The organism is Hymenobacter sp. BRD67, from assembly GCF_013256425.1.
Lineage (GTDB): Bacteria > Bacteroidota > Bacteroidia > Cytophagales > Hymenobacteraceae > Hymenobacter.
Genome location: NZ_CP053904.1, coordinates 402,418 through 632,059, shown reverse-complemented (window position 1 = coordinate 632,059; position 229,642 = coordinate 402,418). Strand labels below are relative to the sequence as shown.

Genomic DNA, 229,642 nt, shown 5'->3' with positions numbered 1-229,642 from the left:
CTGGAGCGCTGGCAGCTCGACCCCGAGCTGAAAACCACCGGGCTCGACCGTTATTTTGGCTTTTGGGGGCAGCTGCACAAAGTATATCTGCGGTTTAAGGCGCGGCTCAAGCCCCAGCACCTGGCCTACCCCGGCCTGGCCTACCGGCGGGCCGTGCAGCGCCTGCGCGCCGAGCTGGCCGATGTAAAAAAGCCGCTGCCGCCTCAGCACGTTTTTGTGGGCTTGGGCGGGCTGAGCAAGGCTGAGGAGACGTTTATCAGCCTGCTGCGCAAGGTAAAGCGGGCCGCTATCTACTTCGACGGCGACCCATTTTACCTCGAAGACGACTCGCCCAACCGCGCCGGGCAGTCGCTGCGCCGCTACTGGCGGCAGTGGGACCTGCCCCGTGATACCTTCACTTATCAGGAGCATCTGCGCGGCCGTCCCCACCACGTGCGGCTACTGGGCGTGGCCAATGCCAGCATGCAGGGCAAGCTGGCCGGCCAGCTGCTGGCCGAAGCCCGCCAACTGAACCCCGCTGCCAGCGTGGCCGTGGTGCTGCCCGACGAAACCCTGCTGCTGCCCGTGCTCCACGGCCTGCCACCGCAGGCGCTGGTGCCCGACTTCAACGTAACGATGGGCCTGAGCTTCCAGAGCACGGCCTTGTTCAACCTCGTCGATTTGCTCTTTGAGGTGCACCTGACGGGCATCCGGGAAGGCGAGCCGGGACCCGACTACGGCGTGCCCAAGTACCACCACCTGGCCGTGACCAAGCTGCTGGCACACCCCTTTTTGCGGCGCTTTCAGGCGTGGCAGGATGCCCAGACCGACCAGCCACAGTACCACAAGCTGCTCGACCACATTTGCAGCGAGATTGTGCGCCGGCACCTGGTGCTGCTGCCCGCCACCGAGCTGCTGAAGCTGGGCCAGGGCCACCCGCTCATCGGGGCGCTGTTCAAAACCTGGGACAACTGCGATGGCATCATCAGGGCCTGCTACACGCTCATCGAGCTGCTCAGGCAGGTGTATGAGCAGGCGCACGGGGCCATTGAGGCCGAATACCTGTACCTGTTCTACACCTTGGTGCGGCAGCTCGACTCGGCCTTCGATTGCCGCGAGCAGCGGCTGAGCGTGCGCTCGTTCCGGCGCTTTTTGTACGACCAGATGCGGCGCACGCGGCTGCCGTTTGCCGGCGAGCCGCTGGCCCAGGTGCAGATTATGGGCTTGCTCGAAACCCGGGCTCTTGATTTTGACCACGTTATCATTCTGAGCTGCAACGAAAACTCGTTGCCCGCGCCCAAGCGCCAGCAGTCGCTTTTCCCCTACGACGTGCTGGCCGAGTACAAGCTGCCCACCTACGCCGACGCCGAGGCCACGGCGGCCTACAATTTCTGGCGGCTGCTGCAACGCGCCGGCCGCGTCGATTTGGTGCACGTACTGCCGGGCGCGGAGGGTGTCAAAACCGGCGAGCGCAGTCGGTTTTTGCGGCAGCTGGAGTTCGACCTGGCGGCCCAAAACCCGGCGCTGGTAGTGGAAGACCGCACGGTGGAGGTACCAACCGGTGAGGTTGCGGAGGGCGCGCTGCTGAATGACCTGGTCTTGGGGAAAGACGCGCCCATGCTGGCCGGCCTGCGCGGGGTGCTTGAGCGCGGCCTCTCCCCTTCGGCCCTCAACGAGTACCTGGCCTGCTCGCTCAAGTTCTACTTCTCGCGCCTGGCGCGCTTTCAGGAAAACGAGGAAGTGGAAGAAGCCCTGGGGGCCGATGGCTTTGGCACGGTGGTGCACGATGCGCTGGAGCAGCTGCTCAAGCCCTTTGAGGTAGAAAAACGCGACCTCACCGCCGCTGACCTGCCCGCTATTCTGGCAAAAGTGCCTGCTGAGGTGCGGCGGCAGCTGCGCCAAGAGGGTGCCGACCGCCAGGCCCGCCCCGAAGACGGCCTCAACCACGTGCTGGGCCAGGTGGCGGTGCGGCTTATCCGCAAGTACCTGGAAAGCCTGCCGGAGCAGCCGGGCGTGCTGCCGCTGCGCATTGCCGCCCAGGAAACGCCGATGGCGGCCACTGTTTTTGCCGATATTCCGGGCGAGGCCGCGCCGCTGGCCGTGCGCATCTTTGGCCGGGCCGACCGCATCGACGCGCTGCCCGACGGCCGCCGCCGGGTGGTCGATTACAAAACCGGCCTCGTGGAACGCCGCGAGCTGAACCTGCGCGGCACCCAAAAGCCCCTGAGCGCTGCCGATACCGTGGAGCGCCTGCTCACCGACAGCTCGTCGGGAGCCGATAAGGTGCGGCAGCTCTGGCTCTACCGCTTTATGCTCGAAAGCGATGCGCTGAACCCCGCCCCGCCCGGCTCGGAGGCCGCAATTATGTCGCTGCGCAAAATCGACGAGGGCTTGCTCAGCGCGCCCCTCGACTTTATTACCGAAGCCACCGGCGAGCCCGACTTTTTAAAGGCCAGCGCCGGACTGATTGCCCGCCTGGCCCGGCGCATGCTGGACCCCGCCGAGCCCATTCGCAAGACCGACGACCTAGCGAAATGTGAATATTGCCCGTACCGGGGTATCTGCGCCCGGTAAGGTTTTTGCGGAGCAAGGCCCCACCCAGGTAAAGCGCCTTTGCAAAAAAGTGCTTTAGCTTTACTTACAACACGTAGCCAAGTCCCTGCGTCTTACTCTAATGGTTACCCCCACGCTGGCACTCACAAAAGCCGTATTTACCGGCTGCTCAACCCGCTGCTGCTGTGGCGGCTGCGGCACGTGAGCGAGCGGGTGTACGTGGTGTACCTGGCCGTGCTGGTGGGGGTGCTGGCGGGGCTGGCCGCGGTAGGGCTCAAACTGGCTATTCACTGGCAGCAGGCCCGGCTTGCAACGGCCGTAACAGAGCCCAACCGGGTATTTGCCCTCTCGCTTTACCCGATTGTCGGCATCTCGCTCACCGTGCTGGTAACCAGGTATTTATTGCACGGTAACCTGGGGCGAGGCATTGGCCCCATCATTTATAATACGGCCCGCGAAAACGCCATTGTGCCGCGCTCCAAGCTCTACTCGCAGCTCATCACGGCGTTTCTTACGGTATCGTTTGGCGGCTCGGCGGGTACGGAGGCCCCCATTTCGGTAACGGGCGCGGCCATTGGCTCCAACGCGGCGCGGGTGCTGCGGGCCGGCCGGCGGCGGCGGCGGCTGCTCACGGGCTGCGGGGCGGCGGCGGGCATTGCGGCCATCTTTAATGCGCCCATCGCGGGCGTGCTGTTTGCGGTCGAAACCATCTTGCTGGAGCTGCCGGCGCAGTATTTTATTCCGCTGCTTATTTCATCGGCTACCGCCACGGTGGTATCGAAGGGCCTGTACGCGGGCCAGCCATTTGCGCTTATTACCCATTCGTGGGTGCTAAATACAGTGCCGTTTTACGTGGTGCTGGGGCCGCTTACGGCGCTGCTGGCCGTGTACATGATTCGCATGTACCACTGGTTCGACCACTTCTGGGAGCGCTGGCCCGGCCTGCGCTGGCAGAAGGTATTGGCCGGCGGGGCCACGCTCGGGCTGCTCATTTTCCTGTTTCCGCCACTCTATGGCGAAGGGTACAATATAGTAGAATTACTATTATCTGGCCATGCCCAGGCTATTACCGACGGAAGCTTGTTTTCGGTGTATGGCGACAACAACGTTTGGCTGCTCATCCTGCTCGTATTTTTCTCGATGATGATGAAAGTGGTGGCGACGAGCGTAACGGTAGGCGCGGGCGGCAACGGCGGCATGTTTGGCTCGTCGCTGGTGGCCGGGGCGCTGTGCGGCTTTTTGTTTGCCCGACTCGTTAACCTGACTGGCCTGGTGGCGATTCCGGAGGTGCATTTTGTGGTGCTGGGCATGGCCGGCGTGCTGGCCGGCGTAGTGCACGCGCCCCTCACGGCCATCTTTTTGATTGCCGAAATCACGGGCGGCTACGCGCTGTTTGTGCCCCTGATGCTGGTTACGAGCTTTTCTTACCTCATTACCAAGCACTTCGAGCCCTACTCGGTGTACACCCGCAAGCTTACGCTTAAGGGCGTGGATGTGTACGCCAACCGCGACCGCGACCTGCTTTCGCGCCTCGACCTGCACCGGCTGCTCGACACCGATTTTCTGGCTCTGCGCCCCAGCGCCACGCTGGGCGAGCTGGTTGATGTGTTTCGGCACGCGCACCGCAACGTGTTTCCGGTAGTGGGCCAAAACGGTAAGCTGCGCGGTGTTATCAGCCTCGATATGGTGCGCGATACGCTTTTCGATGGGGCACACTACCACACTACCAAGCTCAGCGAGCTGATGCGCAGCCCGGCGGCTATCATCCATCCTACCGACACCGTAGAACACTGCCTCGACGTGCTGGAACGCACCGAAAGCGCCGCCCTGCCCGTCTGCGATGAGGAAGGCAACTACCTGGGATTCATCGTAAAAACAACCATTTTGGCTCGTTACCGCCGCGAGCTCATTGAGGAGGGCCAAGCGTAAGGATAAGCTGGTAGTACGGGCCTCGCAACCATCGAAACAAGGAAAGCCAGGGCAGTTTCCAGATTGATGTGCGGGGCGGGCTGTCGGCGTTTGGCCGGCAGCCCGCTCCATACGAATCCGGTATACCAACCTAAAAAACACTCCAGGTGCCTGGTTGCGTTTATAACGCCCGGTAAAGCAGAAGCAGCCGCGCCGTGCGTCCTTTGCGGGCCGGCTGCTCAGGCGGGCGCCTTACCAATGGCTGAAGTTGTGATTATCGGCGGAGGCCCGGCGGGCTTGCTGGCCGCCCAGCGCCTGGCCGAGCGCGGCCACCGGGTGCGCGTATTTGAGCAAAAAGCTACCGTGGGGCGCAAGTTTCTGGTGGCCGGGCACGGCGGCTTCAACCTCACCAACAGCGAAGACGCGCCGGCCTTTGCCGACCGCTACGGCGAGGCGGCAGCATTTTTTCGAAAGCTGCTGGCGCACTTCTCGCCGGCCGACCTGCGGCGCTGGGCCGCCGACCTGGACATTACCACCTTCGTGGGCACGAGCGGACGGGTTTTTCCCGAAAGTCAGCACAAGCCTGCCGAACTGCTCCGCGCCTGGCTGCGCCGCCTGGCCGAGCTGGGCGTAGCGCTGCACGTGCGCCACCGCTGGCTGGGCTGGGCGGGCGAAACCGGGCTGCGATTCCTGAACGAGGCCTCGGGCGAAGAATTTACGCTGGTCCCCGACGCTACCGTACTGGCGCTGGGCGGCGCGAGCTGGCCCCAGACCGGCTCCGACGGCCACTGGGTGCCGCTGCTCGAAGGCATCGGGGTGCGCTGCCGCCCCTGGCAGCCCGCCAACTGCGGGGCCGAGGTAGCCTGGTCGGCTTTTTTTAAGGAGAAGGTGGGCCGCGCCCCCCTCAAAAACATCGCCCTTAGCTGCGGCCCCCACACCGTGCGCGGCGAACTCATGCTCACCGACTATGGCCTGGAAGGCACGCCGGTATATGCGCTCACGCCGGCCCTGCGCGCGGCCCTGGCTATGGGAAGCGCCACGCTGCATCTCCAGCTAAAGCCTGATTTAACGCAGGAAGAGTTGGCTCGGCGGCTGGCCCGCCGGCGGGCCGGCACTTCGCTGGCCGCCTTTCTGGGCAGCGCATTTCACCTCAGGCCGCCGGTGCCCACGCTGCTGCGCGAGCTGGCCGCCGCTCCCGACAACCTGCTGGCTGCCCTTACGGCCCTGCCGATTCCGGTGGCGGGCCTGCGCCCGCTGGCCGAAGCTATTTCCTCGGCGGGCGGCGTGCCGTTTTCCGAAGTAGATGAGCACCTGATGCTGCGCCGCCGCCCCGGCACCTACGTAGCGGGCGAAATGCTCGACTGGGAAGCTCCCACCGGCGGCTACCTGCTGCAAGGCTGCTTCAGTACCGGCGCGTGGGCAGCTTCCTTCATTTAACAGGTACTGTTTGATAAGTAACAATTGCTCATATTTCTAACGCGCTAACGGGCAGAAAATTGAACAACAGCAATTGCTCATAGTCAACTGTTGATTTCCTTCTTCTCGGCTTCTTTCAGAATCTGGCGGGCTTCGCGCAGCAGCTGGCGGCCGGGGTCCAGCTCGTCGCGGGCGATGAGCGCGAAAAGCAGCAGAAAAGAAATAATGGGCAGCACCCAGCCCAGCGCAAACCACAGCCAGAACGAATAGCCGCGCGAGGCAGCGCAGTAGCCGGTCATGATGGGAATGAAGGACAGCGCCACCACCATCACCAGGAGCATGTCGACGAAGAGCATAAGCTGGGGTGAATGGTGGAAAATGGGCCGGCGGCAATCCGAAGATACGATGGAAGTATTGTAAAAATACGCCACCTTTACGGCTTAGACATTACTGTTGGCCGTTTGTTTACGTATGCCGGAAAAGCCAGTGCTGCGTGCGCACGTACAGGTCGCCCTGGCGGCCATCGCCCCATTGCCCCGACTGCCACCTATGTGGGAACACCAAAGTCTGTTTCGCGTTTCGGCTCAGCTTTTTGCCGAAGGTATTTTTAATTTGCTCGACCGCAACCTGCGGCCTGAGGTCTTTTTGCTGGGCCTGGCTTCGGGCCGCGAAGTAGATGCCCCCAAAGTGTAGTGGTAGAGCCCGTGAGCCTGCGGTATGCCCCTGCCGACTTTGCCGGCATTAAATCGCTGGCTGCTTCCTTTGAAACCGCTGACCTGCTTCCGCGCGATAACGTGTACCACCTGCACCCGCAGGACCACGACCGCCTGGAAAAGCAGCACTGGTACGAGCTGGTGTGCAAAGCCACCGACCTCACCTTGCAGCAGCTGGTGAAGAAGCGGGGCGAAAACCGCCGCTGCTTCTGCTCTACGCCGCTCAACCTGAACGGCTACCTCGTGACCGTTGTGGTGCAGCTGGCGGCCGATACCTATAACTCGTACTATACGCTGCCGGGCAAGCCCGGCCCCAACCGGCCCAGCTCGCTGCCCCACGCGGCAGTGCTGGAGTTTTTGCACGAGTGCACCCGCGCCCTGCGCGAAGCCGACACCGCCGACAACGAGCAGCCGGTGCTCGACCGCGACTACAACGAAGTGCTGCGCGGCGCCGGGCGGCGCCTGATGCTGCGCATCTCGCCCGGTAATGCGCACGGCCTCTACGATGCCTGCCTGGGGGTGGCGGCCCTGCGCCACGAGGGCGACGAGGGCCGCGGCACCATGCTGCTGGGCCGCCGCCAGCACCCGGCCCTGGTGCCGGTGCTCACCCTGGAAACGCCCGTGCCCCTGCGCGACCACCGCTCTATCCGCAAGCTGCTGGAGCTGACGGAAGGCCCCACGGGCCTGGTATCGGACGCGGCGCACGTATTCGGCCTGGGCCATATGGTGGACGAAAGCTCGCCGCAATATGAGCCGCTGGCTACCGTGCATTTTACCAACCACTACGGCTGGGAGCTGCGCCACGCGGGCCATACCCTGATGCGGGTAGTCAGCAATACGCCCCGCCTGCCCCAGGGCAAGGTGCAGGCCGATAACTTTGCCCGCGTCATCAAGCAGGTGTTTCCCGATACTACGCCCGAAGGGTAGCTTACCTCTGGGAGCTGGCCCTCGAAGCCTCCAACCAAAGCCACGGCACCATGCTCTGCATCACGGCCGGGCCAAGCCCGAGGCCGAGCGCCTGCGCCGCCAGTGCTTCCGGGTAGTGCCCCGGCCCATGACGGCCCCGGTGCTGCGCCAGGCCACGAGCATTGATGGGGCCGTACTCATTGAGCCCACCGGCGTGTGCCACGCCATTGGGGTTATTCTCGACGGCCAGGCCACCGAAAAAGGCGATTCGAGCCGGGGTGCGCGCTATAACTCGGCCGTCCGCTACGTTAGCTCCTCCCCTTATCCGTGCCTGGCCATTGTGGTAAGCGAAGATGGGTGGATTGACCTGCTGCCCTCGGCTACGCAGGCGTAGGTTGCCGCCCATTTTGCCCTATCCTACTCAGCTGATAAGCCTTCTGCCTATCGCTGCTGTACTTTCGCAGGCTTAAAACATCCTCATCCCTTATACCATGATTCTTATTGCCGACGGCGGCTCGACCAAAACCAGCTGGTGCCAGCTTTCTGATGCGGGCCAGCGCGTGTACTTCAACACGGAAGGCTATAATCCCGATTTTATCGACACGCCCGGCATTGTGGCCTCGCTCGACAAGAACCTGCCCGAGACGCTGCCCCGCGCTGAAGTGCGCGAGATTTACTTTTACGGGGCCGGCGTATCGAGCCAGGCCAAAGGCGACGTAATCGCCAATGCTCTGCGCCGGATTTTTCCGAACCTGAGCAAGGTAGAAGTAACCGAAGACCTGCTGGCCGCCGCCCGCGCCCTGCTGGGCCACGCGCCGGGCTTCGCGGCTATTCTGGGCACGGGTACCAACTCGTGCATCTACGACGGCCAGAAAATCACCTACAACGTCGATTCGCTGGGGTATTTTCTGGGCGACGAGGGCAGTGGCTCGTTCTTGGGCAAGCGCCTGCTGCGCGACTACCTGCGCGGCCTGCTGCCCGATGGCTTGCAGGAGGCGCTACGCGTCGAATACCACCTGGGCTCGCGCAACGATATTATCGACCGGCTCTACAACCAGCCGCTGCCCAACCGCTTTCTGGCCAGCTTCGCCAAGTTTGCCTACGACCACAACAACGTGAGCTACTGCCGCCAGATTGTGGTAGAGGCCTTCGAGGCGTTTTTTCAGAATATCGTGCTGCACTACCCTGGCTATCAGGAGCTGACGTTCAACTGCGTGGGCTCGGTGGGCTATAACTTTCGCGATGCGCTCACGCAGGTGGCCAACAGCCACGGCATGCAGGTGGGCAAGATTATCCGCTCACCGATTGATGACCTGGTGAGCTTCCACGAGCACGCGGGCTAGCCAACATTTTCCCAAAAAGAACGTCATGCTGAGCTTGCCGAAACATCTTGCACGAATCGTTGAGGATAGCACCCCAGCGGCACGCCAGAGATGCTTCGGCAAGCTCAGCATGACGTTCTGTGTTCATTAGCTATTTCTTATGCTTCGTTGCTTTTTGCTATCCCTCGGCGTGTTGCTGGCCTTCTCCACCCGCGCCCAAACGCCCGGTACGCCGCCCACGGGCGACGTGTTTGTGGATGCCCACGGGGTATTACGCTGGCAAAAGACCAAGCGCGAGGTGGCGCTGTTTGGCGTGAATTATACGGCGCCGTTTGCCTACTCCTACCGGGCGCTGGGCCAGGTGGGGGCCGACCGCGAAAAGGCTATTGACCAGGATGTGTACCACCTGAGCCGGCTGGGCCTGGATGCGTTTCGGCTGCACGTGTGGGATATTGAGATTACCGACACGCTCGGCAACTTGCAGCAGAACGACCACCTGCGCCTGCTCGATTACCTGATTTCCAAGCTTAAAGCGCGGGGCATCAAGGTTATTCTTACTCCCATTGCCTACTGGGGCAATGCCTACCCCGAGCCCAGGAACACCGGGCCGGGCTTTTCGAGCATCTACGACAAGGGCGTAGCGTATACCAATCCGCGGGCCATCAAGGCTCAAGAAAACTACCTGGGGCAGCTGCTGAACCACCGCAACCAGTACACCGGCGAGCGCTACCGCCAGGACCCCGACATCATTGCCTACGAGGTGTGCAACGAACCGCACTACCACCTGCCGCTGGCCCCGGTGAAGGACTTTGCCAACCGCATGGTGGCCGCCATGCGCGCCACGGGCTACACGAAACCTATCTTTTACAATATATCGGAAAGCCCCGAAGTACACGACGCGCTGCTCGATGCCAACGTGCAGGGCTTCAGCTTTCAATGGTACCCCGAGAACCTGGTGGCCGGCCACGAGCTGCGTGGCAATTTCCTGCCTTACGTAGACCAGTACCCGCTGCCCTACAAGGGTGATGCCCGCTTCGAGCGCCGGGCCAAAATGGTGTACGAGTTTGAGTCGGCCGATGTGCTGCAGCCCATTATGTACCCCAGCATGGCGCGCAGCTTCCGGGCGGCGGGCTTCCAGTGGGCCACGCAGTTTGCCTACGACCCGCTGGGCATTGCCTACGCCAACACCGAGTATCAGACCCACTACCTCAACCTGGCCTACACGCCGGCCAAGGCGCTGAGTATACTGATAGCCAGCAAGGTATTTCACGAGATGCCCCGCGCGCAGGCCGGGCCGCGCTACACGGCCGACTCGGTATTCGGGGCGGCGCTCGTCAGCTACCGGCGGCAGTTGAGCGAGTGGAACGCGCCGGGCGAATTTTATTATACCAGCAACACAATCGATAATCCAGTCAAGCCTGCCGCGCTGCGCCACGTGGCGGGCGTGGGCTCGTCGCCGGTGGTGCAGTACGGCGGCAGCGGCGCGTACTTCCTCGACCAGCTGGCGCCCGGCGTGTGGCGCCTGGAGGTGATGCCCGATGCCGTGCCTGTGAGCGACCCGTTTGCTACGCCCTCGCTGCGCAAAGCCGTAACCCGCATTGAGTGGAACGAGCAGCCGCTGACCCTTGCGCTGGCTGAGCTGGGCGCTGATTTTCAGCTCAAAGGCCTGAACGAAGGCAACATGGCCCAGGCCCAGGCCAGCGGCGGCAAGCTGCTGGTGCGGCCCGGCGCCTACCTGCTTACCAAAGCCGGCAAAGATGCCCGCGCCTGGACGGCCCAAACGCCGGCCGGCCCCCGGCAGCTGGGCGAGTTTGTGGCCCCGCCGGCTACGGCTGGCCCGGCGCAGGTGCGGCACTTGCCGGTAGCCCAGGCCACGGCCGGGCAGCCGCTCAACATTATGGCCACGGTGAGCGGCGCCAGTTCGCAAGACACGGTATTGCTGGTAGCCCAGCATTATTTTGGCCCCACGCGCAGCCTGCCCATGCGCTCGCTGGGGGCCAATACCTGGTCGGCCACCGTGCCCGGCACGCTCACCTACCCCGGCCTGCTGCGCTACTGGGTGGTGCTGAAACGCGCTGGTCAGCCTGCGCTGACCTTCCCCGGCGGCCAGCCGGGTACGCCCCGTGACTGGGACTTTTACCCGGCGACCACGCCCTGGCAGGTGCCGCTGGTGGCTGCTACCGCGCCGCTGCCGCTCTTTACGGCCGCCCTCGACCGCGATGCCGTGGAAGCCAAGGGCATTAGCTGGATGAACTGGACCGACTACCCCACCACTGCCAGCGGCGCGCTGGCCCTGCGCCTGCTCGTGAACCCCGCCAAGGCCGGCCAGCCCGCGCCGGAAGCCGGCCCGGCCTCGGCCCTGCGCGCCTACCTGGGCTCCAAAACGGCCGGCCGGGTGGCCGACCTGGGTAATTTCAAGGAGTTACTCGTTAAAGTCTCCAGCAACCAGCCGGCCAACACCCACCTGCGGCTGGCGCTCGTAACCCGCGACGCGGTAGCCTACGAAGCCACCGTGCCGCTGGCGGCCGGCGGCGAGGTGCGGGTGCCGCTCAGTGCCCTACGGGCCGCGCCGCTGCTGCTCACGCCCCGGCCATATCCTGGTTTTCTGCCGCTTACGTATACGCCGGTGGCAAGTCCAGCCTTCCGGCTGGCCGAGGTAGAAGTGCTGCAAGTGATTGTGGACCAGCCGGCCAGCCTCACCGAGCAGCTGCGCGTGGATGTCGAGTCAGTGACGTTGCAATAGCTTGATAATATTAGATTTTTACTATATTTTACCCGCTCTGAAAGCCCGATGACCCTTCAACTTCGCAGGCGTTTTTATTCTCGCTAGCTGCCTCTCCAACTCTCACTTTTTGCTATTTTTATGCGTACCCTTACTCGATTGGTAGCCAGCGTGCTACTCTTGTTTGCCTGCTGGCACCCCACAGCAGCTCAAACTTCTTCGGCCTTTGCCAAGGGAGCCGACATCAGCTGGGTGACCGAGATGGAAGCCTCGGGCTATAAGTTTTATAACAAGGCCGGTACCCAGCAAGACCTGTTTCAGCTGCTGCGCGACGACTACGGGCTGAACACCATCCGGCTGCGGGTGTGGGTAAACCCTACCGGCGGCTACTCGGGCCCCGACGATGTACTGGCCAAGGCCAAGCGGGCCCAGGCCCTGGGGCTGCGCCTGCTCATCGACTTTCATTATAGCGACAGCTTTGCCGACCCCGGCAAGCAAACCAAGCCCGCCGCCTGGCAGAACTACACCGTAGCCCAGCTTAAGCAGGCCGTGTACGACCACACCACGGCCGTACTTACCAGCCTCAAAAACAATGGCATAACGCCCGAGTGGGTGCAGGTGGGCAACGAAACCAACGATGGTATGCTCTGGCCCGAGGGTCGCATCACGGTAAACGGCTTCGGCAATTTTGCGCAGTTTGTGGACCAGGGCTACGCGGCGGTGAAGGCAGTGAGCCCCACTACTAAAGTCATCGTGCACTTTGCCAATGGCCAGGATAACGGGGCCTTCCGCTACTTTTTTGATGGCCTGCAGGCCAACGGGGCCCACTGGGACGTGATGGGCCTCTCGCTATACCCCGATGCTGCCACCTGGTATACCTATACAGCGCAGGCGCAGGCCAATATGAACGACCTGGTGACGCGCTATCCGGGCAAGGAGGTAATGGTGGTAGAAGTCGGCCTCGATAACTACGTGCCCATCGCCACCCGTCAGATGCTGCTGGACCTCATTGCCAAAACCCAGGCCGTGGCGGGCGGCAAAGGGCTGGGCGTAGTGTACTGGGAGCCGGAGGTGTATAACTGGCAAGGCTACAACAAGGGAGCCTGGGGCAGTGATAACCGCGCCACAGTTGCGCTAGACGGTTTCCTGCCGGCGCCGCCCGCTACGCTGGTGTACAATCCCGGCTTCGAGTACACGGCGGCTACGCACAACTCAGCCATCCAGACGCCGCTCGGCTGGAATACCACCAACGATGTTTATAACTACACCGAATCGGGCGGCCACAACAGTCAGTTTCGCCTTACCCACTACAACGCTTCGGCCTACCAGGTGCGCACCTCGCAGGTTCTTAAAGTGCCCAATGGCACCTACACCCTACGTGCCTGGGTGCAGAATGGCGGCGGCCAGACTACCTGCCAACTTTATGCCCAGGCGGGTGGCGGCATTGAGCAAAACGTAGCGCTGCCCGTGGTAGGAACCTGGACCCAGATACAGGTGCCCGGTATTGTGGTCACCAATGGCCAGTGCGAGATTGGCCTGCGCTCGGTGGCCAATGCCGGCAACTATTGCAGCATCGACGATGTGGAGATGGTAGCGACAGTGCTGGCTACTACCGCCCCGGCTGCCAGCGCCGCCCTATTGCCGCAGCTTTATCCAAACCCTAACAATAGCCGGGGCCTGCTCACCCTGCACTACGAGTTGCCCAGCGCCGGGCCGGTGCGTGTGGCACTGTACGCGGCCACGGGCCAGTTGGTGCAAACCCTGGCCGACCAGCCCACCCAGCCAGCCGGCCTTCACACCCTGACGCTGACGCCCCCTGCCAGCCTGGCGGCCGGCGTTTACGTGCTGGCACTCAGTAGCGGCTCCCAGCAGTGGCACCTGAAGCTGGTGCAGCAATAGTATCAGCCAGTTGAACCTTTGTAAGCAAAAAAGCCCCGCCGTATTCTACGGCGGGGCTTTTTACTTGGTAGGTTACGGCAGCTTACTGTAGCCAGAACTTATTTTGAGCTACATTATTGTCGCTTTGCACGCGCACTAGGTAAATGCGGGCAGCCCCTGGGAAGATAGAAATCGGCTGGATATCGCCCGATTAATTCAATACCACGCGCTGAGTGGACACCGCATCGGTTCCCGACATCGCACGCAGCAGGTACACTCCCGTAGACAGGCCATTGGCCTCGATGGCTACGTTCGTAGCACCTGCCGACGGGCTTACCTGGCGCACCACTTGGCCGAGGTTGTTGTAGAGGGTCAGGTGCAAATCGGCCACGGTAGCTGGCAGCTGCACAAAGAGGCGGCCTTGCGCCGGATTGGGTGCCACGCTGATTTGCGCACGCTGCTGGGCAGTGGTGGTAGCCAACGGCCCCCGTTGGTTACGGTCACGTACTGGTTGCCGGCGTAGGCGGTGAAGTCAACATTCGATACCGGCGTAGCACCACCAGTGTAAGCACCGTTGCCGCTACCTAAGCTAGCCGTTCCACTCGGTAAGCCGGCCAGTACCTGATTCGACAGGTAGTCGCGTTTACCTCCGTTGATGTAAGCGCATATCTTGATATCGCCGCCGTTGGCGCTTGTGCCAAGGGCAGCCAGCGGAATCATCAGCTCCAGGCCCGTATTCACAGCGCCGGGGTTGCCAACCGTCGTTGAGCTAACGCCGGCCGTGTTCGAATTGTTAACGGCTACTGCCCCGGTGCTGGAGCCGAAAGTGACAGGCGCCGAAGTAGCGGCCATCGTACCCTTACCCACGTATGCGCCGCCGGCGGAGTTGCCTACCGTCGCATAGTACACGTTTATAGAAGCTAACGAGGCAGTGGGGGTAGCGCCGCCCGTGCTGGTGCCCTTTAGGCTCACGCCAATGAGATAGTCAGCATTAAAACCAGCGTCGAACTTAATGCCGGACAAGGTATCCAGCACGCTGGTGCCGGTGCCGGTTGCCAGCTTGTTTTGCCCACCCACCTTCGAGTCAAAGAAAATTTCGAGGTGGTTGTTGTTGCTTTGCAGGTTGCCCCGATAAACAGGTACAGATTAGCCCCCACAATCTGGGCGCTGATATTGTCCAGCTCGTCGCCGTTGGCTCCGCCATTGCCAGCCGCGCCAACGCTACTGTCGCCGAAGCTGGTGGGGTTGGTTTGCACCGCCAGCGGGGCGGGATATGAGGCATCACGAGTGCCATCGATGGTCTGGGCCTGTGCAGCGGAGCCAGCCAGACAAGTGGCCAGAGCCAGGGTAGCGGTAACCGCTAGTTTCCGGGTTGGAAGTAAACGTGTAAACATAAAAAGGGTGTGTTTGGGTGGTGAAAAAGCCGGGGTAGCCAGTAAGACTACCTCGAAAAGTGGGAAAGCAAACCTTAAGCCCGACAGCGCGGGCTACTTACTGCTTAATAAGCTATTAGCGCCTTAAATGTACCTATTCAAGTTGAATATTAGCTGATTTTTTTTGTCAAACCATACTAAAACTCAAAAGCCAGTGTTTAGGCTGGCTTTTGAGGAAAGTAGCGGCGCCGCCTACTGCACCAGCAAGCGGGCCGTTTGTGTCAAATCGCCGGCTTGCAGCTTCACGAGGTACATACCGGGAGCAAGACCTTGCAACGACAGCGCTTGAGCCTGCGCACCAGCCGTCTGGCGGGCTGGGGCCAGCTGGCGCACGGTCTGGCCCAGCAGGTTCTGCACCGTAACGGTGGTCGTAGCGGCGGCTGGCAGCTCGTAGGCCAGGGTAGTGGTGCCGGCTGCCGGGTTCGGGGCCAGGCTTAGCTTAAACACGGCGGCTTCCTGGGGCCGGGTAGCCAGGGTAGTACCGGCCGGCACGCCGATTTTCCTGCTCGTATATACGGCATACTGGCCGGGCTGCAGGTTGAGCGTAGTGCTGGCGCTGGTTACGTTCAGCTGCTCACCGGTGAGGTAGTTATACCAGATGCCGGTTTGCGGAAAATTAATAGTGGTTGAATTAGCTACCACATCAAAATTGCCGAAGGCCACCACGCCCAGGTTCGCGTTGGAAGTGATGATAGATTTTACAGCACCCGTGAGGTTCTGCGTATAGGCCGAGTATAGGCTGGCAAAAACGGGCTGCTGCCGCAGGGCAATCAGGGCGCGGTAAGTATCGTAGAGGTGGCGGCGGTTGGGGTCCTGGTAGTAGTTCCAGAGAATGGGCTTGTTACCGGTGCGCCCGTTCTGGTTGATGCTGATATCGTAGCCCAGCTCTTCAAACTCCGAAATCATGCGGGGGCCAGGCTGCGTAAAGAAGATGGCGGCGGCCAGCTCTTCGCGCTTGAGGGCCGTAACGGGGTCGGTGGTCGAGTAGCTGCCGCTGGAGTTGCCGTCGGTCGTGGTCGTGTACACCGTGCGCTCTTCGTCGTGGCTTTCCATGTAGCTCACCAGGTTGGGCTTGCCCCAGCCGCGGCCGCCCTGCCCGCCGTAGTAGCCGTAGCTCAGGTCCCAGCCCGATTTGCCTTTGTCGGCCTGCTGGTAGTTGCCGCTCATGTTGCCCCACAGCATAAGGCCCATGTTGGAGAGGACCACCTCTTCATTGTTGTCGGCAAAATGCTCCAGAATAGGATACATAGTGGGGTCGGTGGCCACCAGCGTGTTGTAGTAATCCTGCCAGATGTTAATGCGCGACTGGTCGTAATGGCCCCACAGGGCCACATCGCCACCCGAGTTAAATTGTGTAAAGCCCTTGCTCAAATCGAAGCGGTAGCCGTCGATGTGGTATTCTTGAAGCCAGAACTTCATCACGTTTTTCGAGAAGTAGCGCGTGTAGGGGCTCTCATGGTTCAGGTCGTTGTACACGCTGAAGGGGTGCGGGGCCGTCACGTTAAACCAGGGGTTATCGGCCGTCGGGCCGCTCGACACGTTGCCGTAGAGCTGCACCATCGGGCTGTTGCCGGTCGAGTGGTTGAGCACCATGTCGAGGATAATGGCGATGCCGCGCTTGTGGCACTCGTCAATCAGGGCCTTCAGGTCGTTTTTGGTGCCGTAGTATTTATCGGGCGCAAAGTAAAAGTCGGGGCTGTAGCCCCAGTTCAGGTTGCCGTCAAACTCATTGACCGGCATCAGCTCAATAGCATTCGCGCCCAGGCGCTGAATGTAGTTGAGCGTATCGCGCAGGGTTTTGTAGTCGTGGCGCGCCACAAAGTCGCGCATCAGCAGCTCGTAGATAACTAGGTTGGTACGCGCCGGCCGCTGGAAGTTGGTGGCGGTCCAGGTGTAAGCCGCCTCCCCTGGCGACAGCACTGATACGATACCCGTCGCTTTGCCGGTAGGATACGGTTTCAGGCCCGCGTACACGGTATAGCCGCCGCTGTTGATGTAGGGGTCGTTGTCAGGGTCCAGAATCTTTTCGCAGTAGGGGTCGGCAATGCGCAGCTGGCCATCTACCAAAAACTGGTAGGCGTACTCCTGGCCCGGCGTCAGGCCATCGACCTGAATCCACCAGCGGCCGGTGGTAGCGTCGGTGTTTACGGTCGAGGTCTTGTTCATCAGACTGGTGCTCGTAGCCTGCCAGTTATTGAATTCACCTACCACGTACACAAAGTTTTTGTTCGGGCCGTGAGGCTGAGGATGGCCGAAGTACCGCCATTTATATACGTGATGCCATCGGCCTTGGCCCCGGCGGGCAGCGGCGCCGTCGTTACGGGCGGGGCCACTATAACAGTCGTGGTAGCCGATGCGGTAGTCGTGCCGTCAAAAGCCGTGAGTACCAGCGTATTGATACCCTGCTGGCTGATAGTAACGTTGGTTGAGAAGGTAGTTGTGTTGGTTTGCTGCGCTACCTGGGTGCCGTTGAGCGTGAGCGTGAGCGTAGAGGGCGCCGTTGCAGTGCCCGCTACCAGCAGGGAAGTACCGGCGGCCACCTGCGTATTTGGGGCGGCCGGACTGGTGAAGGCTACCTGCACGCCGGCCCCAATCAGGATATCGGCTCCGCCGGGGCCTTTGCCCTCAGGCGAGCCGCCAGCGGCGCGAAACACCATCGCCAGCTTTTTCAGGACCTCGCCCGAGGAGGCAAAGCCAGGATAATAGGTGCGGGGCGTAAAGCTAATGGTGTACTTATGAGGACTGCCCTGCACCGGGGTCATCTTTTCGGCTGCAATTGGGGTGCTGTAGCTATTGCCCACCACGAAGCGCCAGTTGGTATCGTTGGTGCTTTTGTCGGTGATTACGCCGGTCCAGATATATACGTCGCCCGTGTAGTTGGCCAGCCCGGCACTGCCCTGGGTTGCGTCAAAGGTGAGGGTAATAGGTGTGCTGTCGGTAAAATAGGAAGGGGAAACCGTAACCTGCGCCCAGGCCGCCGACGACCAGCCCAGCAACAGCAGCAAAGCCGAAAGCAGACGCCCGTAGAGTTGAGTTTTTTTCATAAAATGGGTGGGGAAAGTATCAACTGCCAGGCGGCGGGGGCGGCCAGCCTGGCAGTGCTTGGCTAAGATACTACCATTTTTTTGCGTTCCCACATACTTTCATGCACATTTCATAGGCCGGCTCTGCAAACGTTTGCGCTCCCAGGAGCCCGCGCCGGCCAGCTATTTTGCCGCCTGCCTGGCCGCCGCGGCTACCTTTACGGCCCACGACGCGTACTGGGTAGTATTCGCGAAAAATTGCAGCTAGTATGAACGTAGGAGATAGAGTGCGCCTGCTCACGGGCACCGAAGAAGGTATTATTACCCGCCTGCTCGACAGCGAGCTGGTAGAGGTGGCGATTGACAATGACTTTACCATTCCGGTGCTGCGCCGCGAGCTGGTGCCCGTGGCGGCCGAAGAAGGCCAGGCCTTCCGCCGCCCGGTGCCCGAGGTAGCTCGTCCCGCCACCGGCAGCAAGAAAAATAAGCCGCAGGGCGGCCAGCCCAAGGCCCAGCGCCCCGGCGTGCCCCCGGCGGCTGGGGCCACCCGGCCGCAGTCCGGCGGCCCCAGCGCGGCCATGCCGCCCCGCCCGGCCCCGGCCTCCCCGCCCCCACCGGCCGCTAAAGGCCTCTACCTAGCGCTCGTGCATCAGGCCCCCGAGCTGCTGGCGCTACACCTGCTCAACAACACGGAGGCGGAGGTGGTCTTCACCTACGGCGAGGAGCGCCAGGGCAAGTACCGCGCCCTGGCCGCCGACAAGCTCAAGCCCAAAGCCGCCAGCGCCGCTCTGGCTCACCTGCACCTCAAGGATTTTGAGCAGTGGCCGGCCGTGGTGTTTCAGCTTCTGAATTTCAAGCTGAACGCCGACACGGCCTACGACCTGCTCACCAAGCGCCAGTCGTTTAAAGCCAGCACGTTCTATACCAGCCGCCGACCCGCGCCGGTTATCGGCAAGGAAGCCTACCTGTTTCAGCTCGACGAAAAGCCCGCGCCCGCCCTCAGCCCCGAAAAGCTGGCCCAGGCCGAAGCCGCGCTGGAAGCTGCGCACGAAGCCGCCGCCAACCCCACCCCGGCGCTCGGTGCGAAACAGGCCAAGGTGCTTCAGCAAGCCCTGGGCGGCGACAAGCCTGCTCCTGTCCCGGCCGCTATTGCCCCGGCTCCGCCCCAGCCGGCGGCCGCCCTCATCGCCCCACCTCACGAAGTAGACCTGCACATCGAAGCCCTGCGCCCCGAAGGAGCCGAAGGCCTCAGCAACACCGCCATGCTGCGCCAGCAGCTCGATGCCTTTGAGGATACGCTGAGCCGCGCGCTAGCCACAAATATGCACGAAATCATATTTATCCACGGGGCCGGCAATGGCACGCTGCGCAAGGAAATCCACCGCCAGCTGAGCCGCAACAAGGACATCAAGTTCTTTGAAGAGGCTCAGAAGGAGAAGTTTGGCTATGGGGCTACGCTGGTACGATTGAAGTAGCGAGGTAAACCGCAGGCATAATCGCTGCTAAGTCGCGGTTCCGGGCGGGCTGCCGGCTTTTCGCCGGCTGTCCGCTCATTGGCAGCACACTCGACGCGAGCGGACAGCCGGCAGCCCGCCCGGTACCCTCACGTGGAAATTGCTCCCGGTAACTACTGCTACGCTCCCAATGAATATTTACTACGACCTCATCGGCGACATTCACGGCCACGCCGATGAGCTGTGTGCCTTGCTGCACCACCTCGGCTACCGGCCCGATGCGGCCGGCGTGCCGCACCACCCCAGCGGCCGGCAGGTGATTTTTCTGGGCGATTACGTAGACCGGGGCCCCAAAATCCGCGAAACGCTGTCGCTGGTGCGCGGTATGGTGGAAGGCGGCGCGGCACTGGCCATTTTGGGCAACCACGAGTACAACGCGCTGGCTTTCTGGCAGAAAGACCCAGCCGGTGGCCACCTTCGGCCGCACCGGCCCTGGCACATAATGCAGCACCTCGAAACCATCAAGGAGTTTCGCACGCCCGAGCTGTACCGCGAGTGGCAGGGCTACCTGGCCTGGTTGCGGACGCTGCCCCTGGCCCTGGAGCTGCCCGGCCTGCGGGCCGTGCACGCCTGCTGGGAGCCCCGGCACATTGACTATTTACGCGGCGAGCTGCCCGACCTGTGCCTCACCCCCGACTTTATGCTGCGCGCCAGCCGGCGTGGCACGGCCGAGTTCGAGGCCATCGAGGTGACGCTCAAAGGCCGCGAGGTACGCCTGCCCGGCGGCCTCACCTTCGCCGATAAAGATGGTCATCACCGCGACCTTACCCGCGTGCGCTGGTGGCAAAACCCGGCCACGGCGGCTGCCTACCACGAGTATTTTCTCGAAGACCTGCCCGAGCTGCGCAACCGCGCCTTTGATTTTGCCAGCCTCGACCCCTGGTATTACCAAGACGAGAAACCGGTGTTTTTCGGCCACTACTGGCTGCGCGGCGAGCCGCAGATTTTGCAGCCGCACGCCGTGTGCCTCGACTACAGCGTGGCGCGGGGCGGCCAGCTAATCGGCTACCGCTGGGACGGCGAGCAGACGCTGAGCGCGGATAAGCTGGTGTGGGTGCCCTAGCAAGTAAAAGTTGTAATATATGAATATTTACCCAAAATTTATCTTTTAACCTCGCCTTTAACCTTGCTGGGGCATGGACTTGTTTTCCCTTTGCGCGAAGATTTTCTGCCTGCCACCAAATAGCCCCTACCTTTGCCCTCGCAGTGAGCCACCCCACCGCCGCGCCCAACGCAAATGCGGGCGGGGAGGAAAGTCCGGGCAACACAGGGCACCCTGCTTCCTAACGGGAAGGACTGGCCAAACGGGCCAGGACAGCCAGTGCCACAGAAAATAACCGCCCGCAAGGGTAAGGGTGAAAAGGTGCGGTAAGAGCGCACCAGCGGCTGGGTGACCATGCCGGCTGGGTAAACCTCAGGGGTTGCAAGACCAAATAAGCGAACGCGTCGGCGGCTTCGGCCGGCGACACCGGGCGGCCCGTCCGGGTTCGCGGGTAGGTCGCTGGAGCCCGTCGGCGACGACGGGCCTAGATAAATGGTGGGGCCGCTCCGAAAGAAACTTTGGGGCGGACAGAACCCGGCTTATCGGCTCACTGCGTAATTTCGGCGGCTGCTTTCTTCCGAAAGTAGCCGCTTTTTTGTATAAAATCGTTTGTCCTTGCGAGCGCAGCGCGGCAATCTCACCAGCACGATGCCCGAATGATTTTGTTCAGGTGAGATTGCCGCGCTGCGCTCGTAAGGACAAACGCACTTTAATTTCTTCTCCATGCCCCGCATTCTTATCATCGACGACGAAAAGTCTATCCGCCACACGCTTAAGGAAATTCTGGAGTTTGAGAATTACCAGGTCGACCAGGCCGAGGACGGGCCGGCGGGGCTCGATTTACTGATTCAGCAGAAATACGACGTCGTGCTCTGCGATATCAAAATGCCTAAGATGGACGGCCTCGAAGTGCTGGAGCGGGCCCGCACGCTGGCCCCCGATGCGGCCTTTATCATGGTATCGGCGCACGGCAATATCGAAACCGCCGTAGAGGCCACCAAAAAGGGCGCGTTCGACTTCCTGCCAAAGCCGCCCGACCTCAACCGCCTGCTCGTAACGGTGCGCAATGCCCTCGACCGCAGCAAGCTGGTGACCGAAACCAAGACCCTGAAAAAGAAGCTGGCAACCACCAAGGGCTCCGAGATGGTGGGTGCCTCGGCCGCGCTCGGGCCGTGCGCAAAGCCATCGAAAAGGTAGCCCCTACCGATGCCCGCGTGCTCATTACGGGTCCCAACGGCGCGGGCAAGGAGATGGTGGCCCGGCAGCTGCACCAGCTCAGCCCCCGCGCCAACGGCCCGCTGGTGGAGGTCAACTGCGCCGCCATTCCGTCTGAGCTAATTGAGAGCGAGTTATTTGGCCACGAAAAAGGCTCGTTTACCTCGGCCGTGAAGCAGCGTATCGGGAAGTTTGAGCAGGCCGACGGCGGTACGCTGTTCCTGGACGAAATCGGCGATATGAGTCTCTCGGCCCAGGCCAAGGTGCTGCGGGCCTTGCAGGAAAGCAAAATCACCCGCGTGGGCGGTGAGAAAGAGATATCAGTGAACGTGCGCGTGGTGGCGGCCACCAACAAAAACCTGTTGCAGGAGATTGCCGACAAGAACTTCCGCGAAGACCTTTACCACCGCCTCTCGGTGATTCTCATCCAGGTGCCCGCCCTCAACGACCGCCGCGAGGATATTCCAGAGCTGGTGCAGAAATTTCTGCAGGACATTGCCGCCGACTACGGCAACAAGCCCAAAACTATCTCGGCCAGCGCCCTGAAATACCTGCAGGGCCTCGACTGGCGCGGCAATATCCGCGAGCTGCGCAACGTGGTCGAACGCCTGGTCATCATGAGCGACGCCACTATTGAGGAAGCCGATGCTAAGGCGTTTGCGGGTAAGTAGAAAGTCCTTTGCAGGCATTAAGCACTAGAAAAGCGGCGCCAGAATCAGTTGATTCTGGCGCCGCTTTTCTAGTGCTTAGCATTTTTTATCAAAAGGGTTGTCCCACGCTTTTCTTGAACAGTAAACAGAAGGCTTCATCCGCTTGACCATACAGTTTTTCGTATCCTTTTAAATCATTCAAGTACCTAACGAGCTGTTTATTTTTCAACGTCGTTGTTAACTGCAAATCATCTACTTTAAAGGGAATTGGCTATTATTAGGGTTTGGTGTGTGCAAGAATAATGCGTCGCTTGAACTATCGAAGTCAAGCAGAACGACATAAATCTGAAAATCAGTTTTTAATTGCTTTGTCTTGTCAGTAAGTATATTAAAATACTTAAATAGCTTGTCTAAGTGTGGACTTCTTCTTTTAAAACTGTTGTTACCGTATCCTTTTCTGTCAAAGTGCACATGCCATTTGTCGAACCAGGTTTCGGAATTGTTAGGGTCAAGCCACGTTATCCTTTCAAAATCGTTTTTGAGCGCAAGATTTTTATAGTAGCGTCTGAGTCCTCTCTGTTTTTTAATTCTATTCATGTCGCTATGTTGTCATCATGATGGAATACGCTGATTTTGGCCAACTTGATTATCATCGTCACCATCGGTTGGATTTATTCTGCGAAATACTATCGGCGCAGTTTACACCAGTTGGCTGCACCCCCTAATATCGGAATTATCCAGCCGCCCTAATACCTCAAACGAGCCGTCGGGGTGGCTACGTGCCAGGTCCTTGGTTTCGATGAACGCGCAACTGTCCACATTGGCTAAATCAATGATATTGATAGCCCCGTCGGGTCGGTTTTCGCTCACCGAAAATGGGTCGGCGGGGTCGCGCAGCAGTACCCGCAACTGGGGTGGGCAGTAAAAGCGGCCGTGGCCCGGCGAGTACGCCTGGCTCAACAGCTCGGTCATGCCGTACTCGGAGTGGATAGGCGCGGGGCCAAACGCCCGCTGCAACTCCTGGTGCAGCTCTTCGCGAATCATCTCGCGGCGGCGGCCTTTCATGCCGCCGGTTTCGAGCACTACCAGGTCTTGCAGCTCGGGCGCGGAGCCGTATTCGGCTGCTAAATCCAGCAGCGCATACGTAACGCCAAACAGCATGACGCGGCGCCCTGGCTGCCGCTTGGCCTTGCCCAAGGCCCGAAGCAGGCCGGCGTGGTCACGCAGGAAAAATGCCGGCTGCGCCTGCCCCGAGCGCTGGGAAAAATCTTCTACCATGGCTACCAGCGACGACTCGCCCTGCTCCAGATACGAGGGCAGCAGCGCCAGAAACGTCCAGCCCGTGAGCGGCCCGTACGCTCGCTCGAAAATAGCGGCCGCGTTGGCCCGGTACAGCGCCGGGTCGCGCACGAGGTGGCGGCTACGCTGCTGCAACGTAGTACCGCTGCTGCGGAACATCTCCTGCGGCTGCCACGCAGTGGGGTCGGTGCGCACTTCCTGGGTTTTGAAAAACTCGATGGGCAAAAACGGAATATCGGTAAGCCGCTGCACCGAAGCGGGGTCATAGTCGCCGCCCTTGCGCGCCAACCCGGCCAGGTAGGCCTGATAGGGCGGGCAGTGCCGCGCCTGGTAGCGAAACAGCGCCAGGGCCGCCGCCTCGAAGGCAGCGGGCGTAAGCTGGGTCAGCAACTGATAATCAGCGCCCAGAAAAGAAGTACGGAAACTCATAGCAAGCAGCAGGGGTTAAGCCAAAAGGCCGCCGGTATAACCAAGCGGCGGCCGGCTTACATTTACGCCTTTACAACAATCAAGCGGCCGACGCGTTGGGGTAAAGGCGGCGCAGACGGGGACTCATCTTTTTAGCATTTATGACTTTACTTCGACTAGCAGTTGCGGCAGGCATGTTCGGCGTGCTGGCAACGGGGCTGAGCAGCTGCCTGGCTGAGCCCAAATTTTCCACTACGCCGGAGATTTCCTTTAATAATATAAACCTGACGCACGTTAGCAGGCCCGCCATAACAGGCGACTCGGTAACCGTTACTATTAATTATCAGGATGGTGATGGCGACCTGGGCCTGACTGGCCCGGAAAGCGCCGCCCCCCCTTACGTAGGCACGCGCTATGCGTATAATTACTTTATAGAGGCGTTTATTAAAGATAAGTCTACGGGACAGTTTGTGTCGCTGGCCAGCATCAACCGGCACATAACTGACAGCACCTACTATGTTGCCAGCCAATATTATAGTCGCTTTGAGCCGGTTACTTCGGAGGACAGCCATGCCCCATCAAAGGCGTTCTGAACTGGCAATTTGTATTCGCCAAACAGACCGCCTTCTTTTCCGGGGAGGAAGTACGATTTCAGGTCAGCATCGCCGACCGGGCGATGCACGAGAGTAATACAATCACTACTACCAGCGTTATTTTTCCTTAGCGCTAAGGTGTTGTCAGACTGATTATAAGCACTACCAAAGGGTGAGCTAAGTTTTTTAGCTCACCCTTTTAGTTACTCGAAAATCAATAAATGGCCGGAAATTTTGCCGGCTCTACCTCGCGCATTACTTCATAGGCCAGGTCGAATACGTCTTCGGCGTTGGGCTTGGAGAAGTAGTCGCCATCGGAGCCGTAGGGCGGGCGGTGGGCCTGCGCGGCCAGGCAGTGCGGCGGCGAGTCGAGCAGCTGATAGGCATTCTGTCCATCGAGTACCTGCTGCATCATGTAGGCCGTAGCCCCGCCCGGCACATCCTCATCGGCGAAGATGATGCGACCGGTTTTGCGCAGGCTGTCGGCAATCAGCTGGTCGGTATCGAAAGGCAATAGCGTCTGCACATCAATCACTTCTGCTGAGATACCGACTTCGGCTAGCTGCCGGGCGGCCTCCAGCACAATGCGGCACATCGAGCCGTAGGTGACGATGGTCAGGTCTTCGCCTTCGCGCAGCACCTCAGGCCGGCCCAGCGGCAGCGTAAACTCGCCCACGTTGGTTGGCAGCTTTTCCTTGAGGCGGTAGCCGTTCAGGCACTCGATGACGATAGCCGGCTCGTCGGAGCGCAGCAGCGTGTTATAGAAGCCCGCCGCCTGGGTCATGTCGCGCGGCACGCACAGGTGCATACCCCGAATGGCCCCGAGTATCATCTGGATGGGCGAGCCCGAGTGCCAGATACCTTCCAGGCGGTGGCCCCGCGTGCGCACGATGAGCGGCGACTTCTGCCCGCCCTTGGTGCGGTATTGCAGGCAGGCCACGTCGTCGCTGAGAATCTGGATGGCATATAATAGATAATCGAGATATTGTATCTCGGCAACAGGCCGCAGGCCGCGCAGCGCGGCCCCGATGCCCTGCCCGATTATCGTGCATTCGCGGATGCCGGTATCCGTTACGCGCAGCTCGCCAAAGCGCTCCTGCAAGCCCGCAAACGCCTGGTTGACATCGCCAATGCGGCCCACATCTTCCCCGATGGCAAAGATGCGGGGGTCGCGCTCGAAGTTGGCCGTGAAGCAGGCTTGCAGCACCTCGCGGCCATCCACGAGCGAGGCATCGGCGGCCAGCTGCATGGGCACTTCCTCGATATTGCCCACCGCCTCTTCGCTCTGGCTGAAAAGATAGGAATTGTAGCGGTCCGCATTTTCGGCTTCGCACTGCTCGAGCAGGCGCTGGGCGGCGCGGCGGCCGGCACTGGGCTTGCTGCCGCGCACCTGGCGCAGCGCTTTGCGCAGCGTACGCACAATGTCGGCCCGAATGGGAGTTAAATTGGTTTTGAGGCCATTGACCAGCTCAGCCAGCTGGTTTTCGGTGCCGCTCTCCGCCACGAGCTGGTTGAGCACCGCCAGGGCCTCGTCGCGCTCCTGCTGAATGGGGTCGAAAAACGCGCTCCATGCCGTGGTACGCGCCTGCTTGATAGTGGCGGCGGCAGCTTTCTCAATCTGGGCCAGCTCGTCTTCGCTGGCAACGCCCTCGGTGAGCAGGTATTCGCGAAACTTAACCAGGCAGTCGTACTGCTCTTCCCAGCTCAGGCGCTCCTTGGGCTTGTAGCGCTCGTGCGAGCCGCTAGTGCTGTGGCCCTGCGGCTGCGTCACTTCCGTCACGTGGATGAGCACCGGCACGTGCTGCTCGCGGCACACGGCCGCCGCCCGCTGATAGGTATCGACCAGGCTTTGATAATCCCATCCGCGCACCACAAAAATCTCGAAGCCATCCTGGCCTTCGCCCTCGCGCTGGAAGCCGGCTAATATAGCCGAAATACTTTGTTTGGTCGTCTGATACTCAGCCGGCACCGAAATACCATAGTGGTCGTCCCACACCGACATCAGCAGTGGAATCTGCAAGACGCCGGCCGCATTGATAGCTTCAAAAAACACGCCCTCCGAGGTGCTGGCGTTGCCGATGGTGCCAAACGCCACCTCGTTGCCATTCACCGAGAAGTCGGTAAACTGGTGCAGGGCAGGGTTTTGGCGGTAGAGCTTGCTAGCGTAGGCCAGCCCCACGAGCCGGGGCATCTGCCCACCGGTGGGCGAGATATCGGCCGACGAGTTTTTACTGGCTGTCTGGGGCTTGAAATGGCCGTCCTCATCGAGGAGGCGGGTACCGAAGTGCCCGTTCATGGCGCGGCCGGCGGTGCTGGGGTCAGCTTCGGGGTCGGCGTGGGCGTAGAGCTGGGCAAAATACTGCTGCCAGGTAAGCTCCCCGATTGCTACCATAAAGGTTTGGTCGCGGTAATAGCCCGAGCGAAAGTCACCGGCCCGGAAAGCGCGGGCCATGGCCAGCTGTGGCAATTCCTTGCCATCGCCAAAAATACCGAATTTGGCCTTGCCCATAAATACCTCCCGGCGGCCCGCCAGCGAAGCATGGCGGCTCTCCCACCCGAGGCGGTAGTCGTCCAGCAGCTCAGCTTTGGAAAGAGACAGGTGCGCGGGGGCCGGGGCTAGCAGCGTGTCAGACATAAAAACGAAGTAAGAAGTGGTGGGTGGGAAGGACGTGCGATGCCGCAAATTTACGGAATCGGCCGGGGGCGGGCTGTATATTTGCCTATGCCCCGGCCGGCTGGGGTTAACTAACTGTTACTCTATCTTATTACCCAGGTTAAACCCTGGCTTTTAGCTTATGCGTTTCGTTTCTACCCTGGCCCTTTGCCTGCTGGCGCTGGCCGCCCACGCCCAGGGCGTGCTCACCTTTGAGAACACCGACCACGACTTCGGCAAGGTAGCCGAAGGCACGATGGCAACCTACGAGTTTCGCTTTAAAAACACGGGCAATCAACCCATCGTTATTGCCAATGCCCAGGCCAGCTGCGGCTGCACCACCCCGGAGTGGACCAAATCGCCGGTGCTGCCGGGCAAGTCGGGCATCATCAAAGCGGTGTACAACAGCGCCGGCCGCCCCGGCGTATTTGCCAAAACCGTAACGGTGATGAGTAATGCTACCGAAGCCAGCAAGGTTCTCAGCCTTAAGGGCACGGTACTCACAAAAGACGAGCTTCGGGCTACGCTGACGCCGGCCCAGCTGGCGGCCTCCCCAAGCTGCTGCTGGAGCGGGCCAGCTACGACTTCGGGCGCCTGGAGGCCGGCACGCAGCCGGTAGCCCGCATCGGCGTGCGCAATACCGGGCCTAAAGACCTGGTGTTAACCACGGTATCATCCAACTGCTACTGTGTAGGCTACCGCTCCGCGCCCGCGCCCATCAGTCCCGGCCAGAGTGTCGTGGTTGAGCTGGTGTACGCGCCCCGCACCCTGGGCCCCGCCGCCGAGGTCGTTACGCTGGCTTCCAATGATATGCACGGCGATACCAAGCTGACGCTCAAGGCCACGGTGGTAAAAGACTTGGTGCCCACGAGCCTGGTAAAGGAGAGCAGCTCCTCAGTGCCCTTCAAGTAGCCAACTTACCAACCAGTAGCGTATAGCCCTGCCGGATTGGCAGGGCTTTTTTCGGGCCTGATTGTTGATTGATGTAGGTACATTATTTAAATCTCTCCAGTAGCTTTTTATTACGATGAACCCCAACCCCAGCGCTTCCAGTCCTACTGCTTATACTGTGCCCGCGGGCACCAGTATCGGCCACATCCATTTGCAGGTAACCGATATGGCGCGGGCCCTGCGGTTTTACCACGACCTGCTCGGCTTCGAAGTAATGCTGGAAGCCGGCGAGCAGGCAGCGTTTTTGTCGGCCGATGGCTACCACCATCATATCGGACTGAACACCTGGCACAGCCAGGGGGCAAGCCGGCCGTGCGCGAGGGCGTGGCGGGCCTGTATCACGCCGCTATTCTGTACCGCGACCGGGCCGGCCTGGCAGCCGTGGTGAAGCGGCTGCTGGCAGCGGGCTACCCGCTGCGCGGGGCCTCCGACCACGGCGTGAGCGAAGCCATATACCTCGACGACCCCGATGGCAACGGCCTGGAACTGTACTGGGACCGCCCCCGCGCCGAGTGGCCTACTACGCCCGACGGCAAGCTGACCATGTATACCCGCCCGCTCGATGTGCAGGGGCTACTTAAATCAGTGCGCAGTGAACAGGGAACAATTGCAGCTTCAAAATAATTGTTCTATGTTCCCTGTTCACTGCGCACTGATTTAAGCAGCCGTATCTTTACGGCACGTTTCTCCCCCACTTCTCCCCTCCCCCGCCCCATGATTATCGGTGTTCCGAAAGAAATTAAGAATAATGAGAATCGCGTTGGCCTCACGCCGGCCGGCGTAGCCGAATTGCGCAAACATGGCCATTCGCTGCTGGTGCAGGCCAGCGCGGGCGAAGGCTCAGGCTTTGCCGACGCCGAGTACGTGCAGGCGGGGGCTAAAATGCTGCCGACCATTGCTGACGTGTATGGCCAGGCCGACATGATTATCAAGGTGAAGGAGCCGATTGCGGAAGAGTATCCGCTCATCAAAGAAAACCAGCTGCTGTTCACCTACTTCCACTTTGCCAGCGGCGAAGAGCTGACTCACGCCATGATAGCGCGCAAGGCTATCTGCCTCGCGTACGAAACCGTGGAGCTGCCTTCGCGGGCGCTGCCGCTGCTCATTCCGATGAGCGAGGTGGCCGGCCGTATGGCGCCTCAGGAGGGCGCTAAATATCTCGAAAAACCCTTGAAAGGCCGGGGCATTCTGCTCGGCGGCGTGCCTGGCGTAAAGCCCGCACACGTACTTGTGCTGGGCGCAGGCATCGTAGGCACGCAGGCTGCCAAGGTAGCCGCCGGCCTGGGCGCGCAGGTGACAGTGATGGACATCAACCTGAACCGCCTGCGCGAGCTTGATGACTTCATGCCCAAGAACGTGGTAACGCAGTACTCCAACGAGTACAACATCCGCGAAGCCATCAAAACCGCCGACCTCGTGGTGGGTGCCGTGCTCATTCCGGGCGCGAAGGCGCCGCACCTCATCACCCGCGACATGCTCAAGACCATGCGCCCCGGCACCGTGCTCGTGGACGTGGCCGTGGACCAGGGCGGCTGCATTGAAACCTGCCGGCCCACGACCCACGAAAACCCGACCTTCATTATCGACGACGTGGTGCACTACTGCGTGGCCAACATGCCCGGCGCGGTGCCCTACACCTCGACCCTGGCCCTCACCAACGCTACGCTGCCCTACGCCGTGAAGCTGGCCAACCTGGGCTGGCAGGAAGCCTGCCGCCGCGACCCCGCTCTGCGCCTCGGCCTGAACGTGGTGCACGGCGAAGTGGTGTACCAAGGCGTGGCCGAAGCCTGGAACCTGCCCCTCGTAGATGTAGAATCGGTGCTGGAAGGCGCGGCCGTATAAGTCCGTAGTGTAGACCGAGTCCGCGCGTCTTATCACCGGAACGGTGACACGCGCGCACTCGCAGCGTCCACACTACCGCAAAAAAGCCTGCCGGATACGCGTCCGGCAGGCTTTTTTGCGGGCGTTGCCCAGCTCGCCCTGAGCTATTTTGGCTAGTTGGGTGTTGTAGGTATTCTTCCTAAAATAATGTCGATTCTTACGTTGTGGCCGGCTTTGCTGCTGGCCTTACTGGCCCGCACTACCTCGCCCACGGTTCCACCCCCGCTCACGTTTCCGGTGCCCGCCGGTGTGCCCAACCAGCTGTTTTACCTCCAGCGCGACCCCAATACCAATACCGTCATTTATCAGCTGAACGTGAACAGCGCGGGCAAAGTAGAGGACGAAGAACCCATAAACGTATTCTGGATACGCTACGACGAGCAGGGCCAGCGCAAAGACCTGAATTTTATTCAGCGCAAATTTGCCTATGGCCTGACGGCTACGAAGCTGGCGCCTGATAAGTATGAGCTCAAATTTGCTGCCTACAGCAAAGTTCCCTTTTTGCTCATGAAATCAAGCGTCGATAAGGCCTTTCACGTGTTTACGGTGGTTGGCGGCAAGCAAATCGTGCTCACGCGTGTGTACCTGCGCATTGAGGGCGGCACGTTTTGGGTTCCCAACGTGCGGTACATCGAGTTTAAGGGGTGGAACGCCGCTACCCGCGAGCCCATCGTAGCGCGCGTCAACGTTTAGCCGTCGGCCAACTCACTGGCTACGACATAGGGCGGAATCTCCGCCAGCCGCTCATTTACCCCTAGCGCAAAGTCGACGCGCCAGCAGTAGTGTACCAGGCCGTTGGTGAGCAGCAGCAGCGGAGCACGCAGCGTTTGATTGTAGGTAGCAGCCTGCTGGGCTACGGCCGGCGTGATAGCCACCGAGGGCCGCTTGCACTCTACCAGCAGCAGCGGGCGGCCGTTGGGGCCGAGCGCCACAAGGTCGGTGCGCTTCTGGCGCTGGTTGTAGCGGTGGCCGCGCTCCAGGCTCAACAGGCCCCGCGGGTAGCCCAGGCTGGCCATCAGGTAGTGTACTACGTGCTGACGCACCCACTCCTCGGGGGTGAGTGCTACGTACTTATGGCGCAGCTCATCCCATATTTCCGGGATATTTGCTAAATTTTGCCTAGTTTTGTGGTCGAAAGGCGGCAGGTCCAGCACTTGCATCACCTCCAAAGGTACGGGTTTTGGCTGTCGCATTTCACCTGGGTTTCCTGCCCGCTGCGCCGCCGTACCCTACCGGGTAGGCGGCTTTTTTAGTTTCTGGCGATTGTTTTTGCTGTCATGACGAGCACAGCAAAGCAAAGCAATCGCACCGAAACGACACCCGAACAAGTCGTTCGGCTACGATTGCTTCGCCGGCTCGCAATGACAAGCTTATTTTTCACATAACCAGCACCTTATGAAGACCAAAGAGGACATCGTCAATAACTGGCTGCCGCGCTATACCGGCGTGGCACTCAGCGAGTTTGGGCAGTACATCCTGCTTACCAACTTCAGCAACTACGTGTACATGTTTGCCGAGCAGTTTGGCGTGGAGGTGCGCGGCACCGACAAGCCCATGCAGTCGGCCACGGCCAACGGCATCACCATCATCAATTTCGGCATGGGCTCGCCAATGGCAGCTACGGTTATGGACTTGCTGTCGGCCATTAAGCCCAAAGCGGCTTTGTTTCTGGGCAAATGCGGGGGCTTGAAAAAAACCAAGCTGGGCGATTTGGTGCTGCCGATTGCCGCCATTCGCGGCGATGGCACTTCCGACGACTACCTGCCGAAAGAGATTCCGGCACTGCCTTCTTTCCGGTTGCAGCGGGCCGTTTCGTCGATGATTAAGAAGCATGAGCTCGACTACTACACCGGCACCGTGTATACTACTAACCGCCGCGTGTGGGAGCACGACCAGGAATTTAAAGATTACCTCAAGCGGGTGCGCGCCCTGGCCGTGGACATGGAAACGGCGACCATCTTCGTGGTGGGCTTTATGAACGATATTCCGCACGGGGCGCTGCTGCTCGTGAGCGATAACCCTATGACGCCCGAAGGTGTGAAAACGGCCGAGTCAGATTCGAAAGTGACTACCAACTTCGTGAAGCAGCATCTCCTTATTGGTATTGAGTCGCTGCTGGAGCTGAAAAACTCGGGCGAGTCGGTCAAGCACCTGAAATTTGAATAAATCCGGTACTCAGCCCCGGCCCCGCGTTAAGCTATGCTAGCTCCGCGGCGTTGCTGATTATGGGCTTTGCGGCTTGTAAAATCTATAGTTTGCGCCTGGGTAGAAACTGCGTAGCCCGTTCCCGGCTGAGAACGGGCTTAGCTTTGTCCAATTCATTCAAAGCGGAACTTTGCATACCCTTTTGTACCATGCAGCTTGCTTATAAACTTGGGAGTGCCCTTACAGTAGGAATAGCGCTGGCCCTGGCCAGCTGCCAGCCGCAGCGCGAAAAAGTCGATTTGCTGGTAACCAACGCCACGGTGTACACCGTCGACTCCACGTTTAGCAAGGCGGAGGCATTTGCCGTGCGCGACGGGCACTTTGTGGCCGTGGGTAAGTCGGCCGACTTGCAAAGTCGCTACCAGGCCACGCAAACGGTGGATGCGCAAGGGCAGTTTATCTACCCCGGCTTTTACGACGCGCACTGCCACTTTTACCGCTACGCGCTGGGCCTGCGCTCGACCAACCTGGTGGGCGCGGCCTCCTGGCCCGAAACGGTGAGCCGCTTGCAGGCGCACCAGCGCGAGCAGCCCGGCGCAGCCTGGCTCACGGGGCGCGGCTGGGACCAGAACCGCTGGCCGGGCCGGCAGTTTCCAACCAAGGATACGCTCGACCGGCTGTTTCCGAACGTGCCGGTTTTTATCATTCGCATCGACGGCCACGCGGCGCTGGTCAACCAAAAGGCGCTTGACCTGGCCGGGGTCACGGCCGCTACGCCCATCAGCGGCGGCGTGATTGGGCACGATGCGGCCGGCCGCCTCACCGGCCTGCTGGTCGATAATGCCGTGAAGCTGGTGGCCACCAAAATACCCGAGCCCAGCCCCACCGAGGCCAACGCCGCGCTGCTGCAAGGCCAGCAAAACTGCCTGGCCGTGGGCCTCACCAGTCTCGCCGATGCCGGCCTTGACCGGGCCGACATCGAGCGCCTGGCGGCTTTGCAGCGGGCAGGCAAGCTACACCTGCGCCTCTACACCATGCTCAACCCGACGCCGGAAAACAAGGCCTATTATATACCAAAAGGACCATATTTCAGTGATAATCTTACCATCAGCGCTTTCAAGGTGTATGCCGATGGGGCGCTGGGCTCGCGGGGCGCGGCGCTGCTGGCCCCTTACACCGACCGGCCGCACGAAACCGGCTTTTTGCTGCAACACCCGGAGTATTACCGGAGCTTAGCCAAAGAGCTGGCGGCCACCAGGTTTCAGATGAATACCCACGCCATCGGCGATTCCAGCAACCGCTTGCTTTTGGATATATATGGGGCGGCGCTTAAAGGCCAGCCCGACCGGCGTTGGCGCATCGAGCACGCCCAGATTGTGAGCCGGGCCGATATCCCAAAGTTTGGCCAGTACCACATTGTGCCGTCGGTGCAGCCAACCCACGCTACGTCCGATATGTACTGGGCCGGCGAACGGCTCGGGCCGCAACGCCTAAAGTACGCCTATGCCTACCAGGATTTATTGAAGCAATACGGCCAGGTAGCGCTGGGCTCCGACTTTCCCGTCGAGGATATTAACCCGCTCTACGGCTTCCACGCCGCCGTGGCCCGGCAGGATGCGAAGAACTTTCCGGCCGGCGGCTTTCAGATGGAGAATGCGCTTACCCGCGAGCAGGCTCTGCGCGGCATGACCACCTGGGCCGCCCACGCCGCCTTCGAGGAGAAACGCAAAGGCCAGATAAAACCGGGAATGCTGGCCGATTTTGTAGTGCTGAAAACCGACCTGCTCACCGCGCCCAACGAGCAGCTGCGCAACGCGCCCGTGCAACAGACGTGGATTGGCGGCCGGCAGGTTTTTTCAAGTAAGAAACAGTGAAAAAGAACGTCATGCTGAGCTTACCGAAGCATCTCTAACAGGCCAATTGGGTTATAAACCTGACGGCGCGAGCGAGCTGCTTCGGCAAGCTCAGCATGACGTTCTTTTTTCTACCTCACTGACCTAAAACCCGCCGGGCTCGTCGGCCGAGCCGCCATAAATGCCGGGCACCGGGATGTCGAGCAGACGCAGGTACACCGTGAGCTGGCCCCGGTGGTGGATACTGTGGTTGAGGCCCATGATGCGCAGGGCGGCGCCCTTGGGGCGGCTCATGAGCACCTGCTCGCCGCGCCGCAGCTCAAAATTATCCGTCAGCTTTTCGTCGTCGCTTTCGCCGAGCGCCTGGCGCAGGCTGGCGCTGAATTTATCGAAGCGCTCCAGCAGCTCGGCGGTAGTGGTGGGGCTGGGCGGCGGCTTGGGCGCGTTCTGGTCGAGGAAGTCGCGCTCATTGGCTTGCACAAATAGCTGCTTGAACATCAGCAGATTGACGATGTGCGAGGCGAGCGTACCCATTTTCATCGACTTGGGGTGCGGCTGGTAGTCGAACTTGTCGTCGGGCACGCGCTCGAGAACTTTGCGCGTCACGGCCAGCTCGCGGTCGAGCTCTTCGAGAATGTTTTGCTGGATGGAGGAAGTGTGCATACGGTGGTGGGTGAACGTGTACCTGCCTCAACCGCAGTTAGGCTAAACAGTTTGGGGGCGGCCCATCTCGGCCGGGGCCGAAGCGGGCGGGGCGGCAGGAAGGAAGCATCGGCCGGGTCTTCGCGCAGCTTCTTGCCGCGCAGCTGAAGCAGGAAAATCAGCCCCAGGATGAAGAACACAATCAGAGCCAGGATGCTGTTGCGCATCGAGCCCGTCACCTGGTTGATGATACCAAACGTGGCCGTGCCGATAACAATGCTGAGCTTTTCGGTTACATCGAAAAAGCTGAAAAACGCGGCCGAGTTGGGCGTATTTTCGGGGATAATCTTAGAGTAAGTTGAGCGGCTCAGGCTCTGGATGGCGCCCATCGTGAGGCCGATAACGGAAGCCAGCGCGTAGAAGCTCCAGCCGGCCTGCACGAAGTAGCCCGCAATGCAAATCAACATCCAGATAAACACCGACCAGCTCAAGGCCCGCGTGTTGCCGATGCGCTCGGAAAGTTTGGCAAACAGCCAAGCCCCGGCAATAGCTACCACTTGCAGCAGCAGGATGGTGAGAATGAGCGAACCGGATTCGAGGTGCAGCTCGTCGGTACCGAACAGCGTGGCCACGTACATCACCGTTTGCACGCCCATGTTGTAGGTGAAGTAGGCGAGCAAAAACTTCTTCACGTTGGGCAGCTGCCGGAGCTGGTCCCATACTCTGCCCAACTCGCGGAAGCCGTTGAGCAGCCAGCCGCCCTCCGCCGCCGGCGCATCGGCCGGGCGGCCCAGGTCGGGCGGCAGCGTGGCAAACGGAATCTGGGCGAAGCCCGCCCACCACAGGCCCGTGAGCAGAAAAGACAGCTGCGCCGCCCGCGCCCCACCAATCCCGATTTTATCGTGAAACTGATTTATGACCAGGCAGATAACCAGTAAGATTACCGAGCCCACGTAGCCCATCGAAAAGCCTTTGGCCGACAGCGAGTCGAACTTCTCCTCGGAGCTGATTTCGGGCAGGTAAGAATTGTAAAACACAATACTGCCCGAAAAACCCACCGTAGCCGCCACGAAGATGAAGGTAGAGAGGGTAAGGGTGTCGGGACCAAAGAAATACAGTCCGGCGCACGCCGCGGCCCCGATGTAGCAAAACACCTGTAAAAACAGCTTCTTCCGCCCCGAAAAATCGGCCAGCGATGTCAGAAACGGACTAACCAAGGCAATGAGCAGAAACGAGGCCGAGATGGCGTAGTTGAGCAGCGAAGTTCCCGGCACCTGCATCCCCAGAAAGCTCACCGGACTCTGCCCGTTATCGGTATGGGTTATCTGCTTAATAACACTCGACCAATATATAGGAAAAATACTACTGGTAATAACGAGCGGATATACCGAGTTGGCCCAGTCGTAGAACGTCCAGCCGTTGGTGATGCGCTTGTTGTCTTTTTCGACGGTGCCGGGCGTGGAAGCCGGTAGCGTAGCGGGTGCAGCCATGAAACAGCGGCGCGGGAAGTAGCGCGCACCCGGCTAAGGTAACGGATTTCGGACATCCACAACGCGGCATAACACGGCGGTAATCTACGGCGCCAGCGCCGCGTACTGCGCCTCGGTATCCACGTCGGTGGCGCCGCCGGGGAAGGCTACGCTGGGCAGGTGGGCGTACTGCTGCAACAGCTCGCGCGCCCCGCTGGCCCCGCGCAGCGCCAGCAGCTGCGGAAAAATAGCGCGGCCAAACAGTGCCGGTACGCCCTGGATGCCCGCGTAGGCCGACGCCACGACCGGCTGCCGGGTGGCCTGAAACTGTACAATCAGCTCGCCGATAACCTCGGGGGTGAGTAGCGGCTGGTCGCAAAGAATGACCACCACGGCATCTGCTTTGGGGCCTTCAGCGGCCGTTTCGAGCTCGGCGAGACCGGCGGCGATGCTGCCGCCCATGCCATCGGCCCAATTATCGTTGCGCACTACGTGGAAGGGCAGGCCGGCGATTTCGGGCAGCAGCCCATCGTGAAGCGCCCCGGTTACGAGCACCAGCGGGCGGCAGGGCGAGGCCACGGCCACCTCGGCGGCGTGGCGCAGCAGGGTTTTGCCCTGGTAGGGCAGCAGCTGCTTGGGGCGCGCCAGGCGCGACGACGAGCCGGCCGCCAGCAGCAGCAGGCCCACGGTGGCAAGGGGGTCGTTGTGCATGAGGTGTGTGGTATTGCGTGGTTGTTTATTGATTAACCCAAAGGAACGTCATGCGGAGCGTGTCGAAGCATCTCTGCCGAACGACCCTAGCGGCGCGGCAGAGATGCTTCGACACGCTCCGCATGACGTTCTTATTGGAATGCCTTTAGTAGGAATTAGCTGTTTATTCCGCCCATCAGCACCTTGTCCGGCGTCAGGGGCAGGTCGCGCAGGCGCTTGCCGGTGGCGTGGTACACGGCATTGGCCACGGCCGCAGCTACGCCCACCATCGCAATCTCGCCGATACCCTTCACCCCCATCGCATTGATAAACGGGTCGTGCTCCTCCACAAACTCAACGGTCATATCCGGAATATCGGCGTTGACCGGCACGTGGTACGTAGCCAGGTCGGCATTGGTATAGCGCGAAAAATGCTGGTCGCGGATGGTTTCTTCCATCAAAGCCGAGCCGATGCCGAAGATGGCACCGCCGATAATCTGGCTGCGGGCAGTTTGAGCGTTCAGAATGCGGCCCGCGCCCATCACGCTCACCCACTTCGACACGCGCACGGTGCCCAGGTCCATATCGACCCGCACCTCACAGAAGTGCGCCCCGAACGAATGCATGGCGTGTATGCCAGCCGAGTCGGTGTTGTTGCCGGGTCCGGCCGGGCTGCCCGACTGCCCGGTTTCGTAGCCCGAACCGTACTTACCCTGGCCCATGCCTTCGATATCGGTCATTTCGGCCCGCTTCATGAGGTCGGCAAAGCTTTCGCCTTTGCTGGCATCTTTTTTCAGGAAGAGGCGCCCCTTTTCGACCGTCACCTCTTCGGGCTTGGCTTTAAAAAGCGGCGATTTTTTATCGACCACCGCCACTTTAATTAGCTTCTGCCACACGTCCTGCGCGGCCATATAAACCGACGACGAGACCGTGCCGGCGGCCACCGAGCCGCCCGAGTTGGGTGCGGTAGGCAGGTTGGTATCGCCCAGCTCGAAGCGGATTTTCTCCATCGGCAAACCCAGCGCGTCGGCGGCCACCTGGGTCATTACCGTGTAGGTGCCGGTGCCGAGGTCGGTTGCGCCCGACTGCACCACGGCGTGGCCGTCGGCATACAGACGGGCGCGGGCGGTGCCCTGCGAGTTGTGCACCGGATAGCTGGCCGAAGCCATGCCCATGCCCACAAGGTAGCGGCCGTCGCGGGTGGCGCCCGGCTGGGGGTTGCGCTTGCTCCAGCCAAACAGCTCGGCCCCGCGGGCGTAGCACTGCTTCAGGCTTTTACTGCTCCAGGGTGGCCGGTGCTGTAGTCGTGGTCGGCGTGGTTACGCAGTCGGATTTCGATGGGGTCGACACCGATTTTATAGGCCAGGTCATCCATCGAGCACTCAATGGCAAACGAGCCCGGCGCCTCGCCGGGAGCCCGCATAAACGTGGAAGTCATGACGTTGGCCCGCGCCAGCTGGTACGTCGCCTCAAAGTTGGGCGTCGCATAGAGCATATCCAATATCTTCGAGTTCGACTCGGCATAGTTGTCCCAGGGCGAAGTGGTCGACGTTTTGGTATGAACTATCGACGTAATCCTGCCGTCGGCCGTTGCGCCGAGCTGCACGGTCTGGGTCTGGTCTTCGCGGTGGCCCATGCTCGTAAACATCTGCTTGCGGGTGAGCATCAGCTTCACGGGGCGGCCCACCGCTTTGGCGGCCTGCACCGTAAGCACGGTGTGCGGCCAGCACGAGCCCTTGCAGCCAAAGCCACCGCCCAGGTACTTGGTAATCACCCGAATCTGCTCGCGCGGAATGCCCAGCATGGCCGTCAGCGCCGACTGCGTGCGCGTGACGCCCTGCGTCGATTCGTACACCACGAGGCGGTCGGGCGCCTCCCAGTGCGCGGTAGTCGAGCCCGGCTCCATCGGGTTGTGGTTATAGACCGGGTGGTTATAAGTCGCCGTTAGCTGAATGGGCGCGCTCTTGAAGGCACCCTGCGCATCGCCGCGGCGGGTGTGGCCATCCTGCTTGCCGTCCTGCACCTTTTGGGGTCAAACAGCTCGGCTTTGGGGTCGAGGAAGCTGGCGATGGGAGCGCCGGTTTGCTGATACGTCACTTGCACGAGCGTGGCGGCGTGCAGCGCATGGTCGAGGGTGTCGGCCACCACAAGCGCCACTGGCTGCGCGGCGTAGAAAATCTCATCGCCGGTAAGGGGCAGAAAACCCATCGGGCTCCAATGTCCTTTTTGCCGGCCGCATCGTTGGGCGTTTTAGCCAGCTTGGGCAGGTTCTGGTGGGTGAGCACGGCAATAACGCCCGGCTCACGAGCGGCGGCCGATGTGTCGATACGTTGAATTTTGCCCTTCGCTACGGTACTGGTGGCCAGTACGCCGTAGGTAAGGCCCGGCAGCGGAAACTCGGCCGAATACTTGGCCCGGCCGGTTACTTTCTCGCGGCCCTCCACGCGAACCAGCGGCTGGCCTACGAAGCCGCCCGGCTGGTCAAAAAATTGGGGTTCAGCAGACATATAAGTAGGATGCGGGGTTGCCCCGCCCGTCGAATGAACGACAATTAGGATGATAAGAATGGCCCGGCCGCCGGGCAGGAGCAAGCCGGCACCCTACGCTGTTACCTCCAGCAGGGCCCGCACCAGCGTGCGCTGGGCCAGCTCGACTTTGAATTTGTTGTGCTCACGCGGCGACGCGTCGCGCACGGCCAGCGCGGCGGCGGCGCGAAAGTTGTCTTCCGTTGGAGCCTTGCCCACCAGCGCTTTCTCCACGGCCGGCACGCGCCAGGGCACGGTGCCCACCCCGCCCAGCGCCACCCGCGCCGAGTGGATGGCGCCGCCCTGCACGTCGAGCCCCACGGCGGCCGATACCAGCGCGTAGGCATACGAGGCGCGGTCGCGCACCTTGAGGTAGTGCGACTTGCGGGCGTGCGCGGCGGCCGGTACGGTAATGGCGGTAATCAGTTCGCCGGGCGCCAGATGGTTTTCAATATGCGGAGTCGAGCCGGGCAGCTTGTAGAAGTCGGCCAGCGGCACCGTGCGGGTCGTGCCCTTAGCACTTTCCAGCGTGAGCCTGGCTTCGAGCGCCACCAGCGCCACGGCTAGGTCGGAGGGGTGGGTAGCGATGCAACTCGGCGAGCCACCCAGAATGGCCAGCGTGCGGTTGTCGCCGGTTTGGGCGGGGCAGCCCGAGCCGGGCACCCGCTTATTGCACGGGAAAGCCACGTCGCGGTAATAGCCGCAACGCGTTTTCTGCAAGAGGTTGCCGCCCATGCTGGCCATATTGCGCAGCTGCGGCGAGGCCGAAGCCAGCAGCGCCTGCGAAATAACGGGGTAGTTCTGCACCACCAGCGGGTGCTCGCCCACGTCGCTCATGCGCTCCAGCGCCCCGATGCGCAGGCCGGACGCGCCGTTCTCGATACCCAATAACGGCAGCTTGTTAATATCAATCAGCAGGGAGTGCTGCTCGATATTCGACTTCATAATGTCGAGCAGCGTAGTGCCACCCCCAATAAAAGCAGCCTGCTTATCGGCTTCCCTGGCCGTGGCGGCCTCCTTTGTGGTGCTGGCCTGCGTGTAGGCAAAATTGTTCATAATGGTAGCGCGGACGTTGTAGTCCGCGTTTGAAGCGATAGAGATGAACCCGAACTACAAAGTCCGCGCTACTAGCTGTGGCCAGCCACTTCGCGCACAGCGGCCAGAATGTTGGGGTAAGCGCCGCAGCGGCAGAGGTTGCCACTCATCCACTCACGGGCCTGGTCATCAGTACCGGCGTGGCCTTCTTTCACGCAGGCTACGCCCGACATAATCTGGCCCGGCGTGCAGTAGCCGCACTGGAAGCCGTCGTGCTTAAGGAAAGCCTCCTGCATGGGATGCAGCTCCTCCCCTTTCGCCAGGCCCTCGATGGTAGTAACCTGCTTGCCCTGGGCCATCACGGCCAGCGTGAGGCACGAGTTGACGCGGCGGCCATCGACGTGCACGGTGCAGGCGCCGCACTGCCCGTGGTCGCAGCCCTTCTTGGTGCCCGTGAGGTCGAGATGCTCGCGCAGGGCGTCGAGCAGCGTGGTGCGCGGCTCGAGGCGCAGGTTCTTGGCCTGGCCGTTGATGGACAGGCTAACGTTGGTAGCGCCCGAGATAACGGGGCTGGCGGGGCCAGCTTTTCAGCCAGAACTTCGGCCTGACTGGCGATAGGCGGAGCCAGCGCCACACCCAGCAAACCACCGGTTTGCTTGAGGAAGGAGCGGCGCGAAGGGCCAGGCGGCGTGGGGTTGGCCGCGTCGGGAGAGTGGTCGTCGGAATGCATACGGACAGCGCGTGGTTAGGCTCTTATGTAGTACGCAGGAAACGCCCGGCCTGTTCAGGAGTGCCGGGCTGGCGCAACGCCCTTCGGCGTGCAATCAGCCGGCCGCTTTTATAAGCTCAAACGTAGCTGATACTTAAGTTGCTAGCAATGTTGCTAGTGCCCGAACAAAGATAAAACCACAAAAAAGGACCGCTACTTCAGCAGCGGTCCTTTTTTTGTGATTTCAGGCAGTTTACTAGTGCTGATGCCGGGCGGCCCTTTTGGGGTCGTAGCGCGTGCCGCCAAACAGGTACAGCATCAGCGCCCGCGAGTAGCGGAACACCAGCGGCGTCGATATCAGCGTGATGGCGGCCACGGCCGCGATGTACACCCATAGTGGCGGGTCGCCGGCCAGGAAATTGAGCAGCAGGCCCACGACGGCAAACGTGCCGACCGCAAAGCCAAAGCTGATGTACATGGCCCCGAAATAAAATCCTGGCTCAGGCTCAAACGTCTGCCCGCACACGGGGCACTCGGCCGGCATTGCGGTAAACTTAGTAAGATTCAAGGCCGAATACGAGAATAGCTTGCCCTGGTGGCAGCGCGGGCAGCGCAGCGCCAGCAAGGCCAGCGCGGAAGATTCGATGGGAGCAATAGCAGCAGACATAGCCAGCAGGAAGCAAAAAGATGACCCGGCAAAGGTACCGGCCCCCGTTACCCGCCAACAGGGCCGCGCGCGGGCAAACACCGCACAAATCAACGCTGCCGCCGAAAGGCCTCGGGAGTTACGCCTACGTGTTTTTTGAAGGCCCGGCTGAAGTACGAGGCGTCGTCGTAGCCCAGCGCGGCGGCCAGCTGCGCCACCGAATCGGCAGAGTGATGAAGCAGGCGCCGGGCCTCGGCCATCACGCGGGCCAGGATGAGCTCGCGCGCCGGATGCCCTACCACGCGCCGGCAGATGGCCGTGAGGTGATTGGGCGTCACGCTCAGCTGCCCGGCGTAGAAGGCCACGGTTTTTTCGCGGCGAAAGTGCTGGTTGAGCAGCCGGCTGAACTCGCGCACCTGCTGCCGGCCCAGCGCGGCAGCCGGCGCGGGCGCGGCCGGGTAGGCGCGGGCCGCCAGCTCCAGCGCCAGAAACAGGTAGGCAGCCACCACCTCATCGGTAGGCGTTGTACTGACTTCCTGCCACAGCTGCTCAAATATAGATAATAGCCTATTATTACCGACCAGCAGGTAGCACACCGGCAAGTGGCCGGGGTCGAAAAACGGGTAGCTGTGCAGGCGACCAGCCGGGTAGTAGCGGTGGTAGAATGCAGCCTCGAAAAACACGATGTAGCCCGCTGCGTCGGCACTCAGCGCCCAGCCGTGCACCTGCCCTGGCGCGAGGAAGAACAGCGCGCCCGGCCGCAGCTCGTAAGTCTGCAAGTCGATGGTGTGCGTGCCGCTGCCCTGCGTGATATACAGCAGCAGGTAGAAGTCGTGCGCGTGCGGCGCGCTCACGCCCGGAAACCGCGCCGCGTGGCTTTCGAGGCGCTGCACGTAGTAAGGCCGGCGGCCGGCCGGCGCGGCCTCGGGCGGCGGAAAGGCCGCCAGCGGCAGCACAGGCAGGGTGGCAGGCTTCATATCGGCCGCAAGTAAGGCAACCGCCGGGCAATATCGCGGCAAGGGCCAGCCAGTAAAACAGGGAGCTATGACTGAAAACCAAAAGCGCCTGCCGGTACCGGCAGGCGCTTTTTTGTAGACTGAAACAACCGCTTCCCTACTGCGGGTTCGGCTTGTTCTCGCGCTTCTCAATCTGCGGCTCTTTGGCCACCTGCATGGGGTTTTTAAACTGGGTGTTGTTGCCAAACTGCCCGGCCTGGAACATCTCAAAGCGCGAGGGCGCAGCCTGGCGCGGGTAGGCGTTGTTGCTCAGGTCGGTATCGGCAGTTTGCTGCAAGGGGTCGATAACAAACGACACGATATTCTTTTGCGACACGATGAGCTTGGTGACCTGCTCGTTGTTCTTGCGCCAGATTTCGGCCGGGATGGTCTGGGTTTCCTGGGTGCCGTCGTCGTAGGTCATTTGCAGCACCACGGGCATTACCAGGCCGCCCACGTTGCGCAGGCTCAGTTCGTATAGGTTCAGGTTGCCGTTGAGGCGCTGCTGCTGCTCGGGGGTAAGGCTGCTCAGGTACTGGTTGTAGCGCTGCTTATCGCTCTCGCTCACCGCGAGCGGGTCGTAGCTGTTGTAAAAGTCCTTCAGCTCGGGCTTGTCATCAACGGCCGTGGTTTTGAGGTCGGTCGCGTTGCGCTGGGCCGAGAGGCTGGCCGCCTGGGCGGTGCGCTCGTTTTGCAGCCGGGTGTTTTCCACCAGCGGGTTTTTGGTGTTGGGTCGGTAGTACTTCACGCCGTCGAGCGAGATATCGCAGCGGTCGGTGCCGTAAAACCAGCCGCGCCAGAACCAGTCAAGGTCTACCGCCGAGGCATCTTCCATGGTGCGGAAGAAATCGGCCGGCTGCGGGTGCTTGTAGGCCCAGCGAGTGGCGTAGGTCTTGAACGCGTAGTCGAACAACTCGCGGCCCATCACCGTCTCGCGCAGGATGTTGAGGGCCGTGGCGGGCTTGCCGTAGGCGTTGTTGCCAAATTGCAGCACCGACTCCGAGTTGGTCATAATCGGGGTTTGCAGGCTCTTATCGGTGCGCATGTAGTCCACGATGTTCTTGGGCTCGCCGCGGCGGCTGGGGTAGTTGCGCTCCCACTCCTGCTCGGTGAGGTACTGGCAGAAGGTATTGAGGCCCTCGTCCATCCAGGTCCACTGGCGCTCGTCCGAGTTCACAATCATCGGGAAGAAGTTGTGGCCCACCTCGTGAATAATTACCGAAATCATCCCATACTTCCGGTCGGCCGAGTAGGTGCCGTCGCGCTCGGGCCGGCCGCCGTTAAAGCAAATCATCGGGTACTCCATGCCGCCCACTGGCCCGTGCACCGAGATGGCCACCGGGTACTGGTAAGGGGTAGTGAATTTTGAATAAGTCTTGATGGTGTGCGCCACCACCTCGGTCGAGTACTGCCCCCAGAGCGGGTTGCCCTCCTTAGGATAGTAGCTCATGCAGAGCACCGGCTTGCCATTCTGGCTGATGCCCATGGCATCCCAGATAAACTTGCGCGAGCTGGCCCAGGCAAAGTCGCGCACGTTTTTGGCGGCGAAGGTCCAGGTTTTGGTGCCGCTGGCCCGCTTGCCTTCGGCCTGGGTGGCCTCGGCCTGCGTCACGATGAGCACCGGCTTTTTGGCGGTGCGGGCCTGGGTCAGGCGCTGGCGCTGCGCGGCCGTCAGTACCTGGTCGGGGTTCTGGAGCGTGCCGGTAGCACCCACGATGTGGTCGGCGGGCGCCGTGATGCTGACGTGGTAGTCGCCGAAGGGCAGTGTAAACTCTCCGTTGCCCAGAAACTGCTTGTTCTGCCAGCCTGTGGCGTCGGAATACACGGCCATGCGGGGGTAAAACTGCGCAATCTCGTAGAGGTAGTTCTTGTCCTCCGGGAAGTATTCGTAGCCGCTGCGCTCGTTGATTTTCAGCTGGTCGCTGACGTTGTAGCTCCACTTCACTCCAAACGAAACCGCCTGGCCCGGCCGCAGCGCGGTGGGCAGGTCGATGCGCATCATGGTGTGGTTGATGGTGTATTTCAGCGGCTGGCCGCCGGCCGTGGTCACGGCCGCGATTTTGTAGCCGCCATCAAACTCGGCCACTGCCAGCTGGTTGTCAAGCTCCTGAAACGAGAGCCGGCCGCCCGTCACCTGCCCCACGTTGGTGGCCGCCGTGATGGAGTTTTTGGCCAGAATATTCTGGTCGAGCTGCACCCAGAGGTAGCTCAGCACATCGGGCGAGAGGTTGGTGTAGGTAATGGTCTCCGAGCCGGTGATAGCCTGCTTCTGGTCGTCGAGGCTCACTTTGATGTTATAGTCGGCGCGCTGCTGCCAGTACTTGGGGCCGGGCGCGCCGCTGGCGGTGCGGTACTCGTTGGGGGTGGGCAGCTCGGTACCGAGCTGGGCAAATTTATCAGTGCCGGAGTTAGTCGTCTGGGCCCGGCCGAGCGCCGGTGCCAGCAACAGCCCCAGCCCGGCGGCCAGTAGCGAAATACGCATAGAAGAAGTAGTAAAAAGAAGTCGGTGGCTAAAGTCGGCGAATATACAGCGAGGGTTGCGGTGATTGATGAAGGATAATTAGTAATGAGGTAATTAATAGTATTTAAATATATTATTTATTATCTAGTTCCTAATTGCAACAGCAGCAGCGTAGCCACTCCGAGCGCGGCACCGCTTGTTACCAGCACCCAGTCGCGGCGGGCTATCCGAAACACGCGCAGCGCCACAAAGCCCAGCAGCAAAATACCACTCACTACCAGCAGCTGACCCAGCTCGACGCCCAGGTTAAAGGATAGCAGCTCGGTAATGGGACGGCTTTGCGCTCCCAGCAGCGCCCGCAGGTAGTTGGAAAAGCCCAGACCGTGAATAAGCCCAAAAGCAATTGCCAGCGCATTGGGCGCGGTGAGCAGCACCGGCTCGGGCCGGGCTGGCCGCCGCGGCAGCACCGGGCCGGCGCGGTACATATCGACCAGCGCCGTGAGCATAATGGTAACCGGAATCAGGGCTTCGACCAGCGGACCATTTACGCCTACCACGCCCAGCGTGGCCAGCGCCAGCGTGATGGAGTGGCCTATTGTGAAACTCGTTACCAGCGCCAGCACGCGCCGCCAGTCGGCCAGCACATAGGGCGCGCACAGCGCCAGCAAAAACGTGAGATGGTCGGTGGCCTGCCAGCTGCAAATATGCAAAAAACCTAATTTAAGGTAGGTAAGAAAGAGGGACATCGACTGCAAATCTCTTGAAAATCTTCCGGAAACACGCGAAACGCAAAAAGCGCCTGCCGCAGAACGGCAGGCGCTTTTTTGGCGCTTTAAGTCAGGAGCCTGGGCTAGGGCCTTAGCTCGCGCAGCTGGTGTGGGCTATTCGCGCACGATGCGGCGTAGCTCTACCCCACCGCTGGCGGTACGAGCTTGCAGCATATATATACCACTGGGCAGGGCCGAAAGGTCAATAGCCTGCTGATGAGCCGCCGATGCTGCCACGCTGGCTTCGTACACGCGCTGCCCCAGGGCATTGCTGATAGTCAGCTGCACCGCTTCGCGGTAGCCGCTCAGCTCGAGCGTGAGCTGGCCATTAGGCGTCGGGTTCGGATACACGGCGAGGGAAGTGGCCGCGCTCTGGGCCGCAGCCGAGGCCGTGACCGTAACGCTGACAGCGGCCGAGCTGGCCGAGGCGCAGCCGCCCGCCCCCGTCACGACCACCGTGTAGGAGCCGTTGCGCGTGCCCGAGTTTACCACATACGTCTGGCCCGTGGCCCCGGCAATGGCCGTCCCGTTGAGGTAGAACTGGTTGCCCGTGGCCGAAGACGATGTCAGCACCAGGCCTGTGCTTGGCGTGCCCGTTACCGTCAGCGTCGGCGTAGTCGGTACGGCGTTGATAGTAAACGTGCTCGTGCTCGTTACCGCGGCGCACCCGCCCGAGGCAGCTACCGTGTTGGTGATGGTGTAAGTGCCGGCCGTCGAGCCGGCCAGGCTGATGACGCCGGTAGTCGCGTTAAGAGCCAGGCCTGTCGTTGAGGAGAAAGTACCGGCCGTGGCACCTGCTGCCAGCGTAGGTGCAAAGGTGCCTGTGCTGCCAGCGCAAGCCGCGCCAGTGCCCGGTGTGGCATAGCTGAAGGCAGCCGTGGCAGGAGCGGTGATGGTGACGGTCTGGGTGCTGCTGCTGCCGCAGGCGCCGCTCACGGTGTACGTCACCGTGTACGTGCCGGCCGAGCTGGCAGCCAGGTTAATCGTGCCCGTCGTCGCGTCAAGGCTCAGGCCCGTAGTCGAGGTGAACACCCCGCCCATCGTCCCCGTGATGGTGGGCACCGGATTGGTCGCGCTCTGGCAGAAGGGTGAGCCTGCGTAGCTGAAGGTGGCCGTGGTCGGGGCCGAAATCGTGATAGTAGCCGTGCTCGACACCGCCGCGCAGCCGCCTGAAGCCGCCACCGTGTTGGTCACCGTATAAGTACCAGCAGTCGAGGTGGAAGGGGTAACTACGCCGGTAGTGGCGTTCAGCGTCAGACCGGCTGTCGAAGTAAACGTGCCCGCTGTGGCCCCCGTAGCCAGTACAGGAGCAATGGTAGTGGTACTACCAGCGCAGACAGCGGCGCTCGGATAGCTAAAGCCGGCCGTGGCAGGAGCCGTAATGGTCACCGTTTGGGTAGAGCTGCTACCGCAGGCACCCGCTACCGTATACGTCACCGTGTATGTACCAGCGGTGCTGGCAGCCAGGTTAATGGCCCCGGTCATCGCATCAATCGACAACCCGGCGGTTGAGCTGAATGCCCCACCGGTAGTACCGGTAATGGTCGGGGCGGGATTAGCTCCGCTCTGGCAGAAGGGCGAGCCGCTGTAGCTGAACGTCGCAGTAGTCGGAGCCGAAATTATGATGGTAGCTGTGGCCGTTACCGCCGCGCAGCCGCCCGAGGCAGCCACCGTATTGGTTACGGTATAAGTACCGGCTACGCTGCCGGATACATCTACTGCACCCGTAGTAGCATTCAGGCTCAGCCCGGTGCCGGAAGTAAAGGTGCCAGCCGTGGCACCCATTGCCAGGGTAGGCAGCACCATACCCGTAGTTCCGGCGCATACAGCAGTAGTTGGGTAGCTGAAGGCAGCCGTGGCAGGAGCGGTGATGGTGACGGTCTGGGTGCTGCTGCTGCCGCAGGCGCCGCTCACGGTGTACGTCACCGTGTACGTGCCGGCCGAGCTGGCAGCCAGGTTAATCGTGCCCGTCGTCGCGTCAAGGCTCAGGCCCGTAGTCGAGGTGAACACCCCGCCCATCGTCCCCGTGATGGTGGGCACCGGATTGGTCGCGCTCTGGCAGAAGGGTGAGCCTGCGTAGCTGAAGGTGGCCGTGGTCGGGGCCGAAATCGTGATAGTAGCCGTGCTCGACACCGCCGCGCAGCCGCCTGAAGCCGCCACCGTGTTGGTCACCGTATAAGTACCAGCAGTCGAGGTGGAAGGGGTAACTACGCCGGTAGTGGCGTTCAGCGTCAGACCGGCTGTCGAAGTAAACGTGCCCGCTGTGGCCCCGTAGCCAGAGTGGGACTAACCGTGCCGCTCGTGCTGGTGCAGTTTGGGGCGGCCGGATACGAGAAGGCTGCCGTAGCCGGAGCCGCGATAGTTACCGTGGTGCCACCAGTTACTGCCGCGCAGCCCCCGCTGGCGGCCACCGTATTCGTGATGAAGTAGGTGCCAGGCATCGAAGTGGAGGGCGTAATCGTACCCGACGCGTCAATCGTGAGGCCCGTAGCCGGGTTTACTGTAATAGTGCCGCGCGTGCTGCCCGTGCCAATACCCAGGGGTACGGTGCCGGCAGTGGTAGTGCAGTAGCTGGTAGCTCCGTAGCCAATATTAGCTTTCGGCGGAGCCGTAATGGTAACAGTGGTGGTAGCGGTAGCCGCCGAGCAGCTGCCGCTGGCGGCCACGGTATTGGTTACGGTATACGTGCCGGCGGCCGAGTTGCTCGGCGTAATAGTACCGGTAGCGGGGTCCAGGGTGAGGCCGGTGGGCGTAGCCGAAAAAGTACCTGCACTGGCGCCGGTTGCCAGCATTGCCGGGCAGTAGCGGTGCTGCTGGTGCAGTAGCTGCTGGCTCCGTAGCTAAAGCTGGCCGATGAGCCCGACGTGATGGTAATAGTCTGGGTACTGCTGCAGGTACTGCTGGCCGTGTAGGTAACGGTGTAGGTGCCGGCCGTGCTGCCAGTCAGGTTAATTGTGCCCGTTGCGGGGTCAATTGTCAGGCCGCTGGTCGAAGAGAAGGTGCCGCCCGTCGTGCCCGTGATGGTGGGCGTAGGGTTGGCTCCGCTCTGGCAGAAGGAGCTGCTAGCGTATGCGAAGGCGGCATTGCAGGCTACTGTGCTGGCTCCCTTAGCCGATACCGACTTAAGCTGCGCCTGGCGCGGAGTACCCGAAGAGCCTACCCCGTAATATAAACGGATGCTCAGGGTTTTGCCGCTGGCTACGGTAACGCCCGTGGCGCCATTGAGCGCCAGGCGGAAGGTATTCGCATTCACTGTCGGGCCGGCAGTCTGATTGGGCAAAGTCACCGGATTCGGAAAGCCGCCGGTTGTACCCGTCGGCTGCGTTACTCCGGAAGCAGTAAAATTGCCTCCGCTTACCTCGTTGATAGTGGTAAAGCCGTCAGTTGAGTAAGAAACTCCCAGGTGCCCCGCTGCGGAGTTGTTGATAGCCGAAGTAAGAATCAACGAATCGACGCGTAGCGAGTAGCCAGAGGCTGCAAGCACCGTAAACTCTTCATAAAATGAGCGCGAGGGGTTGGTGCCAGGGCCCGGAGGCGTGCCCGTGCTGCTCCAGCCGCCACCCGTACTCAATGGTGCGAACGCCTGCCCACGAGCTGCCGAATAGCCCGGAATAGTGCCAGAGGCTGCCGAATTATCCGATAGAACGAGGCTCGTAAACGTAGGGGTAGTCGGCGTTATACCGGTAACTGCCACCGTGGCGACATTATCGGCCAATAGCGGCCACTGCTCCAGCACGGTACTCTGAGCCTGGCTTTTGGCAGAAAATCCCAGACTCAATAAACCAAGCACCAGGCCTGGCAGCATTCGAAAACCTCGGCGTGACCTAGGAGGGGTCAGCGCTTGACTTGTGGAGGCATGGCAACTGAGTTTAGCTACCATACCGGGTATAGCTTGCTGCATATGGGTGGAAAAGTGGAAAAGATGAAAAAAACGACTCAATACCTCATCAAATAGCTATCGGCAGCCTTTTTGCCATAAAAGTACTTGATTCCCATTATCCTTAAGATGAAAAAATCATGTTTTTACTATTTTATTTTATTAAGAAACAAAAATAATTAAATTCTTCATTTTTTCACCCTGCCTGTAATGGGCATCAGACTAGCCAAAGAGTCAGAAGTTTACTCGCCTTTGGCTGGCGCCAGCTTATTTACGCTCAGTAGTGCTAAAGAAAGCGTAAAAGCCCTTGGCACTTATACCAAGGGGCTTTTTGACAGCGAGAGTGCTGGTGTATGCTAGTATTTAGCGAAGCGCAGGGTCTGCAGAGCCTGGTCGGGGGCGCTCACGCGCAGCAGATACACCCCGTTGGCCAGCTCGCTCAGGTCAACCAGCGTCGTGCCATTGCCAGCTGGCGTCGGCAGCTGGCGCACTACCTGCCCAGCGTATTGACCACGCTCAGCGTGGCCGTCTTGCTGTAGCCGCTCAGCTCTACTGAGAGGTGGCCGTCGGGCGTAGGATTAGGATAGAGGCGGACAGCTGCCGCACTCTGCGCATTAGTCGAAGCCGTAACGGTAACTGAAACGGCGGTCGAGCTGACCGAGGCACAGCCGCCCGTGCCGTCACCACTACCGTGTAGGAGCCGTTGCGCGTGCCCGAGTTTATCAGGTAGGTCTGGCCCGTAGCCCCGGCGATGGCCACCCCATTCAGGTAGAACTGGTTGCCCGTAGCCGAAGAGGAAGTCAGCAGAATGCCCGTGCTCGGTGTGCCCGTTACCGTCAGCGTCGGCGTAGTCGGGGTAGCGTTGATAGTAACGGTAGTTCCACCCGTCACGGCCGCGCAGCCGCCCGAGGCAGCCACCGTGTTGGTAACGAAGTACGTGCCCGGTGTGGAGGTCGAGGGCGTAATCGTGCCGTTGGCCGCGATGCTCAGGCCCGTGGCCGGGTTTACCGTAATAGTGCCCAGCGTCGAGCCCGTGCCGATGCCCAGCGCAACTGTACCCGTTGTGCCTGTGCAGTAGCTGGCTGCCCCGTAGCCAATGTTAGCCAGCGGCGACGCCGTGATGGTGACACTCTGGGAGCTTGAGCAACCGGTGCTGGCGGTGTAGGTTACTACGTACGTGCCGGCCGTGCTGCTGCTGAGAGTGATTGCGCCCGTAGTGGCATTAATTGTCAGGCCTGCAGTCGAAGAGAAGGTGCCACCCGTGGTACCCGTGATGGTTGGGGCGGGGTTGGTCGTGTTGCTCTGGCAGAAGGACGAGCCCGTATAGCTGAAAGCCGCGTTGCAGGTGACGACAGCGGCCCCTTTCACAACTACGTTTTTCAGCATGGCGTAGCGGGGGGTGCTACTACTGCCACAGGCAAAATACACTCGGAACGTCAGCGTCTGGCCGGCCGTCAGGTTTATGCCCGTGCTACCGTTGAGTACCAAATGATACACATTGGTGGGGCCGGCAGCTTGGTTGGGGAGAACGATAGGTGCGCCAAATGCGCCGTAGGCCGTACCAGTCACGCCGTTGCCGGTACCACCGCTTACGTCGGTCGAGTCTGATAAGAAGCCCGACTTCGAGTACACTACCGCCAGCTTGGTATTGGAAGAGGTATTGTAGAAAGCCGCTGTTAGCAGCACCGAGTCCAGGCGCGCCGCGCCAGTAGCCGAGGCAGTCACTGTAAACTGCTCGTAGTAATTACGCTTCAGCGTACCCCCAATTATCGTCCAGGTGCCGTCGCCATTTGTCGACGGACTGACTGCCTGGCCATACTTAGTAGAGTATGCGGGAATGGGAACGGAGGTATTAGTCGACAAATAAAGCGCCTTCAGTGTCGGCGTGGTAGCCACTAGCTGCGACGAGCGAATGGCCGTGCTGTCCTGAGCATTGCGCGTGAGCGGCCAGTAAATAAGCGGGTCCGATTTTGGGGCCACCGTGGTAAGGCGCGTGCCGGTTACGGCTACGTTCATCGCCTGGGCACCCGAGCTGGTGTGGGTGATGTTGCCGCTGTACGAGCCGGGCGTGGCCGCGTTCAGGCGCACGCTCACCGTGGTGCTGGCAATGGTATTGGCCGTAGGCGTGAGCACTACCGGCGTGGTGGAGCCCGACCAGGTGCTGCCGCCATTGGTCGAAATCTCGAAGCCGGCGGGCGGCGTAATGGTCAGGTTATCGGTCATGTTCACTGCCGACACGGTATAATTCTGCGCAGCCGAGGTGCCCGTGTTATACTGCGTAAAGGCGGCCAGTGCCGTCGAAGAAGTGGTAATCGTCGGAATGCTCGATACCTGGATAGAGGGGGTAGTGTGGGTAGCCAGGCCGGCTTTCGAAGCCACTACTTTGTAGTAGTACGCCGAGCCGGCTACCGGCAGCGCGTCGGTAGCGCTGAAGTTGTAGAGCGAGTCGGTAGTAGCCGTCTGGGTGCTCAGCAAGGTAAAGTTGGTGTTGTCGGTCGAGCGCAGCAGGTCGTACTTGATGCCGGCCATCGCCCAGCTGATGTTCCACTGAATGGCAGTTTGGGTAGCGCCTTTCGTGGCTTGCAGGTTCGATACTGCAATGTCGGGGGTAGAGTAGCTGGCAAAGCCGGGGGCCACGGTGGTGGGGTCCCAGGCAGCTGCTACGGCCGAGGTGCCGCCGGTGCCCGTACCGGTGCCAAACATAGTATTTATTGAATATTGCACCGTATCGGCCGGAGCCAGCTGCTTCGACCAGCTCACGCGCTGGCTGGTGTTTACCAGATTACCACCGAAGTACCGGGTCTGAAACTCGCCGTCCGTAATCTTGGTCACGTCCGTGCCGGTATCCCACGTTACCCAGCCCGCCGGCTGAATCTGGTTTGCGCCAACCTTGGTTTTCGAGTAAATAACCTTGTTATGCGCCAGCGTACCGGCCGCCTCCGAGAAGCCGGTCGAGTTCTGCCAGGGCCGGCCCAGGTAATAGAGCGTAGTACCGTTGTTGGAAGGGATGCGGGCGTTGCGAAACAGGTAGCCGTAGTTTTGGGTGGCCGGCGTATTGGCCGCCGTGATATACGACGTGGACGTAGAGCCGCTCACGACACGCGTCTTGGCATAAATGGTGCAGTTGTCGAAAATGGCGATGGCGTTGCCAAAGATAAAATCGACGTTGCCATCAATGTAGCAGTCCTTAAAGTAGTGGCGCGAAACGGCGCCCCCGCTTTCATAAGTCAGTAGGGTGTCCTGATTGCCCATAAAGCGGCAGCCCTTGAAGGCGGCGCGGTCGGCATACAAACTCACGGCCACGGCCTGCGAGCCATCGCCGAACGAGTTGACGAACGTCATGGTCAGAGCCGAGAAGTCGGTGCCCTGCACCACGAGGCTACCCGAGCCGCCGGTACCCAGCGTGCCACCTTTGCCGTCGGGGGTCAGGTTGTTGTCGTTCCAGGTCAGGATGGTATTGGCCACGCTCTGGCCCACAAACTGAATAAAGGGCTTATTGGACGGAACAGTTACTTTTTCAGTATATATACCATCTTTAATATAAATAACATAAGCTGCCGTACGGCCCGTTGGCGCGGCCGTTACGGCCGCCTGAATCGTGGTAAAGTTGCCGGTGCCATCTTTGGCTACCGTCACATCGTAGGCATATAGCCTGGAGCAGGCTAGCAGCAAAAAGCCCAGCAGCGCCCAAAAGCGGGCGGCCGGGCTCTTCCTGCCAACGCGGGTAGAGGTTGCAGTCATTAGTAGAAAGGGGAAAATAGGTGGGAATTCCTTTCAATATTACCTCCTTAGCCTATCTAACAAGACTTAATTACCAGCCTTTTTTTATGCAATCGTTGCCGGCAACGTTGTCTGAGACGGGGCAGCCCTAGCCTTTACCACAGCGCTGGCCGTGCTGTTTTAAGCAGCTGCCTGGCCGCGTGGCCGGTAGCGCGCTTGAAACGTAGCGCCTAGCTTGCCAGCGCCAACCTAGCCCCGGCTCGCCGCTGGGCGGCTTTAAGGCTATAGCATTGCTGCTACTCATACTGCAAAACCTGAATATCAAGCAGCTTGAAATAGCGACTTTTGGCATCTAAGTTTGCCGGGCCGAAACCGCGTTTTGCGGAATTTTATAATCGCCGGCTGCTTTGCTTAAGGCAGGTGGCATTTTTGAGCAGCGTCTTACCAGCCACCATGAGCTTTTTTATACGCCTATTTTACACTGCCTTATTGCTGGGAGCTGGTCTGTGTACCAGTGGCGGAGTGCGCGCGCAGACCCTGCCGGGCGCGGGTGTGGCCACACCCGCAGCCAGGGCAGCAACGTCGCTTGCGCCCAACAACTTAACCCGCGCCGATACCGCCCGGGCCATTCGCAAGCTGTTTAAAAGCCGACGGGGCGGCGGTATTGGCTGGCTGTCGTTTGGTACTGCCGGCATATTGGCTTCTACCCTACCGGCCTTGCAAACCACCAGCGCCGGCGTCTGGACGCCGGGGGTGCTGGCCGGTTCCGCCTTTCTGATTATCGGGCTAAATAAGCGTATTCAGTTTCGGCCCGGCCGCGAGCGGCAAGTGCTGCGCGAGCTGGCGGCTACCGGCCACCTGCCCACGAGCGTAGCCCGGCGCCTGCGGGGCAGCTTTGTGCCGGTACACGGCGCAGCGACGGATTACGACCCACTTTCGGCCCCCGGCATCCGACCTGCCAATGTGGCCCTTAACCTCACACCGGCCCAGATAGCGGAGGCCGCACACGCCGATACGCTACGGGCCATCAATCGCCTGTTTGCGCGCCGCCGCAAGGGCGGCCGAGCATGGAACTACCTCGGGCTGAGCGGGGTGTTAGCCCTGACGCGCATCCTTACCAGCGCTAGCAGTGAAGGAACCAGCGTAGATGGCGGCGGCATAGCCATCCTGACCGGGGCCTTTGTGGTTGCACCGGTAGTCATCGGTGTAGTAAACCTTACGGCTTACAGTGAAACCCACGAAGCTGAAGTCGAGAGTTCCTACCGCTCCGGTAATCCGCTGCCGAAGAAAATTCGGCAGCGGATTAAAAAGAAGGACTTACAGCCATATGACTAAAAAAGACCCGCCAGCACAACCCCAGCGGGACTTTTCCATTTAAGACGCCGGTTGTTGGTAGCTTCGCCAATAATCTCAATGCTTTTGTAGGTAAGCCGCTTCTTTCCGCATAGGTAACAAACGTTCAAGCGGCGGCAAGGGTATACTCCCTAGCCTGCAAAATATGCGGGCCAATATAGGGCGACAATCCAGCCTGCGTCAAAATCTCCACGGCCGCCCTAGCGCCTCTTCCAATAAGTAGCCCACGGCGCAAATAGCCCGGTACGTCTTGCGCCCCGGCTCAAAATCTGCCAGCAAATCCACGTCGCTCGCCGGTCCCGCCTCGTCGCGCACAAACGAGCCGAATAGCCCCAGTTGCGCCTGCTGCTGTTGCAGCCGGGCAATGACTTTAGTTTTGGTTTTGACCGGGGTTATCATCATGCGAAGATATCGCCCGCTATCGGCGCGAAGTTGCCCAGGCCCGCGCCGCCGCGCCAGCGGCTGCTTAGTGGAGTTAAGGTAGCAGGTAAGAGGCCGCTCTTAATTTGGCAACCGCAACTGCAACATACCAAATTCCTGCTGCTCTCCTAGAAACGCCTCCTACTGCGGCAGCCGGGCCAGCAGAAACGTCGCTAACTGCTTCACCGGCACTTGCGCGTTCTGCACCGCCACCACGCGGGGTGGGAACCCCTCGGCCACTACCAACCGCACAAAGTCCTCGTCTTTCGTCAGCACATCGTAGCCATGCTGCCGGGCGTAGCGCCAGATGCCGGTGTCGGGGCTTTCGGCCAAGCCAATATCGCGCACGTGCAGCACTTCCGCGCAATGCGGGCGCAGATACGCTGCTAAGCGCCAGGAAATATTTTCGTCTAGCAACAAGCGCATCACGCCGCCGCTTGCAGCACCACGCTTTCCCGATACGCCGCATATAGCAGACAGGCCCGCACCTGCGCCGCGCCAATGGCCGGAAAGTCCTCCGCAATGTCAGCCGCGCTCATGCCGTTGGCTAGCATTTCCAGCACCTCGGCCACCGTCGTGCGCGTCCCCTTCACCACAGGTTTTCCAAAGCGCACCTGCGGGTTCAACTCAATGTAGGCGGTGATAGCAGTAGTGTCCATAGAAGCGAAGATACAAAAGCAACGGAAAGGCGCAGGCTAAGCCACACCGCAGCCCCTAGAAAGCTGGCCCGGCAACATAGTTTCAGCTAGAATCCGAAGCTGTCACCATCACCGTTAGCTAGGCCACGCATGATGTTATCTTCATCGTCATCACTGTCATGATACTCATCGTCGTCATTACCATTTTCACTGTAATATTCCTGAGTGCTTTCTTCCTGCTTGTTTAGATAAGCAGAATACTTTTCGTAATTTTTCTTTATCGTATATTCATCGGCTTTTTCAAAATCAGACCCTAAAAGAAACCTTAATTTGAAACTGTAGTCCTCCTTCATCTTACCGAGCTTCACTGTTAATGAACCAAGTGAAAACACAGGCAAATCGTTAAGCTCACGAAGGGATTCCTTACTATCTGTCAAATAGAAACCGTCGGTTTTACGAAGATGGCGGTAAATACATTTGGGATTACCTTCCGCCAACTGAATTTTTTCTTCTAAGCTCTTTTCTTGCGGAAGAGATATTGATGCTGGTCGTAAGTCCCCTATATACTCGTCCTCTACTCTGGCAAAACATCTAGCAAGAAATTCGCGAGCAATCTCGCAGGCACATTCCGAAGCATATTTGTTAAGCTCACCTTTTTTATCTTTTATCAAAATCCTAATTTTCGTAGGTGATATATTGTATTCACAACTTCCTCCATCACGCAGTGCCCAAACTACCCAACCTACGGTGTGATGGCTTACTTTCTTCTCGTCACCTGCCCAACCGCCCGCAATAGCATAGAAGTTTATTTCATCTGGCTCATCTGGTACAGAGTAGAAATCTTTAGAAAAAATCAACGCAAATGACTTATCAATTAGCTCTAGGAACAGCCTAACTAGTTCTCTTGGCTCACCACTATAGACACTTGCTACAGAGCGCCCTTTATATTTACCCGAAGAAACAATAGATGACAACGAACCAGGGTTTTTCATTATTGTAAATTATTTGTCAAACTTGTATGCAAAAGCCCCGCCGGCACTAGGCAGACGGGGCTTGCTCACAAACATACAACGACTTACACTGTCGGCAACTCCACGTTCTCGAAGTGGACTTCGCCATTCTCCAGCACGGCTTCTACCACGGCGTCCTTGCTGACTTTGCCGGAGAGTATCTCCTTGCTCAGCTCGTTCAAAATCACGCGCTGCAACACGCGCTTGAGGGGCCGAGCACCGAACTGCGGGTCGAAGCCTTGCTCGCCGAGGTAGTCGAGCACCTCGTCGGTGGCTTCGAGGCTGATGCCGGCCTCGTGCAGGCGCTGCTGGATTTGCTTGAACTGGATATCGACAATCTTGCGGATTTCCTTGCGCTTGAGGGGCTGGAACATCACGATTTCGTCGATGCGGTTCAGGAACTCAGGGCGCATGTGCTGGCGCAGGCGCTCCACTACTTCGTCGCGGGTGCGGTCCACCACTTCCTCGTGGTTGTATTCATTCAGCTCCTTGAAATTGCGCTGAATGATGTCGGCCCCCGTGTTCGAGGTCATGATGATGATGGTGTTCTTGAAGTTCGCCACCCGGCCTTTGTTGTCGGTGAGGCGGCCATCGTCGAGCACTTGCAGCAGGATGTTGAACACGTCGGGGTGCGCTTTCTCAATCTCGTCGAGCAGCACCACCGAGTAGGGCTTGCGGCGCACGGCCTCCGTGAGCTGGCCGCCCTCGTCGTAGCCTACGTAGCCGGGAGGCGCCCCGATGAGGCGCGATACGGCGTGGCGCTCCTGAAACTCGCTCATGTCGATGCGCACCATCGCATTCTCGTCGTTGAACAGGTACTCGGCCAGGGCCTTGGCCAGCTCGGTTTTGCCTACCCCGGTAGTACCCAGGAAAATAAACGAGCCGATGGGCCGCTTGGGGTCCTGCAAGCCGGCGCGCGAACGGCGCACGGCATCCGAGATGGCGGCAATGGCTTCGCTCTGGCCGGCCACGCGGCGGCCCAGCTCGGCTTCAAGGCCCAGCAGCTTGTCGCGCTCGGCTTGCAGCATCTTGCTCACCGGGATGCCGGTCCACTTGGCCACTACCTCGGCAATGTCCTCGCTGGTCACCACTTCTTGCAGCATGCCGCCGCCGTCTTTGTTGGCGTTGGCTTCGTCCTGCAAAGCCTTGAGCTTCTGCTCGGCCTCCTGGATTTTGCCGTAGCGCAGCTCGGCCACGCGGCCGTAGTCTCCCTGGCGCTCGGCCTGCTCGGCTTCGGTCTTGAAGCGCTCGATGTTCTCTTTCTCGGTTTGGATGCCGGTGAGCACGGATTTTTCACCTTCCCACTTCGCCTTCAGCTCGTCGCGCTGGGTGCCCAGCTCGGCCAGCTCCTTGCTCAGCACGGCCTCGCGGTCGTGGTTTTCCTCGCGCCGGATGGCCTCGCGCTCAATCTCCAGCTGCATGATGCGGCGCTGGATTTCGTCCAGCTCCACGGGCATGGAGTTCAGCTCGATGCGCAGCTTGGCGGCGGCCTCGTCCATGAGGTCGATGGCTTTGTCGGGCAGGAAGCGGTCGGTGATGTAGCGGCTGCTCAGCTCCACGGCCGCAATTACGGCGTCGTCGGTGATGCGCACGCCGTGGTGCAGCTCGTACTTTTCCTTGATGCCGCGCAGGATGCTGATGGCGTCGGGCACGCTCGGCTCATCCACCATCACGGCCTGGAAGCGACGCTCCAGGGCCTTGTCTTTCTCGATGTATTTCTGGTATTCCTTGAGCGTGGTCGCGCCGATGGCGTGCAGCTCGCCGCGGGCCAGGGCGGGCTTGAGCAGGTTGGCTGCGTCCATCGCGCCTTCGCCCCGCCACCAGCCCCAATCAGGGTGTGAATCTCGTCGATGAACAGAATAATCTCGCCTTCGGCGTCGGTCACTTCCTTGATAACGGCCTTGAGGCGCTCCTCAAACTCGCCCTTGTACTTGGCGCCCGCTACCAGCAGGCCCAGGTCGAGGCTCATCAGGGTTTTGTCTTTCAGGTTTTCGGGCACGTCGCCGGCCACGATGCGCTGGGCCAGGCCCTCGGCAATGGCGGTTTTACCCACGCCGGGCTCGCCGAGCAGCACGGGGTTGTTCTTGGTGCGGCGCGACAAAATCTGGAGCACGCGGCGGATTTCCTCGTCGCGCCCGATTACCGGGTCCATCTTGCCGGTGCGCACGCGCTCGTTCAGGTTGATGGCGTAGCGGTTCAGGCTCTGGTACTGCTCCTCGGCCGTCTGGCTGGTCACCTTGCGTCCGCCGCGCAGCTCCTGGATGGCAGCTTTCAGGTCTTTCTCCGTGAAGCCGCTGTCTTTCAGCAGCGTAGCCACGCTGTCCTTGCCGCCCAGGATACCCAGCAGCAGGTGCTCAACCGACACAAACTCGTCGCCCATGCTGCGCATCTGGTCGTTGGCGCGCTGCACGGCGGCGGCGGCATCATTAGCCAGGTAGGGCGAGCCGCCGCTCACCTTGGGGTAGGCCGTCACGATGGCATCGAGCCGCTGGCCGAGGTTGGCCATGTTGGCGCCCAGTTTCTTACCTAAGAAGGCAAGGGTGTTCTCGTCGTTCTGTAGTAAAGCCTTCAGCAGGTGGCCCGTTTCGATGGCCTGCTGCTGGTTGGCTCCGGCAATCTCGGTGGCCTTCTGCACGGCCTCCTGTGCCTTGATGGTGAAGTTTTTAAAGTCCATTGTTTTGCTTAGTTCTCGGTAGGTGCTTCGGGTTAGGAAGATTGTACGAGGGTACTAGCAAACGAGGTGCAGAAGTGTAAAATCGGACTTTTTGGCGGAAACCGCCTTGATTCAAGAGTCAAAATCGGAAATAATGTCCTCAAGTAGTCATAAGAACAGACTCAACAAATTCACATTCAGTTTTTAGCTCTTTCAAAACCGTACCTAATGCAACATTATACTGTGTCAACACAGAAATAATAGATTCAGCCTCATGAATAATCCGACCTGCTAAAATCGAAGCTCTACGCCCCTCTACTAATACGTTTTGTATTCGGCTATCACGTAAGAAGTTCGTCGCAAGATACTCTTGTACAGGACGAAGAAAATTGGGATGATGCCATTCAATACCTGCGCTCTTAGGCATATTCTGTGAATAATCGACGAGCGTCTTGTTTAAGAATACAAACAAGTCATCAGCCTGAAAGAGAGCAGGATTTTTTTGCCTAATACCTTCCGCAGCATCAGAAATAGATTCTCTAACGTTTTCTATGTGCTGCCTGTAATCAGTAGTTATGCTGTGAATCGTCAAGTTATAGCCTTCAAACTTACTTTTAACATCATCAATTATGGCCTTCACATAATCCAGCTTGCTAAACAATTTGCTTACACGGTCTCTATTATCCTGCGTATCCCTCGCTTTTGCGATAAGTGCTAAGAAAACTTCTTCCTGATTTACTTGCAGAATCCTAGCAATATCAGATGAAGCTCTTGAAATGAATACATTTTGACCTAACTTATTTTTATTTATCCCTTCAATAACCTTTAAATAATCTTCATTTTGTTTCGTCGCATACTTTACGATATTGTTCAGCAGCCAAACAAAATTATTAAGCTTATTTATATTTTTAATATTTTCCCTATCTCGCTCCGCCTGTGAATCAGATTCTAATTGAGCAAGAAATAGTGAACGGTCTCCATCAATTTGATTCTTAGCAACTCGGAATGAAACATAAGCTGCACCTATGGCCGAAACTATAGGCACAATCATATTTACTAACAATCCATACTTTTCAGCCTCTGTCATTTCGTTTACATTAGAAATTGGTTCACTCGCTGCCCGTCTTCTCCTGCACCCAATCTTCCAACACGATACCAACCATTATCGGCAAAGTGGCGGGTATTGCGCGTCACCAGCGTCAGGTCGTAGATGACCGCGGTGGCGCCGATGAGTAAATCAAAATCGTCTACTACGCGGCCGATTTTGCGGCGGGCTTTTTCAGTAGCGAAGGTTTCCAAGGCCGGGCCAATCAGCAATTCCTGCCCCTCAAATGCTTCCCGCAGTAGGTCCACATTGCGCCGGTTGGCCGCCTGCCGCGCCGGGTCGCTTTTCGCGATGCCAAACAGGAGCTCGGCAATGGTTATCTCCGACAGGAAGCAATTATCAAACCCGATGGCATCCACCTTTTCGCACAAGCCAAATTCGCCCTTGATGTAATGAATGCAGATGTTGGTATCGAGTAGGTACTGCTTCATAGCTCAATATCGGGGCGGCTGGTCTGGCGGGCTTCGCGTAGCTGGCGGTTCAGTTCCTCCCCGCTCTCATCGGATTGCCAAGCCCAAAAAGGGAACGAAACAGCGCAGCCCGGCGGGCTACATCTGCCTGCCGATTAGTAGAAGCCGTCGTTTCCGACACCTTACCCCCTAGGCGGTGCGCCAGGCTCATCAGCTCCTGAATAGCCTGTTCGTTACTGGTTTCGAAGGATAAGACGTGCGGCTGCATGGCGAATAAATTAAATCGGGATACTACGAAACACTACGGCGGGCTCGGCAATTTCCAAAATCAACGCAGTGGGTACGAGTAAGTGAAGCCAAAACCGTGACAGGTAACTCAAGTTATGGCGAGCCGCTAGGGTCTCAACAAGTTACTGCGGAATATTTTAGGCCGTCATTCGCCAAAACTACGCTTTGCTACCTTCCTCGGCCAATGGGCCTTTGCCATAGCTGTGGTACAGCCGCTGGCGAAACTCGGCGATGCGCTGCCGCTCGGCGGCTTCGGCGGCGGTAGCGGGTGGCCGAATGCGGACACCGCGCATTCGTTCCAGCAGCTCCAGCATAAACACGGCATCCTCGTCAGGGAATTCTACTTCAATCAGCGTCATTGACGGGTGTATTTATATACTATGGCAAGCTACGGCAAAACAGCTGACTCTCAGCCACGGTATAGACTGCGTTAAGCCTAAGAGCGTAGTTGGATTTTGCTAAAAACGCATCTAGCGCAGTTTCAGACTGGCAGAATAGTAGCGCGGACTTTTAGTCCGCGAGTACCACACGTTAGCACTCGCGGACTAAAAGTCCGCGCTACTTGCTAGCCGTACACTGACTGCGAAACCGCTGTAGAACGTCATGCTCATCTGGCATCCGCGTGCTTCGTACAACTATTCAAATGAAACCAAATACCCTGGCAGCTTTTATACCACGCGCTAGCCCCAGGTCCTGAGTCCGCAGCTGGCCTGTTGCCGCCGCATACGGGGTAAGGCGTGGGAAGTGGCCGACTGCGGGGCAGCGCTGGCTGCTATTTTTTCCCGCCCTGCTTTTTCGCATCGGATGTATAATGCATCTTACCCATTTTCCGCAGCTGCTTGCGGTCCTGGCGGTCCAGGCCAGGCACTTTCTCGTCGTGGCGCGGGGCGCGGGGGCTGCCGCCATCGCGCGTGGCGGGCGTGCTCAGGGGCTGGCTGCCCGGCACTGTAGCCGGCGATACGAGCACCCCGGATGGAGTCACCACGGAACCGGCGGGCGCCACGGCCCCCGATGGCAATACGGTTTGGGCCAGCGCGGCGCTGGTACTACAAGCAAAGAGGCCGGCCAAGAACAGGAAGGATTTCATAAAAAAATACTGAAATGAGAAGTAGCTGTGCGCTGCGCAGCCGCGTTGGTGTGGGTAGCAAGCAGCCGGGGCTTGCGGTGGGTTTGGGGCGAGCGTACCGGCTGCAAACTACTTCCGCGCCGCCAGCACCTCGCGCACCGAAGTCCACCGGATATCGGGATAGCGGGCATTATCGAGCGGCGTGAGCCTGGGCAGGCCGGTAAACATGTTGTGCAGGTACTGCATGCCCTGCCAGGGCGGAAATACCTCGTTGGGAGCCGGGACCAGGCGGCGCGTTACCCGAATCATCAGCTTCAGCAGCCACAGGCCGCCGGCGCGCAGTCGGCGAAAGCGCTGGCCGGTGGCCTCGGTGGCCGCCCGCTGCAAGTCGCGGATGCTGGCCACTTCGCCGGCCACGCGCAGGTAGCGGGGCGTGGTGGGGTCGAGGGCAGCGGCAGCCGTGAAAGCGGCCGTATTGTCGATGGTGGTGAAGTCAAGCGGCTGGTCGGCCGAGCCCCAGTAAAGCACCCGCTTGATTTTGAACAGCACCACCGGAGCCTGCCCGGTGAGCAACTCCATAAACATACCGTTGAGGACCGACGTGGCCCGGATGGGCGCTTGGTCGAGCCGGCGGCCGAACTCGCGGCGCAGGTCGAGGTTGCGGTTGGAGCCTTCGGGGAGCCTGGTGAAGTCGATGGCGAAATCGGACGGAATAAAGCGGGGCACGCCGGCCGCTACGGCCGCTTCGAGCAGCCGCGTCTGGGTGTCCACAATCACGTCGCGCAGGCCGGAGAGGGCCGATACTACGCAGGCGGCCCCCGCGCAGGCTTGCGTGAGGGCGGGAACGCTGGTGAAATCGACCTCCACGATGGTCACTCCCTGCGCGCGCAGAGCGGCAACTTCCGGCCTGGTATTGCCGGGGCGAACGAGGGCCCGCACGCGGGCTCCGTGGGCGAGCAGCGCCTGCGCGATGCGCTGACCCAGGTCGCCGGTAGCGCCAGCCAGCACAATGGTAGCGGGCCCGACTGGCGAGTCGGGGCGGGTAGCGGGGGTAGGCTTTATCAAGGGGAGAAGGTTGGCCGCCTGAGGTTTTGCGCGGCTTTCCGGCTGCTATACGCGCAATTGGCAGCGCCGGGCTACTTGTGCGCGTCGGAAGCGTTGAGCCTACGCCCGCAGCATATACTGGTGCGGAATACCATCTTCCAGGTAAGGCTCGCCCTGCTGCACAAAGCCCAGACTCTCGTAAAAAGCCTGCAAGTAGCACTGCGCACCTATTTTGATGGGCTGCTCGCCAAACAGCGCGGCGCACTCGGCAATGGCCTGGCTCATCAGCTGCCGGCCCAGGCCAGCGCGGCGGTAGCGCGGCGCAGTCACGACCCGGCCGATGCTCACCTGCGCGTAGCTGCGGCCAGCGGCAAACAGCCGGGCATAGGCCGCCAGCTCGCCGGAGGCGGTGCGCCCGAGCAGGTGGTAAGCAGCCTGGTCGTGGCCATCAATATCGAGAAAAGGGCAGGTTTGCTCCACCACAAACACCTCGCTGCGAAGCTGGAGCAGCGCATAAAGCTCCGTCAGGGTGAGCGTATCGAAGGGCTTGGTAGTCCAGTGTACTGTCATGGGTTGCGAAGCTAGCGCCGGGCCGGGGTTACTGCCGCGGTTTGGCCGGCTGCGTACAAGCCAGGAAGCAGCCAGGACCTTATCCTTGTCAATTGGGGCCAGCCAAAAGGCGCTGCGAGCAAAAGGGCTGAAACAAGCCTTGCAGCGCCACGTTTGCAACCAGGCAGGCAACCCCAGGGCCGCCAATACATATTATATTTACTATATAAAACCCCGACCTTATGCCTACTGCTCAGCTTGACGAAATCACGTTTGAAAACCCTTTTGTAGAGGAGCTGCGCGGCGAAGCCTCGGGCACCAGCGGCTCGCGGCAGGTGCCGGGGTATTGCTACTCGCGGGTGGCCCCTACGCCCGTGCGTGAGCCGCGCCTGCTGGCGTGGTCTGAGGAGCTGGCAGAGTACCTGGGGCTCGAAAAACCGGTTGAGCGCGGCGCGGCCGTGGCTATTCTGGCGGGTAATATTCTCACCACGAGCATGAAGCCGTTTGCGGCGCGCTACGGTGGGCACCAGTTTGGCAACTGGGCGGGGCAGCTCGGCGATGGCCGGGCCATCTCGCTGGGCCAGGTGCCCGCCGCAGATGGCTCGCGCTGGGAAATTCAGCTGAAGGGCGCCGGGCCTACCCCCTACTCGCGCCGGGCCGACGGCCGGGCCGTACTGCGCTCGTCGCTACGCGAGTTTTTGTGCAGCGAGGCCATGCACTACCTGGGCGTGCCCACTACGCGGGCGCTAAGCCTGGTGAGCACTGGCGATGAGGTGGTGCGCGACATGTTTTACAACGGCAATGCGGCCCCTGAGCCGGGGGCCATTGTGGCGCGGGTAGCGCCTACTTTTATTCGCTTTGGCAATTTTCAGCTGCTGGCGGCCCACGACGAGGTCGATAACCTGCGGGCACTGGCCGACTATACTATCCGCCACCACTACCCCGAGCTGGGTGCGCCTGCGGAGCAGGTGTACGTACGCTGGTTTGAGGAAATAGCGCGGCGCACCGCCGTGATGGTGGCGCACTGGATGACGGTAGGCTTTGTGCACGGCGTGATGAACACCGATAATATGTCGGTGCTGGGGCTCACCATCGACTACGGCCCCTACGGCTGGCTGGAGCCCTACGACCCCGAGTGGACGCCTAACACCACCGACTTTGGCTCGCGCCGCTACGCCTTCGGGCAGCAGCCGCGCGTAGCGCTGTGGAACCTGATGGCGCTGGCCCAGGCGCTGGTGCCGCTCGTAGCCGACGCCCAGGCCTTGCGCCCCGCCCTTACGGTGTATGCCGATACGCTGGCCGCCTCGCAGCATGAGCTGCTGCTGGCGAAGCTCGGCCTCACGCCCCACAACCCGGCCCCGACCGCGCCCTCACCGAAGCGCTGCCGGCCGCGCTGGCCGGGCCGGCGGTAGACATGACGATTTTCTTCCGCCAGCTTTCCCGGCTGGTGCCGGCGCTGCTGGCACCTGACACCAACGAAGCCGAACTGTTTTCCGAGCTGCTGGCAAAGGCAGCTTATTTGCCCGCGCCCGGCCCAGACCAGGGCTGCTTGACTGGCTGGCCCGCTACACGCAGCGCCTGCGGCAGGAAACTGGTAGCCCCGAAGCCATTCAGCTCGGGATGCTACGCGCCAACCCCAAGTATGTGCTGCGCAACTACCTCGCCCAGCAGGCTATTGAGGCGGCCGAAGCCGGTGACCTCACCCCGCTCGAAACGCTGTTTCGTGTGCTGAAAACGCCTTTCGACGAGCACCCCGAGCACGAAGCGCTGGCAGCCCGGCGGCCCGACTGGGCCAGTAACAAGCCTGGCAGCGCCACGCTTTCGTGTAGCTCGTAAGTTGCTTTTCCTCAAAATTTTGCACATGCCTGTTCCTGTCAATTACATCGGCTGCTCCGGGTTTTCGTTTCGCGACTGGAAGGGCGTGTTCTACCCACCCGAGCTGCCGCCGCGCAAGTGGTTTGCCTACTACTGCTCGCAGTTTAATACCCTGGAGCTGAACGTTACTTTTTACCGGATGCCGACGCTCAAAGCGTTTGAAGCCTGGTATGACCAAAGTCCGGCCGATTACCGCTTCTCGGTAAAAGCGCCGCGCATGGTTACGCACTACAAGAAGTTCAACGCCGAAGCCCAACCTATACTGGCCGATTTTTACGGCACCGTGCGCGAAGGGCTGCGCGATAAGCTGGGACCAGTGCTGTTTCAGCTGCCGCCCAAAGCCGGGTACAGCGACGAGCTGGCCCAGCGCCTTGTCGAAAGCCTCGACCCGAGCTTTACCAACGTAGCGGAGTTTCGGCACCCAAGCTGGTGGGAAGCCGAGCCGCAGCGCCTGCTTACCCGGCACGGCGTTGCCTTCGTAGGCCAAAGCTACCCCGCGCCGCTGGAGCTGCCTAATGAGGTGGTGGCCAACACGCCGGTGCTGTACTACCGCTTTCACGGCGTGCCCGAGCTATATAAATCCTCCTACAGCCCTGATTTTCTGGCCCGAATTGCGGCCGAGGTAAAAGCTGCCAAAAATGCGCAGCAGGTGTACTTATTCTTTAATAATGGTATTGGCGGCGTGGGCGTGCACAACGCCCGGCAAATGCAGGCGCTACTCGCTCCTTAGTAGCAGTCTGAGTCGGCCAAAATAGGTCGGACGCATCTTTGCGTCTCGGTGTCTGCGCCGTTAGAAAAGTATGCTCCAGGTAGCGTTCAACGCCCAGACGCAAAGATGCGTCTCTACACCCAGCAAACGACCGCGAAGTTTAACTCAAAACAGGAGTTTCTTAGCATGACGGCGGCGCTCGTAGTTGATAAGCCTGCTGAATCAGCTTTTTATATTCAGCGAATCATATACTTCCTCTATATGGCGCTCAACCACTTCGAGAGGAAGACGCGACAAGGCCAGGTACGCGGCATGAAACCGCTGAATAGCGAAGCCGGGGCGGCGCGCCAGCCGGCCTTTCATGTCCTCAATGCGCTGGGCCCCTACCTTATAGCTCAGGCACTGGCCGGGCCAGGTGGTGACGCGGTTGATTTCGCGCTCGGCGATATCGGCCTGACCCGGCACGTTGGCCTGCCAGTAAGCCAGCGCCTGCGCATGGGTCCAGCCCCGGTCATGAATGCCCACGTCGAGCACTACGCGGGCCGAGCGCACGAGGTCCCACTCCCACTTACCCAGCTCAGTCTCGGGCTGCTGATAAAGCCCCAGCTGCTTACCCAGGTACTCGACATAGCAGCCCCAGCCTTCGGCATTACCCGAATAAAAGGTGCTGGCACTGAGCGGCGAATACGGCCGGCTACGCCGCTGCATCGACGCCTGGTAGTGGTGGCCCGGAATACCTTCGTGCTCAAAAATCCACTCCATCGCCCGGATATTGTGGCGGCCGGTAGCAAAATTAAACTCGTAGCTCCCCGGCTGATAGATGCCCGGCGGCATGGCTGCCGTAGCCCCCGGCCACGGGCGAATGCGCAGGTACGGCACGGCCGTATCGGCAAACAGCACCGGCAGGCGTCGCTTAATCTGGCGCTCGATAACGCGGTAGCGGGCCAGAATCTGCGTTGAATCGGTAAGCAAGAACTTTTCGGAGCTGAGGTAGCGGTAAAAGCCGGCGCTGTCCTGCGCGTAGCCCATCTGGCGGCGCAGGCGGCGAATTTCGCCCTGTACCCGCTTCACCTGCTGCTGGCCAAAGGTGAACAGCGCATCGGCCGGCAGCGGCGTGCTGGTGTACTGGCGGGCGTAGAGCGCATACCAGGCCGAATGGTTGGGCAGCGCGGCCAGGCCCGTTGCCGGCACCTGGCCGCCCGCTTCCTGAAAAGCTATTTCGAGCGCCACTCGCCGCAGGTTTTGCGCCGTTTCGTAGCGGAGGTGGTCGACGGTAATTCGCTCGGCGAGGCGCAGTCCGGCGGGCTTTACCCCGCCCAGGCGGTGCTGCACTGCCAGAAAGAAAGCCTGCTGGCGCTGCAGGTTGGCCCTGGCCGGAATCTGCCGCAGATTTAGCTGGTAGTCGAAGTCCAGCGGCGGTATCCGGAGCTGCTGGTAGCCGGCCAGGTAGTCGGCGGCAAGCTTCTCCACTGCCTGCGCCCGGGCGACGCTGGCAAAAGCCAGCAGCAAAAACAGGTTTAGTATTCTTCTGCTCATGGCCGTCAGGCAAAACGTTTTCATGCTGGTTTAATGTGGGCTGGCAGTGGCAGCTGGCTGCGCTGACTACTTACGATTCAGCAGGTAAGCCCCCAGCACCAGTAAAGCTACGCCCACTAGCTTGCTGCTTGATAACGGGCTGCGTGACAGATTAAGCACGCCAAGCTGGTCGTAGAGCAGCGCCGTCAGCAGCTGCCCGGCTACCACGAGGGCAAACAGACTGGCCGCGCCCACGCGCTGGAGCGAGAACGTAATAGTCAGCACGTAGCCCACTCCGAGCAGGCCGCCCGTCCAGTAATACCATTTCAGGCTACCCAGCTCGGCCAGGGCGGGCAGCGGCGTGCGCGTGAGCAGCAGGAGCGCCCCGGCCACCAGGCTACCGCCCAGGTAAGAAATAAAAACTGCCCAGCCTACGCTGTGCAAAGCGCCGCGCAGCTGGCTATTCACGGCCGATTGAGTGGTAATGGCTGCTCCGGCCAGCACGAGCAACAGCAATAGAAAGGGCTTCATGGCTTAAAGTGTAAATTTTCGGCGAGCTGAATTCCGGTTAGTAACGTGGCAGGCGCGTAAACAGCAACGGGCACCCTCTCATTTCTCATTTCCTGATGTCAACTTTCACTGTCGAACGACTTTCCTTTCAGCACCTTTCCGAACTGCCCCACGCCTGGCAGGCGGCCGACTACCTGGCCCTGCTCACGCAGCTCGATTTTGACAGCCCCGAGGCCATTGCGCCCGCCGAGCTAAAGGAGATGTGCCAGCTGGCGCTCACCGACCTGGAGCCCGCCGCTGCGGCCGAAACTGTGCTTACCTATCTCTTTGCCGACCAGCTCACCAAGGGCCAGCTCGACCAGCTGGCCCACCAGCTGCAAACCGAGAAGCTGTGGGAAGAAAACCCCAACTTTGCGCTGCACCAAGGCTTTTTCAACGCCACGCAGCTGCTTTATGAGGCCTACAACGGCAAGTTTCCGCACCCGCAGGCGGTGGAGTTTAACGTAAAGGTGACGGCGGCCGACCCGGCCGATTTGGCTCTGCTCGACCATGAGCCCGCAGCTACCCTGCTGCGCCTGCTCGCGCCCGGCTTATCAGACCGCGCCCTGCTGCATCGCTTGTTCGGCGAGCAGCTGGCGGGCGGCGAGTTTGCCGAAGCACCTGCCGTTCTGTGGCAGCTCAGCGCCAGCGAAAAGACGGCCAGCAGCGTGGTATTTGACGTCATCAGCTCCGATTACTGGCTCGAAGAATTTAAGTTTGCCGATACGTACGAGGCCAGTCTGCCGGCCGCCGATTAGCTAGTTGCCAGTCATTTTTCGAATAAAGTCGGTTTCATCCCGGCGGTAGGGCGTGCCGTCGGGGCGGAACACCTCGTGAAACCACTCGGCGGGCTCGCTGCCATCGGCCAGGGGCGTATCCCAGGCATATTTGGTGTTGGTTTTGCCCGCCACCAACCCCCAGCTGATGGCCGCCACGCGGTGGCTCTTGAGCAGGGGTAAAATAGTGGTAAAGCGCGAGTTGCGGGGCCGGGCCATGTACTCGGTGCACAGCAGCGGCCGGCCATGCGTGGCCAGCAGGTCGATAACGCGCTGGTGCGCGGGGGCTTCGTCGTAGTCATGGTAGGTAATAACGTCGGAATGCAGCGCCTGAAAAGCGTTAAGCGCCTCGAATTCCCAGTTCCACAGCCCCGCGCTCAGCGGCTGGTCGGGGCGCACGGCTGCGGCCCAGGCAAAGACATTGCGCAGCAGCGGCAGCGACGCCAGCCCTTTGTTGCCATTGCCGGGCTCGTTATATAAATCCCAGAGCAGCACGCGCTTATCGTGGGCAAAGCTCGTGAGCACGTCCGTGACGTAGGGCCGCAGCTGCATAAAGGTGGCCGAGTCGCGCGAGGCGGGGTCGCCGGGGTCCTGCATCCAGCCCGAATTGTGAATGCCCGGCTTGGGCGTGGGCTGAAGGCCGGGCTGCGGGTCTTTGTTCCAGCAGTCGTCGAAAAACACGAAGATGGTCTGGATGTGGTGCTTATCGGCAATCGCCAGGTAGTCGCTCACCCGCTTTTTGAAGCCGGCCGGGTCCTGCTTCCAGGCCAGGCTGTGCAAAAATACCCGCATGGTATTGAAGCCAATACCTTCGGCCCAACCCAGCTCTTTATCAATAGTTTGCGGGTCGAAGGTAGCCGCCTGCCACATCTCCAGCTGATTGATAGCCGTGCTGGGAATGAAGTTGGCGCCGGTCAGCCATGCCTGGGTGCTATACCAGGTAGTGGCTTTGGCAGCCGGCCAGCGCGCAGGTGGCGGCTGACCATGAGTTTTTGCTTTCTGCGCCTGGGCAGCGGCTGCGCCAAGCAACGTAAGCGCCAGCAGTAGGGAAAGCAGTTTTTTCATTGGCACTATCCTAATTTAAGCCGGTATAGCTAGTTCAGACCGACTTTGCCCTTCATCGACTCAAACAGCTTGGGCGAGTCGAAGCCAACGCCCTGCTTGAACACAATTTCCATCTGGCGCAGCTGGCGAATATCCTTTTCGGGGTCACCGTTGACCAGGACCAGGTCGGCCTGCTTGCCGGCTTCGATGGTACCAATTTCGCGGTCGCGGCCCAGGTAGATGGCCCCGTTGAGCGTACAGATTTTAATGGCTTCGAGGGGCGTGAAGCCGCCTTCCACGAGCAATTCTATTTCGCGGCGGTTGGCATAGCCGGCAATGGTGCGGCCCGCGCCGGTTGGGTCGGTGCCGGCCACCAGCAGGCCGCCGGCGTTGTAGAACTGCCGCTCCCAGCCCTGCTCTTTTTTGAAGAGCGCCACGCTGGCCGTGTCTTTGCCCTGGTTATTTTGCCAGGCGGCGGTTTCGCGCTCTTGCAGCTGCGGTACGAGCGCTTCGAGCCCGCCACCCAGCACTACTTCACGGCCAGTGTAGGGCTCAAAGACTGGCAGTGTTGAGGTGAGCGCGATATTCTTACTAATGAGGAACTTGATGAGGTCGGCCATGGCCGGACTGTTGGCTGGCAGGCGCTGTAAAGCCTGGTGGGCGGCGGGGTAGTCGCAGGCATCGGCCACTTTGCCGGTCAGAAAATCGGAACTGGCCATAAAGCCGTGCTCCAGGTTGTCGATGCCCGTTTCGGCGGCCTCGCGGTAGGTAATGGCGCAGAGATGCCCGGTTACTTTGAGGTGGCGGGCGTGGGCCTCGCGGACTACGGCGGCCAGGTCAGCGCGGGTGGCATGCATGTACATCTTGAACGATGTGCAGCCCTTATCGGCCCAAAACTTTGTGCTCGCGGCGGCATCTTCGGGGCCTTTCACGGTGTTCAGGGCCGGAATATCCATGCCCGGCTCCTCCATGTAGGGCGCGGTTACGTCCATGTCGGGGCCAATAAATTTCCCTTCGCTGATGAGGCGCTTCAGGGCCAAATCGGTTTGCGGCTCGATGCTGCCGGCCGTACGAATGGTGGTAGCGCCCCCGGCCAGGTACAGGCGCGGAAACGAATAGGGCATTTGAGCGATATTAAAGAACCCGCCCGCCGGCATGGTATAGTAGAGGTGCTCGTGCAGCATCACCAGGCCGGGAATCAGCGTTTTGCCGGTGCAATTCACGACCTCGGCCCCGGCCGGCACTTTCACCTTTTTGGCGCTGCCCACCTGCTCGATGCGGCCGTTGCGCAGCAGCACGGTTTGATGCAGCAGCGCGGGCCGGCCAGTGCCATCAATAACCTTGGCATCGGTGAGGGCTACCACCGGCGCGTTTACTTTAATAAACGCCTGCACGGCCGGCGTGAAGGCAGGGGCAGTTTGCGCGTGGCTACTGGTGGCTACTGCCACACCCGCTAACGCACCGAGCAGGTGGCGGATAAGTTGTTGTTTTTTCATCACGGTGAAGAGCCCAGGGCCAAACCGAACGGGCAACTATAGCCGTCCATCGCTCAGCCGTATTTTTCGTAAAGCTACTCCTATGCGCATCCCTTACTTACAGCTTCGGCAAGAATTTGAGCGTGTGCTGCTGGCGCTCGGCTTTGAGCCCACCAAGGCCGGGCAGTGCGCCACGCTGTTTGCCGACAATAGCCGCGATGGCGTGTACACGCACGGCCTCAACCGCTTTCCTGCTTTCGTGGGCCACGTTCGGGCCGGCCTGGTACGGCCCGGGGCCGAGCCCGAACTACTGGAAGCCAACGGCTTGGTTGAGCGCTGGGACGGCCACCGCGGCCCCGGCCCCACCAATGCCGCCGCCGGCATGGCCCGCGCCATCGAGCTGGCCCAGGCGCACGGTATCGGCTGCGTAGCGCTGCGCAATACTAACCACTGGATGCGCGGCGGCAGCTACGGCTGGCAGGCCGCCGAAGCAGGCTGCATCGGCCTCTGCTTTACCAATACCATTGCCAACGTAACGCCCTGGGGCGGCACCGACGCCCGGCTTGGCAACAACCCGCTCGTGCTGGCCGTGCCGCGTCCGGACGGCCACCTCGTGCTGGATATGGCCATTTCACAATATTCTTTTGGCAAGATGAGCGCCTATGCGACGGCCGGGGAGCCGCTGCCCGTGCCCGGCGGCTACGACCTGGCCGGCCACCTCACCACCGACGCCGGGGCCATCCTGGCCTCACAGCGCGGGGCACCCATTGGCTTCTGGAAAGGCTCGGGGCTGGCCCTGATGCTTGATGTAGTGCTGGCGGCGCTCAGCGGCGGCCGCTCCACGGCCGATATTACCCAGGCCGGGCAGGAAAGCGGCGTATCGCAGTGCTTTATCGCTATCCAGCAACCCGCCATGCAGGCTGAAGTTACCGAGCATATTTTGCAGTTTACCAAAAGCAGCCCGCCCGGCCCTGGCAGCACGGGCATCTTTTATCCCGGCGAGCAGTCGCTGGCTACGCGCACGGCTAATCTGGCGCAGGGCATCCCGGTGAACGAGGCTATCTGGCAGCAAGTGTGCGCGCTGGAAAGGTAGCTTACCCAGGCGGGCTGGGGTAGCAAAAATTGTTGAACAATATAGTTTTTTTAATATTTTTATCTGTTCCTTCTGCTGATGCCTACCTACCATATCGGCTGCTCGGGCTATCACTACCGGCACTGGCGCGGTGTTTTTTACCCTGAAAAGCTCCCCATGCGCCGCTGGTTTGAGTTTTACAGTCAGCACTTCAGCACGCTGGAGCTGAACGTGACTTTCTATCGTTTTCCGCAGCTGTCGTTTCTGGAAAACTGGTACGCGCAGAGTCCGGCCGATTTTCAGTTTGCCCTGAAAGCCCCGCAGCTTATCACGCACTACAAGCAGTTTCACGGAGTGGGCCAGCTGCTCGGCGATTTTTACGATACGGCTGGCCGGGGCCTGCTCGAAAAGCTGGGGCCGGTGCTGTTTCAGCTGCCGCCGCGCATGGCCTACGAGCCCGACCGCCTCACCCGCATTCTCGACTGCCTCGACCCGTCGTTTGTCAACGTGCTGGAGTTCCGGCACGCCAGCTGGTGGCGCGAGGAGGTGTACGAAGCACTGCGCCAGCGCGGCATCGGCTTTTCGGGCCAAAGCCACCCACTGCTACCCGACACGGTACTTGCCACTACCCCTACGCTCTACTACCGCTTCCACGGCGTGCCCGACCTCTACGCCTCGCCTTACCCTACGCAGGCGCTCCGGCGCTACGCCAGTGAGGTAGCCGCTACGCCCGGCGTAGAGCAGGCGTATTTGTACTTTAATAATGATATCGGCGGCTCGGCTATTGGCAATGCACAGGAAATGCGCCAGCTGCTGGGGGCTAAAGCGCTAGTTCTTTCTGAGAAGCAACCGCTGGGCGGCCATTTTCGGTAAAATGCCCCGCTCTAACTAGCCTTCGTGTAGCTTAATCGCCCGCTACGCCTGGACAACAAGCTGCTTCATCAGAGCTGGGCCACCAGGGCATCCAGCGCCTCTTTCACGGTAGGGATTTGGGTGCAGCTGCGCGGGTCCATATCGTTGCCGCCAAAGCCATTGCTTTGGGCCGAGGCTACTTTGGCGATTTTGGCCAGCTCGTGCTTGAGCTCGGTAGGGTGATACGCGGCGAGGGTCCACACGGCCTGCACTTTTACAAAGTCGCGGTCGCTTTTGCGGGTAAGCACTTTGATAAGCTGCTGCTTGGCTTCGGGGGTAGCCGTGGCCGCCAGGGCGCGGGTGGCCGAAACCTGCGCGTGAAAATTGGTTGTATCGCGCAGAAACGGCAGAATGGCGGTGCAATAGGTCGTCAGGCCCAGGTGATACGTGGTTTCGAGGGCTACGTGCTGCAGAAAGAAGGTAGCCTGCTCGGCCGAGTTGCGCTTGGCCGGCGCCAGGGCCAGCGTACTGCTTACAAACTTATTGATATAGTCCGCATCGTACGGCTGCCCGTGGTAATGCTGAAAAATAGCCGTCATGGTAGGCTCGTACACGCTTTGCGGTACCAGGGCCTGGTGGTAGCTGTGCCGATAGGTGGCCGCTACCTTGCTGTGCTTTATCGCCGCAAAGCCCGAGGTAGGGGTGGCAATCGCATAGCCGGCCGCTGTTTTCTGTAAAAAGATATAGCAAGAGTCGATTCCTTCAAACCGAAACCCGGCCTCCTCGCCTGCCTCGTTGCAGAGGTGCAGGCTGTAAAAGCTCGAAACCTCGACCGGACCGGCCAGCGGCTCGCCGGCCAGGGTACGCAATACATTTACGATAGCACCTTTTTTGGGGTCAAAGGTGGTTACGCGGGCCAGCACAAACGAGCCGGATTCTTTTATAACTGTTTCCTGCCAGGGTTCATCCCAGGTAGCAGCGTACACAAAATGGCTACTTAGCAGCGCTAAAGCAACTAGTAAAATCGCAGGCAAACGCATTGAGTAAAGGTCCTATCAGTATGTAATAGATTTAAGCGGGGTTAAAAGTACGACACAAACTGCCCCAACTGCTAGTCGCAGATGCGCTAAGTGGCTATTACTGAATAATTATTGTGGATAGCCGCAGGGCAGGCGCTGGTGCTGGTCTGTGAGCAGGCACCAGCGCCGCCCAGTGGTCCCAGATTAGCAGTGCGGAGCCGCCGGCCGCAAGCCAGCTTCAAAAAACAAAAACAGCTCCTCCTCCGTGGCCCGCGGCTTACTTCAGCGTCATAAGCGCGGCCATTGTCTCAATGCCATCCCAGAGATTACCCAACCGGATATTTTCGTTTTCAGCGTGCTGATTGTTATCGTAATTGGCAACGGGCACGGTTAGCGTAGTTGTACCCAGCTCTTGTTTGAATACATAGAGCGGCAGGCTACCACCGGAAGTGGGCAATAGCACCACCGGCTCCGTTACGGTACTCTGCACTGCCTGCACCACGCGGCCGGCCAGGGGCGAATCCATAGGCGTGCGCTGGGCATTGTAGCCGGTAGCAGGCACCACCCGCACCAGGCGCGGGTACTGCGCCCGCTCGGCATCGGTAGGCTCGGCGCGCGTTACGAAAAAGCCCTGGTGCTCGATGTGCCGCACTACTTTCTGAATCTGCCGCTGGTAGTCGTTGCCCAGCACCAGACGTAAATCCAGCACTGCTTCGGCCGTGGTGGGAATGACGTTGGCTGCCTGCGGACCCACATTGGCACTTCGCATCCCATTGATATTCAGCGAAGGCTGATTGAGTAGCTCGACCAGCGACTGCCCCTGGCCGTCGGGCCGGGCAAAGCCCAGCTCGCGCCGAATGTCATCGTCGATAGTAGGTATACGGCGCAGGGCGTCCTGCTCGGTGGCAGTAAGCGGCACCACGTCGTCGTAGAAGCCCGCAATAGTGACGCGGCCGGTGCTGTCTTTCATAGAGCCCAGCAGGCGGGCCAGCGCCATAGCCGGGTTGGGAGCCCAGTTGCCATAGTGCCCGCTATGCAGCGGGCGCCGGGGCCCGTACACCGTGAGCGCCACATTCACATCGCCGCGGGCACCAAATACTACCTGCTTGCGGCCCGACTGGTGGACAGGCCCATCACAGATTATCCAGAGGTCGGATTGCAATAAGGCCCGGTGCCGGGCCAGCAGCTCGGCCAGGTGGGGCGAGCCAGCCTCTTCCTCACCCTCAAAAAAGAACTTTAGGTTCACCGTAGGCCTGATGCCGCTCTGGGCCAGTGCCTGGTAGCCCGAAATGATGGCCATTACGCCGGCCTTATCGTCGGAGCTGCCGCGGGCGTAGAGACGCCAGTCGGGATTAAGCGGCGTGCCCGGCGCAGGCGTGGGCAGCAGGGCTCCTCCTTTCGCCAGTGAGGCGCTGGCCAATACAGGTTGAAAAGGACTGAGGCCCGCCGCCCATTGCGTCGGGTTGACCGGCTGACCGTCGTAGTGCGCATAAAACACGATGGTGCGGGTGGCACCGGGAACCCGCACCTCGCCATACACGGCGGGTGGCACAGCAGGCGAAGCAGCTTTCAGCAGCTGCACATCGGCAATGCCGCGCTGGCGCATCATGGCCGCGATGGTGGCGGCCGTGCGGTGCAGCCCCGCCGTATCGGCCGCTACGTTGGGGATGGCCAGCAGCCGCGAGTATTCGGCCAGCAGTTCGTGCTCGTGCTGCTGGCGATACTGCCGCACTTTTTTCAGCACTGTAGCCGGCGGGGCCGCCGCCAGTAGCATCGCAACAACTATGGGAAGCATTCCACCCAGCAAATAGCGTTTTTTCATGCCACAAGTAAGGTGCTAGCCGGCAATAAAAGGTAACCTTAGGCAGCGTTTACCACGGATTGAGACTCAATATCAGTCAGAAAAGCGGCTACCTGACTTGCTGACTAAAAGTCCGCGCTACTGTACAGCGACTTCGAGCCTGCGCTAACCCGCTGATAACGGCGTTGCCTACCACATAATTTTATAAGCACCTTTGCGAAGTACACACAAAAAAGCAGCCCGCTCAAGCTGAGCGGGCTGCTTTTTGTGGGGTGGGCGCTTACTTCTTGCGCTTCACCGGGGCCTTATGCGGGGCCTTGTGGGCGGGGGCTTTGCGGGCCGGAGCCTTCTTGGTGGCCGCCTTTTTGACCTCGGCCTCCGAGGGCTCGGCCGGGGCCGGGCCGTACTTCACTTCGGCCGCGTTGGGCTCGCCGGTAAGGAAGGGGTCGAAGTCCACCCGGCGGTTCAGGGCCTGGCCGGCGGCCGTCTTGTTGTCGGCAATGGGCTTGGTTTCGCCGTAGCCGCGGCTCTCGATGCGGTCGGCCGGAATGCCTTTGCTCAGCATGTAGGCGCGGGCCGAAGCGGCGCGCTCGTAGCTCAGGCGCAGGTTGTAGGCGTCGTCGCCCTTGCTGTCGGTGTGGCCGGCAATGCTGAGCGAGTAGTCGGGGTAGTCGTTCATGATTTGCACCATCTGCTGCAGCTTCGGATACGAGGACGGCTTCAGGGTAGCCTTGTCGAAGTCGAAGTTGATGTACTTGGTAGCCTCGTTGAGGATTTTCTTGGCCTCGGCCTTAATCTCGGGGCAGCCTTTATTAGAGGCGGGGCCGGCGCGGTCGGGGCAGCGGTCCTGGTAGTCGGGCACGCCATCGCCGTCGCGGTCGAGCGGGCAGCCCGAGGCATCTACTTTCACGCCCGAGGGGGTGCCGGGGCACTTGTCGAGGTAGTCGGGTACACCGTCGCCATCGGCATCGAGCGGGCAGCCCGAGGCGTCGACGCGCACGCCGGCCGGGGTGTTGGGGCACTTGTCGTCGGCGTCAGCCACGCCGTCGCCGTCAGCATCGGGGCAGCCCTGCAGGGCCACTAGACCCTTCACGGTGGGGCACTTGTCCTGGTAGTCGGCCACGCCGTCGCCGTCGGTGTCAACCGGGCAGCCATTGACGTCCACCTTCACGCCAGCGGGCGTATTGGGGCACTTGTCCTTGCGGTCGGGCACCCCGTCGCCGTCCGTATCCTTGGCTTTGCCCAACGCGGCGGTCAGGCCCACCCCGTACACCAGAAAGCGGTCGTAATACTTGCCGCTGCTGGAGTTATCGACATCGATATTATCGCCGGTAAAGGCGTAGTGCTGGCTGGCGGTTACGTCAAGCCCCACTGCGGGTGAGAGACGGAAACGCAGACCAGCCTGGCCAAACACTTCGGGGCGCCGCACCTGGTTGAAAAAGGTGCCGCTCGTGGTCGTCAGGTTTTGGTTGAACGTAAGGTAGTTGCCCCGGCTGTTGGCGACGAAGAAACCACCGCCGCCCATCAGGTAAGGCTGAATAAAGGATTCCTCTTTCAGAATCTTACCATTGTTGAGCTTCAGCTTCAAGCCCAGGTCAAACATAGCAATGCGGGCTTTGAACTCATCCTGAGGCGCAGCATCTGCGACGTAACGGAAGTTCTGGAAATTGCCGAGCAAGCTTACGTCGAACGACGGCGACAGGTAGCGAGTGATATGCGCGCCCACACCTACCTGCTCAGGAAAGTGCATGACCCCAAAATCACCACCGAGGTTGCCCTGGTATTGTAACAGGCTCACATTAGCACCAATGGCCGTTTTGCGGTCGGGCGTCTGGGCTTGGGTTGCCGTGGCACTAAGCCCGGCGGCCAGCAGCACCGCTCCTGGCAGTAGCCGGCGGAGGGAGGAAGAGAATTCGCTCATATATGAAAAGAAAGGTGTAAAAGGTGAGGCAGCTAGCCCGCAGTAATTATTGGCCTGCTTACGAAGGAATCGATATTTCGGTAATAAAAAAGCGGCCAACCGCCTCATATTTTTTACTTTTCAAAGGAAAACAAGGATTTACGCTTGGCCTGTTTTCTCCGCTACTTTACGTTTTCCTTCTGCCTTTAACGTTGGGTTAGCACGGGCCACGCCCTGGAAATACCCAGTCCGGGCGTTGTTGACATTGTCATTGGCAGCGATAGCCGTGACCTTGCCGATATTTTAAGCCTCGCCGTAGTCGTCGGGCAGGCTGCCTTTGTCGGCATCGTTTCCGACGATGCCAGTCAGGATAATATCCTGACTGAGATTTAAGCAAGGATATAAAACTTATAAATATAATTTTATATAATTAATAGAACAGCTCTCGAACCACGGCTGGGTTGCTCTTGATGGCATCCGGCGGCAGGGAAGGAGTTTGTGGTGCTGCGTACCGCTGCCGATAAGCGCAGCGCCTGGCGGCGCTGAGCGCCCGTGGATGCAGCCTACGCCTATAACATCTACACCGGGCTAGCTCCCGACAAACTATATAGCTACCTCATGGTGAATGGGCACAAAAACTGTTACCTTAAAGGCATGGCCAAAGACCGGCCGTAGTATTTTACTATTAAAGCCATCAACGAAAACGGCGTATCGAGCCGTACTACAGTCAGCAAAGCCGACTGAGGGCCGCGGCCTGAGGGGACAAAAACGCCGGATAGCGCACTAGCCGAAAGCCGGGCGCTTTTTTTACTTTTTCTTTCTGCCTAAATTCTAGCCGGGCTACTCCACGAAGGGAAACGCGGTTAAGGCACACGCCGGCCACATTGGGGCAATGGCTATGCCCAAAGGCTGCTTTCGGCAAGCAGCTACTGCACACGCCCCAGCGCCATAGTAAGGTATTAGCCAGGCTAAAATGGCCGTAGCTACCACCAAACGCAGTTTTATCAACCCAACTACTGCTCTAACTTTCCGCTTAGTAATTCCTAACTACCCTTTCATGAAACACCGCAAGTCGCTCTTCGGGGCCACGCTACTCGTGGCCTTGAGCCTGGCCAGCGCCCACGCCCAAGCTCCACCCAAACCCACCCTTCCCCTCTCCGACGCCAAAATGCAGCAGTTCATAACGAGCCTGATGCAAAAAATGACGCTCGAGGAAAAAATTGGTCAGCTCAACCTCGTTTCGGTGGGCTTCGACGTGACCGGGCCGGTGGTGAGCAAGGACGTGGACGCCAACATCAAGAAGGGCCTGGTGGGCGCGGTACTCAATACCTATACCCCGGTGGCGGCCCACAAGCTGCAAGCCCTGGCCGTGCAGGAATCGCGGCTGCATATTCCGCTTATATTAGGCTACGACGTTATTCACGGGCACCGCACCATCTTCCCGATTCCGCTGGGGCTGGCCGCCAGCTGGGATATGAGCGCCCTGGAACGCAGCGCCCGCATCGCGGCCGAAGAATCGGCCGCCGATGGCATCAACTGGGTGTACTCTCCCATGGTAGACATTGCCCGCGACCCGCGCTGGGGCCGCGTGGCCGAAGGTGCTGGCGAAGACCCCTACCTGGGCTCGCGCATTGCCGAGGCCATGATACGCGGCTACCAGGGCCCCAACAACGACATGACCCGGCCCGAGAACGTGATGGCCTGCCTCAAGCATTTTGCGCTCTACGGCGCAGCCGAGGCCGGGCGCGACTATAACACCACCGACATGAGCCGCCAGCGCATGTACAATGAGTATCTGCCGCCCTATCGGGCTGCCGTAAAAGCAGGCGTGGGCTCGGTAATGTCTTCGTTTAATGACGTTAATGGCATCCCGGCCACGGCCAACAGATGGCTACTGACCGACTTGCTGCGCAACCAGTGGGGCTTCACCGGCTTTGTAGCCACCGATTACACGGCCATCAACGAGATGGAAGCCCACGGCATGGGCGACGAGAAAAAGGTGTCGGAGCTGGCCCTGAAAGCGGGCGTCGACATGGACATGGTAGGCGAAGTATTTTTAAAGCAGCTGGCTACCAACCTTAAGGAGGGAAGCGTGCGCCAGGCCGATATCGACCAGGCCTGCCGCCGCGTGCTGGAAGCCAAGTATAAGCTCGGCCTCTTTCAGGACCCCTACCGGGGCGTGACGGAGGAACGCGCCAAGGCCACGATGATGAAGCCCGCTTATATCGAGGAAGCCCGCTCCATTACGCGGCGCACCCTGGTGCTGCTTAAGAACGACCGGCAAACGCTGCCGTTGAAAAATACCGTCAACATCGCCGTAGTAGGGCCGCTGGCCGACCGCGCCCGCGACATGATTGGCAACTGGAGCGGGGCCGGCGATGGCAAGCAGGCTGTTTCTATCCTGCAGGGAATCAAAAATGTGGGCGGGCCCGGTATCCGGGTAACGTATACGCAAGGCGTGAACGTTACCGACGACGACCAGCTGATTCGGCGCCTTAATGCCTACGGCGGCGAGCTGAGCATCGACGCCCGCCCTGCCGAAACTACCATTGCCGAGGCTGTGCGCGCGGCCCAGGCGGCCGACGTGGTCGTGGCCGTGGTGGGCGAAAGCCAGGGCATGACCGGCGAAGCTGCCAGCCGCGCCGACATTGGCCTGCCAGGCCGCCAGCTCGACCTGCTCAAAGCCCTGAAAGCCACTGGTAAGCCCCTCGTGCTTGTGCTCGTAAACGGCCGCCCACTGGCCCTACCCTGGGAAAACCAGAACGCCGATGCCATTCTGGAAACGTGGTTTGGCGGTACGCAAGCCGGCAATGCCGTGGCTGATGCCCTCTTCGGGGCCTACAACCCATCGGGCAAGCTCACCATGACCTTTCCGCAATCGGTGGGGCAGATTCCGATATACTATAATCATAAGAGCACCGGCCGCCCTTACGCCGGCGTGCTGCTCGATAAGTACAAGTCGCGCTACCTCGATATCTCCAACGACCCGCTCTATCCTTTCGGCTTCGGCCTGAGCTACACCACGTTTAGCTACTCCAAGCCAACTATCAGCAAGAATACCCTACGCCCCGACGAAGGCCTCACAGTGAACGTAACTGTGCAGAATACCGGCCAATACGATGGCGAAGAAATAGCTCAGCTCTATATTCGAGACCTTGTAGGCTCCAGCACTCGCCCGGTGAAAGAATTGAAGGGCTTCCAGAAAATTCTGCTTAAAAAGGGTGAAAGCCGCCAGCTGACCTTTCACCTCACGGCCGACGACCTGAAGTTTTACAACGATGACCTCAAGTTTGTGGCTGAGCCCGGCGACTTCCAGGTATTCGTGGGCGGCAACTCGCGCGACGTGCAGGCGGCCAGCTTCACGCTGGCGAAGTAATAAGAATAAGTGCTCGAACTACTAGAAAAAGGCCCATAACGCTCATTATGGGCCTTTTTCAGGTCAACCTGGCGTTCGAGCAACCCGAACTCACGCTTCCGCTTTCAGCGAAGCCATATCGATAACGTAGCGGAAGCGCACTTCCTCGTCCATCATCTCCTTATAGGCATCGTTAACTTCCTGCATGTTAATCATCTGCACCTCGGGCAGAATATGGTGTTCGGCGCAAAAATCCAACACCTCCTGGGTTTCGGCAATACTGCCAATAACGGAGCCGGCTACCGAGCGGCGGTGCATGGCTACCTCCATGTTGTTGAGCGGCAGCTTATACGGCCCCAGTAGCCCCACCGTCGTGATGACGCCGTCGCGCCTGGCCAGCTTCACGTAGTCATTCACATCAAACATGTCAGGAATGGTGATGAGAATAAAGTCGTACTTCAGCTCGTGCGCCTTCATCGACTCCGCATCGGTCGAAATCAAGACCTCGTGGGCACCCAGCTGCTCGGCAGCTTCACGCTTTTTCTCGTCGCGCGTCACGGCCGTTACCGTAGCACCCAGCGCCCGCGCCAGTTGCACAGCCATGTGGCCCAGCCCGCCAATACCCACCACGGCCACGCTCTGCCCGGGGCCGACCTTCCAGTGTTTCAGGGGCGAGTAAGTAGTTACCCCAGCACACAGAATTGGGGCCGCTGCGCTGATATCCAACGCCTTCGGGATGCGTAGCACAAACGATTCCTTCACCGTGATGTTGGTAGAGTAGCCGCCGAAGGTATTGAAATCTTCGTTTTCGGGTTTCATGTACCCGTTGTAGGTGGCCGTCCAGCTTACGGGGCCTTCGCAGTAGTTTTCCTCCTTTTCCCGGCACGCCGGGCACACGCCGCACGAGTCAATCATGCAGCCGACGCCCACGATGTCGCCCACTTTAAACTTGGTAACGCCGCTGCCGATTTCATCAATGCGCCCGATAATCTCGTGCCCCGGCACGCAGGGATAAATCGTGTTATGCCAGTCGTTCCTGACCTGGTGCAGGTCGGAGTGACACACGCCGCAGTACAGAATGTCGAGGTGAACCTCGTCGGCTTTGGGCGCCTGGCGCTCAATTTCCATCGGCTTGAGGCCATTGAATACAGAGCCGCTGGCCCCATAGGCTTTAGTGGGAATAGCTTGCATTAGTGGAAAAGGAAGTTGGAAAATAGAAAAGCGACGTTTTCCAACGGCCAGACCAGCGTAGGAGTTATAGTTCAGGTTGCTTCAGCAGGAGAGAAACGCGAGATAGCGGCCATAGCCGGCCATAAAAAGAGGGGTATGCCTCCTCTCGTCGGCAATACCCCTCTCTCTTGTTCGGCAATACCCTGCCTACTTTCTAATTCACTGCCGGAGCCGGGGTCTTCACGTACTTATTCAGCCACGAATCCATTTCCCAGAGCATGTGCAGCAGGTTTTCGCGGGCGGCGTAGCTATGGGCCTCGGCCGGCAGCACCACGTAGCGCACGGTAGCGCCCTGGCCTTTCAGCGCTGCATAAAAGCGCTCACTCTGAATGGGAAAGGTACCCGAGTTGTTGTCGGCCTCGCCATGAATAAGCAGGATGGGCGTCTTGATTTTATCGGCAAAGTTGAAGGGCGACATGGCATCGTACACGCCCTTGGCCTGCCAGTAGGTACGCTCTTCCCCCTGAAAGCCAAAGGGCGTGAGCGTACGGTTGTACGCGCCGCTGCGGGCAATACCGGCTTTAAATAAGTTGGAGTGGGCCAGCAGATTAGCGGTCATAAACGCGCCGTAGCTGTGGCCCATTACCGCTACGCGGGCCGGGTCAACCACGCCCAGGCGGGCGCCTTCGTCAATGGCGGCCTTGGCGCTGCTCACCAGCTGCTCGGTGTAGGTATCGTTGGGCTCGGCGCTGCCTTCCCCCAAGATGGGCACGGTGGCATTTTCGAGCACGGCATAGCCCTGCGTTACCCAGTACACCGGCGAGGCCCAACTGATGCGCGTAAACGTGTAAGGGGAGCCGTTCACCTGGCCCGCGTTGGCTTTGTCCTTAAACTCGACGGGGTACGCCTCCATCAGGGTAGGCAGCGGGCCGTCGGTCTTTTTGTAGTTCGGGGGCAGGTAGAGGTTGGCTGTCAGGTCGACGCCATCGGCCCGCTTGTAGTGCAGCACCTGCTTGCGAAAGCTGCCGCCAAACTTAGCGTACGGGTTGGCAAAGTGCGTGAGGGCCAGCGGCTGGGCTTTTTTACCCAGCTCGCGCAGGAAATAGTTGGGGTTTTGGTCGGCGGCTTCGCGGCGGGTCAGCAGCTCCATCTGGCCTTTTTTGCCCTCAAAAACAGTCACCGGCACTTCGTAGTACGGCGCTTCGGAGCGCCACAGCCGGGCGGTTTTCTTGGTCTGAAGGTTCAGCTCATCCACAAAGGGCCGGTCGCCTTCGGGCGAAGCGCCCTGCCCCGACAGGTAAATGGCCTTCCCGCCCTGGCTCAGGCGTAGCACGTAGCGGCCCTGGGCGTTGCGGCGCGTAACCGGCGTGCCGGGGTTGTGGTATGTATCCTGCGACGAGCCATCGAACAGTACTTTCAGGGGCTGGCCAGGGGCGGCGGGGTCGAGCTGCCAGGTGGTTTCGTGGCGGTCGGCCCAGCGGTAGCCATCTACCAGCGCCAGGTGGTCGGTGCCCCAGGTAAGGCCGGCGTAGCGCAGCGGCAGGGCCGCCAGCTCCTGCGGCGAGCCGCTGAAGGGGGCAGGCAGCAAATATAGCTTTTCCCTGATAGTAGTCTTTACCTTGGGGTCGCCGCCATCCTGGGCTTCGGCATAGGAGAGCGTGGCCGGCACGTCGGCGCGCCAGGCGTGGTCGCGCGGACCGGTGGGCACGGCATCGAAGTTGGTTGGCACGTTGTCGGCCAGCGGCAGGTCGACAATGGTTTTGACCAGGCTGCCCGTAGCTACGTCGAGCACGTCTATCCGCTGCGGAAAGCTGCTGATGGGCAAGGTGTACGAATAAGGCTTGTGCGCCGTCCGCACCAGCACGTAGCGCCCATCGGGCGAGGGCGACACCGACCGCAGCACGCCCGGCTCGCCGAGCGGCTGGGCCGAGCCGTCGGCCAGCTTTACTTTCACCAGCTGTGCGGTAGCATAATAATCGAAAAGGTGCTCGTCGGCCGGGTTTTTCAGCAAATCCTGGTAGGTACGGGCTCCCGACTTTTTGCCGCTGCCGGCTTCCTGCACGGCCGGGCCGGTGGGCGTAGCATCGGCGGCCGGGGCCGGCCCACGGCCGGCGGGCACCACGCGGGCCAGCAGCGTCTGGCTATCCGACACCCATTCGAAGGCGGTCCCGAACGTTTCGTTGAGGGGCGTGGCCAGCAGGCGGCGCGCCGAGTTCGTGGCTACGTCGGCCACCCACAGCTCCACGCGGCCCGCGGTGCCTTCGCTGGCGGGCGTGGTAAGGCTGAAAGCCAGGTATTTATTATCGGGCGACCAGCTCGGGTTACTGATGCGGGCCTGCACCGGCAGGCCCTGCACCGGCGTTTCGGCCCCGGCGGGCAGGCGCTTAAACTGCAGCCCTACGGCGTAGCTTACCCGGCTCGGGCCATTGGTGCGCGGGTTGAGCCGCAGGCCGGCCAGGCGCAGCTCGGGCTGCGACAGCTCAGCAATAGTCGGAAAGTCCTGCACCGCCAGGATGGCCAGCACGCTGCCATCGCCCGAGAGGCTGACGCGGGGCGTGGGTGGCGCCAGCAGCAGGTCGCGGATGGCCGCCGGTGGCTCGTGGTACTGGGTTTCCTGGGCCATAGCCGGGGCAGCAAGGAGAAGAAGGACGGGGAAGAGTTTTTTCATGGGCAGATAGGTTGGAAAACGAAAGAACGTCAGGCTGCATGAGCAAAGCATCAGGCGCACATTGCCGGGCTAATGACCCGGTCAACAAAAGCAAGATACTTCCCTCACGCAGCCTGACGTTCAATAGTACGCCAGAACGCCCGATTTATCGCTTATAAGCGGCTAAAATTCAGGCCCAGAATCAGCACAATGCCGAGCACCATCAGAATCAGATAGGTTTCGACCGAGCCGGTCTGCACGTTGCGCAGCAGCTGGCCGCCGGCCAGCGTTACGCGGCCCACGCCATTGGCAATGGGGTCGATAATACCGTTTTCGACAAACTTATACAAGCCGGTCGAAAGGGCCATTACCGGCTTCACGATGAGGCTGTCGTACAGCTCGTCAATATAGTATTTATTATATATAAGGCTTTCGGGGGCCGAGCGCTGGGCGTCGTCCTCGGCCGGGCGCTGGGCGCGGGCTACGTACTGCACATAGGCCAGCACAATGCCTGCCACGGCTACCAGCACCGAAATGCCCATCAGCATAAGCTCGGTGCCATGCTCAGGCTCGGTGGTAAAGGCGGCGGGCAGAATCTGCCTTGAATACGTAAAAATTGGGGCCAGGTAATCGGCCAGGTAGTGCTTGCCCACGAACATCGGCGCGCCCATGAAGCCGCCCACGGCCGAGAGAATCGCCAGCACAATCAGCGGCAGCGTCATGCTGGCCGGCGACTCGTGCAGGTGGTGGCGCTGCTCCTCAGTGCCCCGGAACTCGCCGAAGAAGGTCAGGAACAGCAGCCGGAACATGTAGAAGGCGGTCAGAAACGAGGTAAAAACGCCGATGGCCCACATCACCTTGCTGTGCTCATACACGTGGCTCAGAATCTCATCTTTCGAGAAGAAGCCCGCGAAGGGCGGAATACCCGAGATGGCCAGGCAGCCGATAAGCATAGTCAGGAACGTGATGGGCAGCGCCTTACGCAGGCCACCCATGCGGCGCATGTCCTGCTCGTTGCTCATGGCATGAATGACCGAGCCGGCACCCAGAAAAAGCAGTGCCTTAAAGAAGGCATGGGTGAGCACGTGGAAAAACGACGACGTATAGCCCATTACGCCCAGCGCCAGGAACATATAGCCCAGCTGCGATACCGTAGAGTAAGCCAGCACTTTCTTTATATCGTTCTGCGCCAGACCGATAGTAGCGGCAAACAGCGCCGTAGCCAGCCCAATAATGCCAACTACCTCCAGCGTCTGCGGGGCCAGGGTGAACAGCACGTTGGCGCGCAGCACGAGGTAGATACCGGCCGTGACCATGGTAGCGGCGTGGATGAGCGCCGAAACGGGCGTGGGGCCGGCCATAGCGTCGGGCAGCCAGGTGTAGAGCGGTAGCTGCGCCGACTTACCCATCGCGCCCACGAAGAGCAGCAGTGTGATGGCCGTGCAAACGCCTACTCCATAATTACCAAACTGGCTCAGATGCGCCTTCTGGAACACCTCACCGTATTGTACTGAGTTAAAAGTCAGATAGATAAGAAAGATACCCAACAAAAAGCCCAGGTCGCCGATGCGGTTGATGATGAAGGCTTTCTTAGCGGCGTTGTTGTAGCTGGTATTCTTATTCCAGAAGCCAATGAGCAGGTACGAGCACAGCCCTACTCCCTCCCAGCCGATGAAGAGGATAACAAAGTTGGCCCCCAGCACCAGAATCAGCATACTGAACACGAACAGATTAAGAAAGCTAAAGAACTTTCCCACGTTCTCGTCGTGGTGCATATAGCCGATGCTGTAGATATGGATGAGCGTGCCCACGCCCGTTATCAGCAGCAGCATGAGCAGGCTCAGCTGGTCAATCTGGTAGCTGAACGGAATTTGCAGCGAGCCCACCGAAATCCAGTCGAACAGGCTGACGGTATACTGGTACTTGAAATTGACAAACAAGAATACTGACAGCAGGAACGACCCCAGCACGGTAAGCGTGCCCAGCGCCCCGGCCACGGTGCCTGACAACCGCTTGTTCAGCAAGCCATTAACCAGAAAGCCCAGAAAAGGCAGCCCCGGAATGAGCAGGTACAGCAGCGTAGAAAAAGGTGCCGTAGCACCAGGGAGAACAGTTTCTTGCATAGTAAACTAACTAAACTAGACGCTTGTCATTGGGAGCTTGCGAAGCAATGACAGGCAGTTTTATCCTTTAAGCCGGTTAAGCAGGTTGACGTCAGTATTCTGGAAGTTGCGGTAAATCATGACGATAATGCCCAACCCAACCGCAACTTCGGCAGCCGCTACGGCCATGATAAAGAACACAAATATCTGGCCGTTGGGGTCGGCCCGGTAGGCGGCAAAGGCCGTCAGCAGGACGTTCACGGCATTAAGCATCAGCTCGATGCACATGAAAATGATAATGGCGTTGCGCCGGATGAGCACCCCCGTAACGCCGATGCAGAAAAGCGCGGTGGCGAAAAACACGTAGTACTGCAACGGCACTTCGTGAATGACGGCGGGAACGATGGAAGCGTTGGTCATGGCAATAATGCTGCGGAATAGCCGGCCGGGGCCGGCTTAGCGGGCAAAGTTAGGGCCGTAGCGTGGACTCTGCGAGTCCGCGCGTGGATGTTTTAAGAGTTGGTACGCGCGGACTCGCAGAGTCCACGCTACTTTTCCGTAAAATATTGGCGAGTGTGCCACGTCTGCTTGGCCACAATGGAAGCACTTGCCCTCCCCCTTTCCGCCCTCATGACCACCGCCGCCGGCCAGGACCAGCAGATACAGACGGCGGTGCGCGAGCAGCGCGGTCGTTTGCTGCGGTTTATTGAGCGGCGCGTGCCCGACCCGGCCGAGGCCGAAGACATTCTGCAGGATGTCTTTGCCGAGCTGGTTGAAAGCTACCGGCTACTCAAGCCCGTGGAGCAGGCGGCAGCCTGGCTTTTCCGGGTAGCCCGCAACCGCATTATCGACCGCTACCGCCGCGTACCGGCCCAGCGCACGGTGTCGCTGGATGCGCCGCTGGGCGTGGCCGATGGCGACGAGCCGGCCCGCCTGCTGCAAGACGTGCTGCCCGCGCCCGACGACTCGCCCGAAAACCGGCTGCTGCGCGAAACCATCATGGATGCGCTTACCGATGCCCTGGCCGAGCTGCCCGCCGAGCAGCGCCAGGTGTTTGTATGGCACGAGCTGGAAGACAAGTCATTTAATGAGATGGTGGCCGAAACCGGCGTGCCGCTCAAAACCCTCATCTCGCGCAAGCACTACGCCGTGAAGCACCTGCGCAAGCGCCTGCAAAAACTCTACGACGAGCTATTTGATAATGGCTAATAGATTAATAGTCAATTCTTAATGGTTGCTTTTTTTTGAAAAAGCCCATTCCATTGACTACTGACAATTAACCATTAACCATTAAAAAACTAATCATTACTATGAACCGCTCCTTCTGGCTGAAAAAAGCCGTTAAATTCGTTTTTGCGGCGGCCCTCTTTATGACTGTGGCCGTGTACGTTACCATGAGTCTGTGGAACTGGCTCGTGCCGCTGATTTTTCACCTGCCGCTGCTCAATTTCTGGCAAACGCTGGGCTTGCTGGTGCTCAGTCGCATCCTGTTTGGGGGCTTCGGCCGCGGGGGCCGGGGCGGCTGGGCACGGGGCCGCGCCTGGAAGCGCCAGATGGTGCAGCGCATGGAAGCCTTTTCGCCCGAAGAGCGCGAGAAGTTCCGCCAGCAGATGCGCAGCCGCTGCGCGGGTTCGTGGGGCCGCCCACCGGCGCCGGCGGAGACGACGGCCGGCCCGGCTGCCTACTAGCTTTTTTCCACGTGTTCCAGCAAAAAGGCCGTCGAATCGACGGCCTTTTTCTTTACCTATAGCTAGCGCTGCTTATTGCTGACTGGCCCGGAACAGCTTCTGCTTTTCCTCTTTCGAGAGGCTTTCATAGCCGGAGCGCGATATCTTATCCAGAATAAGGTCGACTTCCTCGGGCGGAGTGGCGCCGGGGCCGCCGGCCTTGGCAGCCGCGGCCGGGCGGCCCACAGTGGCCGGGCTGCGGTGCGTTACCTTCATGGCGGGGCGGGCCTGAAACAAGCGGCTTAGCCAGCTCCCGGTGGCTACTACCGGCCGGCCGAGGTCGCGCCCGGCCTTCAGCTGCTTCACAAACAGGAAGCCCAGCAGCGCCCCGCCCAGGTGCGTGATTTCGCCGCCGGGGTTGCCGCCGTTGATGCCGGCCAACGAAATCAGAATAACGGCTACCGCTATCCACTTGATTTTGACTGCCCCCAGTATAAAAAGCATGAACGTGTAATCGGGCAGTAGCGTAGCCGCCGCCACAATAATGGCCGTAACCGAGGCCGAGGCCCCAATGACCGGCAGCCCGAGCGCCGGCTGAAAAACGGGCAGAAAATTAAAGGCCAGCAGAAAAAAGACGGCCCCGGCCAACGCCCCCAGTATGTAAAGGCTTACCAGGCGACGGTCGCCCAGATACTCCCGAATAATCTGCCCGAACCAATAGAGATTAAGCATATTAAACAGAATATGAAAGAAATCCTGGTGCATAAACGCATAAGTCAGCAGCGTCCAGGGGTGGCGCAGCAGCACGGGGATGCTGGATGAAAGCTCAAGCTGCCGTCTAAGGAGCTCGTACGTGCCGTCGGCCTGCGATATGTGCAAGACGGCCCGGATGATAATCATGACTGCGAATACCAGCCCATTGATGATAATGAGCTGGTTTAGCGCGTTATCGCGGCGCGTAAAGGCCTCGCGGATATCCTGGGTCAAATTCATAGAAGCACAGATTTAGTAAAAGCGGCTCCGGCCGCTTTCCCAGAATTTAAGAATAATAAACCCAATCAGCAGCCCGCCGATGTGGGCAAAATGCGCCACGTTGTCGCCGGGCGACTGGTGTACGCCGCTGTACAGCTCGTACAAGCCGTAGAAAAACACGAAATACTTGGCTTTGATAGGAAAGGGAAAGAACAGCAGCATCAGCTCGGTATTCGGAAACAAATAAGCAAAGGCAAACAGCACTCCAAACAAGGCCCCCGAAGCTCCCAGCATTCCGCTGCGGGGCGAGTCGTGCACTGCTTCGTAGACCTGCCTGACGTGCTGCACGATAGCCTGCTGGAGCTCCTGGTCGTTGGGATTACGCTCCAGCGCCGCGGCGGCGGTGGCATCTTCGGGCTGTTTGAAGCCGCTTTGCTCCATAAACTGGTCGTAGTCGCCGGCACTTGGGCTGCGCACAAAATCGGTATATGCCACTTCCAGCTTGTGCAGCTCGTAGGTTCGTACGCCTTCGTAGAGCACGCCGGCTCCGACCCCGCACATCAGCCAGAAAGCCAGGAAGCGCTGCCCGCCCCAGCGCTGCTCCAGCATGGGGCCAAAGGAGATAAGGCCAAACATGTTCGCAATGATATGCCCCAGCTCAGCGGGTCGTGCAGAAACATGTAGGTGAAGAACTGCCAGAAATGAAAATACGGCGACCCCAGCGGATACAGGCTTCCCAGCTCAGTAATAGACGGATTGAGCCGCAGATTTACCTGAAGCAGGTAAATCACAATGTTAGCCAGCAACAGGTTGCGGACGGTAGGCGTGAGATTGAACATAGAGTGAGTGCTGGGCGACCGGAAGCCGCAAAGTTCGCACGGCGCTGCTTACGCGCCCGCTTTGCGGAAAAAGCTGGCCAGCTGCTCGCCGTCGAGCAGCACCACGGTGGGGCGGCCGTCGGGCGTGTAGTTGGGCACCTGGCAGGCGAAAAGCTTGTCAACCAGGGCATTCAGCTCTACGTCGGGCAGGCGGGGCTGGCTGGTAGCCTGGGCCACGCGGCGGGCCAGGGCCCGAACCAACGCCTCGCGGCGGTCAAGGCGCAACGGGGCCGCTCCGCTGCGAAACTGCTCAATCAGCCCTTCGAGCAGCTCTTTTTCGCCCTGCGCAGGCAGGTCGGCGGGTACTGCCTCCACGGCGATGGTGAGCGGCCCAAACTCGGCAAAGCGAAAGCCCAGCAGGTGCAGCGAGGGCGTCAGCTCGCTGAGCACGGCGTAATCGGCGGGCGAGAACGTGAGCGGGCGCGGAAAAAGCAGCGTTTGCGAGTGCCCGGCGCCCTTTTGCTGCCCGGCCGCGTACTGCTCGTAGAGAATGCGCTCACGGGCGGCCTCCTGGTCGATGAGCATCAGGCCCGACTTCACGGCCAGCAGCACGTAGCGGGCCAGCACCTGCGTGGCGCGCGGGTTGTGGCCGCTGCCAGGGCCGGGGGGGCCACCGGCTGCGGGCGCGGGTTTTCGGCCGGGACCGGGTGTGTAAAAGGCAGCTCAGGCAGCGGGGCAACTGCCGGCTCGGCCGGCACTTCGGCTTCGGCCGGGCGCACGGGCTGGCCCAGCTCGCGATAAAAGGCCTCCAGCTCGCGGCGGGCCTGCTCGGTGGGCCGCGGGGGCAGCGGGCGCTCTTCGGGGCTGCGCTTAGGCCCCGCGCGGCGGCCGCTACGGAAGCGGCCAGCGCATCGGGGTTGAACTCGACTGCGCGCGCGGGCGCGGGCAGGGCGGCCCCTCCACTCCCAAACGAATTACCGCCGGTCGAGGTACGCAGCGGGCGAATAGGGGCAAAGTTCACGTCGCCCTCAAAGTCGAGCGAGGGTGTGAGGCTGTGCAACCCCAGGGCCTGCCGCACGGCGGCGCGTACCACGGCATACACCGTTTTTTCGTCCTCAAACTTTATCTCCGTCTTGGTCGGGTGCACATTGATGTCAATGGCCTTGGGGTCGAGCTCCAGAAACAGCACATAAAACGGGTGCGTATCGCGGGCCAGCAGGCCCTCGTAAGCCGACAGCACCGCATGGTTGAGGTAAGCCGAGCGAATAAAGCGGTTGTTGACGAAGAAGAACTGGTCGCCCCGGCTTTTTTTAGATGATTCGGGTTTGCCTATATAACCCTTTACCGTTATAAAAGGCGTAACTTCCTCGCAGCCGGCCAGCTGCTCTTTGTAGGTATTGCCCAGCAGCGCCACAATGCGCTGGCTCAGCTTGGCGGCGGGCAGGTTGAATACCTCCAGGTCGTTTTGATATAGCGAAAATGCTATGTGCGGATTGGCCAGCGCCAGGTGTTGAAACTCATCCAGGATGTGCCGCATCTCGACGGCATTGCTTTTCAGGAAATTGCGGCGGGCTGGCACGTTAAAAAAAAGATTCTTAACCGCGATGCTCGTGCCGTCGGGGCAGGCCGTGGGCGTCTGGCTCGTCACCTGTGAGCCTTCTACCAGCAGCAGTGTGCCGGTATCCTGGCCGGGTTGCTTGGTGCGAATCTCAACCTGCGCTACGGCCGCAATGCTGGCCAGCGCCTCACCCCGAAAGCCCAGCGTGCGAATCCGAAATAAATCTTCGGTCGAGCGAATTTTACTGGTAGCGTGGCGCTCCAGACTCATGCGGGCGTCGGTGGCCGACATGCCCGAGCCGTTGTCTACCACCTGCACGAGCTGCTTACCGGCCTCCTTCACAATCAGCTGCACCGACGTAGCACCCGCGTCTACGGCGTTTTCGAGCAGCTCCTTTACCACCGAGGCGGGGCGCTGCACTACCTCGCCAGCAGCAATCTGGTTGGCGAGGTACTCGGGCAGAAGTTGAATGATATCGGGCATAAGAGGGTTGGCGAACCAGATAATCCGCCAGTTTTAACTTCGGCGGCGGGCAATCAGGCAGCAGAACAGACGGATTTCATCTGGCGCTACTGGGCTTATGCCTACCTTTGCGGCCAATTTGGGCAAGCCGCCCGGCTTCACTACGGTCAGCAAGGAGTTCCTTTTCTAAGGAACCGCCAAGGCTGGCCGGGGGTTCCGGGTGAGTTCACCAGCAAAAGTAGGCCGGTAGGGCTACCCTTTCCACCTTTAAAATTTCCCATCCTGGGCTGATGCGCGTCGATTTCCGGTTTCTGTTTCTGGGATTGCTGCTGGGTATCACCGGGTTGCTGCTGGGTTTTTCGGAGCCCCGAAAAGCGCTGCCCGACCCTTTGCCAAACAGCCCGGCCGAGCAGCAATGGGTTGACAGCGTGTTTAACGCGCTCACGCCCGACCAGCGCCTGGGCCAGTTTTTCATGGTGGCCGCGTATTCTAACCGCGAAAAAGCCCACGCCGACCGCATCGAGCGGCTCGTGCGCAACCAGGGCATCGGCGGGGTGATGTTTTTGCAGGGTGGCCCCAAGCGCCAGGTCATTATGACCAATCGCCTGCAGGCAGCCGCTAAAGTGCCGCTGCTCATTGCCACCGACGCCGAGTGGGGCCTCGACATGCGCCTCGACTCTACCACGCACTTTGCCAAGCAGATGACGCTGGGCGCGATGGACGACGATAAGCTGGTGTACCAGATGGGCCGCAACCTGGCCCGCAAGCTGCGGGCGCTGGGCGTGCATATCAACTTCGCGCCGGTGGTCGACGTGAACTCCAACCCCGGCAACCCGGTCATCGGCAACCGCTCGTTTGGCGAAAACCAGGACCGCGTGGCGGCGCTGGGCGTGCAGTACGTCAAGGGCTTGCAGGACCAGCGGGTGATTGCCGTGGCCAAGCACTTTCCCGGCCACGGCGATACCGATACCGACTCGCACGTAGCCCTGCCGGTAATCAATACCGACCTGGCCCGGCTGGAGAAAGTTGATTTAGTGCCCTTTCAGAAGTCGTTTGAGGCGGGCGTGCTGGGCGTGATGGTGGCGCACCTCTACATGCCGCTCTTCGACACCACCAACGCCAAAACCACTACGCTTTCCAAGGCGCTGGTTACGGGCCTGCTGCAAGAGAAGATGGGCTTTAAAGGCCTCATTTTCACCGATGCGCTGAATATGCGCAGCGTGAGCAGGCTCTACAAAGACGGGGAGCTGGACGCCCTGGCCCTGGCCGCCGGCAACGACGTGCTGCTGTTTTCGGAAGACGTACCCGCGGCGCTTACTCGCATTAAAGAGGCCGTGGCGGCTGGCAAGCTTCAGCAGGCCGACCTCGACCTGCGGGTAAAAAAGATTCTGCGCGCCAAATACTGGGCGGGGCTTAATCACTACAAGCCGGCCAACGCCCTGACCCTGCGCGACAGCCTGAACCTGCCGGAAACGCGGGTGCTGTCGCAAACGATTTTCGAGCACGCCGTGACGGTGGTCAAAAACGACGACAAGCTCCTCCCCTTTCAGCGGCTCGATACCCTGCGGATTGCGGCTATTACCATCGGTACGCCGCCGGAAGGGCCCTACGCCACCATCTTCAACAAATATCAGCCGGGCCCTATATACGCCGTGCCCGACCGCTATGCGCCCGATTCAACCTTTAGCCGTATTGAGGCCCGGCTCGGCGATGCCAACGTGGTAGTAGTGAGCCTGCACCAGATGAATAACACGCCCAGCCATAGCTATGGCCTGGGCGACGGAGCACTGAAATTCCTGAAAAACCTGCAGGCTAATAAGCGCCGCAAAACGGTGGTGGTGGCCATGGGCAACGCCTACGGCCTCAAATACTTGGAAGGCGCCCGCACGCTCGTTTGTGGCTATGAAGACCACTACGCTGCTCAGATTGTAGTACCGCAGATTTTGTTTGGGGCGCTGCCGGCGCGGGGCAAGCTGCCCGTTACGGTGTCGGAAACGCTGAAAATCGGGACCGGCCTGGCTACGCCCGAGCTGCACCGCCTGCGCTACGGCGCGCCCGAGCGTGAGGGCCTCGACTCTAAAATTATGGCGCAGATTGACCACATTGCCCTCGAAAGCATTGTGACTGCTGCCACGCCCGGCTGCCAGGTGCTCATCGCCAAAAACGGCACGGTGGTATTTGACCAGAGCTACGGCTACGGCACCTACGACCAAAGCCAGCCCGTAACCAACAGCACCCTCTACGACCTGGCCTCGGTAACGAAAGTGGCCGGCACCCTGCAGGCCGTGATGTACCTCAAAGACCAGGGCCGCCTCAACCTTGACGAGCGGGTAGCTACCTACCTGCCCGAGATGCAGCGCACCAACAAGCGCGAGATGACCGTGCGCGAGGTGCTGCTGCACCAGGCCGGCCTCAAGCCCGGTATCCCGACCTGGGAGCGCACCGTGCACGATGGCACCCTCAAGCCAAGCTACTATGCGCCCCTGCGCACCGACGATTTTCCCAACGAGGTGGCACCCGGCGAATATTCCATTAAAACCGCCGACGACTCGGTATGGACCTGGACGCTGCGCTCGCAGCTGCTGCCCAAGGTAAAAGGCAAGTACCCGGTAGAATACTCCGACCTCAGCTTCATCATTATGAAGCGGCTGTGCGAAAAGATATTAGGTGAGCCGTTGGCCGAGTTTCTGCCCAAGGAGTTTTATAAGCCGCTGGGCCTGGGCAGCATGACGTATAATCCGCTCACGCGCTTTCCCAAGAGCTGCATTGCGCCCACGGAGAACGACACGTACTACCGCCACAAGCAGCTGCAAGGCACCGTGCATGACCAGACTGCCGCGCTGGTAGGTGGCGTGGGTGGCCACGCCGGCCTGTTTGCCACCGCCAACGACCTGGCTGTGCTCATGCAGATGGACCTGCAAAATGGCAGCTACGGGGGCAATAAATACTTCCAGAACGCGGTGGTGAGCGAGTTTTCGCGCCCTCAGGTGGCGGGCAACAAGCGAGGGCTGGGCTGGGACCGCGGCGACCCCAGTAAGCCCGAGGGCCCTACCAGCCGGCTGGCACCGGCCAGCACGTTCGGGCACACCGGCTTCACGGGCACCTGCGTGTGGCTCGACCCGGATAATCAGATTCTCTACGTCTTCCTCTCCAACCGCGTGTACCCCGACGCGGGCAACATTAAGCTGCGTACGTATAATATTCGTACTCGCATTCAGGAAGTTATCTATAAGGCAATGGCCCAAAACCAGGCCGAGCATGTGGGTAGCACTGCTGGTGGGCAGTAGCAGAAGCTATTCCTGAATAGATTGAGTCACGCCGCGCTAGCCTCGCGTCAGCATAAAATATATTATTTACTGGCCCCAGTTCCACATGTAAGTATGCTCCTCCACCTAAGCTCACTTGCATGGTAGTGATTTTTGGATAACTAACGGCGTTTATCTTTAGCAGACGATTTGAGTGGCCACCTCTAGGTCCAGCACAACCTACCCATCCTAGCCGGAAAAAACCATCATCATTTGTTATTGCAGTTTTTATTTCGCATAGATTCTCAAAACCAAAACAGCCGTAAGTGGCTTGAATTAAAGCTCCTTTTATAGGCTTATAACTGACAGCGTCCACAATCCTTCCTTGGGCATAGGTGGCAATAGTATCAAAATATGTGAAAGTACCGGACACAATCCGGCAGTTTTTCAGTCTAAACTCTTGCGTCTGAAAAGGTGGGGGTATTGCGGGCGTGTTGGGAGCTACTTGCTGCCCCAACTCCTTTCTTACCTGATTTGTGTACCAATTTACTTGTGCGCTACTCGCAGCAGGACAGCCTAGCAGCAGTAGGCAAAATAAATATACCTGCTTCATTCTATCTAAAATCAGTCCTTACTGCGTGGCCATCCACACATTATCAGCGGGGTAGCTATCGGGCACGTAGAGGCTGCCAAGCACGACTTTACTGATGGCGTGGTCGTTGGTTACGGGTATGATGACACTGCGGGCGCCATTTTGCCACACTTCTATTGTGCGGTGAATAGCTTCCGTGCTGCCATTGTCGAAGGTTATGGTAAGGTCGATGGGAACCGGCTTGGTTCCTTTGGCCGTAATTACGATTTCGGCGGCGCTGTCGGTAGGGTCCTTCACACTCGTGATAGCCAAGTCGGGGTAGCCGCCCTCAAAAAACCAGCGTTGCCAGAACCAATTGAGGTTCTGGCCCGCGCCGGTGTTCATCGAATAAAAGAAATCGTAGGGCATCGGGTGCTTGCCGTGCCAGTTGCGGATGTAGGTGTGCAGGGCTTTCGTAAACAGTTCCTCACCAAGCAGGTCCTTGACGTACAGGTAACCCAGCGCCGGCTTCGGGTAGGAATTCAGGAAGAAGGGCACCCCGGCCTGCTGGGTAGTCAGCGTAACGATGGGCAGGTCGTCCTCGGTATCGGCGGCCCGGCTGTAAGCTTGCATACCATAGTCGTCGACGAAGCCGGGCTTGATAATGGGCGAAATCAGCCATTCACCGATAGTTGCCCAGCCTTCATCCATCCAGCCATACTTCGTTTCATTGATGCCCATGTAAAACGGAAACATCGTGTGAAAAATCTCGTGGTCGGTAAGCGTAATGCCCGCCTCACGGGTCGAGGTGGGGTTATCGTTGGCCATCATCGGGTATTCCATCTGGTCGAGACCTTCGAATACCGTTTCGTGATTATAGGGGAAAGGCCACTTGGGGAAGGTGTAGCTCATGGTTTCCACCGTTTTGCGGCCAAACTTGGCCACTTCCTCAAAATCGTCGTGCTTTGGGTTGTACACCGCGTCGATGCGGGTCCGGCGTTTGGTAGCGGGGTCTACTACGAGGCTGGTCGCATCCCACACGTAGTGGTCGGAAGTAGCAAAAACGAAGTCTGTGACGTTGCGCGCATCAAAGTGCCAGGTGTTGTAGCCGTTAGAAGCCGTGGCATCGTGCAGGCGCACTTCGGCGCTGTCGATAATGCTGGTGATGCCGTCCTTTTTCTCGGCAGTGCGCAGGCGGGTCAGGTACTTTTTAGTCAGCACCTGCTCAGCATTGGTGAGGTCGCCGGTGGCCCAGACCAGAAAGTTGCGCGGCACCGTAATATCGGCCGCAAAGTGGCAAAAGTCGTTGTAGAATTCCTGCGCGCCCGTATAAGGTATCTTATTCCAGCCATCTATATCATCATATACGGCTATTCTAGGAAAAAAGTAAGCCACGAATGCTACCCCCGGCGCTACCTCGCCCGTGCGCTGGTGCGAGCCTTTATTAAGAATATAAGAATAGGTGATGGCTACCTGCGCCGTTTGCTTCGGGCCGATAGCCCGGCGCAGCGGTACGGTCAGGTTAGTATTATCGAAGACGAGGCGACTGGGGTCCACCACCTGACCATTGATGGTCATCTGCACTATTTTGACGCCGTCGCCCAAGTCTTCCGGCGCAAAGTGCCCGGTGCGGGGTGAGCCGTGCTGGTACAGATTGGGATAGAGCTTGAACCACAGCTGCCGCAACGAATCAGGGCTGTTATTTTGATAGGCGATGGCCACTGTGCCGGCCAGCAGGCGCGTGGCGGGGTCAAAATTTACTTTGATAGTATAGTTGGCGGTATTCTGCCAATACTTTGGGCCCGGCTGGCCGGTGGGCGTACGGGTACCTTTATCGTAAGTAGCGCGCAGGTTGCGGGGCATTGGCAGCGGGGCCTGAGCCATGCCGGCCGAATAAGTCAGGGCCAGCAGCAGCAACAGCGGCAGGCGATAAAATACGCAAATCGTTTTCAAAAAAGCAAGCTAAAATGTAGCGACAATGAAGTCTACAAGCAGCTTTGGTTGGAAAAACCGCCTGAAGTAGCTACTAACGCAAAAAGCAGGTTTGCTGCTGCAAACTCAACCGCAAAAATAGACAAAACGCCCTGCTCGGTCGGTGGAAGCTATGAATTGCTACCTGAAAGACACAAGAAACGTCCCCCACCACTGGCGCTCGCCAGCGGTAGGGAACGTTCCGGCGCTATGGCCTAGCGCTCCAGCTTGAAGCCGGGGTCACGGGCGGGCGGCGCGGTACGGTTCGCCACGGCCCAGCCAGTGAGATACATCCAACGGGTCATGTTGGTGAGCTTGGGGTAGTCGATGCGCTTAGGCTCGTCGCGGGGCGTGTGGTAGTCCACGTGCAGCAGCGAGGTGTACATCACCGACGGAATACCTAGGCGAGCATACGGCAGGTGGTCGGACCGGAAATACCAGCCCTCGGGGTGGTCGGCGCGGTCCCAAAGCGTATCAAGCTTGAATTTCGGGCCGGCCTGATTGGCCGCCAGGGCCGTTTTCACGAGGTCGAGCGAGTTGCGGTGCGGGCGCTGGCGGCCGAGCAGCGCCGCGCTGTCGGGCGAGTTGCGGCCCATCATCTCGGCATTGAGCACCGCCACGATAGACGACTGCGGCACCGTGGGGTGCTCGGAGTAGTAGCGCGAGCCCAGCAAGCCGCGCTCCTCGGCCCCGTGGTACACAAACAGCGCCGTGCGCCGGCCCGGCTTTTGCTTAAAAGCCCGCATAATGGCCAGCAGCGCCGCGCAGCCGGTGGCATTGTCATCGGCGCCGTTGTAGATAGAGTCGCCGGCCACGGCCTCGCGCACGCCATCGTGGTCCTGGTGGGTGCTGAAGAGCACGTTCTGGCTTCTCAGCTGCGGGTCGGTACCCGGAATTTTGGCCACGATGTTCACCGAGGGGTAGGCAAAGCTTTCGAGCTGAAGATTGGCCACAAACTGCTGGCCGGGCTGCTGCGCCCAGCTGGCGGCGCTGGCCGGCAGCCAGATGGTAGGCGGGCCGCTGTTGACGCGCACGTTGGGGCCGCCGGGCAGGTCGTAGCGCCCGCGCTCGTAGGTATGGCCCAGTGGTCGAATACCGCCTGGGCGCGGGCATCACCCACAATCACCACGGCTACTGCACCGGCCTTCATTAGCTCGGCCGAGCGGTCGCGCATGGTGGCCATCTGGTAGCGCCGGAAGCTCAGGCCGGGCGTTACTTCGCCGCCAAACTGCATGGCGACGGCTTTGCCTTTTACATCTACTTTGGCCAGCTCGGCGGGGTGGCGTTGCCCACCCATACCATGGGGGCGTTTACGCTGGCATTTACCGGCGCAAACAGCAGGGCATCGTGGTTGACTTTCAGCGCGTGGCTACCAATGGTGAGCGTGCTGCTTTTGGTGATGCGGGTGCGCTGAATCTGGAAAAACTGAAAGTACGTGCCGTCGTCGCCGGCCGGCAGCGCGCCGGTGGCCCGAATCTGGTCTTCCAGCCAGGCCGAGGCTTTCAGCTCGTCGAGCGAGCCCGCCTCGCGGCCGCGGAAATGGTCGCCGCCCAGCGCAAACAGGTCGCGCTTGATATCAGACTCGCGAATGGCGCTTTCGGCATTGGCAGAAGCTGCGGTGGGCGCCGCTTTCTTCTGGGCCTGACTGGCCAGTGGCAAGGCCAGACTCAGGGCGGCTAACAGGAAGGTTTTATGGTTCATAAGCGCGGGGTTTCGCAGGGTTAAATGGATTTTCGCAAAGTCTGCTTCAAAAGTCGGAGGTTTTTTTACGTATGGCAGCAAGATTTTTTAGAAGAGCGCAAAATTTGCGAAACCTCTTTTAAACTTGCCAGACCTTGCGCTATTTCTGGCGGGAGGCCCAGGCGTCCATGCGCCGCTCCAACACGGCCAGCGGCATGGCCCCGTCGAGCAATAATTCATCGTGGAAAGCCTTGAGCGAGAATTTCGCGCCCAGCTGCTTTTCGTAGCGGGTGCGTAGCTCCCTGATTTTGAGCTGCCCTGTTTTATACGCCAATGCCTGGCCCGGCCAGGCCATGTAGCGCTCTATTTCGGCCGTCGCTCCCTGCTCAGTAGTGGCTTCGTTATCAAGCATATATTGAATAGCCTGCTCACGAGTCAGGCCCTTGGCGTGCATGCCTACGTCGACCACGAGCCGAATGGCGCGGTGCATCTCGGCGCTGAGCGCCCCTAGGTATTGATACGGGTCGGTGTACATACCCAGCTCTTTACCCAGGCTTTCGGTATAGAGCGCCCAGCCTTCGCTGAAAGCCGAGTAGAAGGCAAACCGCTGGAACTTGGGCAGGGCCGTGTTTTCCTGCTGCAACGACACCTGGTAGTGGTGGCCCGGAATGGCCTCGTGCAGGAACAGCGACTCCATGCCCGGCGTCTTAAACTTGGTGGCATCCAGAATCGGCACGTAAAAAATGCCCGGCCGCGAGCCATCGGCCGAGCCACGGGTGTAAGCGGCGCTGGCCGAAGCCGCGCGGAACGCTTCAGTCTGCCGAATCTCAAACGCCGTTTTGGGCGTGCGCCCAAACAAGCGGGGCAACCCGGGCTCTACCCGCGCCAGGATAGACCGAAAGCCGTTGAGCACGTCTTCAGGCGTTTGGTAGGGATGAAATTTCGGGTCGGTATTTACGTAGGCAAACAGCGCCTTCAGGTCGCCCTGAAAGCCCAGCTGCTGGCGTACCTGCTCCATCTCGGCCTTAATGCGGACCACTTCGGAGAGGCCGGTCTGATAAATCTCCTCCGGCGTACGGGTGGTCGTAGTCCAATAGCTGACGGCGTAGGTGTACATATCGGCCCCGCCTGGCACGGCTGCAATACCGGTGCTGGTGCGGGCCGCCGGCAGGTATTCATCTCTCAGAAAAGCTGCCAGCTTGCGGTAAGTTGGCACCAGCTCGCCGCGAATGGCTGCTGCATAAGCCGTAGTAAAGCGCTGCTTATCGGCGGCCGAAAAGGTGGCCGGCATCTGCTTGACAGGACCGTAGAACACACTTTGCTCGGGGTCGGCTACGGCCAGGGCTTCCAGCTGCGGTATCATTTTCTGCACCAGCACTTTGGGCAATACCACACCGCTGCGCATTCCCTGCCGAAAGTCGGCTATTGCCGTATCGCCCCACACCGTAAACTGCCGCACCCGGCTCAGCCAGTTGTCGTAGTCCTTCACGGTTTTAAAAGGCTGCGACCCGGTGCCCGCGCCCAGCTGCGCCAGCTCGATGGGCAGGCCGCTAAACTGCGTGAACGGCATCGTCCAGGTGGGCTGCGCAAGTCCCTTAAGCCGCGTCGTCATCTCGTACTGAAACACGTCGTAGCTGGTCTGGTCGGCGGCCGAGAGCCGGCTACGGTCGATGCGGGCCAGCTGGTCGCGGTAGCGCTCGTACAGCCGCTGCTGGCTGAGCCGGAAGGCGCGGGTACCGGAGTTGGGCAGCTGGTCGTTGAAGCGGTTATCGCCCTGGCTGGTCGCCTGTAGCGGGTAGAGCTTCGCCTGCTCTTCCCAATAATTGGTAAACAATGCCGCCAGCGGAGCCGACGTTTGGGTCCCCGGTGCCGTCGCTTTGCTGCGCGTGGGCTGCGCCAGCGCCGGAGCAGCCAGGCCAGCTACCAAGCAACTAGCGAGTAAAAAATGTTTCATTAGCAAATCACTAGTAAGATGTTGGCCCGAAGCTACGGAGTGGCTCCTGTTGCGCCGTGCGCGCCACCCAGCGCCGGGCTTACGTAAAGTCGCTACCAGCCGCCCAGGGTTGCGGCCAACATCTGGCGGGCTATCCGGTTAGCCCCTCGCTCCCTACTCTTACCCCATGAATATCGGCATTGTCTGTTACCCCACTTTTGGTGGCTCCGGCGTAGTTGCCACCGAGCTAGGCAAAGCCCTGGCCCAGCGTGGCCACCGCGTGCATTTTATCACCTACAGCCAGCCGGTCAGGCTCGATTTCTTCAACGAGAATCTTTTCTACCACGAGGTGTACGTGCCTACCTATCCGCTGTTCCAGTTTCCGCCCTACGAGTCGGCGCTAGCCAGTAAGATGGTTGATATCGTGCAAAACGAAAAGCTTGACGTACTGCACGTTCACTACGCCATTCCGCACGCTTCGGCCGCGTATTTAGCCAAGCAGATTCTGCGCTCGCGGGGCATTACCGTGCCCGTAGTCACGACACTGCACGGCACCGATATTACCCTCGTGGGCAAAGACGCCAGCTATGAGCCGGTGGTTACGTTCAGCATCAATGAGAGCGACGGCGTAACGGCCGTATCGGCCGATTTGCGCCGCGAAACCTACGAGTATTTCCCCGTCGAGCACAAGATTGAGGTTATCCCCAACTTCATCGACCTGCACCGCTTTCGCAAGCAGGAAAAAACCCATTTTCGCACCGCTATTGCCCCGAGGGCGAGAAGCTGCTCATTCATACCAGCAACTTCCGCACCGTGAAGCGGGTCGAAGACGTGCTGCGCATCTTCTGCGGCGTGCGCCAGCATATTCCGGCCAAGCTGCTGCTCGTGGGCGATGGTCCCGACCGCTCGCGCATGGAAAAACTGGCCCGCGACCTCGACTGCCAGCGCGACATCCGCTTCCTGGGCAAGCTTGAAGCGGTGGAGGAAGTCCTCAGCGTCAGCGACTTATTTCTAATGCCTTCCGAAAACGAAAGCTTTGGTCTGGCTGCCCTCGAAGCAATGGCCTGCGAGGTGCCCGTCATCAGCACCAACGCCGGCGGCATTCCCGAGCTGAATGTGCACAACGTAACCGGCATGCTTAGCAACATCGGCGATGTGGAAGACATGGTAAAAAACGCCCTCTACGTGCTCGAAGATGACAATTTGCCCCGCTTCAAAGCCGCCGCCCGCGCCCGTGCTGAGGAGTTTGCAGTGAGCAATATCGTGCCGCTGTATGAGCAATGCTACGAGCGCGCGGCCGTGCTGGCAGAAAGCCACTAAACGCTTCGTAAGCGCGCTCAGCAAAGCGCGCTAAGCCGCAGCCTTGCTGCCTCGCTAAAACAGCCCCGCTGCCTCGCGCTTTAGTACGGCCAGCGCCTGGGCAGTGGGGTCGGCCGCGTCGGTCATCAGGCTTTCCAGAATACGCTTGGCCAGCTCGGTGCCGCGCAGCTGCGCCGGATTGCTGAGCCCATGAAAGGCGCGGTTTATCATCGTCAGCACGTCTTCTTTGGCCTGCTTTACCTGGCTCCAGGCCTCGGGGCTCATGTAAAGCTGCTGCGAGAAATTATGCTCAAACTCGCTTCGGATTTCCTGTTGCAGCAGGCGATGGTACTCCACGGCGTTCTGCCCGGCGCTGCTAAGGCGCACCAGAATATTATTGGGTGAGATGCGCTCCAGCAGCAGCGTTACGCGCTCGTAGGCTTGCAGGCGCAGCGGCAGCGTGGTTTTGCTGCTATCGAGGCGCAGCTCAATGAGGCGGCGCTGCTGCTCCTTTTCCAGGTACTGGCGAAACAGAAAGAAAATGGCCCCCGCCACTATCAGCGCGGGCAAAATGGTTTTGAGCAGGTCAAAGAGATAGGTAGTGCTGTCCATAAAATACGGGGCGTGCCCACTGCCATAACGGCTTTTCTTGTACGCAATGAGTTAGTAGCCGGCGAGCGGGTCGCGGGCTGGCATCAGCCAAAGTTACCGCCCAACTAAGCCAAACCAACGCCGTGAACCGCAGCGCCGCCCGCGCTGTTTAGCTGCCAGGGCCACCCGATGGCCGCCGTATATTTGCTTTACTATTCCTTTCATTTAACCGCAGCAACGCCATGGCTACTGCCACTCTCGCGCCGCCCATCGGCCTCACGGCCCGCGCCCTCGTCGAAGTTAAAAATATCATCCAGGAAAAGAACGTTCCCGCCGACTATGGCCTGCGCATTGGAGTGCAGGGCGGGGGCTGCTCGGGCATGAGCTACCTGCTGGGCTTCGACAAGGCCAAGGACAACGACGAAATATATGACCTTGATGGCGTGCAGCTTATCATGGATAAAAAGCACGCCATGTACGTACTGGGCATGGAAGTTGACTTCCAGGATGGCCTCAATGCCCGCGGCTTTACCTTCAATAACCCCCAGGCTAAAAGCACCTGCGGCTGCGGCTCGTCGTTTTCAGCCTAAAAATAGTATCTTATTTCTATATTTAGGCCAAATCCCTGACTTTCCATCTACCTGCTCCAGCCTGCTGCCATGGACATCAAGTATTTATCCGACGCGAAAGGCACCATAACCGGCGTCTTTATTCCGATTGAGGAATGGCAGCGCCTGCAAAAGCAATACAACATCAACGAGGAGGTAGCAGCCGACTCGGGCAAGCAGCTGCGCCAAGAGCTGACCGGGGCGCTGCAGAAGCTAAAGCGCGACGATTCAGAAGATTAGACCTCGGTACGTGCAAACTAAAAAAGCCCGGTATAGCCGGGCTTTTTTTAGTATCGACAGGGTAGCCAGCTACCGACTAGCTGAGGGGTGAAATCTCGAAGCCCGCTTGCTCAACGGCCGCCAGAATCTGGGCAGTTGTAGCCTGAGCTGAGTTCACGGTCAATATTTTATCCGGATTAGCAGTATCGACCTGCCAGTTATTGGCCCCTACCTCGTGGTTGAGGGCCGGCGTTACCGCCTTGATGCAGCCGCCGCAGTTGATAGTGGTTTTGAAACGAAGCGTTGACATAAAAGCGCGATTAGACAGGAAGTGAAAAACCGATGTTTTCCGGGCGGAAAGCCAGTTGTTGCTACACTACAAAATTCGGGCTGGTATTGTGCTTTTTCAACATAAAATTCGGCCGGGAGCCTGCGTAATTATGCCTGGGCCAGCCGGAAGACGAGGGATACAGCGTCAAATTATGCAACTATAACTCCGGATTTCGTACCACAGTTGGCCCGGCTAGTGCGGTCATTTGCCTCTTCACCGGTTGCCTGGGCAGCCAAAACAACTTACCAGCTTATACGCTGGTCGCCAATGCCTTCTGTTATTTCTCCTGCTACCCAAACCACTACCCTCGACATTGAGGGCATGAGCTGCGCGGCCTGCGCCGCCGCCGTGGAAAAATCGCTGAGCCGTACTCCCGGCGTGCAAGCCGCACGGGTCAACTACGCCACCGAAAAGGCATCTGTCATCTACGCCCCCTCACAGGCCAGCCCCGCCGACCTGCGCGCCGCTGTTGAAAACGCCGGCTATGCCGTGGCAGCGCGGGCCCCCGCTACCAGCGCCGCCGACCGCCAGGCCGAAATCGACCGCCAGAAGGCGGCCGACTACCAGGTGCTCAAGCAGCGCTTTGGCGTAGCGGCGGCGCTCGCCCTAGGCATCATGGCCCTGAGCATGCGTATGCTGTGGCCAGCTCAGATGCATACGCTGAATACATATTCAATAAACTATATATTATTAGCGCTTACCTGCCCGGTACTGCTTTATGGCGGGCGCGAGTTTTACGTCTCGGCCTGGAAGAGCTTCCGGCACCGCTCAGCCACTATGGACACGCTGGTGGCGGTGGGCACCGGGGCGGCATTTTTGTACAGCGTGGCGGCTACCATCTTCCCCGGTTATTTTGAGCAGCACGGCGTGCCGCCCGAGGTGTATTATGATACTACGGCCACCATTATCGCCCTTATTCTGCTGGGCAAGTTGCTGGAGCTACGCGCCAAAACCCGCACTTCGGCCGCTATGCGCACCCTGCTGAGCCTGCAAGCCCGCACGGCCCGCCTGGTGCGCCCCGACGGCCAGGAAACGGACGTACCCATCGAAGCAGTGCTGCCCGGCGACCTGGTAGCCGTGCGGCCTGGCGAAAAAATAGCAACTGACGGAGTAGTCGAAACAGGCCGCTCGGCCGTAGATGAGGCCATGCTTACCGGCGAAAGCCTGCCCGTGGAAAAGCAGCCGGGCGATGCCGTATTTGGCGCTACGCTCAACAAGGCCGGGGCGTTTCGCTTCCGCGTGAGCAAGGTAGGAGCCGATACCCTGCTGGCGCAGATTGTGCGGCTCGTGGAAGATGCCCAGGGGAGCCGCGCGCCCATTCAGCGGCTGGCCGATAAGGTTAGCGCCGTTTTTGTGCCCACCGTGGCAGCTATCGCCATCCTCACGTTTGTGCTGTGGTTTGACTTATCGCCGGTGGCCACGCGGCTGCCGCTGGCCCTGGTCAGCTTCGTGGCGGTGCTTATCATTGCCTGTCCCTGCGCTCTGGGGCTGGCTACGCCCACGGCCATTATGGTGGGCACTGGTAAGGGGGCCGAGCACGGCGTGCTGTTTCGCAGCGCCGAAGCATTAGAAAAAACCTATAAAGCCGATACCATCCTGCTGGATAAAACCGGCACCATTACGCGCGGCGAGCCCGCCGTAACCGATTTTCGTACCGCCGCCGGCTATTCCGCCGCCGAGCTACTGCCCCTGATAGCTGCCGTGGAGCGACAGAGTGAGCATCCATTGGCCGAGGCAGTCGTTCGCTACGCCGCTGGCCGGCAGGCCGCTCCGGCACCTGTAGTCACGGAGTTTCGGGCCGTGCCGGGCCAGGGAGCCCTGGCCCGCGTGGCAAGCCAGGCAGTGGTTATTGGCAATCGCCAGCTGCTGGCCACTGAAGCTATCGTGCTGCCCGCTGAGCTGGCACAACAAGCCGAGGAGCTGCTGGCGCAGGCCAAAACTGTGCTATACGTAGCTGTGGGGGCCGGGCGGTAGCGCTTTTTGGCCTGGCCGATACCGTGCGCGATACGTCGGCCGCTGCCATTAGGCACTTGCAGCAGCTCGGGCTGGAGGTAATTATGATGACCGGCGACAATCCCCAGACCGCCGCCAGGGTAGCCGCTCAGGTGGGCATCCGGCGCTACGTGGCCGAGGTAATGCCAGTTGGTAAAGCCGCTTTGGTAAAGCAGCTGCAGGCCGAAGGTCGCACCGTGGCGATGGTTGGCGACGGCATCAACGATGCCCCGGCGCTGGCGCAGGCTGACAGTAGCCTGGCAATGGGTACAGGTACCGACGTAGCCATCGAAGCTGCTGGCATCACGCTCATGCGCAGCGACTTGCAGAGCGTAGTTACGGCCATCTCCTTGTCGCGCCAAACGATGCGTACCATCAGGCAGAATCTGTTTTTCGCCTTTATCTACAATCTGCTGGGCATTCCCGTCGCGGCAGGGCTGCTGTACCCGGTTTTCGGCGTCCGGCTTTCGCCCATGCTGGCGGCCGGAGCAATGGCACTCAGCTCGGTTTCGGTACTTACCAACTCGCTGCGGCTGCGGCGAGCTCGCTTCTAACGGCCTCACAAAATGGATACTACTGCCATTCTGGTAACGCTCGTCGGTCTGACCCTCACTGGCTTCGTGCTCTGGTATTTTCTCTTTTCGGCCCGCCCCGGCCGATCAGCCCGGCCTGCCGACCCAGGCAGTGTGCGACAGGGTGATGGCACTGCATAAGCAGTGGCTGCCTACCTGATTGTAAGCATAACGCAACGGCTACTGCTGCTGCGGATCCATGCCAGCCGGCGCATCATCGCGTGCTAATGCCTGCGCCGCCGCCCCGTGCCAGTATAGCCGGACCTCGCCCCAGGCGGCCCGCAGCTCGCGGTATTGGCGGGCAAATAGGCTGTGCAATCCACCCACCCAGCCTACCGAACCTACCCAGCCAGCCAGTACATCGGAGGGGTAGTGCACGCCCAAGTAGAGGCGCGACCAGCCCATAATCAGCGCCCAGAAGCAACCCAGCCCTATCGCCAGCCAGCGCACCTGCGTGCGCCAGAGCATAAAACCCAGCGCGGCCGATAGCGCGGCCGCAGCCATTGAGTGCCCACTGGGAAAGCTATAGGAGGTAAGGGGAGTTAACGATACCCAGAGGTCGGGCCGGGTACGGGCCACCAGGTATTTGGCAGCGATGTTGAGCACTTCGGCCCCGATTACGGCTAGGCTGAAAAAGCTAAACGCCCGGCGCTGGTGCGCCAGCCCCAGCCCCAGCAGTATGCTACCCGCCAGCACTGAGGCGCCGATTGGCCCGCCCAGCTGCGCTAGCAGAAGGGCCAGCTTATCCTGAGTATGGCTGCTGTGCGCGTGCAGAAACTCCAGGATAAAATGGTCGCCGGGCAGCCCTTCCCCTTCCCAAACCTCGCGGGCCAGCCGGATAAATACCAGCCACGGTAGCAGTACGCCCAGCACCAACCCCAGCACCAATGAGCGGAGCCGGGGCCAGAGCTGACGACCTACGGATAGAAAGCGGTAGAAAATCATGGCGGCGCGAATAAATGTCCGCATACGCGCCGGGCAGCGCCGATGTTGGCCTACATGCCGGAAAGCTGGCTTTGCTCAGATTGCATTCAGAATCAGTCACTATGCTTGCCTGCTTATCACCTTATTCGTATGAGCCCAGGCAGTTCCTGAAAGGGTGCTTTTGCCACCGAACGGCTGTTTCCTGCTATCCATGAAAAAAATACCTGAGGTCACCCTGCTGTTCTGGATAATGAAAATCTGCGCCACTACGCTCGGCGAAACGGGCGGCGACCTGCTGGCCCAGACCCTGAACGTAGGCTACGCTATCAGTTCGCTGCTATTTATCGGGTTCTTTCTGGTCACACTGCTGGGGCAGCTGGCCGCCAAACGCTACATTCCGGCGCTGTACTGGGCCGTGATTCTGGCTACCAGCACGGCCGGCACCACCATGTCTGACTACATGGACCGTACCCTCGGGCTCGGCTATGCCACCGGTACAGCTATTCTGATTACGATTCTGATAGTCGTGCTGGGCCTGTGGCGAATAACGGAGAAGTCGCTGTCGGTAAGTGACATCACCAGCCGCCGGGGCGAGCTCTTCTACTGGACGGCCATCCTGTTTTCCAATACGCTGGGCACGGCGCTGGGCGACTTCCTGGCCGACGACTCGGGCCTGGGCTTCGGGGCGGCGCCTTGCTTATCGTCAGCCTTATTGGCTTAGTATTCTGGCTCATTACTTTACCAAAATATCGTCGGTACTGCTCTTCTGGATTGCCTTCGTGCTCACGCGGCCCTTTGGGGCTACTTTTGGCGACCTGCTCACCAAGCCAGTAGAAAAGCATGGCCTGGGCTTTGGCACCAAAGGCTCTTCGCTGATTCTGCTCGCTATCCTGGTGGGATTAATTGTGTACACGACCATTCAGCACCGACGCCCCGCCGCGACCAGCACCGAGCCCGACCGCTTTAGTTAATACGTTTTGGTCATGTCTTCGGGCACTACCACTATGTAGTCGCCTACTGCTATATTGCCCTTATCCAGCTGCTGCAACTGGCTTTGTGTCACTACGCTTAGCGTTTTAATGCGCAATTCGGGCGCATACTGGCGCAGGTACGCTACAATGCCATCGTGGTGGTCAGAATGGTACGAGCCGTTGAGATGCAGCATCGTTTGGCCCGGTGCCAGGCTGCGCTGAATGAAGTAGGCCATCGTAGCGTCTTTTAGCGCCTGCGCCTGAATAATATTGGCGGCCCCACCGCCGTGGGCCTTGCTGTCGCCACCAAACATGGCAGCCATGTTCTTATAGCCCGGCAGCTCATAGTTAACCTGCAGGGGCAGCGGCGCGAGCAACGTGCGGTCGATTACAAGCAGCTTATCGAGGGCTTTGAGACTGCTTTGCGCCACGGCGTGGGCAAACGGCCGCGGAGCATTGGTACCAATAACGGGGATATGCTCGCCCTGTGCAAACTGCAGCAGCGGGCGATAATCGGTGGCGTAGTTGGGCCAGGGTCGGCTCTGGCGCTCAAAGGCCGAGTCGGACAGCGTGCCGGCGGCGTATTGCGTCACCAGCGGCTGCACATCGCGCTCAAACATTTCGAGGCCGAGCACCAGCTTGCCAGCACCTTTGGCTTTGGCTAAGTCTTTGGCTAGCTGCAATTCCAGCCAGTGCGCAATCGGGTCATTGTGCTGCTCGCCAAATAACACCACATCGGCCTGCGCCAATTGCGCGACCATCTGGTCATAGTCGGCTACCTGCCCCTGGCTGGTGAATAAGCGGTAGGCAGGGCGGTCGCCGGCTGGCGCGAAGGCCAGCAGTAACAGCAGTGGCAGCAGTAGTAAGCCGAGCCTAATTTTCTGGGAAAGCCTCATTGGAAAGTACACTTAAAAAGCACGTCATGCTGACCAAGGCGAAGCATCTTATCCGAATCGCTGAAGCACTAACCAACGAACCAGGCAAGATGCTTCGCGTCGGTCAGCATGACGTGCTTTTTAAGTAAGAATACCTATCCCTTGTAAAACATCCACTTCGACAACTCCTTATACGTCACTTTCTTGCCATACATCAGAATACCTACGCGGTAGATGCGGGCGGCTACCCATACCGTGCCAATAAAACCCAGAATGAGTAGCCCCACCGACAACGCCAGCTGCCACGTCGGCACTCCAAACGGTAGGCGGATGACCATCGCTACAGGGGAAGTGAAGGGTATCATCGACATCCAGAAGGCTACCGGCCCATCGGGATTACGCAGGATAACCGAAAAACCAACTATGTAGCTCAAAATCAGCGGCATAGTTATCGGAAACATAAACTGCTGGGTATCGGTCTGGTCGTCGACGGCTGCGCCAACTGCGCCAAATAAGGCACCGTACAGCAGGTAACCCCCCAGGAAATAAATGATAAAACCAACGACTATCGTCCCGATTGGAATATTCAGCTTATGCAACATATCAAACAAATTACCGACGGCTCCTGAGCGCTTTGCCGGATTCATCTGGTCGGCAGAGGCGGCGGCCCCGGTTGCAATAGCCGACGCGTCGGAGTTGGTTGCTACAGCGCTTTCCGGAGTAGCCGGGCCAGCGGGCGCAGCCGCCATCTCGGTTTTAGCGGGCTGGTCGTGGTCCATTAGCAAAGGCACTAGCACGCTGGTAGCGCCCCACGAGAGCAGCCCCCAGAGCAGAAACTGCGTGAGCCCGACCGCCGCCACGCCTACGATTTTGCCCATCATCAGGTCAAAGGGCTTCACCGACGATAGCATAACTTCCATTATTCGGCTCGACTTCTCCTCCCCTACTCCGCGCATAATCTGGACGCCGTACAGAAAGATAAAAAAGTAGATAAGCACGGCGAGCGCTGAAGCGATGCCCGTGGTTACCCCGAATTACTATCCTTCTCCTTACCAGACTCATCCACGCTCACCGAGTTGAGCGGCACTTTAGCCCGCAGTTGGTCGAGCTGGGTTTGAGTGAGGCCCGATTTCTGCATTTTCAGCTCGGCGAAGGCATTGGTGAGGGCAGTTTTCACCCGGTCCTCCTTGTTGAGACTGATATTGCCTTTACCAAAAAACTGCACCCCCTGCGGGTCGTTTTCGCTCAGCCCGGCGGGCAGGTATAGCAAGCCGGCGTGCTTTTGCTGCTGAAAGCGTTGCTTGGCCTCGGCCAGCGAGCCGCTCACGTTCTGAAACTTTAGCTGCGGCGTTGATACCAGCCTACTGGCAATGCCCAGGCCGCTATCGTCGCGCACATCCACAATTTCAGTGGTTTCGTCCGACTGCACAATTTTACCGATAAAGAGCCCGAAGCCGGCAATGAGCAGGGGCACGAGCAGCGTGAGCACGATAAAAGCGCGCTTACGAACCCGCGTAATGTATTCGCGCTGGGCGACAAGTAAAAATTTAGAATCCATAATGGGTTATCATCCTGAACGCAGTGAAAGACCTTATCACGCCCGCACTGCTGGGGTTAGTAAGCCTGATGAACGCCGCCGTGAGTAGATGCTTCGTTCCTCAGATGACGGATTAATTTCAGGCAGCTACCTGCAACGTTTCGGGCATGGTTTCGCGCACCCGTCGGATGAATATCTCGTTGATGCTCGGAATCTGCTCGCGGAAGGACTGCACCTGCACCTGGCCAATGAGAAAGCGCAGCAGGTCATTGGGCCGGGTACCGGCGTGCAGCTGAATGCGCGCGTAGAAGTGGTCATTCTCCCGCGTCTTTTGCTCTATCACCTCAAAATCGGGGTGTGCTACTACCAGCTGGCCCTGCCCCTCCACCTCGTAAGTATTGGTTTTGAATTGGTTGCGGATAGTGCCAACCGGGCCGTCAAGCACCTTGCGCGAACGGTTAATAAGCGCAATACTGTCGCACATTTCCTCTACCGATTCCATGCGGTGCGTCGAGAAGATAATGGCCGCCCCTTCCTCCTTCAGCCGGATAATCTCGTCCTTAATCAGGTTGGCGTTAATCGGGTCGAAGCCCGTGAATGGCTCGTCGAGAATAATCAGGCTGGGCTCGTGCAATACGGTCGCAATGAACTGCACCTTCTGCTGCATGCCTTTGCTAAGGTCTTCCACGTTCTTTTCAGCCCATTCTTTGATTTCAAAGCGCGTAAGCCATTTTTTAATGCGCTGCACGGCATCGGCGCGGCTCAGGCCCCGCAAACGAGCCAGGTAGAGCAGCTGCTCCCCCACTTTCATTTTCTTATAAAGCCCGCGCTCTTCGGGCAGGTAGCCAATCTGGCCGATGTGGCTGGGATTCAGCCGCTCTCCCCGAAACAGAATTTCGCCCGAGTCGGCCCCCGTTATCTGGGTGATGATGCGGATAAGTGAGGTTTTACCCGCGCCGTTGGGGCCGAGCAGCCCGAAGATGCTGCGCTCGGGCACCGACAGGCTCACGCCGTCGAGGGCAGTGTGCGCGGCGTAGTGCTTGCGAACGTCGCGCACTTCCAGAATGGGCTGGGAGTTGACTTGTTGCATAATGAAAAGTGGTGAAAGAAAGTGTGTGGAAGTAAATATAGCCACTGCCAGCATTGACGCCCCCGCAAATGCGTCAAGCGGTCAGGACCAGGCCCTAAGCGGTGAAAATCGGCGCTGAATGGGAAGGCTGGTTAGCCTGCGCTGGCTGGTGCCTGCTCATCCAACTCCCGCAGCTGGTTTTCGAGGCGGTCGAGGTGCCGGCCGTAGAGGCGCTGCAAAAACCAGCGCGTAGCATACACTACTCCAATCTGCACCACCACGCCTGTCACCAGTATCACACTGGCTACTAAGCCCAAGGCAGCCCAGTGCGGGCCGGCGGGCCGGCTCAGCTCCCGGCTAACCAGGTAGCCTAGTAGCGCCAGAAGTGTAACTGGCCCGGTATAAAACGTCAGACGGTAGTAGAGGTGCAGCAGCTGCCGCAGCGCTACGCACGCAAACTGCAAGTGCGTCCGCACGCTTAGGTCAGTTCGCATCGTCTGCTTTAGCAACTTGATTTGACGATAGTACAGGATTCCGGAAAGCACCAAAATGCTTCCCATCAGTACCGAATAGCCTGCCACCAGCCCCGAATCATGCTGCGCTATCAGCACCAGCAGACCTAGTAGAGCCAGCACAGGCACTATAGTTATTTCCAGCCACACGTTGCGACGCATCTGCTTCAGGAGGCTGCTCGATTGCCGGGTCTGGCTTTTCTGCAGCATCCGGGCTAATGGCTCAGCCGGCGGCTCGTCAGCTTTTCGCCAGTGATAGCGAAGGTCGTCAAGTTCCATGTTGCTAGTTGATTAACAATTTATTGGAGACATTAGCAGGCGGCGAAGACGCTCCTGCACGCGGTGCATTTTTACCCGCACGTTATTCTGCGTAATACCCAGAATGTCGGCCATCTCGTCATAAGGCCGGTCTTCCAGATAAAGCAGCACAAAAGCCTTGTCCACATCCGAAAGGCGGTCGATAGCGCGGTAGAGCGCCGCCGTTTCCTCCGGCTCGTAAGCATGGCCTTCACTAGGCTGGGCCAGGTGCCAGGCTTCGCCTTCCACATCCACCTGCGCCGGCCGGCGCGTACGCTGGCGCAGATTACTGATAGCCACGTTCAGCGCAATGCGGTAAAGCCAGGTGCTGAGCTTGGCGTCGGGTTGCGGCACGTAGCGCGGCCAGGCCCGCCACAGCTGCAGCACGATTTCCTGAAACAAGTCCTGCCGGTCGTCAGCATCCTGGCAATAGAGCCGGCACACCCGCCGCACCAGCGGCTGGTAGTCGTGCAGGGCAGCCAGAAAATCGGCAGACGGGGCAGCGCTCATGTTCGGGGTAGCGGTTTCGGAAAGGTATATCGCCGAAGGCAGCCAGGCATTACTGTCTGAACCGCGGATTTATCGGATTTATCGGATTTTGAGGTCGATGTCAATACATAATGCGCGCTAAACTAGAAAAGGCCACCCATTTGGGTGGCCTTTCTAACTGAATTTGCTCCGTCTACAAAATCCAATAAATCCGCAGTTCGGACTTATTGGAAATACTCCTTTACTTTCTCAAAGAAGCCTTTCTCGTTCTTGCCAGGGTGCGGCGTAAAGTTGTCCGAGTCGCGCAGCTTCTCCAGCAACTCGCGCTCCTGGTTGCTCACGCTCTTGGGCGTCCACACATTGAGGTGAATGAGCTGGTCGCCCCGGCCGTAGCCATTAAGGTCTTTGATGCCCTTGCCGCGCAGCCGCAGGATTTTGCCGGGCTGGGTGCCGGGGTCCACTTTGATTTTCACCTTGCCCTCAATGGTAGGCACCTCCAGGCTCGCGCCCAGCGCCGCATCCACGAACGAGATATATTGCTCAAACATGATATTGTTGCCATCGCGCTTGAGGAATTCGTGCGGCTCCTCCTCAATCTGAATAAGCAGGTCGCCGGGTACGCCACCGCGCTCGGGGAAGTTACCTTTCCCACTCATACTCAGCTGCATATCGTTGGCAACGCCGGCCGGAATGTTAATCGGAATCACTTCCTCGTTCAGCTGGCGGCCTTCGCCCTTGCACACGTCGCAGGTAGCCGAAATAGTTTTGCCTTCGCCATTGCAGGTAGGGCAAGTGCTGGCGCTCACCATCTGGCCGAGCATGGTATTGACCACGCGCTTGGTCTGGCCGCTGCCCTGGCAGGTGGCGCAGGTTTTCAGCTCGGTGCCGTTTTTGGCGCCGGTGCCGCTGCACGGCTGGCAGGCTACGTAGCGCTTCACCTTGATTTTCTTCTCCACGCCGTTGGCAATTTCCTCCAGGTCAAGCTTGAGCTTGATGCGCAGATTGGAGCCCTTCTTGACGCGCCGGCTCTGGCCGCGCCCGCCCCGAAAAAGCCCTCGAAGCCCCCGCCCCCGCCGAAAATGTCGCCGAACTGCGAGAAAATATCCTCCATGTTCTGGGCGTGGCCGCCTCCGCCGCCCAAGCCCTGGTGGCCAAACCGGTCGTAGCGCGCCCGCTTATCGGCGTCCGACAGCACTTCGTACGCCTCAGCAGCTTCCTTAAACTTGTCCTCGGCCGAAGGGTCGTCGGGGTTTTTATCAGGATGATATTTAATAGCCATCTTGCGGTAGGCCGACTTTATGACGTCGCCCTCCGCATTCTTGGCTATTCCTAATACTTCGTAATAATCGCGCTTGGTTGCCATTGCTGCTTAATGCATGTTGACCGCCAGGTTGCGCTTGTCGCAGCCTGACGGTCTTTTTGATAGTTCTCTTCCTATTGACCTAACACCACTTTGGCGTGGCGAATAACCTTATCGCCCAGATAATAGCCTTTTTCAATCTCGTCAACAATCTTGCCGCGCAAATCGTCGCTCGGTGCCGGAATTTGCGTGATGGCCTCGTGCAGCTCAGCGTCGAAGTCGCCGCCCTTCACATCCATTGCGGCCAAACCCTTCTGCTGCAAGGTTTTGCTAAGCTTATTATAGGTAATGTCGAGCGCATTTTGCAGCGCGGCCGGGTCTTGCGTGCCCTGCGTGTGCTGGCGAGCCCGGTCAAAATCGTCAAGCACGGGCAGCAGCGCCACCATCAGCTCCTGGTTGGCAGTTTTGAAGAGGTCGGTGCGCTCCTTAGCGGTGCGGCGCTTGTAGTTCTCAAACTCGGCCGCCAGGCGCAGGTACTTGTCTTTGAGGTCGGCCAGCTCAGTTTCGGCGCGGCTGGCTCCTTCCGAAGCCCCCGCTCCGGGGGTAGCACCCACGGCAGAAAAATCCTGCTCGCCGGCAGCGTGCTCGGCAGTAGTGTCATTCAGCGGCTGTTCGTCGGGATTCATATGTTTATCGTCGGTCATTTTCTGGAAAAAATGGCGGAATCGGCTAGTGAAAGGCTTTCCCATACGGGTACCGGGTCGGGCGCAAGGAGTTTGCCAAAGGTGAGGAGGCTGCCAAGTTGGCACAGATAGTAGATACGTACCGCCTTCTACCTATTAAGCCAAAAATACACAGCTAATCTACCACTAGGTCAAAGCTGCCTTCAGTCAGATGGGTAGGATTCTGTAGGTTGTTAACGCCAGCTACATCGAGCGCAAATGTGCCATTTATATGCCGGGTAGAAGGATTCCAATCGGTGATGACGACCTGTGCTGGCGCGCTGATTACCGGATACTGTTCGGCATGGTCAACCGGACTACCAGTGCTCGAATAAGTAGTAAGCTGATAATAAGACGCGGGGTAAGAAGTGGGGCTGGTTGGCAGAAGCGAATAAGTGCCTATACCGTGAAAGCTCACCAGTTCCAGCACCAGTGAATGGGTCAAATAGCCGTCCGGTTGGTTGTCAATATCACTGCCAAAGAGCTCCAAGTTGCCACCAGTCGGCCATTTCGCCCGCACCGCCCGTAAGTCGCCTAAAAAAGAGACAATAAGCTTGGCAAAATCCGTGGAATTATTGGCTACTACGGGCTGGTTATTGGCCCGGTACACCAGCGTAGCACTATTATTTACCGGCACAGCAGGTAACGATGGCTCCACGTCGTTGCTGGTCAGCTTGCAACCCAACAGTACCGAGGGGCCAGCCAGACACAGCCAATGCCAGCGGGGTTTGTTAAACAGTTTCATAAATATCCAGCAGTTTAATTATGGAGGTTTGCTAGCGAGCACTCTTGCCCTCTCTAGGCACGCCAAACTTGCCCAGCCAGCAGGTAAACATTCCGCAGTAAAGCGTTTTTTCCGGATTAAAATCAGCTTGAAACGCCAAGCCAAATCGTACGCCACTCCGGTGCGGCCGCATCAGTACACCAATTTCCACAGGTAACCCGAGTGCCTGATAGTTTCGGTAGGAATAATAGTAGGTTTTAGTACTCAATATCCCGCTTTGCGTCACCGCATAGCGATAGTCACCTAGCTGGCGGCCATTAAGATAGCTCAGCCCCGTCGCTCCATATAGCAGCGCATGGCCCAACGGTAGGCCATAACCACCCATCACGGCCACTTCTACTTGGCGTGAGCGAGTATAGAGCCTATCGAAAAAAGAAGAGCCAGGCCCAGAAGACGGCCCCCACCACCTGTATCGGGCCCGGCTCATCACCAGCCATCCCTGGCGCTCATAGCCAACATGAGCTTCTACGCCGTTGCCTATCCCAACGCCCCAAGAAGCGGAGGCAGTCGTCTGGGCCAAGCCAGCCAGGGGAAATAGTGTGAGTAAACTTATTTTTAGCATGGCAAAGTGAGTCTGCTAAGGCTGCAATGCCAGAAGCGGCAACCCAAAGGTCTTTAGACAATGCCATAATGTCAAAATATTAAGTTTATTGAGAAGACGCTACTTAGCAGATATACTTCTAAGATAGAATCTGATTATGAGCGGGTTGCATAATAAAATTCTGACTTTAGAAATAATTACCCTTCATGGAGCGCGCCCCAAATCATGCCCTTCAGCTTTTTGATATTCTTACTGATGAGGCTATAGATGAAGACTGTAACCAGATTCCAGCTTTTTTAAAGTAAGTCTTCACGGGCCCACTACTAAATCGAAGCTGCCGGCCGTCAACGCTACCTGCTGCTTGCCGGAGTCAGCAATAGCCAGGACCTGGAAAGTGCCCTGCAAATGCCGGTTAGTCGAATCCCAGGCGGTAATGGTCACCTCTCCAGGCGCGGCTATATCAAGACTGTATGATATAAACTGGTTAGACAGGTAAGGGAGAATATACTCCTGGTAGCTCGAGAAAGCGGTGTTTAGCTGATATGTTCCTACCCCTTTAAAATTCAGAAAATGCAATGTTAATTCGTGCGCTTTTGCTCCGGTTGCCCGGTCACTCGGCTCATCCGCTCCGTAAATATCGCATGAGTTATCAGCGTTCAGCTCCCCTTCTACGGGGCGAGAGTGACTACTACCGCTAAAGATACCCCCTATTACAGTGCCCAAGTCGGTGTGATTGTTAGCTACTACCGGTAGTCCATTGGCATAGTAAACCAGCGTATCACTATTATCGATGCGGCCCACGGGTAGCGCCGGCTCTATCTCCTTACTTGTGAGGGAGCAGCCTGTGAGCAGCAGTAGCAAGCTCCCCATTATCAAGCGTTGACCTGTGCCAGGCTTCGGTAAAATCATGACTCTACGAGTAGGTAAAACTCTTTTCTCATGTCTATACTACCGGTTCGATTTGCCAGAAACGCCTAGCCAATAGCTTACCAATGCACAGTACACCGTTTGCTCAGGGTTGAAATTGGCTTGAAACGTAAGGCCCCAGCGGCCGCCTGCTCGATTTTTGGGGCTAAGAATACCAACTTCTGCCGGTAGGCCCAGCGCCTGGTAGCTGCGGTATGAATAGAAGTACGTTTCACTGCCTAGTAAGCCGCTGTAATGCGCTGTGTACCGATACTCGCCAAGTTGCCGACCGTTGAGATAACCTACCCCCGCTGCTCCATACACCAGGCTGCGGCCCAGCGGTAAGCTATACCCGGCCAGGGCAGCTAGCTCTAGCTGTCGGTTGCGGGTATTCATACTTTCGAAAAGCACCGACCCTGGCCCGGTGGCCGGGCCCCACCACTTATAGCGGCTACGCCCCACTAGCAGCCAGCCCTTCTGCTGGGCCGCGACATGCAGCTCCAAGCCATTACCTATCCCTGCTCCCACGCTCCAGGTCGAGGCAAGTGGGCCGGTAATAGTTTGGGCCAACGCGGCTGCGGGCAGCAAAAGCAAACTAAGTAAGGTAACTTTTAGCATAGCCGGCTAGCTATTCGTGTTTTACTATTCAGGCACAGGAGGCATTTACCTCGCCCATAGGTTGCACGAGAACACGGCCATTTATCTGGCGCTACCCTTCATGCAGCGCACCCCATATCATGTCCTTCAGCTTCTGAATATTCTTATTTGTCAGACTAGAAATAAATACCGTAGGCGGCAAATCAGCGGGTAGGGAGGTCAGAATATCAGCTTCCAGCTCCTCATCCAGCATGTCGGACTTGGTAATAGCCAGCAGGCGCTTTTTATCGAGCAGGTCGGGGTTAAATTGCTCCAGTTCGCCCAGCAGCACCTTATATTCGGCGGCGATATCCTTGCTGTCGCAACTTATCATAAAGAGCAGCATAGAGTTGCGCTCGATGTGGCGCAGGAAGCGCGTGCCCAGTCCCCTGCCCTCGGCCGCGCCTTCAATGATACCCGGAATATCGGCCATCACAAACGACTGGTAATCACGATAGGCCACCACGCCCAGGTTGGGCACGAGCGTCGTGAAGGCGTAGTCGGCTATCTTGGGTTTGGCGGCCGACACTACCGAAAGCAGTGTGCTTTTGCCGGCATTAGGAAAGCCGACCAGGCCTACGTCAGCCAGCAGCTTCAGCTCCAGAATCACCTGCTCCTCAATGGCCGGCTCGCCGGGCTGCGCATATTGCGGCGCCTGGTTGGTAGAGGTTTTGAAGTGGTCGTTGCCGAGGCCGCCGCGCCCACCGGGTGTGAGGATACGGCGCTCGCCGTCCTTGGTTATTTCGAGCTTGACTTCGCCGGTTTCGGCGTCGCGGGCCACGGTGCCCAGCGGCACCTGAATCACGATATCTTCGCCCTGCGCACCCGAGCGCAGGTTTTCGCCGCCATTCTGGCCATCATGGGCGAAGAGATGCTTGCGGTACTGCAGGTGCAGCAGCGTCCAGAGCTGCGAGCTGCCTTCGAGGATGATGTGGCCGCCCCGGCCGCCATCGCCGCCGTCGGGGCCGCCATTGGGCAGGCCCTTGGCCCGGAAAAAGTGGTGCGAGCCCGCCCCACCCTTGCCCGAGCGGCAGGTGATTTTGACGTAGTCGATGAAATTATTGTTAGCCACAGCTTATTGCTATTATAAGGTAAAACAGAACGTCATGCTGAGCTTGCCGAAGCAGCTCGCTCGCATCGTTGGGTATAAACCCTGGCGGCGCGAGCGAGATGCTTCGGCAGGCTCAGCATGACGTTCTTAGGTTAGTTTCGTGCGCAGTCGCTAGGCTTTCACCTCGTTGGTTGCAGCAGCAGGCGCTTCGGCCTGCGCCGCCTTATGCTGGTCGATAAGGGCGCTAATCTGCTGAAAAATCGTTTCAATCTCCCCAATACCGTTGAGGGCGTGAAACTTATGCTGGGCGGCATAGTAGCTGGCTACTTGCGCCGTTTCGGTATTGTACACCGTTACGCGGCGGCGAATCTTGGTTTCGTCCTGGTCGTCGGGGCGGCCGCTGGTTTTGCCGCGCTCCAGCAAGCGCTTCACCAGTTCCTCCTCTCCTACTTCGAGAGCAATCATGCAGGCAACGGTAGTATGATGCCGGGCCAGTAGCCGGTCGAGGCTTTCGGCCTGCGCCGTAGTGCGCGGAAAGCCGTCGAAGATGAAGCCGGAAGCCTGGGTATTAGTAGCCAGGGCGCTGCCAATCATGCCGATAACTACTTCGTCGGGCACGAGCAACCCTTCATCCATCAGCTTTTTGGCTTTCAGGCCCAACTCAGTGCCCTCAGCAATCTGGGCGCGCAGCAAATCGCCGGTACTCAGGTGAACGAGGTTGTACTTGGCAATGAGCTTCTGGCTTTGGGTGCCTTTGCCCGCGCCGGGCGGGCCGAAGAGGACGATGTTGTGCATAGAAAAACTGGAGTTAGGCGCGGACGCCGGAGCGGGAACTGATAAGGGGGCCTACGAAAAATAGCGCTAGGCGGCCACGTACACATCGGGCAGGTTGCGCCCCAGGCCATCGTAGTCGAGGCCATAGCCCACCACGAAGTCATTTGGAATTTCCAACGCGATATACTTCAGATTCAGCGGATAGCGGAGGCTATCGGGCTTGAAAAACATAGCCGCAATCTCGATAGAAGCGGGGTGGTTGGCTTGCAGGGTGGGCAGCAAATGGCTGAGCGTGGTGCCAGTATCAACGATGTCTTCGACCAGCACAATGTCGCGGCCACTCACATCTTCGCGCAGGCCCATTATCTCCTGCACCTGCCCCGTGCTGCCGGTGCCTTCGTAAGAAGCCACCCGAATAAACACTATCTCACACTCGCCGGCGTAGCGCTTGAGCAGGTCGGTGGCAAACATGAAGCCGCCCGTAAGCACTACTACAAACAGCGGCCGGCGGCCGGCGTAGTCCGCATTGAGGCGAGCCGCCACCCGGTCGATGGCCGTGGCAATCTCAGCAGCAGAGAGATAAGGCCGGAAAGCCTTGTTATGGAGCGTAATAGAGGGTTGACCCATGCAGGAATGAGCGGCCAGCGTGGCCGTTTCGGACTGCAAAGGTAAGGGCTGCAACACAACCCCTTCCCGACCGGCGCTAATTGCCGGATTTAGCAGCGTCCGACCAGGCACTTAGCCCAGCCTTTAAAGAGAAGATAATATAGTAAATTTTTAACAATATTAATAATTTACTATATTATGCAAAACGCTTATATTGCCGCTTCTTTAACTTCGCACTCAGGGAGGTTATTTGCTAAAAAAGAACGTCCTGCTGAGCGCAGGACGTTCTTTCCCAAGTGCTCCGCCAGGTAAGCCAGGGTACGCTTAGCGCAGCTGCCGCAGGGTTGTCAGCAAAACTGCCTCGACAGCGGGGGCGGCAGTTTGCACGAAGCGAACATGAGGCTGCGTCAGCTCCACCCGGTCGTGGATGGGCGTCGGCGCCATACTCCGCTCGCCCCCGTGGCGGGCAATGTGCGGGGCGATTACCAGCGACACGATACTCATGAGCTTAATAAGGATGTTCATGCTCGGGCCGCTGGTATCCTTAAAGGGGTCGCCTACCGTGTCGCCGGTTACCGAAGCCTTATGGGCATCGGAGCCCTTGAACTCCATCTTACCGTTTACCATTACACCTTTCTCAAACGACTTCTTCGCGTTGTCCCAGGCGCCGCCGGCGTTGCTCTGAAACATGGCCATGAGCACGCCGCTCACCGTAACGCCGGCCAACGTGCCGCCCAGCACCTCCGGCCCAAACAGAAAGCCGATAAGAATGGGCGTTAGCAGCGCAATGGCACCCGGTGCCACCATTTTCCGAATCGCAGCTTCGGTGCTGATAGCCACGCACTTTTCGTACTCGGGCCGGCCCGTGCCCTCCATAATACCCGGTATCTCGCGGAACTGACGCCGTACTTCCTGCACCATTGCCATGGCCGCCTGCCCCACCGCCGTGATAGCAAGGGCCGAGAAGATAAACGGTATCATAGCCCCGACAAACAAGCCGGCCAGCACATTAGCATTCGAGATATCGATGGTATCAATGTGTGCCGTGCCCATGAAGGCTGCGAACAGGGCCAGCGACGTGAGCGCCGCCGAGGCAATGGCAAAGCCCTTGCCGGTGGCAGCGGTAGTATTGCCCACGGCATCCAGAATATCGGTGCGCTCGCGTACTTCCTTGGGCAGCTCGCTCATTTCGGCAATGCCGCCGGCGTTGTCGGCAATGGGGCCGAAAGCGTCAATAGCCAGCTGCATCGCGGTGGTGGCCATCATGCCAGCCGCCGCGATAGCTACTCCATAGAGGCCGGCGGCCTTGTAGCTCAGCACGATACCCGCGGCCAGCACCAAGATAGGAAGCACCGTGCTTTCCATGCCCACGGCCAGCCCACCGATAACGGTAGTGGCGTGCCCGGTGCTGCTTTGCTGCACAATACTCATCACCGGGCGCTTGCCCATGGCCGTATAATACTCGGTAATAATGCTCATGAGCGTGCCCACCGCCAGGCCTACCAGCACCGCGTAAAAGACGTGCATTGCGTCGAAGGTGAAGCCGCGAATGGTGATATCACCGGCCGGCAACAGCCACTCAATCAGAAAGTAAGAAAAAATGGCCGATACCACCACCGAAGCATAGTTGCCAAAGTTGAGAGCCCCTTGCACGCTACCGCCTTCCTTCACGCGCACCAGCAGAATACCAACGAGCGAAGCCACGATTCCCAGCCCGGCAATCGCCATCGGCAGGAAAATCGGCGAGAGGCCACCCAAAGCATCGGCATTGCTTAGCCGCACCTCACGTCCCAGCACCATAGTTGCCAGAATAGTGGCCACGTACGAGCCAAACAAGTCGGCACCCATGCCGGCCACGTCGCCCACGTTATCGCCCACGTTATCGGCAATGGTGGCTGGGTTACGCGGGTCGTCTTCCGGAATACCGGCCTCTACCTTGCCCACCAGGTCGGCCCCCACGTCGGCGGCCTTGGTATAAATGCCGCCGCCCACGCGGGCAAACAAGGCAATGCTTTCGGCCCCCAGCGAGAAGCCGGTAAGCACTTCCAGGGCCTTTTCCATTTCGACCCCGCTGGCCGTGCCGCCCTTGTTAACCACAAACAGCTGGTAAAAAACAATAAACAGGGAGCCCAGGCCCAGCACCGCTAGTCCGGCCACGCCCATGCCCATTACCGACCCACCCGAAAACGAGACTTTCAACGCCTGGCTCAAGGAAGTGCGGGCCGCCTGGGCCGTGCGTACATTGGCCTTGGTGGCAATTTTCATCCCGATGTAGCCGGCTGTGGCCGAAAACACTGCCCCAATCAAGAACGCGATGATGATAATCGGGCTGGACCGCTCGCCAGTAAAGCCCAGATAACCAAGGAATACTGATGCAATAAGAGCAAATAGCGCCAGCACTTTGTACTCGGCCTTTAGGAAGGCGATAGCCCCATCAGCAATGTACCCGGCAATGGTAGTCATCTTTTCGTCGCCGGCATCCTGCCGCGCCACCCAACCCGAGCGCAGCCAAGTATAGAGTAAGGCTAATATACCTAAAGCAGGAACCAAGTAAAGTATGGGGGCATAAGCAGCAAATGAAGGATTGGAGAAAAGGAAAGCTAAGCTCATGAAGATGAACCCAGATGGGCAAATGTAGGCAATTGACCCAAATTTATCCGCTTTCAACACCAACAGTTTTTTAAACCTATACCTTACGAAAGAAATTAACAGAAACACGCTCTGTAACCCAGTATATAGCGTAGGAAATTAGCGTAACCACTGGAATAGCTAGCCAGTAATAACGGGCATAATTTACCAGTTCACCTGTAGTGACAACCAACACGCTACCGCACAGAATAAGCAGTGGAAAATGGTATAGATAAAGCGAAAAGCTAAAAACCCCCATTGGATGAAACAGACGCACTGCTACATTACGGCGCGATACACGTCCAGCTAATAAGCCTGAAACACTTACTACTGCCAATAGCACTGCTACAAAACCAGATAGCACCTTTAATTTGAGAACAGCTAATGGTAGTAATGCGGCAGCCAACAGCAGTACTACGACTAAAAGCAAGCTTCCAGAAACTCGCTTAAACCACATGAGCCAAGGACTGTGAACTACTACGTCATAGAGGGCCACACCAACCGCGAAATAAAAATTATATAGCAATAAAAAATCTACTGCTGCGCCCCACTGATAATGTAGCGTTGCAGTGATGACGCCTATTAGATAGAGCAGCACAGAGGCTATATAATAGGCGCGTACCCTCCAAAATGCTAAGGGAACTACTAAATAAAACAGTGCCTCCGGCAGTAGGGACCAGTATACTGAATTATACCCGATAAATACGCTACTATCGCCTGGCAGAAAGGCCAGCGTGCGTAGTAAAGTAGACAGATGAAAATGTTGCAGGTCAGCCCAAGCAGCAAGTAGCGATATATTCAATTCATGATGCCCATCCACAGTAAGCATTTGAGGAATATATTGGGCCACGAGCGTCAGGCATCCAGCAGCTAGCAGCGCGGACGCTATGTAGGGCGGGTAAATACGTACAATGCGGTTTAAATAGAACGCACCTGCTGCTCGCGGCTTACGCTTTTGAGCATAGCGAATGAAAAAGCCTGAGAGCACAAAAAAGAAAATGACCATTTCATAACCTGCTGAGCTTAGCATGTCTACAGCAAAAAGCACATACTGTGTTAGGTCCCAAGTAGCACGTGGAAAGGCTGTTAGATATTCACGTCCACCCGACCACATAATGTACTTGGCATGGTATACTACCACATAGAAGGCACAAAACCCCCGTAGGCAATGCAAAATATCAAGCTCCTGATAAGATAACTGTTTTAAAGAACTGTCCTTAACAGGAGCCGATGGCATAGCAACTATTTTCATTATAAATGCGCTAATTAGCGGGTTGTAAATTCTGTAAATTTACGCTTGCAACCTGCACATTCAATATTTACAATTCACACATCAACTTATTATATAGCGCTACCATACTCAGTATGTCGGCTTTAGTTACTATCTCATCGGGTGTATGCACCTCGTCTTCGGGGGCGCCCACGAAACACCAGTCCCAGGGCACGTCAGTACGCTGCAGGTCTTTGGCATCAGACCCACCCGTCTCCTCTACTTCCAGCTGATGAGCTATGCCGGCGGCCCGCGCAATAGCCCGGATGCGCTCGACGTAACGGCGGCGCGGGATGAGCGAGTCGCGCAGCGAGATAACGCAGCCATTACCTGCTTTTACGCCCTCCGTCACCCAGGTTATGTCTGCAATCAGCGCCTGGCGCACGCCGTAGGTTTCGTAGATAAACCTAGCCAGGTACGGCACTGAGCCACCACCATGCTCCTCCCAGCACGAAAAGGCGATAATGCCGTGCTCCAGGGTTTCGGCTACTTGTAGCGCGGCCCACACCCCCAGGCGGTTGTCGAGGTAGCAGCTTTGCACGGTAGTATCTGTTTCGCGGAAGTCGCAGGCAAAGGTGAGGCTGGTGCCGGTCTCGATAAGACGGCTGAACTCATAGCTCAGGGCCTCGGTTTCTTCCTCAACTACCAACGTACAAGCTATTTCGCCTTGCGAGTCTTTTCCTACCAGCCGATAGCCCGTCTTTACTTCTGGCCCACCAATGGGTATCAGTTCGCGCCCGTAGCGCACGGTAAAACCAATACTGTCGAGATGAGTAAATATGGCCGTTCGGGGCTGCCCGAATACTAGCAGCAGGCAGTCCTGGAAGCGGTTTTCGTCGTGCACTATCAGCGGTGGCTGTCGCCAGCCAGGGCCATGTCGCTGCACATAGTCGAGCAGAAAGTGGCTGAGCCTGGCCTCTTCGCCGGCAGGTGCCGGCAGTTGGCAAAGTGTCTTGAGAAGCTCCATATCCTAAAAGTCTAACGTGATACTACCGCCAAAGCTAGAGCCGCTGCCGTACTTTCGTTGGGCTGAAACCCGACCAAACCACGCCGGGCCAACGCTTCTATTCGCTTCATCTGCCAGTATGTCTGTTTTTTCCTGGTTTTCACGTGGTTTGCTGTTGCTGACTTACCTGTTGGGTGCGGTGCTAACTAGCCACGCGCAGAAGACACCGCCTGACACTACCAGGCTGCGCATAGGGCAGGTACCGGAGATGCGCACCATTGCGGTCGATACCGTTAACGTGCTGCCTACCGCTGCCGATACGAAGGGCTGGCTGCTGCTCGATAAAGATATCCAGCTGGAGTTGGATGGAGCGGTGCAGAACCTATATAATTTTAAGTATGACAAAGCAGAAAAGCAGTTTCGCTCGCTGCGCCGCCGCTATCCGCACCACCCTATGCCCTATTTTCTGCTGGGGCTGAGCACCTGGTGGAAGATTTTGCCCACCAACTTCAATTCCACGCAGTACGACAAGCTGTTTTTTGCCTATATGGACACAGCCAATACGTACAGCGAGCAAATGGTGAAGGCTGACCCGCACAATTACGAAGGCTACTTTTTCCTGTCGGCCGCCAACGGCTTTGATGCCCGCCTCAACGCGGAGCGCCACAACTGGCGCAAGGCTACCTTCAGCAGCAAGCGGGCCCTCAACTACCTGCAAAAAAGCAGCGAGGCCAACGGCTTGAGCCCCGAATTTCTCTTTGGCGAGGCGCTGTTTAACTACTACGCCGTCTGGATTCCGGATAATTACCCGCTGCTCAGGCCAGTACTGCTATTTTTCCCTAAAGGCAACAAACAGCTTGGCCTCAGCCAGCTGCGCACCGTAGCTAATACCGCTTTCTATACTGGTGTCGAAGCAAAGGTGTTCCTGATGAAGCTCCTTCACAACGATGAGCATCAAACGGCGGCGGCTATGCCCATCGCCCGCGGCCTGGCGTTAAAATATCCCGATAATGGTTATTTCGCCCGCTTCTACGCCTTGCTCTGCTTCGACCAGGCCGACTTTGGTGAGTGTGAGCGCGTGAGCCGCGACATGATTGATAAAATCAACGTGGGCATGCCGGGCTACGAGGCCAGCAGTGGCCGCTATGCGACTTATTTTATGGGCTACCTCATGCAGTACAAGTACCGCGACCTACCCAAAGCCAAGGACTACTATCAGCGCTGCATCGTATTCGCCGAGAGCAATGGCGAAACCGACGGTGGCTTCTACCTCTTCGCTAATTCCAACCTTGCCCGCATGGCCGACCGGGAGCACGATATAGCAACTGCGAAGCGCTATTACACTGTCGTATCCGATAAAGCAGACCACAAGTCAGACCAGTATAAAGAAGCGAAGGCTTGGCTAAAGAAAAATTGACTGTATTAATTTATAATAGGTAAATTTAATTCTGAATAAAGACGTTGGATAAAAGTAATTTTGACTTGCCTCAGTCCTTTGTAACAGAGTTATACCCCATTTTTGTTTGGGAGCACATAATTTAATCTGCATTTAACATTAATGCACTGGCTTTTATGAAGTTAAACGATTTTCTGCTTACTCCTATCTATTTGGGGATACTCTACGCACTAGCATACGCTATAAGGCCTTCAATAACCAACATATATACAAAGCGATACTTCATACCGGCACTTTCAGCTAAATTAGTTGGGGCTCTGGTATTAGGTATTTTATACCATACTATTTACGGAGGTGACACTAACAATTATTTCCACCATGGGGAGATAATATATAATGCTTTTAGTAAGTCTTTTAGTGCTGGATTAGAATTACTTACCACAGACGGTACAATCACACCCAATATCGCACCTTATGCAAGTCAGATGGCTTGGTTCGGCAAAGGCAGCAACGAATATTTCGTAGTTAGAATGGCTGGACTGGGGGCAGTGTTGGGATTCAACACCTATTCTGTAACAGCAATTTTTTTCGCTTTCCTAAGCTTTAGTGGCATGTGGGCTATGTATATGACATTTGCCAAAATTTGTCCTCAAGCTTATCAGAAGTTAGCTGTTGCTGTTTTTTTTTTACCGTCAGTATTTTTTTGGGGATCGGGACTACTTAAAGACTCCCTTTGCATAGGTGCACTTGGCTGGCTTTTTTATGCATTTTACCGCGGAGCTATAGAGAAAAAAAATATTGTAAAATGTGTTATTATCGGCGCAGTAGCTGCCAGCGTTATTTTTTCCATGAAAGTATATATACTGTTGGCATTTTTACCACCTGCTGCATTGTGGGTTTTCAATGAGAATACTCAACGTATCCGTTCCAATGTTGTGCGATGGGTAGCAAAACCCTTTTTTCTTTTGGCTGGCACAGCTGTAGCTGTTTACGCCATGGGAGCAGTAGCCGCATCCGATGCCCGTTTTAACCTCGATAAGATTGGTGAGCAGAGTAAAATTACCGCTACTTATTTACAGGGAGTAAGTCAACAAGAGAATGGCTCTGGCTATAATATTGGCGAACAAGATGGTACTATTGGGGGCATGGCCAAGCTAGCACCGCAGGCAATTATAGTAGCATTATTCCGTCCTTTCTTATGGGAGGCCCGTAACCCAACTATGGCGCTTTCCGCTCTAGAGTCAGCTTATTTTCTGATTCTTACAGTACGCATTATTTTTCGTGTTGGCTTTATTAAAGCACTAAGGGCAATCACCAGTACGCCAGTGCTCACCCTATGCTTTGTATTTAGCTTAATATTTGCTATTTCAGTAGGAATTTCCAGTGGAAACTTTGGTACACTCGTGCGTTATAAAATTCCGCTTATGCCGTTTTATCTAGCTGGCTTATATATACTAGAAAGCGTTACGCAGTCAATGATAGCACACTCACGACCTGTATCAGCCCGCAAAGCTCAACTGGCTTAATTCAGGAAAATAATTCTATAAAATTAGGGGTATTTGCTTGTACTGAATAGCGTTGCTCAATAGTCTTTCGGGCTGCGTTACCTAGTGACTGCCGGTGTGCAGCATCAGTCAGTAATTGGCGCAACCGCTGTAGCCACTCATGAGTTTCGGAGCAGATGTACCCATTGTAGCCGTCCTGCACTACTTCAGTGTTCATTCCAACTGGTGATACCAACGCGGGGACCCCCAATGCCATGTATTGCAAGGCTTTGAAGGCACATTTGCCTTTCGCCCATAAGTCGTCTTCTAATGGCATTAAACCAATATGGAAAGTAAGTAAGTCTGTAATCTCCGTATCTTTTTGCCAAGGCACAAAGCGCAGCGAATGCAAGGGTTGGTCAAAAACCGGGGCATGATTCGAAATAATCCGGAATTCGAAGTTGTGCCCTTCAGCTTCTAGTTGCGCAATAACGGGTACTAACGGTAGCAGATATTTTAAGGTTGAATGCGTACCCGTCCAACCAATAACTAAAGGCCCTGGTGCAAGTTGATTGCGCACTTTGTTGTGCAGATGCACTGTATCGATAGTAGTAGGATTAACTATTACGTGCGAACTGAACTGCTGGGCATATGACGCCAGATACACGTTTCCGCAGCTATTTTTATAAGCCCACCGGCAGATATAAGCTACTTTATGGTGAAACTTTAGGCTAGCCGCCGCCTTATTCACTTCAGAAGTATTAGGTAGCCAGATAGCGTCATCAAAATCATAAATGATTTTCTTACGCAGCACCTTTGCTAGTAGCCACTCCAGCACAGGAGGTCCCAATGGTGCGGCCTCCCTATGAATAAAGATAAAGTCATAAGCAGGGGCGGCGAGTAGGTGCCCTACTCGCCGAACAAAGCCGCCTAATATACCTAAAGCTTTTTGCAGCGCCTGTCCAGGTTGATACAAAATACGCCAGGTAGCTTCGTCTATAAAAGGTGCCAGACGATATTGGAACCCATGAGCAACTAGAATTTCTAAGTACTGTTCAAAGCGAAAACGCTGCGACGGTGCCCGGCCTGGCGGGTAAGGTGTTAAAAAGAGAATACGCACTGACAAGGAAATCGGTAACCGGCTAAATGAGCGCCGAAGAATAGAGTTGTAAATTACAGTATGGCATGCTTCTAATCAACCACATTAAATATGAGACTATGGTAAAGACCGCCAAGAACCTCGTACGTATTTGACGGCGCAAATTTTTGTCGCACAAACTGACGACCAGCTTGCGAAAATTGCGCTCGCAATACTCCATCCGCAGCTAGCCGGTTAATGGCAATAGCCATTGCCTCTACATCTCTGTTAGCTACTAATAACCCCGACTTCTCATTCTCAAATAACTCAGCAGGACCACCACAAGCAGATGCTATCAGTGGCACACCATAATATAGTGCATCCAGACAGGTTAGAGAAAAAGACTCTGCCTCCGAAAAATTAAGAACAATGTCGTGCGCTTTTATTAATTCCTCGGTATTAGCAGTGAACCCTTCGAATTGTACCACTTCAGAAAGCCCTTTCATTTTCGCCGTGCCTACTAGCTCATTACGAAACTCTTGATTTTTAACCATACCCATGTCCCCCCCTACAAAATGTAAGCGTAAGTTTGGGTTACGGGTATAAGCTAGGTGAAACGCTTCCAACGCAAAATCCTGTCCCTTCCCCCGAATGTAATTGCTGAGGTATAGTAGTCGGACAGGCTGCCCATTCTTAGACTGCACTATATGGGGTGGTAGCTTCTCTCCACTTGCGGGCAATGGGTCATACACTGTGCGTATGCACGCATGAGCAGGTGTGAAATAACCCCGCACTGCTTCCGACACGCAAAGTACCTGCTGTGCAGCATGTTCGGCTAACCACCGCCATGGCCTTGCAAAGAGTTGAGGTAATACTTGCGGCAGAAACCGCACATGGGTGAGCACCGGTATTGTACCCAGGCTCAGCCAACGAGCGACGTAGCCTGTTAAGTTATAGAAGTCATTAATATGGATGACCGCTGCTCGCTTACGTCGAGCCAGTCGTTTCAGTCGCCAACCATTGAGCAGCAACATAGGAAAGTAGCGTAGCAAGTCTAGCGGCCGACGACTAATTTCAACAAAAGGTAATTCGTGCACATGATAGCCATCTGCCGCTAGCAATGCACTACCTGTACTTGCAGTAGGCAATACGTAGGCAAAGTCAAACTGGTCACGTAATGGATTAGTAGCGTGGCGCAAGGCATTAAGAGCGCCGGTAACAGCCCGTGAGTTGTCAACTAATAAAATAAGGGGCCGAATTCCGGAGGTGCGATTATCTAAAGGGAATGATTTTTTCACAATATATTATCTATATTTTACTGTTTTATTCTTATGCGCTATTTGACATAATTTGACATACTGAAGTTACACTCAAATCGCATTCCTGCTAACGCGGTAGCAACATAATATCCTAGCGGTACAGCTGTCTTAATTCTTAGCTGTGTAGCTCGACCTGACAATTACCTCTATTAACTTTGATCATATTTGTGACCCACAACAGCTCAGTTAACAAGTATGCCAGTGCAGTCACCATTAGGCTAACAAGCTATCCAGAAGCTTTTTCCACGCGCCGAAAATGCGCTGGTGCGTAAAGTCATTGGCGCGAAGGCGGGCCGCATTCCCAAGGCGCTGGCGAGCATCAGCGTCACGTAATAGCTGGCTAAGCGTATCAGTCCAGCAAGTTAGGTCTGCTGCTAGGGTAGCAGGTTCGGTTAACATAGGCATTAAGATGCCAAACTCAGCCCATTCGGCGTGGCGGAGGGGTAGTTTGGGTATCTGGGTATCAGGTGCCAACATCTCACGCGGACCTGTCGGGCAATCTGTCGACACTACCGGTACACCGCATGTCATCGCTTCACCTAAAGCTAGTGGAAAGCCCTCCCAAGCCGAAGGAAACACAAAAGCAGTTGCCGGACGAATATATTTAAAGGGGTTTTGCTGAAGGCCTACAAAATAGACATCATACTCCGGCGTAAGCACATCGGAGCTATTCATTGCCTGATACACCCGCAGCCCCAGAGCGCGGGCATGACTAAGCAAGGCTTCGCGTAGTTCTCCGTCACCAATAAAAATCAGTTTGGCCGGCTGATGCATAAGCAAAGCCGCAAAAATATCGAGCAAGGGAGCCTGATTTTTTTGAATTGCTAACCGTCCGGAAGTAACTAATACAGGCCCTGCAGCATATACTGCCTGCATCGCGACGTCAAGTTGCTCCATACTCTGAGCCCGCACGTACTCCACTTCAAAGGAGTTATTTATCGCTGACAGTTTGTGCAGAGGCACCCCAAACGTTTCGGTCATTTCTGGGATGATATCGCGGCTCACTGTCACCATCTTATCTGCGCGCTGATAAAGCCAAGGCATTAATACTTTCTTACGCAACCAGCCAACTGTCCCATTTATGTTTCGGTCATATACTTTAGAGCCTTGGATGAGCACCACGGCTTTTTCCTGCCCTTTGCTTAGCAGATTAACATAATCAGCGCCTTCCAGATGGCTTACCGCTATATCACAGGCAAGTTCCTTCTTCAGCTCGCGCAACCGACGTACTCGCAACCAGAAATTCTGGACTTTAGTCAAGGGATTCCCGCCACCCGGCACACCCAGGCTACGCACGGGGTTACCACTGGGGTACATATCGTCTTCATCCTCGTTAAAAATAACTTCCGTTACCTGATAATACTTACTCAACTCCACGCTATGGTCATGAAACGCACGTTGCGCACCACCCATCCCTCGGTTTGGGATAATAATTAGCAGTCGGGGACGGCAATCAGACTCAGTCATCATTAGTTTATAATAGAAGGCAGGTTTACTTGACAACCTGCGTAAAAATGGCTTCGTAAGCTGCCACACACCGCCCCATACGAAATTTATCGAAGCATTGTACAGCAAGACTTTTATCTATTGTTAATCGCTCGGGGTCAGCAATATAGATATGTAAAGCGGCAGTTAAGGCATCTGGCTCGGTCAGGCCCCGACCATCCTGCTCTAATAGCACCCCAGCCAGTCCCTGGCCTGGAACCTCTAGCATATGAGGAATTTCTCCGATGCGAGTCGCTACTACTGGTACACCACAAAACAAATATTCGGCAATGGAGTTAGGCAGGCTTTCAGAGGCAAAGTAGCTTGGCAGCAGGCCCACGTCAAACAGCCGCACCCAGTCGATGGGATTGGAAGCAAAGCCCACGAAGTGGACGTGCGGGTTGGTATTGGCCACTTTCAGGTCGGTGAGGTAGTCGCTGCTTCCCACCAGCACCAGATGCGCGTTAGGGTGAGTTGCGCTTATCTCCTCAAATGAGCGCAGGGCGTAGGCCCAACCCTTTTCGGCAATACCTCGGGCCACCATACCAAACACGATGTCCTGCTCACCAATGCCAAGCTGGCTTCGCGTGGGCAGTTTATCGGGAGCGGAAAAATGCCCGTCGAAGCCATTATAAATCTGCGCGTGCGGAATATCATCGAACGACCGTACGCCGGGCACCGAGAAAATCTCTAGATTCTTCTGCGTTAAGTACACCACGGCGGCGGCCTGCCGCAGCGCTTCACGTGATTTCAGGGTAACCTCCGGCTCCGTGGTCTTATGCATAAAATCCTCGTAGCAGCCGTGCATCGTAATCACCAGCGGCACCTGGGGCCGGGCAGCAGCACAGGCCGCCGCCGCCACGTAGTCCGACTTAATCATGTGCGAGTTGATAAGCTGTACGCCGAGTTGCTCCATCGTCTGCCGCATGTGGCGCTCCACCAGCTGCTCGCGCAGCGGAAAAGGCTTCCCAAACCGGCGGAGCACTCCCTGCATCTTGCGGCTCAGCCACTCCAGCCCCGGCACACCGGTATCGAAGCCCAGCACGGGCACATCCGGGGCCACCTGCTTTACCAGCGGATGGTTGGTATAGCTAGGGTAATGGCTATACAGCCATACCCGGTGACCGCGCTGATGCAGCGCCTGCGCCAGTCGCATCCCAAACACCTGGGCTCCCCCGGTACGCAAATCCTCAATGGCAAGCAGTATTTTCATAGATAACACTTCAGACGACAGAGAGTAAACACCAGCCTGTGTTTAGCTTACTGCACCTTGTTGAAAGGCGGCTGGTCGACGAACCGGAAGTGGTATTTCTCGCCCTGAATCTTGTTGGCGCGCTTTTCCAGATAAGACATCAGCACTGGCACCTTGTACTTACGCACAAGCGAGGCCGCCCGGCTGGTCAGCGTCTTGGCCGTGTCGTATTCGATGGAGGAGCGAATGGGCGCGGCCTGCACCTGCACCGGGTACAAGCAGCGGAAGGAGCTAAACCCGTGTTTGTCATAGTAGTCGCCCCAGTAGTCCGTCTGCACCCAGATGGGCATTAACACGTCAATCATCCGTTCAGCCACCTTTTTGGTGATAACATAGGCCATGGACGACGCAATTTCGTGCAAGTCAACGGGATACACTAGTTCGCACCCTTCTCCTACCGGCTTGCGCTCGTACTTACTCATATCGGTGGTGTCCTTGGCCTGATGATGGTTGAAGTAAGACAGCGAAATAATCTCGTCGTCTTTAATCTCGCGCTCCACGATATCCAGAATTTTATGGATGTTTTTAGGCAGTGCGGCGTCGTCCTCAATCACCAGGCTCACGCCAACGTTATTGGCCACGATATGCTTGTAAATCTTCACATGCGACAGCGAGCACGCAATGACGCCCTTAGTCAGGTAGGGGTTTTTCCGCACAGCATCCTGGTCAGACATTATGTCGAAGTCGGCTGGGGTCAGGTTGATGTAATCAACCGCGTCGATTAGTTCATAATCAACTTTCAGGGAGTCCAGATGAGCTTTTATATACTTGGTTCTCGCTTCTACCCTCGACAGGCTTACAACAAAAATTTTCATCAGTAGTAATTAGTAAATTTAACTTGCTGGCAATGGGCGGTAGCCAAACCGGTAGCCGCCCATTACTGCCACTCCGAAGGAGAGCCAGCCTTGCATTTATGAATGTAGATGGCTGAAAATCAATTTCATTCTTCAATCAATTTAGCCAGGCTCAGGCAGTTTATTGGGCAGATGCCACGCTCCAGCACCAAGTAAAGGTACAATGACCCTGCTACTAACGTATTTGTCCTACTATCGGGCGGCCCGCACTATTTAACTATGAATTAGCGGCGGCTCTGGGAGGCCAAGCGCATAAAGGGCTTTTCTACCACCAGATAGAACACGTAAGCACCCGCAATAGCTAGGCTCAGGCACACGGCCGTCAGCAGAAGCTTGCGGGCGTCTGAGGTCGGCGGCAGCAGCTTCACTAGGGCAAACTCGGCCGTAGTACCGATGAGGCCGTGCAGCAGATAGAGCGAATACGATATCTTACCCAGAAACGAAAAGCCCGGAATACTCACCTTAATGGTGTTGATGGCCACTGCTGTCCCCACCCCTATTAGGGCTGCGTACAAGCCCAGTTGCCACAGTGCCAGCCCGCCAAACACCGCCAGACCGGCCACATACAGCCACTTCGGCGCCTGCTGCTGCCATAGCAGCGCCACGCCGCCCAGCGCAAACAGCGTACTGTAATGGAAAAACCCAGCCGCCGCGAGCACCGGCACAAACTGCAACAGGCCCATCAGCACATATAGCACCACAAACCAGCCCACCTTCCGGCCAAACAGGAAATTGAATAGCAGACCGATAAACAGATAAAACTGGAACTCAATAGCCAGCGTCCAGAAGATACCGCTTATCCACTTGTAATTTGTGAAGGGAATGGTAAACAGTAGGTTATGCACCACTTGGCTAATACTCAAATCCTTAGTATAAAAGGAGGTTTTGTTGATAACCTTATCGATGAAAAACCACTGCCCGAGCACCAGCAGCAACGAGATATAGGCGGGCGGGTTAATACGCATAACGCGCTTTTTCAGGTAGGCAAAGAAGCCAGCCACACGGTGGTTTTTGCCTACCAGACTATAGGGAATGATAAAACCCGAGATAACGAAAAAGATATCAACCCCCAGATAGCCCTGCGAAAACGCGCTTTTGGCGGCGGGTACCACTAGCTTAGGCATCATGCCGCCGCTAAAGTGAAAAAAGCAGACGCTCAGCGCGGCCACGGCCCGGAGCGTATCAAGTCCGGGCAAATAGCTCTTGCGATGTTTTACTTCGACGGTGCCCAGCACGACATCCGAAATGGGCAATGCCGCTGGGGAAGCGGCAAAATCATTTTCTGCGGGTAGCGTATGCATCAATAAAAAATAGCAAATTAGATAAATCCATGTAAGGCCGTATGAGTTGTCAACTTCTACGAATTGGTGCATTGGCAGTTAAGCCAGTCCGGGCAGCGGCCGTTTGGTAGTGCTCTGCGTACCAGGCCCAGGTGCGCGCCAGACCTTCGGCGAAATCCAGACGCGGCCGCCATTGCGTATGCGCAGTCAGTTTTTCGCTGTTGAGTACGTTGAGCGGCACGTCGAAGGGCCGCACGGGCAACACTTGGAGGTGGATGGGGTGGCCCATAGCCGTGGCCAGCGGAGCCAGCACATCCAGTACCTGCCGGTTAGTAAGGCCATGGCCACTGCCGAGGTTGTATACCTGGCCGGGCTGGCCATTGATAAGGGCAGCAACGATGCCTCGGGCCACATCCTGCACGTATAGGTAGTCGCGCACGGTGCCTTCCTCGCCGTACAGGCTCAGTTCGCGCCCGTCTAAGATGGAAGCAATAGCCGTCGCGATAAAGCCCTGGCCCGAATACGTGCGCTGGCCCTCACCAAAAGCGTTGGATGGCCGCACACACACCACCGGCAGGCCCTGCGACTCAAAATACATGTGAGCATATTTTTCAATGGCCAGTTTGGTGATGCCATAGGGCGAAATCGGTTCAGTGAGATGCTCTTCAGTGAGGAAAGGCGCTTTGGTGCGGCCGTAGACGGTCCCGCCCGACGATATCCAGACAAACTTGCGAATTGGTAGCGACGCCGCTAACTCAAACAGCCGCACGGCCGTAGGCAGGTTCACCAGGATGTCGTGTACCGGGTCCTGAAAGCTGGTTTTGGGCACCGTAGCGTAGGCCAGGTCTATCACCTCGTTCACTTTACTCAGCACCTGGCGCAGCAAGTCACCGTCGTTGCCGGTCGGATTGGCTATGTACTCCACGCCTGCCGGTAACGCGGGCACGGGCGTAGCCTCGCGGCCCACCACCACTACCCGGCGGCCTTGCTGCAAAAGCTCGCCAACCACTGCCCGGCCGATAAATCCTGCTCCGCCTATCACGCAAGTAACTGCTACGGAGCCCATAAGAGTACTAGTAGTTAGGGTATCGGACACGGTTAGAAGAGAAAAATACTTTTGAGAATTATTACACGGTCAGCGTTGCAGAGTGTAGTAAATATAAAGCGGTTCTGCCCACTGCCGGGCCAGATTCTGGCAACAGCAGCATGCCTAAACCAACCGCTACTTGCCGGACTGCTGTGGATAAAACCGATTATACAACCCCGGCAGCAAGCTAATAGCCAGCACTTTGAAAGAATTGCTGCGTGGAATCACGCCCACCGACACACGGCTGCGCAACGAGCGTAACAGGTACTTACGGGCTTCGGCGTGGCGCTGCTGCGTGTTCAGGGAGCTAGCCAGGGCCAGGTAGGCATCAGCCGTTTTCACCATAAAGTTGCGGTGCTGCACGTAGTCCAAATGCTCGTCCAGACGAGCATACATCCGTACTAGCCCCAACAGGTAGGCCTCTTTCTTAGCCGTTTGAGACACACCGCCGGAGTTGACACGGTACACGCCCATTTCTTCGTTTAGAAAACCCACCCGCCCAGCTTTGGCCAGCGAAGCAAGTAAGGGCAGGTCAACCACCACCGAATCGTGCACCCAGGCTGGCAATTCCGGCAGCATAGCCCGCCGGTACATCACCGAGCCGGTAGCAATGTGCCAGTCGCGAGTTACCTCGTTCAGGGTGAGTTCAGGCTTTTGAATCTGCGTCATCAGGTGGCTGGCTGGAGGGGTGGCCCCGCCTTCATACAGCACCCGGGCATTATGGAAACACATACTGAAGTCGGGATGCGACTCCATAAACTCAACCTGCTTCTGCAGTTTGTGTGGGTTCGTCCAGTAGTCATCGCCTTCCAGCAGGGCTACGTACTTGCCTAGGCACTGGGCCGCCGTGAACTCCCAATTGTGCGAAACTCCGAGGTTTTTTTCATGAAACAGCGGCCGTATCCGGCTGCCGTAGCGCTGCTGATATTCCGAGATAATGGCACGCGTCCGGTCAGTAGAATCATCTTCACCGATGACAATTTCATACTCGAAATTGACTTCCTGGGTCAGAATGCTATCCAGTGCCGTAGCTACGTAAGCTTCTTGGTTGTAAGTCACCATCATCACGCTCACGAGCGGCGGGTTGTAAGCGATTTCTTGCGGCATGTCAACGGGACAATAAATTTAAAAGTAGCTAAGCTACTTACAAATAGACAGCTGTTTATGAGAAATAAGCTGGCAAACCGCATTGTACCATACAGACCACCGGCTATGACTTGCGCGGGAGAGGCCGCGCCGGCACCCCGGCCACCACTTCATTATCGGCCACGTGGCGGGTAACCACCGCCCCGGCTCCCACCGTGGCCCCCTGCCCAATGATGATGCGCGGCATAACTACGGCTCCAGCGCCCACCTGTGAGTAGTCGCCCACCCGTACGTGGCCCAGTAACTGGGCTCCGGGCGACACCTCGCAGTAACGCCCCACCACCACGTTGTGGTGCAGCGTAGCGCGGGCGTTTATCAGGCTGCCCTCACCCACGTGTACTTCGTTGCTTATCAGTACTCCGTGCATCACATTGAGGCCAGCTTCCAGCACCACCGCGTGCCGCCCCACGCTGGCCGAAGGCGCAACCACGGAATGCAGCTGACCACCCCATTGCCGCACTTGGCCGCCCAGCCGCTCGCGCAGCCGTCCGCCACCGATGCCCAGCGCGGCGCGGGAGTCATGGCGCAGGTGCTGCATGGCTTCGGTAGGTGAGCAGAGCACAGGGTAGCGGCCAAATAGCTGATTAGGCGCGTCGTGGCTGACGTCGTCGTAGAAGTATAAGTCCGTTTCACCGTTATCTTCCAGTACTTGCAGCAGTTCAATGGCGTGGCCTCGGGCACCCAATACTAGCATGACCTAGAGCACTTCATTGATGAGCTGAGCAATCTGCTCAACCTGACTAATTTGCAGGTCATAATACAACGGCAGACACAGCACGCGCCGCGAAATATCTTCCGAAACCGGCGCCTCCTGCGGAACCACATAGCTGAGTGTATTCAGCGATGGGTAGAAATAGCGCCGTGGAGTGATTTCGTGGGCATTCAGATTATCACGCACCTTCAACAACACTTCTTCGGAGGGCAGCACGATGGGATGGTACGAGAAGTTATAGGTCGTGTGGGCCTGAATGGTAGGCCGCACGCATTTTGTGCCATCCAGCAAGGCGTCGTAACGCTCACTCAAGATTCGGCGCTTAGCAATCAGCTCCGGCACTTTGGGCAGCACGCATAGGCCCATAGCGGCGTGCAACTCGGAGCTTTTACCGTTTACCCCTACCCCCCAGAAAGCTTCGGGGCCGTTGTGGCCGAAGTTGCGCATATAGGCAATGCGATGCGCCAGTTCGTCGTCATTGGTGACGATGGCCCCGCCCTCGCACGTATGGAACAGCTTAGTAGCGTGGAAGCTAAGCGTGGAAATATCGCCGTAATTCAGCACCGAGCTATTCTTATACGTCACGCCAAACGCGTGCGCAGCATCATAAATTACTTTCAGGTTGTGACGCTTAGCAATGGCCTCGATTGCTTCCAGGTCACACGGATTACCATAGACGTGGGTGGCCATGATGCCTACTGTGCGCGGCGTGATAGCCGCTTCCAGCAACGCCGGATTGATGCACAGCGTGGCCGGGTCGATGTCAACAAAAATCGGCGTGCAGCCCTCCCACACCAGGCTGGACGTGGTGGCCACATACGAAAACGGCGTGGTCAGTACCTCCCCTTTCAGATCGAGCGCTTTAATGGCAATCTGCAGGGCAATAGTGCCATTATTAACGAAAAAGAGGTGCTTCACGCCCAATTCGTCTTTCAGGCGCTGCTCCAGCTCCACTACCAGCGGACCGGCATTGGTTAGGTATACTCGTTCCCAAATTCCGGTCAGGTATTTAACATAGTCTTCCAGCGGCGGCAGATAGGATTGGGTTACGTTTATCGGCATTGGATTGAGTGTCTTTCGGTACGCTGGTTTAAGTTAAGCCTGCACAATTTGCTGCATCAGGCTTTCATATTGATGCTCAGCAATAACCTTTCCCTGGCTGAGCTCATAAATCCGGTCACACTCGCGCAATGTGGTAATGCGGTGTGCAATAATCAGAATGGTGATGTCGGTTTCAGAGAGCCTATTGATGGCCTCGTTCACCTCGCGCTCGGTTTCATTGTCGAGGGCGCTGGTGGCCTCATCGAGCACCAGCACCTGCGTGCGCTTGTAGAGCGCGCGGGCAATACCTATGCGCTGGCGCTGCCCCCCGAGAGCTTCGAGCCACGCTCGCCGATGTGCGTGTTCAAGCCCTCCGGCAGGCCGGTGATGAAACTGCGCAGCGAAGCCTGCTCCACGGCATAGTCCAGCCGAGCCGTGTCCACGTTGGCATCGCCCAGGGTGATGTTATCCTGAATCGAGGCTTCCATCAGGAAGGTATCCTGCTTCACATAGCCCACAATGCGGTGCCACGCCTCGATGTGCTGCGAAGTGAGCGGCTGGTCATCGATAAGAATGTGGCCCTGCTGCTCGACGTAGAAGCGCAGCAGCACGTTCATCAGCGTGGTTTTGCCGGAGCCGGAACTACCGATGAAGCCGATTTTTTCGCCTTTGCGGATTTCCAGGTTGATACCGCGCAGCGTGGGCGTTTCCACGCCTGGGAAGCTGAAGGTGACGTTGGAGAACGAGAGGCTGCGCTCGAACGACAGCGGCAATTGCTTGGGGTCGGGTCGTTCGCTGTACCTAGGCTCGCGGTAGGTTTCCAGGTTTTCGATGCTGGACTGCGCCTGTTTCACCTGCATCATGGCCGTGAGCATCCGGTTCACGGAAGGCATGAGGCGGTAGGCGGCGGCGGCGAACAGGCCTACCAGCGCAATCAGGCTGTTAGAAGCGCTGGGGACGAAAATGGCGTAGAGAAAGATGGTCAGCACGCCCAAAATGGCCACCATCTCAATCACCTTCAGCGGAAGCAGCGAGTAAAGGTAGCTTTCCGAGTCAAGGGTCTGGAGCTCGCGTTGGTTTTCCAGCAGGCGGTCACGGAAGCGGTACTGCTTGTTGGCCAGCTTCAGCTCAACAAAGCCCGTGAACAAATCACCGATAATGCCATAAGAAATGGGCCGCAGCTCATTGATGCGATTGCCGATGGCCTGCGAGCGGACACGCAGTGCACGGTAGGTGAGCAAGGTAGTGGGCACCAATACAAAAGCCAACAACGCCAATAGTAAGGGCTTGTAAATGAGAATGCTAATTACAATTACCACCACGACCGCCAGTTCCGAAAACAGCACAAACAATGGCCGCACTACCATCGAAACGTAGTAGCGCGGAACTTCCAAGGCGCTGTTAATCAGGTTTGAGGAACCCAGATGATTAAAATCCCAGAAGGGAAAGTGCAGGTACTTGTTGAGCTGCGTTTGAACAATGTTCAGGCCGAGCTTAGTGGTAAAATCGGTCTGCAGGTAGTTGACCCAGGTGGAAAAAAGGTTCTTAATCAGGAAGAAGATAAATACTGCCACAATGAGCATCAGCAGGAAGCTACGCTCCGACTCGAAGTTCATAGCGTGGTAGATGGGCGAAAAAAATTTGCTTTTCTGCACCCCACCGGGCTCAGCGGCCACTACCATTACGGGTACCAGCGACGCCAAGCCGATAACGTCGAGAAACGACGTGACCAGCAGTAAAACGAACATAATAACTGCTCGACGCTTCTCCGACCGGTTCAGGTAATAGCGGATGCTATCGAGTGAATAACCTATAATCCCTTTATTCATACCAGATATCTTTTACACTTTGGCCATTTCCCCAAACTGAGGAAGGGGCCAGAGGTCCACCGCGACTCATACGCGCCTGAACACACAAAGGTAGGGCGCGGGAGCCAGAGGTAGCATTCAGCGCACGGCAGAGCCGTAATGCGAATGAGATTTAATTGGGCTGGGAAACGGCATCCTGCGGCGCATATACTTGTACTTGCCGGTGTTCAGAGTGGTAGCTGCTGAGCACACTACCCACCAAGCGGTAGTTTTCGGGAAAGGCTAGTCCATGCTCATGCAGGCAGGCTTTCAGTTCGTCGCTCAGGGGCTGATTTACCAGAATGCAGGCTTTGCGCAGGGGCTGGGCTGTGAGATCTAAGGCGTGGCAATTGCGCGCGTCATTGCCCGAAAAGTACCAAGCTGCGCCCGGCGATACGCCTCCGCAGAGATATACTAGTCCCGGCAGGTCGTAGAAGGCTAGCAAAGGGTCGCCGGGCCGGAAGCCACCAGCGGCCAGCAGCTTTTCGAGCTGATTAACGAATGCCCCGGTAGCCGGGTCGACCTGCAACCGACCCGTGACCCCGGCAGCGTGCAGTGGCTCAGTCTGTGCCGCCATGGTGGCGGATAGGTTGTAAGGCGTCAGTAACACGCCCCAGATAGTTTGCTCCGCGGCATAGCCGGCGGGGGCCAGAAGTAGGGCGGCCGGCGCCCAGGCGGGCAGCAAGGACAGTCGGACCTGCGAAACCAAAATCAGCAGGAGGCCAAACCATGGGGTCATGTCGACAAGTAGGTTCAGCCGCAAGTCGTTAACGGTACCGAGAGAGGCCAGCATCGGCAGCATGAATAGCCACAACCCCACCGGCCACTGTTGGGCCGGTGGGGCGGGTTCTGTGTGAATCCTAGGCTGAGCAGCTGTGGCAGTGGCAGCTATTACCAGTGCGGTTATTACGACCAGAGCAAAAAATAGCGGCAAGGTCTCTCGTCCATTGGAGAAGGCGTTAGAATACCAGCGCCGTCGTAGGGCTTCCATTAATAAAAAAGTACCTAGCCCCCCTCCTATCGTAAGCACTGCTAGCTGATGCCAGCGGGCCGGCACGCGGCGCGACCACCACCAGGCTAAGCCGGTCAGGGCCAGCACCACCGGCCCGAAGGGGAATGCGAGGAAAGCCAGTGTTTTGCCCGCGCTGCTGATGTATTTGGGCAATAGGTCGGATATGCCATAGCGGCCTTTGGACTGTATCACCACCATTTCCTGCATGAAGTTATGGTACCATACCCCGGAAGGCTCCACCACTACGAAATAGAGCCCGAAACCCAAAGCCAGCCCCAAGCCCAACAGCACCGCCGCCCGCAGCAGCCGCCAGCCGAAACTTCGCCAGTACCAGGCTAGCAGTACCACAGCACCACTAAACAGCAGCGCCGCCGATGATGCTTTCACGAATACATCGAGACCCAGAACCAAACCGATGCCCAACAGCTGCCAGGTGGCCGCGCCAGGGCCGCGCCGCAAGGCCGACAGCACGGCAGCAGCCGACAGCAACAACGACAAGCTGATGACGCCATTATAGGAAATAGAGCGGGGGAAAATGGAAAACACCAGCAGTGAGCCCAGCAGCACAAAGCTTACCACCAAGCCCGGCCGGCTCACCCAGCGCTGAGTCCCCGGGGCCGCGGTGGCCCGCAGCCAAGTGGCTAGGCTAAGGCCAAACACGACTGCCCCAGCACCGCACTCCCCAGCCCCACCGCCCGGGCAGTGAATACTGAGGCATTGGTGAGGCCCAGCAGGCGGGCCGCAATCAGGTGAAAGGTAGAGACGCTGGCTTCGTACTCGGCCGGATAGCGAAAGTTGAGGAGATAGAAGCCCTCATCGGTGATGTCGAAGCCGCGAGGCAAAGCCCATGCCATCACCGCCAATACTGTCAGGGCCAATAGCCCAATCACTGCCTGAACCACCGGCTCAAGCCACCGCGAAGGCGCGCGGCCCTGTTTGCCTGGTGCGTGCATAAGGCCTCAGTTTAGCGCCCTTTATAGAAGCTCAGCACGCCATCAATCACGCGCTTTTGCAGGCTTTCGTTGAGTTCGTGGTAGAGGGGCAGGCGCACGAGACAATCGGTGTAGTGGTCGGACCAGGGCAGCTCACGGCCGTCGTGCTTATCGGCGTAGAATGGGCTTTTGTGCAGCGAGAGGTAGTGGAATACCGGCGAAACTTGCAGTTGGCGCATGTGCGTGATGAGAGCACTGCGTTCGCCCAGGTCGCGGCACACCAGATAAAACATATGGCCGTTATTGGTGGCGTAGTCGGGCACGATAGGGAGCCCCACACCCTGGACCACCAGGGGTTGCAAATAAGTATAATAACGTTCCCATATATCCTTGCGTCGCTGCTGAATTATGTTTAAATTCTCAATTTGAGCCCAGAGAAAGGCGGCTATGATATCGGATGGCAGAAAGCTGGAACCTACTTCAACCCAGCCATATTTATCAACCTCGCCCCGGAAAAACGATGAGCGGTTGGTACCCTTTTCCCTGATAATTTCGGCGCGGTTGGCATACTGCTTGTCGTTTATGGCTAGCATACCTCCCTCGCCCGAGGTAATGTTCTTGGTTTCATGGAAGGAGAAAGCTCCCAGTGCGCCAATTGTGCCTAGTGGCCGGCCTTTATAAAAGCTATCGATGGCTTGAGCCGCATCTTCTACCACGGTTAGGTTATGGCGGGTAGCCACGGCTTGGATGGCATCCATGTCGCACGCAATGCCGGCATAATGCACTGGCACAATGGCCCGGGTACGCGGCGTCACGAGGCTTTCGAGCGTCGTCACGTCCATGTTGGGGTTCTCGGCCGTGCTGTCGGCAAACACGATTTTGGCCCCGCGCAGCACGAAGGCGTTGGGTGTGCTCACAAACGTGTAGGAGGGCATTATTACTTCATCACCAGGCTGCAAATCGAGCAACAGCGCCGCCAGCTCCAGGGCATCGGTGCAGGAAGTCGTCAACAGCACCTTCTGAAACCCTAGCTGCTGCTCAAAAAACGTGTGGCAGCGCTTAGTGAAGATACCGTCGCCGGAAATCTTACCCGAGCGCACGGCTTCTTCGATGTAACAGGCTTCGTTCCCAGAAAGATAGGGCTTGTTGAAAGGGATGGCGTATTGCATTAGCTAAGCTTGAATTGGGACGAAGTTACGCCCGTACTTTTAAACAGTCGGAAAAAGCACACTAACCGAAGGGGTTGACCCAATACATGTTTTCCCGTTAGAATGTGCTGGGCAAACATCCGAAAAAGACATCCCAGCTGCAAGGCTGAGAGGTCTTTTGAGATTTGGACAAGGAAAAGATGCACAGCCTGGGTTTGTGCTTTCACTCACTTAAAAGAATGAATTGGCTTAAGTGATGTACTGAACACCTTATTCTTCCATTCTACTGTCCCCGCGTCCTGCCAGGGCTGCGCCATCTGTTCCGATAAAAAACCGGTTGCCAATCATGGATGCTGGCGATGTGCTTCACCTTCACCTGAAAACGGCAATTCGTCAGGTCAACCCCATGCTTACCAGCCCAAAATGCCGTATAGTCCCGGATGCCCTTTTCTAAACTAGCCTGTTGCGGCTGGGGCCCCACAACGAGAAAAGCCCATTTACACCACAGTGGGCCGTACTGATATGGCCCGGGCTGCCCCGTCTCACGGGTGATTGGCAAAAACTGTTACTTGCCAGCAGCGTCCGTGTAGGTAACAGCGACAATGCGGGTATAATCGGCAAAATGCTCGTCGAGGAATACGCCGTGGTTGGTGATGCCAAAAAACGTGCGGGAAAACTCGCCGCTCAACCCGGCCAGGTGCCCAAATATGCGACCTGCGCGGGTGTCTTCCAAACCCGATTTCGTTCGTAATAGCCGTACTACCGGGGTGTTGTAAGATGCCAGGCACTGAAGCAGCACCAGCAGCGCCAAGCCCAGGCCAACGAACCCAATTTTCAACTGTTGAAGCGTCATGCCCTCCAGAATCTTGAATTCTTCGTCGGAGGGGGCAGCACCGGGGCTACGTAGCCACAATTATCCTCCGTGCAGCGCTCAGTGGTGCGGTTGCGGGCAATGAAGCCATATACCGCCTTGCCTAGGTGATAGATGCCGGGCGTATGGATAAGCCAGCTGATTGGCTTGAGGTATGGAATGGCATTGAAGACCTGCGCATACGTATCAATTCCACTGTAGACGTGGCCGCGGCGGTCTACGCTGTGTATATCATCAAGTAGCGCATCTTGGGAGAGGCCCGCCAACGCGGGCTCCTGCTCGGCGTAAAACTGCACGCTGCGAAACCGTACGGCCTGGCCCAAGTCCAGGTGTTCGATGACGAGACGAGTACGGGCACATAGCGGGCACTCGGCATCGAAATAGAAGGTAAGCTTTTCCTGGCCCGGCGTGGCCCCGAACAGCCGACGCCAGAAGCCTACCGGTACCATGAGCAAGTAGAGACTACCGAAACCAATGGCAAACAAGGGAATCGGGAATTCCAGCAGAATGCCCAAGTGCAGGCCAATCCCGATAACCATCAAAATGGCCCGGTACCGCCGAAATGGAAACAGGAAGAGGAAAAGAAACTCGAAGACGATGGAGAGGTAGCCCATGAATTTGACAAGCACCTCGCTGTTGAGGAGCGCCGAGGTATTAGCGTGCGTGACGAAGGGCAGCGACGCCGGCACCCACATGCCAAGCCCTTTGAGCCAGAGCGGGGAGGTAAGCTTATACAGCGTGCTATCGAAATACACGAAGGCAATGCCCACGATAACGGGCCCATAGTAGGCCAGCTGGCTCACGGTGCGGGCGGGCATGTACCGAAAGCGGGTGTTCGAATACTTGAGCTTGAGTAGCAGCCGGTCTACCGACAAGCACTGCGCTACTGGCAGGAACATCAACAGGAAGGCCAGACACTGATACACATAAAACATGTGGGCGGTGGTCTATTATAGGGTGTTTTCCGTATAAGGCTGATGGTCACAACAATTCATTATTGTGCAAAATGCACCAGCGACCAACTTCGCCGCAACGGTAGCAAGCAAGGGCAGCCGAAATACCAGTGCAAAGCCTGCGGCTACCAAGGGCTGTTCGTGCCGGCTGCTGTTCGCAAAGCTGCCCAATACGCGCAGGTCGATGCCCTATTGCTAGAGCGCAATTCGCAACGCAGCATTGCGCGGGTAACTGGCGTAGCACGCAGGACGATTGCCAAGCGGATAAAAAAAAGCAGTCCTGCCAGCGCCGCCACTGCCTCGCTTGCGGCCTAAAAAGGCGCAGAAAAAACGGTGGGAAGCCCTGGAATTAGATGAGAGGTGGACGTTTGTAGGGTGTAAGAGGCGAAAGGTCTGGCTGTGGCTAGTCGTAGAACGTGCTAGCCGGCGTATTGTCGGCTGGACGTTGGGTAGCCGGGGCGAAGCCCCACTGCGACGCTTGTGGGCAGCCTTGCCACGGCGCTACCGCCGCCCCTGTTGGTAGTTCACGGACCTCTGGAAAGCCTACGCCAAGGTGTTGCCCCGCTGGCAACACCGACCCTGCCCAAAAGGCGAAGGGCAAACTAGCATCGTCGAAGCCCTCAACTGTTCGCTCCGCCAGCGCTGTGGCGTATTGGGGCGAAAGTCCTGTTCTTTCAGCAAGTCGCTCGCTATGCACACGGCGCGCATTAAACTCGTCATTGATAATTATAACCTCACCCTCAAATAGACCACCGCCACTTTGGCTTGCCGCTGCGGCACGCTGGTTAGCTTATTCATAAGTAGTAATTAACATCAGCAGTAATTAATAGACGCTACGTAACCTCTGCGCTGATTTGCTGAAAACGCTATTTTCATCGTAGCACCAGCTTCATTTTGAAGCGTAAGGTGTGCGTAACATTAGTTGTCAATGGAAGGCTTTTTTTTAGCCGGAGTGCCTATGTAGGTGCCAGGTGTAGTGAGGTGGTGCACAACGGTTGCTCCCCCACCCGTCCGAATATCCTCTTCCAGTCTGAGATTATCGATAACAATGGTGCCGATGCCCAGAAAACACCGGTGCTGCACAGTCACATGCCCAGCCAAACGCACTGCAGGGGCCAGAAATGAATGTCCCACCAGCGTAGTATCGTGGGCTACTACACAACCCGGATACAAAAAAGTGTTCGGGCCGAGATGCACGTTCAAATCCAGCACACAGCCTGGCGACACGAAACAGCCAGGTTCTACTACCGCGCTGTGGTCGACGTAGGCGGCTGGGTGCACAAAGGAGGCAAAGGGAACGTGCGCTACCAGCCGCTCAAATAGCTGCTGCCTGACGGCGAGGTGATTGTAGCCAATACCCATGAGCAGCGCATCGAATGTGCCCGACGCAAATGCGGCCTCAATAGCCTCGATGCGGCCCAGCACCGGGCCGTGAACAGTGATGGTAGCCGGAGCCGCAAAATCGTCGAAAAAACCGGCCACGGCCCACCCAGCTGTTTGCTGCAGATGCTGCGCTACCTGCTGCCCCAGGCTGCCGGCCCCGATAACGGCCACCCGAACTTCGGCGCTGGATATGAGGTCTGGCTTATCCATTGTTGGTTTCAGCCTCGACAAATATGGGGCGACGGGTTGTTTTCAGATTGATGCGGTGAATGTATTCACCTAAAATGCCCATCCCTAACAAGATGATGCCCACCCCGAAGCCCAGCAAAATGGCCAGCGTAGGGAAGCCCGCGCTCAAGTCGTTAAAAATCAGCTTACGGAACAGTACATAAAGCGTGTAGCACGTAGTCAGGAAGAATATTCCCACCGAAGTCAGCGAAAATATCCGAACCGGCAAATCGGAAAACGTAACGAAAATATTGATGGAGTGCTCAATAAGCTTGCCTACGGTGTAGGAACTTTGGCCGGCAGCCCGCTCGCCGTGCGTTACCACTACGCTGGCCACGTTATTGGTTATCCAGGTGAGGTAACCGTCCAGAAACGTGTAGGAGTTGCGCATTTCCAGGCAGTGCCGGGCAATACTGGTCCGAATGAGTCGAAAGGCAGTGTAGTCTGGGTGCAGGTCGGGAATGCTGGCACGCAGCAGCTTTTTGAGCAGCGTGGAAGTGACGTTGCGAAAGCCCGAGTGCTGCAGCGTTTCATACTTGCCATACACCACATCGAAGTTACCGCTGGCCTGGGCTGCAATCAGCCGGCCGATATCGGCGGGGCTATGCTGCAGGTCTTCGTCCATGGTAACGATGAACTGGCCCCGGACGTGAGCAAAGCCACATATAAGGGCATTGTGCTGGCCAAAATTCCGGGTCAGGCGCACGATTTTTACTAGGTCGTCGCCCATTTCCCGTTGCAATGTTTGCATTACCTCCCACGACTGGTCGGGGCCACAATCGTTCACGAAAATAAGCTCATAGGACAGCCCGGCGCTCCGAAAGTATGTGTCAATCTGGTGAGCCAATGGTCGGATAGTGTCCTGCCCCCGGTACGTAGGCACGACCACCGAGTATTGCGGCACAATAGCCATCACAACGCGGGCGCCGCAGCCTGCGGCGCAAAGGTTTTCATGTATTGAGGCGCAGCAGGGCCGGTATTAAATAACAGGTCTAGTACCGTCACTCCATGCTCGAAAGGTGCGGGGCCTACTTGGCGGTATTCCGGGTAGCCACTATAATCCATCCAGTTAACCTCGATGCCTGCCTGGTCAAACAAGGCCGTATCCAAGTAGCCCTGAGCAGCTGGTCCTGAAAGGTAGCTGGTACCACCGGAATCGCGCACAAGTTGTACCAGTCGCTCCGTTTTGCCTTCGATGAGCTTGTAATCCGTCGACCAGCTAAGCTTTGTTGTAATACCAAGCCAGCCACATATAGCCCGAATAAAAGCGGCGTTTATCTGGCTCAGATTAGTGAATTCGGGCGTATTATAAACAGCTTCCAACTCAGCCTTATAATCCGCGAAGTAAGGCGCTTTCGCATATGTCTGTGCCAACGTACGCCAGTGCTTAACAGCCCATTTATGGTCAAAAACTTCGGTTTCGTTGATCTTTTGATGCAAATGCTCCTGCCGTACTGCAACCGTAAGCCAAGCAGTTCCTTGCGGAGTCTTGATTTTATTTCGGTTACGCCAATCGTTCTTCGTATACTGCATTTCGTCGTAGAATATGAATTCATCGACTGCATTAATCATATCAAAGTAGCCTTTCCAAGGAATATAATTCGACTGGAGAATGGCAACTTTTTTGGGAATGGTTAGCTCGGACAAAGTAGGAACAGATTGGTATAACGCAGGCAAAGTTAGGCAGAAATGCAATGTTATAGCCGGTAGTAATGCAATGAAGATGTCGCATTAAACAATCAACTCACTTAAGCGTCAGGCAATCAGCAAAACGTTAATCCTAATGAATATATTAAAAAAATATATATGTTAATATTTTGTCAATCTACGCATATATAGTACACTGCACAACGGCCTATTATGAGCCACACCCGGCTCTCGCTACACGTATTCGCCAACCAAACCCAGCGATATCATCTGAAAAGCCGACACAAATAGTATCACCGCTATGGGCATAATCCAGCCGGCGAACTTATCAGATAGGTGACCTGATAACCTACTCTCTCAAAAGCAAATCAAGTTAAAGTAGTAAAATCAGGCACTTGCCATACTTCCTGCACAGCCAACACTATATTTCGCATCCGGCAGCTGCATAGCTTCTAAGCTATTCGCATCATCTGCTGGCAAGCTTAACTGAATGCGTTTAGTCAGAGAAGACATCAATCGTAGTAGCATCAATAAAAGTACCTGATTGTTTCTGCTATTACTATAACCTGCGCCTCCGTCATACCCGGCCACAGTGGTAAACTCAGGCAGGTTGCAGCCAGTTCTTCGGCTACCGGCAGCGCTCCAACAGGTAGGCCCAGGTGAGCATAGGCAGGCTGTAAGTGCGGAGGCACCGGATAATGTACTAGAGTTTCGATGCCGGCTGCCGCTAAGTGTTGTCGCAGGGCATCGCGCCCAGAAGTATGTACTACATAGAGATGCCAGACCGGTTCGGCTCCGGTAGCCACAAATGGCAGACGTAGACCAGGAATGTCGGCTAAGTATTTGGAGTACCAAGCGGCCAACTCACAGCGCTGCCGGTTCCACTCACTCAGGTAGCGCAGCTTCACGCGCAGCACGGCGGCCTGTAGCTCGTCTAAGCGAGAATTATAGCCGATAGTTTCGCTAACGTACCGCCGCTCGGTACCATAGTTACGTAGCCGCCGTACCGCGTGAGCCAGCGTGGCATCGTTGGTGGTTACGGCTCCGCCATCGCCCAAAGCCCCTAAATTTTTACTTGGATAGAAGCTCGTGGCATTCACCTGCCCGAAACTACCCGTGAGTTGCCCCTGCCAGGTAGCACCCTGGGCCTGCGCATTATCTTCTACTATCCACAAGCCATAGCGGGTAGCCACATCCAAGATAGCCGACATCTCGCAGGGCTGCCCGTACAGGTGTACCGGCACGATGCCTCGTGTGCGCGGCGTGATAGCTGCCGCCAGTCGGGCTGGGTCAAGGTTGCTGGTGCGCGGGTCTGGCTCTACAGGCACCGGTACCCCACCAGCCTGCGTTATGGCCAGCCAGGTGGCGATGTAGGTGTTGCTTGGCACAAGCACCTCATCACCCGGCCGCACGCCCAATGCTCGCATCGACAGATGTAGCGCATCCAGTCCGTTGCCTACCCCTATTGCATGTACTACCCCACCCGCCTGGCTATACTCCTGCTCAAAAGCTGCCACCTGCTCACCCAGCACAAACCACTGCCGGTCGTACACTTCAGTTATCGCCGCCAGCACCTCAGCGCGGATGGCCTCATGCTGGCCCGCTAAAGACAAAAACGGAATGTGCATAAGAATCAGAAGTAGCTACTTGGCCGCAAAGCTACTCTCGCTGTTGCTCACTCGACATTCGCTGGCTTCGACCAGAATAAGAGTTAGCATAGCCTTACAGCCAGTTAAGTAGCACCTTTCCGGCATCCAGCACCATACCTGAGTCCAGATAAGCATAAGCTGCCTATAGGCTGGCTATAGGCTTTAGTGAGTTCGCTCCGTCTTACTCGGCCAGGCACAAATTTATACTATCCCAGGTTAAGTATATAGTCACCCTCGTTGCCGGGGCGGTCAATAGCCACCGCTCGTAGCTGCCTGGCCGCCCCTGTTGGGTGCGCCTGCCCGGTGACGTAGTGCCACCAGTCGTCACCCACTGCCTCGGCCGTTCCCTCTTCCAGCACTTGCCCAGCCTCATTCAGTATCTGCACTCGCACCGCCACTACTCCGAATGGGTCTTGAGCCCGTATCCGTAGTTGTACGCTACCCTGCCCCCGGTATTGTTCTGCCTCTACGGCCAGCACCAGCGGCGGTTTTGTATAGTCGGCCAGTGCCATGCTGTACACGCTGCCAAAGCTACCGGGGCGCACGTGCGGCTGGTAATAGGCCCGCCCCTCGGCGCTGGCCTGCTGCGCCTTGCCGTAGGCCACTGCTTCCCGAAACGTACCCTGTCGCCACTGCTGCTGGGCTACGCTGCCCGACCGCTTCACGAGTACCGGGGCCAACTGCGCATAGGTTTGCCCATCGGCCATAGTGCGAAACACCAGGTTGCCAATGCGCCCGCTAAGACTCGCAATACCCCTCCCCGCTTCCAGCTTGACCCGCGCCATTCTGCATCTTCCGCCCTTGTAGGCGTACTTCATATGCAATATAGTACCCGCCTGCTTTTTGGGTTAGCGTCGGCGGATTCCAGCGTGCTGTTAGATAGCTATATTCTCCGTTAAAAAAACAGCCCGCCCCGAGTAGACTCGGCGACAGGCTGTTTTGAAGCGGTTTCGAGGTCGGTGTACGTAATCTTGATAGCCCACTTTCCTCTCCTTTTCGGAGAGGCGTTGGGGGAGGCGCTTTGCTTAGTACGACCTCACACGCAGATTACAAACTGTTACCCAATAGCGCAGTAGCACTACCCCACATGTTCTTTAAAATACTCCAGCGTCCGGCGTAGCCCCTCAGCCCGGCCTACTTTCGGCTCCCAGCCCAAAATTTCCTTAGCCAACGTAATATCGGGCTTGCGCTTCATCGGGTCGTTTTCGGGCAAAGCCTGATACGTTGGCTTAAACTCGACGCCGGTAAGACGGGCAATTTCTTCGCCGAATTCCTTGATAGTTATTTCGTCGGGGTTACCAATGTTAACAGGCAAAGCATAATCGCTGAGCAGCAAGCGGTAAATGCCCTCCACCAAATCATCAACATAGCAGAAGGAGCGCGTTTGGGAGCCATCGCCGAATACCGTCAGGTTCTCACCGCGCAGGGCTTGCGAGAGGAAGGCCGGCAGCACGCGGCCATCGTCGAGGCGCATGCGGGGCCGTAGGTATTGAAGATGCGAATAATGCGTGTTTCCAGTCCGTGATGCGTATGGTAAGCCATGGTGATGGCTTCCTGAAAGCGCTTGGCTTCGTCGTAGCAGCCACGCGGCCCTACGGGGTTTACATTGCCAAAATAGGTTTCTACCTGTGGGTGGACTTCCGGGTCGCCATACACCTCCGAGGTGCTGGCAATCAGCATTCGGGCGCCTTTCACGCGGGCCAGCCCCAGCAGATTATGGGTACCCAAGGAGCCCACTTTCAGTGTCTGAATCGGGATTTTTAAGTAGTCAATCGGCGAAGCTGGCGAGGCAAAATGCAGTATATAGTCCAGTTTCCCCGGCACGAACACAAACTTGCTCACGTCGTGGTGGTGAAACTCGAAGTCCTCGCGCTTGAAAAGATGCTCGATGTTGGACAAATCCCCGGTAATCAGGTTGTCCATTGCTATCACATGATAACCTTCAGCCAAAAACCGGTCGCATAGGTGTGAGCCCAGGAAACCAGCGCCGCCGGTAATAAGAACGCGTTTTTTGTCAGACATAGGGAAAGCTGGATGCTATACTGCGCGGGCAACGCATGACTAAAAGTTGATAAACTAGGAAGCAGGCTCTTTATGGTAGGTTTTTACGCCAATGCAGTGGTAAGCGAAGCCAGCTTCTTTCATCTCGACCGGGTCGTAGATATTGCGGCCATCGAAAATCACTTTTTGCTTCAGCAGCCGACCAACCACCTCGAAAGAGGGCGAACGGAACTCGGGCCACTCCGTCACAACCAGTAGCGCATCGGCATCTACCAGGGCCTCAAACTGGTCTTTAGCGTAAGCGATGGTGTCACCCAGCGTGTGCTTGGCTTCGTTGACAGCCACCGGGTCGTAGGCCGAAACGGTGGCACCTTCAGCCAGCAGCTTTTCAATAATCACCAACGACGGGGCTTCGCGCATGTCATCGGTCTTGGGCTTGAAGGACAAGCCCCAGATAGCGAATTTCTTGCCTTTGAGGTCGTTGCCAAAGTGCTTTTTCACTTTGTTGAACAACACCTCTTTCTGGGCCTCGTTCACACCTTCCACCGCTTGCAGTACCTGCATCTGGTAGCCGTTTTCCTGAGCCGTCTTAATGAGGGCCTTCACATCTTTCGGGAAGCAGGAGCCGCCGTAACCGATGCCCGGATAAATAAACTTAGTACCGATGCGGGCATCGGAGCCTATTCCCTGACGCACTTTGTTTACGTCGGCCCCCATAATTTCGCAGAGGTTGGCAATATCGTTCATAAACGATATTTTAGTTGCCAACATAGAGTTTGCTGCATATTTAGTCATCTCGGCCGACGGAATATCCATGAAGATAATCGGGTGGCCGTTGAGCAGGAAGGGCTTGTAGAGGCGACGCATTACCTCCTCGGCCCGCTCAGAGCTAACGCCGACCACAATACGGTCGGGCTTGAGAAAGTCGTCGATGGCAGCGCCTTCCTTCAGAAACTCAGGGTTGGAAGCTACGTCAAACTCTATGGCTGTACCGCGCTTGCTCAGTGCCTGCTCAATCTCGGCACGCACTTTGGCCGCCGTACCAACGGGTACTGTGCTCTTCGTCACAATAACACCGTAGTTACTCATGCTTTCACCAATGCCCCGCGCTACTGCCAGCACGTATTTCAGGTCGGCCGAGCCGTCTTCACCGGGAGGCGTGCCTACGGCAATAAACGCTACATCGGCGCCTTTAATGCTCTCAGCCAAGGAGGTAGAGAAATGTAGGCGGCCCGCTTTCACATTGCGGGAAACCATTTCTTCCAAACCCGGCTCATAAATGGGCAGAATGCCTTGATGAAGGTTGTTGATTTTTTTCTGGTCAATATCGATGCACGTAACATCAATGCCGACTTCGGCAAAACAAGTGCCCGTAACCAGTCCGACGTACCCGGTACCTACAACTGCTATTTTCATGTTGAATTTAAGGTTGTCTGACAATCAAGGTGTTTCGCTTGTTTAACTTAGACATCAGCCATTTGTGCGAGGGTACTTCCACAACATGATGAAGCAGGATTGCTACTAAAGTTGTAGCCAGAAATGTTGCAAAACCATACCACCAAAAGAGGGGTAAGTTTTTTCCTAAACGTATGTCTTGAATCATGAAAAAGGGCAACTGGGCCAAGTAGAAGCAATAGCTTATGCGCCCAGCATATTCTGCCACAGGATGAGTGAGTAAGCGTAAGAATTTTGTTTTATCAATATCTACTAATGCCGCAAGCAGACAAATGATAGCAGGAACAATCAGCCAATTATGGGCGACAAAACCAAGAAGTCTTGGCCCTGCTCCTGCAATGTATGTCCCTGCAATGCCGACCATAACTAATGCCTGCCACTCTGTAGTACGCCATTGAAAACGGAATACTAACAAACCAGAAATCATGCCAGCAATAAATTCGGAGCACCGAAATAGCGGATGATTATACATAAGCGAATAACTTACATAAGCTGGCCATAATCGATAAGCAAAACCTCCAAATGTGCCAGCGAGAATAACTACCGTTAACAATATCCATAAGATAGGCTGCCGCGAAATACGTAGCAGTAGTGGCAGCAAAAAAGGAAAGAATAGATAAAAGAAAATTTCGCTAGAAACCGACCACCCCCCGCTCCCGTACCAGCTCATTGATATCGCAGGAAAAACAGCCTCTGTCATAGTCAAATCAGCCACCATAGTAAGGGGTGCCGTCGGCGTAGTTGTCCCTTCCAGAGATATCAAAGAGGCAAATACAAATAATCCTGCTAAATAGACAGGATAAATACGTGCCAGCCTTTTGCAAAAAAAAACCAATATGTATTTTGGAGTTTGAATCTGCGCATTAGGGAAATCCTTTAAGTGACTGTATGTAAGAAGGAAACCCGAGAGTACAAAAAATACTGTTACGCCTAAAGCACCATGGCTTACAATGTTATAAACAGGCCATGGTAGAAACAACATTTTTGTTCTCATATTTACATGAAATATGAATACTAAAAATGCAGCCACAAACCTTAATCCAGTAAGTGCTTTAAGTTCTATTTTTATTTTTTGCATAACATAAATTTTTTAATTAATTATATATTTTATAGAATTAATTAAACTGTCTAAATATTTTAAGTTACTTAAAAGGCAGTTACTTGATAGATTCAAAATCTATAAAAACAGTCTTCGTTACATTTTTAACCAAAATTATCGTAAATATTTTATAATTTTTATTTTTAAATCTTAAGCTAAATTTTTTTCCTCAAATCTGCTTCTTTTATCCTACTAAACAGGTCTTTTAGGGGTCCATATTATCAGTTGTAAGTAGAATCTCACCCCTTTTAAACCACCGCCCAACCCTTAACCTCTCCCTACGCCATGTAATGCCTCCACCAGTACTGGAACACGATAAGGGCCCAGATCCGGGCGTGCGCGTCGCCGGGGTTATTCGAAAAGAGCTGTTTTTTCAGCTTTTGCACGGCCGTTGCATCGAAAATGCCTTGGCTGGCAACGAACTCATCGGCTAAAAGGTCTTGCTCGATCAGGGGGCGTAGCTCGCCGCGCATCCACTTCAGCAAAGGCACTTCGAAGCCGTGCTTGGGGCGGTCGTAGAGCTCGGGTGGCAGCATGGGCCGGAAGGCATCCTGTACGATTCTCTTTTTCATGGTGCCATCAACCTTGCTACTCACGGGCAATGAGAAGGCGAAGTTAACTACCTTATAATCAAGAAAAGGTGTTCTTACTTCTAGTGAATTAGCCATGCTCATCAGGTCGACCTTGGTGAGCATATCGTAGGGCAGCACCAGCTGCGTATCGGTGAGCAGCACCTCGTTGAGGTCGCCATCGGCATGGATATTCTCCAGGATGTCCTTGCGGCGCTTGGCGGCCAGCTTCTTGCCTACTTTCCGGCGGCTGGCCGGGCTGAGCAAGCTGTTAGCTTCCTTTTCGGAGGCAAAGCTGGCCCAGTCCCAGTACCGGTCTTTGGGCCCGCTGAGCATGCCGCGCGAGAAGCGCTGAAACTGGCGGATTTTATTGCCGAAATACGAGTTGCGCGACTTGGGCAGCACATCCCAGAGCAAATTCAGGCCGGTTACGGCCTCGGCCTTAAAGCCGCCCTGCCGCACCCGGAAATCGCCCATGTGCTTATTGTAGCCGCCAAAAATCTCGTCGGCTCCATCGCCGCTCAGCGCAACCGTAACGTGCTGGCGGGTGCGCTGGCTGAGAATATGAACGGCCAGGGCCGAAGAGTCAGCAAACGGCTCATCGAAATAGTCGAGCATCTGAAAGATATGCTCGTACAAGTCATTGTTGCTCAGCGAAAACACCGTATGATTGGTGTTGTGCATCTTCGCTACCAGGTTGGCATACTTGGTTTCGTCGAAAAACGGCTCGTCGCGGAAGCCGATGCTGAACGTGTTGAGGTGCGGCGTGTGGCGAGTTGCCAGCGCAGTTACTACGCTCGAGTCGATGCCGCCACTCAGGAAGGAGCCCAGCGGCACGTCGGCCACGAGGCGGCGCTCCACGGCTTCGTCCATAAGCGTCACCAGCTTTTTCTGCTGCTCGTCGTAGGTAAGCTTGTTCTTAGCGACTTTTTTGGGGTCGTAAGGAATTTTATACCAGCGCTTGCGCACCACCTTATCACCTTGGATAAACAGGTAGTGACCCGGCAGCAGCTTCTTGACACCCTTAAAAATGGTAGCCGGCCCCGGAATATAGTTGAGCTGCAAATACTGGCTGAGCGCCACGTAATCGAGTTTGCGCGGCACGCCCAGCGCCAGCAGCGACTTCAGCTCGGAGCCAAAAAGCAGTTGGTCTTCGTCGCGGTACACATGTAGCGGCTTTACGCCGTAGCGGTCGCGGGCAATGAACAGTGAGTTCTCTTCCTTATCATAAATCGCGAAGCCAAAAAAGCCATTAAGCTTCTTGATAAACCCGCGGCCTTCGCTGATATACAGATTAAGAATTACTTCAGTATCGGTCTGCGAATGAAACTGATAGCCTTTTCTAACCAGCTTTTCGCGCAGCTCACGAAAGTTAAATATCTCCCCGTTGAATACAATAGTGTAGCGACCCGACGCATCGGTCATCGGCTGGTTGCCATCGGCCGAAAGGTCCAGGATAGCCAGGCGGCGAAAGCCGAGGCCACACTGTTCGTACACGAAATGCCCCTGCGAGTCGGGGCCGCGGCGCACGATGGCATCAGTAGCCGCCTGCAAGCGGGTCAGGGCCGAGCGGCCAGAATCGGAGAAGGCGTAAGCGCCGGTTATTCCACACATAGCTAGGCTGCAAAGATAGGGCTCAACCAAGGCTCATGGGTGCGCTACAGGAAGAGCACCCTCGGTTATAGAAGTGCGAAGCGTAACCTGAGGCCTCTTCTACTAGTAAAGCCAGCTGGGAAAAGGCGCTGGCTCTTTTCCGTTTTACCCGCCAAAACTCCCCTCCCCTTTTCCATGAGCTTACAACAGAAATTTGAAGCTGCCGTGCAGCAAGTCAACAACTTACCGGCCGATACTGCCTCGCAGCACATGACAGCGCTTTATGGCCTCTACAAACAGGCAACGGAAGGCGATGTCAACATGAAGCATGCTGAAGTGGATGCCGAGGGGGCCAACCAAGCCAGTGGGCCGGCGGGCCTTTCGCAAGCGCAGTGGGACTCGTGGGATAAGTATAAGGGCCTGGCTGAGGACGAAGCGAAGCGCCAGTATGTAGCCCAGGTAGCTGAGCTGACTGGCAGCAACCCGAACGGCGGCTCCGACGCCGGCACTGTGCCCACCGATGCGCTTACTAATGCGCCCCTGGCCCCCGATGCGCCGCTGCCAACCGGCAAAGAGAACGATACGGTTTCGCGGCAGGCCGACTTCGGCCCCGGCGAAAGCACGGGCGGCCTGCGGGGCGACATTACCGCCGGCGCGCCCTACGGCGGTGAGGACCAGCTAAAAGATAATCAGTAAGTTGCAGATACGATAAAGCCGCTTTGACAGAGACCTTACTCCAGGTCAGAGCGGCTTTTAGCCTGCTATCACAAGGATTTTTGATATATATTATAAATAATACGTCGGTCCAGCTCGGTCAGGGTCGGGCGCGTATCAGTTTGCACAAAATGGCGCTTGAAGGCGCTGATGGCGGCGGGCAAATCCTGGGTGTCGTAGCCGATAATGCGCAGGGCTTCGCGGGGGTAAGGCCCGGCAGCGGCCGGCCCAGCGAGTCGGAAGCGAAGGGCGCGGCAGTGGTATCGGTAAGCACCGCCGCATCGTACCAGAGGCCAAAGCCGCGCGCCGCCAGCTTTTGCCAGGGAAACTGGGCGCTCGGGTCGCTTTTGCGTGTGGGGGCAATATCGCCGTGGCCGATAAAATTGGCTACCGGAATATTGTATGCCCGCTTCAGGCTGCCCAGCACTTTCAGCAGGCTGGCCAGCTGGGCATCCTGAAACGGCTCTGCGCCGTCGTTATCCAGCTCAATACCTATCGAAACAGAGTTGATGTCGGTGATGCTGCCCCAGCGCGCCACCCCGCCATGCCAGGCACGCAGGTAGTCGCTGAGCAGATGGTACACCTGGCCATCGCGGCCAATTACGTAGTGCGCGCTTACCTGCGTCTTCGTCTGAGCAAACGTTTTGAGGGTCTGCTCGGTGCTTTTCTGCGCCGTGTGGTGGATGATGACGTAGTTGGGCTTGCGCAGATTAAAATTGACGGTACCTACCCAATAAGGAGTGGCGGGCAGGCTGTCGGCCGGCGCGGCAGGCTGGGCTTGCAGCTGCCGGGCAAAGGCGTTGGCCTGCCGACGGTACACTTTGTTGGTAGCGGCGTAGGGATTACGAACGCAGGCAGTAGCCACCCCCGCCAGCACTAGTAGCATAGTCATTTTTTTCATAAGACCAGTACTTAAAACAGAACGTCATGCTGCGCAAGCTCAGCATGACGTTCTGTTTGGCATTCGGAAAAGTTACTTGGCATACGCCACCGAGCGCATTTCCCGGATAACCGTCACTTTAATCTGGCCGGGGTACTGCATTTCCTTTTCAATTTTTTGCGAAATCTCGAAGCTCAGCTCACCGGCCCGCTCATCGCTCACGTTCTCGGCATCGACAATCACGCGCAGCTCGCGGCCCGCCTGAATGGCGTAAGTCTGGTTGACCCCTTTAAAGGCGCTGGCCGTTTCTTCCAGCTGCTTGAGCCGCTTGATGTAGCTTTCCATCATTTCGCGGCGGGCGCCGGGGCGCGAGCCCGAGATGGCGTCGCAGGCCTGCACAATGGGCGAGATAAGGGCTGTCATCTCAATCTCATCGTGGTGAGCCCCAATGGCATTCACTACGTCGGGGTGCTCCTTGTATTTTTTGGCCATCTCCATGCCCAGAATGGCGTGGGGCAGTTCGGGCTCTTCGGTGGTTACCTTGCCGATGTCGTGGAGCAGGCCGGCGCGGCGGGCGTGCTTCACGTTGAGGCCCAGCTCGGCGGCCATGGTAGCGCACAGGTTAGCTACCTCGCGGCTGTGCTGGAGCAGGTTCTGGCCGTAGCTGGAGCGGAAGCGCATCCGGCCCACCATCCGAATCAGCTCGGGGTGCAGGCCATGAATACCGAGGTCGATAACGGTGCGCTCCCCGATTTCGATAATTTCCTCCTCGATTTTCTTGGTCGTCTTGGCCACGATTTCTTCCACCCTGGCCGGGTGAATACGACCGTCTTTCACCAGCAAGTGCAGCGAAAGTCGGGCTATTTCGCGGCGCACCGGGTCGAAGCCCGAGATAATGATGGCTTCGGGCGTGTCATCCACAATCACCTCAACGCCCGTGGCGGCTTCCAGGGCGCGAATGTTGCGGCCCTCCCGGCCAATGATTTTCCCTTTTACGTCGTCGCTCTCAATGTTGAAGACCGACACGCAGTTCTCAATGGCGTGTTCCGAAGCCGTGCGCTGAATGGTTTCGAGCACTACTTTCTTGGCATCTTTGGTAGCCGTGAGCTTGGCCTGCGCCACGGTGTCCTTAATGTAGGAGCTGGCTTGCAGCTGCGCCTCGTTACGCAGGCTTTCCACCAGCTGCTCGCGGGCTTCGGCGGCGGTGAGGCCGGCTACCTTTTCGAGCTGGCTTTGCACTTCGTGCAGCTGCTCGTCGGCTTGCTGCTGCTTGGCTTGAAGGTCGGCCAGGGTCGTTTCGTGCTTTTGCTGGCGCTTTTCTTCCTGCTGCTCAAAGCGGGTGCGGTGGTGCTCCGCATCGGCCTGAAGCTTTTCGCGGGTCGCTTCCAGCTCCTTTTCCTTGTGTTGCAGCTGCTCCAGCTGCTTCTGGGTAGTATCGGTGAGGTGTTTGATACTCTGCTCCTGGGCCAGCACGCCCTGCCGACGCTCAGTCAGTTCCTGCTCCAGAGCGGCCTTAAGGCGCTGGGTTTCCTGCTCAAACTCGCGCCGCTGGCGCTTCTGCTCCTGCTCGTATTCGTTCTTAAGGCTACGAAACTTGTCTTTCGACTGCTGGATGCGCTCGTCGCGGGTGCGGTTGGCCTGCGTTTCGGCTTCTTCGAGAATCTGACGGGCTTTGGCCTGCGCCTGCCCTTCCAGGTCTTGGCGGGCTTTGCCCGCCAGCTGGCGGCCCACCACCACGCCCGCCACCAGGGCAATGACGGCGGCTACCGCACAATATAAAAGTATAAGAGACATGAAGTTATGGAAATGAAGTGAATCAAAACCATAGCTACGGCAAAAACCCGGAACCGAAACGCAGCAGAAGGCCACTCGCCTTCGGTGCGCCCGGCCGGGCCAACGAAACAGTATGGGTGCAGCTCGGTCGCTAGGCCGCCAGCACCACGCCAGTGAGCAGCTCGTCGAGGCGCGCCAGGCGCTCGGTCAGGGCTGCATCGGTTCCATCCTTTTCTTTGCTAACTTTCAGTGAGTCAGCCATTGTGGCGAGGGCTACCATCGCCAGCAGGTCTTGTTTGTCCTGGATACCATACTGCTCCCGAAACTCACGCAGCTTTTCGCTGAGCTGCCGGCCGGCCAGGCGCAGGCGCTCTTCGTCGGCCACGGCCACCCGCATGGGGTAGTCGCGCTCGGCAATGCGAATTTTAATAGCTAAGTCGTTCATTTAGAGAGCAAATAAGGATTTCATATGAGAAGGCAGGTTATTCCCTCAAATAGGCAAGGCACTTATCTAGTTCGCGGATGTATTCGTTGAGGCGTTGTTTCAGCTCGTTGGCCTGGGTGGGTTCCCCGCCGGCTATAGTCTGGACAAGTTTAACAATATTTTCCTGGTTTTGATACTCGCGCAGCTGTTTTTCTCGCTCGCGCTCGTCGGCCCGCAGGTGTTCAATGGTGGTATGGGCATCGGCCAGCTCCTCGCGCAGCTGCTGGTAGGCAGCCACTAAGGTGGTTACCTGTCGCTCCAGGCGGTCAAGCTGTGCAAGTTGTTGAGACGAGGCCACAAAAAGAGATGGTTTAGCCCGCGAAGGTAGTGCCCGAACGCACGCGGCCCTAGCCAGGCCGCGGAAAAGCCCGCCAAAGCAGCGGGCTTTTCACGCATTATTTACCCGTTGAGGTTATCGGCTACTTCCGAATGAGGGCCCCCGCCTGCTTTTCGAACTGCTGAATAAGGCGCTGCATGGTCTGCTCTATGGCCTGCTCGGTCAGCGTCTGGCTGGGGTCGAGTAGGGTGAAGCTCACCGAGTACGACTTTTTGCCCGCGCCCAGGTTGGGGCCTTCGTACACGTCGAATACATTGAGGCTTTGCAGCAGCTTCTTCTCGGTGCGCTGGGCAATGGTGCGCAGCTGCTCGAACGTCACGCCCTGGTCGACCACCAGCGACAAGTCGCGGCGCACCTCCGGGAAGCGGGGCAGCTCGCGGGCGGTGAGGCTGGCCTTGTACTTTTTGAGCAGCCAATCCCAGTCCAGCTCGGCGTACCACACGGGCTGGCTTACGTCGAGGCGCTTGAGCACGGCCGGCGATACGGCCCCGACGTTGCCTACCGGCTGGTTTTGCGCCAGCAGCGTGAGGCCCCCGGCCAGGTAGGCATGCTGGGTAGGCTGCGGCGAGGCCTGCGCGTGGCTCAGCGCCGCCAGTACCTGCTGCGCGGCCCCGGCCACATCGTGAAAAGTAGTCTTCCGGGTCGGATGCTGCCAGGTTTCGGCCGAAGCCGCGCCGGTCAGCCACAGGCTTAATATCGTTTTTTCTGTATATTTACCAGCGGCTGTGCGCTGGTAGGTTTTGCCAAACTCGTAGAGCTTCAGGTCGCGCTGCCGGCGGTTGAGGTTGTGGCGCACTACTTCGAGGCCCGAGTGCAGCAGCGTGGGCCGCATCACGTTCAGGTCCTGGCTGTTGTAGTTCAGAATCCGCACCAGCGCCTCATCGGGCGCGGTGGCCTGCTCGAAGTATTGCGCGTTGGTGAGCGAGTTGGTAATGATTTCTGAAAAGCCCTGGCCGCTGAGCAGGCTGGCTACTTTCTGGCGCACCACCTCGGGGTCGGGGTTAGGGAAGGGCGAGAGGAACGAGGCCGCGTTGTGAGGCCGCAACGCCACGTTGTTGAAGCCGTAAATGCGCAGGATTTCCTCGATTACGTCGGCTTCGCGGGTCACATCCACCTTATAGGGCGGTACGGCAAGCAGCCAGGTTGGCGCCTGGCCCTGGGCCGAAATTTCCTGCTCGATTTTAATACCCAGTCCGGTCAGGATTTCCCGGATGCGCTCCGGCCCTATTTCCTGGCCGATGAGCCGGGCTACGCGGTCGAGGCGCAAACGCACCTGGCTGTTGGGGATGGCGTGCGGAAACTCGTCGACCACCGGCGCAGCAACCCTGGCGCCGGCTACCTCTTGCAGCAGCAGCGCGGCGCGGCGCAAGGCCGTGGGCACCATGTAGGGGTCGGTACCGCGCTCGTAGCGGAACGACGCATCGGTTTTGAGGCCGTGCGTCTGGCTGGTACGGCGCACCACGGCCGGCGCGAAATAGGCACTTTCCAGAAACACGCGGGTAGTATCGGCACTCACGCCCGAGGTTTTGCCCCCAAACACGCCGGCCAGGGCCATGGGGGTACCCTGGGCATTGGCGATGACGAGGTCATCGGCCTGCAAGCTGCGCTCAACACCGTCGAGCGTCACAAACTTCTCACCGGCTTCGGCGCGCTTCACGCGAATCTGGCCGCCGGCAAGCTGGTCGGCATCAAAGGCGTGCAGGGGCTGGCCCAGCTCGTGGAGCACAAAGTTGGTGACATCCACTACGTTATTAATCGGCGAGAGGCCAATGCTGCGCAGCCGGCGCTGAAGCCACTCGGGCGAGGGGCCCACCTGCACGTTATCGAGCAGCAGGCCCGCGTAGCGCGGGCACGCCTGGTCGTCCTCAAGCGTAACGCTGATATTCTCACCAGCGGCGGGAGCCGCGAAGGCGCTCACGTCGGGCAGGTGCGCCGGCTGGCCCAGCAGGGCGCGCAGCTCGCGGGCCACCCCGTAGTGCGAAGCCGCGTCGGCCCGGTTGGGCGTGAGGCCGATTTCGAACACCGTATCGGAGCCCAGGCCGAAATACGCAGCCGCCGGTGTGCCGTCGGGCAGGTCAGTATTGAGCACCAGAATGCCGGCGTGCGACTGCCCCAGGCCGATTTCGTCCTCGGCGCAAAGCATGCCCTCGGAGGCAGCTCCGCGAATTTTCGACTTTTTAATTTTGAACGCCTCGCCCTGGCTGGGATGCAGCATGGCCCCTTCCAGCGCCACGACTACGCGCTGCCCGGCCGCTACGTTGGGGGCTCCGCACACAATCTGGCGCGGGGTTTCGTCGCCCACGCTTACGGTCGTAAGGCTGAGCTTATCGGCGTCGGGGTGGCGCTCGCAGGTGAGCACGGTGCCCAGCACCACGCCGCGCAGGCCGCCCGGAATGCTTTCCAGCTCGTGCAGGCCCTCGACTTCGAGGCCCGAGCCGGTGAGCAAAGCGCCGACTTCGGCCGCCGGCAACGAAGTGGGGAATAAGGTTTTAAGCCAATCGAAGGAGATAGTCATGCGGGAAAGCGCCGGCCCTGAAGCGGCCGGACGCAGGCCACAAAGTTACTGGCCGCCGACAAGTAGGCTGTTTATTTCTATAATCCCGTAATTTCCAGGCTAACCAGCAAAGAGCCAGGCTCGCTACTGCGGCACCAGCTGCTCACCAGCGAGCACGGGCACCGTCAGGCGGTTATCGGCGGGCGGCCGGGGGCAGCTGTAGTCGTGGTTGTAGGCGCAAAACGGGCTGTACGCGGCGTTGAAGTCGAGCACGATTTCGCTAGCCTCGGGCGCGGGCAGCGGCAGGTCGAGGTAGCGGCCGCCGGCGTAGGTCTGCCGGCCATTGGTAGGGTCAGTGAAGGGCACAAACAGCTCCTGGCTGTCGCCCTGCTTTTGCAGCAGCACCAGCTTCTGGGGCTGGCCGTTCAGCTCAAACCCGGCGGTGCCCCAGTGGGTGTAGGCATCGGCCGAGCCGCCGGTGAGGGCCAGCGGCAGCGGTACCAGCCCGGCCGACCGGCTGAGGCGGGCCGTTACGCGGTAGGCCGCATCGGGCCTGAAGTAGCGCAGGCCCCCGAACGCCGCCCGCCGGGCCGGCGGAATGGGGGAAGTAGGGGCCGTGCGAAAGGCATTGTCCTTTTGCTGCCGGGCCTGGCGCAGCTGGGCGGCGTAGCCGGCATCCGTTTTAGAGGCCGGCTCAGTATTTGAAAAATTATATATTAACAAGCTGATAGCGGCCAACAGGCCGGCCAGAAGCGGAATCTTGCGCATAAGCAGCATAATTTAGCCAACCCTCCCTAACGGGAAGCCGCCGGCAAAAGTCCGACCGAAAAAGCGGAGTTCCGCGCCCCTCTTCTCCTACAGCATGCCTTCATCGGCGAAGCTGTAGTAGCCATTATCAGTATAAATAAGGTGGTCGAGAATGGGCAAATCGAGAAAATTGCCGGCTTCCCTGAGCTTTTTGGTTAACGAAATATCGGCGGCGCTGGGGTTGCGGTTGCCGCTGGGGTGGTTATGCACCAGGATAATGCTGCTGGCCAGGTTTTCGAGCGCCTGCTTGAAAATCAGCTTGGGGTCGGCCACGGTACCGGCCACGCCGCCGCTGCTGATTTTTTCCTGGCGCATCACCACATTGGCCCGGTTGAGCAGAATTACCCAAAACTCCTCGTGTGGCAGGTCCTGCAAACCCGGCCGCATCAGCTGGTAGATATCGCGTGAGCTGCTGATGGTGGTGCGGCGGCCCGCGCCCTGCTCCTTGCGGCGGCGGCCCAGCTCCAGTGCGGCCACTACTGTAATAGCTTTGGCCGGCCCCACGCCGGGGTGGCGGCACAGCTGCTTGATGCTGAGGCGTGCCAACTCATTTAAGTCATTATCAACTGCCTGCAGCATCAGCATACCCACATCAACAGCCGTGAGCTTGGTGGTGCCGGAGCCGAGCAGGATGGCCAGCAGCTCGGCATCGGAGAGCGCGGCACGCCCTTTCTGCACCATTTTTTCGCGGGGTCGGTCTTCTTCGGCCCAGCTTTTAATGCCAAAGCTGGTGGGCGGCACATAGGGCGCCGGAGCAGGCAGATCATCTGGCTCGTCAGCCGAAAGAGAGGTAGTTGGGAGCATAGTAAAATGGCGCTATAAGCGCAAAGTAAAATAAATTTCCGGGCCGTGCGTCAATTCGGCTGTTGGCCGCTTTCGCCTCAACCAAAACAGCGGCCGGCCGTTTGGCCTTTCTATATGCAGAATCGACTTGTTTTCTGGGCACTCTTCTTACTTATCCTCGTAGCTGAAGCTTACGGCTACGTGGCCGTGCGCACGGCTTTCGCCCCGGCCACGGCCGCAGGCCGGCGGGGCTTCGCCATCAGCTATTGGGCGCTTACCTTAGGGCTATGGGCGCTGTGCTTCTGGGCAGCGGCTACCCGCCACGATGGGCCGTAGCCGTTAAAAGCTACCTGCTGGCTGCGCCGCTCCTGCTGCTGGCGGCCAAGCTGGTTGTTATTTTTCCGCTGCTGCTCGAAGACCTGACCCGGCTGGGCCGCTGGGCCGCGCGCAGCTTTGGCGAAGCCACGCCCGGCGACCCTGACGCAACGCCGCTCACCCGCAGCCAGTTTATCAGCCGGCTGGCGCTGGCGCTGGGGGCTATTCCGCTGGGGTCGCTTATCTGGGGCATGGTGAAGGGCAAAACCGACTACCAGGTGCGCCGCGTGGTGCTGCGCTACCCCAACCTACCGGCGTCGTTCGATGGATTTAAAATTCTGCAAATCTCCGACTTGCACACCGGCTCTTTTAATGGCAATACGGAGCCCATGCGCCGGGCGGTGCGCCTCATCAATGCCCAGCACGCCGACCTTGTTGTGATGACCGGCGACCTCGTGAATGACCACTCGGAAGAAGTGCTGCCGCATATAGAGGCGCTGGCGGGCATCAAGTCGGACCTGCCTATTTTCTCTATCCTGGGCAACCACGACTATGGCGACTATGTGGCCTGGCCCAGCGCCGAGGCTAAGCGCCAAAACTTACAGCAGCTGGCTGGCTACCACGCCAAAATTGGCTGGCGCCTGCTGCTCGATGAGAGCCACATCATTCGGCGCGGACAGGACGAGCTGGCCGTGCTGGGCGTGCAAAACTGGAGCTCCCACCCCAACTTTCCCAAACACGGCAACCTGGCCCAGGCACACGCGGCCAGCGGCCAGGCGCCGTTTAAGCTGCTGCTCTCGCACGACCCTTCGCACTGGGAAGCCCAGGTATTAGATTATCACGATATTGACCTCACCCTCAGCGGCCATACCCACGGCATGCAGTTTGGGGTAAACCTGCCGGGGTTTAAATGGAGCCCGGTACAGTATTCTTACCCGCAGTGGGCGGGCCTCTACGAGCAGGGCCGTCAAAAGCTCTACGTCAATGTGGGCCTGGGCTACCTGGGCTTTCCTGGCCGGGTAGGCTTTCTGCCCGAGATAACCTTGCTTGAGCTGCGCCGGGCCTAGCTGCCGTAGGCGCTGATAAACAGCCTCTACCGGCAACCCCGCCGCCTCGGGCTGCGTTAAAGCGCCCACCAAAGCACCCTTTCTCTTAAAATCCCTTCCCATGAAAAATGTTCTGTTGCTGCTAGCCAGCGCCACGGCCCTTTCCCTGGCCTCCTGCTCGCAGGAAAAAACTACTGATACCGCCACGACGACCACTACCGCGCCCGGCGACTCGACGGCTACCAAAACCACCACGACTACCTCCGATGTTGTGTACAAAACGCGGGGCGCTCGCATGGCCGACAAATTCGCTTCGCGCATGAAAATCAGCGATGCCGCTACGAAGGAGAAGCTGCAGCAGGCGTTTTACAACCGCTCGAAGCGTTACGACGCGCTGATGGCCAAGTACCAAGCCGACACGGCTGGCCTGGGTGCGGCCCGCCGCCAGTACTACAAGGATACCGATGCCGAATTCCGCACCATTCTGGTAGTGCCGGCCCAGTACCAGGCCTACGAGTCGGACCGCTCGACTTACGACGAGTCGAATAACCTCGACACAACCGACCAGTCGGCCGCGGCCTCCAGCAGCACAACGCCCTCGGCCGATAGCAGCGCGGCGATGCCTTCGTCGTCTACGTCTACCACTACTACGACCACCACGACCACCGAAGAAGCTCCTGATGCCTCGGGCGCCATGGTAGCCAAAGGCAAATCGAAAATGACCGATGGCTCGAAAGTAAAAGTGAAAGACAACGGCAAAGTGAAGGTGAAAGATGCCGATGGCAATAAAGCCAAGATGTAGGCAGTAGGGCGGTGAAAACTGCTTATCTGACCGGAAAAAACCCGCGTCTGCAACGACGCGGGTTTTTTTTGCCTCATTTGGTGGCAGCTTTGCAAGAAAGTTGCGTTAAAGAATTCGTGTTTTTGCTGGCAGCCCTTCTATTTTTTAAGCGCAGGCTCTTGATTATCAGCCTGGTGCTTGTTGCTGTGCTTTCAGCTACCAGCGGGTGGGCGCAGGCAGGCAGCCCGCTGCCTACCGTACGCGTCAGCGGCACCATATCGGCGGGCTCAACCAAACAGCCTATTCCGGGGGCAACCGTGCAGGTGCAGCGCACGCACCGCGGCGTGGTGGCCGATGCACAGGGCGATTTTTTTCTGACTGCGCTCTCGTCCGACACCCTGCTATTTCGGGCAATAGGCTACAAGCCGCACCGCTTGGTGCTGGGCAACACCACGCTCTCGCAGCTGGTGGTGCAGATAAAGCTGGTGCGCGACTCTATTCAGCTCGGCGAAGTGCGCATAACCGCCGACCGCCCCGACCGTGCTATCATCAACCGGGCCCTGCGCAATATAAAGCGCCCCAGTCCGCCTGTAGTAAAAGTGCCCAAGCGCGCGCCCAAGCCCAAGCCGCTGTTTCCGGTCGACTCTACCGCCCCGCGCCCCGAAGCCCCGACTATCAGCGGCTCGAACGTAGACTGGCTCTACGACCAGTTTTCGCGCCAGGGCAAAGAGCGCCGCAAGATGGAGGAGATAAAAGCCCGCGAAGCCGCCGAAAAAGCCCAGCAGAAACGAGCCGAATACAACAAAGCCTTCCGCGACAACCGGGGGTATGAGTGAGGTGGTCTAGTTAGGCAGGAGAGAATTGGGTGATGTTAGCAAGTAGCTGCTGGTGAAAGTGATAAGGCTTTGAATAGCCGATACTGGAATGCCGGCGTTTATGATTGTAGTAGTCAAAATAATCGGCCACGCTGGTCTGCGCGTCGGCCAAATCGGTAAAGACGGGCCAGTCCCGGAGTTCAAGCACTTCCGTTTTGAGGCGCGACCATAGGCGCCCAAAACCTTTTGACGGTTTTCGGCCTGGGCGTTGTCGTAGCAGTCGCCGGCTCGGCTGTGCGAAAGGTGGGCTTTGGCGTCGCGCAGCAGCGCCTTGTAGACGTTGCCCACATACTGGCCGCCCCGGTCGGAGTGCACAATCAGGCCAGGAGCGGGCCGCTGGGCGAGCAGGGCCCGTTGCAAAGCGGTGGTAACCAGCGCCTCCGGCATATCAGCCCGCACTTGCGAAGTGCCGCCGTGGCGGCACCGTGCCCACCACCTGCTTGGTGCATACGTCCTGAAAAGCACAGCAATAAACCCAATTGCCGTTGGCCAGGGGCAGGTAGGTAATGTCGCTGACCCACACCCGATTGGCCTGGGTAGGCTTTGGCTGGTCGAGCAGCAAGTTCGGCGCGCACCGTTTGCCATGGGTGGAATCAGTGGTGCGCGGGACAAACGCTTTGGGCTGCAAGGCCTTGCGCGCCTGGCGGCGCAGCGCCGTGCGAATGGCCTGCCGCCCCACTTGGTACCCCAACTCGCGCAGCTCAACGCGTAGGCGGCGGGTGCCGTAGCGGCGCTGGTGGTCGTCAAACACGTCGACCAGGGCCGTTTCCCAGGCCGGTTCCGCGGGGGCTCTTACGCCCGCCACCACCCCTTTTCGCCACGCGTAGTAGCGGCTGGGCACCACCCCGAGGGCTTGGCAAAGCAGCTGCACCGGATAGTGAACGTGCTGCTGGTCCATAAATTGTAAGTGACTCACAGCGTCGGGGTGGTCGAGAAGATAGCGATGGCTTTTTTTAAAATTTCCAGCTCCTGCGCCAGGCGTTTGTTGGCCTGACGCAGGGCGCGCACCTCGGCGGCCTCGGCCGGGTCAGCTGGTAAGGGTTGTTGGGCCGACTTCTGCCACGCATAGAGGCGCTTGGGGTCAATGTTCAAGGCACGCGCGGCGGCCAGCGTGGAGCGGCTTTCGCTGGCTAAGCGCAGGGCTTCGGCGCGGAAGGTCGCATCATACCGCGGCCGTTTCGTAGGAGGAGCTTTTTCCATGAGGTTGGGAATTTAGCACCCAATTCTCTCCTATTGCACCCGACCACCTCAGAGTAGCCAGCGGCACGGCGCGGCTGATTCCTGATAACGCGCGGCCCCGGTTTGGCGTAAGCCTAGGGAATGAAAATTGGCTATCCCTGCGTGAATGAAACGCTGCCGTGCAGCGCGGCGGGCACCTTCCGGCTTGCCTCCTACTCGGCCGAGCGCCTGGTGCCGACCGTGGCAGCTAACCTGGCCTGCTTACAGCAGATACTGGAATGGAACGTAGCGCACGGGCTGCTGTTCTTTCGCATCGGCTCGGGCATCGTGCCGTTTGGCTCGCACGAAATCAATACCTTTCCGTGGCAGCAGCACTTTAAAAGCGAGTTTCGGGCCATCGGGGAGTACGTGCGGCGGCATGAACTGCGCATCTCGTTTCACCCCGACCAGTTTGTGGTGCTTAACTCGCCCGACCCTGGTATTGTGCAGCGCAGTATTGCCGAACTGGTCTATCAGGGCTCCATGCTCGATTTGATGGAGTTGGACTCGACGGCTAAGCTGCAGATTCATGCCGGCGGCGCTTACGGCGACAAGGGCGCGGCCCTGGCCCGGTGGACCGATACCTTCCATGCCCTGCTGCCCGCAGCCGTGAAAGCGCGCTTGGTAGTCGAAAACGACGACCGCCTATATAGCCTGCGCGAGTGCCTGAGCCTGCACGACCTGACGGGCGTGCCCATTCTATTCGACAATTTTCACCACGAATGCCTCAATCACGGCGAACCCATGCGCGAAGCCCTGCGCCTGGCCGCCGCTACCTGGCACCCTACCCGCGACGGCGTGCTGATGATGGACTACAGCTCGCAGGCCCCCGGCGAGCGCAAAGGCAAGCACACTGATACGCTGGTGCCCGAGCTGTTCCGCAGCTTTCTGGCCGACCTCGACGGGCTTGACGTGGATATGATGCTTGAAATCAAGGACAAAGAAGCCAGTGCAGTGCGGGCCGCGCAGCAGCTGCGCGAGCTTGGGCTGCTGCCACCTGTGGCGGCAGGCTACGTGCCGCCCACTTTCTCGGAGCGCACAGCAACCAGGCAGCCAGCCGTTAAAGCCCGGCCTGCGTAAAGGGTCTCTGTCTCCGCCCACCCTTCTCTTTACCCTCTCCCAATTTTTTTGTATGAATGACCTCCTGCACGCTACCCTGTCGGGGTTGCAGAATGGCCTGACCAGCTTACCCCTGGGCTCAGCTATGGATAATACTGAAACCTGGCAGCAGCAGTTTCTGCAAAGCGGCCAGCCCGAGCTGCAGGATATTGCCCGCGAAATGGGCAACCTGCAATCGCTGCTCACCAGCGGCAGCCTGAGCGCAACGTCCATCGGCAATTCGCTGACCATGCTCGGAGACCAAACCAGCCAGGTTAGCCACCTCGCTAGCCCCGACCTCAAAGCCAACCTGCTGAAACTGGCCGATACGCTGCGCCGCCACGGCCACGAGCTACTGGCTCACGCCGCCAAGTAATCTTACCTCCTAAACGGCAAAAGGCCAACGCTTCTAAAATGAAGCGTTGGCCTTTTGCCGTTTAGGAAGCGCTGGTAAAGCGTATCCATTTCTGTCAGGGCTGCGTGGAAGCGGGCGACGACTGGGGCACCGGATGCGGCCGCTGATTGATAGTACTGGAGCTGACGCCACGGCTGGGCACAATATCGCTCGATTGTGTAGACCGCCGCTGGGGAATAAGTGGCTGCTCGCGCACGTCGGGCACAGACGTAGGCGACATTTCCGGCGTGCCGGCTACCGGGGCCGTTCCCACTGCCTGGCGGCTGGGCTGCGCATCATAGCTGCTGGTGGTGCGCTGCACCTGCGAAGGACCCTGAATAGTACTCTGATTGAGCGCAGGGTTCACGGGCGGCACCGAAGTCTGGTTTTGGGCCCCGCCCCGCATGGGGGCTGTGGCATCGAAGGGTACAGTTTGGGCATGGGCAGTGCCGACGCCCACGCCGAACAGTAGTAATAACAACGTTTTCATAGTAAATATAGTGAAAAATGAATTAACCAAAAGAGCCGGCTGGTCTGCAACGACCAACCGGCTCTTTATACGGCAGAAATAGCCGCCTGACTACTACATTTTGGTTTTCGTAGTGGTGCCGTCAGTCGATTTCACGCTTTTGCTTTTCATGCGTTTGCCTTTGTGCATCGAGCTACCGCTCATGCTACCGTCGCTCATAGAGCCCGACTGCATAGTGCCGCTGGTAGAGCCCGACTGCATGGTACCGCTGGTAGAGCCGCTAGTGCCCGAGGTAGAGCCGGTGCCCATTGTGCCAGGAGTAGTCTGGGCGAAAGCAGCCGTTGAACAAAGAGCAAGAGCCGCGGCAAAGAAACTGGTGGTGAATTTCATGGCAATGTGGAAATAAGAAAAGAATTAAAAAATGCAACTGGCAATAAATTCAGCCAAGCTGCTAGCCTTATACGGCGTAGCAGACAGGTTGTTAGCTAATTACCTTGTTTTTTATTTTTATCAGCTTTATAACACAACCTTGTATCCGCAATAATTCATTGCTTTACAACAAGTTGGAACATGTGCTAAAAAAGGCTCTTCCTACGCGCCTGGCGGCCCCGGCTATAGGCCTTAGCTCTTCTTGGAAAAGACTTGGCTATATGTGGACAATACCTTGATAATCAGCAACTAGTCGCATTTTACCTTATTTATCTAAAAATAAAAATCGTACAGAAAGGCAAATACAGGAAAAGTTAAGTTCTCCTGTATTTTTTAGACTGGAAAATATAACAAATGTTTTTATATAAAATACTATGTAATTCAAATTAAATAATATAAGTAAATTTTATTTCAACAAACAATAGTCGTTTGGAACGTGGAGTCATTTTTTGCCCTGCTATGATTAGCTAAAGTCACAATCTACTCTGTTTTATATAATGACACCTTTGCTATTAATCACTTCTTACTCAATACTAACACACAAGCAGGGTTTTATATTGACTTATCTAATGAATTATTTGACTTTTATCAAGCCAAAAAAGAGACATGATATGTCACAAATGTGGCCGCTATGTCCTTTTTAGTGGCGCAAAAGCTAGTAAATTTGCTAACACTCCCACTGACCTGGGTATCCTTTCCAACCTGTTCCTTTTCCAAACCAGAGCAAGCAAAAGCCTCCCGAACAAGGGGAGGCTTTTCGCTGCCAGGTAGAATTAGAAGCTGAGTAGCCCGCAGTTGGTGGGCAAAGGTGGTTGGCCCTGGTCGCTTGACACCCTTACTGGCTCAACAACAGCCCTTCCCTACTTACCCACATACCAGGCCGGGAGCCTGCGGCCGTGCGGGGTGTACGCTTGTCGAAAAACACGAGATACAGCACTCCTACTATGGGCCCCAGCAACAGGGTGCAAAGCAGGCGCAAATGCCAGTAGTCGTCGGTAGTCAGATGCCAGTGCTGGGCGAGGAGTTTGAGTAGCTGTTCCATTTAGGAAGCTACGCGTTTTTCGCGACTTTTGCAAGTTGCGAGTGTGGCCCGCTCTCTTCTTATAAGTGCTGGGCGTGCTGGGCTCTTTTACAACCTGCCAACTCATCTTTGCACAGACGCGGCCTCGCCTTACAGTGGATGAACTGGGCAGACTGTTGCTACGGTTTTTGGGTTGATGCGTATTTGTCTCGTGCAAAAACAAAACCCCCGCTTCCAAGCCGGAAGCGGGGGTTTCAGTGGAGCTGCAGGGATTCGAACCCTGGTCCAGACAAGGAAACTAACGTGCTTTCTACGTGCGTAGCTATGCTTGGATTTTCGAAGAACTTCAGGCGCATATCAGGCCCTTGAAATTCTCTTATCTGCAGTTGGGTTTCGCCTCCGAATCACAGCTCTTCGAAGGCTAGTTTCTACTTACGACGCTCCGTGCTCCCAGGTGTAAAAACTTACCCGGGCGGAACGATGGCGGTGCGTAGTTCTAAACTAGGCAGCCATGGCGTACGAATAGTCGCCGATTGTTGTTTGATAGATTTTTTAACGGGAGAGCTTCCATCAACTCCCGGCACGCTTACCCGCAGCTTGCGCAAGCTGTCAATTCCGGTCAGCCCCAAATTAGAAAGAACAAGGCCCGCCTCCCAAGAGAAGCGGGGCGTAAAGATACGCTGCTTGTAGCGTAAATGTTTTGGGATGATATTTTGTTCCGGTCAGGTGGCAAGCCCACGCTTACCCTACCCTGGCGGCTAGGTATCTTTGTGAAGTATCGCGTATGGAAAATTTTGTTGTTTCGGCCCGTAAGTATCGTCCGGCCACGTTCCGTAGCGTGGTGGGGCAGCAGCACGTCACTACCACCCTGCAAAACGCCATTCAGAGCCAGCACCTGGCGCAGGCTTTCCTGTTTTGCGGGCCGCGCGGCGTAGGCAAAACCACCTGCGCCCGCATTCTGGCCAAAACCATCAACTGCACCAACCTCACGCCCGAAGCTGAGGCCTGCGGACAGTGTACTTCGTGCGTGGCTTTTCAGGAAAATGCCTCGTTCAATGTGCACGAGCTGGATGCGGCATCGAATAACTCGGTCGAGGATATTCGCTCGCTGGTAGAGCAGGTGCGCTATGCCCCGCAGCAGGGTCGGTATAAAATCTATATTATCGACGAGGTGCACATGCTCTCGAATGCGGCCTTCAACGCCTTTTTGAAGACGCTGGAGGAGCCGCCGGGCTACGCCATCTTTATCCTGGCCACTACCGAGCGCCACAAGATTATCCCTACTATTCTCTCGCGCTGCCAGATATTCGACTTTAACCGGATTCGGGTCGAAGATATTCGGGAGCACCTGCGCTATGTGGCCACCAGTGAGGGCGTAACGGCCGACGACGACGCCCTGCACCTGCTGGCCCAGAAGGCCGACGGCGGGCTGCGCGACGCGCTGTCGATGTTTGACCAGCAGGTAACGTTTGCCGGCAACAACCTGACGTACAAAGAAGTAGTGCAAAACTTGCATATTCTGGACTACGAATACTATTTCCGATTGGTGGAAGCGCTGCTGCGCGAAAATCTGTCGGCCGCGCTGCTGCTGCTCGATTCGGTAATGCAGCAGGGCTTCGACCTGCACAACTTCGTGGTGGGCACGGCCGAGCACCTGCGCGGCCTGCTGGTGTGCAAAGACCCCGTAACGGTGCAGCTGCTGGAAGTGTCGGAAAATATCCGGCAGCAGTACGTGCGGCAGGCCCAGGCCGCGCCGCTGCCCTTCCTGCTGTCGGCCCTGAACCTGATAAGCCAGTGCGACCGCGAGTTTAAGCAGGCCAAGAATCAGCGCCTGCACGTCGAGCTGGCGCTCATGAAGCTGGCGTACCTCAACGGCGCCGTCCAGTTTGTGCGCGACCTGACGCCGGCCAACAACCAAAGGTCATCGCCTGATAACGGCGAGGCTAAAAAAAAAACTAGCAGCCTAAGCTCCGAGCCCATCGCCCCAAGCCCGGCGCCGCCGTCTGTTGCTGCGAACCGCGAGCCCGAAACCAATGCGCCCGCCGATGGCCCCGACCCGCTGCCGGTCGAAAACGGCGTAGCCGAGCTGCACGCCACCCCCAGCATCGAGCCAGCCCCGGCCGAGCCCGTGACCCTGCGCCACCAGGTGCGCGACACCCTGCCGCACGTCGAAACTGGCCGGCCAAGTATGCAGGGCCTGGAGCCCAACCACCGGCCCACTGATGTGCGCCCTACTACTATTCCGGTGCCCGCTGGCCCGTCTATTTCCAGGATACCTGGCCTGGCCGGTCTGCCCAATCGCCTGCCGGGCCTGCGCGATGTGGGTACGCCAGCCGCTCCGGCAGCCCGCCCGGCGGCCACAGTTGCTGAACCAACGCTAGCTACGCCTACCGGCCCGCTGCCGCCCATTGCCCCCGAGCTGCTGAGCAGTGTTTGGCAGCAGTTGGCCGATGAGCGCCGTGCCCAGGAAAGGATGAGCGACTATATGGTGCTCAATCGCGCCGTAGCGGCCGATGCGGGCCACGTTATCACGCTCACCGTGGATAACCCCGTGCAGGTGGTACAGTTCAACGAGTTCCGGGCCGAGTTTATGGCCGAGCTGCGGCGGCGCACCGGCCACCCCGGCCTCACGGTGCAGACGGAGGTTGCCACCGCCGCGCCCACCGGCCGCAAGCTCTATACCTCGAATGATAAGTTTGCCTACCTGGCCGAGAAGTATCCCGCCTTGCAGGAAATTAAGCAGCGGCTCGGGCTGGATGCGGATTTTTAATCTATTAGCAAATAGCACGTATCAGGTAATAGTACCTATGCTACTGTTGCTAGGGGGATGTCGGCCACAATTGGCTACTCCACTGTTGCGGGTGAGCATCGTGGGTGATGTACTGTTGGCCCGCACCGTACCGGCTGCGCTGGCCCGCGATAGTGCTGCTTTACGGCGCACTACCCAAGCGCTGTGGGCCAGCAGCTGTTACGTAGTTGGCAATCTGGAATGCCCCCTCACTGACTCCGCTTGGCCAGCGAGCAAAGCGTTTGTATTTCAGGGCCAGCCGCGCTGGGCTGCTTGGCTGCGCAGCCTAGGGCTTACTCACCTTTCGCTAGCTAATAACCACACCCTCGACCAACATCTGCCTGGCCTGAGCGCCACGGCCCGCGCCGGGAAGGTGGCGCAGTTGGGAATGCTTGGCTACCAGCCCGACTCGCTGGCGGGCTGCCTGCCTACGGTGCTGGGAGCCGATAGCAGCGTAGTAATCTTTGCCTACTCAGCCTTGACACAGCAAATTGCTGGCGAAGGCTGCGTATGTGGCCACGACTTTGCCACTCTCTGCGAGCGGGTGGCGACTTACAAAACGCTGTTTCCTGAGCGAGCAGTGCTGGTATATCTGCACTGGGGCACTGAGTACGCTGCTCAGCCCAGCACTGAGCAGCGTCAACAGGCCCACGACCTCGTCGACGCGGGCGCGGCGGCTGTGATAGGTGCGCACCCCCACGTGGTGCAACCGGTAGAGTTTTATCGGGGCCGACCCATTGTATATAGTCTGGGCAACTTTCTGTTTGACCGGCGCGGCTCAGCTACTGAGCTGGCCACACAGGTCGATTTTGACCTGCACAATGGTTGGGTCAACGCCACGTATCTACGGCCTCTGCGCTTGGCCGGAGCGGTGCCGCAGCTCGCTACCGATGCATCAACTGCTCAGGCCCTAGTCCGGCGTCTCAACCCTAGCGATACCAGCGCCTCTTTTATCGCCACCAATGCGGCCGGTTGGCAGGCGCGTCCCACCGTGCCGGCTACGGCGACCGACTCACTACCCGCCTATCTTGTAAAGCACCTCACGCTGACCGGGCCGAGTGGCAGGCGCACCACTGTGCGCCTGCATTATTTACCTCATATGCGCCAATACCAAGTACGCGCACGCTCCGGCGATGCCGAAACGGTATTGTCACTAGGTTTTCCGGTGTACCGGTTTGCGCAAGGCGATGTGGATAACGATGGTCAGCCCGATTTGCTCGTCGGACCGGTGAAGCGCACGCCGCTCGATGGCGTGGTGCGACGGCGGCTATTCGTGTATAGCCTCGACAGCAGTGGGCAGTTGCACCCACGCTGGCGCGGGTCACGACTGATGTTCGATATCGTTTTTTTTAAAGCTGTATATACGCACGGCCTCACTTATGTGCAAACTATTGAGCAGGAAACAGCTGGTCGCTATTGCATTGGGAACTATCATTGGCAAGGGTTTGGACTGGTACTCGATAAATTTCTGGCGCGGCGACTGTCGCGGACGGCAGTATATCGGGCCTTTGTGCAACCAAGCGGTCCAACACGTTAGTTAATATATAAATTGCCATATGAATCGCAGACCTCTATTCGTGGCGCTGAGTGTACTGGCGCTGGTGTCAGCCGCCTTGAGCATTTATTGGTGGCAGCGTTCGGCTGCGCTGCCTACCCCAGTTGGCCAAAAAACCCCGGCCATTGTTGCAACGCCTGGGGCAAGGCAGTCAATAGCACCCGTCTTTTCTGATATGATGCAGGATAACGGGTTTGGAGAGTTGATACCAGTGCAACTGACCGAGAATAAAGCCCGGTTGACTACCCTGTACCGTAGTCCCGAGATTAAAGAATTTTATGAAACCGGGGAAGGCTACAATGAATTTGCCACCACCGAGGGAGGACATCATGCCACTCCGCCTCCACTTGACTTCAACCAGAACCTGGCCGGCAAGTCATACCTCGACCTGCTTTTATTGCGCAATGAGTTGTACGCTCGCAATGGCTACTGCTTTATGAACAGTACAGTACGCAACTATTTTGACCAGCGCAAATGGTATCGACCGGTGTGGGACACCAACGCAAAATTTATAGGTGAGGTCTACAGCCCGCAGCCAATACCAGTCCCGCTGAATAAGCAGGAAGCAGCTTTTGCCAAAAGAATTCACGCCCAGGAGCTGGTGTTGCTGGAGCACAGAGTAACCTCGCAGGCCGGCTACCCGATGATAGGCATCGACTTTGTGGTAAACCAACGGGAATATCCCCTGACACCGGCCTGGCGGGCGGCGCTAGTCCGTCAAAACTTTGCCATCGTGCCCACCCGAGAGGAGCAGTTATTCTACCTCTACGACCAGAATGAGTACACCTATACGCCCAACTTCGTCACTACCGACCTGCTCCTACAACTGCTGCACAAGTACCTGAATGGCATTCTGAGCGATGTGGAGGAAGAGCGCCTCGCCCCCATCGTAGCCCAAATGCTGAGCCAAGGCACTATCCAGGCCCAAGCCCTAGCCAGCCAGTGCCAGAATCCACAGGCCCGCGACGCTGCCGAGTGGGCTACTGCTTACTACGCTATCAGCCGCAATCTGCTCACCGGCAGTGTACAGCCGGTAACTGGAGCCTACGCCGGGCAGGTAGCCAGCGAGGTAGCGCTCGGCACGGCGGCTCAGGATAAAAGCTCGTTGTTTTTGCAGGATTCGCTGTTCCAGTATCAGGCCATGAAGCCGCGCGGCATGTACACCCGCAACGACACCACACGGCGTTACTTCCGCACGGTGAAATGGTTGAACACAGCCCCGGTTTTTCTCGATTCGGATGCCGGGCTGCTGCACGCTGCGGCCCTAGCTAAAGCATTGGCTGCTAGCCCGCAGGCGACCCAGGGCTTTACCGAACTCACCCACGTGCTCGATGTATTGGTGGGTGATGAGGACAACCGCTCGCTCACCCACCTGCTGCACTTGCTCAAAACCGATTACGCTGGGCAAACGCTCGACCAGTTGGCCACGCCCACCACACTGGCTCGACTGCGCCATCAGCTGGTGGCCGCCGGTACCGACCGCATTCGCCCGAAAGGCGCTACTTCAAAAGCAGTTACGGCCCTGGCGCGGCCCACACTATTATTCACGGCCGGGCGCTACACGTTTGACGGAGAAATATTGTCGCGGCTCACAGAGGTGCTGAAGCCTAACCCCAAGCGGCCTTTTCCTAAAGGGCTGGATGCCTTTGCCGCCTTCGGCAACCACACGGCGGAAGACATCTTGTTGAATCAATTTAAGGAAGCTACCGCTTGGCCAGCTTATCCCGACACGTTACGAGCGGTGCAGAAACGCTTTGCCCGCGACCGCAACTGGGACCAGAACCTGTATACCAAAACCATGCAGTTATTGCTGAGCCTGAACGCGCCCTCGGCCGACCCTACGCCACCGTTATTTACCCGTACGCCGGCCTGGCAGCGGCGTAATCTCAGCACTGCTCTTGGCGGCTGGACCGAGCTGAAGCACGACTTACTGCTGTATTCAGAGCAGCCGATGGGAGCAGAAATGGGTGGCGGCGGTGGCGGCCCACCCCCACCCCACCACCTTGGGTATGTCGAGCCTACTATACCCTTCTGGGAAAATGCGCTGGCGCTGCTCGATTTCCAGGCTCAGGCCCTGCACCGCTTGCACGCCAATACGCCCCACCTAGACAGCCTGAACAAAGACCTGCGTAAGCTGACGGCCAAGCTGTACCGCTTGGCCAGCAAGGAGGTCGCGCACCAAGCGCTAAGCCTAGAGGAAATGAAAGACCTTTCGCATATTGGTGGCGAAGTGGAAAGTTTAACGCTGCGCACCCTAAAGCTCAATGGAGGTGACCCGTTACCCGAGCGCGAGCGCCGTGTGGCACTTGCCGCCGATGTATACGCCTATAACAGCGATGTGCTGGAAGAGGCCGTTGGCGCGGCTGATGCACTATATGTAGTAGTCGAAGTCAACGGCACCCCCGTGCTGATGCGGGGTGCGGTATTCAGCTACTACGAGTTTGTAAGTACCAAGCGTTATACCGATGAGGAGTGGCAGGCGCAGTTAGCCAAATCGCCACCTCCCCGCCCTATTTGGCTCCACGACTTAATCGTGCCCGTGCCTGCCCTGAACAAGAATAGCCTCAAAAGTGAGAAGGGCAGTGTTGGAATAGGCTTTGGACTACCCGCTAACAGCGAGTAGTTCCTCTACAGCACCTGCCCCAAGCCAAACAGTACCGTAAACACGAGCGTACTCAAGGCCATTTGCTTAAGCAACGGGTCGAGGTGCTGCGATTCCTGTCGGCTCCACACCTGAAGACCGTTGAAGACAAAAAGTGGCAGGCTCACTATGAAGAGCCACTGCCAGGGCGAGTGATAGGTAAGTGCCACGTACAATACCGCGCAAGCTACGCCCAGTAGCAATAGCAGCCAGTGGTAGCGGCGCGCGTGCTGCGGTCCCAGCCGCACGGGCACCGTAATTTTACCAGCCAGCTTATCCGAAGCGATATCGCGGATATTATTGACATTCAGCACGGCCGTAGCAAAGCAGCCCAGGGCAGCCGCTGGTAGCAGCACGGCCAGCGGCAGCGACTGCGCCACCTCATGCTTCCACGAATAGGCTTGCAGGAAGTAGGTGCCGCACACCCCCACGATACCGAAGAATATAAAAACCGATATATCGCCCAGGCCGGCGTAGCCGTAGGGGCGCGCGCCCGCCGTGTAGTTGACCGCCGCCCAGATAGCCGCCAGCCCCAGCACAAAAAACGCCAGCAGTACCCACGCCCCGGCCAAACCCAGCGCCAGCAGCAGCAGCGCTACCCCACTTACCAGCGCTGCCGCGCCAAAGCCCCACATGGCCCGCTTCATTTCGGCTGGCGTGATAGCCCCGCTCTGCACGGCCCGCAGCGGGCCCTGGCGGTGCACGCTGTCGGCTCCGTTCTGCGAGTCGCCGTAGTCGTTGGCAAGGTTGCTAAGTATCTGAAGCAGGATGGTAGTAAAGGCCGCCAGCGCTACTACGGGGCCATTAAACTGCCCGGTTGCCTTGGCCAGAAAGCCTCCCGTAAGAATACTGGCCAAGGCCAAGGGGAGGGTGCGCGGACGAAATGCAGAAATCCAGGGAGACATGCAGAAATAGTTAATTACCAAAGAGCTATTTCAACCCCAAACAGAATGTCATGCTGAACGAAGCGAAGCAGCTCGACCGAATCGTTGGGTTATTAACCTTAACGGCGCGAGCGGGATGCTTCCTTTCGTTCAGCATGACGTTTTGTTTGGGGCGAAGTCTACGCAATCTACTTCGTGATAGCCGCCACCAGCTCGTCGCTCAGGGGCTTCACCTTGGAAGGGTAGAAGGCTACTACATGGCCTTTCTCATCGACCAGGTACTTGCAGAAGTTCCAGGTAGGCACGTCACTCACAGCGCCGTTCTTCTCCTTGTCGGCCAAAAACTTATAGAGCGGCGTAGCATCGTCGCCTTTCACCGGAACGGTGGAGAAGAGCGGAAAGGTTACGCCGTAGTTCTTCTCGCAGAAAGCCGATACCTCCTCATTCGAAGCCAGCTCCTGGTTAAAGCTATTGGAAGGGAAGCCCAGTACCGTCACCTTGCCCGCGTACTTTTTCGACAGCTCTTCCAGCTCCTTATACTGAGGTGTGAAGCCGCACTTGGAAGCGGTATTCACAATGAGGATTTTCTTGCCTTTATACTTGCTCAGCTTCACTTCTTTACCGTCGATAGTCTTCACGGTGAAGTCGTACACAGTGCCGGGAGCAGCGGCAGTTTCAGCGGGATGCGTAGGCATGGGCTGGTGGGTGGTGAACGCCAGGCTGAGCATGGCAGCGGCAGCCAGGGCAGGTACGGTAATTTTCATGATGAAGTCAGCAATTGTGATGTGAAAGCGACTGATAACCAATAGCCGGACTAAATGTTAAAAAGAAGCTGACTTGCTAAGGCCGGGTGCCGGGCGCCGGGGCCGAGCTACTGCCGGGGCTGCCGGGGCGGGCTGTGCCCCGGTATTCAGCAAGTCAACCAGGTTGAGGGGAGCCAGCTCGGCTGTATCGCCGGGCTGCACGGTGCGCACCGTATCGCGAATGGCCCGCACAATATATTTATTGGCCGGCCCTTTCAGGCTCACTGAATAGCTCAGGTTGTCGCGCTGGCTGGCCGTAATCAGGTTTTTATTCTGCATGATGTCGGCAATGAAGCGGAAATACCAGCGCGTGGTGCCCCGCAGCTCGCCGTACACATTAAACGATTCCTTATAATATTTGGGCTTGGGAATAATGCTGGCCAAGTAGATGCACTCGCCCAGATTCAGCTCGCTGGGGCGCTTGGCGTAATAAAACAGCGCGGCTTCCCGAATACCATATACGCCGCGCTTACCGCTGGGCCAGCGATAGGCCGTGGGCCCCCACTCCACAATATTGAGGTAAATCTCAAACATGCGTTCCTTGGTGAGCGTGTGCGTGCGGTCGACGAGCCAGTTTTCAATCAGCCATACCATGAGCATTTCCTCCGCCTTGCGGCCCACGGTTTTTTCACGGCTCAGAAATACGTTCTTCACTAGCTGCATACTCAGCGTGCTGCCGCCGCGGGCAAAGCGCTTCTCCTTAATATCCTCGATGGCCGCATTCACGAAGGCTTTTTCCATGAAGCCGTGGTGCCGGAAAAACTGCGGGTCTTCGGTGGTCTGGATAACGGCCGGCATGAAAGGTGAGACTTCGGCAAACGGCGTGAAGTCGGGGTTACTCGGCCCGACCATAAACGTGCGCAGCGAGTCGCCCCGGTCGTTGTAGGCCGTAAAGGGAAACTCTCCTTCCAGCATGCGTAAATCTTCGGCCCCGAAGTGCGTGATACTAAAATCCTTGCTGGGCTGCAGCGACGAGTCGAGGTGCAGGCTGTCGACGCGCGCCATATCCACGTCAGCTTTGAGGTGATACGCCAGCGTGCCGGTGCCGGCCGTGCCGGTCACGACATCAAACATGCCTTCGGGCAGTGAGTTGAAGAAGGCGTTGGTGGGCGTGGGGTCCGAATCTACCTTAATCTTAACGGCCAGCCGGGGCTTGAGGCGCACCGCGATTTCGGGGTGAAACACCAGCTGATTGAGCACGGCCCGCGTGCCGGGGTCGAGCGAGAACGTACCCCGCCCCATCGTAGCCACAAAATCGAGCTGCCCTTGGTGCACCACGATATCTTCGGAAGACAAGCGCTTGTGGAAAAAGCTGAAATTGCGGGCAGCTACCGAGCCATGCACGGTTAGCTGGCCGCCGGTCTTCTCATCGGTGGTAAACTCTTTGCCCGTCAATTGCACCCGCACGGTATCGAACGACACCAGGGCCCCGAAGCGCTGGGCCACGTAAGGCACCTGCACCGAGCCATTGACCCCAAACAGCCGCAGGTTCATAGCGTAGTCGCTGGGGTCGATGGTCCCGCTCACGCCCAGCTCGTTCACTACCTCATCCACGCTGGCCGTGAGCCGGCCCTGCACCTGCCCGTCGTCGATAGTAAGGCGCGGCATGGTTAGCTGCACCCGGTGGTCGGGGCTGTTGTAGCTCACCACAAACTGGGTAAAGTCGGCCGCTCCCGGCACATTACCAAAGCCCGCATCAAGCACCTGATTGAGCAGCAAGCCGTAATTAGTACCGTGTACCGTATCGCGCGATACCGGCACAGGGCCTTTTTTCTTTAGCAGAAACGAGAAATTATTCCCTCCTCGCGCATCCTTGTGCGCCGTCAGGTGCGCCCGCTCAATCTGCAAGTCGCTAAATACCGGCCGCCCGGCAAAAAGCGACCGTAAGCTCAGGCTGACTTGCAGGCGCTGGGCGGTGAGCAGTGTGTCGCCGACTGCCGCCGGTCCGGCCGCGGCGGTCGGCACCAGGCGCATGCCCCCGATTTCTACTGTTTTGAGGTTCGTAAAATGCGCGGGGCCCAGGGTGAGCACTACCGGATACTTCTGCTCAATCCGGGTTTTGACCTTGCCCAGGGCGTAGTTCAGCAGCTGCTGGCGCTTCCATAGAAACACGCCGAGCGCTAGCAGCAGCAGCACTACCAGGCCGGCCAGGCCGTAAAGAATTCGTTTTTTGGCAACAACTGATAGAGGCATCAGCGCAAAGGTAGGATTTGTGCTCGGGCTTTTAGTGCGTAGTGACCTGCCTTATTCAAGCGAAAATGACAGCTGCCGCTTCCTGACGGGCTTGCCTGGCAGCTAACTACGCCAGCTACTTTCTCTGATGCCAGGCATTTTGCTACCAGGACATTTATATATATTATAATATACCTTTCTTTTTTTTGCAGAGAGTGCTAGCTGCTGCTTGCCGAGAACTACCACTCGCGGACTTGGTGCAGCGGTCCTATTCGGAATAGTGCTTACACTGCAGTAGCCGGTAAGCAATACTGCTGCTCATAGCGCCAATACTTGCGCGAAAAGCTACGTCCGGCCACTGCCGGGCCTACTTTTGCACTATGCTTTCGCCCCTCACTGCTCTCTCTCCGCTCGATGGCCGCTACCAGCGCCAAACGGCTACCCTCAGTCCTTATTTTTCGGAGCTGGCGCTGATGCGCTACCGCGTTCGCATCGAGGTAGAGTATTTCATTGCCCTCTGCGAGCTGCCGCTGCCCCAGCTGGCAGCCGTGCCCACCAGCGTGTTTCCGGCCCTGCGCAGCCTCTACGAGCAGTTTGCCGAAGCACAGGCGCAAGCAATCAAGGCCCATGAGGCGGTTACCAACCACGATGTAAAAGCCGTGGAATACTACCTGCGCGATGAGTTTACTAAGCTGAGCCTGGGCAGCTATCTGGAGTTTATCCATTTCGGCCTGACCTCGCAGGATGTCAACAACACGGCCATTCCGCTCAGCTTGCTGGATGCCATGCAGGAGGTGCTGCTGCCCCGCTTTGGGCAGGTGCGCACGCAGCTGGCCGCTCTGGCCGATGGCTGGGCCGCCGTGCCTATGCTGGCCCGTACCCACGGCCAACCGGCCTCCCCTACCCGCCTGGGTAAAGAGCTGGCGGTGTTTGTAGCCCGGCTCGACGGGCAGCTGGCCTTGCTGAGCCAAGTGCCCTACGCGGCCAAGTTTGGGGGGCCACCGGCGGCTTCAACGCGCATTTTGTGGCCTACCCGGCCATCGACTGGCACACTTTTGCCCAGGGGTTTGTGGAAAATACGCTGGGGCTGCACCGCACCTTCCCCACCACCCAGATTGAGCCCTACGACAACCTGGCCGCCTTTTGCGACGGCTGGAAGCGCCTCAATACCATCCTCATCGACCTGTGCCGCGATGTGTGGCAGTATATCTCGCTTGGCTATTTTAAGCAGACGCTGAAAGCCGGCGAAGTCGGCTCATCGGCCATGCCGCACAAGGTCAATCCCATCGACTTTGAGAATGCCGAAGGCAACCTGGGCATTGCTAACGCCCTACTTGAGCACTTTGCCGCCAAGCTGCCCATCTCCCGCCTGCAGCGCGACCTCACCGACTCCACGGTGCTGCGCAACCTGGGCGTGCCGCTGGGCCACCTGCTCATCGCGCTCGGGGCCATTGCCCGCGGACTGGGTAAGCTGGCCCTCGACGAAAGCGCCCTGGCCCGCGACCTCGATGCCAACTGGGCCGTGCTGGCCGAACCTATCCAGACCATCCTGCGCCGCGAAAACTACCCCGACCCGTACAATGCGCTCAAGCAGCTTACCCGTACCGGCGGCGCTATTTCGGCCGCTACCATAGCCGACTTTGTAGAAGAGCTGGACGTGCCCGAACGCGTGAAAGCCGAGCTACGGGCGCTGACGCCCGGCGGCTACGTGGGCGAGTAGGGCGGAAAACAGGCATTTCTTCATCTTGCTTTATTATACAAAATGGCATTTTTTACTCAACGGCTAGTAGCTTGCTATGCTAGAATTTTCTGTTTGCTACTTACCAGCTGTTGGTCAGTTCAGGCCCAAAATTGGGAGGCAGCTACCTCTCTGCCTACCGCAGCAGGAGGAACCTCATCAGTCAATAATATATTAGCAGATGGCAGTGGTGGCTACGTAATAAGTGGCTCCTTCACCGGTACTATTACCTTAGGGAGTTTCATACTTACCAGCAAAGGCAATCAGGATTTATTTGTGGCCCGACTCAGCAGTCTGGGTTCCTATTCGCAGGCTGTCAGCTTTGGTGGCATCGGCACTGAGGCTGGTGGCTCATTGGTGCTTGATGCGACTGGGTCGGTTATCATAGCCGGTAGCTTTGATAGCCCAACTATTAATTTCGGCACTAGCACCCTGACGAAGATTAGTGCTTCGGGTACGAATAGCGACCTCTTTATCGCCCGTCTCAACTTGGCTGGCCAGTGGACGCAAGCGGCGCTGGCCGGTGGCCCCGGCGAAATGTCAGTAACTGGTATCGCCCTCGACCCTACTGGTACCACAGTAGTAGTAGGGTCATTTACTGGCGGTAATGCTACTTTTGGCAGCCTTACAGTGCAAAGTGATTCTTACGGCGGCGCGTTCTTTGTGGCACGCCTAAGCAGCACCGGCTCCTGGACGCAGGCGCTTACAGCTAACGGTGACGTACCCAATAGTGCGAGTGGAGTGGCGGTCGATGCAAACGGCAGTGCCTGGGTGTATGGCACCTGCCTTAGTGGAGGTACCCTTACGTTTGGAAGTTTTACACTGACTACTGCTACGGGCATGGCTGTATTCGTTGCCCGTCTGAATCGCACAGGTACCTGGGTGCAATTAAGCAAAGCAACCAGCGCCTCAAGTGTTATTTACTCAGCAGATATTGCGCTTGATAAGTCTGGCAACGCCGTCGTCATAGGAAATTTTCGTGGTGCTGATGTCAATTTTGGCACTACTTCTTTGACTTATAATGGACTTCGTAACAGCCAAAGTTCCGACAATCTATTTGTGGCCCGCCTCACGGGCGGAGGCAGTTGGACGCAGGCAGTCCAAGCAACGGGCAGCAATTATCATTCGGCTAGCAGTTTGGCTCTCGATGCTAACGGCAACGTACTACTCACTGGCACGTTTAGAAGTCCTAGCATCACTTTCGGCGCCACCACCCTCACCAATAGTAACTCTAACCCAGGAGCTACGCTGACAGACGATATTTTTTTGGCTCGCTTAACTATGGCTGGCACCTGGGCATCGGCGATTCAGGCTGGCGGCATGGGCAACGATTTTCCATCATCTGTACTTGTTGATGGCTCCTCGGCAATAATAGCCGGTAATTTCCAACAAAATGCTGCCTTTGGCGCGCTTACCATCTCAACGCCAGCTACTTCTACCGGCTTTATAGCGCGTACGGGCAACATATTAAGTTCTTCCCAACCAAACGCTATTCCCAGTATCTGTTTTCTCGCCCCTAACCCGGCCACCGCTGCCAGCATGCTCACATTATCGGCTATGGCTGCTCCCTGCCCGATACAACTGCTCGACGCGCTAGGCCGTGAAGTACGCAGCTTCGTCCTTCCCGCACACGCTACCACCTTGTTACTCGACCTAGCAGGCCTGCCCGCAGGTATATACGTGGTGCGTTATGGACTGACTAACACTCGCCTAGAAATAAAACAATAATTTAATTATAAAAATTTAAATATTATTTTATTTCTATAAAAGCAATAAATGTTCTCAGCAATCACTACGCTCGCCGCCCGGTAATTTCTACTACTGGCGCTTGCAAGCCCTTTAGTATCGAGTCTGGGTAAGTTGTACCCTATTTTTGTTTTCTTCATTTTCGGCCGTATTTCCTTTGCTGCACACGCTTCACGATATCCCAGTTTGCCCCGACTGCCGCCATTTTCGCGGCGACCTGCCCTGCCGCCCTAATAAAGAGCACGGCTACCTGTGCGGCGACTGCCCCGTGTATGCGCCCGTTAGCAAGCGGATTCTGCTTATCAAGCTCGGGCTATTGGCGATGTCATTCGGACTACGCCGCTTCTGCGGCGGCTACGGCAAGAATATCCCGGCTGCTATATTACCTGGCTTACGCTTACGCCGGCTATTTTGCCGCAGCAGGAAATCGAGGAGATTTTGAAGTTCGACTATGCCAGCTCGCTGCACCTGCAGGCCCGGCGCTTCGATGTTGCCATCAACCTCGACAAAGAAAAAGAGGCCGCCGCACTGCTGCTGAATGTGCAGGCCGAAACCAAGTTTGGCTACACCCTCCGGCCCTACGACGGCGTGCCCTGGCCCATCAACGAGCTGGCCGACCACAAGTACCTCACCGGTGTGTTCGACCAGCTCAGTCTGGGCAATACTAAGCCCTACGTGCAGGAGATATTTGAGCTCTGCGGCTTCGATTTTCGGGGCGAGGAGTACGTGTTCGATACCCACGACGACAAAGGCTACGATTGGTCGGCCCTCCTACCGGCCAGTGCCGGCCCGCGCATTGGCCTCAATACCGGCTGCGGCGACCGCTGGACTACCCGCCTCTGGAGTACCGAAAAGTGGATTCAGCTCATCCATAAGCTGCAAGCAGCCGGCTACGCGCCGGTGCTGCTGGGCGGCGAAGCCGAGCACCCGCGCAACCTGGAGCTGCAGGCAGCTACCGGCGCGGCTTACCTGGGCACCTTCCCCCTGCCCCGTTTTATCAACCTCATGAACCAGATGGCTGGCATCGTGACGCAGGTAACAATGGGGATGCACATCAGCATTGCGCTGCGCAAGCCGACCATCCTGATGAATAATATCTTCAACCCCCACGAATTTGACCTCTACGGCCGCGGCCAAATCGTAGGCCCCAATAAGCAATGTGTATGCTTCTACCGCGGCACCTGCCGCCTGGGCACCAGCTGCATGGAAGACCTGCCGGCTGAGAAAGTATTTCAGGCCGTAGCGGAAAGCGTGCCGCAGTAGCGCGGACTTTCGAACACAACGGGCATATAGCGCAATTTTCCAGCTGGTGTAGGGCTTGGGCGGCAGCCCGCCGGTACAGCAACTTGGAAACCACGCTAAAAGAGGTAGCCCGGACTACAAAGTGCGGGCTACCTCTTTTAGCGCCGCTACCATCACCTCCCACGAGAATTTCTTAGCTTCCTGCCGCACGCCCGCCGCAAAGGCTTCTTCCCGGTCATTTTCATAAAAATCGACCAAGGCATCGGCAATGGCGCTGGGCGTAGGCGGCACCACATAGCCTACCACGCCGGCCGGAATTAATTCGGCCAGCCCACCCACATCGGTCACCAGCATGGGCCGGCCAAAGTGGTAGGCCACCTGCGACACCCCGCTCTGCGTGGCATTTTTGTAGGGCTGCATGACCATATCGGCGGCGCAGAAATAATTGGCCACGCGTTCATTCGGAATAAAGTCGGTGGCCCGCACCAGTCGGTTTTCCAGTCCGTATTGCTGAATAATTGCCTCGTACGGTGCAGCCTCCTCGTAAAACTCGCCGGCAATAATGAGCTTCACCGGCAAGGCGGCCACTCGCGCATTGGCCAGCGCTTCGAGCAGAATGTCCAGCCCCTTATAGGCCCTGATAAAGCCAAAAAACAAGATATACGTAAACTCTGTGGCTAGTCCCAATGCCTTCACTGCTTCGGCCTTTGGCTTGGGCGGCCCAAAGTTGTCGTAGAGCGGGTGCGGCCGGTACAGCGCCGGCTTGCTGCCAAAACCCAGCCGCTGCAAATCGGCCAGTACACTGCGGCTCATGGTCACGAAACCATCGCAGGCACTCAGAAAATAGCGCGTCAGCGGGCCATCGCCCGGCCGCTTTTCGTGCGGAATCACGTTGTCGGTAATCGCCACTACGCAGGTGTGGCCGTTGCCGCGCACCAGCCGCGCCACCGTTCCCAGTGCTGGCCCCATAAACGGCAGCCAAAATCGAAATACTACCAAATCGGGACGCTCGCGCCGTAGCCGCCGCCCCACCGCCAGCCACGAAAGCGGGTTCACCGAGTTCAGGCTGACTTCAATCGCCAAGTCAGTCGGCCCTGTTTCAGTGCTGAGCTGCGTTTGACCCGGAAACAGAAAATCGGGGTATTGCAGTGAAAACGTGACAATTCGCACCTCATCGCCGGCTTGCTTAAATGCCCGCGCGAGCCGCTCATTGTACGTCGCCAGTCCGCCGCGCAGCGGATAGGCCGGGCCGATAATCACAACTTTCATCGTAGCGTTTCGCGCACCAGGTAATCGTTGCGACGGGGGCCATTCAGCTGCACCATCTCGGCTAGGAAACCAGCTAAAAACAGCTGTACCCCAATAATTACGGCCACCAGCGACAGAAAAAACAGCGGCTGCTCGGTTACGTTGCGCGCGCGCAGGTTGTGCAGCGACAGCCACACTTTCTCGCCCGTCAGCCACAGCGTCAGCAGCATTCCCACAAAGAACGAAAGCGAGCCCAGGGTACCAAAAAAGTGCATGGGCCGCCGCCGAAACCGGCTCACGAACGTAATGCTGGCTAAATCGAGAAAACCATATATAAAGCGCTCCAGGCCAAACTTAGTCACGCCATACTTGCGCTCCTGGTGCTGCACCACCTTTTCGCCAATTTTGCGAAAGCCGTTCCACTTGGCTATCACCGGAATGTAGCGGTGCATTTCGCCATACACTTCAATGGCCTTCACCACGCGCTGGTCATAGGCCTTTAGCCCACAGTTGAAATCGTGCAGCTGAATGCCCGAAATAGCCCGCGTCGCGCCGTTAAACAGCTTAGTCGGAATGGTTTTCGAGAGCGGGTCAAACCGCTTTTGCTTCCAGCCGCTCACCAGGTCGTAGTGGTCCTCGGTAATCATGCGGTACAGCTCGGGCAGCTCCTCGGGCGAGTCCTGCAGGTCGGCGTCCATGGTGCACACCACCCGGCCGCGTGCGGCCTCAAACCCCACATTGAGCGCCGCCGACTTACCATAGTTGCGATTGAAGCGGATACCGCGCAGCGCCATATCCTGGCCGGCCAGCGTCTCAATCACCGTCCACGAGTCGTCGGTCGAGCCGTCGTCGATAAGAATAACTTCGTACGAAAGCCCCCGTGCGGTGAGCACGCGCGCAATCCAGCGCGTAAGCTCGGGCAGCGACTCGGCCTCATTAAGCAGAGGAATAACGATGGATAGTTCCACCGGAAAGCTAACAGCTGGCTTATTCAAATTCGGGTTTCGGGTTTTTGGTGATAGCAGCTATCACCAACGAGATAAGTAAGCCAAACAGTACTGAAACCACCAAGCCGATTATCAGCATAATAGGCCCCGAAGAGAACTTACTGGCCATTGCCATTGCCTGGTCTATCTGCGCATCACTCATAGTACCAGCGGCTTCCATTTTGGCACGGGCTGCCTCAACAGTTCGGGTGGTTATATCCGGGTCAATAATTGTCCGATAAACATAGTTAAAAACCGATGTTAGCGCGCCGCTTACCACCGATAGCAGCACGCCAATACCTACTCCCTGCCCATAAGACATAAAGCCCCCGTTGAGCTGCTTAAACGCTTTGTGCGCCAGGTATACTCCGGTAATTGGAATGACAAGACTAAGCCAACTTACTGGTTGATTAGACTCCTGGCCGGTAGCAAACGTCACAAACAGGTAAATAATAGATACCAGACCTGTTAGCAAGCCATAGCGTAGCGCTACTGAGGAGGTAGAAGCGGAAGGAGTAGCCGTTTGCATAGAAAAGAGGAAAAAGTTGATGACTCACTTGCGCAAAAATAATCCACTTGGCACTCCGCCCAGCATCCCCAGAATTAATACATAGGTAAATGTTCCGCGGGCCAGCGTAGCTACCGATATTGACGCAGCCTGCCGCAGTTCATCCTGCTCAAACTGTTGGTTGCGCTTCTCCTTTGCCCGCATTTCCTGCTGCACCCGTACTATCTCTATCTGCTCAGCCCGATTGCGCGCCAGCGCCGGCTCGCCCGCCCCATGCGCCAGGCTCCACATGCTGGCCGCAGCAATCGTAGCCGCCAGGAGTACCGTCAGTCCACCTACTGCCAGCGACCGGCCTACACCCGGCTTTTCGGGCGCGAGCTTGCGACGCAACACCCATTGGCTACCAGCAGCGAACATAGGCACCAGCAGCTCGCCCAGTAGCTGCTTAGGCCCTAAGGCATTGTTGCCGGATAGCTGTAAAAACAAGAGCCAGCTGGCGCACGCTATACCAGCCCCTACCCCGAAGCGCAGCGCCAGGCGCCGGACCAATCCCGCAGCATCAGTAGCGGCTTCGTTTCTGCTTATCAAATCTTCTGGCTGCATATACTACAAATCGACCCGCAAGATACAACTCGCTGTACGGGCTACCTGCTTTAAGCTAGGCCACTGCTACCTTGGCCGCCCGTGGTCGCCCAAAGCGCAACAGGAGTCCTTCCGCCAATAAAGCAGCCAGCACCAGTAGCAGACAGTAGTGCCACAAAGGCCGGCTCATCTGCTCGGCGCGATAACGAGCTAAGACTTCGGGCTTTGCTCCATCCTCCAGCACATGTACGTTTGGATGGGTAGAACCAAGCAGCTGGCGGAGCTCAGCGGCTGAGTAAGGCGCAAGTTCCGACTCCCGCTTGGCGGCATTAAAAGCCAACGTCGTAACAGATTGTCCATTCTTCCTTAGCTCATAAAAGCCCGGCGCATGCAAGCCAGCCGGCACTTCTAAGTGCAGTTGCCCACCCTGTATGCGCTGTGCCGGAATATACGTGAGGCTGTCATGCACCAGGCGGTAGCTCGTTTCGTCGCTACCAGCGCCGGTTGGCGAAGGCGGCACTGTCAGCGCCACTGCCGGCGTACTAAGCCGATAGGCTGGCTGTTGGTCGCTATGATAGCTAAGCATCGCGAGCCGATACAGCACCGGTACAAAGAGCGAGTGCGCAGGAAAGTCGGAGTACTCTTTTGCAAATGGTGCTGCGAATACATAAGTCCGGCCTGCTCCATTGCCAAATTCGGTTAGGTAGCCCTCACCGTCGCGTAGTCGCAGGATATCGGTGCCTGCCCGCCCTATTTGTAGCACCGGCGCCACCTGAGGCATCGCCACATTCCGGGGCTGCGCTCCAAATACATCTCTGAAAAATGGGTCGTGTGGACTGGGCATAGCGACCTCCTGCCGTACTGGTACACCCACAGCCGGAGCTTCCCACTGCTCACCCCCTACTCCTAATACCTTAAACAGCTCATGGTAAGTACTATGCGCCGCTACATCAGCTGGTGGCACTATCACCACGCTTCCGCCCCGGTGCACTACGTTCAACAGCGCCTCCCGCAAGCCGGCATCCAGCTGAGGCACTTCGCGCAGTAGCACCAGATTGGCCCGCCGCATATCCTCAAAATTTAGTTTCTGCGGCTTGGCGAATGTATAAGTAAACAGCGGCTCCGCGGCATAAGCCTGCTGAGTAGCTGCCTCCTGTCCTATCTCCAGTATTCGAATAGCGGCTGCCGGCTGTACGGTAAAGTAATAAATATTGTCAAAACTCACCGAAGCATCCCCCGTTATCACCTGCCCCAGCGCTAGCTTAGTATCCGCTAGCTGAACCTGCGCCGTAGTCTCGCTAGCCTGCCCGGCTGCTACTGTTACCCGGAAGGCAGCGACCTGCCGTGTACCCAGCAGCACCTTCACAGGGCAGTCGGTTACTGGCGCTGCTCCGCCATTGCGTAGTCGTATGTGCAAGCCAATAGCCGTACCGGTCCGCACAAAAGCATCATTCAGCCACACGCTGTCGACATAAATATTGCCGGCTGGCTGGGCCACCTGCGGCACGAGCACAACCTCCCCCTGATGTCGTATATGCTGCCAGATAGCCGGTCCAGCCTCGTTTTTTTGAAAATCGCTAAATAAATAGAGCGGGCCTTGCTGCTCATCCTGTAAGGCATCGCGCACCTTTGCAGCACCCCAGCTCACTGGGCTATTCGTCGCCTGTTGAGTAAGTGCCAATAGATAAGCTGCTTCGCTCAAACTGCCCCCTTGCTGTCCTAGCAGCCTAAAATGGGTACCCGCGCCGTAGCTCTTGCCTAATGCCGCAGCCCCGGCAGTCGCCTCCTGCACCAGCTGCGACTGTGATACCCCGGCTGCCTGCATACTGCCCGAATTATCAATCAATACACTAACAGTTCCATTAGTCACCTGAGCCGCACTACTGGTAACCGGCAGAAAAGGCTGACAAAACAGTAGTACCAGAAACACGATAGCCGCTACTCGCGCCAATAACACTAGCAACTCTTGCAGCTGCCGCCGGCGCATAGTAGTCAGTTCTACTTCACGAATAAAACCGGTATTAGTAAAAAGCACCCGTTGCGGTCGTCGCAGTTGCAGCAAATGGATTACCACTGGTACACCTGCTGCCAGCAACCCCCACAAAAAGCCTGGATATAATAACTGCATTTTTTCTGTACGCTCACTCGCTATAGTACTCTAAGCGATAACGACAAAACTACCCATTGTATTCATGCAATCACGCAGAACCAGGTCATACTATTACATCGACCAGTAAACCAAGCTGAGCTCTATGTCTGATAGTCAGCTATTTGTCAGTTTAGTGATAGACTATAATCTCTAGCAGAGACGGTGTGGGTATGGTAGGGTAGATTAGGCCGGGACGCACAAAAGCCCTGCTCCGGTCGCTGATGAAAGCGCAAGGAGCAGGGCTTTTGTTGTAAAGTTGGCGGCGACCGACTCTCCCACCGGTGAAGGCAGTACCATAGGCGCACCGGGGCTTAACGACTCTGTTCGGAATGGGAAGAGGTGAACACCCGGGCTAAAGCCACCATTGCTGGCGTGGCTGTCGTGTTCAGGACAGCTACAAAACCGTTGACATAAGGGAAAAGAGAAAGAAGTAGAAAGACTGTGTGGGACAAGCGTAAGTCCTCGGTTCCTTAGTACCGCTCAGCTGTGTCATTTCTGACTTTACACCTGCGGCCTATTTACGTGGTCGTCTACCACGAACCTTTCTTTGGGATGACTCATCTGGAGGTGAGTTTCGCACTTAGATGCTTTCAGCGCTTATCTGCTCCCAGCGTAGCTACCCGGCGCTGCCCCTGGCGGGACAACCGGCGCACCAGCGGCTGGTCCAACTCGGTCCTCTCGTACTAAAGTCAGGTCCTCTCAATCATCCAACGCCCACCACAGATAGGGACCGAACTGTCTCACGACGTTCTGAACCCAGCTCGCGTGCCACTTTAATCGGCGAACAGCCGAACCCTTGGGACCTTCTCCAGCCCCAGGACGTGACGAGCCGACATCGAGGTGCCAAACCTCCCCGTCGATATGAGCTCTTGGGGAGATCAGCCTGTTATCCCCGGCGTACCTTTTATCCTTTGAGCGATGGCCCTTCCATGCGGAACCACCGGATCACTATATCCGTCTTTCGACCCTGCTCGACTAGTCAGTCTCACAGTCAAGCCCGCTTCTACTATTGCGCTCTACGTACGGTTACCAAGCGTACTGAGCGGACCTTTGAAAGCCTCCGATACTCTTTTGGAGGCGACCACCCCAGTCAAACTACCCAGCAGCCACTGTTCTCTGAAGACTCAGAGTTAGGCAACAGGCACAGTAAGGGCGGTATTTCAACGTTGGCTCCACAAGACCTAGCGGCCCTGCTTCGACGCCTCCCGCCTATGCTACACATACTGAACCCATCACCAATGGCAACCTATAGTAAAGGTGCACGGGGTCTTTCCGTCCCGTGGCGGGTACTCGGCATCTTCACCGAGACTACAATTTCACCGAGCTCACGGCTGAGACAGCACCCAAATCGTTACACCATTCGTGCAGGTCGGAACTTACCCGACAAGGAATTTCGCTACCTTAGGACCGTTATAGTTACGGCCGCCGTTTACTGGGGCTTCGATTCAAGCCTTCGCCTTGCGACTAAGCTCCCCTCTTAACCTTCCAGCACCGGGCAGGTGTCAGGCCTTATACGTCCGCTTACGCGTTAGCAAAGCCATGTGTTTTTGTTAAACAGTCGCTTGGGTCTTTTCACTGCGGCTTCTCTATCACTAGAGGAAGCGTCCCTTCTCCCGAAGTTACAGGACCATTTTGCCGAGTTCCTTGGCCGTGATTCACTCGAGCGCCTCAGGATACTCTCCTTGACTACCTGTGTCGGTTTGCGGTACGGGCCGAAACAGAATACAACGTTTAGCAGCTTTTCTTGGCAGTCCTTAGGTACACTATCCACGTGGCCCGAAGGCCGTGTGGTACTATCACCTTTCCCCTAGGTTGGCGTACTTAACTACCATCCTACTAGGTACGGGCTTTAACGAGCACTTCCGTCCGCTCGCGGTACGTTCATTCCTGCGTCCCTGCATCACTTTCTGTTCCGGGGCCAGAATATCAACTGGCTTGCCATCGGGTACACCTCTCGGCTCTCCCTTAGGTCCCGCCTAACCCAATTCCGATTAGCGTTGAATTGGAAACCTTAGTCTATCGGCGAATAGGTTTCGCACCTATTTTATCGTTACTCATGCCTACATGTGCTTTTCTGGACGCTCCACCATGCCCTGACAGGACGGCTTCTCCGCAACCAGAATGCTCCCCTACCACTTGACACATACATGTCAAATCCCGCGCTTCGGTGCCTAGCTTGATGCCCGCGTATTATCGATGCCCGGTCGCTCGACCAGTGAGCTGTTACGCACTCTTTAAAGGAATGGCTGCTTCCAAGCCAACCTCCTGGCTGTCAAAGCAACTGGACCTCCTTTGTTCAACTTAGCTAGAACTTAGGGACCTTAGCGGCGGGTCTGGGTTCTTTCCCTCTCGGCCGGGGACCTTAGCACCCCAGGCCTCACTGCCGTGTATGAATTACAGGCCATTCGGAGTTCATCAGGATTCGGTAGGCTCTGACACCCCCTAGTCCTATTGGTAGCTCTACCTGCCTGTAACCTAACCACGACGCTGTACCTCAATACATTTCGGGGAGTACGAGCTATTTCCTAGTTTGATTGGCCTTTCACCCCTACCCTCAAGTCATCCAAATCCTTTTCAACGGAAACTGGTTCGGACCTCCACAGCGTGTTACCGCTCCTTCATCCTGCTCAAGGGTAGCTCACTAGGTTTCGCGTCTACCCCCCCTGACTACGCGCCCTATTCAGACTCGCTTTCGCTGCGGCTGCGCGCCTTTAAGCGCTTAACCTTGCCAGGGAGGAGTAACTCGTAGGCTCATTATGCAAAAGGCACGCTATCAGACTACAAAAGTCCTCTAACTGCTTGTAAGCACACGGTTTCAGGTTCTTTTCACTCCGCTATCCGCGGTTCTTTTCACCTTTCCCTCACGGTACTGGTTCACTATCGGTGTCTCAGGAGTATGTAGCCTTAGCGGATGGTGCCGCTGGATTCAGACGGGGTTTCTCCGGCCCCGCCCTACTCAGGATCCTGCTACCGTGAATCAGAATTGTCGCTTACCGGGCTCTCACCGTCTCTGGCGTGTTTTCCCACACACTTCAGCTAACTCGATTCAATCAGATCTTGCAGTCCTACAACCCCAGAGCGGCCGTAACCGCCCTAGTTTGGGCTCCTCCCCGTTCGCTCGCCACTACTTGGGGAATCATTGTTATTTTCTGTTCCTGTCGGTACTGAGATGTTTCAGTTCCCAACGTTTGCCCTCTTCTCCTAAAAGAAGAGTCACTGGTCTTCAACCAGCGGGGTTGCCCCATTCGGACATCCGGGGATATAACGGATATGTGCTCCTCCCCCGGCTTATCGCAGCTTATCGCGTCCTTCTTCGCCTCTGAGACCCTAGGCATCCCCCGTGTGCTCTTGCTTACTTCTCGCTTGCGACTTGCTCAATTGCTTGAGCCAAGTTGAGTAGGTATCCTAAAATACCTACCCCCGCTTTTTACTTCTCTCTCTTGTTTTCCCTTACGTCAAAGAACGTTTACCATCCACTTGATGATAAAGGTGGAATAGCTGAATTACTTCATGCTAAACCAAATTTTTACTTAGTATTAATGGCAGAGTGGGCCTGCCTGGACTCGAACCAGGGACCTCTACATTATCAGTGTAGCGCTCTAACCACCTGAGCTACAAGCCCAATATACCAAGATTTATTATTTGAATGATGGAAAAGACGCGTGATATAGTATCACGTAACATTTATTGAACTCACGAGTCGAACTGCTCCAGAAAGGAGGTGATCCAGCCGCACCTTCCGGTACGGCTACCTTGTTACGACTTAGCCCTAATTACCTGTTCTACCCTAACTGGCTTCGTTGCGGAGCACCAGCTTCAGGTCTACCAGACTTTCATGGCTTGACGGGCGGTGTGTACAAGGCCCGGGAACGTATTCACCGCGCCATGGCTGATGCGCGATTACTAGTGATTCCAGCTTCACGGAGTCGAGTTGCAGACTCCGATCCGAACTGAGAACGGCTTTTCGAGATTGGCATCTGGTCGCCCAGTAGCTACCCGCTGTACCGTCCATTGTAGCACGTGTGTCGCCCTAGGCGTAAGGGCCATGATGACCTGACGTCGTCCCCGCCTTCCTCACTGCTTGCGCAGGCAGTCTGGCTAGAGTCCCCACCATTACGTGCTGGCAACTAACCATAGGGGTTGCGCTCGTTGCGGGACTTAACCCAACACCTCACGGCACGAGCTGACGACGGCCATGCAGCACCTTGCTTTGTGTCCCGAAGGAAAGGCTCATCTCTGAGCCGGTCACGCGCATTCTAGCCTAGGTAAGGTTCCTCGCGTATCATCGAATTAAACCACATGCTCCACCACTTGTGCGGGCCCCCGTCAATTCCTTTGAGTTTCACCGTTGCCGGCGTACTCCCCAGGTGGGATACTTATCGGTTTCCCTAAGCCACGGACAATCTTTAGCCCGCAGCGAGTATCCATCGTTTACGGCGTGGACTACCAGGGTATCTAATCCTGTTCGCTCCCCACGCTGTCGTGCCTCAGCGTCAGTAACAGCCTAGTCAGCTGCCTTCGCAATCGGGGTTCTGGACCGTATCTATGCATTTCACCGCTACTCGGTCCATTCCGCCAACCTCGTCTGTACTCAAGCTCTCCAGTATCCAGGGCAGTTCCGTTGTTAAGCAACGGGCTTTCACCCCGGACTTAAAGAGCCGCCTACGCACCCTTTAAACCCAATAAATCCGGACAACGCTCGCACCCTCCGTATTACCGCGGCTGCTGGCACGGAGTTAGCCGGTGCTTATTCTGCAGGTACCGTCATCACACTACACGTAGTGCTTATTCTTCCCTGTCAAAAGCAGTTTACGACTCAGAAAGCCTTCGTCCTGCACGCGGCATGGCTGGGTCAGGCTCTCGCCCATTGCCCAATATTCCCTACTGCTGCCTCCCGTAGGAGTCGGGCCCGTATCTCAGTGCCCGTGTGGGGGACCAGCCTCTCAGCTCCCCTAGTCATCGTCGCCTTGGTCAGCCGTTACCCAACCAACTAGCTAATGACCCGCAACCCCATCCAACACCAATAAATCTTTAATAACTGCCCGATGCCGGACTATTATCTTATGCGGTATTAATCCGCCTTTCGGCGGGCTATCCCCAGTGCTGGGTAGGTTAGTTACGTGTTACGCACCCGTGCGCCACTAGATGTATTGCTACACCCCGTTCGACTTGCATGTATTAGGCCTGCCGCTAGCGTTCATCCTGAGCCAGGATCAAACTCTCCATTGTAAAATATTCCAAATTCACTACCGTAGTAGGAACGATGTCGAGTGCTAATCCGACTCGTATTGACGAGTTCAATTTTAATGTTACGTTTCTGCCTACTTGCATAAGCATACTTACCATTTTGTCTTTTCCAGTCATTCAAAGAACGTTTGCTGCTTCCAATTGAAGCGGCGTAGCGGGTTGTTTAATAACCCCCTTTTGCTGTATTGCAGCACCCTGTTTTTAGTTGGGAGTGCAAAGGTACGATAAATTTTTTACTTTGCAAGCTTCAAAGCAAAAATTCTTTTAAACTTTCTGCCTGCTTCTTGCTGCTCAGACTTCCGGTTGAAGCGTGTTGCAAAGGTAAGAAAAAAATCAGGTTTTCAAAAGCTGAACGAGCAATTTTTTAAATTTTCTCGTTTCATCTTGTCAATCCAACCAGCTACAATTAAGCTGATTTTGTAAGCTAACCAGCTGTTAGCCAGCGGCCTGCTTTACAGAGTTTCCAAACCATTGTTCTGTTTGGGAGTGCAAAGGTAGCAATATTTCTCGACTTTCCAAATTTAAGGCGAAAAAAATTTAGTTTTTCAGCCTCTTCTTCGGCGCTTCCGATGAGCCGTTTCTGGAACGGGGTGCAAAACTACGCTGAGGATTTGAGAATCTGCAAGCACGCTGGAGATTTATTTCCGGTCGGCTTTCTTGCCCGCTTCCGTTCGATTTGGGAGTGCAAAAGTACCAGGAAAATCGGCGATAGCCAATGGTAGCCGGCCTTTTTTCGTTAAGCTGCAGGTTGTACTGGCGGCGGGAGTAGCGGGGTGGTGTAGCAGTCAGGTGGTTAGCAAACCGGGGGCTGAAGAAAAAAATTCAGGGTTGCGGGTCTTTTTGGAAGAAGGGGGTAAGGTCGGGGCGATATTGACGGGGGCGGCGGGCTTCGTATTGATAAAAAAGCTGGCCTAACTGGGCCAGAAAGGACTCGCCGATGGTATCGTATTCGTAGTTAGCGTCGTTGATAATGCCATCCTGGTTGACGTAGAGGACGGCGCTGAGCAGGAATTCGGACTGGTGGAGAGAATCGGCGAAGTAGGCGACATCGGCCAGGTAGCCGTGCGACATACCCACGATATTAAAGATTCGCAGGCCAGCCTGAGGTTGGGCTTCTGGCTGACGACCATAATAGAGGTACTTTTTGTAGGCGTCGAAATACTTGGGCGCGGCGTAGGTGCTGAAGTGGCTGGCGTGCGGGGTAAGATGCAGGTACTGGCGCAGGAAAGAATAGTCGGCCGCCGAGAGTTTCAGGCGCTGGGCGCTGGGCACGGCATCGGGGAAAAGGGCACTTTGGAGTAGCGCAGTAATATCGGGCAGCGGCAGGTTGTTGGCGGTGGTGAAATCGTAAGGGTGGTGGATGAGGCGGCTGCCCACTTTGTATGCGTGGCCAGCGAAGACTGGCCCAAGCGGAGGTGCGGGCGTGCGCGGGTTGATTTTGGCTGGCTCTTTATATAAGGTATCGCCGGAGGGACTGTGAAAGGCAATCGGATTGGTATGGCGATTGGTAGCCGTATCGCAGGGCGCGAATCGGCGGACGATGCGGCTCCCCGGATAGCCGAGTTGCTGAAGGCGGTCGTTGAGCGGCTTTTGGCCAAGAAACTCGTAGAGGCGGTTGTAAGCGAGGTTGTCGCTGACGAGCAGCATCCGCTTGATGTAATTGCCGACGGTAGCCTGGCGGTCGGAGTCGGCGGGGGCAGCAAAGGGTACGGACGTCTGGCAGCGCCAAGCAACGCCGGTAGACATAATTGTACTCCTATTAATAGGACTCGGAAGCGTGTGGAGCTTTTCGAGAGACAGCAGGGCAACGGGCAGCTTTACCAGGCTGGCGGGGTTGAAGTACTGCTGGGGATTGAGGTGATAGGTGTGGCGAGTGAAGTGTGGGACGTTGTGGGAGTCGCGATTTATTTGGGTGTAGATGATTTGGAGTTGGTACTGGTCGGTATGGGCGAGCACCTGGCTTAGCTGAGGAGCCGTGCGCAGCAGGCTATCGAGCAGGCGGGAATCCTCTCCTACCGCGGCTGACACCGCTTTTATTTGGGGAGCAGCGGCCGACTGAGCGAGCACGGCAGTAGTAGCCAGCATACTTATACTGAAGAGAACAGCTTTCATATCAGATAGCATAACAGGAATAAAGAAGGCCGTGATGTTGCCATCACGGCCTTGTAATCTGCTTCGTTTAGACAGGTTCTATGCTTTTGCCAGGAGCAAGCCACGGCTTGGGCAACCTGGCGGCAAATTACCTTCCTTATTATAAAGAAGTGAGCCTTGCGGCTTATTGCTCACTTTTTACGACGAGCCAAGAGGAGGTTGCTGTCGGTCTGGCGCCAGTTGTAGCCAGTACCGAACGGCAGTGGGCGGGCGTGGTGCAGGCTATCGTGGTAAGCAGTGGTCAACTCGGGCTGGTATTGCTTGGCAAACAGGTTGATAGGACGTTTATAGGTACCGTAGTAAGTAAACTGCCAGTCGGTTTTGGGGAAATACTTCATGGCGATACCCGAGTCGTCTTGCAGAATGTACTGGCTTTGCGCTAAAATCAGGTTACGGATTTTAGAGAAGTAAGACTTGTGCATGAGGTAGGTGGCCGACTTCACGTAGGTAGTAAGCGGGCCAAGACTGCGCACGTAGCGCAAGGGGGCATCCTTGGAAGTCAGCTTCCAGTCGCTGAGGTCGGCCGAAAAGTAGTAGATGGTCTTTGCAGAGCCATCGGCCGCTTGCAGCTTCAGCTCAGCGCCCTGAATGGCTTTGGAACCCGGCGCACGAGTGGTATCGGCTACAGCGTGGAGTTGGCCCTGCGCATCGAGCTGCACGGGGCGCACCGACTGGAGATGATTGCCAGTGCGGGCGGCAAAGAGCATAATAAGCGGCACGGCCCCGTCGAGATTAACCGACTTGAGGTCTACGGCCATATCGTTGGTACGGAAGAAGCTGAAATTCAGCACCGACCACAACGATTTCTTAACGGCACTCAGTAACACCGGGTTATCAAGGTTGGCCTGGGTTGGCACGCTACCCACGGGCTCCAGCCCGACCATTACATAGGTACGGCTGTCGGGAAACATGGTGAAGGCATTCAGAAAGTCGGGGCCGCTGAACGGATAAAACAGCGTCGGCGTGGCCTGGCGCACCGAGTCCAACTCGGTAGCTGCCCAGCGGTTCATGCGGTCGGTGTGAGTGGTGCGGTATTTGGCCCAGCTTTTATCCTGGTCTTTGGCGAAAGCCTGCCACGTGGGTTGGGCAGCAAGGGTAGCCAATGGAGAGCCGGCTTTGGGGGGCAGCCCAGCCAGGTAGTTGGCTATATTCTGCACGTTTGCCGTGTCGGCTATGGCGGCGGTAGCCCTAGGGGCGTGGGCGGTGCTATCGCGGGGCGGCGGGGCGTGCTGGGGAGCTACCTTTTGGGCCGTATCGGCCATTGTTTCGGTAGTAGCTTGGTGCTCCGTCGAGGTTTGGGAACATGCGGCCAGCAAGGCGAAGGCCGGCAGCAGAGATAGCAGAGAAAGACGCATTAGCAAGGTGTAGTCCAGCCGGTCGGTATATAGATTTCGGCTATTATTTAAAAGGAGAGGGCTTGGGCGTAAAGGTCCGTACTTTCCGGCAAATCTTAGGAAAGCGGCTCACGGCCAAATTTTTGCGCTGCAAAGTAAACCAGCAAGCCACTAGCCACGGTGGCCAAGCCGTAGAGCGACTCAGTAGGTTTGTCTTTAATAATGAAAACCAGGGTCCAGGCACTCAAGGCTAGAAAAATCAGGGGCGTAATAGGGTAACCCCAGGCCCGGTACGGGCGCGGCAAGGCCGGCTGCCGCCAGCGCAGCACAAAAACGCCCAATACCGTAAGAAACGTGAACAGGTTAAGCACGAAGCCGGCGTAAACCAGCACGGCTTTGAAGTCGGGTTTTAAGATAAATACCAGCGTAATAGCCACTTGCAAAGCTAAAGCGCGTACCGGAATGCCGGCCCGGCTGCGCTGGGCCAGCCAGCGCAGGGCGGGCAGGTCCTCGCCCATCGTTTGCACGATGCGGGGACCGGCAAAAATCATGGCGCTAATGGTAGACACGAGCAGGGCGGCGATAACGCCCCCGTGAGGCGGCCCAGCACCGGGCCGAAAAGCCAGCTGGCCGCCAGGTAGCCTACTTCAACCTGCCCCTTGAGCACGCCCAGCGGCGTGGCCCGTAGAAACACGTAGTTCAAGCCTACATATAAGAGCAGTACCACGGCGGTGCCCGTGAGCAGAATACGGGAGAGGTTACGCTGCGGGTTTTTAATTTCGCCGGTAACGTACACGGCGGCGTTCCAGCCCGAATAGGCGTAGCTGACGTACACCAGCGACACGGCAAAAACCGGACTCAGCAGCGAGCGCCAACTGGCTGAGTCAGGAGCAAAGCTAATCGGTTGTGCGTTGCCCAGAAACAGCCCGGCCCCAATAAAGCCCACTAGCACAAGCACTTTGACTGCGGTAATTGCTACCTGCAAGCGGCTGCCGGCGCGCGTGCTGCGGCCATGCACCAGGGCCAGCGCCAGCACTACGCTCACGGCCAGCACCGTGCCCCTGTGCCCCGGTTGCCAGCGGAGCCGCCAGCGCGGGCCACACACTTTGGGCATATTGGGCGAGGGCCAGGGCCGCCAGCGCGGTAGGGGCTGCAAAGCCCACCGTGGCCGACACCCAGCCGGAAAGAAAGCCCAGCGCCGGATGATATATCTGACTTAAATAATGGTACTCGCCACCCGAGCGGGGCATGGCGGCGGCCAGCTCACCGTAGCTGACGGCCCCGCACAGCGCAATGAGGCCGCCTATTACCCACAGCATGAGCAGCGCGAAACCGCTTTGGATGCCTAGTATCTGGAAGCCGAGGCTGGTAAAAACGCCCGTCCCGACCATGTTGGCGATGACAATGGCGGCCCCGGTGCGGAAATTTATCTGGTAAGGTTGAGCTTGCACGCTAGCAAAGGTCGGGACTGCGCGCGTTGCGGCACCTACGGCGCGGACAACGATAGGCAGCCCGGCAAGCTTCACAAGGGCTGTAAATATTAATTATTTACTATATTAACTCAGCGCAGCTTTGGCCTTTTTGTAGAGCGGTACGGTGCTGCACGGCTCGCCATACATGATGCTGGCCGCCACGGGCAGCAGGCGCTGCATAATGGCGACGTAGGCAAAGGTGGGCACCGGCTTATCGCCGCAGCCTTTGATGACGAGCTTGGCATCTTGATAATCAGCGGGATTGATGCTGGCGATGGCTTCTTCGAAAAGCGACTGCTCCAGGGCTTCGGGACTGCCAAACACGTAGCGATGGGCGTGGCCCTGCAGCTTGCTGGCCAGCAGCATATAGGCCCAGGTGGGCACAATGGCATCGGCCGAGCAGATGATGGCGACATTCTGGCCGTTGTACTGCGCCCAGTCGTGGGTCTTGACGAATTCGCGAAAATCCTTTTCGCGCAGCATCAAGCCGTGAAAGAGGTTGTCTTTGATATCGTACACAACGCGGTCGCCGGGGTGAATGTACTCTTCCAGATTGAGGGTAACGAGGCCCGAGGCAGCCACCCGGTTAACAAATAGCGGTTCCATAGTACAAAGTGAATATTAAGCAGACTTTGGGGTAGTTGTGTAAACTTCTTTTAAGTAAAAAGGCTCATAATAAGCCACATCCTGAAACTGCTGGCGCTGATAAGCAGTGAAAGCCAGCTCGCCAATACTGGTGGCGGTGGGCTGCACGTCAGTCAGAAAAACCGCGTTCGGGTTGCCGGCCACCAGCGCCTGGAATTTGGCGGCCCCGAGCCAAAGAATAACACAGAGCGGTCGGCTAAATGTTCGGCCAGCGAGCTGGCGTCGAGCACCAGGTTGGTGGGCGGCAGCAGCGGCTGCGCATCGGCCTGATATAGTGCCGTATATACCTCCAGCCGACGGGCATCAAGCATCGGGCAAAACAGATAGTTGGCGGCGCGGGGCGTGCGCACGGCTACCTGATGCGCCAGCGCAGGCAGCGTGCCGACAGCCAGCAGCGGAATATCGAGCGCAAAGCATAGCCCTTTGGCGGCAGCGGCCCCGATGCGCAGCCCGGTGTAAGAACCGGGGCCATCGCTCACGGCCACAGCGCCCAGGTCGGCCAGCTGGTGGCCGGTATTGGTCACGAGCTGCTCGATAAGCACAGTAAGGTGCGTAGAATGAGACTTTTCGAGCCGCAATTCGGCCTGGCCGAGCAGGCGGCCATCGGAGAGGTGGTGCAGGGCTACGGCGCAGATAGGCGACGAGGTTTCGAGCGAAAGCAGGAGGGTAGACATAAGCAACCGGCAAGTTCCGGCCAGATGAGAGTTATTTGCAAACCAACCTGGTGCACGTTTGTCCGTTTTAGGTTGCCCAACCGTCCTTCTCTATGACTTTTTCTACGCCGCGCTTTGCTGTTACCATTGTGGGCGGTGGCTTTGCGGGCACGGCATTGGCCCTGCACCTGACCCGGCTGGCCGGGCCGCTGCCGCTCGATGTGGCCCTGGTAGAGCCGCGTGCGCAGCCGGGGCCGGGGCTGGCTTATTCGCCAGCCTTGCCCGAGCTGTTGCTCAATGTGCGCCCCCGCAACCTGAGTGTGTGGGCCGAAGAGCCGGGACATTTTGCCGACTGGCTGGCCCGGCAACCCGAGGCCGCCGATGGCCTGCCCGAATTTACTTCCCGAGCAGTTTATGGCCGCTACTTACAGCAGGAACTGGCCCAGGTACTAGCCAGGCCGGCCGCCAACGGCGTGTGCATCAGTCACTACGCTAGCTCGGCGGTAGCTGCCCCGCTCCTATCCGATGGCCGCCGTGCCGTACAGCTGGAAAGTGGCCAGTTGCTGCCGAGCAACGCCACCGTGCTGGCGCTAGGTAATTTTCCGCCCCCGCCGCCCACCGGCCCGACCAGCGCTACCTGACACACCCAGGCTATCACGGCGACCCGTGGGCACCCGATACCCTGAGCAGCATTGGCCCCGAGGAGCCCGTGCTGCTGATTGGGGCCGGCCTCACGGCGCTAGATATGCTAGTGGCGCTGCGAGCACAGGGGCACCAGAGCACGGTACAGGTAGTGGCCCGGCGCGGGCGCTGGCCGGCGGTGCATGGCCCGGCCGATAACCCAACTTATCCAAATTTTTATGCTGAGCTGGCCGACGAGCATACGGTGGCCGGCGTGCTGCGGCAGGTGCGCCACCACGTGGCACTAGCCTCCGCACAAGGTATCGACTGGCGGCCAGTGCTTGATGCGCTGCGGCCCGACCTGAGCCGCATCTGGGCGGGCTGGCCACTAGCCGAGCAGGCGCGGTTTCTGCGGCATCTGGCGGGGCGCTGGGCACAGCTACGCCACCGCATTGCCCCAGCGGGGCTACTTTGCTGGCTGATATGGAAGCGAGCGGGCAGTTGCAAACCTGCGCCGGCCGGGCCGTGGAGATTTTGCGCGCTGGTGAAAACCTGCGCGTAGGCGTTACGCGGCCGGGCCAGGCCCGACAGTGGCAGACGGCCCGGCACGTCATCTGCTGTACCGGGCCCCTGCTCGATTACAGCCGCATCGGCACACCGCTGGTGCAGCAGCTACGCACCGACGGCTGCCTCACCCCTGACCCACTGCGGCTAGGGATTATGACCAATACAATGGGGGAACTGCTGGGCTCCGACGGGCAACCGAGCCCGGGCAGCCTTTTTACCCTGGGGCCAGCTGCCGGCCAACTTACTTTGAGTCGACAGCCGTGCCCGAACTACGCCAGCAGGCTGTCAGGCTATCCACGGTTTTAGCCCAGCGCTACCAGCGGACACTACCTTAAAGTAGTCGTGCCCAGCGAAAGCCAAGGCACGACTGGCTTCCGTTATCATCGCGCTCATAGTATTCTTAGGCTGCCAATGGAAGCTGAGCCGGATACATCGGCAGCACGGGCGTTTCGGTGGCATATGGTACGGGCTGCGGACCAGCCACACTACTCAACTCGTCGGCGTGGCGACGCAAGGCGCGCATCAACAAATATTTGTACTTTTCCGCATCGGCCAAGGCCTGGGTAATAGCTGCCACCGCATCGGCGTAGGCTACTACCGGCTGCAAGTCGCGCCGCGGCCGACGAGCTTCGAATACGTGGTTGGCCAGGTAATCAGCAGGATTTTTCATGAGCGTAGCAAAGCGGGTGATGGTATGCTTTTAAAACAGCAGCTCAAGCCGATTAATTCCAGAATTTTTTCTTTTATACCTTTGGCAATCAACGCTTAAGAAGTTTACTATTGGTCCTCGCAGATGTCCAAAGTTTGGCAAGGTTTTGGTAATATCATCTCTGTCATCGACTGGGTTTGTACTCTTGGCTTGCTTCTGTAGCCGGTTTGGAAATTAAACCTATCGGTACTTGTGTTATCTAACCAAACGTTGTTTCAACAACTTTAATGCGGGAGCTTCGGCCCCGGTTTATTATGCGTCGCAATCTGTTTTTTTCCTTGTTTCTGGTACTTGGCCTGGGCTTAGGGCTAAGCAGCTGTGCTCCCGGCGTTTATGCCGGTGCCAGTATTGGCGCACCTTATCCTTATTACGGCTATGGCTACGGCCCACGCTACTATGCGCCACGCCCGGTTATTGTAGCTCCGGTTTATCGGGGCGGCTGGCATGGCGGTGACCGCGGTTGGCACGGTGGAGGAGGGTACCGCGGTGGCTGGCACGGTGGCCGCCACTAAAAATCAGCCCTGCTTGTTCAGTAGCTCTTTTCGCGTTATTTTCGTATAATTCAACTAGGCAGTAGCCTAGGCTCCTTTCGTCTCTTTCTTCAACTTCAAATTGCGTGCTTCGGCACGAATAAGCTATGCGTTTCCGCCCTTGTTGCTCGTGTTTCTGCTGACGCTTGTTAGTGCAAGTGCTGCTTCGGCGCAGGTTGTTATTAGTGCGCGCATTGGTAATCCCTACTATGCCCCACGCCCTTATTATGGCCCAGGCTACTACCCACCGGTAGCGCCGGTGATGGTAGCGCCGCCCGTGTATTATGCGCCGGCTCCTGTTTATTATGCTCCTCGGCCCATTTATTATGCTCCCCGCCCTTACTATGGCCGGGGCTACTACGGCCGCGGATATGGCCGTCGCTGGTAGTTTCGGCGCTTCGGCGGCCACACTTTAATAGACTTAAAAAGTCCTCGTAGCCAATTGGCTGCGAGGACTTTTTTATGGCTTACAAATTTTCTGAGCTGTGAATGCGCAGGCCCCACCATCGTCTTCGGCAGCGTGCAGCATAGACTGGGCTACAGTAGCCGCGGCCACCGGCCGATACTTGCGCCACGCGCCACGTAGGAAAGGCTTAACCAGCGACAGCACCACCGCGCCCAGCCGCTCGCCGAGCCGGGGCTGAGCCCGCTCGCCCAGTAGCAACGAAGGCCGAAAAATATGGATAGCCCGAAATGGTGTCTGGCGCACGGCTTCTTCCATCTCGCCTTTCACGCGGCTGTAGTAAAAACGGGAATTTACGTCTGCTCCCAGCGACGAAACTACCAGAAACTGTGCCGCGAAGTTGGCCGCGGTGAGGGCCGCCAGCTTCACTACATACAGAAAATCAACCGCATAAAATGCCGACTGGGAGCCCGCCTGGCGGATAGTAGTACCCAGGCAGCAGTACACATCGTCGGCAATGAGACGCAGGCGTACGTCTTCGAGCTGGTCCAGTTCAGTAATTACCTGGGTAAGCTTGGGATGCGCAAGACTTACCGAGCGGCGGCCCACAACAATAACTTTAGCATAACGCTCGGAGGCCAACAGCAAGGGTAGCAACTCGCTGCCAATAAGCCCCGTAGCACCGGCAAGTAGCGCTGTTTTTTTCATATATTCCTGAGTAAGTTCCAAGGCCCGCCCCTTGGCCAGAGTGCTTACGCAAGAGCCCGGCCGGCGTTGACGAGGGCCGGCTAGCGGCCCAGCTCTTCGGCGCGATTGCGGGCCGCTTCGGCGCCGGCCATCAGTCCCTCGCGCACTGCCCCGCCTCCGAAAGCCCGGAGAGCTGCCTCGGTGGTGCCACCTTTGGAAGCTACGCGGGCAATCCAGTCCTGGCAGCTCAGTCCGGCCTGGCTGTAGAGCTCCACCGCCCCGCGAAAGGTTTGGCCGACGAGCAGCTCCGCTTCAGCGGGGGTAAAGCCCATTTGGGCAGCGGCCGCCATCAGGGCTTCCATGCAATAATAAACGTAGGCCGGGCCACTGCCCGAGATGGCCGTGCTGGCATCGATGGCGTGCTCGGCTTCTACATAAACCGTTTTGCCAGTGGTACTGAGCAGGTTTTGCACCTGTACCAGCTCGGCGCGGGTTACTTCGTCGGTGCTGGTGAAGGCGGTCATTCCCATCCCAATCTGGGCGGGAAGGTTAGGCATGGCCCGGATGATTTTAGGAGTACCCAGGGCTTCGCGCAACGTGCTGATGCGCACACCGGCCATGATGCTGAGCACCACCTGCTGCGGCTGTACCAGCCCGCTCAGCCGCTCGAACAACTCGGCCGAATCCTGTGGCTTCACCGCCAGAATAATAATATCAACTCCAGGCACGCAATCAGCCGGCTGGCCCCATACCGTGCCGATTTCGTGGGCTGCCAAAGCGGGTACCCGCTCGGGCGAGCGGGCAAGCAGCCGCAGGTCGAGCCGTGAAGTGATATGAGCCCGCACGAAGCTGCGGGCATACGTTAGGCCCATATTGCCGCCACCAATAATCAGTATTTTCATTATCTATTTAATATAAAATATTATCTCAAAAACGAAATTGATTTTCCTACTAAATTCTTATTGTATTATTTTTCAATTAATTACGCTTATGCAATGTGGTTGCATTTAAATAAGTAACAAAAATGCAACTATGTTACGAATTATTTTCTTTAGACTTTCCACACCCAGTTTTGGCGCCGAAGCAGGCTGAGGATACCCAGCCAGATGAGCAAACATACTACTGCCCCTGCCAGCGACGCAGCTCGGGGGTCGCTAAAGAATGGGGCGATGCCCCAGCCGTAAAGCCATTCCTTCAGGCCGACAGGCTGCCCGGCTGGCCCCGGCAGGCACAGCAGGGCGAAGGTGCGGGAAAGGATAGCCGAAAAAAAGAATACGGCAATGGCATTTATTCCGAACGCCAGGGCCGGCGCTAAGCTGCGGCGGTAAACGCGCACATCGTAGAGCCAGTAGAGCGCCGCCAGCAAACCCAGCGCCAGACCACCCGTGAAGAGCACGTAGGAGCTGGTCCACAAGGCTTTATTGAGTGGAAACCAGGTAGCCCAAAGTAGTCCGCCAGCCGTGGCGACCGCGGCGGCGATAGCTAAGCCCGCCGTTTTGCCCACGGGTGCCGGGCCGGACCAGCGCAGCCATTGGCCGGCTAACGCACCGAGCAGGCCCGTACCCAGTGCGGGCAGCGTACCCAGTATGCCCTCAGGGTCCCAGGTGCGCGACTGCGCCCACAGGTGCGGCTCGGTAAGCAGGGTGCGGTCGAGCCAGGCCCCGAAGTTGGTAGCCGGCTCCAGATTGGCAGGACCGATGCCGGGTACCGGCACGAGCTGCATGAGTACGGCGTAGCCGATTAGCACCGCCAGCAATGTGATGGCTTGCGTTTGCCAGCTGGTTTTCAGGTAGATTATACTACACCCCAGGTACACCAGCGCAATGCGCTGCAACACCCCCATGATGCGCACCGTGCCAAAATTGAAGTGTGGATAAAGTGAGGTAAGCACGCCCAGCAAAAACAGGATAGCCGCCCGGCGTGCTACCCGGCCAAGTACTGGCCGGAGCGGCGCGTGGCTGCTTTTGGCCCCGGCCAGCGCATAGGCCAGGCTCACCCCCACGATGAACAGGAAGAAGGGAAAAACCAGGTCGGTAGGCGTGCAGCCGTTCCACTCGGCGTGCTCGAAAGGCGGGTAGATGTGGCCCCAGTCGCCCGGATTATTCACCACTACCATCGCCATTACGGTAAGGCCCCGAAATACATCAAGCGAAACCAAGCGGGTAGAGAAAGCAGAATCGGCAGGGCGCATGCGGCAAATGGCTAAGATACAAGCGCAAAGGTGCCCGGCCGCCTCCATAAAAGCAACCGGGCACTATGGATAGAGCGATACAGCCGCTACTTCAACCCAAAAAGCCGGGCGAAGAAGCCGCGCCGCCGAGGCTTCTCCTTGATTTTGACTTTGGCGGCGGCTTCCTCGGCAGCTGGCAAAGCAGGACGCGGCTGGGGCGCGCCGCCACGGCCACTGGCGGGTGCGGGCGCGCCGCCGGCCGGGCTTCCGCCACGGGCGCAGCCGAGGCGGGCGGGGCGGCTACCAGGGTTTCGACGGGCAGCTTGCCTTCGGTGAAGATGCGCACCGGCAGGCTTTCGTTGTGCAGGCGGTCGACGGCCGTGAGGTAATAGGCGTAGGCCACGCCCGGCTGGGCAGTGGTGTCGGCGAAGGTGGCGGGCTGGGCCAGCCTAGTGGGCCGGATGATACTCAGGATACGGCGCGGGTCGTTGGGGCCCATTACCTGGCCTCGCTCGAAGCGATAGAGCACGTAGTAGGCGGCCAGGTCGCCATCGGCGGCGGGTACGAGGTCGGGCTGCCAGGTGAGGCTGGCGGTATGGCCCTGGCGACGGAGCGCCAGCTCGCGCACGGGGCGCGGGGCCAGGCTATCGAGCCAAGGCATAATGGGTACCAGGGCCGGGGCGCGGTAAAAATCGGTGCGTAGCGAGTCGGAGGTATGCAACGGGTTGGTAGCTAACGACCGGGCCGAGAAAAACACGCTGCCCTGCACATCGTCGGGATAGTCGCGGTTGAGACGCAGCTGGCGCGGCAGCTCGCGCGGGTTGCGCCAGGCCGTGTCGGAGCGAGTGCTTTCGAGCATGCGGTACGTGCCGTGGCCGATGTAGAGGTGGCGCTGAAAGTGGTTGCGCGTCCACCATTCGAGCAGCGTGGCATAGGGCACGAGCCGGAACTTAGTGCTCCAATATAGCTGTGGCAATATATAATCAACCCAACCTTCCTTCAGCCAGAGGCGCGAGTCGGCGTACAGGTTGGAGTAGCTGGGCTGGCCGGCGCGGGTGTCGGAGCCGAGCGGGTCGGAGCTTTTATTCATCCAGACGCCAAACGGCGAAATGCCAAATTTCACCCAGCGCTTGGCCAGGCGAATGCTGTCGTGCAGGTCGTGGATAAGGATATTGACGTTTTGCCGCCGCCAGTCGCCCAGGGAAAGGTTGTCGGGGTTTTGGGTCTGGAAAGCCTGCTCATCGTGAAATACCTGGCCTACTTCTGGATAAGGATAGAAGTAGTCATCAAAATGCACGCCGTCGATATCGTAGCGCCGTACCACATCCATTATCACGCGCTTAATGTGGTCGCGCACGGCCGGCAGGCCAGGGTTATAGAGGTATTGGCTGGAATACTTGATAAACCAATCGGGGTGCTTTTTATAAGGATGTAGCGGGGCCAGCGCCCGCGTCACGGTATCCATGGTAGCGCGGTAGGGGTTGAACCACGCGTGAAACTCCATATTGTGGCGGTGCGCCTCGGCGATGAGGAAGGGCAGCGGGTCGTCGTTTTCGCCGGGCGGCTTGCCCTGGCGGCCGGTAAGGTACTTGCTCCAGGGCTCTAAATCAGACTTATAGAAAGCGTCCGAAACGGGCCTGATTTGCACAAACACCGCATTGAGGCCGGCCCGCTGGCCGGCATCGAGCAGGCGGCGGTATTCGCGGCGGTAGTGCTCGGGCGCTTCGCCGCGCTGGTTGGGCCAGTCGATGTTAGCCACCGTGGCCACCCAGAAACCGCGTAGCTCGCGCTTGGGCGGAGCCGGGCGAAGGTCTTCTTCGCCGGCAATGGCGCCGAGCGTAGGGGGCACCTGCGCCCGCAAGGCAAGCGGCAGCAGGCAAAGAAGGTAACAGAAGAAACGGCGGGGGTAGGAAAACCAGGTACTCAACACAAACACAAAGTACGGGCGGGCAGCCCGGTTGGGAGGCAGGAAGCAAGCAAAAGCTCGTCTTGCGGAGCAAAACGAGCTTTACGAAGGGTTATAGGTTTGCGTAGTGCTTCAAAAAGAGAAAAGCCGAACGTTAACCTATAGTACGCTAGTTTATTGCCATTTATCTCATCCGATAGCAATCATTCATTTTGATCATCATGCTATTACGCATGGGCGGCCTGATATTCGGTCTCTGTGACGCGCTCCAGCCACACGACCACGCCTTTACTGGCAGCCGGGTTAATGGCAATATGGGTAAAGCGACTATAGGCGGTAGCGCCGTGCCAGTGCACCACGTTGGGCGCAATGCTTACGGCTTCGCCGGGGTGCAGCAATTGGGCAGGCTTACCTTTTTCCTGGTAGTAGCCAGTACCACCCGTGGCCACTAGCACCTGGCCGTTAGGGTGCGTGTGCCAGTTATTGCGGGCATCTGGCTCAAAGGTCACCTCCCCTACCACGCAATCCGTAGGGTCATTGGCCGGCACAAGTGGCTTCACCCAGGCTACGCCCGTGAAGTAGTCGGCGGGAGCCCGCGTTGCTCCAGCCGGGGCTGCGGAGTTTTTTTCCTCGTCGCTCATGCGGTAGTATTGTGTTGAATGACAGGTTAGCTGGCTGCGCCCCGGGCTGCCTTGTTGGGGTCCTGGTCTGCATCAGGCAGCTCTTCTCCGCCTTCGAGGCCATTGGTTTGTTCGGCGTCGCCGTAGCCGCCCCGGATGCCGGCACCATCATTGCCCGCCAGCTCATCCTGAGTAGTTTCGGGGGCATCCTGGGCGGGCGGGCGGGCAGCGGTATTTGAAGCGGAGCCAGCCGTTTTGCTTTCTTCAATGCCAGCGGGCCGGCCGGCATCAGGGGCAGGATTGGGAGTTATCATAATCAGGAAGTAAGCGAAAGTAGAAGGGTGAGGAAGTAGAAAAAATGACAGCGTGATTGTAGGAAATCCATCTATGATAACGCTAGCTGCTATCAAGAAGCTAAAGAGTTACCTGACCGATAGCGGTACCGCTGGTGCCCGTGCCGCTGCTAACGCCGGCACCGGGAATAGCAGCGCTTGCGCCTTCGTCGGCTTTCCCCTCAGTCACAATTTTAGCGGCGCGCTTGTCCTGCGCACTGCTGGAAGGGTGGGCATTGCCGCCGCTGCCCGAGTTATCGTCGGCATTGCCACCATACAGGGCATCAGAATTGGTGGGAGCTTCCTGCCGGCCAACAGGCTGGTAATCGTCGGCTTGCACGGGCTGGGTAGCCTGGTCTTTTTCAGAGCGGGTGGTAGACATAGGAGTGACTGGAAAAGGATGTAGTAGCTGTACGCAGGCGGGCGTGGCTGGTTTGCGCGAGTATCTGAAGATTTATACGCATCTTACCCGCGTCAAACGCGGAACTGGCCGCGCATTCTGCTTTTTCTATGTCTTCTGCCACCGATGTGCTACGCGCTAAAACCGACGCGGAGCTCCAGTTTTTTGTCGATAACCCCAACTTCTACCACGCCGACCTTATAACCAATGCCCGGCAGGAGCTACGCCGTCGCGGCATTGCCCCGCTACGACCGGCAGCCAGCGAGGCGAGCGTAACTACTGCCTACGACGAATCTCCGGCTTCGAATCGGCGCCCGCTGGTACTGGGCCTTGTGTTGCTACTCCTGCTTGCAGGGGTAGCCGGCTTTTTCTGGAAAACCCACGCGCCTGCTTCCTCGCGCAGCCTGGGTAGACAGCCCGATAAGCTGTCGCCCGATTCACTCAAGCTCGAGTCAGTTGTGGCCACGCCTATTCCGACTTTCGACAATGACAGAAACGTGGCGCAGCAGCTGGCCCTGGTACCCGCTGCCGAGCGCAGCAGCGCTTCGGCGCAGGCGCTTCGCCAGTACAAAGGGCTGTGCCAGCGCTTCTGGCGGGCGCAAAACCCAACTATTTTTTTAATCAACCAGGCTGGGCGGCAGCAGTCGTACCAGGTGTATACTGCCCAGCTCAGGCTGGTGCAGGGGCAGTGGAACGACCTATACAAGGGACTGGTATACAGCTATAAGCTATCACCTACCATGATGGACCACCTCGCCCGGATGCGCGTGATTGCCCGCATTCAGCGAATGACCCTCACTAAGCTGGAGGCCGCCGCCAGCAACAACATGCCGCTGGTGCTGGACGGCCGCACCCAGCTGGCCCAGGATACGGCTCAGCACCTGCTGGCCCCGCTACAACACCGCGCCGCACCCCTCTCAATACACTTATAAAACCTAATGGGTCCGTTTGGCGGTTAAGCAGGCAATGGACGTTTCCACTCCTGAGGCGGCCGCCGCGCACTTCGCCGAGCGCCCCGACGCCGAGCTGCTTTACCTGGCCCGCCACGCCAGCCGCTACCCGCCAGCCGTGGGGGCTGCTGCTGTGGCCGAGCTTCAGCGCCGGGGGCTGGTGCCCGATACTACCGCGCTGGCAATAGCGGAGGTGCCCGCGCCGGCCGAAGCCACCCCCGAAACGTGGGGTCAGGTGCTGCTACCCGTGCTACGGAGCCTGTTTTGGCCCACCCGGCAGTATTGGGCCGTGCCGCTGCTGCTCAACCTCAACTTCCTCGTGTGGCTGGCCATGACGCTGAGCGGGGTGTCGGCGACGGCTCCTACCGGGCACGAGCTGGTTCGCTGGGGCTCCAATGTCTCGGGCCTCACCTGGCCGCACCAGCCCTGGCGGCTGCTCACCAGCCTGTTTGTGCACGCTGGCCTTACCCACTTGCTGCTCAATGCCGCCAGCTTATGGCTGCTTGGGGTGCTGCTGGAGGCCCGCACGGGTGGCAGGCGTCTGCTGGCCGCTTATCTGCTTAGTGGCCTTGCAGCATCGGCGGCTACGCTGTGGTACCATAGCGGCGGCGTAAACTCGACCGGGGCCAGCGGTGCTATCTTCGGGCTTTATGGCTTGCTGCTGATGCTGCTGCTCAGCAAAAAGATTGTGCTCGATAAATGGGACCGGCGCGGCATGCTGGGCCTGGTACTATACCTGGTGCTTAGCAACTTAATTTCGGGCCTCACGGGTAATATCGACAACATTGCCCACCTGGGGGGCCTGCTGATGGGCCTGCTGGTTGCGCTACCTATGCAGTTGACGATTACCAGTAGCAGCAAGAATAATAAATAACATAATATAAATATTATATTATTCTTTTACAAAACTTTTCTATTCACCTTTCTTCAACAATGCGCGCTCTTCAGCAAGATACACCGCACCAGCCCGCCGTAGTGCGGGAAATTCCGACTCCGCAGCCCGCCGCCGGCGAGGTATTGGTTAAGCTACGGGCAGCGGCGCTCAATCACCGTGATGTCTGGATTCAGAAGGGCCAGTATGCCGGCATCAAGCTCCCCTGCACCTTAGGAGCCGATGGCAGCGGTGAAGTAGCGGCGCTGGGCGCGGGTGTTGAAGGCTGGGCCGTGGGCGCTCCGGTTATTTTATACCCAGGGCTGGAATGGGGCGACAGCCAGCAGGCGCAAGGCCGCAGCTTTCGCGTACTTGGCATGCCCGACCCCGGCACCTTTGCCGAATACCTTGCTTTACCTGCCCGCTGCCTGCGGCCCAAGCCCGCACACCTGAGTTGGGAGCAGGCTGCCGCCCTGCCGCTGGCCGGCCTCACGGCATACCGGGCGGCCTTCGTGCGCGCGCAGGTGCAGCCCGGTGAGCGGGTACTCGTAACCGGCGTAGGGGGCGGCGTGGCGCAGATAGCCGCGCAGCTATGTGCCGCCCGCGGAGCGCAGGTGTGGGTTACCTCGGGCGATGAGGAGAAGATAACGCGCGCCCTGGCCCTGCCGCTGGGCCTGCGTGGGGGCATCAGCTACAAGCAGGCCAACTGGGGCCGCACGCTCACGCAGAGCACAGGAGGCTTCGATGTTATTATCGACAGTGCGGGCGGCGAAGCATTTGGGGCACTGCTCGACATTGCGGCACCGGGCGGGCGCATTGTGTTCTACGGCGCTACGCTGGGCAATATCCCGCAATTGCCGCCCGCCAAGGTTTTCTGGAAGCAACTCAGTATTCTGGGCTCTTCGATGGGCTCGGAGCAGGACTTTGACGCTATGCTTGCCCTGGTAAACGAGCAGCAGCTCGTGCCGATAGTAGATAAGGTATTTCCGCTGGCCGAAGGCGAGGCGGCGCTACGCTACCTCGAAGCCGGCCAGCAGCTGGGCAAGGTAGTGCTCACCTGCTAGTGCCCCGCACTGCTACGCCCAAACAGAGAAGTCCCGGCCAGTAAAGACCAGGACTTCTCTGTTTCACAAGGCTTTTTCGCAAACAACTTACGTAGTGGAACCACCTTTTTGGCTAAGCAGCAGGTCCAGCTTGGTATCTACGCCAGCCAGCTTGGTATCTACGCCAGCCAGCTTGGTGTCCATGCCGGCCAGCTTTGTATCCATGCCAGCCAGCTTTGTGTCCATGCCAGCCAGCTTTGTGTCCATGCCAGCCAGTTTAATGTCTACGTCGGCCAGCTTTGTGTCTGCATCAGACAGCCTCATAGTCACATCGGCCAGCTTCGTAGTAACCTCTGCAAACTGGCCGCGCACCTCAAGCTTAAAATCTGCCAAGTCCGTTTTTACTTCGGCCATGTCAGTCTTTATTTCAATTACCTCGTGGAGCACATAGCTCAGGCTGTCGCTATGTTGGGTAGCTACACTAATTAGCTGCTTAAGCTGGGCTGTGTGGCGGTTGAGTTGGGCCGTATGCTGGTCCAGGATAGCCATGCTCTCAGACATGAGTGGCTCGAGCTGGTCGAGGCGCTGGTCGGCGTTCATAGGCATGAGAAAGGAGTTAAAAGCAATAAACCACTATTCACCAGCTAATATACAGTACCGCAGCTACTATTTCTTGTGGTACTCACTGTTCAGGTAAGCCAGCACCGGCGCTGTGACGTCGAGGCCTTTCTCGCCGTAGGCAATGGTGCCGCTCGGGGCGGCTACTAGTATCATCTTATAGCCGTGAGCCTTGCCATAGGCTTCTACTTTCTTATTTACGCTTTCGAGCACGGTCTGGGTTAGCTTGCCTTCGGCTTCCTGGGCCTGGGCCTGAATTTTCTGCTGCTCGGCGGCACCCTGCTGCTGCTGCTGCTGCAATTTCTGCTCAGCGGCAGCCCGCTGTTCGGGCGTGAGGCCGGCGGCCGTTTTCTGGTACTGCTCTACGGCCGTGCGGAAGCTGCTGACGAGGGCTTGATTCTGACGCTCCCAGCCTTTGGCCTTGCCTTCAAATGAGCGGCGGGCGTCCTTCATACCCTGGTAGCCATCGAGCAGCTTGGCTGACTCTACATACACAATGGCACCGGCGGCGGGGGCCGGGCCGGCGGGCGCCGCGGCTACTGCCGGCGCCGGCGTAGCAGCCGGAGCCGACTCGGCGACGGGCGCGCTGGCAGTGGTGTCGACTACGGGGGCAACCGTTTCGGTAGCGGCCACCGGAGCCACGGCGGGGGCCACGGCCGGCCGCTGGTTGAAATGCAAAAAGTATAGCACCGCCACTGCAAGCAGCAGTACGGCATTAAAAGCTAGTTGGGCAGGATTTTTCATGTTCGCAAAGGTAGCATCATGCGCGAAGAACAATAAGCAGTGCGCAATTTTTGCCAGGCAGCAACCCACACCGCTTCTTATTCTTATTAGTCAGGACCTATTCCCTAGGCTGGCATGGCCAGGTGCAGCAGGGCATCGCCCTGGTTCACTACCGGCATGTAGTTGAGGCCGATAACATAGCCGTTCATTGTCGATTCGAGGCGTACGGCTTGCCCGCCGTAGGGGTCGGCGATGGAGCCATAAATCTGTCCCTCTTCTACATAGTCGCCCAGCCCAACATGCGCCCGAAACAGGCCGGCGTAGCGTGCCCGCAGCCAGCGGTGGCGGCTGCATAGCACGTTGGGCCGCGCCGGCGCGGGACCTTCGGGCCCCATGCCCAGGTGGTGCAGCACGCGCAAGGTGCCCGCAATGGCCTCCTCAATACCCGGCTCGTCGAAACGCAGGCTCTCGCCGGTTTCGTATACAATAATGGGCTTACCCAAGGCGTGCGCCGTGGCCCGCAGCGAGCCTGGGCGCAGGCGCGCGTGCAGCGTAAAGGGAGCTGCAAAAGCCGCCGCCAGCGCATCAGTGACCGCATCCTGCCCCAGCACGCAGCGCAGCTGCGGATGGTTGGCCCGCGCCGCGCCCCCGGTATGAAAGTCGATGCCGTAATCTACGAGCGGCATAATCTCGCGCATAAATCGGTGCGCCACGCGGCTGGCCACCGAGCCGCGGGGATGGCCGGGAAAAGACCGGTTCACGTCCTTACCATCGGGCACCTCGCGACTAAAATTCAAAAAACCATATATGTTTAAAATCGGAATTGCGATAACCGTGCCGTGCGTGGGTTGCAGCAGGTTGCGGCGAATAAGCCGCCGGATGGTCTCAATGCCGTTTACCTCGTCGCCGTGCATACCGGCCATCAGCAGCAGCACCGGGCCGGGCTCGGTAGAGCGGATAACGTGCACCGGCACGTCAATCACGGCCCCGGAGGGCAGGCGCGAGATAGCCAGCCGGGTGAGTATCTGCTCGCCGGGCTGAATCCGCAACCCATTCAGCAATAAAGTATTATCGATTGCCATCACCAAAGGCAGCCAGCGCCCCACCTGGGCCAGCCGTTAAGAATTACCGGAAAGCCGGGCGCGGCTCAAGAATCCGGCCAACTCTTGCGCGAGCACGTCGGCGGTGCTTACTGGCCCTGCCCGTCGGCCTCGGGGCAGCTTTCTTGTGTTTGGGCTTGCTCTTGCCGCCACGCTTACGCAGGGTGAGGGCGGCCGTGTAGTCGATAATACGGCCGGCAATGTCGAGCCCGGTGGCCTTCTCAATGCCTTCAAGACCGGGCGACGAGTTAACTTCGAGCACCAGCGGCCCGCGCTTGCTTTGCAGCATATCGACGCCGGCCACGCCCAGGCCCAGGGCCTTGGTAGCCAGCAGGGCCGCGGCTTTCTCGGCGCGGCTTAGCTTCACGAGCGTACCGGTACCGCCGCGGTGCAGGTTCGAGCGAAACTCGCCTTCCTTCCCCTGACGGCGCATGGCACCCACCACTTCGCCATCGACCACGAAGGCCCGCACGTCGGCCCCCTTGGCTTCGCCGATAAACTCCTGCACCAGGATGCGGGCCTTCAGGTTATGAAAAGCTTCGATAACCGACTGCGCGGCCTTGGCACTTTCGGCCAATACCACGCCGAGGCCCTGCGTTCCCTCTAGTAGCTTGATAATCACGGGCGCACCGCCAACGTGCTCGATAAGAGCGGGCAACTCGTCGGTGTCATTGGTAAAGGCCGTCTTAGGCATTCCAACGCCGGCGCGACTCAAAATCTGCATGGAGCGCAGCTTATCGCGCGAGCGTACAATGGCCTGGCTTTCCACGGCCGTGCGCACCTTCATCATCTCAAACTGCCGCACCACGGCCGTGCCGTAGAACGTGACCGAGGCCCCGATGCGCGGAATAATCGCGTCGGGCTTAACCAGCGCCTGCCCCGGTAGAGAATGCTGGGCTGGCCTTTTTCGAGCACCAGGTTGCAGCGCAGGTGGTCGAGCACCTGCGCTTCGTGGCCGCGCTCGATAGCCGCTGCTACCAGCCGCTTGGTAGAGTACGACTGCGGCTCACGCGAAAGAATAGCCAGTTTCATAACAGTTGGTAGGCAGGGCTCAGAGCAGCGTTTGGGTAGGCGGGCAGGAAACCCAAGGTCGGCCATAGGCAGGTGCTATGCGCCACGCAAGGGCCGTTTTTGGCTGAATTTCGCTGCCAAACTACGTCTGAACCGCTTCATCGGGAGCCGGCACGGCTCCGGGCAATGGCTCAGCAGCCGGGTGCTCAGCCTTATACGACATATCGCGGCGGGCAACATCGACCACAAACCGACCCTGCCGGAGCAGCGAACGCCCCAGCAGCACCGGGTGCTTGAGGTCGGAGCGGTCGGCCAATGAAAACTCGGTATCGAAGCGCTGCCCGTAGAGCTGCACCACCGTGCGAATGACATAGCGCGCCTGCACTTCGCCGTTGGAAGAACGGATGTCGCGCTGCGTAAACTCCCGAAACGCCAGCGGCTGGCCATCAGTAAGCGGGTGCTCCGGGTCGAGCAGGCGCACGTGCAGCACGGGCTGGCCGGTAGCGACGTCGGCTTCGAGGTGCAGGTCGGCGCAGTGAATAGCGCTGGTATAAGCCCCGGTATCGACTTTGGCTACCACGCCGCGCAAAGCCAGGGCCGGCAGGTCAATCAGCTCGCGGCGACCGAGCACACGTTTGGGGGCGCGCTTCTTCATATTATGGAGCAATTACAAGGAAAAAGAAGCCGGGAGCAGCTGCCTTGCTTCTGCCGGGCAAGTTCGCGTTAATTCCCCGTTTCTCCTTCCGGATTTTTAATTATCCTGCGCCAGCAGGCGCTCATACTCGCGCTGGGTACGCTCGCCGCAATTGAGACGGCTATACACGGCTACTCCCTGCAAAGCCAGGCCAATACCCCAGAAAAGGCTCGTCCATACGGGCCAGGGCAGCTCGTGGCGCTCGTGGGCACCAGGCGCCAGTGCCCATAGCAGCCACAGGCCAGCGTTGATGATGAGATAAGTAAATAAGTGCCCCTGAAACTTGGTGCGGGCGCGGGCAATCTGCCACAGGCGCTGCTCGCGCAACGTGGTGGGGGCCGGGTTGTGGGTGGCGGGGCGGTTGGGCTGCATGGCTGAAGGCGTTTAAGTGTTTGATAACGATACTCAAAACTACATTTTTACCCTACTCTCCCACAAGTTGCCATTACCCAAGCGGCAAGTAATCGGACCCAAGCCGCTCAAACGCCTTCCGAAGTGACGCAGCGGGCTAAACCCCACGCTACCTGGTCTGCTCCTGCGCCAGCAGGCGCTCGTACTCACGTTGGGTCTGCCCCAAAAGTGCGGCCGGACATATACCCTGATTCCTTGCTGCACCAGGCCAATGCCCCAGAACACGGTGGCCCAAACCGGCCAGGGCAGCAAGCACGCCGTGCCGGGCGGCGATGGCAGCGCTGCCCACAACACCCACAGCCCGGCGTTCGTAAGCAAGTACGTGAGCAGGTGGCACTGAAAGCTGACGCGGGCCTGCGCCAGCTGCCATAAGCGTTGATTATGGAAAGAATCGGGGGCCGGGGCAATCTGCATAGTGCGTTGGGGTAGTGGGCCTGAAAAAGATAGCCAAAAGTAGTTTTTTGCGTAACCCTTCTGCAAGCCCGGGCCCGCCGAGCAGTTAGTTACGCCGCTGAGCGGTAACATGTGGCTTCCGAACCGCTACTACTTATTTTACTACTAATGCCGGATATCATGAAGCCCACCCCTCTTGCGCCCACGTATGAGCCATCGCGCCTGCGCATTGAACAGACCGATATTACCAAGCTGGCCACCACGGCCATTGTCAATGCCGCCAACTCGTCGTTGCTGGGTGGGGGCGGGGTCGATGGGGCTATTCACCGGGCCGGTGGCCCCGAAATTCTGGAAGAATGCCGGAAAATTCGGGCCCGGCAAGGCGGCTGCAAAACCGGCGAGGCCGTTATTACCACCGGCGGACGGCTGCCGGCCGGGTACGTCATCCACACCGTAGGTCCAGTATGGAATGGCGGCCTCAAGGGTGAGCCCGAACTATTAGCCAGTTGCTACCGCAACAGCCTGCGCATTGCTGCCGAGCATAAGCTCGACTCGGTGGGCTTTCCGGGCATCAGTACGGGCATTTATGGCTATCCCAAAGAGGAGGCGGCCGCTATTGCCGTGCGCGAGGTGCAACAGTGGCTCGCGGCGCACGAGTGGCCAAAGGAGGTAGTGCTGGTCGCGTTCGACGGGCAGGCCAGGCAATTGTATGAGCGCCAGCTGGCAAGCGGCAGCTAGCCCTACTTGCTGGGGCCAGGGGCAGCAGCGCCGGCCTGGTGCGCGTTATAGAGCATTACCAGGCCCAGCAAGTCGCGGTAATGAAACTGGGGCTGGTGAGAACAGCAACGGTAGTCGGGTCGCTCTGAAAAAACGGGGTAAGCTGGGCAACAAAGTCGTGACGCGCTATTTCTACCAGCTCACCCTGCCGCCGCAGATACCAGTGCCGCTTAGGATACACGAGGTAGCCCACGCTTACGCCGCCCAGCTGGGTAGCCCCAGCGAGAGGTACTTGTTTGGTTTGGGTGTAGTTGAATAGCTCCAGCGGGCCTTCGGCTACGCGGGTAGCCAGCACATGCAGCCGCTTGCCTTTTACTACCATATGCTCCAGATACAGCTCATTCACCTTGATAGTCTGCACCTTATCAACACTAATATTGAGCGGCTCGCTGCCAAACCGGCCTATTTCTTCGGGGTGGCGGTAAAAGGGTAGCAGCCCGGCAAAGCCGACGGGGCTCAGGGGCACGTAGGCCGTATGGGTCTTGCCGTCGGCACCCAGAATTTCGGCCTTGCCAAACCCAAAGCTTTGAGTAGCCGCCACGCCTTCATCAGTGGCTGCGCGCGTAGTATCGGCGGCAACCGGCAGCTGCTGCGCGGCCACCGGAACTCTGGTAGCGAACGACCCTATAAATCCCAACAAGAGTAGGTGTTTCTTCATAAGGCGTTATTCAATACATATATTTTTCAATATATTACTTACGCAGCCACCGCCCGACCCTCAACCCGGGCAGCTACCTGGCGCATGAGCCACAACGGTGTGCTGGTAGCCCCGCAAATGCCCACCGACGCCATTCCGGCAAACCACTCATCCTGAACATCGCCTTCATTCTCAATAAAATAACTGTGCGGATTTACCGCGTTTACTACCGAGAACAACGCCTTGCCGTTCGAGCTTTTGCGGCCGCTTACAAATAGAATAACGTCTTGCTCCTGAGCAAACCGGGCCAACTGCGGCTCTCGATTGCTCACCTGGCGGCAAATGCTGTCGTTGGCGTCGAAGCTTTCGAGCGTGCCCCCGGCCGCGGCAATGCGCGCCTCTATCAGCGCCTTCATCTTATAGAAGCCCGCCGTGCTTTTGGTAGTCTGGCTGAAAAGCGTAACGGGCCGCCTGAAGTCAATCTGGTCGAGGTCGGCCTCCGTCATCACGATAAGGGCTTGGTTACGCGTCTGGCCGGTGAGGCCGATAACCTCGGCGTGGCCCGGCTGGCCATAAATAACGACCTGGCCATTTTCGCGGGTCGTGGCATCGAAGGCGTGCTTCACCCGGTTTTGGAGCTTCAGCACTACCGGGCAGCTGGCGTCAATCAGCTCCAGGTTATTTTGCAGGGCCAGCTGGTAGGTTTCGGGCGGCTCGCCGTGCGCTCGGATGAGCACCTTGCAGTCGTGCAGGGTACCGAGCTGCTCGCGGTCAATGACGCGCAGGCCCTGCTGGTGCAGGCGCTCTACCTCCATGCGGTTGTGCACAATATCGCCGAGGCAGTACAGCGTATGGCCTTCGCCGTGGCTCAGCTCATCTTCCGCCATCTGAATGGCGAACTCAACCCCAAAGCAATACCCTGAGTTTTTATCGATGGTTACCTGCATGATAGCTACTAAACCCCCGATAAGCCCTTGGGTTCGCTGGGGCAAAGGTACGCCGGCCGCCGTTGGTTGTGCACAACCCTGCTGGCGAGGGCACGACAGCCGACGCTACTGCCTGTCAGGTAGGCGGGCTGCCCGGCATAGCACTTTCCGACGAACTTTGCGGCCCCACTCCTGGCCGATGCTATTCAACTCGCTTCATTTTCTTGTCTTTTTTCCGCTGGTCGTCGGGCTGTACTTTAGCCTGCCGGCCCGTTGGCGGGGGCCTCTGCTGCTGGTAGCCAGCTATTACTTCTACCTAAGCTGGCGGCCCATTTATGGCGCGCTGCTGGCCGCTACTACCCTGCTCGACTACTTCAGCGGGGTGCGCATGAGCCGGCTGGCAACCAGGCCGCAGCGCCGGCCGTGGCTCTACCTCAGCCTAGCTAGTAACCTGGGTACCCTATTCGTTTTCAAGTACTTTAATTTTTTTCGCGATGCTGCCGTGGAGCTGGCCGCCGCCGCGCACCTGCCGCTGGTGGCGCCCACGCTGGCGCTGGCGCTGCCAGTAGGCGTGTCGTTCTACACGTTTCAGTCGGTAGGCTATATAGTAGATGTTTACCAGGGCCGCCTGGAAGCCGAGCAAAACCTGGGGCGCTTTGCGCTATTCGTGGCTTTCTTTCCGCAGCTGGTGGCCGGCCCCATTGAGCGGGGCGGGCAGATGCTGCCGCAGTTTCGTCAGGCCCATGCTTTCGACTACGGCCGGGTGGCCAGCGGACTGCGCCTTATGGCCTGGGGTATGTTTAAAAAAGTAGTTATCGCCGACCGCCTGGCCCAGATGGTGACGCCCATCTTCGACCACCCGCGGCAGTACCAGGGGCTGCCCCTGGTGCTGGCCGTGGCGGGCTTCACCATCCAGATTTACACCGACTTCTCGGGCTACACCGACCTGGCGCGCGGCGCGGCGCGGGTGCTGGGCTACCAGCTGGTGCTCAATTTCAGGCAGCCGTATTTTGCAGCCTCGGTGGGCGATTTCTGGCGGCGCTGGCACATGTCGCTTTCCAACTGGTTTCGCGACTACGTATATATTCCACTGGGTGGAAATCGCCGGGGTCAGGCCCGTACGTACGCCAACTTATTCACGGTTTTTCTGCTGAGCGGCCTCTGGCACGGAGCCAACTGGACGTTTGTGGCGTGGGGAGCCCTCCACGGCCTGTACCTGGTGGCCGAAGGCTATACCAAACCCGCCCGTGCGGCCCTGGCCCAGGCGCTGGGTTTGGCGGCTCGCCCGCGGCTATTGCACGGGTTGGGCCTAGCCTCTACCCTGGTGCTGGTAGCCTACGCCTGGATTTTTTTCCGGGCCAATACTCTTCCCGATGCGCTTTACATCAGCACGCACCTGTTCCGGGGCTGGGGGCAGCTTACGCCCCACGAGGCCGTGCTCACCACCGGTCACTTTCTGTTGAACTACCCGCCTGAGGCGGCCGTGACGCTGGGCGCCGTGGCCCTGCTGCTGGCCGTAGACCTGCGCAACGAATACCCGGCCCTGGCCGCCCGCTGGCGCCGGCCGGCCGCGCCGGTGCGGTGGGTTGGCTACGCAGCGCTGCTATTGGCTACGCTGCTGCTGGGCTTTTTCAACAGCACTCAGTTTATCTATTTCCAATTCTGAGGCTATGCGCAAGCTCCTTTTTCAGCTGCTGCTGCTGCTGGGCAGCGTCGGGCTGGTGGCTGGCCTGCTGCTGCGGCCGGCGCTACGGCGGCCCTACCTCGATGCGTTTTACACGCGCTTTACCACGCCGCCGGCCGCCTCGCTGGTGATAGGCACTTCGCGGGCGGCGCAGGCGGTGCTGCCCGCCGTGCTGCAGGCCCGGCTGGGTCAGCGCTTCGAAGGGCCGTGGCTCAACTACGCCTTTACCCTTTACCAGTCGCCCTACGGCCCGAGCTACCTGGCTAGTATTCAGCGCAAACTAGCCCCCAACACGCACAATGGCCTGTTTGTAGTGGCCGTCGACCCGTGGTCGCTCTCGGTAGCGCGGCCTACCAAGGCCCGGCCGCCGGCCGGCTTTCCCGAAGATAAACTGATGATAGGCCAGCTCCGCAACGTCAGCCAGAACCCTAATCTGGACTACCTCGCTCATTATATTAATTTTTCACTATATCGATTGTTACTTCACGATACGGCCAAGGTCGTGGAGCGCCTGCACCCCGATGGCTGGCTGGAAATTGCCCTGCCTTCGCCCCTTACC

General features: G+C 58.0%; 205 protein-coding genes, 1 tRNA gene, 3 rRNA genes, 2 other RNA genes and 14 pseudogenes (2 of these 225 running past the window's edge). 66 read left to right on the top strand and 159 right to left on the bottom strand.

Translation table 11 applies throughout. The features are described 5' to 3' along the window. The 3 genes from GKZ67_RS02870 to GKZ67_RS02860 all read left to right on the top strand — a co-directional run. Window positions 1-2,553, top strand: the 3' portion of a protein-coding gene (locus tag GKZ67_RS02870; RefSeq protein WP_173241060.1) for a PD-(D/E)XK nuclease family protein. Its footprint begins 417 nt before the window's first position; the window shows 2,553 of its 2,970 coding nt (coding positions 418-2,970); its start codon lies beyond the left edge, outside the window; it ends in the stop codon at window positions 2,551-2,553. A gap of 180 nt (window positions 2,554-2,733) precedes the next feature. Next, entirely contained in the window at window positions 2,734-4,461 is a 1,728-nt protein-coding gene (locus GKZ67_RS02865; RefSeq protein ID WP_173241059.1) for a chloride channel protein, read from the top strand. 237 nt (window positions 4,462-4,698) lie between these two features. Continuing rightward, window positions 4,699-5,877 carry an NAD(P)/FAD-dependent oxidoreductase gene (locus tag GKZ67_RS02860; RefSeq protein WP_173241058.1) on the top strand — a complete coding sequence of 393 codons (1,179 nt, stop codon included), beginning with the start codon at window positions 4,699-4,701 and terminating at the stop codon, window positions 5,875-5,877. 83 nt (window positions 5,878-5,960) lie between these two features. Here GKZ67_RS02860 and GKZ67_RS02855 read toward each other — a convergent pair whose 3' ends face one another. Beyond that, window positions 5,961-6,212, bottom strand: a complete 252-nt coding sequence (locus GKZ67_RS02855; protein ID WP_173241057.1) for a hypothetical protein — start codon at window positions 6,210-6,212, stop codon at window positions 5,961-5,963. Between the two features lie 193 nt (window positions 6,213-6,405). On the opposite strand from GKZ67_RS02855, the gene GKZ67_RS02850 reads away from it, so the two are divergent. The 6 genes from GKZ67_RS02850 (at window position 6,406) to GKZ67_RS02825 (ending at window position 13,418) form a co-directional block, all read left to right on the top strand. Continuing rightward, window positions 6,406-6,549: a hypothetical protein gene (locus tag GKZ67_RS02850; RefSeq protein WP_173241056.1), complete on the top strand. Its 144-nt coding sequence runs from the start codon at window positions 6,406-6,408 to the stop codon at window positions 6,547-6,549. An 11-nt stretch (window positions 6,550-6,560) separates the two neighbouring features. Continuing rightward, a complete protein-coding gene (locus GKZ67_RS02845; RefSeq protein ID WP_173241055.1) occupies window positions 6,561-7,496 on the top strand; it encodes a hypothetical protein in 936 nt (311 codons plus the stop codon). A gap of 127 nt (window positions 7,497-7,623) precedes the next feature. Then, on the top strand, window positions 7,624-7,869 hold the full coding sequence (locus GKZ67_RS02840) for a diadenylate cyclase (protein WP_173241054.1): 246 nt from the start codon (window positions 7,624-7,626) through the stop codon (window positions 7,867-7,869). 97 nt (window positions 7,870-7,966) lie between these two features. Beyond that, window positions 7,967-8,818: an N-acetylglucosamine kinase gene (locus GKZ67_RS02835; protein WP_173241053.1), complete on the top strand. Its 852-nt coding sequence runs from the start codon at window positions 7,967-7,969 to the stop codon at window positions 8,816-8,818. Between the two features lie 139 nt (window positions 8,819-8,957). Beyond that, on the top strand, window positions 8,958-11,540 hold the full coding sequence (locus GKZ67_RS02830; protein WP_173241052.1) for a cellulase family glycosylhydrolase: 2,583 nt from the start codon (window positions 8,958-8,960) through the stop codon (window positions 11,538-11,540). Window positions 11,541-11,660: 120 nt separating this feature from the next. Beyond that, a complete protein-coding gene (locus GKZ67_RS02825; protein ID WP_173241051.1) occupies window positions 11,661-13,418 on the top strand; it encodes a glycosyl hydrolase 53 family protein in 1,758 nt (585 codons plus the stop codon). Between the two features lie 190 nt (window positions 13,419-13,608). Here the strand turns inward: GKZ67_RS02825 and GKZ67_RS02820 are convergent, their stop codons facing one another. From GKZ67_RS02820 to GKZ67_RS02800, 5 genes are all read right to left on the bottom strand, one after another. Beyond that, the gene (locus GKZ67_RS02820; RefSeq protein WP_173241050.1) at window positions 13,609-13,806 is read right to left on the bottom strand and encodes a T9SS type A sorting domain-containing protein; all 198 of its coding nucleotides are present in this window, start codon (window positions 13,804-13,806) and stop codon (window positions 13,609-13,611) included. After that, window positions 13,770-14,420, bottom strand: coding sequence for a hypothetical protein (locus GKZ67_RS02815; RefSeq protein ID WP_173241049.1), 651 nt, complete (start codon window positions 14,418-14,420; stop codon window positions 13,770-13,772). Before GKZ67_RS02815 ends, GKZ67_RS02820 begins: the two co-directional genes overlap by 37 nt. Continuing rightward, window positions 14,366-14,791, bottom strand: a complete 426-nt coding sequence (locus GKZ67_RS02810; RefSeq protein ID WP_173241048.1) for a hypothetical protein — start codon at window positions 14,789-14,791, stop codon at window positions 14,366-14,368. The genes GKZ67_RS02815 and GKZ67_RS02810 overlap by 55 nt, the downstream gene beginning before the upstream one ends. 231 nt (window positions 14,792-15,022) lie before the next feature. Beyond that, window positions 15,023-17,047 (bottom strand): alpha-amylase family glycosyl hydrolase, encoded by a 2,025-nt coding sequence (locus tag GKZ67_RS02805; RefSeq protein ID WP_173241047.1) that lies wholly within the window; start codon window positions 17,045-17,047, stop codon window positions 15,023-15,025. Further along, window positions 17,035-17,874 carry a hypothetical protein gene (locus GKZ67_RS02800; RefSeq protein WP_173241046.1) on the bottom strand — a complete coding sequence of 280 codons (840 nt, stop codon included), beginning with the start codon at window positions 17,872-17,874 and terminating at the stop codon, window positions 17,035-17,037. The genes GKZ67_RS02805 and GKZ67_RS02800 overlap by 13 nt, the downstream gene beginning before the upstream one ends. A 248-nt stretch (window positions 17,875-18,122) precedes the next feature. Between GKZ67_RS02800 and GKZ67_RS02790 the strand changes: the two genes are divergently transcribed. The 4 genes and pseudogenes from GKZ67_RS02790 to GKZ67_RS02775 all read left to right on the top strand — a co-directional run bounded on the left by GKZ67_RS02790 (window position 18,123) and on the right by GKZ67_RS02775 (window position 22,295). Then, window positions 18,123-19,328 carry a Smr/MutS family protein gene (locus GKZ67_RS02790; protein ID WP_254245028.1) on the top strand — a complete coding sequence of 402 codons (1,206 nt, stop codon included), beginning with the start codon at window positions 18,123-18,125 and terminating at the stop codon, window positions 19,326-19,328. Window positions 19,329-19,497: 169 nt separating this feature from the next. Next, the gene (locus GKZ67_RS02785; protein WP_173241045.1) at window positions 19,498-20,430 is read left to right on the top strand and encodes a metallophosphoesterase; all 933 of its coding nucleotides are present in this window, start codon (window positions 19,498-19,500) and stop codon (window positions 20,428-20,430) included. A gap of 140 nt (window positions 20,431-20,570) precedes the next feature. Next, an RNA gene (gene rnpB / locus GKZ67_RS02780) (RNase P RNA component class A) lies at window positions 20,571-20,967 on the top strand. Between the two features lie 165 nt (window positions 20,968-21,132). Continuing rightward, window positions 21,133-22,295 (top strand): annotated as a pseudogene (locus GKZ67_RS02775) (sigma-54-dependent transcriptional regulator). Between the two features lie 678 nt (window positions 22,296-22,973). Here GKZ67_RS02775 and GKZ67_RS02770 read toward each other — a convergent pair. After that, a complete protein-coding gene (locus GKZ67_RS02770) occupies window positions 22,974-24,002 on the bottom strand; it encodes an acyl transferase (RefSeq protein ID WP_173241044.1) in 1,029 nt (342 codons plus the stop codon). A gap of 140 nt (window positions 24,003-24,142) precedes the next feature. On the opposite strand from GKZ67_RS02770, the gene GKZ67_RS02765 reads away from it, so the two are divergent. Beyond that, on the top strand, window positions 24,143-24,574 hold the full coding sequence (locus GKZ67_RS02765; RefSeq protein ID WP_173241043.1) for a hypothetical protein: 432 nt from the start codon (window positions 24,143-24,145) through the stop codon (window positions 24,572-24,574). A 214-nt stretch (window positions 24,575-24,788) separates the two neighbouring features. Here GKZ67_RS02765 and GKZ67_RS02760 read toward each other — a convergent pair whose 3' ends face one another. Further along, window positions 24,789-27,209 carry a thiamine pyrophosphate-dependent enzyme gene (locus GKZ67_RS02760; protein ID WP_173241042.1) on the bottom strand — a complete coding sequence of 807 codons (2,421 nt, stop codon included), beginning with the start codon at window positions 27,207-27,209 and terminating at the stop codon, window positions 24,789-24,791. Window positions 27,210-27,369: 160 nt separating this feature from the next. Here GKZ67_RS02760 and GKZ67_RS02755 point away from each other — a divergent pair, with 160 nt between their 5' ends. The 6 genes from GKZ67_RS02755 (at window position 27,370) to GKZ67_RS02735 (ending at window position 30,752) form a co-directional block, all read left to right on the top strand. Next, window positions 27,370-27,846 carry a DUF1573 domain-containing protein gene (locus GKZ67_RS02755; protein WP_173241041.1) on the top strand — a complete coding sequence of 159 codons (477 nt, stop codon included), beginning with the start codon at window positions 27,370-27,372 and terminating at the stop codon, window positions 27,844-27,846. Next, complete coding sequence (locus GKZ67_RS02750) at window positions 27,786-28,139, top strand: DUF1573 domain-containing protein (RefSeq protein WP_173246387.1); 354 nt, start codon at window positions 27,786-27,788, stop codon at window positions 28,137-28,139. The genes GKZ67_RS02755 and GKZ67_RS02750 overlap by 61 nt, the downstream gene beginning before the upstream one ends. A gap of 157 nt (window positions 28,140-28,296) precedes the next feature. Continuing rightward, the gene (locus GKZ67_RS22945) at window positions 28,297-28,566 is read left to right on the top strand and encodes a VOC family protein (RefSeq protein WP_254245027.1); all 270 of its coding nucleotides are present in this window, start codon (window positions 28,297-28,299) and stop codon (window positions 28,564-28,566) included. Beyond that, window positions 28,503-28,802 carry a hypothetical protein gene (locus GKZ67_RS22940; RefSeq protein ID WP_254245026.1) on the top strand — a complete coding sequence of 100 codons (300 nt, stop codon included), beginning with the start codon at window positions 28,503-28,505 and terminating at the stop codon, window positions 28,800-28,802. The genes GKZ67_RS22945 and GKZ67_RS22940 overlap by 64 nt, the downstream gene beginning before the upstream one ends. Window positions 28,803-28,892: 90 nt before the next feature. Continuing rightward, complete coding sequence (gene ald, locus GKZ67_RS02740; protein WP_173241040.1) at window positions 28,893-30,020, top strand: alanine dehydrogenase; 1,128 nt, start codon at window positions 28,893-28,895, stop codon at window positions 30,018-30,020. 186 nt (window positions 30,021-30,206) lie between these two features. After that, window positions 30,207-30,752 (top strand): DUF4833 domain-containing protein, encoded by a 546-nt coding sequence (locus GKZ67_RS02735; RefSeq protein WP_173241039.1) that lies wholly within the window; start codon window positions 30,207-30,209, stop codon window positions 30,750-30,752. Here the strand turns inward: GKZ67_RS02735 and GKZ67_RS02730 are convergent. Then, complete coding sequence (locus GKZ67_RS02730) at window positions 30,749-31,219, bottom strand: type I restriction enzyme HsdR N-terminal domain-containing protein (RefSeq protein WP_173246384.1); 471 nt, start codon at window positions 31,217-31,219, stop codon at window positions 30,749-30,751. The genes GKZ67_RS02735 and GKZ67_RS02730 overlap by 4 nt on opposite strands. 235 nt (window positions 31,220-31,454) lie before the next feature. On the opposite strand from GKZ67_RS02730, the gene GKZ67_RS02725 reads away from it, so the two are divergent. Together GKZ67_RS02725 and GKZ67_RS02720 are read left to right on the top strand one after the other, a co-directional pair. Next, window positions 31,455-32,225: an AMP nucleosidase gene (locus tag GKZ67_RS02725; protein ID WP_173241038.1), complete on the top strand. Its 771-nt coding sequence runs from the start codon at window positions 31,455-31,457 to the stop codon at window positions 32,223-32,225. 188 nt (window positions 32,226-32,413) lie between these two features. Beyond that, window positions 32,414-34,078, top strand: coding sequence for an amidohydrolase (locus GKZ67_RS02720; RefSeq protein ID WP_173241037.1), 1,665 nt, complete (start codon window positions 32,414-32,416; stop codon window positions 34,076-34,078). Window positions 34,079-34,201: 123 nt separating this feature from the next. Here the strand turns inward: GKZ67_RS02720 and GKZ67_RS02715 are convergent, their stop codons facing one another. The 19 genes and pseudogenes from GKZ67_RS02715 to GKZ67_RS02645 form a co-directional block, all read right to left on the bottom strand. Then, on the bottom strand, window positions 34,202-34,720 hold the full coding sequence (locus GKZ67_RS02715) for a DinB family protein (protein WP_173241036.1): 519 nt from the start codon (window positions 34,718-34,720) through the stop codon (window positions 34,202-34,204). Next, window positions 34,660-36,189, bottom strand: a complete 1,530-nt coding sequence (locus tag GKZ67_RS02710; protein WP_173241035.1) for an MFS transporter — start codon at window positions 36,187-36,189, stop codon at window positions 34,660-34,662. The genes GKZ67_RS02715 and GKZ67_RS02710 overlap by 61 nt, the downstream gene beginning before the upstream one ends. Before the next feature lie 84 nt (window positions 36,190-36,273). Then, the gene (locus tag GKZ67_RS02705; protein ID WP_173241034.1) at window positions 36,274-36,879 is read right to left on the bottom strand and encodes an NTP transferase domain-containing protein; all 606 of its coding nucleotides are present in this window, start codon (window positions 36,877-36,879) and stop codon (window positions 36,274-36,276) included. A gap of 155 nt (window positions 36,880-37,034) precedes the next feature. Further along, a complete protein-coding gene (locus GKZ67_RS22385) occupies window positions 37,035-38,099 on the bottom strand; it encodes a xanthine dehydrogenase family protein molybdopterin-binding subunit (RefSeq protein ID WP_254245200.1) in 1,065 nt (354 codons plus the stop codon). 26 nt (window positions 38,100-38,125) lie between these two features. After that, window positions 38,126-38,881 carry a xanthine dehydrogenase family protein molybdopterin-binding subunit gene (locus GKZ67_RS22380; RefSeq protein ID WP_217278673.1) on the bottom strand — a complete coding sequence of 252 codons (756 nt, stop codon included), beginning with the start codon at window positions 38,879-38,881 and terminating at the stop codon, window positions 38,126-38,128. Next, window positions 38,803-39,066, bottom strand: coding sequence for a hypothetical protein (locus GKZ67_RS22935; protein ID WP_254245025.1), 264 nt, complete (start codon window positions 39,064-39,066; stop codon window positions 38,803-38,805). Before GKZ67_RS22935 ends, GKZ67_RS22380 begins: the two co-directional genes overlap by 79 nt. Then, entirely contained in the window at window positions 38,952-39,365 is a 414-nt protein-coding gene (locus GKZ67_RS22375; RefSeq protein WP_217278672.1) for a hypothetical protein, read from the bottom strand. The genes GKZ67_RS22935 and GKZ67_RS22375 overlap by 115 nt, the downstream gene beginning before the upstream one ends. A gap of 93 nt (window positions 39,366-39,458) precedes the next feature. After that, window positions 39,459-40,439 (bottom strand): FAD binding domain-containing protein, encoded by a 981-nt coding sequence (locus GKZ67_RS02695; RefSeq protein ID WP_173241033.1) that lies wholly within the window; start codon window positions 40,437-40,439, stop codon window positions 39,459-39,461. 71 nt (window positions 40,440-40,510) lie between these two features. Further along, window positions 40,511-40,825 (bottom strand): (2Fe-2S)-binding protein, encoded by a 315-nt coding sequence (locus GKZ67_RS24285; protein ID WP_317172218.1) that lies wholly within the window; start codon window positions 40,823-40,825, stop codon window positions 40,511-40,513. A gap of 21 nt (window positions 40,826-40,846) precedes the next feature. Continuing rightward, window positions 40,847-40,894: pseudogene (locus tag GKZ67_RS24935) on the bottom strand (hypothetical protein); the annotation flags it as partial. Between the two features lie 489 nt (window positions 40,895-41,383). Further along, entirely contained in the window at window positions 41,384-41,794 is a 411-nt protein-coding gene (locus GKZ67_RS02685; RefSeq protein WP_254245024.1) for a DUF983 domain-containing protein, read from the bottom strand. 89 nt (window positions 41,795-41,883) lie between these two features. Continuing rightward, on the bottom strand, window positions 41,884-42,750 hold the full coding sequence (locus tag GKZ67_RS02680) for an AraC family transcriptional regulator (protein WP_173241032.1): 867 nt from the start codon (window positions 42,748-42,750) through the stop codon (window positions 41,884-41,886). A gap of 136 nt (window positions 42,751-42,886) precedes the next feature. Beyond that, window positions 42,887-45,250, bottom strand: a complete 2,364-nt coding sequence (locus GKZ67_RS02675) for a M1 family metallopeptidase (protein ID WP_173241031.1) — start codon at window positions 45,248-45,250, stop codon at window positions 42,887-42,889. A 119-nt stretch (window positions 45,251-45,369) separates the two neighbouring features. Beyond that, window positions 45,370-45,975, bottom strand: a complete 606-nt coding sequence (locus GKZ67_RS02670; protein WP_173241030.1) for a HupE/UreJ family protein — start codon at window positions 45,973-45,975, stop codon at window positions 45,370-45,372. Window positions 45,976-46,110: 135 nt separating this feature from the next. Then, window positions 46,111-48,168: a T9SS type A sorting domain-containing protein gene (locus GKZ67_RS02665; protein ID WP_173241029.1), complete on the bottom strand. Its 2,058-nt coding sequence runs from the start codon at window positions 48,166-48,168 to the stop codon at window positions 46,111-46,113. A 59-nt stretch (window positions 48,169-48,227) separates the two neighbouring features. Further along, entirely contained in the window at window positions 48,228-48,788 is a 561-nt protein-coding gene (locus GKZ67_RS02660; protein WP_173241028.1) for a putative Ig domain-containing protein, read from the bottom strand. Next, a complete protein-coding gene (locus tag GKZ67_RS02655) occupies window positions 48,671-49,774 on the bottom strand; it encodes a hypothetical protein (protein WP_173241027.1) in 1,104 nt (367 codons plus the stop codon). The genes GKZ67_RS02660 and GKZ67_RS02655 overlap by 118 nt, the downstream gene beginning before the upstream one ends. Window positions 49,775-50,229: 455 nt before the next feature. Further along, window positions 50,230-50,364, bottom strand: a complete 135-nt coding sequence (locus tag GKZ67_RS02650) for a T9SS type A sorting domain-containing protein (protein ID WP_173241026.1) — start codon at window positions 50,362-50,364, stop codon at window positions 50,230-50,232. A gap of 58 nt (window positions 50,365-50,422) precedes the next feature. Continuing rightward, complete coding sequence (locus tag GKZ67_RS02645; protein ID WP_173241025.1) at window positions 50,423-53,614, bottom strand: pectinesterase family protein; 3,192 nt, start codon at window positions 53,612-53,614, stop codon at window positions 50,423-50,425. 432 nt (window positions 53,615-54,046) lie between these two features. On the opposite strand from GKZ67_RS02645, the gene GKZ67_RS02640 reads away from it, so the two are divergent. Continuing rightward, window positions 54,047-54,928 (top strand): hypothetical protein, encoded by an 882-nt coding sequence (locus tag GKZ67_RS02640; RefSeq protein ID WP_173241024.1) that lies wholly within the window; start codon window positions 54,047-54,049, stop codon window positions 54,926-54,928. Window positions 54,929-55,126: 198 nt separating this feature from the next. On the opposite strand, the gene GKZ67_RS02635 is transcribed toward GKZ67_RS02640, so the two are convergent. The 12 genes and pseudogenes from GKZ67_RS02635 to GKZ67_RS02580 form a co-directional block, all read right to left on the bottom strand. Continuing rightward, on the bottom strand, window positions 55,127-55,348 hold the full coding sequence (locus GKZ67_RS02635) for a nucleotidyltransferase family protein (RefSeq protein WP_217278671.1): 222 nt from the start codon (window positions 55,346-55,348) through the stop codon (window positions 55,127-55,129). A gap of 159 nt (window positions 55,349-55,507) precedes the next feature. Then, window positions 55,508-55,792: a DUF5615 family PIN-like protein gene (locus tag GKZ67_RS02630; protein ID WP_173241023.1), complete on the bottom strand. Its 285-nt coding sequence runs from the start codon at window positions 55,790-55,792 to the stop codon at window positions 55,508-55,510. Next, window positions 55,792-56,025: a DUF433 domain-containing protein gene (locus GKZ67_RS02625; protein ID WP_173241022.1), complete on the bottom strand. Its 234-nt coding sequence runs from the start codon at window positions 56,023-56,025 to the stop codon at window positions 55,792-55,794. Before GKZ67_RS02625 ends, GKZ67_RS02630 begins: the two co-directional genes overlap by 1 nt. Window positions 56,026-56,111: 86 nt before the next feature. Then, on the bottom strand, window positions 56,112-56,996 hold the full coding sequence (locus tag GKZ67_RS02620) for a hypothetical protein (protein WP_173241021.1): 885 nt from the start codon (window positions 56,994-56,996) through the stop codon (window positions 56,112-56,114). Window positions 56,997-57,079: 83 nt separating this feature from the next. Beyond that, window positions 57,080-59,688 (bottom strand): annotated as a pseudogene (gene clpB / locus GKZ67_RS02615) (ATP-dependent chaperone ClpB). Window positions 59,689-59,827: 139 nt separating this feature from the next. Beyond that, complete coding sequence (locus GKZ67_RS02610) at window positions 59,828-60,754, bottom strand: hypothetical protein (protein WP_173241020.1); 927 nt, start codon at window positions 60,752-60,754, stop codon at window positions 59,828-59,830. A gap of 5 nt (window positions 60,755-60,759) precedes the next feature. Beyond that, on the bottom strand, window positions 60,760-61,203 hold the full coding sequence (locus tag GKZ67_RS02605) for a PIN domain-containing protein (RefSeq protein ID WP_254245023.1): 444 nt from the start codon (window positions 61,201-61,203) through the stop codon (window positions 60,760-60,762). Between the two features lie 49 nt (window positions 61,204-61,252). Continuing rightward, a complete protein-coding gene (locus GKZ67_RS02600) occupies window positions 61,253-61,450 on the bottom strand; it encodes a hypothetical protein (RefSeq protein WP_173241019.1) in 198 nt (65 codons plus the stop codon). A gap of 178 nt (window positions 61,451-61,628) precedes the next feature. Next, window positions 61,629-61,829 carry a hypothetical protein gene (locus GKZ67_RS02595; RefSeq protein WP_173241018.1) on the bottom strand — a complete coding sequence of 67 codons (201 nt, stop codon included), beginning with the start codon at window positions 61,827-61,829 and terminating at the stop codon, window positions 61,629-61,631. Between the two features lie 413 nt (window positions 61,830-62,242). Further along, the gene (locus GKZ67_RS02590) at window positions 62,243-62,557 is read right to left on the bottom strand and encodes a hypothetical protein (protein ID WP_173241017.1); all 315 of its coding nucleotides are present in this window, start codon (window positions 62,555-62,557) and stop codon (window positions 62,243-62,245) included. Between the two features lie 108 nt (window positions 62,558-62,665). Then, window positions 62,666-63,601: an aromatic alcohol reductase gene (locus tag GKZ67_RS02585; protein WP_254245022.1), complete on the bottom strand. Its 936-nt coding sequence runs from the start codon at window positions 63,599-63,601 to the stop codon at window positions 62,666-62,668. A 99-nt stretch (window positions 63,602-63,700) separates the two neighbouring features. Further along, window positions 63,701-64,150 (bottom strand): GNAT family N-acetyltransferase, encoded by a 450-nt coding sequence (locus GKZ67_RS02580; protein ID WP_151087716.1) that lies wholly within the window; start codon window positions 64,148-64,150, stop codon window positions 63,701-63,703. A 221-nt stretch (window positions 64,151-64,371) separates the two neighbouring features. Between GKZ67_RS02580 and GKZ67_RS02575 the strand changes: the two genes are divergently transcribed. From GKZ67_RS02575 to GKZ67_RS02565, 3 genes are all read left to right on the top strand, one after another. Further along, the gene (locus GKZ67_RS02575) at window positions 64,372-65,541 is read left to right on the top strand and encodes a protein adenylyltransferase SelO (RefSeq protein WP_173241016.1); all 1,170 of its coding nucleotides are present in this window, start codon (window positions 64,372-64,374) and stop codon (window positions 65,539-65,541) included. A 208-nt stretch (window positions 65,542-65,749) separates the two neighbouring features. Next, window positions 65,750-65,965: a hypothetical protein gene (locus GKZ67_RS02570; protein WP_254245021.1), complete on the top strand. Its 216-nt coding sequence runs from the start codon at window positions 65,750-65,752 to the stop codon at window positions 65,963-65,965. A 25-nt stretch (window positions 65,966-65,990) separates the two neighbouring features. After that, on the top strand, window positions 65,991-66,734 hold the full coding sequence (locus GKZ67_RS02565; RefSeq protein ID WP_173241015.1) for a DUF72 domain-containing protein: 744 nt from the start codon (window positions 65,991-65,993) through the stop codon (window positions 66,732-66,734). A gap of 201 nt (window positions 66,735-66,935) precedes the next feature. On the opposite strand, the gene GKZ67_RS02560 is transcribed toward GKZ67_RS02565, so the two are convergent. Both GKZ67_RS02560 and GKZ67_RS02555 read right to left on the bottom strand, forming a co-directional pair. Then, window positions 66,936-68,273 carry a DUF885 domain-containing protein gene (locus tag GKZ67_RS02560; RefSeq protein WP_173241014.1) on the bottom strand — a complete coding sequence of 446 codons (1,338 nt, stop codon included), beginning with the start codon at window positions 68,271-68,273 and terminating at the stop codon, window positions 66,936-66,938. 42 nt (window positions 68,274-68,315) lie between these two features. Further along, window positions 68,316-68,759, bottom strand: coding sequence for a DMT family transporter (locus GKZ67_RS02555; RefSeq protein WP_173241013.1), 444 nt, complete (start codon window positions 68,757-68,759; stop codon window positions 68,316-68,318). Window positions 68,760-68,854: 95 nt separating this feature from the next. Here GKZ67_RS02555 and GKZ67_RS02550 point away from each other — a divergent pair, with 95 nt between their 5' ends. Beyond that, window positions 68,855-69,535, top strand: coding sequence for a hypothetical protein (locus GKZ67_RS02550; protein ID WP_173241012.1), 681 nt, complete (start codon window positions 68,855-68,857; stop codon window positions 69,533-69,535). Here GKZ67_RS02550 and GKZ67_RS02545 read toward each other — a convergent pair whose 3' ends face one another. Together GKZ67_RS02545 and GKZ67_RS02540 are read right to left on the bottom strand one after the other, a co-directional pair. Then, window positions 69,536-70,618 (bottom strand): 1,4-beta-xylanase, encoded by a 1,083-nt coding sequence (locus GKZ67_RS02545; RefSeq protein ID WP_173241011.1) that lies wholly within the window; start codon window positions 70,616-70,618, stop codon window positions 69,536-69,538. Window positions 70,619-70,647: 29 nt separating this feature from the next. Further along, window positions 70,648-72,093, bottom strand: coding sequence for an amidohydrolase family protein (locus GKZ67_RS02540; RefSeq protein WP_173241010.1), 1,446 nt, complete (start codon window positions 72,091-72,093; stop codon window positions 70,648-70,650). 82 nt (window positions 72,094-72,175) lie between these two features. Here GKZ67_RS02540 and yiaK point away from each other — a divergent pair, with 82 nt between their 5' ends. Together yiaK and GKZ67_RS02530 are read left to right on the top strand one after the other, a co-directional pair. Continuing rightward, complete coding sequence (yiaK, locus tag GKZ67_RS02535) at window positions 72,176-73,165, top strand: 3-dehydro-L-gulonate 2-dehydrogenase (RefSeq protein WP_173241009.1); 990 nt, start codon at window positions 72,176-72,178, stop codon at window positions 73,163-73,165. 78 nt (window positions 73,166-73,243) lie between these two features. Continuing rightward, a complete protein-coding gene (locus GKZ67_RS02530) occupies window positions 73,244-74,017 on the top strand; it encodes a DUF72 domain-containing protein (protein WP_173241008.1) in 774 nt (257 codons plus the stop codon). 68 nt (window positions 74,018-74,085) lie between these two features. Here GKZ67_RS02530 and GKZ67_RS02525 read toward each other — a convergent pair whose 3' ends face one another. The 3 genes from GKZ67_RS02525 to GKZ67_RS24280 all read right to left on the bottom strand — a co-directional run bounded on the left by GKZ67_RS02525 (window position 74,086) and on the right by GKZ67_RS24280 (window position 78,737). Continuing rightward, a complete protein-coding gene (locus tag GKZ67_RS02525; RefSeq protein WP_173241007.1) occupies window positions 74,086-74,982 on the bottom strand; it encodes a hypothetical protein in 897 nt (298 codons plus the stop codon). A 310-nt stretch (window positions 74,983-75,292) separates the two neighbouring features. Next, entirely contained in the window at window positions 75,293-76,837 is a 1,545-nt protein-coding gene (locus GKZ67_RS02520; RefSeq protein ID WP_254245020.1) for a M20/M25/M40 family metallo-hydrolase, read from the bottom strand. Between the two features lie 259 nt (window positions 76,838-77,096). Next, on the bottom strand, window positions 77,097-78,737 hold the full coding sequence (locus GKZ67_RS24280) for an OmpA family protein (protein ID WP_173241006.1): 1,641 nt from the start codon (window positions 78,735-78,737) through the stop codon (window positions 77,097-77,099). A gap of 1,036 nt (window positions 78,738-79,773) precedes the next feature. Between GKZ67_RS24280 and bglX the strand changes: the two genes are divergently transcribed. Continuing rightward, on the top strand, window positions 79,774-82,092 hold the full coding sequence (bglX, locus tag GKZ67_RS02510; protein ID WP_173241005.1) for a beta-glucosidase BglX: 2,319 nt from the start codon (window positions 79,774-79,776) through the stop codon (window positions 82,090-82,092). Window positions 82,093-82,182: 90 nt separating this feature from the next. On the opposite strand, the gene GKZ67_RS02505 is transcribed toward bglX, so the two are convergent. From GKZ67_RS02505 to nuoK, 4 genes are all read right to left on the bottom strand, one after another. Then, window positions 82,183-83,262: an NAD(P)-dependent alcohol dehydrogenase gene (locus GKZ67_RS02505; RefSeq protein WP_173241004.1), complete on the bottom strand. Its 1,080-nt coding sequence runs from the start codon at window positions 83,260-83,262 to the stop codon at window positions 82,183-82,185. A 193-nt stretch (window positions 83,263-83,455) separates the two neighbouring features. After that, window positions 83,456-85,909: a S9 family peptidase gene (locus tag GKZ67_RS02500; protein ID WP_173241003.1), complete on the bottom strand. Its 2,454-nt coding sequence runs from the start codon at window positions 85,907-85,909 to the stop codon at window positions 83,456-83,458. A gap of 152 nt (window positions 85,910-86,061) precedes the next feature. Beyond that, window positions 86,062-88,011 (bottom strand): NADH-quinone oxidoreductase subunit L, encoded by a 1,950-nt coding sequence (gene nuoL, locus GKZ67_RS02495; protein WP_173241002.1) that lies wholly within the window; start codon window positions 88,009-88,011, stop codon window positions 86,062-86,064. Window positions 88,012-88,071: 60 nt separating this feature from the next. Then, window positions 88,072-88,410 (bottom strand): NADH-quinone oxidoreductase subunit NuoK, encoded by a 339-nt coding sequence (nuoK, locus tag GKZ67_RS02490; protein WP_173241001.1) that lies wholly within the window; start codon window positions 88,408-88,410, stop codon window positions 88,072-88,074. A gap of 210 nt (window positions 88,411-88,620) precedes the next feature. Between nuoK and GKZ67_RS02485 the strand changes: the two genes are divergently transcribed. Continuing rightward, window positions 88,621-89,199 (top strand): RNA polymerase sigma factor, encoded by a 579-nt coding sequence (locus GKZ67_RS02485; RefSeq protein ID WP_229725462.1) that lies wholly within the window; start codon window positions 88,621-88,623, stop codon window positions 89,197-89,199. A gap of 101 nt (window positions 89,200-89,300) precedes the next feature. Continuing rightward, on the top strand, window positions 89,301-89,678 hold the full coding sequence (locus GKZ67_RS02480) for a hypothetical protein (RefSeq protein ID WP_217278670.1): 378 nt from the start codon (window positions 89,301-89,303) through the stop codon (window positions 89,676-89,678). 72 nt (window positions 89,679-89,750) lie between these two features. Here GKZ67_RS02480 and GKZ67_RS02475 read toward each other — a convergent pair whose 3' ends face one another. From GKZ67_RS02475 to mutL, 5 genes and pseudogenes are all read right to left on the bottom strand, one after another. Next, entirely contained in the window at window positions 89,751-90,650 is a 900-nt protein-coding gene (locus GKZ67_RS02475) for a rhomboid family protein (RefSeq protein ID WP_173241000.1), read from the bottom strand. Window positions 90,651-90,662: 12 nt separating this feature from the next. Beyond that, window positions 90,663-91,238, bottom strand: a complete 576-nt coding sequence (locus GKZ67_RS02470; RefSeq protein ID WP_254245019.1) for a rhomboid family intramembrane serine protease — start codon at window positions 91,236-91,238, stop codon at window positions 90,663-90,665. Beyond that, on the bottom strand, window positions 91,190-91,468 hold the full coding sequence (locus GKZ67_RS02465) for a hypothetical protein (RefSeq protein WP_173240998.1): 279 nt from the start codon (window positions 91,466-91,468) through the stop codon (window positions 91,190-91,192). The genes GKZ67_RS02470 and GKZ67_RS02465 overlap by 49 nt, the downstream gene beginning before the upstream one ends. Before the next feature lie 48 nt (window positions 91,469-91,516). After that, the gene (locus GKZ67_RS02460) at window positions 91,517-92,074 is read right to left on the bottom strand and encodes a hypothetical protein (protein WP_173240997.1); all 558 of its coding nucleotides are present in this window, start codon (window positions 92,072-92,074) and stop codon (window positions 91,517-91,519) included. Between the two features lie 387 nt (window positions 92,075-92,461). After that, a pseudogene (gene mutL, locus GKZ67_RS02455) lies at window positions 92,462-93,488 on the bottom strand (DNA mismatch repair endonuclease MutL); the annotation flags it as partial. 269 nt (window positions 93,489-93,757) lie between these two features. Here mutL and GKZ67_RS02450 point away from each other — a divergent pair. Continuing rightward, a complete protein-coding gene (locus GKZ67_RS02450; RefSeq protein ID WP_173240995.1) occupies window positions 93,758-96,754 on the top strand; it encodes a glycoside hydrolase family 3 N-terminal domain-containing protein in 2,997 nt (998 codons plus the stop codon). A gap of 589 nt (window positions 96,755-97,343) precedes the next feature. Here GKZ67_RS02450 and GKZ67_RS02445 read toward each other — a convergent pair. The 5 genes from GKZ67_RS02445 to GKZ67_RS02435 form a co-directional block, all read right to left on the bottom strand. Next, the gene (locus GKZ67_RS02445) at window positions 97,344-99,236 is read right to left on the bottom strand and encodes a M1 family metallopeptidase (RefSeq protein WP_254245018.1); all 1,893 of its coding nucleotides are present in this window, start codon (window positions 99,234-99,236) and stop codon (window positions 97,344-97,346) included. Window positions 99,237-99,469: 233 nt separating this feature from the next. Then, a complete protein-coding gene (locus GKZ67_RS24275) occupies window positions 99,470-100,114 on the bottom strand; it encodes a M28 family metallopeptidase (protein ID WP_317172290.1) in 645 nt (214 codons plus the stop codon). A gap of 50 nt (window positions 100,115-100,164) precedes the next feature. Continuing rightward, window positions 100,165-100,551 (bottom strand): hypothetical protein, encoded by a 387-nt coding sequence (locus GKZ67_RS24270; RefSeq protein WP_317172217.1) that lies wholly within the window; start codon window positions 100,549-100,551, stop codon window positions 100,165-100,167. After that, entirely contained in the window at window positions 100,512-100,955 is a 444-nt protein-coding gene (locus GKZ67_RS24265) for a hypothetical protein (protein ID WP_317172216.1), read from the bottom strand. The genes GKZ67_RS24270 and GKZ67_RS24265 overlap by 40 nt, the downstream gene beginning before the upstream one ends. 139 nt (window positions 100,956-101,094) lie before the next feature. Beyond that, on the bottom strand, window positions 101,095-102,888 hold the full coding sequence (locus GKZ67_RS02435; RefSeq protein ID WP_173240994.1) for a DUF885 domain-containing protein: 1,794 nt from the start codon (window positions 102,886-102,888) through the stop codon (window positions 101,095-101,097). A 166-nt stretch (window positions 102,889-103,054) separates the two neighbouring features. On the opposite strand from GKZ67_RS02435, the pseudogene bshA reads away from it, so the two are divergent. Next, window positions 103,055-104,187, top strand: a pseudogene (bshA, locus tag GKZ67_RS02430) (N-acetyl-alpha-D-glucosaminyl L-malate synthase BshA). Window positions 104,188-104,241: 54 nt separating this feature from the next. Here the strand turns inward: bshA and GKZ67_RS02425 are convergent. Continuing rightward, a complete protein-coding gene (locus tag GKZ67_RS02425) occupies window positions 104,242-104,778 on the bottom strand; it encodes a hypothetical protein (protein WP_173240993.1) in 537 nt (178 codons plus the stop codon). Between the two features lie 221 nt (window positions 104,779-104,999). Here GKZ67_RS02425 and GKZ67_RS02420 point away from each other — a divergent pair, with 221 nt between their 5' ends. Continuing rightward, window positions 105,000-105,347, top strand: coding sequence for a HesB/IscA family protein (locus GKZ67_RS02420; RefSeq protein ID WP_173240992.1), 348 nt, complete (start codon window positions 105,000-105,002; stop codon window positions 105,345-105,347). Between the two features lie 69 nt (window positions 105,348-105,416). After that, the gene (locus GKZ67_RS02415; RefSeq protein ID WP_173240991.1) at window positions 105,417-105,605 is read left to right on the top strand and encodes a hypothetical protein; all 189 of its coding nucleotides are present in this window, start codon (window positions 105,417-105,419) and stop codon (window positions 105,603-105,605) included. 76 nt (window positions 105,606-105,681) lie between these two features. Here the strand turns inward: GKZ67_RS02415 and GKZ67_RS02410 are convergent, their stop codons facing one another. Further along, window positions 105,682-105,894 carry a heavy-metal-associated domain-containing protein gene (locus GKZ67_RS02410; RefSeq protein WP_173240990.1) on the bottom strand — a complete coding sequence of 71 codons (213 nt, stop codon included), beginning with the start codon at window positions 105,892-105,894 and terminating at the stop codon, window positions 105,682-105,684. A 288-nt stretch (window positions 105,895-106,182) separates the two neighbouring features. On the opposite strand from GKZ67_RS02410, the pseudogene GKZ67_RS02405 reads away from it, so the two are divergent. Continuing rightward, window positions 106,183-108,461 (top strand): annotated as a pseudogene (locus GKZ67_RS02405) (HAD-IC family P-type ATPase); the annotation flags it as partial. Between the two features lie 198 nt (window positions 108,462-108,659). Here GKZ67_RS02405 and GKZ67_RS02400 read toward each other — a convergent pair. Then, window positions 108,660-109,448, bottom strand: coding sequence for a phosphatase PAP2 family protein (locus GKZ67_RS02400; RefSeq protein WP_173240989.1), 789 nt, complete (start codon window positions 109,446-109,448; stop codon window positions 108,660-108,662). A 166-nt stretch (window positions 109,449-109,614) separates the two neighbouring features. On the opposite strand from GKZ67_RS02400, the gene GKZ67_RS02395 reads away from it, so the two are divergent. Together GKZ67_RS02395 and GKZ67_RS22370 are read left to right on the top strand one after the other, a co-directional pair. Continuing rightward, window positions 109,615-110,124 (top strand): hypothetical protein, encoded by a 510-nt coding sequence (locus tag GKZ67_RS02395; protein WP_217278669.1) that lies wholly within the window; start codon window positions 109,615-109,617, stop codon window positions 110,122-110,124. A 58-nt stretch (window positions 110,125-110,182) separates the two neighbouring features. Continuing rightward, complete coding sequence (locus GKZ67_RS22370) at window positions 110,183-110,374, top strand: hypothetical protein (RefSeq protein WP_217278668.1); 192 nt, start codon at window positions 110,183-110,185, stop codon at window positions 110,372-110,374. Here the strand turns inward: GKZ67_RS22370 and GKZ67_RS02390 are convergent. The 17 genes and pseudogenes from GKZ67_RS02390 to GKZ67_RS02315 form a co-directional block, all read right to left on the bottom strand. After that, window positions 110,371-111,270 carry a ChaN family lipoprotein gene (locus tag GKZ67_RS02390; protein ID WP_254245015.1) on the bottom strand — a complete coding sequence of 300 codons (900 nt, stop codon included), beginning with the start codon at window positions 111,268-111,270 and terminating at the stop codon, window positions 110,371-110,373. The genes GKZ67_RS22370 and GKZ67_RS02390 overlap by 4 nt on opposite strands. Window positions 111,271-111,404: 134 nt before the next feature. Next, window positions 111,405-112,247 carry an ABC transporter permease gene (locus GKZ67_RS22915; RefSeq protein ID WP_254245014.1) on the bottom strand — a complete coding sequence of 281 codons (843 nt, stop codon included), beginning with the start codon at window positions 112,245-112,247 and terminating at the stop codon, window positions 111,405-111,407. A gap of 26 nt (window positions 112,248-112,273) precedes the next feature. Continuing rightward, on the bottom strand, window positions 112,274-112,807 hold the full coding sequence (locus GKZ67_RS22910; RefSeq protein ID WP_254245013.1) for an ABC transporter permease: 534 nt from the start codon (window positions 112,805-112,807) through the stop codon (window positions 112,274-112,276). Between the two features lie 118 nt (window positions 112,808-112,925). Continuing rightward, window positions 112,926-113,876 carry an ABC transporter ATP-binding protein gene (locus GKZ67_RS02380; protein WP_173240988.1) on the bottom strand — a complete coding sequence of 317 codons (951 nt, stop codon included), beginning with the start codon at window positions 113,874-113,876 and terminating at the stop codon, window positions 112,926-112,928. Between the two features lie 131 nt (window positions 113,877-114,007). Further along, window positions 114,008-114,646 carry a hypothetical protein gene (locus GKZ67_RS02375; RefSeq protein WP_173240987.1) on the bottom strand — a complete coding sequence of 213 codons (639 nt, stop codon included), beginning with the start codon at window positions 114,644-114,646 and terminating at the stop codon, window positions 114,008-114,010. A 12-nt stretch (window positions 114,647-114,658) separates the two neighbouring features. Beyond that, complete coding sequence (locus tag GKZ67_RS02370) at window positions 114,659-115,174, bottom strand: RNA polymerase sigma factor (RefSeq protein WP_173240986.1); 516 nt, start codon at window positions 115,172-115,174, stop codon at window positions 114,659-114,661. A 203-nt stretch (window positions 115,175-115,377) separates the two neighbouring features. Then, window positions 115,378-116,516 (bottom strand): annotated as a pseudogene (dnaJ, locus tag GKZ67_RS02365) (molecular chaperone DnaJ). 71 nt (window positions 116,517-116,587) lie between these two features. Further along, window positions 116,588-117,157, bottom strand: coding sequence for a nucleotide exchange factor GrpE (locus GKZ67_RS02360; protein WP_173240985.1), 570 nt, complete (start codon window positions 117,155-117,157; stop codon window positions 116,588-116,590). Between the two features lie 154 nt (window positions 117,158-117,311). Beyond that, window positions 117,312-117,920 (bottom strand): hypothetical protein, encoded by a 609-nt coding sequence (locus tag GKZ67_RS02355; protein ID WP_173240984.1) that lies wholly within the window; start codon window positions 117,918-117,920, stop codon window positions 117,312-117,314. 31 nt (window positions 117,921-117,951) lie between these two features. Further along, window positions 117,952-118,263: a hypothetical protein gene (locus tag GKZ67_RS02350; RefSeq protein WP_173240983.1), complete on the bottom strand. Its 312-nt coding sequence runs from the start codon at window positions 118,261-118,263 to the stop codon at window positions 117,952-117,954. A gap of 546 nt (window positions 118,264-118,809) precedes the next feature. Beyond that, on the bottom strand, window positions 118,810-119,370 hold the full coding sequence (locus GKZ67_RS02345) for a DUF6252 family protein (protein WP_173240982.1): 561 nt from the start codon (window positions 119,368-119,370) through the stop codon (window positions 118,810-118,812). Between the two features lie 745 nt (window positions 119,371-120,115). Next, on the bottom strand, window positions 120,116-121,114 hold the full coding sequence (gene obgE, locus GKZ67_RS02340) for a GTPase ObgE (RefSeq protein ID WP_173240981.1): 999 nt from the start codon (window positions 121,112-121,114) through the stop codon (window positions 120,116-120,118). Between the two features lie 150 nt (window positions 121,115-121,264). Then, entirely contained in the window at window positions 121,265-121,888 is a 624-nt protein-coding gene (locus GKZ67_RS02335; RefSeq protein WP_173240980.1) for an adenylate kinase, read from the bottom strand. A gap of 66 nt (window positions 121,889-121,954) precedes the next feature. Then, window positions 121,955-122,533: a phosphoribosyltransferase gene (locus GKZ67_RS02330; protein WP_229725450.1), complete on the bottom strand. Its 579-nt coding sequence runs from the start codon at window positions 122,531-122,533 to the stop codon at window positions 121,955-121,957. Between the two features lie 264 nt (window positions 122,534-122,797). After that, window positions 122,798-125,083, bottom strand: coding sequence for a sodium-translocating pyrophosphatase (locus GKZ67_RS02325; protein WP_173240979.1), 2,286 nt, complete (start codon window positions 125,081-125,083; stop codon window positions 122,798-122,800). 76 nt (window positions 125,084-125,159) lie between these two features. Further along, on the bottom strand, window positions 125,160-126,353 hold the full coding sequence (locus GKZ67_RS02320) for an acyltransferase family protein (protein WP_173240978.1): 1,194 nt from the start codon (window positions 126,351-126,353) through the stop codon (window positions 125,160-125,162). 67 nt (window positions 126,354-126,420) lie between these two features. Then, on the bottom strand, window positions 126,421-127,338 hold the full coding sequence (locus GKZ67_RS02315; RefSeq protein ID WP_173240977.1) for a M20/M25/M40 family metallo-hydrolase: 918 nt from the start codon (window positions 127,336-127,338) through the stop codon (window positions 126,421-126,423). Window positions 127,339-127,456: 118 nt separating this feature from the next. Here GKZ67_RS02315 and GKZ67_RS02310 point away from each other — a divergent pair, with 118 nt between their 5' ends. Both GKZ67_RS02310 and GKZ67_RS02305 read left to right on the top strand, forming a co-directional pair. Beyond that, complete coding sequence (locus tag GKZ67_RS02310; protein ID WP_173240976.1) at window positions 127,457-128,734, top strand: tol-pal system protein YbgF; 1,278 nt, start codon at window positions 127,457-127,459, stop codon at window positions 128,732-128,734. Between the two features lie 155 nt (window positions 128,735-128,889). Continuing rightward, on the top strand, window positions 128,890-130,239 hold the full coding sequence (locus GKZ67_RS02305) for a hypothetical protein (protein WP_173240975.1): 1,350 nt from the start codon (window positions 128,890-128,892) through the stop codon (window positions 130,237-130,239). 1 nt (window position 130,240) lies between these two features. On the opposite strand, the gene GKZ67_RS02300 is transcribed toward GKZ67_RS02305, so the two are convergent. The 17 genes and pseudogenes from GKZ67_RS02300 to GKZ67_RS02225 form a co-directional block, all read right to left on the bottom strand. Further along, a complete protein-coding gene (locus GKZ67_RS02300; protein WP_173240974.1) occupies window positions 130,241-131,317 on the bottom strand; it encodes a glycosyltransferase family 4 protein in 1,077 nt (358 codons plus the stop codon). A gap of 71 nt (window positions 131,318-131,388) precedes the next feature. Beyond that, complete coding sequence (locus GKZ67_RS02295) at window positions 131,389-132,573, bottom strand: glycosyltransferase family 4 protein (protein WP_173240973.1); 1,185 nt, start codon at window positions 132,571-132,573, stop codon at window positions 131,389-131,391. Between the two features lie 234 nt (window positions 132,574-132,807). Then, entirely contained in the window at window positions 132,808-134,064 is a 1,257-nt protein-coding gene (locus GKZ67_RS02290; RefSeq protein WP_173240972.1) for a glycosyltransferase, read from the bottom strand. A 22-nt stretch (window positions 134,065-134,086) separates the two neighbouring features. Beyond that, window positions 134,087-135,292, bottom strand: a complete 1,206-nt coding sequence (locus GKZ67_RS02285) for a glycosyltransferase family 4 protein (RefSeq protein ID WP_173240971.1) — start codon at window positions 135,290-135,292, stop codon at window positions 134,087-134,089. A 47-nt stretch (window positions 135,293-135,339) separates the two neighbouring features. Then, window positions 135,340-136,146, bottom strand: coding sequence for a glycosyltransferase family 25 protein (locus GKZ67_RS02280; RefSeq protein WP_173240970.1), 807 nt, complete (start codon window positions 136,144-136,146; stop codon window positions 135,340-135,342). Between the two features lie 263 nt (window positions 136,147-136,409). Then, window positions 136,410-137,486, bottom strand: a complete 1,077-nt coding sequence (locus GKZ67_RS02275; RefSeq protein ID WP_173240969.1) for an acyltransferase family protein — start codon at window positions 137,484-137,486, stop codon at window positions 136,410-136,412. A gap of 49 nt (window positions 137,487-137,535) precedes the next feature. After that, a complete protein-coding gene (locus tag GKZ67_RS02270) occupies window positions 137,536-138,531 on the bottom strand; it encodes an NAD-dependent epimerase/dehydratase family protein (protein ID WP_173240968.1) in 996 nt (331 codons plus the stop codon). Between the two features lie 156 nt (window positions 138,532-138,687). Continuing rightward, window positions 138,688-139,659: a glycosyltransferase family 2 protein gene (locus GKZ67_RS02265; RefSeq protein WP_173240967.1), complete on the bottom strand. Its 972-nt coding sequence runs from the start codon at window positions 139,657-139,659 to the stop codon at window positions 138,688-138,690. 103 nt (window positions 139,660-139,762) lie between these two features. Then, window positions 139,763-140,392, bottom strand: coding sequence for a NeuD/PglB/VioB family sugar acetyltransferase (locus tag GKZ67_RS02260; RefSeq protein ID WP_173240966.1), 630 nt, complete (start codon window positions 140,390-140,392; stop codon window positions 139,763-139,765). A 3-nt stretch (window positions 140,393-140,395) separates the two neighbouring features. Further along, window positions 140,396-141,472, bottom strand: a complete 1,077-nt coding sequence (locus GKZ67_RS02255; RefSeq protein ID WP_173240965.1) for a DegT/DnrJ/EryC1/StrS family aminotransferase — start codon at window positions 141,470-141,472, stop codon at window positions 140,396-140,398. Window positions 141,473-141,505: 33 nt separating this feature from the next. After that, complete coding sequence (locus tag GKZ67_RS22365; protein ID WP_254245012.1) at window positions 141,506-141,727, bottom strand: hypothetical protein; 222 nt, start codon at window positions 141,725-141,727, stop codon at window positions 141,506-141,508. Window positions 141,728-141,760: 33 nt separating this feature from the next. Further along, window positions 141,761-142,311 (bottom strand): annotated as a pseudogene (locus GKZ67_RS24930) (ATP-binding cassette domain-containing protein); the annotation flags it as partial. A 1,120-nt stretch (window positions 142,312-143,431) separates the two neighbouring features. After that, entirely contained in the window at window positions 143,432-144,856 is a 1,425-nt protein-coding gene (locus GKZ67_RS02245; RefSeq protein ID WP_173240964.1) for a hypothetical protein, read from the bottom strand. A 95-nt stretch (window positions 144,857-144,951) separates the two neighbouring features. After that, window positions 144,952-145,167: a hypothetical protein gene (locus GKZ67_RS02240; protein ID WP_173240963.1), complete on the bottom strand. Its 216-nt coding sequence runs from the start codon at window positions 145,165-145,167 to the stop codon at window positions 144,952-144,954. 107 nt (window positions 145,168-145,274) lie between these two features. Beyond that, entirely contained in the window at window positions 145,275-146,411 is a 1,137-nt protein-coding gene (gene rffA / locus GKZ67_RS02235) for a dTDP-4-amino-4,6-dideoxygalactose transaminase (RefSeq protein ID WP_173240962.1), read from the bottom strand. Between the two features lie 544 nt (window positions 146,412-146,955). Further along, complete coding sequence (locus tag GKZ67_RS02230) at window positions 146,956-147,243, bottom strand: hypothetical protein (RefSeq protein ID WP_173240961.1); 288 nt, start codon at window positions 147,241-147,243, stop codon at window positions 146,956-146,958. Beyond that, window positions 147,240-148,187: a DCC1-like thiol-disulfide oxidoreductase family protein gene (locus tag GKZ67_RS02225; protein WP_173240960.1), complete on the bottom strand. Its 948-nt coding sequence runs from the start codon at window positions 148,185-148,187 to the stop codon at window positions 147,240-147,242. The genes GKZ67_RS02230 and GKZ67_RS02225 overlap by 4 nt, the downstream gene beginning before the upstream one ends. Before the next feature lie 331 nt (window positions 148,188-148,518). Between GKZ67_RS02225 and GKZ67_RS24925 the strand changes: the two are divergent. Beyond that, window positions 148,519-148,962: pseudogene (locus GKZ67_RS24925) on the top strand (IS1 family transposase). A gap of 170 nt (window positions 148,963-149,132) precedes the next feature. Here GKZ67_RS24925 and GKZ67_RS02210 read toward each other — a convergent pair. The 9 genes and pseudogenes from GKZ67_RS02210 to asnB all read right to left on the bottom strand — a co-directional run bounded on the left by GKZ67_RS02210 (window position 149,133) and on the right by asnB (window position 159,859). Continuing rightward, window positions 149,133-149,807, bottom strand: a complete 675-nt coding sequence (locus tag GKZ67_RS02210; RefSeq protein WP_173240957.1) for a hypothetical protein — start codon at window positions 149,805-149,807, stop codon at window positions 149,133-149,135. Continuing rightward, window positions 149,800-150,738, bottom strand: coding sequence for a glycosyltransferase family 2 protein (locus GKZ67_RS02205; RefSeq protein WP_173240956.1), 939 nt, complete (start codon window positions 150,736-150,738; stop codon window positions 149,800-149,802). The genes GKZ67_RS02210 and GKZ67_RS02205 overlap by 8 nt, the downstream gene beginning before the upstream one ends. Continuing rightward, window positions 150,738-151,472 carry a WbqC family protein gene (locus tag GKZ67_RS02200; RefSeq protein ID WP_254245011.1) on the bottom strand — a complete coding sequence of 245 codons (735 nt, stop codon included), beginning with the start codon at window positions 151,470-151,472 and terminating at the stop codon, window positions 150,738-150,740. Before GKZ67_RS02200 ends, GKZ67_RS02205 begins: the two co-directional genes overlap by 1 nt. Window positions 151,473-151,999: 527 nt before the next feature. Further along, window positions 152,000-153,100 carry a DegT/DnrJ/EryC1/StrS family aminotransferase gene (locus GKZ67_RS02195; RefSeq protein WP_173240955.1) on the bottom strand — a complete coding sequence of 367 codons (1,101 nt, stop codon included), beginning with the start codon at window positions 153,098-153,100 and terminating at the stop codon, window positions 152,000-152,002. A 227-nt stretch (window positions 153,101-153,327) separates the two neighbouring features. Beyond that, window positions 153,328-153,939 carry a hypothetical protein gene (locus GKZ67_RS02190; RefSeq protein WP_173240954.1) on the bottom strand — a complete coding sequence of 204 codons (612 nt, stop codon included), beginning with the start codon at window positions 153,937-153,939 and terminating at the stop codon, window positions 153,328-153,330. A gap of 260 nt (window positions 153,940-154,199) precedes the next feature. Then, window positions 154,200-155,143, bottom strand: a pseudogene (locus GKZ67_RS02185) (UDP-glucuronic acid decarboxylase family protein). Window positions 155,144-155,197: 54 nt separating this feature from the next. After that, entirely contained in the window at window positions 155,198-156,538 is a 1,341-nt protein-coding gene (locus tag GKZ67_RS02180; RefSeq protein WP_173240953.1) for a UDP-glucose dehydrogenase family protein, read from the bottom strand. 7 nt (window positions 156,539-156,545) lie between these two features. Next, window positions 156,546-157,655: an acyltransferase family protein gene (locus GKZ67_RS02175; protein WP_173240952.1), complete on the bottom strand. Its 1,110-nt coding sequence runs from the start codon at window positions 157,653-157,655 to the stop codon at window positions 156,546-156,548. Window positions 157,656-157,954: 299 nt separating this feature from the next. After that, window positions 157,955-159,859: an asparagine synthase (glutamine-hydrolyzing) gene (gene asnB / locus GKZ67_RS02170; protein ID WP_173240951.1), complete on the bottom strand. Its 1,905-nt coding sequence runs from the start codon at window positions 159,857-159,859 to the stop codon at window positions 157,955-157,957. 174 nt (window positions 159,860-160,033) lie between these two features. Here asnB and GKZ67_RS02165 point away from each other — a divergent pair, with 174 nt between their 5' ends. Further along, on the top strand, window positions 160,034-160,534 hold the full coding sequence (locus tag GKZ67_RS02165) for an acyl-CoA-binding protein (RefSeq protein ID WP_173240950.1): 501 nt from the start codon (window positions 160,034-160,036) through the stop codon (window positions 160,532-160,534). A 118-nt stretch (window positions 160,535-160,652) separates the two neighbouring features. Here GKZ67_RS02165 and GKZ67_RS02160 read toward each other — a convergent pair whose 3' ends face one another. The 7 genes from GKZ67_RS02160 to radC all read right to left on the bottom strand — a co-directional run bounded on the left by GKZ67_RS02160 (window position 160,653) and on the right by radC (window position 168,008). Continuing rightward, window positions 160,653-161,453 (bottom strand): N-acetylmuramoyl-L-alanine amidase, encoded by an 801-nt coding sequence (locus GKZ67_RS02160; protein WP_254245010.1) that lies wholly within the window; start codon window positions 161,451-161,453, stop codon window positions 160,653-160,655. A gap of 72 nt (window positions 161,454-161,525) precedes the next feature. Next, entirely contained in the window at window positions 161,526-163,226 is a 1,701-nt protein-coding gene (rny, locus tag GKZ67_RS02155) for a ribonuclease Y (RefSeq protein ID WP_173240949.1), read from the bottom strand. Between the two features lie 130 nt (window positions 163,227-163,356). Beyond that, window positions 163,357-163,650: a cell division protein ZapA gene (locus GKZ67_RS02150; protein ID WP_151087641.1), complete on the bottom strand. Its 294-nt coding sequence runs from the start codon at window positions 163,648-163,650 to the stop codon at window positions 163,357-163,359. A 37-nt stretch (window positions 163,651-163,687) separates the two neighbouring features. Further along, the gene (locus GKZ67_RS02145; protein ID WP_151087640.1) at window positions 163,688-163,987 is read right to left on the bottom strand and encodes a hypothetical protein; all 300 of its coding nucleotides are present in this window, start codon (window positions 163,985-163,987) and stop codon (window positions 163,688-163,690) included. Between the two features lie 121 nt (window positions 163,988-164,108). Continuing rightward, window positions 164,109-166,541, bottom strand: coding sequence for a phenylalanine--tRNA ligase subunit beta (pheT, locus tag GKZ67_RS02140; protein ID WP_173240948.1), 2,433 nt, complete (start codon window positions 166,539-166,541; stop codon window positions 164,109-164,111). A gap of 123 nt (window positions 166,542-166,664) precedes the next feature. Next, entirely contained in the window at window positions 166,665-167,288 is a 624-nt protein-coding gene (locus GKZ67_RS02135; protein WP_173240947.1) for a DUF1684 domain-containing protein, read from the bottom strand. Window positions 167,289-167,375: 87 nt separating this feature from the next. Next, window positions 167,376-168,008 (bottom strand): RadC family protein, encoded by a 633-nt coding sequence (radC, locus tag GKZ67_RS02130; protein WP_254245198.1) that lies wholly within the window; start codon window positions 168,006-168,008, stop codon window positions 167,376-167,378. A 237-nt stretch (window positions 168,009-168,245) separates the two neighbouring features. Between radC and GKZ67_RS02125 the strand changes: the two genes are divergently transcribed. From GKZ67_RS02125 to GKZ67_RS02110, 4 genes are all read left to right on the top strand, one after another. Continuing rightward, entirely contained in the window at window positions 168,246-168,446 is a 201-nt protein-coding gene (locus GKZ67_RS02125) for a hypothetical protein (RefSeq protein ID WP_173240945.1), read from the top strand. Further along, a complete protein-coding gene (locus GKZ67_RS02120; protein ID WP_173240944.1) occupies window positions 168,398-169,492 on the top strand; it encodes a metallophosphoesterase in 1,095 nt (364 codons plus the stop codon). The genes GKZ67_RS02125 and GKZ67_RS02120 overlap by 49 nt, the downstream gene beginning before the upstream one ends. A 100-nt stretch (window positions 169,493-169,592) precedes the next feature. Then, window positions 169,593-170,273 carry a hypothetical protein gene (locus tag GKZ67_RS02115; RefSeq protein WP_173240943.1) on the top strand — a complete coding sequence of 227 codons (681 nt, stop codon included), beginning with the start codon at window positions 169,593-169,595 and terminating at the stop codon, window positions 170,271-170,273. Between the two features lie 185 nt (window positions 170,274-170,458). Continuing rightward, on the top strand, window positions 170,459-171,088 hold the full coding sequence (locus tag GKZ67_RS02110) for a carboxypeptidase-like regulatory domain-containing protein (RefSeq protein WP_173240942.1): 630 nt from the start codon (window positions 170,459-170,461) through the stop codon (window positions 171,086-171,088). Between the two features lie 10 nt (window positions 171,089-171,098). Here the strand turns inward: GKZ67_RS02110 and GKZ67_RS24920 are convergent, their stop codons facing one another. The 3 genes from GKZ67_RS24920 to GKZ67_RS02095 form a co-directional block, all read right to left on the bottom strand. After that, on the bottom strand, window positions 171,099-171,275 hold the full coding sequence (locus GKZ67_RS24920; protein WP_410505017.1) for an integrase core domain-containing protein: 177 nt from the start codon (window positions 171,273-171,275) through the stop codon (window positions 171,099-171,101). Between the two features lie 240 nt (window positions 171,276-171,515). Further along, window positions 171,516-172,043, bottom strand: a complete 528-nt coding sequence (locus GKZ67_RS02100) for a hypothetical protein (RefSeq protein ID WP_173240940.1) — start codon at window positions 172,041-172,043, stop codon at window positions 171,516-171,518. Next, a complete protein-coding gene (locus GKZ67_RS02095) occupies window positions 172,040-172,327 on the bottom strand; it encodes a transposase (protein ID WP_173240939.1) in 288 nt (95 codons plus the stop codon). The genes GKZ67_RS02100 and GKZ67_RS02095 overlap by 4 nt, the downstream gene beginning before the upstream one ends. Before the next feature lie 120 nt (window positions 172,328-172,447). On the opposite strand from GKZ67_RS02095, the gene uvsE reads away from it, so the two are divergent. Further along, entirely contained in the window at window positions 172,448-173,425 is a 978-nt protein-coding gene (uvsE, locus tag GKZ67_RS02090; protein WP_173240938.1) for a UV DNA damage repair endonuclease UvsE, read from the top strand. Window positions 173,426-173,477: 52 nt separating this feature from the next. Further along, the gene (locus tag GKZ67_RS02085) at window positions 173,478-173,819 is read left to right on the top strand and encodes a hypothetical protein (protein WP_173240937.1); all 342 of its coding nucleotides are present in this window, start codon (window positions 173,478-173,480) and stop codon (window positions 173,817-173,819) included. 94 nt (window positions 173,820-173,913) lie between these two features. On the opposite strand, the gene GKZ67_RS02080 is transcribed toward GKZ67_RS02085, so the two are convergent. From GKZ67_RS02080 to ssrA, 4 genes are all read right to left on the bottom strand, one after another. After that, window positions 173,914-174,327: a hypothetical protein gene (locus tag GKZ67_RS02080; RefSeq protein WP_173240936.1), complete on the bottom strand. Its 414-nt coding sequence runs from the start codon at window positions 174,325-174,327 to the stop codon at window positions 173,914-173,916. 93 nt (window positions 174,328-174,420) lie between these two features. Continuing rightward, the gene (locus GKZ67_RS02075; protein ID WP_173240935.1) at window positions 174,421-174,696 is read right to left on the bottom strand and encodes a hypothetical protein; all 276 of its coding nucleotides are present in this window, start codon (window positions 174,694-174,696) and stop codon (window positions 174,421-174,423) included. An 874-nt stretch (window positions 174,697-175,570) separates the two neighbouring features. Then, the gene (locus GKZ67_RS02070) at window positions 175,571-175,777 is read right to left on the bottom strand and encodes a hypothetical protein (protein ID WP_173240934.1); all 207 of its coding nucleotides are present in this window, start codon (window positions 175,775-175,777) and stop codon (window positions 175,571-175,573) included. 234 nt (window positions 175,778-176,011) lie between these two features. After that, window positions 176,012-176,383: a transfer-messenger RNA gene (gene ssrA / locus GKZ67_RS02065) on the bottom strand. A 157-nt stretch (window positions 176,384-176,540) separates the two neighbouring features. Between ssrA and GKZ67_RS02060 the strand changes: the two genes are divergently transcribed. The 3 genes from GKZ67_RS02060 (at window position 176,541) to GKZ67_RS02050 (ending at window position 182,722) form a co-directional block, all read left to right on the top strand. Further along, window positions 176,541-178,526 carry a DNA polymerase III subunit gamma/tau gene (locus GKZ67_RS02060; RefSeq protein ID WP_173240933.1) on the top strand — a complete coding sequence of 662 codons (1,986 nt, stop codon included), beginning with the start codon at window positions 176,541-176,543 and terminating at the stop codon, window positions 178,524-178,526. A gap of 37 nt (window positions 178,527-178,563) precedes the next feature. Further along, window positions 178,564-180,081 (top strand): CapA family protein, encoded by a 1,518-nt coding sequence (locus GKZ67_RS02055; protein ID WP_173240932.1) that lies wholly within the window; start codon window positions 178,564-178,566, stop codon window positions 180,079-180,081. A 193-nt stretch (window positions 180,082-180,274) separates the two neighbouring features. Continuing rightward, complete coding sequence (locus tag GKZ67_RS02050) at window positions 180,275-182,722, top strand: DUF3160 domain-containing protein (protein ID WP_173240931.1); 2,448 nt, start codon at window positions 180,275-180,277, stop codon at window positions 182,720-182,722. Window positions 182,723-182,727: 5 nt separating this feature from the next. On the opposite strand, the gene GKZ67_RS02045 is transcribed toward GKZ67_RS02050, so the two are convergent. From GKZ67_RS02045 to GKZ67_RS02035, 3 genes are all read right to left on the bottom strand, one after another. Further along, window positions 182,728-183,645, bottom strand: a complete 918-nt coding sequence (locus GKZ67_RS02045) for a 1,4-dihydroxy-2-naphthoate polyprenyltransferase (protein ID WP_173240930.1) — start codon at window positions 183,643-183,645, stop codon at window positions 182,728-182,730. A 167-nt stretch (window positions 183,646-183,812) separates the two neighbouring features. Then, window positions 183,813-184,388 (bottom strand): glutathione peroxidase, encoded by a 576-nt coding sequence (locus GKZ67_RS02040; RefSeq protein ID WP_173240929.1) that lies wholly within the window; start codon window positions 184,386-184,388, stop codon window positions 183,813-183,815. A gap of 57 nt (window positions 184,389-184,445) precedes the next feature. Further along, the gene (locus GKZ67_RS02035) at window positions 184,446-186,620 is read right to left on the bottom strand and encodes a transglycosylase domain-containing protein (protein WP_173240928.1); all 2,175 of its coding nucleotides are present in this window, start codon (window positions 186,618-186,620) and stop codon (window positions 184,446-184,448) included. A 359-nt stretch (window positions 186,621-186,979) separates the two neighbouring features. Here GKZ67_RS02035 and purB point away from each other — a divergent pair. From purB to GKZ67_RS02015, 4 genes and pseudogenes are all read left to right on the top strand, one after another. Next, window positions 186,980-188,319: pseudogene (purB, locus tag GKZ67_RS02030) on the top strand (adenylosuccinate lyase). Between the two features lie 42 nt (window positions 188,320-188,361). Then, window positions 188,362-190,065 (top strand): hypothetical protein, encoded by a 1,704-nt coding sequence (locus GKZ67_RS02025; RefSeq protein ID WP_173240927.1) that lies wholly within the window; start codon window positions 188,362-188,364, stop codon window positions 190,063-190,065. Window positions 190,066-190,240: 175 nt separating this feature from the next. Beyond that, on the top strand, window positions 190,241-190,525 hold the full coding sequence (locus tag GKZ67_RS02020) for a hypothetical protein (RefSeq protein WP_173240926.1): 285 nt from the start codon (window positions 190,241-190,243) through the stop codon (window positions 190,523-190,525). Then, window positions 190,495-191,346, top strand: a complete 852-nt coding sequence (locus GKZ67_RS02015; RefSeq protein ID WP_173240925.1) for a glycosyltransferase family 9 protein — start codon at window positions 190,495-190,497, stop codon at window positions 191,344-191,346. Before GKZ67_RS02020 ends, GKZ67_RS02015 begins: the two co-directional genes overlap by 31 nt. A 114-nt stretch (window positions 191,347-191,460) precedes the next feature. On the opposite strand, the gene GKZ67_RS02010 is transcribed toward GKZ67_RS02015, so the two are convergent. From GKZ67_RS02010 to tsaB, 18 genes and pseudogenes are all read right to left on the bottom strand, one after another. Further along, window positions 191,461-192,594, bottom strand: coding sequence for a glycosyltransferase (locus tag GKZ67_RS02010; RefSeq protein ID WP_173240924.1), 1,134 nt, complete (start codon window positions 192,592-192,594; stop codon window positions 191,461-191,463). Then, window positions 192,591-193,541: a glycosyltransferase family 2 protein gene (locus GKZ67_RS02005; protein ID WP_173240923.1), complete on the bottom strand. Its 951-nt coding sequence runs from the start codon at window positions 193,539-193,541 to the stop codon at window positions 192,591-192,593. The genes GKZ67_RS02010 and GKZ67_RS02005 overlap by 4 nt, the downstream gene beginning before the upstream one ends. A gap of 19 nt (window positions 193,542-193,560) precedes the next feature. Next, entirely contained in the window at window positions 193,561-193,998 is a 438-nt protein-coding gene (locus GKZ67_RS02000; RefSeq protein ID WP_254245009.1) for a DUF4199 domain-containing protein, read from the bottom strand. A gap of 114 nt (window positions 193,999-194,112) precedes the next feature. After that, on the bottom strand, window positions 194,113-194,670 hold the full coding sequence (locus GKZ67_RS01995; RefSeq protein ID WP_173240921.1) for a DUF4199 domain-containing protein: 558 nt from the start codon (window positions 194,668-194,670) through the stop codon (window positions 194,113-194,115). Between the two features lie 55 nt (window positions 194,671-194,725). Then, complete coding sequence (locus GKZ67_RS01990; RefSeq protein WP_254245008.1) at window positions 194,726-196,297, bottom strand: hypothetical protein; 1,572 nt, start codon at window positions 196,295-196,297, stop codon at window positions 194,726-194,728. A gap of 303 nt (window positions 196,298-196,600) precedes the next feature. Further along, window positions 196,601-196,777 (bottom strand): annotated as a pseudogene (locus GKZ67_RS24915) (BatA domain-containing protein); the annotation flags it as partial. 275 nt (window positions 196,778-197,052) lie between these two features. Further along, window positions 197,053-197,164: ribosomal RNA gene (gene rrf, locus GKZ67_RS01985) — 5S ribosomal RNA — on the bottom strand. An 84-nt stretch (window positions 197,165-197,248) separates the two neighbouring features. Further along, window positions 197,249-200,161 (bottom strand): 23S ribosomal RNA (locus GKZ67_RS01980). 185 nt (window positions 200,162-200,346) lie between these two features. Beyond that, window positions 200,347-200,420 (bottom strand) — tRNA-Ile (locus tag GKZ67_RS01975). 92 nt (window positions 200,421-200,512) lie between these two features. Further along, window positions 200,513-202,027: ribosomal RNA gene (locus tag GKZ67_RS01970) — 16S ribosomal RNA — on the bottom strand. The 16S, 23S and 5S rRNA genes sit together here with 1 tRNA gene alongside, the layout of an rRNA operon. 840 nt (window positions 202,028-202,867) lie before the next feature. Next, window positions 202,868-204,157, bottom strand: a complete 1,290-nt coding sequence (locus GKZ67_RS01965; protein WP_173240919.1) for a serine hydrolase — start codon at window positions 204,155-204,157, stop codon at window positions 202,868-202,870. 170 nt (window positions 204,158-204,327) lie between these two features. Next, the gene (locus tag GKZ67_RS01960; RefSeq protein ID WP_173240918.1) at window positions 204,328-205,551 is read right to left on the bottom strand and encodes a hypothetical protein; all 1,224 of its coding nucleotides are present in this window, start codon (window positions 205,549-205,551) and stop codon (window positions 204,328-204,330) included. A 95-nt stretch (window positions 205,552-205,646) separates the two neighbouring features. Further along, on the bottom strand, window positions 205,647-206,099 hold the full coding sequence (locus tag GKZ67_RS22355; protein ID WP_217278665.1) for an amino acid permease: 453 nt from the start codon (window positions 206,097-206,099) through the stop codon (window positions 205,647-205,649). Next, complete coding sequence (locus GKZ67_RS22350; RefSeq protein WP_254245007.1) at window positions 206,078-206,644, bottom strand: APC family permease; 567 nt, start codon at window positions 206,642-206,644, stop codon at window positions 206,078-206,080. Before GKZ67_RS22350 ends, GKZ67_RS22355 begins: the two co-directional genes overlap by 22 nt. A 43-nt stretch (window positions 206,645-206,687) precedes the next feature. Further along, window positions 206,688-206,921 (bottom strand): annotated as a pseudogene (locus GKZ67_RS24910) (amino acid permease); the annotation flags it as partial. Window positions 206,922-207,086: 165 nt separating this feature from the next. After that, window positions 207,087-207,608: a DUF2480 family protein gene (locus GKZ67_RS01950; protein WP_173240917.1), complete on the bottom strand. Its 522-nt coding sequence runs from the start codon at window positions 207,606-207,608 to the stop codon at window positions 207,087-207,089. A 15-nt stretch (window positions 207,609-207,623) separates the two neighbouring features. After that, window positions 207,624-207,791 carry a hypothetical protein gene (locus GKZ67_RS22905; RefSeq protein WP_254245006.1) on the bottom strand — a complete coding sequence of 56 codons (168 nt, stop codon included), beginning with the start codon at window positions 207,789-207,791 and terminating at the stop codon, window positions 207,624-207,626. Continuing rightward, window positions 207,761-208,321 carry a tRNA (adenosine(37)-N6)-threonylcarbamoyltransferase complex dimerization subunit type 1 TsaB gene (tsaB, locus tag GKZ67_RS01945; protein WP_254245005.1) on the bottom strand — a complete coding sequence of 187 codons (561 nt, stop codon included), beginning with the start codon at window positions 208,319-208,321 and terminating at the stop codon, window positions 207,761-207,763. The genes GKZ67_RS22905 and tsaB overlap by 31 nt, the downstream gene beginning before the upstream one ends. A gap of 92 nt (window positions 208,322-208,413) precedes the next feature. Here tsaB and GKZ67_RS01940 point away from each other — a divergent pair, with 92 nt between their 5' ends. From GKZ67_RS01940 to GKZ67_RS01930, 3 genes are all read left to right on the top strand, one after another. Then, window positions 208,414-208,941, top strand: a complete 528-nt coding sequence (locus tag GKZ67_RS01940; RefSeq protein ID WP_173240916.1) for an FAD/NAD(P)-binding protein — start codon at window positions 208,414-208,416, stop codon at window positions 208,939-208,941. 68 nt (window positions 208,942-209,009) lie between these two features. Further along, entirely contained in the window at window positions 209,010-209,483 is a 474-nt protein-coding gene (locus tag GKZ67_RS01935; protein WP_173240915.1) for a hypothetical protein, read from the top strand. Next, complete coding sequence (locus GKZ67_RS01930) at window positions 209,447-209,794, top strand: hypothetical protein (protein ID WP_173240914.1); 348 nt, start codon at window positions 209,447-209,449, stop codon at window positions 209,792-209,794. Before GKZ67_RS01935 ends, GKZ67_RS01930 begins: the two co-directional genes overlap by 37 nt. A gap of 94 nt (window positions 209,795-209,888) precedes the next feature. On the opposite strand, the gene GKZ67_RS01925 is transcribed toward GKZ67_RS01930, so the two are convergent. Continuing rightward, window positions 209,889-210,158, bottom strand: a complete 270-nt coding sequence (locus GKZ67_RS01925; RefSeq protein ID WP_173240913.1) for a hypothetical protein — start codon at window positions 210,156-210,158, stop codon at window positions 209,889-209,891. A 690-nt stretch (window positions 210,159-210,848) separates the two neighbouring features. On the opposite strand from GKZ67_RS01925, the gene GKZ67_RS01920 reads away from it, so the two are divergent. Continuing rightward, entirely contained in the window at window positions 210,849-211,115 is a 267-nt protein-coding gene (locus tag GKZ67_RS01920; RefSeq protein ID WP_317172215.1) for a hypothetical protein, read from the top strand. A gap of 72 nt (window positions 211,116-211,187) precedes the next feature. Here the strand turns inward: GKZ67_RS01920 and GKZ67_RS01915 are convergent, their stop codons facing one another. The 7 genes from GKZ67_RS01915 to GKZ67_RS01885 all read right to left on the bottom strand — a co-directional run bounded on the left by GKZ67_RS01915 (window position 211,188) and on the right by GKZ67_RS01885 (window position 217,227). Beyond that, entirely contained in the window at window positions 211,188-211,838 is a 651-nt protein-coding gene (locus GKZ67_RS01915) for an NAD-dependent epimerase/dehydratase family protein (RefSeq protein WP_173240912.1), read from the bottom strand. Window positions 211,839-211,918: 80 nt separating this feature from the next. Continuing rightward, entirely contained in the window at window positions 211,919-212,719 is an 801-nt protein-coding gene (proC, locus tag GKZ67_RS01910) for a pyrroline-5-carboxylate reductase (RefSeq protein WP_173240911.1), read from the bottom strand. Between the two features lie 149 nt (window positions 212,720-212,868). After that, window positions 212,869-214,008 (bottom strand): acyltransferase family protein, encoded by a 1,140-nt coding sequence (locus GKZ67_RS01905; protein WP_173240910.1) that lies wholly within the window; start codon window positions 214,006-214,008, stop codon window positions 212,869-212,871. 91 nt (window positions 214,009-214,099) lie between these two features. Further along, window positions 214,100-215,836, bottom strand: a complete 1,737-nt coding sequence (locus GKZ67_RS01900; RefSeq protein ID WP_173240909.1) for a glycoside hydrolase family 10 protein — start codon at window positions 215,834-215,836, stop codon at window positions 214,100-214,102. Window positions 215,837-216,120: 284 nt separating this feature from the next. Continuing rightward, window positions 216,121-216,534, bottom strand: coding sequence for a cupin domain-containing protein (locus GKZ67_RS01895; protein ID WP_173240908.1), 414 nt, complete (start codon window positions 216,532-216,534; stop codon window positions 216,121-216,123). A gap of 26 nt (window positions 216,535-216,560) precedes the next feature. Next, entirely contained in the window at window positions 216,561-216,827 is a 267-nt protein-coding gene (locus GKZ67_RS01890) for a hypothetical protein (RefSeq protein WP_173240907.1), read from the bottom strand. Window positions 216,828-216,927: 100 nt separating this feature from the next. Then, window positions 216,928-217,227: a hypothetical protein gene (locus GKZ67_RS01885; RefSeq protein ID WP_173240906.1), complete on the bottom strand. Its 300-nt coding sequence runs from the start codon at window positions 217,225-217,227 to the stop codon at window positions 216,928-216,930. A gap of 128 nt (window positions 217,228-217,355) precedes the next feature. Here GKZ67_RS01885 and GKZ67_RS01880 point away from each other — a divergent pair, with 128 nt between their 5' ends. The 3 genes from GKZ67_RS01880 to GKZ67_RS01870 are packed head-to-tail and all read left to right on the top strand — an operon-like array spanning window position 217,356 to window position 220,130. Further along, window positions 217,356-218,177 (top strand): hypothetical protein, encoded by an 822-nt coding sequence (locus GKZ67_RS01880; RefSeq protein ID WP_173240905.1) that lies wholly within the window; start codon window positions 217,356-217,358, stop codon window positions 218,175-218,177. A gap of 34 nt (window positions 218,178-218,211) precedes the next feature. After that, window positions 218,212-219,069 carry a rhomboid family intramembrane serine protease gene (locus GKZ67_RS01875; RefSeq protein WP_173240904.1) on the top strand — a complete coding sequence of 286 codons (858 nt, stop codon included), beginning with the start codon at window positions 218,212-218,214 and terminating at the stop codon, window positions 219,067-219,069. 59 nt (window positions 219,070-219,128) lie between these two features. Then, window positions 219,129-220,130: a zinc-binding dehydrogenase gene (locus GKZ67_RS01870; RefSeq protein ID WP_173240903.1), complete on the top strand. Its 1,002-nt coding sequence runs from the start codon at window positions 219,129-219,131 to the stop codon at window positions 220,128-220,130. An 87-nt stretch (window positions 220,131-220,217) separates the two neighbouring features. Here GKZ67_RS01870 and GKZ67_RS01865 read toward each other — a convergent pair whose 3' ends face one another. From GKZ67_RS01865 to GKZ67_RS24905, 7 genes and pseudogenes are all read right to left on the bottom strand, one after another. Then, the gene (locus tag GKZ67_RS01865) at window positions 220,218-220,715 is read right to left on the bottom strand and encodes a hypothetical protein (RefSeq protein WP_173240902.1); all 498 of its coding nucleotides are present in this window, start codon (window positions 220,713-220,715) and stop codon (window positions 220,218-220,220) included. Window positions 220,716-220,775: 60 nt separating this feature from the next. After that, a complete protein-coding gene (locus GKZ67_RS01860; RefSeq protein ID WP_173240901.1) occupies window positions 220,776-221,471 on the bottom strand; it encodes an OmpH family outer membrane protein in 696 nt (231 codons plus the stop codon). Between the two features lie 104 nt (window positions 221,472-221,575). Beyond that, entirely contained in the window at window positions 221,576-222,532 is a 957-nt protein-coding gene (locus GKZ67_RS01855) for a succinylglutamate desuccinylase/aspartoacylase family protein (RefSeq protein WP_217278662.1), read from the bottom strand. A 169-nt stretch (window positions 222,533-222,701) separates the two neighbouring features. Then, window positions 222,702-223,582 (bottom strand): annotated as a pseudogene (rimK, locus tag GKZ67_RS01850) (30S ribosomal protein S6--L-glutamate ligase); the annotation flags it as partial. A gap of 121 nt (window positions 223,583-223,703) precedes the next feature. Continuing rightward, window positions 223,704-224,216: an ATP-dependent zinc protease gene (locus GKZ67_RS01845; protein ID WP_173240900.1), complete on the bottom strand. Its 513-nt coding sequence runs from the start codon at window positions 224,214-224,216 to the stop codon at window positions 223,704-223,706. 96 nt (window positions 224,217-224,312) lie between these two features. Further along, window positions 224,313-224,627, bottom strand: a complete 315-nt coding sequence (locus GKZ67_RS01840) for a 2TM domain-containing protein (RefSeq protein WP_173240899.1) — start codon at window positions 224,625-224,627, stop codon at window positions 224,313-224,315. Between the two features lie 39 nt (window positions 224,628-224,666). Then, window positions 224,667-225,080 (bottom strand): 2TM domain-containing protein, encoded by a 414-nt coding sequence (locus GKZ67_RS24905; protein ID WP_173240898.1) that lies wholly within the window; start codon window positions 225,078-225,080, stop codon window positions 224,667-224,669. Window positions 225,081-225,239: 159 nt separating this feature from the next. On the opposite strand from GKZ67_RS24905, the gene GKZ67_RS01830 reads away from it, so the two are divergent. Beyond that, window positions 225,240-225,797 carry an O-acetyl-ADP-ribose deacetylase gene (locus GKZ67_RS01830; protein WP_173240897.1) on the top strand — a complete coding sequence of 186 codons (558 nt, stop codon included), beginning with the start codon at window positions 225,240-225,242 and terminating at the stop codon, window positions 225,795-225,797. A 55-nt stretch (window positions 225,798-225,852) separates the two neighbouring features. On the opposite strand, the gene GKZ67_RS01825 is transcribed toward GKZ67_RS01830, so the two are convergent. Together GKZ67_RS01825 and GKZ67_RS01820 are read right to left on the bottom strand one after the other, a co-directional pair. Beyond that, entirely contained in the window at window positions 225,853-226,437 is a 585-nt protein-coding gene (locus GKZ67_RS01825) for a hypothetical protein (protein WP_173240896.1), read from the bottom strand. Window positions 226,438-226,532: 95 nt separating this feature from the next. After that, window positions 226,533-227,420, bottom strand: a complete 888-nt coding sequence (locus GKZ67_RS01820) for a 4-hydroxy-3-methylbut-2-enyl diphosphate reductase (protein WP_173246352.1) — start codon at window positions 227,418-227,420, stop codon at window positions 226,533-226,535. A gap of 178 nt (window positions 227,421-227,598) precedes the next feature. Here GKZ67_RS01820 and GKZ67_RS01815 point away from each other — a divergent pair, with 178 nt between their 5' ends. Both GKZ67_RS01815 and GKZ67_RS01810 read left to right on the top strand, forming a co-directional pair. Beyond that, window positions 227,599-229,065 carry an MBOAT family O-acyltransferase gene (locus tag GKZ67_RS01815; RefSeq protein ID WP_173240895.1) on the top strand — a complete coding sequence of 489 codons (1,467 nt, stop codon included), beginning with the start codon at window positions 227,599-227,601 and terminating at the stop codon, window positions 229,063-229,065. A 4-nt stretch (window positions 229,066-229,069) separates the two neighbouring features. Next, window positions 229,070-229,642, top strand: the 5' portion of a protein-coding gene (locus GKZ67_RS01810) for a hypothetical protein (RefSeq protein WP_173240894.1). 369 nt of this gene lie beyond the right edge of the window; only the first 573 of its 942 coding nucleotides appear in the window; its start codon is at window positions 229,070-229,072; the stop codon falls past the right edge of the window.

Excerpts from the sequence above, each read along its gene's own strand:
- GKZ67_RS02800 (WP_173241046.1), bottom strand. The coding sequence starts at position 17,874 with ATGAAAAAAACTCAACTCTACGGGCGTCTGCTTTCGGCTTTGCTGCTG.
- GKZ67_RS02575 (WP_173241016.1), top strand. The coding sequence starts at position 64,372 with ATGCCTACTGCTCAGCTTGACGAAATCACGTTTGAAAACCCTTTTGTA.
- GKZ67_RS02195 (WP_173240955.1), bottom strand. The coding sequence starts at position 153,100 with ATGCACATTCCGTTTTTGTCTTTAGCGGGCCAGCATGAGGCCATCCGC.
- GKZ67_RS02825 (WP_173241051.1), top strand. The coding sequence starts at position 11,661 with ATGCGTACCCTTACTCGATTGGTAGCCAGCGTGCTACTCTTGTTTGCC.
- GKZ67_RS02620 (WP_173241021.1), bottom strand. The coding sequence starts at position 56,996 with ATGAAAAACCCTGGTTCGTTGTCATCTATTGTTTCTTCGGGTAAATAT.
- GKZ67_RS02450 (WP_173240995.1), top strand. The coding sequence starts at position 93,758 with ATGCGCGTCGATTTCCGGTTTCTGTTTCTGGGATTGCTGCTGGGTATC.
- GKZ67_RS02730 (WP_173246384.1), bottom strand. The coding sequence starts at position 31,219 with ATGCAAGTGCTGGACCTGCCGCCTTTCGACCACAAAACTAGGCAAAAT.
- GKZ67_RS02120 (WP_173240944.1), top strand. The coding sequence starts at position 168,398 with ATGGGCGCTGTGCTTCTGGGCAGCGGCTACCCGCCACGATGGGCCGTA.
- GKZ67_RS02060 (WP_173240933.1), top strand. The coding sequence starts at position 176,541 with ATGGAAAATTTTGTTGTTTCGGCCCGTAAGTATCGTCCGGCCACGTTC.
- GKZ67_RS02625 (WP_173241022.1), bottom strand. The coding sequence starts at position 56,025 with ATGGACACTACTGCTATCACCGCCTACATTGAGTTGAACCCGCAGGTG.
- GKZ67_RS02830 (WP_173241052.1), top strand. The coding sequence starts at position 8,958 with ATGCTTCGTTGCTTTTTGCTATCCCTCGGCGTGTTGCTGGCCTTCTCC.
- GKZ67_RS02085 (WP_173240937.1), top strand. The coding sequence starts at position 173,478 with ATGAATGACCTCCTGCACGCTACCCTGTCGGGGTTGCAGAATGGCCTG.
- GKZ67_RS02315 (WP_173240977.1), bottom strand. The coding sequence starts at position 127,338 with ATGGAGCTTCTCAAGACACTTTGCCAACTGCCGGCACCTGCCGGCGAA.
- GKZ67_RS01915 (WP_173240912.1), bottom strand. The coding sequence starts at position 211,838 with ATGAAAAAAACAGCGCTACTTGCCGGTGCTACGGGGCTTATTGGCAGC.
- GKZ67_RS01950 (WP_173240917.1), bottom strand. The coding sequence starts at position 207,608 with ATGGAACCGCTATTTGTTAACCGGGTGGCTGCCTCGGGCCTCGTTACC.
- GKZ67_RS22350 (WP_254245007.1), bottom strand. The coding sequence starts at position 206,644 with ATGCCCAAAGTGTGTGGCCCGCGCTGGCGGCTCCGCTGGCAACCGGGG.
- GKZ67_RS02480 (WP_217278670.1), top strand. The coding sequence starts at position 89,301 with ATGAACCGCTCCTTCTGGCTGAAAAAAGCCGTTAAATTCGTTTTTGCG.
- GKZ67_RS02210 (WP_173240957.1), bottom strand. The coding sequence starts at position 149,807 with ATGGATAAGCCAGACCTCATATCCAGCGCCGAAGTTCGGGTGGCCGTT.
- GKZ67_RS02165 (WP_173240950.1), top strand. The coding sequence starts at position 160,034 with ATGAGCTTACAACAGAAATTTGAAGCTGCCGTGCAGCAAGTCAACAAC.
- GKZ67_RS02390 (WP_254245015.1), bottom strand. The coding sequence starts at position 111,270 with ATGAGGCTTTCCCAGAAAATTAGGCTCGGCTTACTACTGCTGCCACTG.
- GKZ67_RS02660 (WP_173241028.1), bottom strand. The coding sequence starts at position 48,788 with ATGCTGGCAACCGGCGCCAGTGCAGGTACTTTTTCGGCTACGCCCACC.
- GKZ67_RS02550 (WP_173241012.1), top strand. The coding sequence starts at position 68,855 with ATGTCAACTTTCACTGTCGAACGACTTTCCTTTCAGCACCTTTCCGAA.
- GKZ67_RS02395 (WP_217278669.1), top strand. The coding sequence starts at position 109,615 with ATGAAAAAAATACCTGAGGTCACCCTGCTGTTCTGGATAATGAAAATC.
- GKZ67_RS02205 (WP_173240956.1), bottom strand. The coding sequence starts at position 150,738 with ATGGCTATTGTGCCGCAATACTCGGTGGTCGTGCCTACGTACCGGGGG.
- GKZ67_RS02310 (WP_173240976.1), top strand. The coding sequence starts at position 127,457 with ATGTCTGTTTTTTCCTGGTTTTCACGTGGTTTGCTGTTGCTGACTTAC.
- GKZ67_RS02785 (WP_173241045.1), top strand. The coding sequence starts at position 19,498 with ATGAATATTTACTACGACCTCATCGGCGACATTCACGGCCACGCCGAT.
- GKZ67_RS01830 (WP_173240897.1), top strand. The coding sequence starts at position 225,240 with ATGAAGCCCACCCCTCTTGCGCCCACGTATGAGCCATCGCGCCTGCGC.
- GKZ67_RS01855 (WP_217278662.1), bottom strand. The coding sequence starts at position 222,532 with ATGGCAATCGATAATACTTTATTGCTGAATGGGTTGCGGATTCAGCCC.
- GKZ67_RS02485 (WP_229725462.1), top strand. The coding sequence starts at position 88,621 with ATGACCACCGCCGCCGGCCAGGACCAGCAGATACAGACGGCGGTGCGC.
- GKZ67_RS02530 (WP_173241008.1), top strand. The coding sequence starts at position 73,244 with ATGCCTACCTACCATATCGGCTGCTCGGGCTATCACTACCGGCACTGG.
- GKZ67_RS02710 (WP_173241035.1), bottom strand. The coding sequence starts at position 36,189 with ATGGCTGCACCCGCTACGCTACCGGCTTCCACGCCCGGCACCGTCGAA.
- GKZ67_RS01890 (WP_173240907.1), bottom strand. The coding sequence starts at position 216,827 with ATGATAACTCCCAATCCTGCCCCTGATGCCGGCCGGCCCGCTGGCATT.
- GKZ67_RS02560 (WP_173241014.1), bottom strand. The coding sequence starts at position 68,273 with ATGAAAACGTTTTGCCTGACGGCCATGAGCAGAAGAATACTAAACCTG.
- GKZ67_RS02850 (WP_173241056.1), top strand. The coding sequence starts at position 6,406 with ATGTGGGAACACCAAAGTCTGTTTCGCGTTTCGGCTCAGCTTTTTGCC.
- GKZ67_RS02010 (WP_173240924.1), bottom strand. The coding sequence starts at position 192,594 with ATGAAAGTTGTGATTATCGGCCCGGCCTATCCGCTGCGCGGCGGACTG.
- GKZ67_RS02470 (WP_254245019.1), bottom strand. The coding sequence starts at position 91,238 with ATGCTGGAGCAGCGCTGGGGCGGGCAGCGCTTCCTGGCTTTCTGGCTG.
- proC (WP_173240911.1), bottom strand. The coding sequence starts at position 212,719 with ATGAAAATACTGATTATTGGTGGCGGCAATATGGGCCTAACGTATGCC.
- GKZ67_RS01820 (WP_173246352.1), bottom strand. The coding sequence starts at position 227,420 with ATGCAGGTAACCATCGATAAAAACTCAGGGTATTGCTTTGGGGTTGAG.
- GKZ67_RS02720 (WP_173241037.1), top strand. The coding sequence starts at position 32,414 with ATGCAGCTTGCTTATAAACTTGGGAGTGCCCTTACAGTAGGAATAGCG.
- GKZ67_RS02305 (WP_173240975.1), top strand. The coding sequence starts at position 128,890 with ATGAAGTTAAACGATTTTCTGCTTACTCCTATCTATTTGGGGATACTC.
- GKZ67_RS02590 (WP_173241017.1), bottom strand. The coding sequence starts at position 62,557 with ATGAAATCCTTCCTGTTCTTGGCCGGCCTCTTTGCTTGTAGTACCAGC.
- pheT (WP_173240948.1), bottom strand. The coding sequence starts at position 166,541 with ATGACTATCTCCTTCGATTGGCTTAAAACCTTATTCCCCACTTCGTTG.
- GKZ67_RS02025 (WP_173240927.1), top strand. The coding sequence starts at position 188,362 with ATGGCATTTTTTACTCAACGGCTAGTAGCTTGCTATGCTAGAATTTTC.
- GKZ67_RS02055 (WP_173240932.1), top strand. The coding sequence starts at position 178,564 with ATGCTACTGTTGCTAGGGGGATGTCGGCCACAATTGGCTACTCCACTG.
- GKZ67_RS02190 (WP_173240954.1), bottom strand. The coding sequence starts at position 153,939 with ATGAAGTACGCCTACAAGGGCGGAAGATGCAGAATGGCGCGGGTCAAG.
- GKZ67_RS02715 (WP_173241036.1), bottom strand. The coding sequence starts at position 34,720 with ATGCACACTTCCTCCATCCAGCAAAACATTCTCGAAGAGCTCGACCGC.
- GKZ67_RS02425 (WP_173240993.1), bottom strand. The coding sequence starts at position 104,778 with ATGGACAGCACTACCTATCTCTTTGACCTGCTCAAAACCATTTTGCCC.
- GKZ67_RS02860 (WP_173241058.1), top strand. The coding sequence starts at position 4,699 with ATGGCTGAAGTTGTGATTATCGGCGGAGGCCCGGCGGGCTTGCTGGCC.
- GKZ67_RS02755 (WP_173241041.1), top strand. The coding sequence starts at position 27,370 with ATGCGTTTCGTTTCTACCCTGGCCCTTTGCCTGCTGGCGCTGGCCGCC.
- GKZ67_RS02050 (WP_173240931.1), top strand. The coding sequence starts at position 180,275 with ATGATGCAGGATAACGGGTTTGGAGAGTTGATACCAGTGCAACTGACC.
- GKZ67_RS02075 (WP_173240935.1), bottom strand. The coding sequence starts at position 174,696 with ATGAAATTCACCACCAGTTTCTTTGCCGCGGCTCTTGCTCTTTGTTCA.
- GKZ67_RS02735 (WP_173241039.1), top strand. The coding sequence starts at position 30,207 with ATGTCGATTCTTACGTTGTGGCCGGCTTTGCTGCTGGCCTTACTGGCC.
- GKZ67_RS01895 (WP_173240908.1), bottom strand. The coding sequence starts at position 216,534 with ATGAGCGACGAGGAAAAAAACTCCGCAGCCCCGGCTGGAGCAACGCGG.
- GKZ67_RS24265 (WP_317172216.1), bottom strand. The coding sequence starts at position 100,955 with ATGAACCATAAAACCTTCCTGTTAGCCGCCCTGAGTCTGGCCTTGCCA.
- GKZ67_RS02070 (WP_173240934.1), bottom strand. The coding sequence starts at position 175,777 with ATGGAACAGCTACTCAAACTCCTCGCCCAGCACTGGCATCTGACTACC.
- GKZ67_RS01940 (WP_173240916.1), top strand. The coding sequence starts at position 208,414 with ATGACTTTTTCTACGCCGCGCTTTGCTGTTACCATTGTGGGCGGTGGC.
- GKZ67_RS01885 (WP_173240906.1), bottom strand. The coding sequence starts at position 217,227 with ATGTCTACCACCCGCTCTGAAAAAGACCAGGCTACCCAGCCCGTGCAA.
- GKZ67_RS01865 (WP_173240902.1), bottom strand. The coding sequence starts at position 220,715 with ATGCCTATGAACGCCGACCAGCGCCTCGACCAGCTCGAGCCACTCATG.
- ald (WP_173241040.1), top strand. The coding sequence starts at position 28,893 with ATGATTATCGGTGTTCCGAAAGAAATTAAGAATAATGAGAATCGCGTT.
- GKZ67_RS02645 (WP_173241025.1), bottom strand. The coding sequence starts at position 53,614 with ATGACTGCAACCTCTACCCGCGTTGGCAGGAAGAGCCCGGCCGCCCGC.
- GKZ67_RS02475 (WP_173241000.1), bottom strand. The coding sequence starts at position 90,650 with ATGAATTTGACCCAGGATATCCGCGAGGCCTTTACGCGCCGCGATAAC.
- GKZ67_RS02095 (WP_173240939.1), bottom strand. The coding sequence starts at position 172,327 with ATGGAAAAAGCTCCTCCTACGAAACGGCCGCGGTATGATGCGACCTTC.
- GKZ67_RS02345 (WP_173240982.1), bottom strand. The coding sequence starts at position 119,370 with ATGGGGAGCTTGCTACTGCTGCTCACAGGCTGCTCCCTCACAAGTAAG.
- GKZ67_RS02080 (WP_173240936.1), bottom strand. The coding sequence starts at position 174,327 with ATGAAAACGTTGTTATTACTACTGTTCGGCGTGGGCGTCGGCACTGCC.
- GKZ67_RS22935 (WP_254245025.1), bottom strand. The coding sequence starts at position 39,066 with ATGGGTTTTCTGCCCCTTACCGGCGATGAGATTTTCTACGCCGCGCAG.
- GKZ67_RS02335 (WP_173240980.1), bottom strand. The coding sequence starts at position 121,888 with ATGCACAACATCGTCCTCTTCGGCCCGCCCGGCGCGGGCAAAGGCACC.
- yiaK (WP_173241009.1), top strand. The coding sequence starts at position 72,176 with ATGCGCATCCCTTACTTACAGCTTCGGCAAGAATTTGAGCGTGTGCTG.
- GKZ67_RS02290 (WP_173240972.1), bottom strand. The coding sequence starts at position 134,064 with ATGATGACTGAGTCTGATTGCCGTCCCCGACTGCTAATTATTATCCCA.
- GKZ67_RS02790 (WP_254245028.1), top strand. The coding sequence starts at position 18,123 with ATGAACGTAGGAGATAGAGTGCGCCTGCTCACGGGCACCGAAGAAGGT.
- GKZ67_RS01960 (WP_173240918.1), bottom strand. The coding sequence starts at position 205,551 with ATGCGTCTTTCTCTGCTATCTCTGCTGCCGGCCTTCGCCTTGCTGGCC.
- GKZ67_RS02760 (WP_173241042.1), bottom strand. The coding sequence starts at position 27,209 with ATGTCTGACACGCTGCTAGCCCCGGCCCCCGCGCACCTGTCTCTTTCC.
- GKZ67_RS01815 (WP_173240895.1), top strand. The coding sequence starts at position 227,599 with ATGCTATTCAACTCGCTTCATTTTCTTGTCTTTTTTCCGCTGGTCGTC.
- GKZ67_RS02355 (WP_173240984.1), bottom strand. The coding sequence starts at position 117,920 with ATGAAACTGTTTAACAAACCCCGCTGGCATTGGCTGTGTCTGGCTGGC.
- GKZ67_RS01845 (WP_173240900.1), bottom strand. The coding sequence starts at position 224,216 with ATGAAGAAGCGCGCCCCCAAACGTGTGCTCGGTCGCCGCGAGCTGATT.
- GKZ67_RS24270 (WP_317172217.1), bottom strand. The coding sequence starts at position 100,551 with ATGGGTGGGCAACGCCACCCCGCCGAGCTGGCCAAAGTAGATGTAAAA.
- GKZ67_RS02115 (WP_173240943.1), top strand. The coding sequence starts at position 169,593 with ATGAAAAATGTTCTGTTGCTGCTAGCCAGCGCCACGGCCCTTTCCCTG.
- GKZ67_RS02500 (WP_173241003.1), bottom strand. The coding sequence starts at position 85,909 with ATGAAAAAACTCTTCCCCGTCCTTCTTCTCCTTGCTGCCCCGGCTATG.
- radC (WP_254245198.1), bottom strand. The coding sequence starts at position 168,008 with ATGGTGCAGAAAGGGCGTGCCGCGCTCTCCGATGCCGAGCTGCTGGCC.
- GKZ67_RS02610 (WP_173241020.1), bottom strand. The coding sequence starts at position 60,754 with ATGACAGAGGCTGAAAAGTATGGATTGTTAGTAAATATGATTGTGCCT.
- GKZ67_RS02835 (WP_173241053.1), top strand. The coding sequence starts at position 7,967 with ATGATTCTTATTGCCGACGGCGGCTCGACCAAAACCAGCTGGTGCCAG.
- GKZ67_RS02040 (WP_173240929.1), bottom strand. The coding sequence starts at position 184,388 with ATGAAAATTACCGTACCTGCCCTGGCTGCCGCTGCCATGCTCAGCCTG.
- asnB (WP_173240951.1), bottom strand. The coding sequence starts at position 159,859 with ATGTGTGGAATAACCGGCGCTTACGCCTTCTCCGATTCTGGCCGCTCG.
- GKZ67_RS02370 (WP_173240986.1), bottom strand. The coding sequence starts at position 115,174 with ATGAGCGCTGCCCCGTCTGCCGATTTTCTGGCTGCCCTGCACGACTAC.
- GKZ67_RS01875 (WP_173240904.1), top strand. The coding sequence starts at position 218,212 with ATGGACGTTTCCACTCCTGAGGCGGCCGCCGCGCACTTCGCCGAGCGC.
- rffA (WP_173240962.1), bottom strand. The coding sequence starts at position 146,411 with ATGCAATACGCCATCCCTTTCAACAAGCCCTATCTTTCTGGGAACGAA.
- nuoK (WP_173241001.1), bottom strand. The coding sequence starts at position 88,410 with ATGACCAACGCTTCCATCGTTCCCGCCGTCATTCACGAAGTGCCGTTG.
- GKZ67_RS01840 (WP_173240899.1), bottom strand. The coding sequence starts at position 224,627 with ATGCAGCCCAACCGCCCCGCCACCCACAACCCGGCCCCCACCACGTTG.
- GKZ67_RS24280 (WP_173241006.1), bottom strand. The coding sequence starts at position 78,737 with ATGAGCGAATTCTCTTCCTCCCTCCGCCGGCTACTGCCAGGAGCGGTG.
- GKZ67_RS02765 (WP_173241043.1), top strand. The coding sequence starts at position 24,143 with ATGACTTTACTTCGACTAGCAGTTGCGGCAGGCATGTTCGGCGTGCTG.
- GKZ67_RS02180 (WP_173240953.1), bottom strand. The coding sequence starts at position 156,538 with ATGAAAATAGCAGTTGTAGGTACCGGGTACGTCGGACTGGTTACGGGC.
- GKZ67_RS02320 (WP_173240978.1), bottom strand. The coding sequence starts at position 126,353 with ATGAAAATAGTTGCTATGCCATCGGCTCCTGTTAAGGACAGTTCTTTA.
- GKZ67_RS02520 (WP_254245020.1), bottom strand. The coding sequence starts at position 76,837 with ATGAAAAAACGCTATTTGCTGGGTGGAATGCTTCCCATAGTTGTTGCG.
- GKZ67_RS02670 (WP_173241030.1), bottom strand. The coding sequence starts at position 45,975 with ATGTCCCTCTTTCTTACCTACCTTAAATTAGGTTTTTTGCATATTTGC.
- GKZ67_RS01860 (WP_173240901.1), bottom strand. The coding sequence starts at position 221,471 with ATGAAAAATCCTGCCCAACTAGCTTTTAATGCCGTACTGCTGCTTGCA.
- GKZ67_RS02595 (WP_173241018.1), bottom strand. The coding sequence starts at position 61,829 with ATGACGCTGATTGAAGTAGAATTCCCTGACGAGGATGCCGTGTTTATG.
- GKZ67_RS02770 (WP_173241044.1), bottom strand. The coding sequence starts at position 24,002 with ATGAGTTTCCGTACTTCTTTTCTGGGCGCTGATTATCAGTTGCTGACC.
- GKZ67_RS02640 (WP_173241024.1), top strand. The coding sequence starts at position 54,047 with ATGAGCTTTTTTATACGCCTATTTTACACTGCCTTATTGCTGGGAGCT.
- GKZ67_RS02435 (WP_173240994.1), bottom strand. The coding sequence starts at position 102,888 with ATGAAACATTTTTTACTCGCTAGTTGCTTGGTAGCTGGCCTGGCTGCT.
- GKZ67_RS02635 (WP_217278671.1), bottom strand. The coding sequence starts at position 55,348 with ATGATGATAACCCCGGTCAAAACCAAAACTAAAGTCATTGCCCGGCTG.
- GKZ67_RS02705 (WP_173241034.1), bottom strand. The coding sequence starts at position 36,879 with ATGCACAACGACCCCCTTGCCACCGTGGGCCTGCTGCTGCTGGCGGCC.
- GKZ67_RS02160 (WP_254245010.1), bottom strand. The coding sequence starts at position 161,453 with ATGAAAAAAATGACTATGCTACTAGTGCTGGCGGGGGTGGCTACTGCC.
- GKZ67_RS02255 (WP_173240965.1), bottom strand. The coding sequence starts at position 141,472 with ATGCCGATAAACGTAACCCAATCCTATCTGCCGCCGCTGGAAGACTAT.
- GKZ67_RS02230 (WP_173240961.1), bottom strand. The coding sequence starts at position 147,243 with ATGACGCTTCAACAGTTGAAAATTGGGTTCGTTGGCCTGGGCTTGGCG.
- GKZ67_RS02680 (WP_173241032.1), bottom strand. The coding sequence starts at position 42,750 with ATGAAGCCTGCCACCCTGCCTGTGCTGCCGCTGGCGGCCTTTCCGCCG.
- GKZ67_RS02035 (WP_173240928.1), bottom strand. The coding sequence starts at position 186,620 with ATGCCTCTATCAGTTGTTGCCAAAAAACGAATTCTTTACGGCCTGGCC.
- GKZ67_RS02725 (WP_173241038.1), top strand. The coding sequence starts at position 31,455 with ATGAAGACCAAAGAGGACATCGTCAATAACTGGCTGCCGCGCTATACC.
- GKZ67_RS02565 (WP_173241015.1), top strand. The coding sequence starts at position 65,991 with ATGCCTGTTCCTGTCAATTACATCGGCTGCTCCGGGTTTTCGTTTCGC.
- GKZ67_RS02325 (WP_173240979.1), bottom strand. The coding sequence starts at position 125,083 with ATGAGCTTAGCTTTCCTTTTCTCCAATCCTTCATTTGCTGCTTATGCC.
- GKZ67_RS02260 (WP_173240966.1), bottom strand. The coding sequence starts at position 140,392 with ATGCTAGTATTGGGTGCCCGAGGCCACGCCATTGAACTGCTGCAAGTA.
- GKZ67_RS02410 (WP_173240990.1), bottom strand. The coding sequence starts at position 105,894 with ATGTCAACGCTTCGTTTCAAAACCACTATCAACTGCGGCGGCTGCATC.
- GKZ67_RS02840 (WP_173241054.1), top strand. The coding sequence starts at position 7,624 with ATGACGGCCCCGGTGCTGCGCCAGGCCACGAGCATTGATGGGGCCGTA.
- rny (WP_173240949.1), bottom strand. The coding sequence starts at position 163,226 with ATGTCTCTTATACTTTTATATTGTGCGGTAGCCGCCGTCATTGCCCTG.
- GKZ67_RS02540 (WP_173241010.1), bottom strand. The coding sequence starts at position 72,093 with ATGAAAAAACAACAACTTATCCGCCACCTGCTCGGTGCGTTAGCGGGT.
- GKZ67_RS02605 (WP_254245023.1), bottom strand. The coding sequence starts at position 61,203 with ATGAAGCAGTACCTACTCGATACCAACATCTGCATTCATTACATCAAG.
- GKZ67_RS02695 (WP_173241033.1), bottom strand. The coding sequence starts at position 40,439 with ATGAACAATTTTGCCTACACGCAGGCCAGCACCACAAAGGAGGCCGCC.
- GKZ67_RS02570 (WP_254245021.1), top strand. The coding sequence starts at position 65,750 with ATGCTACGCGCCAACCCCAAGTATGTGCTGCGCAACTACCTCGCCCAG.
- GKZ67_RS02630 (WP_173241023.1), bottom strand. The coding sequence starts at position 55,792 with ATGCGCTTGTTGCTAGACGAAAATATTTCCTGGCGCTTAGCAGCGTAT.
- GKZ67_RS22375 (WP_217278672.1), bottom strand. The coding sequence starts at position 39,365 with ATGTCTGCTGAACCCCAATTTTTTGACCAGCCGGGCGGCTTCGTAGGC.
- GKZ67_RS24905 (WP_173240898.1), bottom strand. The coding sequence starts at position 225,080 with ATGCAGATTGCCCCGGCCCCCGATTCTTTCCATAATCAACGCTTATGG.
- GKZ67_RS02400 (WP_173240989.1), bottom strand. The coding sequence starts at position 109,448 with ATGCGGACATTTATTCGCGCCGCCATGATTTTCTACCGCTTTCTATCC.
- GKZ67_RS02555 (WP_173241013.1), bottom strand. The coding sequence starts at position 68,759 with ATGAAGCCCTTTCTATTGCTGTTGCTCGTGCTGGCCGGAGCAGCCATT.
- GKZ67_RS02580 (WP_151087716.1), bottom strand. The coding sequence starts at position 64,150 with ATGACAGTACACTGGACTACCAAGCCCTTCGATACGCTCACCCTGACG.
- GKZ67_RS02375 (WP_173240987.1), bottom strand. The coding sequence starts at position 114,646 with ATGGAACTTGACGACCTTCGCTATCACTGGCGAAAAGCTGACGAGCCG.
- GKZ67_RS02360 (WP_173240985.1), bottom strand. The coding sequence starts at position 117,157 with ATGACCGACGATAAACATATGAATCCCGACGAACAGCCGCTGAATGAC.
- GKZ67_RS02125 (WP_173240945.1), top strand. The coding sequence starts at position 168,246 with ATGCAGAATCGACTTGTTTTCTGGGCACTCTTCTTACTTATCCTCGTA.
- GKZ67_RS02270 (WP_173240968.1), bottom strand. The coding sequence starts at position 138,531 with ATGGGCTCCGTAGCAGTTACTTGCGTGATAGGCGGAGCAGGATTTATC.
- GKZ67_RS02285 (WP_173240971.1), bottom strand. The coding sequence starts at position 135,292 with ATGAAAATACTGCTTGCCATTGAGGATTTGCGTACCGGGGGAGCCCAG.
- GKZ67_RS02465 (WP_173240998.1), bottom strand. The coding sequence starts at position 91,468 with ATGTTCAATCTCACGCCTACCGTCCGCAACCTGTTGCTGGCTAACATT.
- GKZ67_RS22910 (WP_254245013.1), bottom strand. The coding sequence starts at position 112,807 with ATGGATTCTAAATTTTTACTTGTCGCCCAGCGCGAATACATTACGCGG.
- GKZ67_RS02810 (WP_173241048.1), bottom strand. The coding sequence starts at position 14,791 with ATGTTTACACGTTTACTTCCAACCCGGAAACTAGCGGTTACCGCTACC.
- nuoL (WP_173241002.1), bottom strand. The coding sequence starts at position 88,011 with ATGCAAGAAACTGTTCTCCCTGGTGCTACGGCACCTTTTTCTACGCTG.
- GKZ67_RS02135 (WP_173240947.1), bottom strand. The coding sequence starts at position 167,288 with ATGCGCAAGATTCCGCTTCTGGCCGGCCTGTTGGCCGCTATCAGCTTG.
- GKZ67_RS02675 (WP_173241031.1), bottom strand. The coding sequence starts at position 45,250 with ATGCGTATTTCGCTACTGGCCGCCGGGCTGGGGCTGTTGCTGGCACCG.
- tsaB (WP_254245005.1), bottom strand. The coding sequence starts at position 208,321 with ATGTCTACCCTCCTGCTTTCGCTCGAAACCTCGTCGCCTATCTGCGCC.
- GKZ67_RS02045 (WP_173240930.1), bottom strand. The coding sequence starts at position 183,645 with ATGTCTCCCTGGATTTCTGCATTTCGTCCGCGCACCCTCCCCTTGGCC.
- GKZ67_RS02415 (WP_173240991.1), top strand. The coding sequence starts at position 105,417 with ATGGACATCAAGTATTTATCCGACGCGAAAGGCACCATAACCGGCGTC.
- GKZ67_RS02280 (WP_173240970.1), bottom strand. The coding sequence starts at position 136,146 with ATGAAAATTTTTGTTGTAAGCCTGTCGAGGGTAGAAGCGAGAACCAAG.
- GKZ67_RS02600 (WP_173241019.1), bottom strand. The coding sequence starts at position 61,450 with ATGCAGCCGCACGTCTTATCCTTCGAAACCAGTAACGAACAGGCTATT.
- GKZ67_RS01880 (WP_173240905.1), top strand. The coding sequence starts at position 217,356 with ATGTCTTCTGCCACCGATGTGCTACGCGCTAAAACCGACGCGGAGCTC.
- GKZ67_RS01965 (WP_173240919.1), bottom strand. The coding sequence starts at position 204,157 with ATGAAAGCTGTTCTCTTCAGTATAAGTATGCTGGCTACTACTGCCGTG.
- GKZ67_RS02380 (WP_173240988.1), bottom strand. The coding sequence starts at position 113,876 with ATGCAACAAGTCAACTCCCAGCCCATTCTGGAAGTGCGCGACGTTCGC.
- GKZ67_RS02685 (WP_254245024.1), bottom strand. The coding sequence starts at position 41,794 with ATGTCTGCTGCTATTGCTCCCATCGAATCTTCCGCGCTGGCCTTGCTG.
- bglX (WP_173241005.1), top strand. The coding sequence starts at position 79,774 with ATGAAACACCGCAAGTCGCTCTTCGGGGCCACGCTACTCGTGGCCTTG.
- GKZ67_RS02275 (WP_173240969.1), bottom strand. The coding sequence starts at position 137,486 with ATGCATACGCTACCCGCAGAAAATGATTTTGCCGCTTCCCCAGCGGCA.
- GKZ67_RS02420 (WP_173240992.1), top strand. The coding sequence starts at position 105,000 with ATGGCTACTGCCACTCTCGCGCCGCCCATCGGCCTCACGGCCCGCGCC.
- GKZ67_RS01905 (WP_173240910.1), bottom strand. The coding sequence starts at position 214,008 with ATGCGCCCTGCCGATTCTGCTTTCTCTACCCGCTTGGTTTCGCTTGAT.
- GKZ67_RS02265 (WP_173240967.1), bottom strand. The coding sequence starts at position 139,659 with ATGCCGCAAGAAATCGCTTACAACCCGCCGCTCGTGAGCGTGATGATG.
- GKZ67_RS02150 (WP_151087641.1), bottom strand. The coding sequence starts at position 163,650 with ATGAACGACTTAGCTATTAAAATTCGCATTGCCGAGCGCGACTACCCC.
- GKZ67_RS02175 (WP_173240952.1), bottom strand. The coding sequence starts at position 157,655 with ATGCAAAAAATAAAAATAGAACTTAAAGCACTTACTGGATTAAGGTTT.
- GKZ67_RS02545 (WP_173241011.1), bottom strand. The coding sequence starts at position 70,618 with ATGAAAAAACTGCTTTCCCTACTGCTGGCGCTTACGTTGCTTGGCGCA.
- GKZ67_RS01925 (WP_173240913.1), bottom strand. The coding sequence starts at position 210,158 with ATGAAAAATCCTGCTGATTACCTGGCCAACCACGTATTCGAAGCTCGT.
- GKZ67_RS02505 (WP_173241004.1), bottom strand. The coding sequence starts at position 83,262 with ATGCAAGCTATTCCCACTAAAGCCTATGGGGCCAGCGGCTCTGTATTC.
- GKZ67_RS01870 (WP_173240903.1), top strand. The coding sequence starts at position 219,129 with ATGCGCGCTCTTCAGCAAGATACACCGCACCAGCCCGCCGTAGTGCGG.
- GKZ67_RS02855 (WP_173241057.1), bottom strand. The coding sequence starts at position 6,212 with ATGCTCTTCGTCGACATGCTCCTGGTGATGGTGGTGGCGCTGTCCTTC.
- GKZ67_RS01995 (WP_173240921.1), bottom strand. The coding sequence starts at position 194,670 with ATGCAGCCAGAAGATTTGATAAGCAGAAACGAAGCCGCTACTGATGCT.
- uvsE (WP_173240938.1), top strand. The coding sequence starts at position 172,448 with ATGAAAATTGGCTATCCCTGCGTGAATGAAACGCTGCCGTGCAGCGCG.